General features: G+C 56.7%; 225 protein-coding genes, 2 tRNA genes, 1 other RNA gene, 1 pseudogene and 1 other annotated feature (1 of these 230 cut by a window edge). Of the genes and pseudogenes, 120 read left to right on the forward strand and 109 right to left on the reverse strand.

Annotated elements, in window-relative coordinates:
* The coding region (locus tag KIF87_RS08005; protein ID WP_249665849.1) for a DUF6531 domain-containing protein at positions 1-3062 on the reverse strand (3062 nt) is incomplete at its 3' end.
* A gap of 166 nt (positions 3063-3228) precedes the next feature.
* Between KIF87_RS08005 and clcB the strand changes: the two genes are divergently transcribed.
* Positions 3229-4539 carry a voltage-gated ClC-type chloride channel ClcB gene (clcB, locus tag KIF87_RS08010; RefSeq protein ID WP_213328430.1) on the forward strand — a complete coding sequence of 437 codons (1311 nt, stop codon included), beginning with the start codon at positions 3229-3231 and terminating at the stop codon, positions 4537-4539.
* On the opposite strand, the gene bioD is transcribed toward clcB, so the two are convergent.
* From bioD to ynfL, 3 genes are all read right to left on the reverse strand, one after another.
* Positions 4474-5169 (reverse strand): dethiobiotin synthase, encoded by a 696-nt coding sequence (bioD, locus tag KIF87_RS08015; protein WP_111965730.1) that lies wholly within the window; start codon positions 5167-5169, stop codon positions 4474-4476. The two genes, clcB and bioD, sit on opposite strands and share 66 nt — an antisense overlap.
* Positions 5170-5299: 130 nt before the next feature.
* Positions 5300-6520: a sugar metabolism global transcriptional regulator Mlc gene (gene mlc / locus KIF87_RS08020; protein WP_193939767.1), complete on the reverse strand. Its 1221-nt coding sequence runs from the start codon at positions 6518-6520 to the stop codon at positions 5300-5302.
* A gap of 94 nt (positions 6521-6614) precedes the next feature.
* Positions 6615-7547 carry a multidrug efflux transcriptional activator YnfL/SxtR(Kp) gene (gene ynfL, locus KIF87_RS08025; protein ID WP_213328431.1) on the reverse strand — a complete coding sequence of 311 codons (933 nt, stop codon included), beginning with the start codon at positions 7545-7547 and terminating at the stop codon, positions 6615-6617.
* A gap of 121 nt (positions 7548-7668) precedes the next feature.
* Here ynfL and ynfM point away from each other — a divergent pair, with 121 nt between their 5' ends.
* Positions 7669-8922: a multidrug efflux MFS transporter YnfM/SxtP(Kp) gene (gene ynfM / locus KIF87_RS08030; RefSeq protein ID WP_213328432.1), complete on the forward strand. Its 1254-nt coding sequence runs from the start codon at positions 7669-7671 to the stop codon at positions 8920-8922.
* 63 nt (positions 8923-8985) lie between these two features.
* Here ynfM and KIF87_RS08035 read toward each other — a convergent pair whose 3' ends face one another.
* The 3 genes from KIF87_RS08035 to KIF87_RS08040 form a co-directional block, all read right to left on the reverse strand.
* A complete protein-coding gene (locus tag KIF87_RS08035; RefSeq protein ID WP_032657571.1) occupies positions 8986-10377 on the reverse strand; it encodes an APC family permease in 1392 nt (463 codons plus the stop codon).
* Positions 10367-10561: a YmjE family protein gene (locus tag KIF87_RS23585; RefSeq protein ID WP_502757626.1), complete on the reverse strand. Its 195-nt coding sequence runs from the start codon at positions 10559-10561 to the stop codon at positions 10367-10369. The genes KIF87_RS08035 and KIF87_RS23585 overlap by 11 nt, the downstream gene beginning before the upstream one ends.
* A gap of 172 nt (positions 10562-10733) precedes the next feature.
* Positions 10734-12152, reverse strand: coding sequence for a glutamine synthetase family protein (locus KIF87_RS08040; RefSeq protein WP_032657576.1), 1419 nt, complete (start codon positions 12150-12152; stop codon positions 10734-10736).
* Between the two features lie 214 nt (positions 12153-12366).
* On the opposite strand from KIF87_RS08040, the gene puuD reads away from it, so the two are divergent.
* From puuD to KIF87_RS08080, 9 genes are all read left to right on the forward strand, one after another.
* Entirely contained in the window at positions 12367-13131 is a 765-nt protein-coding gene (gene puuD / locus KIF87_RS08045; RefSeq protein WP_029739361.1) for a gamma-glutamyl-gamma-aminobutyrate hydrolase, read from the forward strand.
* 25 nt (positions 13132-13156) lie between these two features.
* Positions 13157-13714 (forward strand): HTH-type transcriptional regulator PuuR, encoded by a 558-nt coding sequence (gene puuR / locus KIF87_RS08050; protein ID WP_013096835.1) that lies wholly within the window; start codon positions 13157-13159, stop codon positions 13712-13714.
* 158 nt (positions 13715-13872) lie between these two features.
* Complete coding sequence (gene puuC / locus KIF87_RS08055) at positions 13873-15366, forward strand: aldehyde dehydrogenase PuuC (RefSeq protein ID WP_213328433.1); 1494 nt, start codon at positions 13873-13875, stop codon at positions 15364-15366.
* Positions 15363-16643, forward strand: a complete 1281-nt coding sequence (locus KIF87_RS08060; RefSeq protein ID WP_213328434.1) for an NAD(P)/FAD-dependent oxidoreductase — start codon at positions 15363-15365, stop codon at positions 16641-16643. The genes puuC and KIF87_RS08060 overlap by 4 nt, the downstream gene beginning before the upstream one ends.
* Positions 16644-16668: 25 nt before the next feature.
* Complete coding sequence (gene puuE / locus KIF87_RS08065; RefSeq protein WP_213328435.1) at positions 16669-17940, forward strand: 4-aminobutyrate transaminase; 1272 nt, start codon at positions 16669-16671, stop codon at positions 17938-17940.
* 150 nt (positions 17941-18090) lie between these two features.
* Positions 18091-19578 (forward strand): carboxypeptidase M32, encoded by a 1488-nt coding sequence (locus tag KIF87_RS08070; protein WP_213328436.1) that lies wholly within the window; start codon positions 18091-18093, stop codon positions 19576-19578.
* A 203-nt stretch (positions 19579-19781) separates the two neighbouring features.
* The gene (asr, locus tag KIF87_RS08075; RefSeq protein ID WP_045910376.1) at positions 19782-20252 is read left to right on the forward strand and encodes an acid resistance repetitive basic protein Asr; all 471 of its coding nucleotides are present in this window, start codon (positions 19782-19784) and stop codon (positions 20250-20252) included.
* A 94-nt stretch (positions 20253-20346) separates the two neighbouring features.
* Positions 20347-20430, forward strand: a complete 84-nt coding sequence (ydgU, locus tag KIF87_RS23590; RefSeq protein WP_021241182.1) for a small membrane protein YdgU — start codon at positions 20347-20349, stop codon at positions 20428-20430.
* A 102-nt stretch (positions 20431-20532) separates the two neighbouring features.
* Positions 20533-21354: a trypsin-like serine peptidase gene (locus KIF87_RS08080; protein WP_063143028.1), complete on the forward strand. Its 822-nt coding sequence runs from the start codon at positions 20533-20535 to the stop codon at positions 21352-21354.
* A gap of 1 nt (position 21355) precedes the next feature.
* Here the strand turns inward: KIF87_RS08080 and KIF87_RS08085 are convergent, their stop codons facing one another.
* The 4 genes and pseudogenes from KIF87_RS08085 to KIF87_RS23595 form a co-directional block, all read right to left on the reverse strand.
* Positions 21356-23524: a bifunctional diguanylate cyclase/phosphodiesterase gene (locus tag KIF87_RS08085; RefSeq protein ID WP_213328437.1), complete on the reverse strand. Its 2169-nt coding sequence runs from the start codon at positions 23522-23524 to the stop codon at positions 21356-21358.
* Between the two features lie 83 nt (positions 23525-23607).
* Positions 23608-23937: a multidrug/spermidine efflux SMR transporter subunit MdtI gene (gene mdtI / locus KIF87_RS08090; protein WP_024909144.1), complete on the reverse strand. Its 330-nt coding sequence runs from the start codon at positions 23935-23937 to the stop codon at positions 23608-23610.
* Positions 23924-24286, reverse strand: a complete 363-nt coding sequence (gene mdtJ, locus KIF87_RS08095; protein ID WP_213328438.1) for a multidrug/spermidine efflux SMR transporter subunit MdtJ — start codon at positions 24284-24286, stop codon at positions 23924-23926. The genes mdtI and mdtJ overlap by 14 nt, the downstream gene beginning before the upstream one ends.
* Before the next feature lie 117 nt (positions 24287-24403).
* Positions 24404-24574: pseudogene (locus KIF87_RS23595) on the reverse strand (protein YdgV).
* Between the two features lie 133 nt (positions 24575-24707).
* Between KIF87_RS23595 and KIF87_RS08100 the strand changes: the two are divergent.
* Positions 24708-25742, forward strand: coding sequence for an AI-2E family transporter (locus KIF87_RS08100; RefSeq protein WP_213328439.1), 1035 nt, complete (start codon positions 24708-24710; stop codon positions 25740-25742).
* Between the two features lie 3 nt (positions 25743-25745).
* Here the strand turns inward: KIF87_RS08100 and KIF87_RS08105 are convergent, their stop codons facing one another.
* Together KIF87_RS08105 and KIF87_RS08110 are read right to left on the reverse strand one after the other, a co-directional pair.
* The gene (locus KIF87_RS08105; RefSeq protein ID WP_213328440.1) at positions 25746-26693 is read right to left on the reverse strand and encodes a zinc-dependent alcohol dehydrogenase family protein; all 948 of its coding nucleotides are present in this window, start codon (positions 26691-26693) and stop codon (positions 25746-25748) included.
* Between the two features lie 28 nt (positions 26694-26721).
* On the reverse strand, positions 26722-27747 hold the full coding sequence (locus tag KIF87_RS08110; protein WP_213328441.1) for an LLM class flavin-dependent oxidoreductase: 1026 nt from the start codon (positions 27745-27747) through the stop codon (positions 26722-26724).
* Between the two features lie 178 nt (positions 27748-27925).
* Between KIF87_RS08110 and yajD the strand changes: the two genes are divergently transcribed.
* Both yajD and KIF87_RS08120 read left to right on the forward strand, forming a co-directional pair.
* On the forward strand, positions 27926-28273 hold the full coding sequence (gene yajD, locus KIF87_RS08115; RefSeq protein ID WP_003857471.1) for an HNH nuclease YajD: 348 nt from the start codon (positions 27926-27928) through the stop codon (positions 28271-28273).
* A 52-nt stretch (positions 28274-28325) separates the two neighbouring features.
* Positions 28326-28595: a hypothetical protein gene (locus KIF87_RS08120; protein WP_213328442.1), complete on the forward strand. Its 270-nt coding sequence runs from the start codon at positions 28326-28328 to the stop codon at positions 28593-28595.
* A gap of 12 nt (positions 28596-28607) precedes the next feature.
* Here the strand turns inward: KIF87_RS08120 and KIF87_RS08125 are convergent, their stop codons facing one another.
* Positions 28608-29393 (reverse strand): MipA/OmpV family protein, encoded by a 786-nt coding sequence (locus KIF87_RS08125; protein WP_213328443.1) that lies wholly within the window; start codon positions 29391-29393, stop codon positions 28608-28610.
* Positions 29394-29517: 124 nt separating this feature from the next.
* Here KIF87_RS08125 and KIF87_RS08130 point away from each other — a divergent pair, with 124 nt between their 5' ends.
* From KIF87_RS08130 to KIF87_RS08145, 4 genes are all read left to right on the forward strand, one after another.
* Positions 29518-30213 carry a response regulator gene (locus tag KIF87_RS08130; RefSeq protein ID WP_198885310.1) on the forward strand — a complete coding sequence of 232 codons (696 nt, stop codon included), beginning with the start codon at positions 29518-29520 and terminating at the stop codon, positions 30211-30213.
* Positions 30210-31406, forward strand: a complete 1197-nt coding sequence (locus KIF87_RS08135; RefSeq protein WP_213328444.1) for a sensor histidine kinase — start codon at positions 30210-30212, stop codon at positions 31404-31406. Before KIF87_RS08130 ends, KIF87_RS08135 begins: the two co-directional genes overlap by 4 nt.
* 78 nt (positions 31407-31484) lie before the next feature.
* On the forward strand, positions 31485-32633 hold the full coding sequence (locus tag KIF87_RS08140; protein ID WP_213328445.1) for an efflux RND transporter periplasmic adaptor subunit: 1149 nt from the start codon (positions 31485-31487) through the stop codon (positions 32631-32633).
* Positions 32630-35707: an efflux RND transporter permease subunit gene (locus KIF87_RS08145; RefSeq protein ID WP_213328446.1), complete on the forward strand. Its 3078-nt coding sequence runs from the start codon at positions 32630-32632 to the stop codon at positions 35705-35707. Before KIF87_RS08140 ends, KIF87_RS08145 begins: the two co-directional genes overlap by 4 nt.
* A 22-nt stretch (positions 35708-35729) precedes the next feature.
* Here KIF87_RS08145 and KIF87_RS08150 read toward each other — a convergent pair whose 3' ends face one another.
* Entirely contained in the window at positions 35730-36497 is a 768-nt protein-coding gene (locus KIF87_RS08150; RefSeq protein WP_213328447.1) for an arylamine N-acetyltransferase family protein, read from the reverse strand.
* Between the two features lie 96 nt (positions 36498-36593).
* Between KIF87_RS08150 and KIF87_RS08155 the strand changes: the two genes are divergently transcribed.
* Positions 36594-38048, forward strand: coding sequence for an aminotransferase-like domain-containing protein (locus KIF87_RS08155; RefSeq protein WP_213328448.1), 1455 nt, complete (start codon positions 36594-36596; stop codon positions 38046-38048).
* Here KIF87_RS08155 and KIF87_RS08160 read toward each other — a convergent pair.
* Positions 38020-38928, reverse strand: a complete 909-nt coding sequence (locus KIF87_RS08160; protein ID WP_213328449.1) for a LysR family transcriptional regulator — start codon at positions 38926-38928, stop codon at positions 38020-38022. The two genes, KIF87_RS08155 and KIF87_RS08160, sit on opposite strands and share 29 nt — an antisense overlap.
* Positions 38929-39063: 135 nt before the next feature.
* Between KIF87_RS08160 and KIF87_RS08165 the strand changes: the two genes are divergently transcribed.
* Positions 39064-40044 carry an NAD(P)H-dependent flavin oxidoreductase gene (locus KIF87_RS08165; protein WP_213328450.1) on the forward strand — a complete coding sequence of 327 codons (981 nt, stop codon included), beginning with the start codon at positions 39064-39066 and terminating at the stop codon, positions 40042-40044.
* A gap of 41 nt (positions 40045-40085) precedes the next feature.
* On the opposite strand, the gene KIF87_RS08170 is transcribed toward KIF87_RS08165, so the two are convergent.
* Positions 40086-41141, reverse strand: a complete 1056-nt coding sequence (locus KIF87_RS08170; protein WP_213328451.1) for an SDR family oxidoreductase — start codon at positions 41139-41141, stop codon at positions 40086-40088.
* Positions 41142-41238: 97 nt separating this feature from the next.
* On the opposite strand from KIF87_RS08170, the gene KIF87_RS08175 reads away from it, so the two are divergent.
* Together KIF87_RS08175 and KIF87_RS08180 are read left to right on the forward strand one after the other, a co-directional pair.
* Entirely contained in the window at positions 41239-42126 is an 888-nt protein-coding gene (locus tag KIF87_RS08175; protein WP_213328452.1) for a LysR family transcriptional regulator, read from the forward strand.
* Between the two features lie 82 nt (positions 42127-42208).
* On the forward strand, positions 42209-42478 hold the full coding sequence (locus KIF87_RS08180) for a hypothetical protein (protein WP_126786120.1): 270 nt from the start codon (positions 42209-42211) through the stop codon (positions 42476-42478).
* 12 nt (positions 42479-42490) lie between these two features.
* On the opposite strand, the gene umuC is transcribed toward KIF87_RS08180, so the two are convergent.
* Both umuC and umuD read right to left on the reverse strand, forming a co-directional pair.
* Positions 42491-43753: a translesion error-prone DNA polymerase V subunit UmuC gene (umuC, locus tag KIF87_RS08185; protein ID WP_213328453.1), complete on the reverse strand. Its 1263-nt coding sequence runs from the start codon at positions 43751-43753 to the stop codon at positions 42491-42493.
* Positions 43737-44171 carry a translesion error-prone DNA polymerase V autoproteolytic subunit gene (gene umuD / locus KIF87_RS08190; RefSeq protein WP_008500532.1) on the reverse strand — a complete coding sequence of 145 codons (435 nt, stop codon included), beginning with the start codon at positions 44169-44171 and terminating at the stop codon, positions 43737-43739. The genes umuC and umuD overlap by 17 nt, the downstream gene beginning before the upstream one ends.
* 287 nt (positions 44172-44458) lie before the next feature.
* Between umuD and KIF87_RS08195 the strand changes: the two genes are divergently transcribed.
* Positions 44459-44659, forward strand: coding sequence for a hypothetical protein (locus tag KIF87_RS08195; RefSeq protein ID WP_213328454.1), 201 nt, complete (start codon positions 44459-44461; stop codon positions 44657-44659).
* A gap of 45 nt (positions 44660-44704) precedes the next feature.
* On the opposite strand, the gene KIF87_RS08200 is transcribed toward KIF87_RS08195, so the two are convergent.
* A complete protein-coding gene (locus KIF87_RS08200) occupies positions 44705-45571 on the reverse strand; it encodes an aldo/keto reductase family oxidoreductase (protein WP_213328455.1) in 867 nt (288 codons plus the stop codon).
* Positions 45572-45714: 143 nt separating this feature from the next.
* Here KIF87_RS08200 and tcp point away from each other — a divergent pair, with 143 nt between their 5' ends.
* Complete coding sequence (gene tcp, locus KIF87_RS08205) at positions 45715-47376, forward strand: methyl-accepting chemotaxis citrate transducer (RefSeq protein ID WP_213328456.1); 1662 nt, start codon at positions 45715-45717, stop codon at positions 47374-47376.
* A 27-nt stretch (positions 47377-47403) separates the two neighbouring features.
* Here tcp and smrA read toward each other — a convergent pair whose 3' ends face one another.
* Together smrA and KIF87_RS08215 are read right to left on the reverse strand one after the other, a co-directional pair.
* Positions 47404-47967, reverse strand: coding sequence for a DNA endonuclease SmrA (gene smrA, locus KIF87_RS08210; RefSeq protein WP_213328457.1), 564 nt, complete (start codon positions 47965-47967; stop codon positions 47404-47406).
* 354 nt (positions 47968-48321) lie between these two features.
* A complete protein-coding gene (locus tag KIF87_RS08215) occupies positions 48322-49233 on the reverse strand; it encodes a LysR family transcriptional regulator (protein WP_213328458.1) in 912 nt (303 codons plus the stop codon).
* A 175-nt stretch (positions 49234-49408) separates the two neighbouring features.
* On the opposite strand from KIF87_RS08215, the gene KIF87_RS08220 reads away from it, so the two are divergent.
* The 7 genes from KIF87_RS08220 to uspE all read left to right on the forward strand — a co-directional run bounded on the left by KIF87_RS08220 (position 49409) and on the right by uspE (position 56583).
* Positions 49409-50719, forward strand: coding sequence for a M20 family metallo-hydrolase (locus tag KIF87_RS08220; RefSeq protein ID WP_213328459.1), 1311 nt, complete (start codon positions 49409-49411; stop codon positions 50717-50719).
* A complete protein-coding gene (locus KIF87_RS08225; protein WP_213328460.1) occupies positions 50719-52164 on the forward strand; it encodes a M20 family metallopeptidase in 1446 nt (481 codons plus the stop codon). Before KIF87_RS08220 ends, KIF87_RS08225 begins: the two co-directional genes overlap by 1 nt.
* A 41-nt stretch (positions 52165-52205) precedes the next feature.
* Entirely contained in the window at positions 52206-53732 is a 1527-nt protein-coding gene (gene abgT / locus KIF87_RS08230; RefSeq protein ID WP_213328461.1) for a p-aminobenzoyl-glutamate transporter, read from the forward strand.
* 10 nt (positions 53733-53742) lie between these two features.
* Positions 53743-54258 (forward strand): methylated-DNA--[protein]-cysteine S-methyltransferase, encoded by a 516-nt coding sequence (ogt, locus tag KIF87_RS08235; protein ID WP_213328462.1) that lies wholly within the window; start codon positions 53743-53745, stop codon positions 54256-54258.
* Between the two features lie 183 nt (positions 54259-54441).
* Positions 54442-55194, forward strand: a complete 753-nt coding sequence (gene fnr / locus KIF87_RS08240; RefSeq protein WP_006174991.1) for a fumarate/nitrate reduction transcriptional regulator Fnr — start codon at positions 54442-54444, stop codon at positions 55192-55194.
* A gap of 146 nt (positions 55195-55340) precedes the next feature.
* Positions 55341-55523: a hypothetical protein gene (locus KIF87_RS08245; RefSeq protein ID WP_014883604.1), complete on the forward strand. Its 183-nt coding sequence runs from the start codon at positions 55341-55343 to the stop codon at positions 55521-55523.
* 109 nt (positions 55524-55632) lie between these two features.
* Positions 55633-56583 (forward strand): universal stress protein UspE, encoded by a 951-nt coding sequence (uspE, locus tag KIF87_RS08250; RefSeq protein ID WP_213328463.1) that lies wholly within the window; start codon positions 55633-55635, stop codon positions 56581-56583.
* Positions 56584-56706: 123 nt separating this feature from the next.
* On the opposite strand, the gene pntB is transcribed toward uspE, so the two are convergent.
* Complete coding sequence (gene pntB, locus KIF87_RS08255) at positions 56707-58095, reverse strand: Re/Si-specific NAD(P)(+) transhydrogenase subunit beta (RefSeq protein ID WP_024909329.1); 1389 nt, start codon at positions 58093-58095, stop codon at positions 56707-56709.
* A 10-nt stretch (positions 58096-58105) separates the two neighbouring features.
* Complete coding sequence (gene pntA / locus KIF87_RS08260) at positions 58106-59635, reverse strand: Re/Si-specific NAD(P)(+) transhydrogenase subunit alpha (protein WP_213328464.1); 1530 nt, start codon at positions 59633-59635, stop codon at positions 58106-58108.
* Between the two features lie 535 nt (positions 59636-60170).
* Here pntA and ydgH point away from each other — a divergent pair.
* The 3 genes from ydgH to folM all read left to right on the forward strand — a co-directional run bounded on the left by ydgH (position 60171) and on the right by folM (position 63444).
* Complete coding sequence (gene ydgH, locus KIF87_RS08265; RefSeq protein ID WP_024909331.1) at positions 60171-61115, forward strand: DUF1471 family protein YdgH; 945 nt, start codon at positions 60171-60173, stop codon at positions 61113-61115.
* Positions 61116-61299: 184 nt separating this feature from the next.
* Complete coding sequence (locus KIF87_RS08270) at positions 61300-62682, forward strand: amino acid permease (RefSeq protein WP_032657670.1); 1383 nt, start codon at positions 61300-61302, stop codon at positions 62680-62682.
* Positions 62683-62721: 39 nt separating this feature from the next.
* The gene (gene folM, locus KIF87_RS08275) at positions 62722-63444 is read left to right on the forward strand and encodes a dihydromonapterin reductase (protein WP_213328465.1); all 723 of its coding nucleotides are present in this window, start codon (positions 62722-62724) and stop codon (positions 63442-63444) included.
* Here folM and KIF87_RS08280 read toward each other — a convergent pair.
* Complete coding sequence (locus KIF87_RS08280; protein WP_047647949.1) at positions 63441-63776, reverse strand: GlpM family protein; 336 nt, start codon at positions 63774-63776, stop codon at positions 63441-63443. The genes folM and KIF87_RS08280 overlap by 4 nt on opposite strands.
* Before the next feature lie 128 nt (positions 63777-63904).
* Between KIF87_RS08280 and rstA the strand changes: the two genes are divergently transcribed.
* The 4 genes from rstA to tus all read left to right on the forward strand — a co-directional run bounded on the left by rstA (position 63905) and on the right by tus (position 67508).
* Positions 63905-64621, forward strand: coding sequence for a two-component system response regulator RstA (rstA, locus tag KIF87_RS08285; RefSeq protein ID WP_063143057.1), 717 nt, complete (start codon positions 63905-63907; stop codon positions 64619-64621).
* A 249-nt stretch (positions 64622-64870) separates the two neighbouring features.
* Positions 64871-65131 (forward strand): hypothetical protein, encoded by a 261-nt coding sequence (locus KIF87_RS08290; RefSeq protein ID WP_213328466.1) that lies wholly within the window; start codon positions 64871-64873, stop codon positions 65129-65131.
* Positions 65132-65206: 75 nt separating this feature from the next.
* Entirely contained in the window at positions 65207-66505 is a 1299-nt protein-coding gene (gene rstB / locus KIF87_RS08295) for a two-component system sensor histidine kinase RstB (RefSeq protein WP_047647993.1), read from the forward strand.
* A 73-nt stretch (positions 66506-66578) separates the two neighbouring features.
* Entirely contained in the window at positions 66579-67508 is a 930-nt protein-coding gene (tus, locus tag KIF87_RS08300; protein WP_213328467.1) for a DNA replication terminus site-binding protein, read from the forward strand.
* Here tus and fumC read toward each other — a convergent pair whose 3' ends face one another.
* Positions 67509-68903, reverse strand: coding sequence for a class II fumarate hydratase (fumC, locus tag KIF87_RS08305; protein WP_213328468.1), 1395 nt, complete (start codon positions 68901-68903; stop codon positions 67509-67511). It abuts the gene before it with no gap.
* 139 nt (positions 68904-69042) lie between these two features.
* Positions 69043-70689: a class I fumarate hydratase FumA gene (gene fumA / locus KIF87_RS08310; protein ID WP_063142989.1), complete on the reverse strand. Its 1647-nt coding sequence runs from the start codon at positions 70687-70689 to the stop codon at positions 69043-69045.
* Between the two features lie 199 nt (positions 70690-70888).
* Between fumA and manA the strand changes: the two genes are divergently transcribed.
* Positions 70889-72064: a mannose-6-phosphate isomerase gene (manA, locus tag KIF87_RS08315; RefSeq protein WP_213328469.1), complete on the forward strand. Its 1176-nt coding sequence runs from the start codon at positions 70889-70891 to the stop codon at positions 72062-72064.
* Between the two features lie 99 nt (positions 72065-72163).
* Complete coding sequence (locus KIF87_RS08320; RefSeq protein WP_213328470.1) at positions 72164-73705, forward strand: YdgA family protein; 1542 nt, start codon at positions 72164-72166, stop codon at positions 73703-73705.
* Positions 73706-73821: 116 nt separating this feature from the next.
* Here the strand turns inward: KIF87_RS08320 and KIF87_RS08325 are convergent, their stop codons facing one another.
* From KIF87_RS08325 to KIF87_RS08335, 3 genes are all read right to left on the reverse strand, one after another.
* Positions 73822-74274, reverse strand: coding sequence for a hypothetical protein (locus KIF87_RS08325; RefSeq protein ID WP_213328471.1), 453 nt, complete (start codon positions 74272-74274; stop codon positions 73822-73824).
* 423 nt (positions 74275-74697) lie between these two features.
* A complete protein-coding gene (locus KIF87_RS08330) occupies positions 74698-75603 on the reverse strand; it encodes a hypothetical protein (RefSeq protein ID WP_213328472.1) in 906 nt (301 codons plus the stop codon).
* 235 nt (positions 75604-75838) lie between these two features.
* Entirely contained in the window at positions 75839-76867 is a 1029-nt protein-coding gene (locus tag KIF87_RS08335) for a Mal regulon transcriptional regulator MalI (RefSeq protein WP_121423508.1), read from the reverse strand.
* A 177-nt stretch (positions 76868-77044) separates the two neighbouring features.
* On the opposite strand from KIF87_RS08335, the gene malX reads away from it, so the two are divergent.
* The 3 genes from malX (at position 77045) to add (ending at position 80956) form a co-directional block, all read left to right on the forward strand.
* Positions 77045-78637 (forward strand): maltose/glucose-specific PTS transporter subunit IIBC, encoded by a 1593-nt coding sequence (gene malX, locus KIF87_RS08340; protein ID WP_213328473.1) that lies wholly within the window; start codon positions 77045-77047, stop codon positions 78635-78637.
* Between the two features lie 48 nt (positions 78638-78685).
* Positions 78686-79858, forward strand: coding sequence for a MalY/PatB family protein (locus KIF87_RS08345; protein ID WP_213328474.1), 1173 nt, complete (start codon positions 78686-78688; stop codon positions 79856-79858).
* A 96-nt stretch (positions 79859-79954) separates the two neighbouring features.
* Positions 79955-80956 carry an adenosine deaminase gene (gene add / locus KIF87_RS08350; protein WP_033145337.1) on the forward strand — a complete coding sequence of 334 codons (1002 nt, stop codon included), beginning with the start codon at positions 79955-79957 and terminating at the stop codon, positions 80954-80956.
* A gap of 51 nt (positions 80957-81007) precedes the next feature.
* On the opposite strand, the gene KIF87_RS08355 is transcribed toward add, so the two are convergent.
* Positions 81008-82048: an oxidoreductase gene (locus KIF87_RS08355; protein ID WP_159513987.1), complete on the reverse strand. Its 1041-nt coding sequence runs from the start codon at positions 82046-82048 to the stop codon at positions 81008-81010.
* A 243-nt stretch (positions 82049-82291) separates the two neighbouring features.
* On the opposite strand from KIF87_RS08355, the gene blr reads away from it, so the two are divergent.
* The 12 genes from blr (at position 82292) to gstA (ending at position 92456) form a co-directional block, all read left to right on the forward strand.
* Entirely contained in the window at positions 82292-82417 is a 126-nt protein-coding gene (gene blr / locus KIF87_RS08360) for a division septum protein Blr (protein ID WP_168112406.1), read from the forward strand.
* 231 nt (positions 82418-82648) lie between these two features.
* On the forward strand, positions 82649-82864 hold the full coding sequence (gene ydgT / locus KIF87_RS08365; RefSeq protein WP_013096896.1) for a transcription modulator YdgT: 216 nt from the start codon (positions 82649-82651) through the stop codon (positions 82862-82864).
* A gap of 86 nt (positions 82865-82950) precedes the next feature.
* On the forward strand, positions 82951-83391 hold the full coding sequence (locus tag KIF87_RS08370; RefSeq protein ID WP_023335458.1) for a DUF2569 domain-containing protein: 441 nt from the start codon (positions 82951-82953) through the stop codon (positions 83389-83391).
* A 76-nt stretch (positions 83392-83467) separates the two neighbouring features.
* A complete protein-coding gene (gene rsxA / locus KIF87_RS08375; RefSeq protein ID WP_008500564.1) occupies positions 83468-84049 on the forward strand; it encodes an electron transport complex subunit RsxA in 582 nt (193 codons plus the stop codon).
* Positions 84049-84627 carry an electron transport complex subunit RsxB gene (gene rsxB / locus KIF87_RS08380; protein ID WP_032657710.1) on the forward strand — a complete coding sequence of 193 codons (579 nt, stop codon included), beginning with the start codon at positions 84049-84051 and terminating at the stop codon, positions 84625-84627. Before rsxA ends, rsxB begins: the two co-directional genes overlap by 1 nt.
* Complete coding sequence (gene rsxC, locus KIF87_RS08385) at positions 84620-86641, forward strand: electron transport complex subunit RsxC (protein ID WP_213328475.1); 2022 nt, start codon at positions 84620-84622, stop codon at positions 86639-86641. Before rsxB ends, rsxC begins: the two co-directional genes overlap by 8 nt.
* Entirely contained in the window at positions 86642-87694 is a 1053-nt protein-coding gene (gene rsxD / locus KIF87_RS08390; RefSeq protein ID WP_032651036.1) for an electron transport complex subunit RsxD, read from the forward strand.
* Positions 87695-87704: 10 nt separating this feature from the next.
* The gene (gene rsxG, locus KIF87_RS08395) at positions 87705-88325 is read left to right on the forward strand and encodes an electron transport complex subunit RsxG (protein WP_063142978.1); all 621 of its coding nucleotides are present in this window, start codon (positions 87705-87707) and stop codon (positions 88323-88325) included.
* A gap of 2 nt (positions 88326-88327) precedes the next feature.
* Complete coding sequence (locus tag KIF87_RS08400) at positions 88328-89014, forward strand: electron transport complex subunit E (RefSeq protein ID WP_213328476.1); 687 nt, start codon at positions 88328-88330, stop codon at positions 89012-89014.
* A complete protein-coding gene (nth, locus tag KIF87_RS08405) occupies positions 89011-89646 on the forward strand; it encodes an endonuclease III (protein WP_213328477.1) in 636 nt (211 codons plus the stop codon). Before KIF87_RS08400 ends, nth begins: the two co-directional genes overlap by 4 nt.
* Positions 89647-90236: 590 nt before the next feature.
* Complete coding sequence (dtpA, locus tag KIF87_RS08410; RefSeq protein WP_213328478.1) at positions 90237-91745, forward strand: dipeptide/tripeptide permease DtpA; 1509 nt, start codon at positions 90237-90239, stop codon at positions 91743-91745.
* A gap of 105 nt (positions 91746-91850) precedes the next feature.
* Entirely contained in the window at positions 91851-92456 is a 606-nt protein-coding gene (gstA, locus tag KIF87_RS08415; RefSeq protein WP_213328479.1) for a glutathione transferase GstA, read from the forward strand.
* 77 nt (positions 92457-92533) lie between these two features.
* On the opposite strand, the gene pdxY is transcribed toward gstA, so the two are convergent.
* The 5 genes from pdxY to anmK form a co-directional block, all read right to left on the reverse strand.
* Positions 92534-93394, reverse strand: coding sequence for a pyridoxal kinase PdxY (pdxY, locus tag KIF87_RS08420; RefSeq protein ID WP_121424376.1), 861 nt, complete (start codon positions 93392-93394; stop codon positions 92534-92536).
* A gap of 68 nt (positions 93395-93462) precedes the next feature.
* A complete protein-coding gene (tyrS, locus tag KIF87_RS08425; protein ID WP_121423496.1) occupies positions 93463-94737 on the reverse strand; it encodes a tyrosine--tRNA ligase in 1275 nt (424 codons plus the stop codon).
* A 125-nt stretch (positions 94738-94862) separates the two neighbouring features.
* Entirely contained in the window at positions 94863-95519 is a 657-nt protein-coding gene (gene pdxH / locus KIF87_RS08430) for a pyridoxamine 5'-phosphate oxidase (protein ID WP_028017303.1), read from the reverse strand.
* A 57-nt stretch (positions 95520-95576) separates the two neighbouring features.
* Complete coding sequence (gene mliC / locus KIF87_RS08435) at positions 95577-95900, reverse strand: C-type lysozyme inhibitor (protein WP_213328480.1); 324 nt, start codon at positions 95898-95900, stop codon at positions 95577-95579.
* A 93-nt stretch (positions 95901-95993) separates the two neighbouring features.
* The gene (gene anmK / locus KIF87_RS08440) at positions 95994-97118 is read right to left on the reverse strand and encodes an anhydro-N-acetylmuramic acid kinase (RefSeq protein ID WP_213328481.1); all 1125 of its coding nucleotides are present in this window, start codon (positions 97116-97118) and stop codon (positions 95994-95996) included.
* Positions 97119-97372: 254 nt separating this feature from the next.
* Between anmK and slyB the strand changes: the two genes are divergently transcribed.
* Together slyB and KIF87_RS08450 are read left to right on the forward strand one after the other, a co-directional pair.
* Positions 97373-97840, forward strand: coding sequence for an outer membrane lipoprotein SlyB (gene slyB, locus KIF87_RS08445; protein ID WP_063142969.1), 468 nt, complete (start codon positions 97373-97375; stop codon positions 97838-97840).
* Positions 97841-98039: 199 nt separating this feature from the next.
* Positions 98040-99401 (forward strand): sensor domain-containing diguanylate cyclase, encoded by a 1362-nt coding sequence (locus tag KIF87_RS08450; RefSeq protein WP_213328482.1) that lies wholly within the window; start codon positions 98040-98042, stop codon positions 99399-99401.
* 36 nt (positions 99402-99437) lie between these two features.
* Here KIF87_RS08450 and slyA read toward each other — a convergent pair whose 3' ends face one another.
* On the reverse strand, positions 99438-99878 hold the full coding sequence (gene slyA / locus KIF87_RS08455) for a transcriptional regulator SlyA (protein WP_024909359.1): 441 nt from the start codon (positions 99876-99878) through the stop codon (positions 99438-99440).
* Between the two features lie 186 nt (positions 99879-100064).
* Between slyA and KIF87_RS08460 the strand changes: the two genes are divergently transcribed.
* The 3 genes from KIF87_RS08460 to KIF87_RS08470 are packed head-to-tail and all read left to right on the forward strand — an operon-like array spanning position 100065 to position 103197.
* A complete protein-coding gene (locus tag KIF87_RS08460) occupies positions 100065-100301 on the forward strand; it encodes a DUF1656 domain-containing protein (RefSeq protein WP_023335444.1) in 237 nt (78 codons plus the stop codon).
* A gap of 2 nt (positions 100302-100303) precedes the next feature.
* The gene (locus tag KIF87_RS08465) at positions 100304-101164 is read left to right on the forward strand and encodes an efflux RND transporter periplasmic adaptor subunit (RefSeq protein ID WP_213328483.1); all 861 of its coding nucleotides are present in this window, start codon (positions 100304-100306) and stop codon (positions 101162-101164) included.
* Positions 101164-103197: an FUSC family protein gene (locus KIF87_RS08470; RefSeq protein ID WP_213328484.1), complete on the forward strand. Its 2034-nt coding sequence runs from the start codon at positions 101164-101166 to the stop codon at positions 103195-103197. Before KIF87_RS08465 ends, KIF87_RS08470 begins: the two co-directional genes overlap by 1 nt.
* On the opposite strand, the gene sodC is transcribed toward KIF87_RS08470, so the two are convergent.
* From sodC to KIF87_RS08485, 3 genes are all read right to left on the reverse strand, one after another.
* Positions 103176-103694 (reverse strand): superoxide dismutase [Cu-Zn] SodC, encoded by a 519-nt coding sequence (gene sodC, locus KIF87_RS08475; RefSeq protein WP_063142964.1) that lies wholly within the window; start codon positions 103692-103694, stop codon positions 103176-103178. The genes KIF87_RS08470 and sodC overlap by 22 nt on opposite strands.
* A gap of 81 nt (positions 103695-103775) precedes the next feature.
* Positions 103776-104672, reverse strand: a complete 897-nt coding sequence (locus KIF87_RS08480) for an aldo/keto reductase (RefSeq protein WP_032638255.1) — start codon at positions 104670-104672, stop codon at positions 103776-103778.
* A gap of 48 nt (positions 104673-104720) precedes the next feature.
* Positions 104721-104960 (reverse strand): DUF1289 domain-containing protein, encoded by a 240-nt coding sequence (locus tag KIF87_RS08485; protein WP_023335439.1) that lies wholly within the window; start codon positions 104958-104960, stop codon positions 104721-104723.
* 149 nt (positions 104961-105109) lie between these two features.
* Between KIF87_RS08485 and eptA the strand changes: the two genes are divergently transcribed.
* From eptA to rnt, 5 genes are all read left to right on the forward strand, one after another.
* Entirely contained in the window at positions 105110-106735 is a 1626-nt protein-coding gene (eptA, locus tag KIF87_RS08490; RefSeq protein WP_213328485.1) for a phosphoethanolamine transferase EptA, read from the forward strand.
* A 41-nt stretch (positions 106736-106776) separates the two neighbouring features.
* On the forward strand, positions 106777-107376 hold the full coding sequence (locus KIF87_RS08495) for a TetR/AcrR family transcriptional regulator (protein ID WP_063142961.1): 600 nt from the start codon (positions 106777-106779) through the stop codon (positions 107374-107376).
* A gap of 53 nt (positions 107377-107429) precedes the next feature.
* Complete coding sequence (locus tag KIF87_RS08500) at positions 107430-108527, forward strand: alkene reductase (RefSeq protein ID WP_045353833.1); 1098 nt, start codon at positions 107430-107432, stop codon at positions 108525-108527.
* A 100-nt stretch (positions 108528-108627) separates the two neighbouring features.
* Positions 108628-109035, forward strand: coding sequence for a lactoylglutathione lyase (gene gloA, locus KIF87_RS08505; protein ID WP_013096923.1), 408 nt, complete (start codon positions 108628-108630; stop codon positions 109033-109035).
* Positions 109036-109130: 95 nt separating this feature from the next.
* On the forward strand, positions 109131-109790 hold the full coding sequence (rnt, locus tag KIF87_RS08510; protein ID WP_213328486.1) for a ribonuclease T: 660 nt from the start codon (positions 109131-109133) through the stop codon (positions 109788-109790).
* Positions 109791-109864: 74 nt separating this feature from the next.
* Here rnt and grxD read toward each other — a convergent pair whose 3' ends face one another.
* Positions 109865-110212, reverse strand: a complete 348-nt coding sequence (gene grxD / locus KIF87_RS08515) for a monothiol glutaredoxin 4 (RefSeq protein ID WP_003832760.1) — start codon at positions 110210-110212, stop codon at positions 109865-109867.
* Between the two features lie 338 nt (positions 110213-110550).
* On the opposite strand from grxD, the gene KIF87_RS08520 reads away from it, so the two are divergent.
* Both KIF87_RS08520 and sodB read left to right on the forward strand, forming a co-directional pair.
* Positions 110551-111324 carry a C40 family peptidase gene (locus tag KIF87_RS08520; protein ID WP_213328487.1) on the forward strand — a complete coding sequence of 258 codons (774 nt, stop codon included), beginning with the start codon at positions 110551-110553 and terminating at the stop codon, positions 111322-111324.
* A 122-nt stretch (positions 111325-111446) separates the two neighbouring features.
* Complete coding sequence (gene sodB, locus KIF87_RS08525) at positions 111447-112028, forward strand: superoxide dismutase [Fe] (RefSeq protein WP_213328488.1); 582 nt, start codon at positions 111447-111449, stop codon at positions 112026-112028.
* A 38-nt stretch (positions 112029-112066) separates the two neighbouring features.
* On the opposite strand, the gene KIF87_RS08530 is transcribed toward sodB, so the two are convergent.
* Positions 112067-113233: an MFS transporter gene (locus tag KIF87_RS08530; RefSeq protein ID WP_121423486.1), complete on the reverse strand. Its 1167-nt coding sequence runs from the start codon at positions 113231-113233 to the stop codon at positions 112067-112069.
* Between the two features lie 163 nt (positions 113234-113396).
* Entirely contained in the window at positions 113397-113486 is a 90-nt protein-coding gene (gene cydH / locus KIF87_RS08535; RefSeq protein WP_008500596.1) for a cytochrome bd-I oxidase subunit CydH, read from the reverse strand.
* Positions 113487-113783: 297 nt separating this feature from the next.
* Here cydH and purR point away from each other — a divergent pair, with 297 nt between their 5' ends.
* The gene (gene purR / locus KIF87_RS08540) at positions 113784-114809 is read left to right on the forward strand and encodes an HTH-type transcriptional repressor PurR (protein WP_023335431.1); all 1026 of its coding nucleotides are present in this window, start codon (positions 113784-113786) and stop codon (positions 114807-114809) included.
* 17 nt (positions 114810-114826) lie between these two features.
* Here purR and punR read toward each other — a convergent pair whose 3' ends face one another.
* Positions 114827-115738, reverse strand: a complete 912-nt coding sequence (gene punR, locus KIF87_RS08545) for a DNA-binding transcriptional activator PunR (protein ID WP_213328489.1) — start codon at positions 115736-115738, stop codon at positions 114827-114829.
* A 114-nt stretch (positions 115739-115852) separates the two neighbouring features.
* On the opposite strand from punR, the gene punC reads away from it, so the two are divergent.
* The gene (gene punC, locus KIF87_RS08550) at positions 115853-117052 is read left to right on the forward strand and encodes a purine nucleoside transporter PunC (RefSeq protein ID WP_063142954.1); all 1200 of its coding nucleotides are present in this window, start codon (positions 115853-115855) and stop codon (positions 117050-117052) included.
* A 298-nt stretch (positions 117053-117350) separates the two neighbouring features.
* Positions 117351-118499, forward strand: a complete 1149-nt coding sequence (gene cfa / locus KIF87_RS08555; RefSeq protein WP_159513972.1) for a cyclopropane fatty acyl phospholipid synthase — start codon at positions 117351-117353, stop codon at positions 118497-118499.
* Positions 118500-118530: 31 nt separating this feature from the next.
* Here the strand turns inward: cfa and KIF87_RS08560 are convergent, their stop codons facing one another.
* Positions 118531-119175 (reverse strand): riboflavin synthase, encoded by a 645-nt coding sequence (locus KIF87_RS08560; RefSeq protein ID WP_023311347.1) that lies wholly within the window; start codon positions 119173-119175, stop codon positions 118531-118533.
* A 225-nt stretch (positions 119176-119400) separates the two neighbouring features.
* Here KIF87_RS08560 and mdtK point away from each other — a divergent pair, with 225 nt between their 5' ends.
* From mdtK to KIF87_RS08580, 4 genes are all read left to right on the forward strand, one after another.
* Positions 119401-120774 carry an MdtK family multidrug efflux MATE transporter gene (gene mdtK, locus KIF87_RS08565; protein ID WP_213328490.1) on the forward strand — a complete coding sequence of 458 codons (1374 nt, stop codon included), beginning with the start codon at positions 119401-119403 and terminating at the stop codon, positions 120772-120774.
* 153 nt (positions 120775-120927) lie between these two features.
* Positions 120928-121004, forward strand: a tRNA-Val gene (locus KIF87_RS08570).
* Positions 121005-121008: 4 nt separating this feature from the next.
* Positions 121009-121085 (forward strand) — tRNA-Val (locus tag KIF87_RS08575).
* A 118-nt stretch (positions 121086-121203) separates the two neighbouring features.
* Complete coding sequence (locus KIF87_RS08580) at positions 121204-122799, forward strand: FAD-NAD(P)-binding protein (protein ID WP_213328491.1); 1596 nt, start codon at positions 121204-121206, stop codon at positions 122797-122799.
* A 28-nt stretch (positions 122800-122827) separates the two neighbouring features.
* On the opposite strand, the gene KIF87_RS08585 is transcribed toward KIF87_RS08580, so the two are convergent.
* Positions 122828-123463: a carbonic anhydrase gene (locus KIF87_RS08585; protein ID WP_023335425.1), complete on the reverse strand. Its 636-nt coding sequence runs from the start codon at positions 123461-123463 to the stop codon at positions 122828-122830.
* Positions 123464-123535: 72 nt separating this feature from the next.
* Positions 123536-124318 carry an MBL fold metallo-hydrolase gene (locus KIF87_RS08590; protein ID WP_213328492.1) on the reverse strand — a complete coding sequence of 261 codons (783 nt, stop codon included), beginning with the start codon at positions 124316-124318 and terminating at the stop codon, positions 123536-123538.
* Positions 124319-124443: 125 nt separating this feature from the next.
* Between KIF87_RS08590 and KIF87_RS08595 the strand changes: the two genes are divergently transcribed.
* On the forward strand, positions 124444-124584 hold the full coding sequence (locus tag KIF87_RS08595) for a hypothetical protein (RefSeq protein WP_008500607.1): 141 nt from the start codon (positions 124444-124446) through the stop codon (positions 124582-124584).
* A gap of 47 nt (positions 124585-124631) precedes the next feature.
* Here KIF87_RS08595 and KIF87_RS08600 read toward each other — a convergent pair whose 3' ends face one another.
* Together KIF87_RS08600 and KIF87_RS08605 are read right to left on the reverse strand one after the other, a co-directional pair.
* Complete coding sequence (locus tag KIF87_RS08600) at positions 124632-126038, reverse strand: DUF1996 domain-containing protein (protein ID WP_213328570.1); 1407 nt, start codon at positions 126036-126038, stop codon at positions 124632-124634.
* 144 nt (positions 126039-126182) lie between these two features.
* Positions 126183-126350, reverse strand: coding sequence for a hypothetical protein (locus KIF87_RS08605; protein WP_014831607.1), 168 nt, complete (start codon positions 126348-126350; stop codon positions 126183-126185).
* 246 nt (positions 126351-126596) lie between these two features.
* On the opposite strand from KIF87_RS08605, the gene KIF87_RS08610 reads away from it, so the two are divergent.
* From KIF87_RS08610 to KIF87_RS08625, 4 genes are read left to right on the forward strand one after another with little or no spacing between them, the layout of a single operon-like run.
* Entirely contained in the window at positions 126597-127427 is an 831-nt protein-coding gene (locus KIF87_RS08610; RefSeq protein ID WP_166642362.1) for an ABC transporter substrate-binding protein, read from the forward strand.
* A 2-nt stretch (positions 127428-127429) separates the two neighbouring features.
* Positions 127430-128245 carry an amino acid ABC transporter ATP-binding protein gene (locus KIF87_RS08615; protein WP_213328493.1) on the forward strand — a complete coding sequence of 272 codons (816 nt, stop codon included), beginning with the start codon at positions 127430-127432 and terminating at the stop codon, positions 128243-128245.
* The gene (locus KIF87_RS08620) at positions 128245-129021 is read left to right on the forward strand and encodes an amino acid ABC transporter permease (protein WP_213328494.1); all 777 of its coding nucleotides are present in this window, start codon (positions 128245-128247) and stop codon (positions 129019-129021) included. Before KIF87_RS08615 ends, KIF87_RS08620 begins: the two co-directional genes overlap by 1 nt.
* The gene (locus KIF87_RS08625) at positions 129005-129691 is read left to right on the forward strand and encodes an amino acid ABC transporter permease (RefSeq protein ID WP_121423476.1); all 687 of its coding nucleotides are present in this window, start codon (positions 129005-129007) and stop codon (positions 129689-129691) included. The genes KIF87_RS08620 and KIF87_RS08625 overlap by 17 nt, the downstream gene beginning before the upstream one ends.
* On the opposite strand, the gene fumD is transcribed toward KIF87_RS08625, so the two are convergent.
* From fumD to KIF87_RS08645, 4 genes are all read right to left on the reverse strand, one after another.
* The gene (fumD, locus tag KIF87_RS08630; protein WP_008500615.1) at positions 129672-129881 is read right to left on the reverse strand and encodes a fumarate hydratase FumD; all 210 of its coding nucleotides are present in this window, start codon (positions 129879-129881) and stop codon (positions 129672-129674) included. The genes KIF87_RS08625 and fumD overlap by 20 nt on opposite strands.
* A 110-nt stretch (positions 129882-129991) precedes the next feature.
* Positions 129992-130804, reverse strand: a complete 813-nt coding sequence (locus tag KIF87_RS08635) for a MetQ/NlpA family ABC transporter substrate-binding protein (RefSeq protein ID WP_063142945.1) — start codon at positions 130802-130804, stop codon at positions 129992-129994.
* Between the two features lie 27 nt (positions 130805-130831).
* Positions 130832-131500, reverse strand: a complete 669-nt coding sequence (locus KIF87_RS08640; protein ID WP_213328495.1) for a methionine ABC transporter permease — start codon at positions 131498-131500, stop codon at positions 130832-130834.
* Positions 131493-132515, reverse strand: a complete 1023-nt coding sequence (locus KIF87_RS08645) for a methionine ABC transporter ATP-binding protein (protein WP_213328496.1) — start codon at positions 132513-132515, stop codon at positions 131493-131495. The genes KIF87_RS08640 and KIF87_RS08645 overlap by 8 nt, the downstream gene beginning before the upstream one ends.
* A gap of 400 nt (positions 132516-132915) precedes the next feature.
* Between KIF87_RS08645 and KIF87_RS08650 the strand changes: the two genes are divergently transcribed.
* The 5 genes from KIF87_RS08650 to lpp all read left to right on the forward strand — a co-directional run bounded on the left by KIF87_RS08650 (position 132916) and on the right by lpp (position 137787).
* Complete coding sequence (locus KIF87_RS08650; RefSeq protein ID WP_213328497.1) at positions 132916-134286, forward strand: pyridoxal-phosphate dependent enzyme; 1371 nt, start codon at positions 132916-132918, stop codon at positions 134284-134286.
* A gap of 11 nt (positions 134287-134297) precedes the next feature.
* On the forward strand, positions 134298-135443 hold the full coding sequence (locus KIF87_RS08655) for a trans-sulfuration enzyme family protein (RefSeq protein ID WP_213328571.1): 1146 nt from the start codon (positions 134298-134300) through the stop codon (positions 135441-135443).
* Positions 135444-135516: 73 nt separating this feature from the next.
* A complete protein-coding gene (gene ynhH / locus KIF87_RS23600) occupies positions 135517-135813 on the forward strand; it encodes a protein YnhH (protein WP_418921897.1) in 297 nt (98 codons plus the stop codon).
* A 7-nt stretch (positions 135814-135820) separates the two neighbouring features.
* Positions 135821-137242, forward strand: coding sequence for a pyruvate kinase PykF (pykF, locus tag KIF87_RS08660; RefSeq protein WP_023335415.1), 1422 nt, complete (start codon positions 135821-135823; stop codon positions 137240-137242).
* A gap of 308 nt (positions 137243-137550) precedes the next feature.
* Positions 137551-137787 (forward strand): murein lipoprotein Lpp, encoded by a 237-nt coding sequence (lpp, locus tag KIF87_RS08665; protein ID WP_010430241.1) that lies wholly within the window; start codon positions 137551-137553, stop codon positions 137785-137787.
* On the opposite strand, the gene KIF87_RS23605 is transcribed toward lpp, so the two are convergent.
* From KIF87_RS23605 to KIF87_RS08710, 10 genes are all read right to left on the reverse strand, one after another.
* The gene (locus KIF87_RS23605) at positions 137771-137815 is read right to left on the reverse strand and encodes a hypothetical protein (protein ID WP_376740201.1); all 45 of its coding nucleotides are present in this window, start codon (positions 137813-137815) and stop codon (positions 137771-137773) included. The genes lpp and KIF87_RS23605 overlap by 17 nt on opposite strands.
* 32 nt (positions 137816-137847) lie before the next feature.
* Positions 137848-138861 carry a L,D-transpeptidase LdtE gene (gene ldtE, locus KIF87_RS08670; RefSeq protein WP_213328498.1) on the reverse strand — a complete coding sequence of 338 codons (1014 nt, stop codon included), beginning with the start codon at positions 138859-138861 and terminating at the stop codon, positions 137848-137850.
* Positions 138862-138958: 97 nt separating this feature from the next.
* Positions 138959-139375, reverse strand: a complete 417-nt coding sequence (sufE, locus tag KIF87_RS08675; RefSeq protein ID WP_213328499.1) for a cysteine desulfuration protein SufE — start codon at positions 139373-139375, stop codon at positions 138959-138961.
* A 13-nt stretch (positions 139376-139388) separates the two neighbouring features.
* On the reverse strand, positions 139389-140609 hold the full coding sequence (gene sufS / locus KIF87_RS08680; protein WP_213328500.1) for a cysteine desulfurase SufS: 1221 nt from the start codon (positions 140607-140609) through the stop codon (positions 139389-139391).
* On the reverse strand, positions 140606-141877 hold the full coding sequence (gene sufD / locus KIF87_RS08685) for a Fe-S cluster assembly protein SufD (protein ID WP_213328501.1): 1272 nt from the start codon (positions 141875-141877) through the stop codon (positions 140606-140608). The genes sufS and sufD overlap by 4 nt, the downstream gene beginning before the upstream one ends.
* A complete protein-coding gene (gene sufC, locus KIF87_RS08690; protein WP_166770071.1) occupies positions 141852-142598 on the reverse strand; it encodes a Fe-S cluster assembly ATPase SufC in 747 nt (248 codons plus the stop codon). Before sufC ends, sufD begins: the two co-directional genes overlap by 26 nt.
* 9 nt (positions 142599-142607) lie before the next feature.
* Complete coding sequence (gene sufB / locus KIF87_RS08695; RefSeq protein ID WP_213328502.1) at positions 142608-144098, reverse strand: Fe-S cluster assembly protein SufB; 1491 nt, start codon at positions 144096-144098, stop codon at positions 142608-142610.
* Positions 144099-144106: 8 nt separating this feature from the next.
* Positions 144107-144475, reverse strand: a complete 369-nt coding sequence (gene sufA / locus KIF87_RS08700) for a Fe-S cluster assembly scaffold SufA (protein ID WP_008500631.1) — start codon at positions 144473-144475, stop codon at positions 144107-144109.
* Between the two features lie 313 nt (positions 144476-144788).
* Positions 144789-145517 (reverse strand): MerR family transcriptional regulator, encoded by a 729-nt coding sequence (locus KIF87_RS08705; RefSeq protein WP_148243118.1) that lies wholly within the window; start codon positions 145515-145517, stop codon positions 144789-144791.
* A 189-nt stretch (positions 145518-145706) separates the two neighbouring features.
* Complete coding sequence (locus KIF87_RS08710) at positions 145707-146927, reverse strand: diguanylate phosphodiesterase (RefSeq protein WP_213328503.1); 1221 nt, start codon at positions 146925-146927, stop codon at positions 145707-145709.
* A 337-nt stretch (positions 146928-147264) separates the two neighbouring features.
* On the opposite strand from KIF87_RS08710, the gene ycgZ reads away from it, so the two are divergent.
* The 4 genes from ycgZ (at position 147265) to fdhF (ending at position 150475) form a co-directional block, all read left to right on the forward strand.
* A complete protein-coding gene (gene ycgZ / locus KIF87_RS08715; protein ID WP_029739771.1) occupies positions 147265-147504 on the forward strand; it encodes a regulatory protein YcgZ in 240 nt (79 codons plus the stop codon).
* A 4-nt stretch (positions 147505-147508) separates the two neighbouring features.
* Positions 147509-147829 (forward strand): hypothetical protein, encoded by a 321-nt coding sequence (locus KIF87_RS08720; protein ID WP_213328504.1) that lies wholly within the window; start codon positions 147509-147511, stop codon positions 147827-147829.
* 29 nt (positions 147830-147858) lie between these two features.
* Entirely contained in the window at positions 147859-148137 is a 279-nt protein-coding gene (locus KIF87_RS08725) for a biofilm/acid-resistance regulator YmgB/AriR (RefSeq protein WP_023311323.1), read from the forward strand.
* Positions 148138-148324: 187 nt separating this feature from the next.
* Complete coding sequence (gene fdhF, locus KIF87_RS08730; RefSeq protein WP_213328505.1) at positions 148325-150475, forward strand: formate dehydrogenase subunit alpha; 2151 nt, start codon at positions 148325-148327, stop codon at positions 150473-150475.
* Between the two features lie 50 nt (positions 150476-150525).
* Here fdhF and KIF87_RS08735 read toward each other — a convergent pair whose 3' ends face one another.
* The 8 genes from KIF87_RS08735 to KIF87_RS08770 all read right to left on the reverse strand — a co-directional run bounded on the left by KIF87_RS08735 (position 150526) and on the right by KIF87_RS08770 (position 158187).
* Positions 150526-151962 (reverse strand): capsule assembly Wzi family protein, encoded by a 1437-nt coding sequence (locus tag KIF87_RS08735; RefSeq protein WP_283771120.1) that lies wholly within the window; start codon positions 151960-151962, stop codon positions 150526-150528.
* Positions 151963-151976: 14 nt separating this feature from the next.
* Complete coding sequence (locus KIF87_RS08740) at positions 151977-152459, reverse strand: helix-turn-helix transcriptional regulator (protein WP_349628215.1); 483 nt, start codon at positions 152457-152459, stop codon at positions 151977-151979.
* 202 nt (positions 152460-152661) lie between these two features.
* Entirely contained in the window at positions 152662-152820 is a 159-nt protein-coding gene (locus KIF87_RS08745) for a hypothetical protein (protein ID WP_213328507.1), read from the reverse strand.
* Positions 152821-152845: 25 nt separating this feature from the next.
* Positions 152846-153364 (reverse strand): fimbrial protein, encoded by a 519-nt coding sequence (locus tag KIF87_RS08750; RefSeq protein WP_484613094.1) that lies wholly within the window; start codon positions 153362-153364, stop codon positions 152846-152848.
* A 5-nt stretch (positions 153365-153369) separates the two neighbouring features.
* Positions 153370-154317 carry a fimbrial protein gene (locus KIF87_RS08755; RefSeq protein WP_213328509.1) on the reverse strand — a complete coding sequence of 316 codons (948 nt, stop codon included), beginning with the start codon at positions 154315-154317 and terminating at the stop codon, positions 153370-153372.
* A 10-nt stretch (positions 154318-154327) separates the two neighbouring features.
* Entirely contained in the window at positions 154328-156856 is a 2529-nt protein-coding gene (locus KIF87_RS08760; protein ID WP_213328572.1) for a fimbria/pilus outer membrane usher protein, read from the reverse strand.
* A gap of 44 nt (positions 156857-156900) precedes the next feature.
* Positions 156901-157578 (reverse strand): fimbrial biogenesis chaperone, encoded by a 678-nt coding sequence (locus KIF87_RS08765; RefSeq protein WP_213328510.1) that lies wholly within the window; start codon positions 157576-157578, stop codon positions 156901-156903.
* Positions 157579-157656: 78 nt separating this feature from the next.
* Positions 157657-158187, reverse strand: coding sequence for a fimbrial protein (locus tag KIF87_RS08770; RefSeq protein ID WP_213328511.1), 531 nt, complete (start codon positions 158185-158187; stop codon positions 157657-157659).
* Between the two features lie 418 nt (positions 158188-158605).
* On the opposite strand from KIF87_RS08770, the gene KIF87_RS08775 reads away from it, so the two are divergent.
* The gene (locus KIF87_RS08775; protein ID WP_213328512.1) at positions 158606-159265 is read left to right on the forward strand and encodes a helix-turn-helix domain-containing protein; all 660 of its coding nucleotides are present in this window, start codon (positions 158606-158608) and stop codon (positions 159263-159265) included.
* Between the two features lie 69 nt (positions 159266-159334).
* Entirely contained in the window at positions 159335-159964 is a 630-nt protein-coding gene (locus KIF87_RS08780) for a helix-turn-helix domain-containing protein (protein WP_213328513.1), read from the forward strand.
* A 50-nt stretch (positions 159965-160014) separates the two neighbouring features.
* Here the strand turns inward: KIF87_RS08780 and KIF87_RS08785 are convergent, their stop codons facing one another.
* The 3 genes from KIF87_RS08785 to ydiJ form a co-directional block, all read right to left on the reverse strand.
* On the reverse strand, positions 160015-160209 hold the full coding sequence (locus tag KIF87_RS08785; RefSeq protein ID WP_063448958.1) for a YdiH family protein: 195 nt from the start codon (positions 160207-160209) through the stop codon (positions 160015-160017).
* A gap of 85 nt (positions 160210-160294) precedes the next feature.
* Positions 160295-160705, reverse strand: coding sequence for a 1,4-dihydroxy-2-naphthoyl-CoA hydrolase (gene menI, locus KIF87_RS08790; protein ID WP_023311321.1), 411 nt, complete (start codon positions 160703-160705; stop codon positions 160295-160297).
* Positions 160702-163758 carry a D-2-hydroxyglutarate dehydrogenase YdiJ gene (ydiJ, locus tag KIF87_RS08795; RefSeq protein WP_213328514.1) on the reverse strand — a complete coding sequence of 1019 codons (3057 nt, stop codon included), beginning with the start codon at positions 163756-163758 and terminating at the stop codon, positions 160702-160704. Before ydiJ ends, menI begins: the two co-directional genes overlap by 4 nt.
* A gap of 199 nt (positions 163759-163957) precedes the next feature.
* Here ydiJ and ydiK point away from each other — a divergent pair, with 199 nt between their 5' ends.
* Both ydiK and rprA read left to right on the forward strand, forming a co-directional pair.
* Positions 163958-165073 (forward strand): AI-2E family transporter YdiK, encoded by a 1116-nt coding sequence (gene ydiK, locus KIF87_RS08800; RefSeq protein WP_213328515.1) that lies wholly within the window; start codon positions 163958-163960, stop codon positions 165071-165073.
* A gap of 208 nt (positions 165074-165281) precedes the next feature.
* Positions 165282-165389: antisense sRNA RprA (gene rprA, locus KIF87_RS08805), an RNA gene on the forward strand.
* Between the two features lie 5 nt (positions 165390-165394).
* Here rprA and KIF87_RS08810 read toward each other — a convergent pair.
* From KIF87_RS08810 to ppsA, 3 genes are all read right to left on the reverse strand, one after another.
* Entirely contained in the window at positions 165395-167770 is a 2376-nt protein-coding gene (locus KIF87_RS08810; RefSeq protein WP_213328516.1) for a glycoside hydrolase family 3 N-terminal domain-containing protein, read from the reverse strand.
* 3 nt (positions 167771-167773) lie between these two features.
* Positions 167774-169174, reverse strand: coding sequence for an MFS transporter (locus KIF87_RS08815; protein WP_213328517.1), 1401 nt, complete (start codon positions 169172-169174; stop codon positions 167774-167776).
* 233 nt (positions 169175-169407) lie between these two features.
* On the reverse strand, positions 169408-171786 hold the full coding sequence (ppsA, locus tag KIF87_RS08820) for a phosphoenolpyruvate synthase (RefSeq protein WP_193939896.1): 2379 nt from the start codon (positions 171784-171786) through the stop codon (positions 169408-169410).
* A 335-nt stretch (positions 171787-172121) separates the two neighbouring features.
* Here ppsA and ppsR point away from each other — a divergent pair, with 335 nt between their 5' ends.
* From ppsR to KIF87_RS08860, 8 genes are all read left to right on the forward strand, one after another.
* Positions 172122-172955, forward strand: coding sequence for a posphoenolpyruvate synthetase regulatory kinase/phosphorylase PpsR (gene ppsR, locus KIF87_RS08825; RefSeq protein WP_063142920.1), 834 nt, complete (start codon positions 172122-172124; stop codon positions 172953-172955).
* 152 nt (positions 172956-173107) lie between these two features.
* Complete coding sequence (gene aroH, locus KIF87_RS08830) at positions 173108-174154, forward strand: 3-deoxy-7-phosphoheptulonate synthase AroH (protein ID WP_213328518.1); 1047 nt, start codon at positions 173108-173110, stop codon at positions 174152-174154.
* Positions 174155-174363: 209 nt separating this feature from the next.
* On the forward strand, positions 174364-174546 hold the full coding sequence (gene hemP / locus KIF87_RS08835) for a hemin uptake protein HemP (RefSeq protein ID WP_032638304.1): 183 nt from the start codon (positions 174364-174366) through the stop codon (positions 174544-174546).
* 77 nt (positions 174547-174623) lie between these two features.
* Positions 174624-176606, forward strand: a complete 1983-nt coding sequence (locus tag KIF87_RS08840; RefSeq protein ID WP_213328519.1) for a TonB-dependent hemoglobin/transferrin/lactoferrin family receptor — start codon at positions 174624-174626, stop codon at positions 176604-176606.
* 35 nt (positions 176607-176641) lie between these two features.
* A complete protein-coding gene (gene chuS / locus KIF87_RS08845) occupies positions 176642-177670 on the forward strand; it encodes a hemin-degrading factor (protein ID WP_213328520.1) in 1029 nt (342 codons plus the stop codon).
* On the forward strand, positions 177667-178488 hold the full coding sequence (locus KIF87_RS08850) for a heme/hemin ABC transporter substrate-binding protein (protein ID WP_213328521.1): 822 nt from the start codon (positions 177667-177669) through the stop codon (positions 178486-178488). Before chuS ends, KIF87_RS08850 begins: the two co-directional genes overlap by 4 nt.
* Positions 178488-179480 (forward strand): FecCD family ABC transporter permease, encoded by a 993-nt coding sequence (locus KIF87_RS08855; protein WP_213328522.1) that lies wholly within the window; start codon positions 178488-178490, stop codon positions 179478-179480. The genes KIF87_RS08850 and KIF87_RS08855 overlap by 1 nt, the downstream gene beginning before the upstream one ends.
* The gene (locus tag KIF87_RS08860) at positions 179473-180252 is read left to right on the forward strand and encodes a heme ABC transporter ATP-binding protein (protein ID WP_213328523.1); all 780 of its coding nucleotides are present in this window, start codon (positions 179473-179475) and stop codon (positions 180250-180252) included. The genes KIF87_RS08855 and KIF87_RS08860 overlap by 8 nt, the downstream gene beginning before the upstream one ends.
* Here the strand turns inward: KIF87_RS08860 and KIF87_RS08865 are convergent.
* Positions 180231-181142, reverse strand: a complete 912-nt coding sequence (locus tag KIF87_RS08865) for a LysR family transcriptional regulator (RefSeq protein ID WP_159513941.1) — start codon at positions 181140-181142, stop codon at positions 180231-180233. The two genes, KIF87_RS08860 and KIF87_RS08865, sit on opposite strands and share 22 nt — an antisense overlap.
* Before the next feature lie 140 nt (positions 181143-181282).
* On the opposite strand from KIF87_RS08865, the gene KIF87_RS08870 reads away from it, so the two are divergent.
* From KIF87_RS08870 to KIF87_RS08890, 5 genes are read left to right on the forward strand one after another with little or no spacing between them, the layout of a single operon-like run.
* On the forward strand, positions 181283-181990 hold the full coding sequence (locus KIF87_RS08870) for a CoA transferase subunit A (protein WP_213328524.1): 708 nt from the start codon (positions 181283-181285) through the stop codon (positions 181988-181990).
* 2 nt (positions 181991-181992) lie between these two features.
* A complete protein-coding gene (locus tag KIF87_RS08875) occupies positions 181993-182649 on the forward strand; it encodes a CoA transferase subunit B (RefSeq protein ID WP_213328525.1) in 657 nt (218 codons plus the stop codon).
* 9 nt (positions 182650-182658) lie between these two features.
* The gene (locus KIF87_RS08880) at positions 182659-183840 is read left to right on the forward strand and encodes an acetyl-CoA C-acetyltransferase (RefSeq protein WP_213328526.1); all 1182 of its coding nucleotides are present in this window, start codon (positions 182659-182661) and stop codon (positions 183838-183840) included.
* 44 nt (positions 183841-183884) lie between these two features.
* Positions 183885-185276, forward strand: coding sequence for a GntP family permease (locus KIF87_RS08885; RefSeq protein ID WP_063142909.1), 1392 nt, complete (start codon positions 183885-183887; stop codon positions 185274-185276).
* Positions 185277-185286: 10 nt separating this feature from the next.
* A complete protein-coding gene (locus tag KIF87_RS08890; protein WP_213328527.1) occupies positions 185287-186057 on the forward strand; it encodes a 3-hydroxybutyrate dehydrogenase in 771 nt (256 codons plus the stop codon).
* A 43-nt stretch (positions 186058-186100) separates the two neighbouring features.
* Here the strand turns inward: KIF87_RS08890 and selO are convergent, their stop codons facing one another.
* From selO to thrS, 14 genes are all read right to left on the reverse strand, one after another.
* A complete protein-coding gene (gene selO, locus KIF87_RS08895) occupies positions 186101-187543 on the reverse strand; it encodes a protein adenylyltransferase SelO (RefSeq protein WP_213328528.1) in 1443 nt (480 codons plus the stop codon).
* Positions 187544-187604: 61 nt separating this feature from the next.
* On the reverse strand, positions 187605-188321 hold the full coding sequence (locus tag KIF87_RS08900; protein WP_023335378.1) for an EAL domain-containing protein: 717 nt from the start codon (positions 188319-188321) through the stop codon (positions 187605-187607).
* A gap of 293 nt (positions 188322-188614) precedes the next feature.
* Positions 188615-189079 carry a C40 family peptidase gene (locus tag KIF87_RS08905; RefSeq protein ID WP_023335377.1) on the reverse strand — a complete coding sequence of 155 codons (465 nt, stop codon included), beginning with the start codon at positions 189077-189079 and terminating at the stop codon, positions 188615-188617.
* A gap of 74 nt (positions 189080-189153) precedes the next feature.
* Positions 189154-189909, reverse strand: coding sequence for a vitamin B12 ABC transporter ATP-binding protein BtuD (gene btuD / locus KIF87_RS08910; protein ID WP_213328529.1), 756 nt, complete (start codon positions 189907-189909; stop codon positions 189154-189156).
* Complete coding sequence (locus KIF87_RS08915; RefSeq protein WP_213328530.1) at positions 189909-190460, reverse strand: glutathione peroxidase; 552 nt, start codon at positions 190458-190460, stop codon at positions 189909-189911. The genes btuD and KIF87_RS08915 overlap by 1 nt, the downstream gene beginning before the upstream one ends.
* Positions 190461-190494: 34 nt before the next feature.
* Positions 190495-191475, reverse strand: coding sequence for a vitamin B12 ABC transporter permease BtuC (gene btuC / locus KIF87_RS08920; protein WP_032650944.1), 981 nt, complete (start codon positions 191473-191475; stop codon positions 190495-190497).
* Positions 191476-191578: 103 nt separating this feature from the next.
* Entirely contained in the window at positions 191579-191878 is a 300-nt protein-coding gene (ihfA, locus tag KIF87_RS08925) for an integration host factor subunit alpha (RefSeq protein WP_003857805.1), read from the reverse strand.
* A 4-nt stretch (positions 191879-191882) separates the two neighbouring features.
* Entirely contained in the window at positions 191883-194270 is a 2388-nt protein-coding gene (pheT, locus tag KIF87_RS08930) for a phenylalanine--tRNA ligase subunit beta (protein ID WP_213328531.1), read from the reverse strand.
* A gap of 15 nt (positions 194271-194285) precedes the next feature.
* On the reverse strand, positions 194286-195269 hold the full coding sequence (gene pheS / locus KIF87_RS08935) for a phenylalanine--tRNA ligase subunit alpha (RefSeq protein WP_010426091.1): 984 nt from the start codon (positions 195267-195269) through the stop codon (positions 194286-194288).
* Positions 195270-195331: 62 nt separating this feature from the next.
* Positions 195332-195456, reverse strand: a sequence feature (Phe leader region).
* Entirely contained in the window at positions 195407-195451 is a 45-nt protein-coding gene (pheM, locus tag KIF87_RS08940) for a pheST operon leader peptide PheM (RefSeq protein WP_001386830.1), read from the reverse strand. It overlaps the preceding feature by 45 nt.
* Before the next feature lie 117 nt (positions 195457-195573).
* Positions 195574-195930: a 50S ribosomal protein L20 gene (gene rplT, locus KIF87_RS08945; protein ID WP_000124850.1), complete on the reverse strand. Its 357-nt coding sequence runs from the start codon at positions 195928-195930 to the stop codon at positions 195574-195576.
* A 51-nt stretch (positions 195931-195981) separates the two neighbouring features.
* Positions 195982-196179: a 50S ribosomal protein L35 gene (rpmI, locus tag KIF87_RS08950; RefSeq protein WP_003030583.1), complete on the reverse strand. Its 198-nt coding sequence runs from the start codon at positions 196177-196179 to the stop codon at positions 195982-195984.
* A 97-nt stretch (positions 196180-196276) separates the two neighbouring features.
* Positions 196277-196819: a translation initiation factor IF-3 gene (gene infC / locus KIF87_RS08955; RefSeq protein WP_014069901.1), complete on the reverse strand. Its 543-nt coding sequence runs from the start codon at positions 196817-196819 to the stop codon at positions 196277-196279.
* Between the two features lie 3 nt (positions 196820-196822).
* Positions 196823-198751, reverse strand: coding sequence for a threonine--tRNA ligase (thrS, locus tag KIF87_RS08960; RefSeq protein WP_008500657.1), 1929 nt, complete (start codon positions 198749-198751; stop codon positions 196823-196825).
* A gap of 322 nt (positions 198752-199073) precedes the next feature.
* Between thrS and yncL the strand changes: the two genes are divergently transcribed.
* The gene (gene yncL / locus KIF87_RS08965) at positions 199074-199166 is read left to right on the forward strand and encodes a stress response membrane protein YncL (protein ID WP_121424372.1); all 93 of its coding nucleotides are present in this window, start codon (positions 199074-199076) and stop codon (positions 199164-199166) included.
* A 98-nt stretch (positions 199167-199264) separates the two neighbouring features.
* Positions 199265-199372 carry a small membrane protein YniD gene (gene yniD, locus KIF87_RS08970; RefSeq protein ID WP_008500658.1) on the forward strand — a complete coding sequence of 36 codons (108 nt, stop codon included), beginning with the start codon at positions 199265-199267 and terminating at the stop codon, positions 199370-199372.
* A gap of 80 nt (positions 199373-199452) precedes the next feature.
* Here the strand turns inward: yniD and KIF87_RS08975 are convergent, their stop codons facing one another.
* The gene (locus tag KIF87_RS08975) at positions 199453-200211 is read right to left on the reverse strand and encodes a DUF481 domain-containing protein (RefSeq protein ID WP_029740435.1); all 759 of its coding nucleotides are present in this window, start codon (positions 200209-200211) and stop codon (positions 199453-199455) included.
* A 295-nt stretch (positions 200212-200506) separates the two neighbouring features.
* Here KIF87_RS08975 and pfkB point away from each other — a divergent pair, with 295 nt between their 5' ends.
* The 3 genes from pfkB (at position 200507) to KIF87_RS08990 (ending at position 202802) form a co-directional block, all read left to right on the forward strand.
* Positions 200507-201439, forward strand: coding sequence for a 6-phosphofructokinase II (pfkB, locus tag KIF87_RS08980; protein WP_213328573.1), 933 nt, complete (start codon positions 200507-200509; stop codon positions 201437-201439).
* A gap of 106 nt (positions 201440-201545) precedes the next feature.
* On the forward strand, positions 201546-201836 hold the full coding sequence (ghoS, locus tag KIF87_RS08985) for a type V toxin-antitoxin system endoribonuclease antitoxin GhoS (protein ID WP_047648044.1): 291 nt from the start codon (positions 201546-201548) through the stop codon (positions 201834-201836).
* A gap of 105 nt (positions 201837-201941) precedes the next feature.
* The gene (locus KIF87_RS08990) at positions 201942-202802 is read left to right on the forward strand and encodes a fructosamine kinase family protein (protein WP_029740438.1); all 861 of its coding nucleotides are present in this window, start codon (positions 201942-201944) and stop codon (positions 202800-202802) included.
* Positions 202803-202838: 36 nt separating this feature from the next.
* Here the strand turns inward: KIF87_RS08990 and KIF87_RS08995 are convergent, their stop codons facing one another.
* Positions 202839-203375 (reverse strand): YniB family protein, encoded by a 537-nt coding sequence (locus KIF87_RS08995; RefSeq protein ID WP_023311291.1) that lies wholly within the window; start codon positions 203373-203375, stop codon positions 202839-202841.
* Positions 203376-203523: 148 nt separating this feature from the next.
* Between KIF87_RS08995 and hxpB the strand changes: the two genes are divergently transcribed.
* The 3 genes from hxpB (at position 203524) to KIF87_RS09010 (ending at position 206406) form a co-directional block, all read left to right on the forward strand.
* Positions 203524-204195: a hexitol phosphatase HxpB gene (gene hxpB / locus KIF87_RS09000; protein ID WP_213328532.1), complete on the forward strand. Its 672-nt coding sequence runs from the start codon at positions 203524-203526 to the stop codon at positions 204193-204195.
* 101 nt (positions 204196-204296) lie between these two features.
* Positions 204297-204887 (forward strand): metal-dependent hydrolase, encoded by a 591-nt coding sequence (locus KIF87_RS09005; RefSeq protein ID WP_014883483.1) that lies wholly within the window; start codon positions 204297-204299, stop codon positions 204885-204887.
* A 127-nt stretch (positions 204888-205014) separates the two neighbouring features.
* Positions 205015-206406 (forward strand): L-cystine transporter, encoded by a 1392-nt coding sequence (locus KIF87_RS09010; RefSeq protein ID WP_029740442.1) that lies wholly within the window; start codon positions 205015-205017, stop codon positions 206404-206406.
* Positions 206407-206454: 48 nt separating this feature from the next.
* On the opposite strand, the gene cedA is transcribed toward KIF87_RS09010, so the two are convergent.
* Positions 206455-206847, reverse strand: coding sequence for a cell division activator CedA (cedA, locus tag KIF87_RS09015; RefSeq protein ID WP_349628216.1), 393 nt, complete (start codon positions 206845-206847; stop codon positions 206455-206457).
* 50 nt (positions 206848-206897) lie between these two features.
* Here cedA and katE point away from each other — a divergent pair, with 50 nt between their 5' ends.
* On the forward strand, positions 206898-209147 hold the full coding sequence (katE, locus tag KIF87_RS09020) for a catalase HPII (protein ID WP_213328533.1): 2250 nt from the start codon (positions 206898-206900) through the stop codon (positions 209145-209147).
* A 55-nt stretch (positions 209148-209202) separates the two neighbouring features.
* Here the strand turns inward: katE and chbG are convergent, their stop codons facing one another.
* From chbG to osmE, 7 genes are all read right to left on the reverse strand, one after another.
* Complete coding sequence (gene chbG, locus KIF87_RS09025) at positions 209203-209952, reverse strand: chitin disaccharide deacetylase (protein WP_213328534.1); 750 nt, start codon at positions 209950-209952, stop codon at positions 209203-209205.
* 11 nt (positions 209953-209963) lie between these two features.
* Positions 209964-211319 carry a 6-phospho-beta-glucosidase gene (locus KIF87_RS09030; protein WP_096151438.1) on the reverse strand — a complete coding sequence of 452 codons (1356 nt, stop codon included), beginning with the start codon at positions 211317-211319 and terminating at the stop codon, positions 209964-209966.
* A gap of 109 nt (positions 211320-211428) precedes the next feature.
* Positions 211429-212247: a transcriptional regulator ChbR gene (gene chbR, locus KIF87_RS09035; RefSeq protein WP_047648049.1), complete on the reverse strand. Its 819-nt coding sequence runs from the start codon at positions 212245-212247 to the stop codon at positions 211429-211431.
* A gap of 29 nt (positions 212248-212276) precedes the next feature.
* Positions 212277-212624, reverse strand: a complete 348-nt coding sequence (gene chbA / locus KIF87_RS09040) for a PTS N,N'-diacetylchitobiose transporter subunit IIA (RefSeq protein ID WP_063142895.1) — start codon at positions 212622-212624, stop codon at positions 212277-212279.
* 47 nt (positions 212625-212671) lie between these two features.
* Entirely contained in the window at positions 212672-214030 is a 1359-nt protein-coding gene (chbC, locus tag KIF87_RS09045) for a PTS N,N'-diacetylchitobiose transporter subunit IIC (protein WP_063142894.1), read from the reverse strand.
* A 79-nt stretch (positions 214031-214109) separates the two neighbouring features.
* The gene (gene chbB, locus KIF87_RS09050; RefSeq protein WP_008500676.1) at positions 214110-214427 is read right to left on the reverse strand and encodes a PTS N,N'-diacetylchitobiose transporter subunit IIB; all 318 of its coding nucleotides are present in this window, start codon (positions 214425-214427) and stop codon (positions 214110-214112) included.
* A 281-nt stretch (positions 214428-214708) separates the two neighbouring features.
* Positions 214709-215053: an osmotically-inducible lipoprotein OsmE gene (gene osmE, locus KIF87_RS09055; protein WP_213328535.1), complete on the reverse strand. Its 345-nt coding sequence runs from the start codon at positions 215051-215053 to the stop codon at positions 214709-214711.
* 232 nt (positions 215054-215285) lie between these two features.
* Between osmE and nadE the strand changes: the two genes are divergently transcribed.
* Both nadE and cho read left to right on the forward strand, forming a co-directional pair.
* A complete protein-coding gene (gene nadE / locus KIF87_RS09060; RefSeq protein WP_029740447.1) occupies positions 215286-216110 on the forward strand; it encodes an NAD(+) synthase in 825 nt (274 codons plus the stop codon).
* Between the two features lie 168 nt (positions 216111-216278).
* Positions 216279-217169 carry an excinuclease Cho gene (gene cho, locus KIF87_RS09065; protein ID WP_249665852.1) on the forward strand — a complete coding sequence of 297 codons (891 nt, stop codon included), beginning with the start codon at positions 216279-216281 and terminating at the stop codon, positions 217167-217169.
* Here cho and ves read toward each other — a convergent pair.
* The 7 genes from ves to astC all read right to left on the reverse strand — a co-directional run bounded on the left by ves (position 217147) and on the right by astC (position 224858).
* A complete protein-coding gene (gene ves, locus KIF87_RS09070; RefSeq protein ID WP_213328537.1) occupies positions 217147-217704 on the reverse strand; it encodes an environmental stress-induced protein Ves in 558 nt (185 codons plus the stop codon). The genes cho and ves overlap by 23 nt on opposite strands.
* Before the next feature lie 297 nt (positions 217705-218001).
* On the reverse strand, positions 218002-218496 hold the full coding sequence (gene spy, locus KIF87_RS09075) for an ATP-independent periplasmic protein-refolding chaperone Spy (RefSeq protein ID WP_213328538.1): 495 nt from the start codon (positions 218494-218496) through the stop codon (positions 218002-218004).
* Between the two features lie 338 nt (positions 218497-218834).
* A complete protein-coding gene (gene astE, locus KIF87_RS09080; RefSeq protein WP_213328539.1) occupies positions 218835-219800 on the reverse strand; it encodes a succinylglutamate desuccinylase in 966 nt (321 codons plus the stop codon).
* Between the two features lie 10 nt (positions 219801-219810).
* Positions 219811-221136: an N-succinylarginine dihydrolase gene (astB, locus tag KIF87_RS09085; protein ID WP_213328540.1), complete on the reverse strand. Its 1326-nt coding sequence runs from the start codon at positions 221134-221136 to the stop codon at positions 219811-219813.
* Entirely contained in the window at positions 221123-222610 is a 1488-nt protein-coding gene (gene astD / locus KIF87_RS09090) for a succinylglutamate-semialdehyde dehydrogenase (protein WP_213328541.1), read from the reverse strand. The genes astB and astD overlap by 14 nt, the downstream gene beginning before the upstream one ends.
* The gene (astA, locus tag KIF87_RS09095; RefSeq protein WP_213328542.1) at positions 222607-223641 is read right to left on the reverse strand and encodes an arginine N-succinyltransferase; all 1035 of its coding nucleotides are present in this window, start codon (positions 223639-223641) and stop codon (positions 222607-222609) included. The genes astD and astA overlap by 4 nt, the downstream gene beginning before the upstream one ends.
* Positions 223638-224858, reverse strand: coding sequence for a succinylornithine/acetylornithine transaminase (gene astC, locus KIF87_RS09100; protein ID WP_213328543.1), 1221 nt, complete (start codon positions 224856-224858; stop codon positions 223638-223640). The genes astA and astC overlap by 4 nt, the downstream gene beginning before the upstream one ends.
* 433 nt (positions 224859-225291) lie before the next feature.
* Between astC and xthA the strand changes: the two genes are divergently transcribed.
* The 4 genes in view from xthA to KIF87_RS09120 are tightly spaced (at most 15 nt apart) and all read left to right on the forward strand, a layout consistent with a single transcriptional unit that may run on beyond the window.
* The gene (gene xthA / locus KIF87_RS09105) at positions 225292-226098 is read left to right on the forward strand and encodes an exodeoxyribonuclease III (RefSeq protein WP_213328544.1); all 807 of its coding nucleotides are present in this window, start codon (positions 225292-225294) and stop codon (positions 226096-226098) included.
* Between the two features lie 6 nt (positions 226099-226104).
* Entirely contained in the window at positions 226105-226788 is a 684-nt protein-coding gene (locus tag KIF87_RS09110; RefSeq protein WP_213328545.1) for a TVP38/TMEM64 family protein, read from the forward strand.
* Between the two features lie 15 nt (positions 226789-226803).
* Positions 226804-227964: an ABC transporter substrate-binding protein gene (locus tag KIF87_RS09115; protein WP_484613324.1), complete on the forward strand. Its 1161-nt coding sequence runs from the start codon at positions 226804-226806 to the stop codon at positions 227962-227964.
* Positions 227937-228544, forward strand: the 5' portion of a protein-coding gene (locus KIF87_RS09120; protein ID WP_213328547.1) for an ABC transporter permease family protein. Its footprint extends 922 nt past the window's final position; 608 of the gene's 1530 nt are visible here — the first part of the coding sequence; it begins with the start codon at positions 227937-227939; the stop codon falls past the right edge of the window. The genes KIF87_RS09115 and KIF87_RS09120 overlap by 28 nt, the downstream gene beginning before the upstream one ends.

The following is a 228544-nucleotide window of genomic DNA, read 5'->3' on the forward strand; positions in this document are numbered from 1 at the left end:
CGCCCGGACACATCCCGCGTCAGGCGGGTGACACGCACCTGCTCCTCTCTGCCGCTGAGGTCATATTCCCGCAGGGTGATGAGCCTGCCACAGGCATCATAGTCCCGGCACAGACGGATACCGTCGACCCGGATCTCCTCCGCCAGGAGACCGGTGCGGGTGTAACGCAGCAGCCAGCGCTGGCCGCTGCCGTCAGCGATCTCAGTGACCTGTCCCGTACGAAGGTCGTACCGGTACGTCTCCCGGGTATTATCAGGGTAAATGATTTCGCTCAGCAGCGCGGTGCCGGGGAGATAGCTGTAGCGGGTGATATGCCCCGCTTCATCCTGCTCCGTCAGCAGCTGGCCGTCACCGTTCCACGTCCATCTGCGCTCGCTGCCGTCCTCATGGATAATGCACTCCGGATTGCCCGCGTCGTCCCGGAGGATCTGCTCCCCTTTTCCGGTCTCAGGGTTGCCCTGCCAGACGGGCCGGCACAGCAGGTCGTAGCGAAAGGCGGTCACTTTTCCCGTGCGGTCTTTCTGACGTATCACCAGGCCCGCGGCGTTAACCTGACGGGTTTCATTACTTCCGTCCGCCCATTCCGTTGCGACCCGCGCGCCTTCTTCCGACCAGCGATAGCGCAGGGTGTTTCCTTCGGCGTCGGTCGATGCCAGCAGGCATCCGTCAGCGTCGTAACGCCAGCGCTCCCGCTGTTTTGCCAGCCCGTCAGCGCTGTAGATAATCTGCTCAGTACAGCGGCCCGCGCTGTAATGGCGACGAATAATTTGCCCGTCCGGCAGGCTTTCCTCCGTGACCTGGCCGTCACGGTTATGACGCCAGCGGGTTACCGCGCCCGACGGATCGGTCAGCGAGACAAGGTTGCCCCGGGTATCATATTCATATCGGGTGGTGGCACCGTCCGCACCGGTCTGTTCGAGCAGCCGGGCGGTCTCCGGATCGTGCCGCCAGTGCTCTTCCGCGCCGTCTTCGTGGCGAACCGTGACGCGCCCGCCGGCCTGCCAGATATACTCCCGGGACAGGCCCGGAAGGCTGCTCCAGTGGCGTACGGCCCGGGCCTGTTTACCCGAACCGGACCACGCCCAGTAAAATTTCGCCCCGCCGGGCAGCTCGCGGCAGGTAAAAAGATGATCGTCCCGGTAGTGGTAGCGTTCGGCCTCCTGTCCCGGTGCCCTGGCCAGGCAGAGGCGTCCCTCGTCATCGTGGTCGTAGCGCATCACCGTCACGGCACCACGCGCCATGTCCAGGCGCGTGTTTTCGAACACCAGTGAACTCAGCCGCGGTCCCCTGGCGTGTTCGCGGTAGTTCAGATGCAGCAGCATCCCCGCCGTGCTGACCAGCCTGACGGGTAATTCCCCTTCGTATTCCACCTGCCAGCGCTGACGCTGGCGGGAAAATCCGCTCACGCGTCCCTGAGGGCTGTCCGCAGACCGTACCACATGCATCAGCCAGCCATTCAGCGATGGCGCGTTCAGTACGAAAGTATTCTCTGCGTTATCACACCAGGCCCTGGCACCGGCCAGCGGGTTACGGGAGACGGGGATCGTGGGGTCCGGTAGCGGCAGGCGCAGGGTGACGTTCTCATGGTCCCGCCACAGAATATGGCTGTCGGTGAAGGTGAGGCGATGATCGAGCGTATGCCGCCAGCCATATCCGAGCGTTGACGCCTCCTCAACCGCCGTGGTGCGGTACTGCCGGCCAATACTGAACGGGACGGTGCCGGGCAGCGTGAAATCCGTCAGCGCCAGCAGCTCTTCCCCGTTGATCAAGGATACCGGGCAGCCGTCCGTATCGCAGGCGTAGGTATTTTTCGTCGGGTTGCCGCCGGGGTCCGTGGCTGGAGAACTTTCCTCGCGGGTTTTCAGGCCGATTTCGGTGTGACGGCTGGTACCCAGTTCGGTTTCATGATTGATCCCCAGCCGGGCATTGCTCTGGCGCTGATGGTTAATGGCGCCATGGTTGTCCAGAAAACCGGACATGACGCTGACCATGTCCTTCATGATGTCAGTCAGCGCCTGCCATAAGGTCCGGATCGTTCGTCCGAAGCGGGGGCCGTAGCGCGTCAGCATTCGCACCACTTTATACGCCAGAAAAGCCGGGCCTCCTGGACCGGTAACCAGGGTCAGCAGCGCCCCGAATACCAGACCGGAAAGGATTTCCCCCGCAAATTCGGCCAGGGGGGTGAGCAGTTGTCCCCAGGGATACATTCGCAGGCGCAGCAGGGTGGCGCGGGTGAGCAGATACAGGGCAGCTTCATCGTTAAACAGCGCCATCAGCTCACGGGCGCGCGCCTTGTTGGCCTCAAGGGCCCCTGAAAAATCCGGAAGCGTGAGGCCGGACACCCATTCGCCGGCCTGCGTGAGGGCATCTGCGATATCTCTCAGATACGGCGCCGGGCTGGAGATGATATTCCAGGCCAGCTTGATGTCGCTCCAGAGGTCGGTCAGCGAACTGAATAACCCTTCACTGAAAGCAGCGGACAGGCCGTCCGTAATGGCATTACGCGTCCAGTGCGGACGGTATTCATCCCACCGGGCTGCCAGGACGCCGTATTGCTGTCGGGAAAGTTCGTCATAGGCCGCCAGCAGGGCATCGTTGTGCGCTTCCAGCGCCGGATCGACGGCCCGGGCGTAATAGCTTTTACCTGCCTTCAGGTCAGTAAAAACGGCCCTGCCGCTTTCATCCGTTATTTTTACGTCAACCCGTTTGTCAGGGGCAAACGAGGGGGTTTCATACAGCTCAATACTGGCGTCCGGGACAGGCAGGTCGGTTATCGACTGGTGCCTGAGGACCACGGTAAGGGTGCGGTTTTTCGGGCAGACAATCGCCGCGCTGAGCGCCCTGCCGTCATCGTCATCGACAACGGTTTCCCTGCCATTCAGGGCAATAATGCGTTCCATCTCCAGCGTGGGGCCACCCAGCATGCCGGAAACATGGCTGGCGCGCGCCCACTCGCGCACGAACTGCCGGTACTCCTGAGTGATAAGTTCATTGTTTTTAAAAAGAGAAAGCTCGGTCTCAATACCAGCGACATAGCCGGCAAGCAGGATTTCCGTGCCCATATATTTCATCCGTGAATTTGTGCTTGATATTGGGATAGCTACCGCAGGCTGTGGATATAAATCCTGCATATATCGATGATATTGAGGGAATATCGTCAAAAAAAGATATTGCATGTAAATTCAGAATTGTGCCTGATACCGTATCGACCACGTAAAATTACAACTCATGCAACGTCTTCATACGTACCCCGACATCCGCGCGATGTTTCGTCGTCTCCTGATTGCCAGCGTCACCGGCGTGCTGGCCGCGCTGGCCGTGGCGGTGTTCCGCCACAGCATGTACCTGCTGGAGTGGCTGCTTCTCAGCAACGACAGCGGCAGCCTGGTGAATGCCGCCGCGTCGCTCTCGCCCTGGCGGCGCGCGCTGACGCCGGCGCTGGGTGGGCTGGCTGCCGGGCTGCTGCTCTGGGGATGGCAGCGTCTGACGGCGCAGCGGCCTCATGCCCCTACCGATTATATGGAAGCCCTGGAGACCGGTGACGGTCAGTTTGACTACGGCGCAAGCCTTGTGAAATCCCTTGCGTCGCTGCTGGTCGTGGCCAGCGGAAGCGCCATCGGGCGTGAAGGGGCGATGATCCTGCTTGCCGCCCTCGCCGCCTCCCTTTTCGCCCGTCGCTTTACGCCCCAATCCGAATGGAAATTATGGATAGCCTGTGGCGCCGCCGCCGGGATGGCCAGCGCCTACCATGCTCCGTTAGCCGGAAGCCTGTTCATCGCTGAGATTCTGTTTGGCACGCTGATGCTGGCCTCGCTCGGCCCCGTGGTTATCGCGGCGGTGGTGGCGCTTCTCACCACGCAGCTTCTGGCTCCGGGCGCCGGTACGCTCTACGCGGTCCATCTGAGCGGCATTCTCACCGCGGCCGATTATGCCCTGCTGGTCGCGATGGGGCCGGTGGCGGGTCTCTGCGGACCGCTGCTGATGTGGCTGATGGCGTTCAGCCACGGTCTTTTCCTGCGCCTCAAGCTTTCGCCGCCGTGTCAATTAGCGCTGGGCGGTGCGATCGTCGGGCTGCTGTCTCTCCTGACGCCGAAGGTATGGGGGAATGGCTACAGCGTGGTTCAGGCTTTTCTGCTCGCGCCGCCGCTGCTGTCGGTAATTGCCGGGGTGTTCATCTGTAAACTGCTGGCGGTACTGGCGAGCAGCGGTTCGGGCGCGCCGGGCGGGGTATTTACGCCCACGCTGTTTGTCGGTATGGCAACGGGGATGCTGTTTGCGCAGCTGTTCGCGCTCTGGCTACCGGGTTCTGAGACGGCGATTCTGCTGGGGCTGGCAGGGATGGCAACGCTACTTGCCGCGACCACGCATGCGCCCATTATGTCGGCGCTGATGGTCTGTGAAATGACCGGGCAGTATTTTTTACTGCCCGGCCTGCTGGTCGCCTGCGTGGTGGCGTCCGTATTGTCGCGGACGTTACGCCACGACTCGATCTACGGTCAGCACGCCACCGAGGGCAGAGAGATCGATGTACTGCGCTAGCTCGCGCTGCTCGGCGCGTGGCAGATAAGGCAGCTCGCCCACCAGCGGTCCGGGCAGCTTGGTGCTCAGCACGTCGATGATCTCCGCGTAGTGCGCCAGGCCCGGGTTGATGCGGTTTGCTACCCAGCCAATCAGCGGCAGGCCGTCATTGGCGATCGCCTGCGCCGTCAGCAGCGCGTGGTTGATGCACCCTTCCTGGATACCCACCACCATCACCACCGGAAGCTGCTCCTGCACGACCCATTCAGACAGCGGGCGCAGGTCATTCATCAGGCTGCGCCAGCCGCCCGTTCCTTCAACCACCACGTGGTCAACCTTCTCGCTCAAGTTCGCCAGGCCGTCGGACAACAGGGGATAATTAATCAGGCCGCTGTGCGCTACGCTGCTCTCCTCTTCGCTTAACGCAATGGGATTGACCGCGTGATAAGGCAGTTCCAGTGACGAGACGCTTTGCAGCACCAGGGCGTCTTTATTACGCAATCCCTCTGGCGTCTCTTTACTGCCTTTTGCGACCGGTTTGTACCCTGCCACGCGTTTACCGCTTGCTGCCAGCGCCTGCAGCAATGCGCGGGATACGACGGTCTTGCCGACAGAGGTATCTGTACCAGTAACAAAGAAACGCTTAAGCATGACTCACTCCACCTCTTGGGTATGCTTCGAAAATATAAACCAGGTAAATAATTCAGTGGAGGAAGTCTACGGGATGCGTGCGCTACCCGGCTTGAGATAGCGCAATTTTTCTTACATCTGCGGAAAAGAGTTAACCCTGTAGCAGGCGGATCAGCAGCGAGCCGTTATACATGGCGTCTTTGACCAGCGCCGCGCCTGCCATCGTACCCTTGTTGGAAAACTGGGTGCTTTCTACCGCAATATTTTTGCTGTAGGCGGGAAGCGACTGCTGATGGATACAGGCCGAGATCGCCGGGAAGAGGATCTCCGCCGCCTGGCTCAGCGGTGAGCCAATGAGGATTTTTTGCGGGTTGAAGAGGTTCACCATAATGGCCAGGATGCGGCCAACGTTATTTCCCACCCCGGTAATAATGTCCTTCGCCAGCAGATCGCCCTGGCGCGCGGCGGCGCAGAGGGAGTCCACCGTTAGGGGTTGTCCGTGCAGCGAGGAGCTCATGGACTGGCCGAGCCGGACCTGCGCCAGTTCCAGCACGCTTTCCACGCTGGCAATGGTCTCCAGACAGCCGTGGTTCCCGCAGTAGCAGCGCTTGCCGTACGGGTCGACCTGGGTGTGGCCAATTTCCACCAGGCTGCTGCTTCCGGCGTGGAGAAGACGTCCGTCGGTGATCACGCCCGCCCCGACGTTATGGTCGATGACCACCTGAATCACATCCCGCGCGCCGCGCGACGCGCCAAACAGCGCCTCCGCCATCGTCCAGGCGCTAATGTCATGCTGAATATAGACCGGCACGCCGGTATGGTTTTTCAGCACCTCGCCCAGCGGCATCTCTTTGACGTCGTCGTAAAACGGCATGCGGTGAACAATACCGTTTTCGGTATCAATAATCCCCGGCATGGTGATGGCAATCGCCGTTAAGCGTTCAAGCCGCTGCTGATGGCGGATAAAGAAGTGATCGATGTGCGAGACAATCGCGTCGAGGAGCGGTTCCTCCGCGTTGAGCGGCAGTTCAAGGCGGTCTTCCACCACCAGCTTGCTGCTCAGGTCGCGCAGCGCAAGGAAGATCTCCCCCCGGCTGATGCGCAGTGACAGGTAGTGCCAAGCTTCCGTTTCAACCACCAGCCCGACTGCCGGACGGCCACGGCTGCCCGGCTCCTGAATTTCCGTCTCCTGAACCAGGTGCGCTTCCAGCATCTCGCGGACAATCTTGGTGATACTGGCAGGTGCCAGTTGTGCCAGGCGCGAAAGATCGATACGCGAAACCGGACCAAGCTGATCAATCAGGCGATACACCGCGCCAGCGTTGGTCTGCTTAATCTGATCGATATGCCCTGGCTGACTATCAGCAACCACCTCGTACTCCCTTATTTTCGAGCTTCGAAATAAACTGTTTGCTATGGTGAAGCACTTCCATGTCCGTCGTCAAATATTTACTTAGCCATGTGATTTACCGCACATTTTTACCCCCTTTTCCCTGGAAATGCCGCCCGGCAGAGGCGCTAATTAACTGCTGTTTGAAGCGCTGCGCGGCGTGGCTCTGCTCGCGGTGCTTCGACCAGACCAGCCACATCTCTGAAACGGCATCCTCTTCGGCGATGGTCACCCAGCGCATTTCGCGCAATTGTACCCGCTTAAAGGAGGCCGGAAGAATAGACACGCCCAGCCCGGCCGCCACCAGGCCAATAATGGTCATCGCTTCCCCCACCTCCTGGGTGATGACCGGGGCGAGATCGTAGCGGCGCATCAGTCCCAGGATATCGTCATACAGACCTGTCCCGACCTGCGGGTCAAAAAAGACAAACGGCTCTTTTGCCAGCTCTGCCAGCGAGACCGCCGGACGCGACGCCAGCGGGTGATCGTGTGGGATCATCGCCATCAGCGGCTCGCGCAGGATCACCTCCCACGCCAGCGTGTCCGGCAGTTGGGTGTTACGCATCAGCCCCAGATCCAGCGAACCTTCATTCAGCGGCGCAATCTGCTCGCGGGTGTTGATTTCGCGCGTCTGAATATGAACATCCGGAAAGTGACGACGGAATGACGAAAGGGTCTCCGAAACGGCGCTGATAAACGGCGCGGACGAGGTAAACCCGATTCGCAGTTCTCCGGCTTCCCCGAGATAGAGCCGTTCTGCCCGAGCGGCGGCGTCATCGACCATGCTCAGAATTTGTCGGCTGTCGGTAAGGAACTGCTTCCCCGCCGCCGTCAGGCTCACGCTGCGGTTGGTGCGGGCCAGAAGGCGCGCTCCGACCTGCTGTTCCAGGATTTGTATTTGCTGGCTTAACGGTGGCTGAGAGATATTCAGCCGTGCCGCCGCGCGGCCAAAATGCAGCTCCTCGGCGACGGCGACAAAGTAGCGAAGATGACGCAGCTCGATATTCATATTTTTAAAGTATCATTTGAGATTATTAATATATTAGACAGAATATTTACATTTTCCTACCCTGAACATGTGGTCATACCCGTCACCAGAAATCACGGGGATGTTTAAGCAAGGAAACTGTGTGAGTCGTACAACTACTATTGATATCGATCCGGCAAGAGATATCAATGATTTACCCACAGCACCGCAGCCGGTCCAGTTCATTAAACGTGGTACCCCCCAATTTATGCGCGTCACGCTGGCGCTCTTTTCCGCCGGTCTGGCGACCTTCGCCCTGCTCTATTGCGTTCAGCCGATCCTGCCCGTTCTCTCTCATGAGTTTGGCGTATCGCCTGCCAGCAGCAGTATTTCACTCTCTATTTCAACCGGGATGCTGGCGATTGGCCTGCTCTTTACCGGGCCGCTGTCCGACGCCATTGGCCGTAAACAGGTGATGGTGACCGCGCTGATGCTGGCGTCGGTCTGTACGTTACTCTCGACCATGATGACCAGCTGGCACGGTATTCTGGTGATGCGCGCGCTGATTGGGCTCTCGCTCAGCGGCGTGGCGGCGGTTGGGATGACGTACCTCAGCGAGGAGATCCACCCGAGCTTTGTTGCCTTCTCGATGGGGCTTTACATCAGCGGGAACTCGATTGGCGGAATGAGCGGACGCCTGCTGAGCGGGGTCTTTACGGACTTCTTTAGCTGGCGTATTGCCCTGGCGGTAATCGGGTGTTTTGCGCTGGCATCAGCCCTGATGTTCTGGAAAATCCTGCCGGAATCGCGCCATTTCCGCCCGACCTCTCTGCGCCCAAAAACGCTGTTTATCAACTTCCGCCTGCACTGGCGTGACAAAGGGCTGCCGCGCCTGTTCCTGGTCGGCTTTCTGCTGATGGGGTCGTTTGTCACGCTGTTTAACTATATTGGCTATCGCCTGATGCTTTCCCCGTGGCATCTCAGCCAGGCGGTGGTTGGCCTGCTTTCCGTGGCGTACCTCACCGGTACCTGGAGTTCGCCAAAAGCCGGAGCAATGACCGCACGCTATGGGCGCGGCCCGGTGATGTTGTTCTTCACGGCGGTGATGCTGGTCGGCCTGCTGCTGACGCTCTTTTCCTCCCTGTGGCTGATTTTTGCCGGAATGCTGCTCTTCTCCGCGGGGTTCTTCGCCGCTCACTCGGTCGCCAGCAGCTGGATTGGCCCGCGCGCGCGTCGCGCCAAAGGTCAGGCATCGTCGCTGTATCTGTTTAGCTATTACCTGGGTTCCAGCATCGCCGGGACCCTCGGCGGCGTGTTCTGGCATAACTACGGCTGGAACGGTGTGGGCGGGTTTATCGCGCTGATGCTGTGCGCGGCGCTGCTGGTGGGGGCAAGTCTTCATAAACGTCTAAGATAGCAAGCCTACGGGCTGATGTCCGACCCCGATAAACGGCACCAGCGTACTGGTGCCGTTTATCGTTCAGGAATCCCAGGCCTGCTCTATCTTAGCGGCTTCAAACTGCGGAGGCGGTTTGCGGAAACGGCGCGTTAGCCATGTCAGGTAAAGGATCCCCAGTGCCGCCCAGATGAGGCCAAGCGTCAGGGACGTCGCTTCGAGGTTTATCCACAGCACCCCGACCGTTACGGCACCAATGAGCGGCAGCAGAAGATAGTGGAACCGATCTTTCCACGTTTTGTTCATCCCCTTACGCCGCCAGAAATGGTTGTACACCGAGAGATTAACAAACGTAAACGCCACCAGCGCGCCAAAGTTGATCAGCGCCGTCGCGGTCACGAGGTCAAAGTACAGGGCCGACAGCGCCACTATCCCTACCATAATGACGTTCAGAGCCGGGGTCCGCCATTTCGGGTGCACGTAACCAAACACCCGCTCCGGAAAGACGTTGTCACGCCCCATCACATACAACAAGCGTGAGACGCTGGCGTGCGAGGCCAGGCCTGAAGCGAGCGTATTCACAAACGTGGTACACAGAAACACCGACTGGAAGAGCTTGCCGCCCACGTACAGCGCAATTTCCGGCAGCGCGGCGTCCGGGTTCTTGAAGCGCGCGATCGTCGGGAAAAAGAGCTGCATGAAAAACGAGGCAACAATGAATATCAGCCCGCCATACAGCGCGGTCAGGAAAATGGCTTTGGGAATCACCCGCGCCGCGTTTGGCGTCTCCTCCGACAGCGTGGTGACCGCGTCAAAGCCGAGGAAAGAGAAGCAGACGATCGTCGCGCCGGTAATAATAGGGATCAGGTGTGCGTTCTCGCTGATAAACGGCTGGAGCGACCAGACGGTGCCGACGCCCTCACCCTTGTGCAGGCCATGCACCACGAGTATGACAAACACCACCATGATGGCGACCTGCACCAGCACGAACAGAGTGTTAAAGTTAGCGACCAAATTAACGCTCTTCAGGTTCGCCAGCGTCAGGATCGTCACAAACCCCACCACCCAGACCCACGGCGGAACTTCAGGGAACAGCGCGGAAAGGTAGATCTTCGCCAGCAGCACGTTGATCATCGGCAGAAAGAGATAGTCCAGCAGCGATGACCAGCCGACCATAAAACCGAGGTGGGGTCCGATCGATTTCTGCGTGTAGGTGTACGCAGAGCCCGCTTCCGGGAACTGTCGTACCAGCTTGCCGTAGCTGATGGCGGTAAACATGACGCCAGCCAGCGCCAGGAGATACGAGGCGGGCACATGGCCATTGCTGATACCGGACACAATGCCGAAGGTATCAAACACGGTCATGGGGGTGAGGTAAGCCAGCCCCATCATGACCACCTGCCAGAGCTTGAGGGAACTGCGCAGCCGGGTTCTTCCGGCCATGCCCGGCGAGTCAAGAGAGGTGTTAGTCGCCATAAACCGTCCCCCCCATGCTTACCGTGGTTTGCAATCGCGTTGACCTTAACGCAAACCTGCTTAGCAAAGGGGGAAGTTGTAAAGAACAAACGCGATCGTACCAGCGCGCCGTCTCTGGTTCGCACTCACAGCAGGCGCCTGACTGGCCCCCTTCGCCCTGCGGATAGTTGAACATCTGCATCATTTCTTACCTCGTCACACAGTGTCGTTAAGAAAATCCCTGTGCCGCCTGCGCTCCATAACGCGACTCCCGGGAGATAGCTGGCGTGCCAGCGAACAGTTAGGCCAGGCTCCGCGCAGGCCGTTGGATGATACGTATGCGATGAAACAAAGCGGCCCCTTACCGGGGCACGTTATCAGGCGTTTTTCAGCATCCACTCAATTTCAGTTTCGGTAATCAGGCGTTCAAACTGCAGTAATTCATCATTTTTGCAGGCGTGATAGACGTGGCAGAAACGCTCGCCCAGCCGCTCGCGAAGACGATCGTTTTGCATAAATTCCCACAGCGCATCGCTCTGACGGATCGGGAACGGCAGCCCGTCCTGCTCCAGACCATTGCCTTCCACTTCTTCCTGCAGGGGTAAATCGTTATCCAGCCCATGTAGAATGCCGGCAAAAATTGCCGCCATCACCAGATACGGATTCGCGTCTGCTCCCGCCACCCGGTACTCGACCCGATGGTTATGGCGATCGCCGCAGGGGATACGCAGGGCAACCGTGCGATTGTTGTGTCCCCATGAGGCCTGCGTCGGCACGTACATTCCCGGCTGGAAACGGCGGTAGGAGTTGACGTTCGGCGCCAGCAGCGCCATGGACGCTGGCATCAGGTCGATCATCCCGGCCAGCGCGCGTTTCAGCAGCGCGGAATCCTCGCCGCTGGCGTCTGCGAGCACGTTTTCGCCTCTGTTGTTTTGCATGCTGATGTGGATATGCATCCCGCTGCCCGCATGCTCTTCATACGGCTTTGCCATAAACGTGGCGTGCATCTTATGTTTTTCCGCCATCTGCCTGACGAGACGTTTTAGCGCCAGCGCATCATCGCAGGCATCAAGCACGTTTTCCGTATGGTGCAGGTTAATCTCAAACTGGCCCGGAGAGGCCTCGGCCACTGCCCCGTCGGCGGGGATCAGCTGCAGCTGCGCCAGCTCGTCAATGTCATTCAGCACGTCAGCAAAGTGGTTCAGGTTGTCAACCGAGTAGACCTGACTCTGCGTGTTACGCACGTCGGTGCCCGGCGCGCAGGGGGGCTGCAGATAGCCTTCGGCATCGCGTTTACGGTCAAGCAAATAGAACTCCAGCTCTACCGCTACCACGGGGAACAGACCGCGCTGGCGCAGCTGCTGCCAGAGTCGGTTGAGTACGTTCCGCGGCTCAACGTCAAAGGGAGCGCCATCTTCATCGACCATGGTGAGCTGCACCTGACCAATGTATTCCGGGTCGGCGGCGGACGGCGTCAGGGTGCCCGGTACCGGCACGCAGATACAGTCCGGCTCGCCGAGCTCCTGCCCCAGGCCCGCCTCTTCCACGACGTTACCCAAAATGTCCATGGCGAAAACCGATGCCGGGAAATAGCAGCCTTTTTCAAGTTTGCTCAGTCCGGCAACGGGGATGCGTTTGCCGCGAAAACAGCCGTTCAGGTCGGTCAGGAGGACATCAATAAACTGGGTGTCAGGATACTTTTCTAAATAGCGCTTCACTTCCTGCGTAAAGGCGCTGCCCCGCCTCTCATCCGTGTGCTGCACAAAGTTCTCAACTTCTACGATATTGGTTTCCATGATTTACCACCGTTTTTGGGATTTGCGTTCGCTGCTCTGGACTGTCAAATATAATGTCCACCCTATCGAATTTGTATGCAAACAAATTGTTTGTCAAATGTTAAATTAAGTTTGCAAAAGGCAGATCCCGTTGCTAGATTGAGAAAATATTGAACGAAAAGGCCGTTCCAGAGGTGAGAATGGCCTAAATTTAGTCCACTTTGTGAGGGCGATCATGGAAAATATAATGAACAAGCCAGTTATTGGCGTGGTGATGTGTAGAAACAGGCTTAAGGGTCATGAGACCCAGACCCTGCAAGAAAAGTACCTGAATGCCGTTATTAACGCGGGGGGCTTACCTATTGCCTTACCGCATGCGCTGGCAGAGCCAGAGCTAATGGCCGCCCTGCTGCCAACCCTGGACGGAATTTACCTGCCGGGCAGCCCAAGTAACGTGCAGCCGCACCTTTATGGTGAAAACGGCGATGAGCCTAACGCCGATCCCGGGCGAGATCTTCTGAGTATGGCGCTGATTGCCGCCGCGCTCGAAAGGCGCATCCCCATTTTCGCCATCTGCCGGGGGCTGCAGGAACTGGTTGTTGCGACGGGAGGGACGCTGTATCGCCGCCTGTTCGAGCAGAACGACCTGCTTGAACACCGGGAGGATGCTGAACTGCCGGTTGAGCTACAATACGCCCCGTCTCATGAAGTTCAGGTTCAGGAGGGAGGACTGCTGTCTCAATTAATACCAGGCTGCAACAAATTTTGGGTAAACTCGTTACACGGGCAAGGCGCACGAACGTTAGGACCACGGCTTCGCGTGGAGGCCCGCTCGACGGACGGGCTGGTCGAAGCGGTTAGCGTTCATGACCACCCTTTTGCCCTCGGCGTGCAATGGCACCCCGAATGGAACAGCAGCGAGTACGCCCTGTCACGCATGTTGTTTGAAGGTTTTATCACCGCCTGTCAAAGCCACGTTGCCGAGAAGCAACGGCTTTGACCACTATCGTAAAGGAAATGCAACTATGAGCGATGACGGACTGGCGCCAGGGAAACGTCTGTCAGAGATCCGCCAGCAGCTGGGTCTCTCGCAGCGGCGTGCCGCCGAACTGTCTGGGTTAACACACAGTGCCATCAGCACCATTGAGCAGGATAAAGTCAGTCCTGCCATCAGTACGCTGCAAAAGCTGCTGAAAGTTTATGGGCTGTCGCTCTCGGAATTCTTTTCGGAACCGGAAAAACCTGATGAACCGCAGGTGGTTATTAATCAGGAAGACCTTATCGAAATAGGCAGTCAGGGTGTTTCGATGAAGCTGGTTCATAACGGAAATCCGAACCGTACGCTGGCGATGATTTTTGAAACTTACCAGCCTGGAACCACGACCGGAGAGAGGATCAAACATCAGGGTGAGGAGATCGGTACGATACTGGAAGGTGAAATAGTGCTGACTATTAATGGCCAGCCTTATCACCTGGTTGCGGGGCAGAGCTATGCCATCAATACCGGCATACCGCACAGCTTCAGCAACACCTCGGCAGGCATCTGCCGCATTATCAGTGCCCACACCCCCACCACGTTCTAATTACCACTCAGTCCCGGCGTAAGCGCGCTTACGCCGGGACAAATAAAAAACGATCGATGTCGGCATTCAACGGGTTAATTCCCGGGATGCCCCACGGCTTCGTATTGCCTGAAACGGCCATGCCTTTATTTATCTGATTGCGAAAGAAAGGAGTGAATATGCATTTTCAGCACCTGACTTACTGGCAGGATAAAGCAAAAAACAGCGCCATTGAGACCCGGCTATTTATTAACGGTGCCTATTGTAACGCCGCCGATAATGCCACGTTTGAAACCGTCAATCCCGCTACCCGGCAGACGCTGGCTAACGTGGCGCGGGGCAAGCAGGCGGACGTGGACCTCGCGGTTCAGGCCGCGCGTGAGGTATTTGAGCGCGGTGACTGGTCGCAGGCGTCTCCGGCGCAGCGAAAGGCCGTGCTGCATAAGCTCGCCGATTTGATGGAGCGCCACGGCGAAGAGCTGGCCTTACTGGAAACGCTGGACACCGGTAAACCCATTCGCCACAGCCTGCGCGACGATATTCCCGGCGCGGCGCGCGCCATTCGCTGGTACGCCGAAGCGGCGGATAAAGTCTACGGCGAAGTGGCACCTACGGGTCCGGGCGAGCTGGCGATGATCGTGCGCGAGCCGATCGGGGTTGTCGCGGCCATCGTCCCCTGGAACTTCCCGCTGCTGCTGGCCTGCTGGAAGCTGGGCCCGGCACTGATCGCGGGCAACAGCGTGGTACTGAAACCGTCGGAGAAATCGCCGCTCACCGCCCTGCGGCTGGCCGGGCTGGCGAAAGAGGCGGGCCTGCCGGACGGCGTGCTAAATGTAATAAGCGGTTACGGCCACGAAGCGGGCCAGGCGCTGGCACTGCATCCGGAGGTCGAGGTGCTGACGTTTACCGGTTCAACCCGTACCGGCAAGCAGCTGCTGAAGGACGCGGGTGAAAGCAACATGAAGCGCGTCTGGCTGGAGGCAGGCGGCAAGAGCGCCAACATTATCTTTGCCGACTGTCCGGACCTGGACAAGGCCGTGAGCGCGACCGCCGCCGGGATTTTTTATAACCAGGGGCAAGTCTGTATCGCCGGTACCCGCCTGCTGCTCGAGGACAACATCGCCGATGACTTCCTGGCGAAGCTGAAAGCGCAGGCCCGTCACTGGCAGCCGGGCGATCCGCTCGATCCCGACAGCACGATGGGAATGCTCATCGACGCTGCGCACGCCGATACCGTCCACACGTTTATTCGCGAGGGAACCCAAAAAGGCACGCTGCTGCTGGACGGGCGGGAACAATCATGGCCTTCCGCAGTAGGTCCAACCATTTTTGTCGACATCGATCCTGCCTCCCCGCTGTGCCGGGAAGAGATTTTCGGGCCGGTGCTGGTCGTCACCCGTTTTAAAACCGAAGAGGAAGCCTTAACGCTGGCCAACGACAGTGAATATGGGCTTGGCGCGGCGGTATGGACCCGCGATCTCTCCCGCGCGCACCGCATGAGCCGCCGCCTGAAAGCAGGCTCGGTCTTCGTCAATAACTATAACGACGGTGATATGACCGTACCCTTTGGCGGCTATAAGCAGAGCGGCAACGGCCGCGATAAGTCCCTGCACGCGCTGGAAAAATTCACCGAACTGAAAACCATCTGGATTGCCCTGGAGCCTCAATCATGACCGAACATACCACCAGCTACTACGCGGCCAGCGCGAACGCTTACGAACCTTTCCCGACGCTTAACGAGTCGATCAGCTGTGACGTGTGCGTGGTGGGCGGCGGCTATACCGGCCTCTCCTCCGCGCTGCATCTCGCCGAAATGGGCTACGACGTGGTGCTCCTTGAAGGGGCGCGCATCGGCTTCGGCGCCAGCGGGCGCAACGGCGGCCAGCTGGTTAACTCCTACAGCCGCGATATCGACGTGATTGAGAAAAACTACGGACCCGACGCCGCCAGAGTCCTCGGGAGCATGATGTTTGAAGGCGGGGAAATCATCCGGGAGCGTATCCAGCGCTATCAGATCCAGTGCGACTATCGTCCCGGCGGGCTGTTTGTGGCGTTAAACCATAAGCAGATGGAGACGCTGGAGGAGCAAAAAGCCAACTGGGAACGCTACGGCAACACGCAGCTGGAGCTGCTGGACGCCAGCGCCATCCGCCGGGAAGTCGACAGCGACCGCTATACCGGCGCGCTGCTGGACCGCAGCGGAGGGCACATTCATCCGCTTAACCTGGCGATCGGCGAAGCGGACGCCATTCGCCTGAACGGCGGGCGGGTGTATGAACAGTCCCCGGTGACCGCCATTCAGCACACCAGCCCGGCAGTGGTGAGCACGCAGCATGGCCAGGTGACTGCCCGATACGTGATCGTCGCCGGGAATGCCTATCTGGGCGATAAGATAGAACCGGAACTGGCAAAACGCAGCATGCCCTGCGGCACCCAGGTGGTGACCACCGCCCCGCTGCCGGAGGAGGTAGCCCGCACGCTGATCCCCAACAACTACTGCGTGGAAGATTGCAACTACCTGCTGGATTACTACCGCCTCACCGCCGACAACCGCCTGCTGTACGGCGGTGGCGTAGTCTATGGCGCGCGCGATCCGGACGATGTCGAGCGCCTCGTGATGCCAAAGCTGCTGCAAACCTTCCCTCAGCTGGCAGGCGTCAAAATCGACTACCGCTGGACGGGCAACTTCCTGCTGACCCTGTCGCGTATGCCGCAGTTTGGTCGTCTGGATAAAAATATCTATTACATGCAGGGCTACAGCGGCCACGGCGTGACCTGCACCCACCTGGCCGGACGGCTGATCTCTGAACTGTTGCGCGGTGACGCTGAACGCTTTGATGCGTTTGCCAAACTCCCGCACTACCCCTTCCCGGGCGGTCGCAGCCTGCGGATCCCATTCACGGCGATGGGCGCGGCGTATTACAGCCTGCGCGATCGTCTTGGCGTATGATCGTTTCGACAAAAAGGTATCTGACATGAGTAACCAGGAATTTCATCAGCGCAGACTTTCTGCCACCCCGCGCGGCGTAGGCGTAATGTGTGATTTCTTTGCCCGCACGGCGGAGAATGCCACGCTTACCGACATGGAAGGCAACGACTATATTGATTTCGCCGCCGGGATCGCGGTACTGAATACCGGCCATCGTCACCCTGAACTGGTGGCCGCAGTGGAAAAACAGCTTCACCAGTTCACCCATACGGCCTATCAGATTGTGCCGTATGAAAGCTACGTTTCATTAGCCGAAAAGCTTAACGAGCTGGCCCCGGTGCAGAGCCCGGCCAAGACGGCGTTCTTCACAACGGGCGCGGAAGCGGTGGAAAATGCCATTAAAATCGCCCGGGCCCACACCGGCAGACCGGGTGTGATTGCCTTCGGGGGAGGCTTTCACGGACGAACCTATATGACCATGGCGTTAACCGGCAAGGTCGCGCCCTATAAGCTGGGATTTGGCCCCTTCCCGGGGTCGGTTTATCACGTGCCGTATCCCTCCGAGCTGCACGGCATCACGACGCAGGATGCCATCACGGCGATTGAGCGCCTGTTCAAAGCGGATATTGAGGCGAAACAGGTGGCGGCGATTATTTTTGAACCCATTCAGGGTGAAGGCGGATTCAACGTCGCCCCGCCTGAGCTGGTGGCCGCCATCCGCCGTATCTGCGATGAGCACGGGATCGTGATGATTGCAGACGAAGTGCAGAGCGGCTTCGCCCGTACGGGTAAACTGTTTGCCATGGAACACTACGCGGACAAGCCCGACCTGATGACGATGGCTAAAAGCCTGGCAGGCGGAATGCCGCTGTCAGGCGTGGTGGGCCGCGCCGGGATCATGGACGCGCCGGCTCCCGGCGGTCTGGGGGGAACCTATGCAGGCAACCCGCTTGCGGTGGCCGCCGCGCATGCGGTGCTGAATATTATCGACAGCGAGTCACTGTGCGCGCGCGCCCGTCATCTGGGCGAACGACTGACAGCCACGCTGGAGGAAATTCAGGGCAGCTTTCCTGCGCTCGTGGCGATTAGGGGAAGAGGATCGATGATTGCGGCGGAGTTTTTTGATCCCGAGAGCCGCGAACCTTCGGCCGCCATCGCGCAGGCGATCCAGCAAAAGGCGCTCGCCCGGGGCCTGCTGCTGTTGATCTGCGGCCAGTACGGCAACGTGATCCGCTTCCTTTATCCGCTGACCATTCCGGATGCCCAGTTCAGCCAGGCGCTGGCGATCCTGCAGCAGGTTATGCGTGATAAGGCCTAAGTGCCCACCGAAAACCGTCTCCCGGAATTGCGGCGACGGTTTCAACGGAGGAGATCGGCATTGATTTCCTCCGTGTGGGAAATGTTGGGGAATTTGGTCTGTTTCATTGTATGCTCCCTGAAACACATCCCTGGCAAGAGGAAATAAGAATTGCAAAAAACATCAGCCTATCAGTCACTTGCGAAAACCTTCCAGCGTCTCTCCCGCTTCTCTCACCTCTCCTCCATCGCCAGCTGGGACATGTTCACCATGATGCCGCCAGGCGGCAGCGCCGCGCGCGGTGAAGCACTCGCGGAGATGAGCGTCCTGCAGCACCAACTCCTGACCGATAAAAAGGTGGGCGAATGGCTGACCGCAGCGGCAGGTGAAGATTTGAATGACGTCGAGCAGGCCAACCTGCGCGAAATGACGCGCCACTATCAGCAGGCCACCCTGCTGCCGGAATCGCTGGTGGAAGCCAAATCCCTCGCGGGCAGCAGGTGTGAGCACGCCTGGCGCACGCAGCGCCCCGCCAACGACTGGCAGGGTTTCTCCGCTAACCTGAAAGAGGTGGTCAAACTCAGCCGCGAAGAGGCTCGCCTGCGGGCTGAAGCCAAAGGCTGTACGCCGTACGACGCGCTGCTGGATATTTTTGAGCCCGACATGACCAGCGCGCGTCTGGACGTTCTGTTCGGCGATATGAAGTCCTGGCTGCCGGACCTGCTGGCAAATGTGGTGGAAAAGCAGGCCCAACGGTCGTTTATCCCCCCGCAGGGTCCCTTCCCGACGGCAACCCAGCGCGAGCTGGGCCTGGAAGCCATGAAGGTGCTCGGCTTCGATTTTAACGGCGGTCGCCTGGACGTCAGTGCGCACCCGTTCTGCGGCGGCGTCCCGGAGGACGTGCGCATCACCACGCGCTATGACGAGGATGAACTGCTCAGCGCGCTGTTTGGCGTGATCCACGAAACCGGACACGCCCGCTACGAACAAAACCTGCCGCGCGCGTGGGCAGGACAGCCGATTGCCCTGGCGCGCTCAACCGCGATCCATGAGTCACAGAGCCTGTTCTTTGAAATGCAGCTCGGGCGTAGCGAGGCCTTCCTCAAGCATCTTCTCCCTGCGGTGCACGCCCGCTTTGGCAGCCAGGCGGCGTTCAGCGAAGAGAACTTTATTGCCTGGAACCAGCGCGTGAAGCCTGGCTATATCCGCGTCGATGCGGACGAAGTGAGCTACCCGGCACACGTGGTGCTGCGCTATGAGATTGAGCGCGCGCTGATCAACGGTGAGATCGAGGTGGACGATATTCCTGCACTGTGGGATGAGAAAATGCAGGCCTGGCTCGGGTTATCTACCAAAGACAACTACCGCAACGGCTGTATGCAGGATATCCACTGGACCGACGGCGGTTTTGGCTACTTCCCGTCCTATACGCTTGGCGCCATGTACGCCGCCCAGCTGTTCCATGCGGCCAAAACGGCGCTTCCGGGTCTGCAGGCCTCCATCGCTGAGGGCGATTTTTCCGCACTCTTTGAGTGGCTGCGTCAGAACGTCTGGCAGCACGGCAGCCGCTTCAGCACGTCGCAGTTAATCACCCAGGCGACGGGCGAGGATCTGAATATCCGTTACTTCCGCGAACATCTGACCTCGCGCTATTTGTAATCTGTTTGGCCGGGGGTGAGGGACCTCAATGTTCCCCCTCACCCCAGCCCTCTCCCTCAATCGTCCGTGCAGAACCCTGGCAATGTACATATGGTTACACGCCGATACCAATCACTCACGGAAACCTCGAATTTACAGGGATATAGTTATTTCAACGGCCCCGCAGTGGGGTTAAATGAAAAACCAAATTCGAGGGTATGAGAATGAATAAAGTATTAGCTCTGGTTGTTGCCGCTGCTATGGGTCTGTCTTCTGCTGCGTTTGCTGCTGACACTACCGCAACTGCTGCACCGGCTGCCGCACCTGCTGCAACCACCACCGCTGCGCCAGCAAAAGCGGTTCACCATAAGAAACATCATAAAGCTGCAGCGAAAAAAGAAGCCGCTGCACCAGCAACCGCAGCACCAACCGAGCAGAAAGCTCAGGCTGCCAAAAAGCACCACAAAAAAGCCGCTAAACCCGCTGTAGAACAGAAAGCACAGGCGGCTAAAAAGCACCACCACAAGAAAGCCGCTAAACCGGCTGTAGAGCAGAAAGCTCAGGCCGCTAAAAAACATCACCACAAAAAAGCTGCTAAACCAGCTGTAGAACAGAAAGCTCAGGCTGCTAAAAAGCATCACAAAAAAGCAGTAAAACACGAAGCTGCTAAACCAGCTGCACAGCCAGCTGCGTAAGAGTACAAGCTTAACCGTGCCCTTCGGGGCACGTTGGTAAACCGGCGCTGAACCGGAACAGGTTCCGCGCCGTTTTTTTTTATCCGGAGGGCGTATGCTGCGACGCTATCGGTTTGAGCTGATTCTGATCCTGCTTATTTTATGCGCGCTCATCGCAAGCCATTTTTATCTTTCCTGATTGTAGCACGCTGATTTTACTCCCACTTTAGCGCTGTCCCGTCTATAGTATTTTCATAGGGTTCACTTTTAATAATCATAATTACCCCCACCAGAGTGTGATATGCGTAAATCTGTTGTGTTGTTACTGGGAACGTTTGGTCTTTTTTCTGGGTTCTCACATGCGGATGATGGCGGTGATGACACCATTAGCGCGAAAGAGCTAAAGACGCTTTTTTTCGGTCATGACGATCGTACGCGCGTCGCCGATCCCACCCAGGCCCCCTGGGATGCAATAGGTCAACTGGAAACCGCCAGCGGTAACTTATGTACCGCGACGTTGATCACCCCACAGCTAGCCCTGACGGCAGGCCACTGTCTGTTAACTCCGCCAAACGGCAAGCCGGATAAAGCGGTTGCCTTGCGGTTTGTGTCGCAAAAAGGGACCTGGCGCTATGAAATCCACGGCATTGAAGGCCGGGTTGATCCGTCTCTCGGCAAACGTCTGAAACCGGATGGTGACGGCTGGATAGTGCCACCGGCGGCCGCCTCATGGGATTTTGGCCTGATCGTTTTGCGCTACCCGCCTTCTGGCATTACGCCGCTGCCGTTATTTGACGGCGACAAAGCCGCACTCACCGCCGCGCTGAAAGCCGCCGACCGAAAGGTGACGCAGTCAGGCTATCCTGTCGATCATCTGGATACGCTTTATACGCATACCGACTGTATTGTGACGGGCTGGGCGCAAAACAGCGTGCTTTCGCATCAGTGTGATACGTTGCCGGGTGACAGCGGTTCGCCGCTGATGCTGAAGACGGAAAACGGCTGGCAGCTGATCGGAGTCCAGAGCTCTGCCCCTGCGGCAAAAGACCGATGGCGCGCCGACAACCGGGCCCTGTCCGTTACCGGTTTCCGCGACCAGCTGGAAGCGCTGGCGCAGCAGTAAATCAGCAGCGTCTGACCTTACGTAACGCTCTGATTGACTCAATCGGCATAGGCTGGCTGAACCAAAAACCCTGCAGTTGATCGCAGCCAGCCAGCCGCAGCAGTTTCATTTGCTTCTCGGTTTCCACCCCTTCTGCCACCACCGCCATGCCCAGCGCATTGGCGATCCGCACCGTGCCGCTCACCAGCGCTGCCGCCTGTTCATCGTGGTCCACCAGCCCGGCCAGGGATTTATCAATCTTGATGGTGTCGAAGTTAAAACGCCGCAAATAGCCAATGCTGGAATAGCCGGTACCAAAATCATCCAGCGCCACCGCGGTGCCCAGCGCTTTAAGATTGGCTATCGCCATGCGGGCACGCTCCGGATTTTCTAGCACATAGCTCTCCGTGACCTCAAGCTGCAGCCGGTGGGCCGGGAAACGGGTGCTCTCCAGCACGCTGGCCACTTTTTCTTCAAAGGCAGGATCGCGAAACTGCGCGGGCGAGATATTAACGGAAAGCTTTAGTTCACCGTACGGTTGCAGATCCTCACAGGCCCGCTGCAGCACAAACTGACCCAGTTTCAGTTTGTAAATCAGACCGCTGGTCTCCGCAATGGCGATAAAGGTATCCGGACCAAGCGGCCCCTCCGGGCGACGCGGCCAGCGGACCAGCGCTTCGACGCTGCTCATTGTCTGGCTGCGGGCGTCAATAATCGGCTGATACCAGACCTCAAACTCATCGCGCTCTAGGCCGTCACGAATCTGATTCTCAATCGCCAGCTTGCGTTCCCGGACGCTGTTCAGCTCCGCGTCGTAGTGGGTGATACGCCCTTTCCCGCTCATTTTGGCGTGATACATGGCAATATCGGCGCGGCGAAACAGTTCTGAGCTGTTGCATTCAGTCAGGGTTCCGCTGGCGATACCGATGCTGGCACCGATATGGATTGTGCGTTCCCCCAGCAGAACCGGGGTGGTGAGATAATCCAGCACGGAAACGGCAAAGGCGGTAGCCTGCGCCTCTGCATCATCACCGCCGATGGTCATGGCGAACTCATCCCCGCCCATGCGCGCCAGCATCCCGCCGGGCGGCACGCGTTCATTCAGCGTTTTCGCTATCGCCACGATGAGATCGTCACCCACACTGTGGCCGTAGATGTCATTCACATCCTTAAAGCCATCGAGATCGATAAACACCACGCTTTTGACGTCGGTATCGCCGCGTAAACGCACCCGATCCAGCGCCTCGATGAGCGCGCGCCGGTTAGGTAAATGGCTTAGCCAGTCCGTTCTTGCAACCAGCCGCGCCTGGCTTTCGCCGCGCGCGAGTTTGTACAGCCCCACGCTGCTCACCAGAATGAAAAGCAGGATCAGCGCCGACGCCAGCACCACAATCTGCCTGATGTCAGAAGATGCCGCCCGGGCAGCCTGCGCGCCCGGAAGCCGCGCCTGCCAGTTCAGAAATCCGACTAACTCCCCTGCTGCACTGTGCAGCGGCATGCTGCGCTCGTTAATTTTGTCAGGGGTAAAGTGGAGGTTATCGATCTGAAAGGTGCCGCCCAGGTCGGATAAGATTCTGGCGTTAAGATGGCGGGTGATCACCAGATAGCGACGCGTTCCGTCGTGGATCTGTAACCTGCCGACCATCGGGCGAATCAGCCCAATGCCGACAAAGGCCACGCCGGTGCGCGTCTGGCTGATCCCCGCATAGATATTTTTTTCACCCGCGAGCGCTCGCCCGTGCTGGTCGATAAGCGCTTTGAGGCCTTTGCCAAAGAAGTCGAGGTTTTTTTCGTCAAAGGGTCGGCTTTGAAACGATCCCCAGAGGACGTTGAAATGCTCATCCAGCACGAAGGTCCCGTCGTAGAGGTTATTGATTTTAAAGCCGGCACCCCAGGTGTTGTACAGCCAGTCGGGATCGAGCGTGGGACGGTAGGCCTCCCGCACCGCATCGTCCCAGACGGCGTTATCAAGCACCAGAGAGGAGACGCGGTTAACCGAGGTCTGAATGGCCCCCTGCACGGAAAGCGCCGTGCGGTGTTCATCAATTTCGTTGGTTTTGGTGCTGATAAGATGCAGGGAAAGGTAGAGCAGTGCGACGATGGAGATGATTAAGCCGATCCCCGCCATGAAGACCATGGCAAACAACGTTCTCGCATTGGGAATATTGCGCCAGCTTAATGTGCGATACATCAGCCATCCTCTTCATGTTTTGCTTTTCTAAGCGTAATACAGGCAGCGAATTTCGCTGCCTGTAAATCATGGTTCGAGGTCTGTCAGGCGAGTTTTATCATGATCATGCCGGCAAGGAGCAGTATAAGCCCCATCCAGCCCTTGTTATTTAAGCGCTGGCCGAAGAGTACCCAGCCTGCGGCCAGCGTGGCGGCGATACCAAAACCACCCCACAGCGCATAGGCCACCGAAAGATCGATCCCTTTTACCGCCTGGGACAGGGCGCTGAACGCCCCCAGCACCGCGGCAATCGACATCAGGCCGTAGAGTTTACGGCGAAAACCATCCGAGAATTTCAGCAGAACGTTCGCCAGGATTTCCAGCACGATGGCGAGCCCCAGCCAGGCCGCATGAACCCATTCAAACTGTTGCATGGTTCTGCTCCTTCTGCGTTTTGCCAGGCTTTCGGGTACCGGATTTAATCAGCACAATACCCGCGACCAGCGTCGTTAATCCGGCGACCTTCATTGTTGTTAACGTTTCGTCAAATATCAGCACGCTGAACAGCGTAATCAACAAAATACCGATCCCTTCCCAGAGTGCATACGCGACGCCCAGCGCAATTTTTTTCACCGCAAACGAGAGGAAAATATAAGAAAGCGAAATCATCACCAGCATCAAAATAAAACCGGTGTTGCCATCGCTGACGCTTGCCCACTTCATAGACAGCGTGCCGGTAATTTCAGCGATAATTGCCAGCGCTAATAGGATCCAGTAAAACATGTTTTTCTCCTGCTTGAGAATATAATCCATCGTGGCCCGCTGCGTGCAGCAAACCAAAAAATACGAATTGAAATCAGACAGCTAAGCGCTTAGCGCCAGCTCAGGCAGAAGAAATGACTATAGTGCGGTGCGCCAGTGTTGCTCACCAGAAAGCAGGCAGAAGGAGGTGGAGTATACAGCAGTATTGTTTGAAGAGTACGTCCTGAACATATTGTCCATAAAATTACAATTATCCGCGTTGTTGCTTCTCGTCTTTGCGGATGAAAATTGTCCTCAGTAGTTAAACACACCAAATTTGTACCATAAGCTAGGATTTTACTCAAAGTCTTTGCAATTCTTTACCCATCCCGTTTGATTTTGGTTAGTTTATTGCAACGCCTTTCACCTTTATTATAAATAAAAAGATTATTCCGGAGTCACCATGGCTAAACCCATCATTACCCTGAACGGGTTAAAAATTGTCATCATGCTGGGCATGCTGGTGATCATACTGACAGGCGTTCGTTTTGCCGCCGACATTATTGTGCCTTTTATTCTGGCCCTGTTTGTTGCGGTGATCCTTAACCCGCTGGTACAGCGCATGACGCGGCTACGCATTCCGCGCGTGTTGGCCATCACGCTGCTTATCAGCATCATTATTGTGGCGATGGTCTTGCTGATGGCGTATCTGGGGACCTCGCTAAATGAGCTGGCGCGAACGCTGCCGAAGTACCGCTCTTCGCTGGCGATACCGCTGCTGCAGCTGGAACCCTGGCTGCAGCGCGCGGGTATCGAAGTCTCGGTTGAGGAGCTCCTGAAATATATCGACCCCAATGCGGCCATGACGATCGTCACCAGCCTGCTGGCGCAGCTTTCCAATGCTATGACCTCCATTTTCCTGCTGTTTTTAACGGTGGTGTTCATGCTTCTGGAGGTGCCGCAGCTGCCGGCAAAGCTGCAGCAGATAATGGTCCGCCCTGTTGAAGGAATGGGGGCGATTCAGCGCGCGCTGGACAGCGTCTCCCGCTATCTGGTGCTAAAAACCGCCATTAGCCTGGTTACGGGCGGCGTCGTCTGGGTGATGCTTCTGGCGCTGGACGTTCGCTTTGCGTTTGTCTGGGGGCTGCTGGCGTTTGCACTTAACTACATTCCCAACATCGGCTCCGTGCTGGCGGCGATCCCCCCTATCCTTCAGGTGCTGGTTTTCAGCGGGCTTTATGACGCGCTGATCCTGCTGGCCGGATACCTGGTCATCAATCTGGTGTTCGGTAACATTCTTGAGCCGCGCATGATGGGGCGAGGGCTGGGACTCTCAACGCTGGTGGTCTTTTTGTCCCTGATTTTTTGGGGCTGGCTGCTCGGGCCCGTTGGGATGCTGCTCTCCGTCCCGCTGACCATCATCGTTAAGATTGGCCTGGAACAGACGGCGGGCGGGCAAAGCATCGCCGTGCTGCTGAGCGATATGAGCCATCAATAGCGGTCAGTCCGCCATCGACAGGAGGGGCTTGCGGGTCCTTCCTCCTTCGCGATACGTAGCGATCGCCCTCTGCCATTCCGCCAGTGGATACACCGTTACGTCGCTGTACCCGCTGTTGGGCAAATTAAGCCAGATGCGGTCAAACTCCGCGCGCCACGCCTCAGCGCTGAGCGCATCCAGACCGTTTCGAATATGGAACCACGCCACGCGCGGCGCTGGCCGTTGCTGTCTGAAGGTTTGCCCGGAGAGCAGCCCGTAGCAGACAAATATGCCCTGCTCGGGCATCACGCTGAGGATCGCTTCCGCAAGCGGCCCGCCGGTGGCATCGTAGACGACGTCGGTACGCGCGGCGACGGAGCCAATCCGCTGGGCGTCATGCTGCGCGACGGGTATGATCCCCATCGCCTCCAGCCGTTCATCGTGAACGGCTGAACGGTGAATTCCGTACACCGCTTTCGCCCCCGCCTGACGCGCCCACTGCCCCAGCAGGATGGCGCAATCCGACCCGGCAGCCGTGAGCAGCACCCGCTTTCCCTGAGGCGGATAGCGGGTAAGCATCATCTGCGCCGCCAGCGGGTTGATATAGGCCCGCGCGGCCAGACGTGCGTCAACAGCGTCCGGAACGGGGATGGCATACTCTGCCGGGCAATCAACATAGCGCTGCCAGGTGCCTTGACCGCGCAGCGGCAGGACGCGTTTACCCAGCAGATGCGCAAACGACGCGGGCGCGTCGGTGACAACGCCGACACCTTCATACCCCGCTACCGCCGGTAGAGGGGTTCGGTGGCGGTAGGCGCCGGTAATGGGAATGAGATCGGACGCGTTCACCGGAGAAAACAGCATTTGCACGCGAAGCTGACCCGGCGCAAGCGCCCCCAGCGGCGCGGTTTCAGGTTGCAGAACGGTTTCTGGCTCGCCAAAACGGCGATACCAGAGGGCCAGGTTTTCCATTACGATCTCACGGCTGATAGCGGAACGACTACTCGCGCCAGCCCATTGCCGGTGCGACATGTTTGAGAATAGACTCAATCACGTGCGCATTATAATCCACACCCAGCTGGTTCGGCACGGTCAGTAATAACGTATCGGCTTCGGCAATCGCGTCGTCCTTTTTCAGCTGTTCGATCAGCTTGTCCGGCTCCGCCGCATAGCTGCGTCCAAAGATGGCGCGCGTTTTCTCATCAAGGTAGCCCACGCTATCGCTGTCGTTACGGCTGGCACCGAAATACATCCGGTCACGGTCGTCCATTAGCGCAAAAATACTGCGGCTGACCGACACCCGCGGCTCGCGCGTATGCCCTGCCTCTTTCCAGGCCTGACGGTACGCGCGGATCTGTTTTGCCTGCTGAATATGGAACGGCTCACCGGTTTCATCGTCCTTCAAGGTTGAGCTTTGCAGGTTCATTCCCAGCTTTGCGGCCCATACGGCCGTCGCATTTGAACCGGCTCCCCACCAGATACGCTCGTGCAGCCCTTCAGAATACGGCTCCAGGCGCAGTAGCCCCGGCGGATTCGGGAACATAGGCTGTGGGTTAGGTTTTGCAAACCCTTCACCGCGCAGCACCTCAAGCAGCACCTCGGTATGACGGCGCGCCATATCCGATTCGTCTTCCACTTCCTGCGGGACATAGCCGAAATGACGCCAGCCATCAATGACCTGCTCCGGCGAGCCACGGCTGATGCCAAGCTGCAAACGACCGCCGGAAATCAGATCCGCCGCGCCCGCATCCTCGGCCATGTACATCGGATTTTCATAGCGCATATCAATCACGCCGGTACCGATTTCGATGGTTTTCGTTTTTGCGCCTATTGCCGCCAGCAGCGGGAACGGCGAGCTAAGCTGTCGGGCAAAGTGGTGCACGCGGAAATACGCCCCGTCTGCCCCCAGCTCTTCAGCCGCCACGGCTAAATCGATGGACTGCAGCAGCGTGTCTGCCGCCGAGCGAGTGCCGGACTGCGGTGAAGGCGTCCAGTGGCCAAAGGATAAAAAACCGATCTTTTTCATAACCCTGTGTCCTGATAATGCATTGCGTTGTACTTACTTTACGCATTACCGGGTGAGAATAAATGGCGTTTATTTAACGGAGTGATTCAAATAAATTGACAGAATTGAGCGAGGCGTCATTACGCGCCATAATGGGATATAATATCCCCCACTTTTTTCATGGCAGGTAAAACCGGCAATGGCTCTGATCCCTAAAAACTACGCGCGGCTGGAAAGCGGCTATCGCGAGAAAGCATTAAAAATCTATCCCTGGGTCTGCGGACGCTGCTCGCGGGAGTTTGTCTATTCCAATCTGCGTGAATTGACGGTTCACCATATCGATCACGACCATACCAACAACCCGGAAGATGGCAGCAACTGGGAGCTGTTGTGCCTGTTTTGCCACGATCACGAGCATTCGAAATACACCGAAGCGGATCAGTACGGCACCACCGTGGTCGCAGGGGAAGACGCGCAAAAAGACGTGGGCGTCGCCACGTTTAACCCGTTTGCCGATTTAAAAGCGATGATGGATAAGAAGAAATAATCGTTCACCGCCCATACCTGCCGTATGGGCGGTTCAGGAAAGGATAAAGGCCATGGACACTCTCCGCTGCTACTGGGATATGTTTTATACCGCCTACGGTTTACTTTTCACGAGAATACTTAGCCTCATACTTCTGGTCTGGCTGTGCCATGATTTGCTGCGCCGCCCAGGGAAAAACGCTGCTGATGCCGCTGGCCCGATCGCAGAAGCCGATGCCCGGGAGCGGTATCAATGGCGTTTTCAGCTGTGGTCATTGCGAACCGTACAAATCCTCTGCCTGCTATCACTTTTCTGGATGCTTATTAAGGGACTCTTTGCCTGACCCTGTCTCTGGTTAAAATGTCCAGGTGATAGCGGCGGTTGCTGACCCTTCATTACGTCGCATCACGATCGGGCTGTCATTCGCACGATCGCCAAGCCAGGTATAGTCCGCGCTCAGGACCGTCCCCCAGTGGGCATCGAACTGATGGCTCCAGGTCAGACTGGTGTCGACGCCGTAAAATCCACCCGGCGCTGAATAGCGCCGATATCCGGTGCGGCGGCTCTGCTGCTCGCTGACCCCATACCAGGTATTCAGATAACGACCGTCGCCAAACAGGGCCGCGGACTGAAAGGCGATCGTGTCCTGGTTATTTTGTACGGGGATTAGCGTCACGGAAGCCTGATAGCTGGCCCCCTGGCTGTCCGTTAACGGCAGCGTCGCTTTGCCTTCCACATTCAGCCAGGGCGCGGCCTGCCAGCCCACGGCAAGGCCGGTATTCAGGGTGGCATCAATGTCCCCCATCCCTTTCAGATTGTTTGCGCCCTCACGCCAGCCAGAATTTTTCTCAGCCCTTCCGAAGTCGTAGCCCAGCGTGTGTTCGAAATACCAACCGCTGTCGTTTTGCAGGTCATATCCCACCCCTTTTTGCGCATCAATAAAGAAAGCGCCTTTACGACCCTGCAGCACCGGAACCACCTGCCACACCTGCTTGTCTGAGCCTGAGTAACGCGGGGCATACTGCCCTCCCAGCCCGACGGTTAAGGAATCGGAAGCGGAGCCATCATCCGCCTGCACGCCGGACGTCACGACCATCAGAAGCGGGACGGACATATACAGGACTTTTTTTATCGCTATCATACTGCTCTCCATACAGACGCTGGCGTCTCCTGATTCAGGGGCGGCCATACAATGTTGGCGCAGTATGATTTGGCTGAATCAATGAATCGTCGGGAAAGTGTTAAGAAATGGTCAAGGTGAACGGATGTTGTCCAGAAGAGTGCTGATTATTGAAGATGACGCCGATGCGGCTGGCGTGCTCGAAGCCTATTTACGGCGTGAAAATTACGACGTGACCATTACCGGGGACGGTCTTTCCGGGCTGGATATGGCGCAGCGGTGGAAGCCAGACCTCATCCTGCTGGACGTGATGCTGCCGGGGCTTAACGGCACCGAGGTGCTGGCGGGACTGCGTCGTAAAAGCGATGTGCCGGTTATCATGGTCACGGCCATGGGGGATACCCCCGACCGTATTGGCGCCCTGCGGTACGGTGCCGATGATTACGTTGTGAAGCCTTATCATCCGGGAGAAGTGGTGGCTCGGGTGCAGGCGGTGCTGCGGCGCAGCAGTAAAAAAGAGACAGACGAAGCGATCCTTCGCTGGCAAACGCTGGAGGTGGATGTCGCCGCCATTGTGGCGAGCGTGGATAACGGCGGCGACGCGCCCGTGATGCTCGATCTTACGCCAACGGAATTCTCGCTTCTGGCAACGCTGCTGCGTTCTCCTGCGCACCCGTTTTCCCGTCAGTATTTACTGGAACACTGCTTGCCGGAAAGCGAGGCGCTGGAGCGCGTGGTGGACACCCATATTTATAACCTGCGTAAAAAACTCGAAGCGGCGGGTATTTCCGGCGTGCTGATCAACGTTCGCGGCGTGGGTTACAGGTTCAGACAGCCATGATAAAAAACCGGCACTCCTCTCTGTGGCGCTGGATTTGCGCGCGCATCTTAGCGCTGGCCATCGGCAGCGTGATCGTCATTGCCACCTGCATGTGGCTACGCTATGCGGTGCAGAACTACTGGATAATGGGCAGGATGCCGTCGGCGGTCCGGCAGGAGTTTCTTACGCTCAGCCAGAACCCGCAGGCCAATCCGGCCCGCTTCCACACGATTGTGGACACCTGGTGGGGCCTGAGCTATTCCACGCCGTCTATCGCCTCAGCCGACTGGGTCACGGTGGCCCTGCTGGTGCTGGTAATGATCCCGTTTATCGTGGTGATGGGGCTAAAACACGCCCGGCCGCTGGCGCTGCAGTTCAGCCGCCTTCGCGATGCGGCAAAGGATGTCGCCGACGGGCAGTTTGGCCGTCAGGCGGAACTTATCAAGGATGCGCCGGCGGAAATGGTCAGCTTTGCGGCCGACTTTAACTCCATGACGGGGCAACTCGCCCGCTATGAAAAAGAGCTCCGCGCCTCGCACGTCGCGATGGCGCACGAGCTGCGCTCGCCCCTGACGGCCGCCATTGGGCGTCTGCAGGGCATGTTAGACGGCGTGTTTGATGCCAGCCCGGCGCAGCTGGGCATGGTGATGAAACAGCTCCAGCACCTCAACCGCCTCACCGATGAGCTCCACCTTCTCTCGTTGGCCGACGCGGGTAACCTTGTGCTGGAGGACCAGCCGTTCTGTCTTGATGAGCTGATTCAGGAGCGGGCTGCCTGGATCATGCCCCAGGCTGATGCGCATCATTTCCGGATAACGCTTCGTAACCCGCGCACCTGCCCCTTCAGAGGCGATGCGTTCCGTCTGGGCCAGGTTGTTACCATCCTCATGGAAAATGCGCTACGTTACGGACGCGATGGCGGCCATCTTGAGGTGGCGCTGCACTACGCCAGCGGGCATTACACCCTCGAATTTACCGATGACGGGCCGGGCGTATCGCCCCAGTTCCTACCGGAAATGTTTAAACGCTTTAGCCGCGAGGAGCAGTCCCGCGCGCGGCATTCCGGCGGCAGCGGCCTCGGTTTGTCCATCGCCCGGGCGATTTGTCAGGCGCATGGGGGTGAGATTAGCGCGTCGTTACCGGAAACCGGCGGCCTTGCCGTGCGCATTTTATTGCCCTGGCATCCGTCCGATAATGAAAATCTCCACTCTTGATAAAGCCTTGACAGAACATCGAATCTTTCTCGACGTAGCGCGCATTTAATAACGCCATTCCCTTTATGGAGCGGCGTTATGTCAGACGAATTTTTTCTCTCCCTCCGCCACTGCCTGCATCATATGTACGGCGTGGCGCGCACCCTTTCCTGGCTGCATTTTCTTCCCCTGGCCCTGCTTGCGCTGGCGATTTTTCCGCTGACCGGCTGCGGTGATAAACACGAAAATAAGCCCAACCCGGTACGAACGGTACGCTACGTCGTGGTTGGCACCGCCCAAACCCTTCCCGCGCTGGAAAGAACCGGTGAGATCCATGCCCACGATGAAACGACCCTGAGCTTTCGCACCGGTGGCCGGATACTGACGCGTAGCGTCGATATTGGTGACAGTGTCACCTCCGGACAGCTGCTGGCCACGCTTGACAACACGACCGGGCAAAACCAGCTCGACGGCGCTGAGGCCGACTATGAAGGCGCCAAAGCCTCTGCGCAGGTCGCCGCGCTTAACGTCAGCCGAATGCAAAAGCTCATGCCAACGGGTGCGATAGCCCGCACGCAGCTCGACAGCGCCCGTGCGGACTGGCTTGTCGCCAGCGCGCGCTTAAAAAGCAGCGAGGCCGCGCGGCGAAATGCCCGCGAAAGCCTCGGCTGGACGCGCCTGATCGCGCCGCAGGCGGGCGTCATTACGGCCATGAACGCCTCTGCGGGACAGGTTGTCAGCGACGGTCAGTCCGTGCTGACGCTGGCGACCGGGGAAGATCGCGACGTGGCGTTTGATATTGCCACCCCTGATGCGATCCCGCCTCTGGATAAGGCGGAATTGCAGGTTTCCCTCCTCAGCGACCCGTCGGTGCAGGCGTCTGCCGTGCTTCGTGATATCACCCCGCAGGCCGATCCTCAGACCCGCACCTGGCGCGTCAGAGCCACCCTGCAAAACCCGCCGGCGGCCATGGCGCTGGGTGCCAGCGTGACCGTCACGTTGCCATCGTCAGCCCCGCACGGGTACACCCTTCCCGCGTCCGCGCTGACCCGTGCTGGCGACAAACCGGCCGTTTTTGTAATTACCCCGCAGTCGCGGGCGCAGCTGCGCGCGGTGGTGCCCGCGAGCTATACGGCCTCCTCCGTCATGATTGCCTCCGGCCTTGAGCCGGGCGATCGGGTGATTACGGCGGGCGTGAGCACATTGCGGTCCGGCGAACCGGTGATGGCCGGAGAGGTTCAGCCATGAACTCAGGATCGGAAGACAAATTTAACCTCTCCGCCTGGGCGCTGAAGAACCAGCAGATGGTCAGCTTTTTCATGCTGCTGGTGATTGCGATGGGCGTATTCTGCTATGAGAAGCTGCCGCGTAATGAAGATCCGGCTTTTACCATCAAAACGGCCGTCGTCTCCGCGCAGTGGCCGGGCGCATCCGTGGCGGATACCACCCGCCTGCTGACCGATACGCTTGAAAAAAAGCTGGAGGAAACGCCCTGGCTGGACTATCTCGAAAGTGAAACCCGGGCCGGACGTACCGTTATCCACGTCAACCTCCGTGACGATACGCCCCCGCAAAGCGTGCCGGACATCTGGTATCAGGTTCGCAAAAAAATGCAGGACATCGCGCCGTCCCTGCCTGAAGGGGTGCAGGGTCCTGCCGTGGACGACGAATTTGACGACACGTTCGGCACAATTTATGCCTTTATTCCCGAAGGTTTCACCCTGCGTGAGGTGCGGGATCGCGTAGAGACCCTGCGTCGCGAGCTTATGTCCCTGCCGGATATGGGCAAAACCACCCTGCTGGGCGAACAGCAGGAGCAGTGGGTTCTCGCCTTTTCTCCGGCACGCCTGGCCGGGATGGGGCTCGATATTCAGGCGGTCGCCGACGCCCTGCGGGCGCAGAACGCGGTTGTTCCGGCAGGCACTATGCGTACCGGGCAGGAGAACATGGCGATAAAGGTCAGCGGGGCGCTCACGACCGAAGAGAATTTACGGGCCGTCACGCTGCACGTGAACAATCGCTACATTCCGCTGACCGACATTGCCACCGTCACCCGGGAAATCGCCGAGCCGCCTGCCCCCGCTTACCGGGTAAACGGCAAACCGGCTATCGGGCTGGCGGTGTCGATGGCGTCAACGGGCAACATGCTGCGTTTCGGTGCTGCGCTGAACGCCAGAATGGCGGCCCTCAGCGCCGGGCTGCCGCACGGTATCGAGATGGTGAAAGTCGCCGATCAGTCAGCGGTGGTCAGTGACGCGGTAAGCGGGTTTATCCGGGTGCTTATCGAAGCCGTTATTATCGTGCTGGCGGTTTCATTTGTCTCACTGGGCTTACGGGCCGGACTGGTGGTGGCGACGGCCATCCCGCTGGTGCTCGCCATGACGTTTGCCGGCATGATGCTCGCAGGCATCGGCCTTCAGCGCATCTCGCTCGGGGCGCTGATCATTGCCCTGGGCCTGCTGGTGGATGACGCCATGATCGCCGTTGAAACGATGGTCTCCCGGCTGGAAGCGGGGGATTCCCGTCGGCATGCGGCCACCCATGCATTCAAAACGACGGCGTTTCCGATGCTCACCGGTACCCTGGTGATGATTGCCGGTTTTATTCCCGTTGGTTTTGCGGCCTCCAGCGCCGGTGAATACTGTTTTTCCCTGTTTGCGGTGGTGCTCATTGCCCTGCTCTGCTCCTGGGCTGTGGCGATACTGTTTTCGCCGCTGACGGGCACGTGGCTGTTGCCGGAAAAAGTCAGACATCACGCGGCGGGACCCGGAAGGATCGCGCGCGGTTACGGACGGCTTTTACGCCTGGCACTGCGTCACCGGGCCGCTACCGTGCTGCTCGCTCTTTCCGCGCTGGGGCTGTCCGTGTACGGCACGACGTTTATGCAGGGCGAGTTTTTCCCCGCTTCGGACCGGCCTGAGCTGCTGGTCAGCCTGACGCTTCCGGCCAACGCGTCGCAGCCGGAAACGTTAAGAGAGGTGGAAAAGCTGGAAAAGGCGCTGGTCGGCAACGGCAACATCGATCGCTACTCAACCTACGTCGGGTCGGGCGCCATCCGTTTTTACCTGCCGATGGACGTGCTGCTGGAAAATGAAAATATCGCCCAGATGGTTGTGGTGGCTAAGGATCTTGAGGCGCGGGATCGTCTGCATGCGCAGCTCAACAGGATCCTGGCGACGCAGTTTAGCGACATCATCACGCGCGTGTCGCCCCTTGAGCTGGGGCCGCCCGTCGGCTGGCCAATCAAATACCGGGTGAGCGGGCCTGACTATCTGCAGGTCCGGGCGTTTGCGAACCGTCTCACGGACGCGATTGGCCAGTCCCCGTTCTCACGCGACGTTAACCAGACGGCCGGAGAGCCGGAGAGGATCATAACCCTTGAGGTGAATCAGACGGCGGCCAGGGCGGCGGGAATATCGTCAGAAAGCCTCGCCCGCACGCTGAACACCGTCTGGTCCGGCAGCGTTGTCACGTCCATCAGGGATAACGACCGCCTTGTCGACGTAGTGCTCCGGGCCACGGACGATGCACGTCACAGCACCGCCACCCTCTCCTCGCTTACGATTCAGGGGAATGACGGTAAAAAAATTCCGCTCAGCGCCGTCGCGACGCCGGTCTGGGGCGTGGACGATCCGGTCATCTGGCGTCGCCAGCGCGTGCCCTTTATCACGGTGCAAACGGATCTTGCCGCGGGGCTGAAGGCTGAAGCGGTATCCGCGGCGCTGCGTCCGGCGGTCGATAAACTGCGCGCGAGCCTGCCGGCAGGTTACAGCATTGAAGAAGGCGGCGCGGTTGCCGAATCGGATAAGGGGAACAGCTCCGTCTTTACCGTCCTTCCGGTGACGCTGGTCATCATGCTGTTGCTGCTGATGCTTCAGCTACGGCGATATTCCCGGATGCTGCTGGCACTCCTGATGGCCCCGTTTGGTTTACCGGGGATCGTGCTGGCTATGCTGCCCGGCGGAACGCCGATGGGGTTTGTCGCGCTGCTGGGCGTCATCGCCCTGGCGGGGATGATCGTGCGAAATGCGGTGATATTGATTAGCGAGGTTGACAGCAATCTTGCTCAGGGGATGGCAAACGATGCCGCGATTATGGCGGCTGCGGAACACCGGGCCAGACCCATCTGTCTGACCGCCTGCGCCGCCATTCTGGGCATGATCCCCATTTCTCACCAGGTCTTCTGGGGCCCAATGGCCTATGCCATCATCGGCGGGCTGCTGGCTGCGACGCTGGTGACGCTGACCGTGTTACCCGCGTCGTTTAGCCTGCTGCTACAGTGGGGCGCTCAGCGCAACGCCACAGAAGACGGACTGCGCTGAGGCCCTACCGTTTCCCGGCAGATTACGCCTCGGTCAGCGCAAAACGGTTTTTCAGGACATGGCGGATTTCCTCCTCCGCCAGCTGCCGCGTTTCAGTGCCGTTCGCCGTGATGGTTTTCAGCATATCGCCCAGTAAAATCTGGCGTCCCTCCGGGCTGTGCTGCACCACCACCCGCTTCTGCACAAAGATGGCATCCGGGTGCGTGGAGTTAAGGTAGTTGGCCGGGACGAAATCAATCCATTCCTGAGGCGTGAGATCAAAGCCGTATTGCCGGGCCCATTCTCCCTCCATCTTCGCCTCAAGCAGATATTCGCCTTCCGTGCTGCGGCTTAGCCGAAACGTGTCGAAATCCTGCGTGATATCCACATCAAGCGTGTCCAGCGCCATCGGCGCGCGAATGCCGTAGCTGCCGAACCCGAGGTCGCAAAGCCACTGTCGGCTATCTACCTCAGCGACGAGCGCCATATGGGTTTTCGGCCGCCGTACGGGGTAGAACATCGGGCGCGCCGCCACGAAGCGGTAAGGTATCCCTAACGTCTTCAGCGCCATGGCAAAAAGTCCGTTCACCTCGTAGCAGTAGCCGCCGCGCCCCTGCGTTAAGACCTTATCGGCAATGTCGTCTGGCGCCAGAGAGACAATTTTACCCGCCTGCACGTCCAGATTCTCAAAGGGAACGGAAAAGAGCTGATGACGCATCAGCGCATGCAGGGTGGCCGTATCGGCACCCGCCGGTCCGGTGTAGTTTATGCGTTTGAAATAGGTGGAAATGTTGAAATTATCGCTGTGCATATTGCCTCCTTGTCCTGAACATGCCGGACACTATAGATGGCGCGCATCATTGGCTGTATAGTCAGTTTTATCGAAAATTAGCCTGAACAGATACCCATGTCTGCCCCGTCCCCGTCGTCCCCACACTATCGCCGAATTGCCGAGATGCTGCGCCTCACGCTCACGTCTGGCGCGCTGCGCGCCGGTGACAGGATGATCTCCGCACGCAAACTGGCCGAGCGCGAGCACGTTAGCCTTCCGACGGCGCTGGAGGCCCTTCGCTGCCTGGAGGCTGAAGGGCTGATCGTTGCGCGCCCGCGTTCAGGATATTACATCCGCCAGACCAGCCTGCCACCGCGCGTAGAGCCCGCGCGTTCCTCGCCAGGCCCGGTCCCCGTCACCCTGTCCGCCGTGGCCCGGTCGCTGTTCAGCAGTGCAGAAGCCAGGCTGATCCCGCTGGGCGCCGCCCTGCCCGATCCCGCGTGGCTGCCGGGAGACGCGCTGCAGCGGGCGTTGCACTCTGCGGGCCGTCGTCTGGACGCGCATGGACAGAGCTACAGCCTGCCTCCGGGAAGGGGGGATTTGCGAAGTAAGATTGCCGCGCGTTCTGCACAGTGGGGAGCCCGGTTCGGCGCGGACGATCTCATTATTACCGCAGGCGCGACGCAGGCGCTGCGCCTGGCCCTTCGGGCCGTGTGCCAGCCGGGCGATGTCGTGGCGATTGAGCAGCCCGCCTACTTTGGCACGCTCCTGCTGCTGGAGGATTTAGGCCTGAAGGCCTTAGCGATCCCCACCGATCCTGTCGAAGGCCTGCTGCTGGAACCGCTGGCGGACGCCATTCGCCGCCACCGCCCTGCTGCCGTTCTGGCCTCGCCCACCGTGCAAAACCCATTGGGTGCCAGCATGCCCGTCGCGCGCAAGCAGGAACTGGTTGCCCTGCTTGAAGAGGCGGGAATTCCTTTGATTGAGGACGATGTTTACGGTGACCTGGTCGGCGAGGGGCAACGTCCTCCGGCCTGCAAGGCGTTCGACCAGAGCGGGAATGTGATCTACTGCAGCTCCCTGTCAAAAACGCTTGCGCCGGGCTGGCGAATCGGCTGGATTGCCGCCGGACGCTACCACCCGCAGGTCTTACAGGCCCGCATGGCCGGAGACTGGGCCGGCACGCCGCTGCTGGAAGCCGCGTCGTGCGAGATGCTGGCAAGCGGCGACTACGATCGTCACCTGCGGCGGCTAAAGCGCCGGGTCGCAGAGGGGATCCGCGCCGTTGTGGGGCGGGTTGAGGCCAGTTTCCCACCCGGTACGCGCGTTAGCGTACCCGCAGCCGGTTTCCTGCTGTGGGTAGAGCTGCCTCAGCAGATCAACGCGCTGGAGGTGCATCGCCGCGCGCTGGCGCTGGGCATTGGCGTCAGCCCTGGCCCCCTGTTTTCCCCGGCCGCCGAGTTAACGCACTTTCTGCGGCTGAACTGTGCAAACGAACCCACGCCCCGCCTGCTGAACGCCGTGGACCAGATTGGCGCGCTGTGTCACGAGCTGGCTGCTTTCACACCAGACTCTCCAGCCATTCGGTAAAGACCCGCACCTTGCGGGAGAGATGACGGTGTGGATAGAGCAGTGACAGCTTGCGGTCCGGCGATCGATAGTCTGGCAAGACTTCAACCAGAAGGCCGCGGTCAATGTAAGGCTGGAGAAAGAGATTCATCCCCTGCATTAACCCCAGCCCGGCAAGGCCTGCCGCGATGTAGGCCTCGGAGTTATCCACGACAAGCTTACCGGGCAGAGTAATCTCCGCGACGCCTTCTGGCGTGGTAAACGTCCACGGATGAATTTGTCTGCTGCGGTTATTAATCCAGTTGATGGCCTGATGTTTGCGTAAATCATCCGGCGTTTCTGGCGTACCGTGTTGGGCCAGCCAGGCCGGGCTGGCGCAGGTCGTGATTTTGATGTTCCCGATTTTACGCGCGATATACTCGCCGTCCTCCAGCTCTCCCACCCGCAGCACGCAGTCCAGGCCATCCCGCAGCACGCAGTCCAGGCCATCCCGCAGCATATCCCGACGGCGGTCAGAGCTGCTCAGAATGATGTCGATCTCAGGATGCTGACGATAAAAATCAGGCAGATTGGGGATCACCCGCAGCGTGGCAAAAGAGACCGGCATATCCACACGCAGCTGGCCGTGTATTGTCCGGTCCGTACCAAACGACTCCAGTAATTCGTCCGCCTGCGCCAGCAGGGGTTTACTCCGGCGGTAAAATGCTTCCCCATCCGGCGTCAGGCTAATCCGACGCGTTGTGCGCTGCAGTAGCCGCGTGCCGCTGTGCTGCTCCAGAAGCTGTAACGCTTTGGTGACCGCCGGACGATGGATCTGCAGATTCTCCGCCGCCTGGGTAAGACTGCCTGACTCGACAATTTCAATAAAAATTCGAATAGATTCAAAGAGGTTCATTTGCATAAGAGACGCTCTTGCCGCGAGCAGGATAAAATGATTATTATTAATTTTATAACAGTGATGAATCTTTTTGGCTATTTTTCCTAACAATCCTGCGCCCTACACTCTTCCCCATTCAAACGTAAGGAAGAGTCTGCTATGAAAAATAACCGTATTTGTCAGATCCTGGGTATCGAAAAACCTGTTATTCAGGGGCCGTTATCCTGGCTCACGGATGCCCGCCTGGTCGCTGCGGTCAGCAATGCCGGAGGGCTCGGCGTGCTGGGGCCCAATGCTGGTTTAACCGCCGACACCGCGGTGTCCACGCCGGAAGAGACCGCCGAAAAAATGCGCGAGGAGATTCGTAAAACCAAACGGCTGACCGAGAAACCGTTTGGCGTGAACCTGATCCCCACGGCCGTTAATGACGTCTGGACAGGGCCGATCCTTCAGGTGGTGAAAGAAGAAGGCGTCAGGGTCGTTGTGTATACGGGCTATGGGGAAGGCAGCATTATTCCCGCGCTGTTCAGCGAGTTAAAAGAGGCGGGTATCGCCATTATCTACCGCGACATCAACCCAACGCCGGAGAACACCCGCCTCGCGGAAGAAATGGGGGCTGACATTATCGTCGCCACCGGTTTTGATGAGGGCGGAACGTTACCCGCAACGGTGCTTGGCACCTTTTCCATCGTGCCGCTGATTGCCGATGCCGTGAAGCACGTCCCGGTGATGGCCGCGGGCGGCATTACCGATAATCGCACCGCCAGAGCGGCGCATGCATTGGGTGCGGAAGGCGTGTTTGCCGGGTCGGTCTTTATCAGCACGGAAGAAAGCCGCGTGCCGCAGGGGGTCAAAGAGAAAATTGTTGCCGCCAACGGTCTCGATTTACTGCTTTTCCGCACCGTTCCCCACTACTACCGCGCGCTTCCCGGCAAGCTGGCGGACAAACTGGCGGCGATGGATAAAGCAGGCGCAAGCAACGAAGCGCTGGGCAAGGCGATGGGAGGATTACGGGGCCTGCGCCTGGGCATGCTGGAAGATAATACCGATGAGGGCTATATCGCACTCGGCACGGGGATTGGGAACATCCGCAGCGTGAAAAGCGTGGCCGAGGTTGTTAATGCGTTAACGGTTGAGTAAGTGCCCCGGCGTCCTGGCCTGCACCAGGACGCCCAGGTTCATCAGGGAATAATCCGCGCGGCTCTTAGCTGCGCGAACAGGCGGAAAAACATCTCATCGGTGGCCTGCATTTGCGTAAAGCCCGCCCTGCGCAGCTTGCTCCCGTCACCAAACATGTCGTAGTTCCAGCTAAAGACAAAATCGGCAAACCGCCCGTCGCTCAGCTGCAGAATATCCGCTTCCACCAGCCGCTCTTCGGCAAGCTCGCGCCATACTCCGCGATAGTCGTTAAACAGCTGATGAAATGACAACCTCACCGGCGGCGCAGAGTCCAGTTCAAACCAGCGTGCGATGCGCGGCCACATCTCGCTCCAGCGCCAGACATCGCCATTGTTTACGTTGAAGGCCTGATTGTGTGCCGCAGGTGACGTGGCGGCCCACAGCGTGGCCTCGGCCAGCAGCCCGGCGTCGGTATGGTCAACGATGCTGTGCCAGGCCTGTTCCGAACCGGGAAAACGCAGCGGTAGCCCCAGCGCCTTGCACAGGGAGGCGTACAGGGCGATGCTCAGCGCAAGGTTCATGGCATTACCCGGTACCGCACTCCCCACCACGCCCGGCCTGATGGCATTCCAGTGCCAGCCTTTCCCCCGCTGAAACTGGCTGAGCCACGTGAGCTGCGCGGCGTTAAATTCGCCACCCGGTACGCCAGGATCGCTTTCCCGCGCCGGGGTTTTAAACGGCCCCAGATGCGCACCATAGACTTTATACCCCTGCATCAGGCTTACCGTCTGCAAAGGCGCCGTTTTTTCGAGGGTGCTGACCAGATTACGCAGCATGGTGACGTTCGGCTCAACCATGTCCGTCCAGTTCGCCGCGTTCGCCCAGGCGCTGTAAAAGATATGGGTGACACCGTTCAGGGCGTGCAGCGCCCGCGCGGTGTCCTGCGCATCCAGTAAATCGACGTTCACCACGGGAATGCCGTCCGGGTGGGCTACCGCGTGGCGACTGAGGCCGATCACCTCCCACTGATGGTGCAGAAGCGTGTTGACCAGCTGTCTGCCGACAATGCCGCTGGCGCCCGCGACCAGGGCGACGTTGTGTTGCTGCATCTTATTCATGGTGTTTCTCCGGAAAGGGTGACAGACGCAGTGTGATATATTATTTTTTCTGGAGATATCCCCTGAAACCGATGGCACTTATAAGCAGAATCATTAAATGAATAATAAGCTCACTGCCATTTACACCTTTCTACGCGTCGCTGAAGCGGGCTCATTTTCGGCGGCCGCCCGTCAGACCGGTATTAAGCAGTCCGCCGTCAGTCAACAGATCGCGGCACTTGAGGAAGCACTGGGTGTGGTACTGCTGCACCGTACGACGCGTAAGATGAAGCTGACCGAACAGGGTGAGCGTTACCGGCGTGATATGCAGCTCGTGCTGGACGCCATGGGGGAAGCGGAGAGACGTTTACATCCTGTCGACCATAGCGTTCTGGGACGCGTCCACATCCAGCTACCGAGCGGCCTGGGACAGATCGTTTTGCCGCATCTGCTGGCGCTACAGCACCTGCATCCCGAACTGCAGCTGATGATTTCCCTGGATGACCGCCTTGCCGATCTGGTGACGGAAGGCGTGGATGTCGCGATACGGCTGGGCAGTGAGCCTCCGCAGGCGCACGCGGCTCGCGTGCTGGCGTGTATTGAAGCCGCGCTTTTTGCCGCTCCCGGTTTTCAGACGGTACACGCCGTCAGGGAACTGACGACGCTGCCACACGTACGTTTCAGCGGTATTCCGCTGGATGCCCCCCTGCGCCTGATTTCTGACGAGGAGACGGTCGAGGTCAACGTGAATACCGTTTTCCGTGCCAACACCAGCGACGCGCTGCTGCAGGCGCTGGAGTCAGGCATCGGCATCGGCGGCATGCAGCGACCGCTCGTGGCCAGGGCGCTGCAGGCGGGCACGCTGGTACCGGTGCTGCCCGGCTGGCGGTTACCCGATCGCTTCCTCTATGCCGTCTATCCTGACGCCCGCTTTATTCCGCAGCGCGTCAGAAAGGTCGTCAGCGTGATTGAGAAGTTACTGACTGAAATAATAAAGAAAAACTGATTGTTTCCGCCGTAAATGACGTGCATTTTTTACCCGCAAGGAATAGAGTGTTTTTACCGTATCCCCTCTTTCTGGAGCACGTATGCCGGATTACCGTTTTTTCCAAAAAGGCCCGAACCTCATTGCGATCGAGAGTGCAAACACCGATGCGGCCGCTCAGCTCATCGCTCAGGGGTTTGAAAAACAGTTTGAGGAGATCGGCGCTGCGGATGAAAAAGAGGCGCTTACCCGCCTTGCGGATATCCGTAAAAATAATGAGATCGATCGCCATAACTTCCTGGCCGGAGCGGGCGAAATGCCGCTGATCGGCGCGTTGGCGGCTGCGGCAACCTGGTTGGTGCAAAAGAAATAACGCAACCATCTTCTACTTCGCCACCGGCAAATCGGCGTACCGCGTCGTATAGGCCGGTGACAGCATCTCACGCTTCATCGCCCAGGATTTCTCAATACCCTGCCCGGCGAACCATATCTTCCCTTTACCGGAATGATTTACGCTGTCCATCATCGCCATCAGCGCCGCGCTGTTGGCGCGCAGACGATTATCGTCAAACAAATTCAGCTGGGCGACGCCGCTGCTGAAAAAGTCCGCCAGCATGACCCCGGCTTTCATATAGCGATATCCGTCGAGCCATATACGCCCCAGCGCCTCCGTGGCGGCGCGGATGATATCGCGCGAGTCATTGGTGGGCGTCATCAGGGTGACAGAAGCCTGATTGCCGTAATAAATTTCGTTGTCCGCGTGCGGGCTGGTGCGCACAAACACGCTGATAAAACGACAGTATTGATGCTCGCCGCGCAGTTTTTCCGCAGCGCGTTCCGCGTAGGCGCAAATGGCCTGGTGCATCTCCTCGTACTGCGTAATACGGTGCCCAAACGAACGGCTACAGATAATTTGCTGCTTCGTGGGGGTGAACTCTTCAAGATCAAGGCAGGGCTCACCACGAAGCTCGCGGGCCGTCCGTTCCAGTACCACGTTGAAATGTTTGCGAATGACCCAGGACGACGCTTCCGCCAGCTCCAGCGCCGTGGTAATGCCCATCGCGTTCAGTTTTTTCGTGATGCGCCGCCCTACCCCCCACACCTCCTCTACCGGAACCTTTGCCAGCAGCTTACGCTGCCGCTCGCGGTCTGAGAGATCGACCACGCCGCCCGTGCTGGCCCAGCGTTTCGCCGCATAGTTGGCCAGCTTCGCCAGCGTTTTTGTCGGGGCAATACCGACGCCGACGGTTAAGCCCGTGTTTTTAAAGACCTGCGTGCGCATCTGGTGACCGAACGCTTCCAGTGACAGGCAGTGACTGACCCCAGAAACGTTCACGAACGCCTCATCAATGGAGTAAATCTCTATTGCCGGGGCGAGATCGGTCAGCGTCTGCATGACCCGACTGCTGAGATCGGCATACAGCGCATAGTTCGAGCTAAAGACGTAAACCCGCGACGGGTATAGCTTTTCTTTGAATTTAAAATACGGCTCACCCATTTTTATGCCGAACTGCTTTGCCTCCCGCGACAGTGAAATAATGCAGCCGTCGTTATTGGACACCACCACGATGGGTTTCCCCTCCAAATCGGGGCGGAATACCCGCTCGCAGGAGGCATAGAAGCTATTCACATCAACCAGCGCGAACATGTTTATGCGTTTTGAGCGTGTGGGTGACGACGCCGAAGATCTGCAGCTCCTCTTCGGACTGAAAGGTAATCGGCTGATAGCGGGCATTATGCGGCAGAAGTCTCAGAACCGGACGGGTCTGTAGCTCTTTCACAGTAAACTCACCGGCGACCGACGCCACGACGATATCCCCATGTTCGGCATTTAACGAACGATCGACCACCAGCAGATCGCCGTCGCCGATCCCCGCCCCAATCATGGAGTCTCCACTCACCTTGATAAAATAGGTCGCACTGGGATGCCTTACTGCCAGCCGGTTAAGATCGAGACGATCCTCCACATAATCCTGCGCCGGGCTGGGAAACCCACAGGCAACACGTTCTAAAAATAAAGGTAATTCAATGATTTGTTTTGGTTGATAAGAAAAGAGAGTGTCCATAATGCCTTTCTCGCCAGATGCTGTATATAAATACAGTATTACGGATTATGGACAAGGATCAAGGTCATTTCCGGAGGTGAACCCAAACGCGTTGAAGTTTGAGCGGTTTTAATTGAGCAACATCGCCCGCCGTTAACAGGCCAGACAATATAAGTCATATAAAAGTCATCTACTTTATGACTTATAAAAAATAACATCACTATGCAATAACTACATATTGACTTTAAAGTCAGATAAAAGCATATTTTACGGCACGAATTAACAAGACTTACTGGAGAATATTTTCCATGCCAGCCCGTGACTATCCAGACAAGCGTGTTGCACGCGGTCTGGCAAAGGAGGCCGATCTCAGGATGCTGAGCGCCCGCATCGATCCCGACCTGATGGATTACATCAGAACCACCGCCTTTGAGACGCGTAAGAGTAAGCAAGAGATTGTGGCGGAAGCGTTAGCGCTCCACAGGCAGAAAAGTCAGACAGGAGCCTAAGCGCGCAAAGCCGGAAGTCCCCTTAAGGCTTTGCGCATATCACGTTTAATCTAACAGCGAATTCAGCGTTTCCAGTGCTTCAGGCGGTAACTTCAGATCCGCCGCCGCGAGGTTTTGCCGCAGATGCGCCACGGAAGATGTGCCCGGGATCAGCAGAATATTCGGGGAACGCTGCAGCAGCCATGCCAGCGCTACCTGCATTGGCGTTGCGCCCAGTGAATCCGCGACGGCCTTCAGCCCGGAAGATTGCAGTGGCGTAAAGCCGCCCAGCGGGAAGAACGGCACATACGCAATCCCCTGCTGCGCAAGCAGATCCACCAGCGCATCGTCACCCCGGTTCACAATGTTGTACATGTTCTGCACGCACACCACCGGCACCATCTTCTGAGCTTCCGCAACCTGGGTGGCCGTGACGTTGCTCAGGCCAATATGACGCACCAGCCCCTGCTGCTGTAATTCGGCCAGGGTGGAGAGCGGTTCAGCAATCGATCCTTCCGCCGGCCCGTGTGCGCTAAACATGATCCGCAGATTCACCACGTCCAGCACGTCCAGCTGCAGATTACGCAGGTTGTCATGCACCGCCTGAGTCAGTTCCTGCGCGGAAAAGGCCGGCAGCCAGGCGCCTTTGTCGTCGCGACGGGCGCCAATCTTGGTGACGAGCGTCAGATCGTCCCGGTACGGGTGAAGCGCCTCGCGGATCAGCTGGTTAGTGACGTGAGGACCATAAAAATCACTGGTATCAATGTGGTTCACCCCCGCCGCCACCGCTTCGCGCAGCACGTCCAGCGCGGCCTGCTTGTCCTTCGGTGGACCAAAGACGCCCGGCCCGGCGAGCTGCATCGCACCGTAGCCCAGTCGTTTAACCGTCCGCGTCCCGAGCGCGTACGTCCCGCTTTTATCAATGCTGCTCATGTTAACCTTCCTCATAAAAATGATCCGGATTTACAACAGGTTCCCTCAAAGAACCTTTAGTTAAGCGCGAGTTAATTAAAGTTTAAATTCTCTACGACGATAGTAATGAAGTAACCCTGCATCTTCTCTAACGGACGACCGCTATGCTGAAAAACCTGCACGTGATTACCGGTATTATCTTTGCCCTCACCATATTCTGTCTGCTGCAAGTTGTCACGGGAGGGTTGTTCTACTCTGCCGTCAGCAACGATCGCCATAACTTCCAGAATTCCGGCGTGCTCAATGCCCAGCAGGAAAGCCTGAGCGACAGCGTGAACACGCTGGTGAAAACGCGCGTCACCGTCACCCGCGTGGCGATCCGCTACCTGAAAAACCAGCGCGACCCGGCTTCCCTTGCGGCGATCAATAAGCTGCTTGGCACCGCAGGCGACTCGCTGGCAAAAGCCGAAGCCTATAACAAAGAGTGGCAGAAACTGCCGCAGGTTAACGGCCAGGAGGCGGCATTAACCGACGAGATGCAAAAATCCTGGAACCAGATGCACGAAGTGATGCGCTTATCGATTGAGTATCTACGTGCCGACAACTATCAGGCCTATGGCGATCTGGACGCGCAGCAGGCGCAGGACGAGATGGAAGCGGTCTATAACCGCTGGCGCGCCGAAAACAACACCCTGCTGAAGGCCGCAACCGAAGAGAACCAGAGCAGCTTCACGCAGATGCAGTGGACCCTGGCGGCGATTCTGCTGGCCGTTATCGCGGTTCTGGTGGTCATCTGGCAGGGTTTACAGCACCTGCTGTTAAAACCACTCCACTCCATTATGAACCATATTCGCGCCATTGCAGGGGGCGACCTGACGCAGGATATCGCCATCTCTGGTCGCAACGAGATGGGGCAGCTGGCCGCCGGCCTGCATGAGATGCAGCAGTCGCTGGTGACCACCGTCAGCGCCGTACGTGGAAGTACCGACTCCATCTACACCGGCGCAGGCGAAATTGCCGCAGGAAGCAACGATCTTTCCGCCCGCACCGAGCAGCAGGCCGCCTCGCTGGAAGAGACCGCCGCCAGCATGGAAGAGCTGACCGCGACCGTGAAGCAGAACTCCGATAACGCCCGTCAGGCCACGCTGCTGGCGAAAAACGCCTCTGAAACGGCCGCGCGCGGCGGTCACGTCGTGGATAACGTGGTTCGCACCATGAACGAAATCGCCGACAGTTCGCAGCAAATTGCGCATATTACCGGCGTGATTGACAGCATCGCGTTCCAGACCAACATTCTGGCGCTTAACGCAGCGGTGGAAGCGGCACGCGCCGGGGAACAGGGTCGTGGCTTTGCGGTTGTTGCAGGCGAAGTCCGTACGCTGGCGAGCCGCAGCGCGCAGGCGGCAAAAGAGATCAAAGGGCTTATTGAGAACTCCGTCAGCCGGGTGAATACCGGTTCTGAGCAGGTCAGCGAGGCTGGCACCACCATGAAGGAAATTGTCGCCGCCGTCACCCGCGTGACCGATATCATGGGTGAGATCTCATCTGCCTCTGACGAGCAGAGCCGCGGTATTGAGCAGGTGAGCCTGGCCGTTTCGCAGATGGACAGCGTGACGCAGCAAAACGCCGCGCTGGTGCAGGAGTCCGCCACGGCGGCTGCGGCACTGGAAGATCAGTCCGAGCAGCTGCGCCAGGCGGTGGCCGCGTTTCGTCTGAACGGCAAAGAAAAAGCGGTCGCCCCACGCCCGGCCAATCTGAAAACGCCACAGCTGCTGCGCCCGGCCACGACAACCGCCTCCACCGACAGCAACTGGGAAACGTTCTGAGTCTCAGGCGGGCGAGGATATCGCCCGCTAGCGGCTGCGCTTGGCGTGACGCTCCCAGTTTTCCTGTTTTGCTTCATCGGATTTTCGCAGTGAAACATAGCATGCCCCGCTGCCGCCGTGATGCGGCAGCGCCACGCAGAAGGCCTGCACTTCCTCAAACTCGGTTAACCAGCGCGCCAGATAGCTGCGCACCACATTGGGATGCGAGTTCTGCTCGCGCCCTTTCCCGTGAATGATAATCAGATTGCGTAACCCGTCGCGTCCGGCCTGGCGAATAAAGGAATAGAGCATCTGACGGCAGCGTTCGGCGGGCTGACGCAGGAGGTTTAAGCTGGCCTGGCGGGCGTATTTACCCGTGCGCAGCTTATCGATAACGCCCTGCTGTACCCCTTCGCGCTGGAACGCCAGCGGTTCTTCCAGGGGAAGCATGTCAAGAAAATCCAGCGTCAGGAAGTTATCCAGCTGTTCGCTATCCACCTCCTCGCGCGCCCGCGTATTGCGGCTGGGCTGCCAGTGAATATCCGCGCAGCGCTTCAGGGGCTGGACATCTTCCATGGCGTCAAGAAAAAATGATTTGTCGTCAGGGTTCATGGACATCCTCCGGCTACATCTGAGGACTGTACTATACCTGCGCCAGAGACCGGCCTCAATCACCGTTACAGGACGATGCGTGGCAATAATATTAACCTGATGAATATATATAGTAATTATAAAATAAACTTAAATCAGACTTAACTAAAATTTCAGCAAAGGTAAAATACGTGATTTATGTTAAAATTTCATTAAATCAATCACTCACCTGCCTTTCATTTTTCGGGAAAAGTGTTATACCTAAATATACCTGCCCCATGGAAATAATACCCAGGATTGGCGAAAGGACGCACTGCTGTGTGTACTATAGGGTCTGTCTGATGTCGGGCAGATCCTGTTTTTTTAATAAGCACTTCACGCTCCGATTAATTTTCTCGCTTCCCTTCTGAATTGCGTAATTAATGATTCAGCCAGGGGCGTCTGACGTGAATCACGGCGCTGAATTAAATAATAGGCCGCTTTAGGAAGCGATTCGACAACCGGCAGCATAACCAGACGGTGTGCCAGCAGCGGGTCACAGCCTAGCTCCTGCGGCAATATGCTTAAAAAATCACTTTGCGCGACCAGGCTAATACAGGAAGAAAAGGTTTCGCAAACCACACCAATTCGCGGTATTTGTGAGCGATCGCTAAATACCTCTTCTAATTGCTTGTAATAGCTTCCCCGCGGCGTCGGCATTGTCCAGTTATAATGCAGAAGTTCATTAATGGACGTCGCCCCCATGGCCGGATGTCCTTCCCGACAAAATACCGCAAACGGTTTTTCGAAGAGCTTTTCAAACGTAAATTCCTGGTCGTAAGGCCCCTGATAATAGGTGTTGATGGTGAAGTCCAGTTCGCCCTGGCGTAATTCATTGATCATCGACACCAGCTGCCCTTCCATAATCCGCACCTTGACCTGCGGATGCTGCGCATGAAAGCGGGTAATGACGGCGGGCATAAGCGTGCGTGAAACGCTGGCCCCCATTCCGATGTTGATCTGCCCGGCCAGCTCCCCTTGACGCTGACGGATGTCATCCTGCGCCGCACGCAGCTCTTCCAGAATCAACCTGGCGCGCTGGTAAAAGCCCTCGCCGCATTCGGTCAACGCGACGCCCTTACTCCTGCGCACGAAAAGCTGCGCCGCCATGCCCTCCTCCAGCTCTTTGATGGATTTGGTCAGCGCCGGCTGGGAAAGATTCAGCGTCCTGCTGGCACCGCGGATGCTGCCCTGACGCGCAACCTCAACAAACGCCCGGATTTGATGAAATTTAATCTGGAATGTCATAGCCCGACCGATAACTGTTGTTTATCAGAGTAAAGAAACTGTCATCTACTTTAATGGAAAGGGATGTGCGAGGGTAATTCCTGAACGGTTAAAACTGTGAAAAATCGGTTAGTGATAAGTAAAAACTATCACAGCGTGAAGCAGTTCACATATTTTAATGATGACAGGAACAGATATGGACACACTGGCGCAGTACATCCAGGCATTATCCCCGCAGCTGAGCGCATGGCGTCGTGATTTTCACCATTTTGCGGAATCCGGCTGGGTAGAGTTTCGTACAGCCGCGAAAGTCGCGGAAATCCTCGACGCGCTGGGTTACGAGCTGGCGATGGGACGCGACGTGGTGGATGCCGAAAGCCGAATGGGGTTGCCCGATGCCGCTACCCTGGCACAAGAGTTTGCCCGCGCGCGGGCGCAGGGCGCGCCTGAGAAATGGCTGGCGCCGTTTGAAGGCGGGTTTACCGGCATTGTGGCGACCCTCAATACCGGGCGTCCTGGACCGACCCTGGCGTTTCGCGTCGACATGGATGCCCTTGATTTAAGCGAAGCGCTGGATGAAAGCCATCGCCCGTTCCGCGACGGTTTTGCCTCCTGCAATCCGGGAATGATGCACGCCTGCGCGCACGACGGCCACACCACGATTGGTCTGGGGCTGGCGCGGGTGCTTAAGCAGAATGAAGCGCAGCTCAACGGCACCCTCAAGCTTATCTTCCAGCCTGCCGAAGAAGGCACCCGCGGCGCGCGCGCCATGGTTGCCGCCGGGGCGCTGGACGACGTGGACTATTTCACGGCCATCCATATTGGTACCGGCGTCCCTGCCGGAACGGTGATTTGCGGCAGCGATAACTTTATGGCCACCACCAAGTTCGACGTGAACTTTACCGGCGTTGCCGCACACGCGGGCGGTAAACCGGAGGACGGACGTAACGCCCTGCTCGCCGCCGCGCAGGCCGCCCTCGCCCTGCACAGCATCGCCCCGCACAGCGAAGGCGCCTCCCGGGTGAACGTCGGGGTGATGCAGGCGGGCAGCGGACGCAACGTGGTGCCCGCGAATGCGCTGATAAAGGTTGAAACCCGCGGTGAAAGCGAAGCGATTAATCAGTACGTCTTTGAACGCGCGCAGGCGGTCATTACCGGCGCAGCGGCGCTCTACGGCGTGCGCGCCGAGATGCGCCTGATGGGTGCCGCAACGTCCAGCGCGCCGACGCCGGCGTGGGTGGATTATCTGCGCGAACAGGCAAGCCAGGTTTCCGGGGTTGTCCACGCCATCGATAAGGTGAAGGCGCCAGCAGGCTCCGAAGACGCCACGCTGATGATGGCCCGCGTGCAGCAGAACGGCGGCATGGCGTCCTATATGGTGTTCGGTACGGATTTGAGCGCCGGACATCACAACGAAAAATTCGACTTCGATGAGCAGGTCATGACCATCGCCATTGAAACGCTGGCGCGAACTGCGCTCAATTTCCCGTGGACGCGAGGTGTGTAATGCAGGAGAACTACGCTTTTATTGCCGATGCTATCGACACGCGATGTCGGACGTTAACCGATATTGCCGATGCGATCTGGGATCGTCCTGAAACCCGCTTTGAAGAGTTCTGGTCCGCCGAACGGCTCGCCAGCGAGCTTGAGGCGGAAGGCTTCACGCTGACGCGCGAGGCCGGCGGTATTCCCAACGCCTTTATCGCCAGCTTCGGCAGCGGGAAACCGGTCATCGCCCTGCTGGGTGAATACGACGCGCTGGCCGGGTTAAGCCAGCAGGCGCACTGCGCAACGGCGCAATCCGCCACGCCGGGAGCTAACGGCCACGGCTGCGGACATAACCTCTTAGGCACCGCGGCGCTGGCGGGCGCGGTGGCGGTGAAAAGCTGGCTGGAGCAGCACGGCGGCAGCGGAACGGTGCGTTTTTACGGCTGTCCCGGTGAAGAAGGTGGCTCCGGGAAAACCTTTATGGTGCGCGAAGGTCTGTTTGATGACGTCGATGCCGCCGTCACCTGGCACCCGGAAGCCTTCGCCGGGATGTTTAACGTCAGCACGCTGGCGAATATTCAGGCAGCCTGGCGTTTTCACGGCGTGGCGGCGCATGCAGCCAACTCCCCTCATCTGGGACGTAGCGCGCTGGACGCCGTGACGCTGATGACCACCGGCACCAACTTCCTCAACGAACACATCATTGAGAAAGCGCGCGTCCATTATGCCATTACCGATACCGGCGGGATTTCGCCCAACGTGGTGCAGGCGCAGGCTGAGGTACTGTACCTGATCCGCGCCCCGGAGATGGCCGATGCGCAGCAGATCTACGAACGCATCGAGAAAATCGCCCAGGGCGCGGCGATGATGACCGAAACCACCGTCGAGTGTCGCTTTGATAAAGCCTGCTCCAGCTACCTGCCGAACCGCACGCTCGAGGCGACGATGTATCGCGCCCTGCAGCACTATGGCACGCCGCTCTGGACGGAGGAAGAACTCGCCTTCGCCCGCGAGATCCGCGCCACCCTGACGCCCAACGATCTGCAAAACAGCCTGAAAAATATTGCCGCAACGGGGGGCGACGCGGGTAAAGCCTTTGCCCGTCGTCATCAGGAGACGCTGCTGGTGGATGAAGTCGCGCCCTATGCCATCACCGACAACGTGCTGGCGGGTTCAACCGACGTGGGCGACGTCAGCTGGAAAATGCCGGTCGCCCAGTGCTTCAGCCCCTGCTTTACCGTTGGCACGCCGCTGCACACCTGGCAACTGGTGGCGCAGGGACGTACCTCCATTGCCCACAAAGGCATGCTGCTGGCCGGAAAAGTAATGGGCGCGACCGCGCTCAATCTGCTGCAGGACGCAGCGCTGCTGAAAAAATGCCGTGAAGAGTTCGAACAACAATTACAAGAAAAACCGTACGTGTGTCCGATCCCACAGGGCGTGACACCGTCACCTTTAAAATAAAAAAACACAACACAACAACACAACACTCCCGAGGAACGCCCATGAGTATGTCATCCATACCTTCGCATTCCCCATCCGGTAAGCTCTATGGCTGGGTTGAAAGGATCGGCAATAAAGTGCCGCACCCTTTCCTGCTGTTTATCTATCTGATTGTGATTTTAATGGTCGCCACCGCCGTGCTCTCCGCCTTTGACGTGAGCGTGCGTAGCCCGGCTGACGGCAGCCTGGTGGCGGTAAAGAACCTGCTCAGCGTTGACGGGCTGCACTGGTTTTTGCCGAACGTTATCAAAAACTTCAGCGGTTTCGCCCCGCTGGGCGCCATTCTGGCACTGGTGCTGGGCGCCGGGCTGGCGGAACGCGTTGGCTTGCTGCCCGCATTAATGGTGAAGATGGCTTCGCACGTCAGCGCGCGCTACGCCAGCTATATGGTGCTGTTTATCGCCTTCTTCAGCCATATTTCCTCCGACGCCGCGCTGGTGATCATGCCGCCGATGGGGGCGCTGATTTTCCTCGCCGTCGGGCGTCATCCCGTGGCGGGCCTGCTGTCGGCGATAGCGGGCGTGGGCTGTGGATTCACCGCCAACCTGCTGATCGTCACCACCGACGTGCTGCTTTCGGGCATCAGCACGGAGGCAGCGAAGACCATCGATGCGGCAATGCACGTCAGCGTGATCGACAACTGGTACTTTATGGCCTGCTCGGTCATTGTCCTGACGATTGTCGGCGGACTGATTACCGATAAGATCGTCGAGCCGCGCCTGGGTAAATGGGAAGGCCGTAGCGATGAAAAGCTGGACACCCTGAGCAAAGAGCAGCGCTTCGGCCTGCGCGTGGCTGGCGTGGTCTCGCTGGCCTTTATCGCGCTGGTGGCGCTGATGGTGGTGCCGGAAAACGGCATACTGCGCGATCCGGTTAAACATACCGTCCTGCCGTCGCCGTTTATTCAGGGCATCGTGCCGCTGATTATCCTCTTCTTCTTTGTCGTTTCGCTCGCCTACGGTATCGCGACCGGCAAAATCCGCCGTCAGGGCGATCTGCCGCAGCTGATGATCGAACCGATGAAAGAGATGGCGGGCTTTATCGTGATGGTGTTCCCGCTGGCGCAGTTTGTGGCGATGTTTAACTGGAGCAACATGGGCAAGTTTATGGCCGTGGGCCTGACCGACGCGCTGGAGGCGGCCGGATTAAGCGGCGTGCCGGCGTTTGTCGGCCTGGCGCTGCTGTCATCCCTGCTGTGCATGTTTATCGCCAGCGGCTCCGCCATCTGGTCGATTCTGGCCCCGATCTTCGTGCCGATGTTTATGATGCTGGGGTTCCATCCGGCGTTTGCCCAGATCCTGTTCCGCATCGCGGACTCCTCGGTGATTCCGCTGGCGCCGGTTTCGCCGTTTGTTCCGCTGTTTTTAGGCTTCCTGCAGCGCTATAAACCGGAAGCCAAACTGGGTACCTACTATTCGCTGGTTTTACCCTATCCGCTTATCTTTTTAGGGGTATGGCTGGTGATGCTGGTGGCATGGTATCTTGTCGGCCTGCCGATTGGGCCGGGGATTAACCCGAGGCTGAACTAAAGGAATGAGGATGCTGAGATTACTCGAAGATAAGATTGCGACGCCGCTAGGGCCGCTGTGGGTGATCGCGGACGAGCAGTGCTGCCTGCGCGCCGTCGAATGGGAAGAGCACAGCGACCGCATGGAAGAACTGCTCCATGTTCACTACCGCGCGCAGGGGTATGAACGTATTCGTGCCACCAACCCGGGCGGACTGAGCGACAAGCTTGCGGCCTACTTCGAAGGCGATCTCAGCATCATCGATACTCTGCCGACCGCCACGGCAGGCACCCCTTTTCAGCGCGAAGTGTGGCAGGCCCTGCGTTCGATACCGTGCGGGCAGGTCATGCATTACGGCCAGCTCGCGGAGCAGCTAGGCCGCGCAGGGGCCGCACGCGCGGTGGGTGCCGCGAACGGCTCGAACCCGGTCAGCATTGTGGTGCCCTGCCATCGCGTCATTGGCCGCAACGGCACCATGACGGGCTATGCTGGCGGCGTGCAGCGCAAAGAGTGGTTGCTGCGTCACGAAGGGTATCTCCTGCTCTAGTTCCCAGGCTTTTTGTGCTTAATTTTCTACCGGTTAGGCTAAAAATCCATAATCAAGCTGTGGAATTTCAAGAAGATGGCGACACGTTGTCGCCTCTTGTCCTTATTGAGGGTTTGTCAGGCTTACGTACTTACCAAAAAGATGTTAAAATTGACCAATATCAATTAAGGCTTGAGCAAACCTATGATCCCGGAAAAGCGAATTATACGACGCATTCAGTCTGGCGGTTGTGCTATCCATTGCCAGGATTGCAGCATCAGCCAGCTCTGTATCCCGTTTACCCTGAATGAGCATGAACTCGATCAGCTTGATAATATCATCGAGCGCAAAAAGCCTATTCAGAAAGGGCAGACGCTGTTTAAAGCGGGAGACGAACTGAAATCGCTCTATGCTATCCGTTCTGGCACCATCAAGAGCTACACCATCACCGAACAGGGTGATGAGCAGATCACCGGCTTCCATCTGGCAGGCGACCTGGTGGGCTTTGATGCCATCGGCACGGGCCATCATCCGAGCTTTGCTCAGGCACTCGAAACCTCGATGGTTTGCGAAATCCCGTTTGAAACCCTGGACGATCTGTCCGGCAAGATGCCTAACCTGCGTCAGCAGATGATGCGTCTGATGAGCGGTGAGATCAAAGGCGATCAGGACATGATCCTGCTGCTTTCCAAAAAGAATGCAGAAGAGCGCCTGGCCGCGTTTATCTACAACCTCTCCCGCCGCTTCGCCGAGCGTGGCTTCTCGCCGCGTGAATTCCGTCTGACGATGACGCGTGGCGATATCGGTAACTACCTGGGTCTGACCGTGGAAACCATCAGCCGTCTGCTGGGCCGTTTCCAGAAAAGCGGGATGCTGGCCGTTAAGGGTAAATACATCACTATCGAAAACGGTGAAGCGCTGGCCGTTCTTGCCGGGCACGCCCGCAACGTGGCGTAACTTTCCGCCTGTTGATGACCAGACTGATAAATTCCTGTGATTTATTGGTCTGGTATAATCACTTCCGTTTCAAGATATTTTCATCGCAGTACGTCCCCACACAGCGCCCAAAAGGTTCTCGTTGAGGTTATGAATTGAGAGAAAGTTTGTTTTTCGTTTCAGTCGTGATTGCCTCAGTGACCTTTATCTTCATCTGGATCATGCTTGTCGGCCCGATGAAGGGGGAGGAAAAAACCTACGTTCAGGACTCCACGACCTTTGCGATAGCGGTGATGGTGCTGCTGTTTATTGCGTTTATCGCGGTGACGACCACGGTACTTTTCCTCTGATAATTTTTCATGAATTATTGATCTGGTAAAACCTCCCCTCTGTTTCATTCAGGATATATAGGTTACTCTTTTAATTACAGACTGTGGTGACAGTAGTAAGGAGACCTGTATGGCCAAGTATCAAAACATGCTGGTAGCTATCGATCCGAATCAGGACGATCAGCCAGCATTACGACGTGCTGTGTATTTGCATCAACGGATTGGTGGCAAAATCAAAGCGTTTTTGCCGATCTATGACTTCTCGTATGAGATGACCACCCTTCTGTCGCCTGACGAGCGCACCGCTATGCGTCAGGGCGTCATCAGCCAGCGTACCGCGTGGATCCGTGAACAGGCGAAGTATTACCTGGAAGCGGGCGTGCCCATTGATATTAAAGTGGTCTGGCATAACCGACCTTTCGAAGCCATCATCCAGGAGATTGTCGCCGGTGGGCACGACCTGCTGCTGAAGATGGCGCACCAGCACGACAAGCTGGAGTCCGTGATTTTCACCCCGACCGACTGGCACCTGCTGCGTAAATGCCCTTGCCCGGTCTGGATGGTGAAAGACCAGCCGTGGCCTGAAGGCGGGAAAGCCGTTGTGGCGGTAAACCTCGCGAGCGAAGAGGATTACCACAATTCGCTGAACGAGAAGCTGGTGAAGGAGACCATCCAGCTTGCCGAACAGGTGAATCATACCGAAGTGCATCTGGTTGGCGCCTATCCGGTCACCCCGATTAACATTGCCATTGAGCTGCCTGAATTTGACCCGAGCGTGTACAACGACGCGATCCGCGGTCAGCACCTGCTGGCCATGAAAGCGCTGCGTCAGAAATTCAGTATCGATGAGAAAATGACCCACGTGGAAAAAGGGCTGCCTGAAGAGGTGATCCCGGACCTGGCGGAACACCTGCAGGCGGGGATTGTGGTGCTGGGCACCATTGGCCGAACCGGTATTTCTGCCGCATTCCTCGGCAATACCGCCGAACAGGTGATCGACCATCTGCGCTGCGACCTGCTGGTCATTAAGCCGGATGAGTACCAGACGCCGGTTGAGCTGGACGATCCGGAAGACGATTAACCAGTAAGATGAAAAAAAACCGTCGGGGAACCGGCGGTTTTTTTTTGCCGGGTGGCGGCTTCGCCTTACCCGGCCTACGGGTTTGGTAGGCCCGGTAAGCTTGCGCCACCGGGCTTTACCCTGTCAGAGTGATTTCAGAATCGCATCCACGCTGGCTTTGGCATCGCCAAACAGCATGTGGGTGTTCTCTTTGAAGAACAGCGGGTTCTGAACCCCGGCATAGCCGGTATTCATGGAGCGTTTAAACACAATCACGTTCTGCGCCTTCCACACTTCCAGAACCGGCATACCGGCGATTGGGCTACCCGGATCGTCCTGTGCAGCAGGGTTAACGGTATCGTTGGCACCAATGACCAGCACGGTGTCGGTGTCGGCGAAATCATCGTTGATCTCATCCATTTCCAGCACGATGTCGTAAGGCACTTTCGCTTCCGCCAGCAGCACGTTCATGTGGCCCGGCAGACGCCCTGCCACCGGGTGAATACCAAAGCGAACCTTGATGCCCCGTGCGCGCAGCTTCTCGGTGATTTCCGCAACCGGATACTGCGCCTGCGCCACCGCCATGCCGTAGCCCGGGGTGATGATCACGGAATGCGAGTTTTTCAGCATGTCTGCGGTATCTTCCGCAGAAATTTCACGGTGCTCACCCACTTCTTCATCCGCACTGGAAGAAGACCCATCGGTCCCGAAACCACCGGCGATAACGCTGATGAACGAGCGGTTCATCGCCTTACACATGATGTAAGACAGGATCGCACCGGAAGAACCCACCAGCGCACCGGTGACGATCAGCAGGTCGTTGCTCAGCATAAAGCCTGCCGCCGCTGCTGCCCAACCGGAGTAGGAGTTCAGCATCGAGACAACCACCGGCATATCCGCACCGCCGATGGACGCCACCAGGTGCCAACCGAACGCCAGCGCGATGATGGTCATTACCAGCAACGCCAGCACCTGCAGGCCTACGCTTTCGGTACGCACGAAGACCACCAGCAGTACAAATGAGACCACCAGCGCCGCCAGGTTCAGCTTATGACGGTTTGGCAGCATCAGCGGTTTAGAGGAGATCTTCCCGCGCAGCTTGCCGAACGCCACAATAGAGCCGGTGAAGGTCACCGCACCGATGAAGATACCGAGGAACACTTCCGTCAGGTGGATGTTCACCAGAATCGGCTCCAGGCCCGGTTCGTGATACAGGTAGCTGTTGAAGCCCACCAGCACCGCCGCCAGACCCACGAAGCTGTGCAGAATGGCAACCAGCTCCGGCATCTCGGTCATTTCAACGCGTTTTGCCAGGCGAATACCAATCGCGCCGCCGATGATCATCGCCACCAGGATCCACGCCACGTTGCCGGTATCCGGCCCGAAGATGGTGGCAATCAGCGCAATCGCCATCCCGGCGATACCAAAGTTATTCCCCTGCTGAGACGTTTCGTGTTTGGAAAGCCCCGCCAGACTGAAAATAAACAGGATTGCAGCAACAATGTATGCGGCTGTCACTAATCCTCCAGACATATGCTACCCCTTAGCCTTTACGAAACATTTTCAGCATGCGCTGAGTCACGGTGAAACCACCGAAAATATTGATACTGGCGATCAGCACCGCGATAAAGCTCAGGAAGCTGATCCAGCCGCCGTGACCAATCTGCAGTAACGCCCCCACCACGATGATCCCGGAGATGGCGTTGGTTACCGACATCAGCGGCGTATGCAGCGCATGGGAGACGTTCCACACCACGTAGTAGCCTACGACGCAGGAGAGCGCGAAGACGGTAAAGTGGCCGAGGAACTCTTTCGGCGCAACGTCAGCCAGCCAGCCGAACAGAATAATTACCAGCGCCATGATCGCGTATTTACGCCACGGAGACGCCGGTTTGGCGGGTTCTTTCGGCGCGGGTGCCGCTTTCGGTGCCGCCTGAGGCTGAGCAGAAACCTGAATAGGCGGCGCAGGCCAGGTAATTTCACCTTCACGGACGACGGTGACGCCGCGCACCACCACATCGTCGAAATCAACGGTGACGTTGCCGTCTTTCTCTTTGCAGAGCAGCTTCAGCAGGTTGACCAGGTTAGTGCCGTAGAGCTGAGAAGACTGCGTTGGCAGACGGCCCGGCAGATCGGTATAACCGATCACCTTCACGCCGTTAGCGGTCGTGGTCACCTGATTCGGTACGGTATATTCACAGTTACCGCCGTTTTGGGCGGCCAGGTCGACAATCACGCTGCCCGATTTCATGGAGTCAACCATCTCACGGGTAATCAGCTTCGGTGCCGGTTTACCCGGGATAAGCGCGGTGGTGACAATAATGTCGACATCTTTCGCCTGAGCGGCGAAGAGTTCCATTTCGGCTTTGATAAACGCTTCGGACATCACCTTCGCGTAACCGTCGCCGCTGCCTGCTTCTTCCTTGAAGTCCAGCTCAAGGAATTCGGCACCCATACTCTGGACCTGTTCCTTTACTTCAGGACGGGAGTCAAAGGCACGTACGATAGCGCCCAGGCTGTTTGCCGCACCGATTGCGGCAAGGCCCGCCACGCCCGCGCCAATCACCATCACTTTCGCCGGAGGGACTTTACCCGCGGCGGTGATTTGACCGGTAAAGAAGCGACCAAATTCGTGGGCCGCTTCAACAATGGCGCGGTAGCCGGCAATGTTTGCCATGGAGCTTAAGGCATCCAGCGACTGCGCGCGCGAAATGCGCGGCACGGAGTCCATCGCCATCACGGTCACGCCACGGGCCGCCAGCTTCTCCATCAGCTCCGGGTTTTGCGCAGGCCAGATGAAGCTCACCAGGGTCGTCCCCGGATTCAGCAGCGCAATCTCACTCTCTTCCGGTGCGTTGACCTTCAGAATCACCGGCGACTGCCAGACGTCAGCACCGTCGACCACTTCCGCGCCAGCCTGGATAAAGGCCTCGTCATCGAAACTCGCCAGTTTGCCTGCGCCGCTTTCAACCGCGACCGTAAAACCCAGTTTAAGCAGTTGCTCCACCGTTTTCGGTGTTGCCGCTACGCGGGTTTCATTGGCTAACCGTTCTTTTGGTACCCCAATACGCATAGTTTTCCCTTCCATCGGTTTTTGATGATGGTTTATCGATAAATGCCCGCGGTTTGTATCAATTTTCGCCATCGCGCGAGCGACGAGATATGATTAACCCCGGAAAATAAAACAGTAACAAACTGTCTATAACCTACTGAAAATAGCGCCCGCGATCTACCGCCAGAAAACACTATTTCTTACTTTATCTGTGAAAAATAAGCGATCGGCGTCACTGACAGTGATATTTACCTTAAATTCATTGCCAGAACCGATAAATCGCGCAAGCGGAGCGGTAAAAACATGATATAGCGCCGTAAGAGAACAACTTATTAACATTAAATTAACTTGTAAAAGTCATATGCTTTATCAGTTTTACTTGTCAAACGCGTGTTTTTTCAACATATCACTAAATGTTATCGAATTCGGTGATTCAGTCAGCACAGGCAGTGAAAAATGGCGCAGACAGCGACGGGTTTTAAATGCAATAATCGGGACCGTCTCAAATTAACAACAATACCAGTACATGGTTTGCGCAAGGCGAAGGATCATTTTTATGAAGCTTAAGAACACACTCCTGGCGTCCGCACTTCTTTCCGCGACCGCCCTGTCTGCGAATGCCGCAACAGAGTTAACGCCGGAGCAAGCGGCAGCGTTAAAACCTTTTGACCATACGGTCATTGTGGGTCGTTATAATTCTATTGGCGACGCCGTCGCCGCGGCATCAAAAGCTGCTGATAAAAACGGGGCTGCCTCGTTTTATGTCGTTGACCAGTCCGATTACGGCAACAGCGGTAACCAGCGCGTGACCATTGCGCTGTTCAAAGACAATGCGCCAAAAGCTGACGCACCGAAAAACCGCGTGATCAACGGTGTTGTTGAACTGCCGAAAGATCAGGCGATTGAGCTGGAACCTTACGACACCGTTACCGTTCAGGGCTTCTACCGCAGCCAGCCTGAAGTGAACGATGCCATCACCAAAGCCGCGAAAGAGAAAGGGGCCTACTCTTTCTTCATCGTGCGTCAGGTCGATGCTAACCAGGGTGGCAACCAGCGTATTACCGCGTTCATCTATAAAAAAGATGCGAAAAAACGTGTTCTGCAGAGCCCGGATGCTATCCCGGCGAATTCAGAAGCAGGTCGCGCGGCAATAGCAAAAGGCGGCGAAGAAGCGAAGAAAGTTGAAATTCCAGGCGTAGCAACGACGGCTGCCCCAAGCGCTGAAGTGGGCCGTTTCTTCGAAACGCAGTCCACGAAAGGTGGCCGTTACTCCGTTACGCTGCCGGACGGTACCAAAATTGAAGAGCTGAACAACGCCACTGCAGCGCAGATGGTGCCGTTCGACAGCATCAAGTTTACCGGCAACTACGGCAACATGACGGAAGTCTCTTACCAGGTCGCTAAGCGTGCGGCGAAGAAAGGGGCGAAGTACTACCACATCACCCGCCAGTGGCAGGAACGTGGTAACAACGTGACCATCAGCGCCGATCTGTACAAGTAACAAAATCGTTTACGAAAGGCGGCGCAATGCCGCCTTTTTTGTTACTTTTTTTGAATTTCTGCCTCACGTCATTGCATGCATTCGTTACACTCCGTAAAATCCCGCGCCTTAGTGTGATCCACCATTTTTATGCGCCTGAGCGAAATAATTATTCTGGATTTTGACCTTTCATAACAGGAAGCCAATGGAAAAGAAACTTGGCCTGAGTGCTCTGACTGCACTCGTTTTAAGCTCAATGCTGGGTGCAGGCGTATTCAGTTTGCCGCAGAATATGGCGGCCGTCGCCAGCCCTTCCGCGCTCATGATTGGCTGGGGCATTACGGGTGTCGGAATACTGCTGCTGGCCTTCGCCATGCTGCTGCTCACCCGCATTCGCCCGGACCTGGACGGCGGCATTTTCACCTATGCGCGTGAAGGTTTCGGCGAGCTGATTGGCTTCTGTTCCGCGTGGGGATACTGGCTGTGTGCGGTTATCGCCAACGTCTCCTATCTGGTTATTGTCTTCTCGGCGCTCAGTTTCTTTACCGATACGCCTGAGCTGCGCTTCTTTGGCGACGGGAACACCTGGCAGTCTATTGTGGGCGCCTCGGTGTTACTGTGGTTCGTCCACTGGCTGGTGTTGCGTGGCGTACAAACGGCCGCCAGCATCAACCTGGTGGCGACGCTGGCGAAACTGGTTCCGCTCGGCCTGTTTATCGTTCTGGCCTTTATTGCGTTCCGTCTGGACGTATTCAAACTTGATTTCAGCGGCGTTGCGCTGGGCGTTCCCGTCTGGGAGCAGGTGAAAAACACGATGCTGATTACCCTGTGGGTATTCATCGGCGTTGAAGGCGCGGTCGTGGTTTCTGCCCGGGCCCGGAATAAACGCGATGTGGGCCGCGCTACGCTGCTGGCCGTACTGGCTGCGCTCGGGGTCTATCTGCTGGTGACGCTGCTGTCGCTGGGCGTGGTGGCGCGTCCTGAGCTGGCTGAAATGCGTAACCCGTCAATGGCAGGCCTGATGGTGAAAATGCTCGGCCCCTGGGGCGATGTGGTGATTGCCGCAGGGCTGATCGTCTCCGTCTGCGGCGCTTACCTGAGCTGGACCATCATGGCGGCTGAAGTGCCGTTCCTGGCCGCGACGCACAAGGCGTTTCCACGCCTGTTTGCCCGTCAAAACCAAAACAGCGCGCCGTCGGCATCACTCTGGCTGACCAACATCAGCGTTCAGGTCTGTCTGGTGCTGATCTGGCTCACAGGTTCAGACTATAACACCCTGCTGACCATCGCCTCGGAGATGATTCTGGTACCCTATTTCTTAGTGGGTGCGTATCTGTTAAAAATTGCCACACGCCCGGCGCATTATGTCGTGGGTGTCGGAGCCTGTATTTACGGCCTGTGGTTGTTGTATGCTTCCGGACCTATGCATCTGCTGCTGTCGGTAGTGCTGTACGCACCGGGTCTGCTGGTGTTTATCTACGCCCGCCGCACGCATCAGCTGGAGAACGCGCTGAAACGCCGTGAGATGGCATTAATTGGACTGCTACTGGTTGCTGCCCTACCGGCAACCTGGATGTTAATGGGATAGCATCGCCTTTCCCATTGTTGAACTGTTAAGGAGAATACGATGGGAAATGCACCGCTTCGTCCAATACTGATTACCGGCGGAGGCCGCCGTATCGGCCTCGCCCTCGCCCATCACTTTCTCAACCTTCGCCATCCGGTCATTGTCAGCTACCGTACGGAATACCCTTCGATCGAAGGGTTACGCAAAGCCGGTGCTGTCTGCATTCAGGCTGATTTATCAACCGATGAAGGCATTCTTGCTTTCGCGGAAGAGGTGAAATCCACCACGACGGGGCTGCGCGCCGTGATCCATAACGCCAGCGCATGGCGTGCCGAAAAAACCGGGACGTCACTCAGCGAAACGCTCTCCGCCATGCTGCAGATCCACGTAAATGCCCCTTATCTGCTCAACCACGCCCTGCAGGATCTGCTGCGCGGTCACGGGCACGCTGCGGGCGATATTATTCACTTTACCGATTATGTGGTGGAGCGCGGAAGCGACAAGCACATCGCCTACGCGGCCAGCAAAGCCGCGCTGGATAACATGACGCGCTCGTTTGCCCGCAAGCTAGCGCCCGAGGTGAAGGTGAATGCCATCGCTCCGGCGATGATTTTGTTTAACGAAAACGATGATGCGGAGTATCGCCAGCAGGCGCTGAATAAGTCGCTCATGAAAATCGCCCCGGGCGAGAAAGAGGTCATCGACCTTGTGGATTACCTGCTCACCAGCTGCTACGTCACCGGCAGAACCTTTGCCGTGGACGGCGGCCGACCGCTGCGCTAGTGAAAGCGGCTCCAGAAGAAAATTAACACCCAGGCGCTGAGCCCCCAGCAGGCCACCGCCCCGCTCAGCGCCAGGGGAAGACGCAGAAAGCCGGTGAAATACCACAGCGAAAGCAGGTAGAGAAAGTACGGAATGATAGACCACATGCCAAACACGATGGTCGTGCGTAACGCTTCAGTGCCCCGTTCAGAAGCCACAATATAGTGAGCAATCAGCGCAAAGGTCGGAAACAGCGGGATTAGCCCGGCAATATAGTAGTTTTTCGTTTTTGCCAGAATGCCAATCAGTAACACCACCAGCGCGCCCAGCGCGGCTTTGATCACCAGCCCCATATTTTTCCCTGGAATAATCAACTCACAATATGAGCCAGAATAACGGAACCCGCGTTAATTTTGAAAGATTAATGGAAGGTTAAGGTTTCGCGGTGTATGTTGGCTTTTTTCACGAAAACAGACGCTGTATGAATAAGATTGTTTATGTTGAAGACGAACCCGAAGTCGGGCAACTGATCGCCGCCTATCTGGGTAAACATGATATGGACGTCATTGTTGAACCTCGCGGCGATCGTGCCGAAGAGGTGGTCGTCCGTGAAAACCCGGATCTGGTGCTGCTGGATATCATGTTGCCAGGCAAAGACGGCATGACGCTCTGCCGTGACCTGCGCGCCCAGTGGGAGGGACCTATCGTCCTGCTCACCTCACTGGACAGCGATATGAACCACATTTTGTCGCTGGAGATGGGTGCCAATGACTACATTCTGAAAACCACACCGCCTGCCGTCCTGCTTGCACGCCTGCGCCTGCATTTGCGCCAGCACGCCAGCATCGAACGCGAAGCGCCCGCGCCGTCGCTGACGCCGCACAAAGCGATGCGCTTCGGTACGCTGTCTATTGACCCCATTAACCGCCAGGTGCTGCTCTCTGGCGAGCTTATCGCCCTCTCCACCGCAGATTTTGACCTGCTGTGGGAGCTGGCAACGCACGCCGGGCAAATCATGGACCGCGACGCGCTGCTGAAAAACCTGCGTGGCGTGAGCTATGACGGAATGGACCGCAGCGTTGACGTGGCGATTTCGCGCCTGCGCAAAAAGCTGCAGGATAACGCTACCGAGCCCTACCGCATTAAAACCGTGCGTAATAAGGGTTACCTGTTTGCCCCACATGCGTGGGAAACCTGATCGCGTCTCCCGATAAGACAACCCGTTCGAAATGAAGGCATTGCGCGACGATGCCCTTCTTTCGCGCGTTTATTTTTACGTTTGCGCAACAATTGACTTGCTAAGCACGCGAACTATTCCATAATTAACTCTCGACTCTCCTTTTTTCAGCTCGCCCCGCTCTTGCGAACGTTTTACCCATTTTTACCGTGAAGCTCTCACGATACCTCTCCCATAAAATCTTGATATGAGGATTTAAGCCCATGAAATATGTATAGCTACAGTCAGGTAGAAGCCATCAAAACCAATCTTGAATGGATTGTTAATCAGGCAGCGCTTAGTCATTCCTCCCCCTCACGCGCCGATCGGAAAGCGCTCTTTGATCTCCTTGAACTCATCCAGTCTTACGAAATTCTTCTGGATTTAATTAACGAATTCGGGACCGATGTGATTGATATGCACATTGCGGAAGGACTGGCCGTAACGGAAACACTCATCGCCAAGGTAAAAAACAGCGCGAAAGCCATGTAATACGCTTCACAGACATGAAAATATCGACGGGTTTTCATGTATATTCTGCACAAAGCGTTTCTTCGGTGAGATCCAATGAAAAAGCTGTTTGTGCAGTTTTATCTTTTGCTGTTTGTCTGCTTCCTGGTCATGACCATGCTGGTCGGGCTGGTCTATAAATTCACCGCCGAACGTGCGGGCAGGCAGTCGCTGGACGATCTGATGAAAAGCTCGCTCTATCTGATGCGCAGCGAGCTGAGAGAGATCCCGCCGCACGACTGGGCGAAAACCCTCAAAGAGCTGGATCTGAACCTGTCGTTCGATTTACGCATCGAGCCGTTAAAAGATTTTGAGCTGGATCCGCCCGCCATGCAGCGCCTGCGCGACGGGGACATCGTCGCGCTGGATGAGAAATACACCTTTATCCAGCGTATTCCGCGCAGCCATTACGTGCTGGCCGTCGGGCCGGTGCCCTATCTCTATTATCTGCACCAGATGCGTCTGCTGGACATGGCGCTGATGGCCTTCATCGCCATTTCGCTCGCGTTTCCGGTCTTTATCTGGATGCGCCCCCACTGGCAGGACATGCTGAAGCTGGAATCCGCCGCGCAGCGTTTTGGCGAGGGTCATTTTACCGAACGCATCCACTTCGACAGCGGTTCCAGTTTTGAACGTCTGGGCGTGGCCTTTAACCAGATGGCCGATAACATCAATGCCCTGATCGCCAGTAAGAAGCAGCTGATCGACGGGATTGCGCACGAGCTGCGCACGCCGCTGGTCCGCCTGCGCTATCGTCTGGAGATGAGCGAGAATCTGACGGAAGCGGAGTCTCAGGCGCTTAACCGCGATATTGGCCAGCTTGAAGGGCTGATTGAGGAGCTGCTGACCTACGCGCGCCTCGATCGTCCGCAAAACGAACTGAACCTCAGCACGCCGGACCTGCCCGCCTGGCTGCAAACCCACATCGATGACGTTCAGAGCGTGAACCCGCAGCGCACGCTGTTAACGCGCGTCACGCCGGGTGATTACGGCGCGCTCGATATGCGCCTGATGGAGCGCGTGCTGGACAATCTGATGAACAACGCCATGCGCTACAGCGAAAGTACGCTACAGATCGGGCTGGATTTGCAGGGCAATCAGGCCAGCCTGACGGTGGAGGATGACGGGCCGGGGATCGCCCCGGAAGCGCGAGAAACCGTGTTTGAACCGTTTGTCCGCCTCGACCCCAGCCGCGATCGCGCCACCGGCGGATGCGGCCTGGGGCTGGCGATTGTCTACTCTATCGCGCAGGCGATGGGCGGCACGGTGCATTGTGAAGAGAGCGAGCTCGGCGGCGCGCGCTTCTGCTTTAGCTGGCCGGTGTACCATAACATCGCCCTTCCCGTCCCTGCCTGACCTCAACCGCACGCTGGCCTGACCCGGCGTGCTGTGCTATATGATAAGTATGTTGTAACTAATGAGAGCGCTTATGGCGACCTACGATCTCCTCGAAAGGCTGAACAGCACGTTTCGGGAAATAGAACACGAGCTCCTGACCCTGACCGAACGTTTACAGACCTGCCGCCTGTTGGCCGCGCGCGTCTTTACCCTGCCCGAGGTGGCTAAAGGGGCCGAGCACGACCCGCTGGACGCCATCGAGGTTGAACAGCACATCGGCAGCGCCGCCCTTGAGCTGGCGCTGAAGCACTATCGCCGCCTGTTTATCCAGCAGCAGTCAGAAAACCGCAGCAGTAAGGCGGCCGTGCGTCTGCCCGGCGTGATCTGCCTGCAAACCGATGCGACAACGCGCGACGCGCTGGAAAGCCAGATTACCCATATCAACACCCTGAAAGCGGCTTTTGAAAAGATCATCACCGAAGAGTCCGGTCTCGCCCCTGCCGCCCGGTTTGAATGGGTGCACCGCCAGCTTCCGGGGCTGATTACCCTGAACGCCTATCGCACGCTGACGGTACTGCGTCACCCCGCCACGCTGCGCTTCGGCTGGGCGAATAAGCACATCATTAAAAACTTCACCCGGGATGAGATTCTGGCGCAGCTGGAAAAAAGCCTTAAGACGCCGCGCACCGTCGCACCGTGGTCGCGTGAACAGTGGATTGAGCGCCTGGAGCAGGAGTACCACAGTATCGCCTCGCTGCCGGCGGACACGCGCCTCAAGATAAAGCGCCCGGTGAAGGTCCAGCCTATCGCCCGCGTCTGGTATTCCGGACAGCAAAAACAGGTTCAGTATGCCTGTCCGACGCCGCTGATTGCGCTGTATGATGCCGATCGGGGGGCCATCGTGCCGGATATTGGTGAGCTTTTGAATTACGATGCGGACAATGTCCAGCACCGTTACCGGCCTCAGGCGCAGCCGCTGCAGCTGATTATTCCGCGGCTGCACCTGTATGTGGCGGGTTGATTATTTCAGGCTGCCGACCATCGCCTCCGGGCGAACCCAGGCGTCGAACTCTGCCTCCGTGAGATAGCCCAGCGCCAGGGCGGAGGCTTTCAGCGTCAGCCCCTCTTTATGCGCTTTTTTAGCGATCTCGGCGGCCTTGTCGTAGCCGATATGGGTATTCAGCGCCGTCACCAGCATCAGGGATTCATTGAGCAACTGGCTGATACGCTCGCGATTCGGCTCAATGCCTACCGCACAGTGCTCGTTAAAGCTCTCCATCCCGTCCGCCAGCAGACGAATCGATTGCAGAACGTTGTGGATCACCATCGGGCGATAGACGTTCAGCTCGAAGTTGCCGGACGCACCGCCCAGGTTGACGGCCACGTCGTTGCCCAACACCTGGCAGCAGAGCATGGTCATGGCTTCGCACTGGGTCGGGTTGACTTTACCCGGCATGATAGAGCTGCCCGGCTCGTTTTCCGGAATACTGATTTCACCGATGCCGCAGCGCGGGCCCGAGGCCAGCCAGCGCACGTCGTTGGCGATTTTCATCAGCGAGGCCGCCAGCCCTTTCAGCGCGCCGTGGGTGTGGACCAGCGCATCGCAGGTCGCCAGCGCTTCAAACTTATTGGGCGCCGTAACGAACGGCTGTCCGGTGATGTTTGCCAGCTCCTCCGCCACGCGCACCGCGTATTCTGGATGGGTGTTTAACCCGGTCCCGACCGCCGTCCCGCCGAGCGCCAGCTCCGCCAGATGCGGCAGGCTGTAATCAATGTGCTTCAGGTTATGCTCCAGCATCGCCACCCAGCCGGAAATCTCCTGGCCGAGCGTCAGCGGCGTGGCGTCCTGCAGGTGCGTACGGCCAATTTTAACGATGTCGCGGAAGGCCTGCGCTTTCTCGTTGAGCGTGGTTTTGAGCACGTTAAGCTGCGGGATAAGCTGCTCGCGGATAGCAATCACCGCTGCCACGTGCATCGCCGTCGGGAAGACGTCGTTGGAACTCTGGCTTTTGTTGACGTCATCGTTCGGATGGACCTTACGCTCCATGCCGCGCACGCCGCCCAGCAGTTCGCTCGCCCGGTTCGCCAGCACTTCATTCATGTTCATGTTGCTTTGGGTGCCGGAACCGGTCTGCCAGATGGCGAGGGGGAACTCATCGGGATGCTTACCCGCCAGCACTTCGTCGGCGGCGTTGATGATGGCGCTCGCTTTGTCTGCCGTCAGCAGGCCTAAATCCTGGTTCACTTTAGCGGCTGCGCGTTTGGTGAGCGCCAGCGCCTGAATCAGCGAGACGGGCATTTTTTCGGTCGAGATACGGAAATGCTCAAGCGAACGCTGGGTTTGCGCGCCCCAAAGCTTGTCGGCCGGGACGTCGATGGCGCCCATCGAGTCTTTCTCATGGCGTACCGTGGTCATTACTTTCTCCTTGATAACAAAAGAGGGATTGCTCACATGCTTAAGGGATAAGTATTGATGACTTCTGAGAAACGATATGGCGCTTTGTGCGCTCTTATTGGTGTCGGGTGGCGCTGGCGCCACCCGACAATTTACAGAATTACTTCACGCACGCCGAACACTGGGACGACTGGATCTGTTTGAAGAAGTCGTTACCTTTGTCATCCACGAGGATGAACGCCGGGAAATCTTCCACTTCAATTTTCCAGATCGCTTCCATACCCAGTTCCGGGTATTCCACGCACTCCAGGCTCTTGATGCTGCCCTGCGCCAGCACCGCTGCCGGGCCGCCGATGCTGCCGAGGTAGAAGCCGCCGTGCTTGTGGCAGGCGTCCGTCACCTGCTGGCTACGGTTACCTTTCGCCAGCATGATCATGCTGCCGCCGTTGGCCTGCAGCTGGTCAACGTACGAGTCCATGCGGCCTGCCGTGGTCGGGCCTAACGAACCGGACGCGTAGCCCTCAGGCGTTTTCGCCGGGCCGGCGTAGTAGATCGGGTGATCTTTAATGTACTGCGGCAGCCCTTCGCCGTTGTCCAGACGCTCTTTCAGCTTCGCGTGCGCGATGTCGCGGCCCACGATAATCGTGCCGTTCAGGGAGAGACGGGTCGAAACCGGATACTGCGAAAGCTGCGCCAGAATCTCTTTCATCGGACGGTTCAGGTCGACGTGAACCGCTTCACCCTCACCCGCTTTACGCAGCTCTTCCGGAATGTATTTACCCGGGTTGTTTTCCAGCTTTTCGATCCACACGCCTTCGCGGTTGATCTTCGCCTTGATGTTACGATCCGCAGAGCAGGACACGCCCATCCCGACCGGACAGGAGGCTCCGTGACGCGGCAGACGGATCACGCGCACGTCGTGGGCAAAGTATTTGCCGCCAAACTGCGCCCCGAGGCCCAGGTTACGCGCCTCTTCCAGCAGTTCCTGTTCGAGCTGCACGTCGCGGAACGCCTGGCCGTGCTCGTTACCTTCGGTAGGCAGACCGTCATAGTATTTGGTTGAGGCCAGCTTGACGGTTTTCAGCGTGCTTTCAGCCGACGTACCGCCAATCACAAACGCGATATGGTACGGCGGGCACGCCGCGGTGCCGAGGGTGCGCATCTTCTCAACCAGGTAGTTCTTCAGCTTACCCGGGGTGAGCAGCGCTTTGGTTTCCTGATAGAGATAGGTTTTGTTGGCTGAACCGCCGCCCTTGGCGATGCAGAGGAATTTGTACTCGTCACCGTCGACGCTGTAGAGATCGATCTGTGCAGGCAGGTTGGTGCCGGTGTTGACCTCTTTGTACATATCCAGCGCCGCGTTTTGCGAGTAGCGCAGGTTATCTTCGGTGTAGGTGTTGTAGACGCCGTGCGCCAGGGCCGCTTCGTCACCGCCGCCGGTCCAGACGCGCTGGCCTTTTTTGCCGACGATGATCGCCGTGCCGGTGTCCTGACAGGTTGGCAGAACACCTTTCGCCGCGATGTCTGAGTTACGCAGGAACTGCAGGGCAACGTATTTATCGTTTTCGCTGGCCTGCGGGTCGCTCAGGATATCGGCAACCTGCTGCTGGTGCGCTGGGCGGAGCATAAACGAGGCGTCGTGGAAAGCGTGCTGCGCCAGCAGCGTCAGCGCCTGCGGTTCTACCTTGAGGATCTCTTGTCCTTCAAACTCAGAGACGGAGACGTGATCGCGGGTTAACAGGTAATACTCGGTGTGATCCTTACTGAGGGGGAAAGGATCCTGATAATGGAAGGGTTTATTCGACATTGGTCTCTCACTTACTGCTTCGGTCTGTTTATTCAGGGCAGATGTTCCGCTGCCCGGCTTAAAAGCGAGTCAGCTTATCCTACACAATTTTTTAACAAAAACTGAGACTAGTACGACTTTTTACATCCACAGGTTACTTCCATGAGGTTTATTGCTTTAATACCCGGAGTTAATTCCACAATTGAATCAGGGCTTGATAATGCAAAAACTCATTAACTCAGTGCAAAACTACGCCTGGGGAAGTAAAACTGCGTTAACGGATCTCTACGGTATCGCGAACCCGAACAACCTGCCGATGGCAGAACTGTGGATGGGGGCACACCCGAAGAGCAGCTCAAAAATTGAAGACGCCAGCGGCCAGGTACGCAGCCTGCGTGACGTAATTGATGCCGATAAAGCCGCGCTGCTAGGTGACAAGGTCGCTCAGCGCTTTGGCGAACTGCCGTTCCTGTTCAAGGTGCTGTGCGCCGACCAGCCGCTCTCCATCCAGGTTCACCCGAACAAGAAAGCCTCTGAAATCGGCTTTGCGAAAGAGAACGCGGCGGGTATCCCGTTAGACGCCGCCGAGCGTAACTACAAAGATCCTAACCACAAGCCGGAGCTGGTCTTTGCGCTGACCCCGTTCCTGGCGATGAACGCGTTCCGCGAGTTTTCAGAGATCGTTTCTCTGCTGCAACCGGTCGCGGGCGCCAACAAGGCTATCGCCCACTTCCTCGAAAACCCGAACGCAGACGCGCTGAGCCAGCTGTTTGCCAGCCTGCTGAATATGCAGGGTGAAGAGAAATCTCACGCGCTGGCGGTGCTGAAAGCAGCCCTGGGCAGCCAGCAGGGTGAACCGTGGGAGACCATCCGCCTGATTTCCGAATTCTACCCGGACGACAGCGGCCTGTTCTCTCCTCTGCTGCTGAACGTGGTGAAGCTGAACCCGGGCGAAGCGATGTTCCTGTTCGCTGAAACCCCGCACGCCTACCTTCAGGGCGTGGCGCTGGAGGTGATGGCCAATTCCGATAACGTGCTGCGCGCGGGCCTGACGCCGAAATACATCGACATCCCTGAGCTGGTTGCCAACGTGAAGTTCGTGGCGAAACCTGCCGCGGAGCTGCTGACTCAGCCGGTGAAAAACGGCGCAGAGCTGGACTTCCCGATTCCGGTTGAAGATTTTGCCTTCTCCCTGCACGACCTGAACCCGGCCGAAACCGCCATCGCGCAGGAGAGCGCGGCAATCCTGTTCTGCGTGGAGGGCGAAGCGACGCTGCGCAAAGGCGAACAGCGTCTGGTGCTTAAGCCCGGTGAGTCAGCATTCGTTGCAGCCAATGAGTCTCCGGTTAGCGTAAGCGGCACTGGTCGTCTGGCGCGCGTTTTCAATAAGCTTTAAGCACTTACTGAATTTTTTAACAACTCTTGCTAAGCTAGTTGCAGGCTTAATATCTCCAGGCGGTTTTTACCGCCTGGTTTCATTTTAGGGATAGTCGCAATGAAAAAATCGGTCGTAGCGGTTGGAGTGATTGTAGCGTTAGGCGTGGTCTGGACGGGTGCCTCCTGGTTTACCGGGAAACAGCTGGAAGGCCGTCTGGCTGAGATGGTGGCGCAGGCTAACGGAGAGATTACGCGCAGCGCGCCGGAGGCGGGCCTTGAGCTGAGCTACCAGAACTATCATCGCGGCGTGTTTACCAGCCGTATGCAGCTGGTGGTGAAGCCGGTTGCCGGTGCTGAAAACGGCTGGCTGAAACCGGGCCAGAGCGTGGTGCTGGACGAGGTGGTGAGCCACGGTCCGCTGCCGCTGGCGCAGCTGAAGTCCTTTAACCTGATCCCGTCGATGGCGTCCGTTCATACCGTACTGGTGAATAACGACGTCACCAAACCGCTGTTTGACCTGGCGAAGAATGAATCGCCTTTCGACATTAATACCCGAATTAGCTATGCCGGTGACACAAGTTCCGACATTGCCCTGAAAGCGCTGAACTACGAGAAAGAGAATGAGAAAGTCGCCTTCAGCGGCGGCCACTTTAAACTCGATGCTGACCGCGACGGAAACGTGTTCTCCCTGACGGGTGAAGCGGAAAGTGGCCTGGTCAATGCCGTGAACGAATATAACCAAAAGGTTCAGCTCACCTTCAGCAACCTGAAAGCCGACGGCAACAGCCGAATGACCGATTTCCAGGAGCGTATCGGCGATCAAAAACTGTCTCTCGACAAGGTTGCCATTGCGGTTGAAGGAAAAGAGATGGCCGTGCTGGAAGGCATGGACGTCAACGGCAAATCCGACGTTTCCAAAGACGGTAAGAGCATCAACACCCAGTTGGACTACACGCTGAAAAGCCTGAAAGTGCAGAATCAGGATCTGGGCACCGGCAAACTGTCGCTGAAGATCGGCAATATCGACGGCCAGGCGTGGCACGAGTTTAGCCAGAAATACAGCAAAGAGAGCCAGGCGCTGCTGACCGATGCCGCGCTGCAGCAGAACCCTGAGGTGTACCAGCAGCAGGCGATGGCGGTACTGTTCAACAACCTGCCTATCCTGCTGAAAGGCGAGCCGGTGGTAACCGTCGCGCCGCTGAGCTGGAAAAACAGCAAAGGCGAAACCAGCTTCAACCTGTCTCTGTTCCTGAAAGATCCGGCAGCCGCAACGGGTGAACCGCAGACGCTGGCGCAGGAAGTGGATCGCAGCGTGAAGTCGCTCGACAGCAAGCTGACCATCCCGATGGATATGGCGACCGAGTTTATGACCCAGATTGCGAAGCTGGAAGGCTACGGCGATGAGGATGCAGGCAAGCTGGCAAACCAGCAGGTGAAAGGTCTGGCGGCAATGGGCCAGATGTTCCGCATCACCAAAGTGGAAAACAACACCATTTCCACCAGCCTGCAGTACGCCAACGGCCAGGTAACGCTCAACGGCGACAAGATGCCGCTGGAAGACTTTGTCGGCATGTTTGGTATGCCAACGCTGGGGATGCCGGAACCGGCAGCACCGGCAGCACCGGCGGCACCGGCGGCACCGGCGGCACCGCAGCAGTAAACGTCAAAACCCCTCGTATGAGGGGTTTTTTATTGCCGGGTGGCGCTGACGCTTACCCGGCCTACGATCCCGAGCCTTTGTAGGCCCGTGCAAGCGCAGCGCCGCCGGGCGTGACCTCAGTGCTGCAGATAAGGTTCTCTGATAAAGTCAGCCAGGAGATAAACCAGGTCATGCAATAAGCCAGCAAGTTCTTGCGAGACAGCACTTGCCAGAGTCTGGCTCAACAATGCCTGATTAAGTGCCTGAGCATATCCCACCAGCATCGCAGTATCTTGCCAGCAATCCGGAATACAGGATTGCGCAGGTAACCCGGTGCTCAGTCGCTCAACCAGATGAGGCGGTAGATCTGCATCGCATCGGTTTTTTAGCTCATCGAGAGTAAAAGCCAGACGGCCACACAGCGCTAAGCGCTCTGCTTTGTCGTGGGTTTCCAGCAGCACGTTAACAAAAGCGCAGCAGCAATCCGTCAGTTCGAAGAGATCCAGCGTTGAGGGTATCGGCAGGTCAAGAAGTTGGCAGGCAATACTGTCAGTGGAATGAGGGTTAGCAAGGGTTGGGATTGTAGCCATATGGCAGCCTCCGTGTGATGTTTTAAGGCCACCGTCTAAGTTTCCACGCTCAGAGGGTGGCGGCGCTGACAGGGGTGGAAACTGAATCACACGGTCTTCAGCCAGCCTTTCGACTGCCCTATCAGCGCCACCGTTGATTTTACAAGGATATGCGCTGCCCCGACACTAAAACTGTGTCGTCGTATGATAGATCAGGTTTCCACGCCTGACTGCGGAATTTGCCGCAGTGGGGGCAACTTATACTGAATGGAAAATTTAAGGAACTAATTTTATGTATCTGCACAGGATTTATCAAATTTATGCGAGCATGATTCCAAAAAAGGAAGTCGTGCATTCGATAACACTTCCATCCAAAATATATTATAAATTGCAATACACCCTATAATTAAAAAACCCAAATTCAAACTTTTATACACTCACCCATCATTTTGGGGTTTGTATTGTGTAACTTTGATCACATAGTATTCTCTTTATATCAGCACTTGGTATATTTAATATTTCCTCAGCCAATTCAAAGTCAAGTGGCACAGTTCTTTTTTGCAAGTTCTTCACTAACTCTGACTCATTTTTGTATCCTTGAACCATTTTATAATATTTAGATTTATCCTTCCCGATTAGCTGACTTGCAGTTTCAGGAAAATTCCTTAAGAAGTCATTTACCGAGATCGTTAAGTTATCAATCATGTTAATGATAATTTCAGTTAACTCTATGTATTTATGCAAATCTACAGAATTGACATTAGAGAGTATCTCGTCCACGCTAAAGGATTTACGTTCGTATTCACGAGCCAAGCTATCTTTTATTTTATAATCATAAGAATTCCGTTCCTGAATAACCTTATCTAACTGATTAAATTGATCTTGCACTGACACGTATGATGAGATACTTAACCACGATTTATTTTTAATGCTTATATCATCTGTCATTATAACTTGAAGAAGATGCTCATAATTAAGATTTAACGGTGAGAATGAATAGATCATTTGCGGTACTGCAATAGTGCGTTGCAATGGATGTTCAGATAAATTATTTGCATAATTTCCCTTGAGACTTAATAATGTCCCCTGCATATTCTGAAAGCCCAATATTGTCTTGTTGACAGTATCTATCTTAAGCTTATTTGTAAGAAATTTATCCTGCCATCTATAACCAGACTTAGCACTCAAGTAAGCAACAGCGGCTGAGAGCAAAAGCGTTAAAAATGGCATAATATAATCTTTAGCCCAATCGATATTATTAACCTGCTTTACTATTTCTTTAGTTTCCTTCACGGAATCGGATAGATGATTGATAGCTATAACAATAGAAAAAAGATCTGGGCTGGGCATAGAATCCCTCCATAAGAGTTAGCATCATTATATAAAAGTAATGACTTATGAATATATCATTTATTCCACTTAAGCGCAGCACATAAGAATCATGCATATAAGATATAATAAATAGCAGATAGTACTATTACACATAATTTCTAGCCGGGTGACGGCTACGCCTTACCCGGCCTACGATCCCGAGCCTTTGTAGGCCCGTGCAAGCGAAGCGCCGCCGGGCGATGTGCAGCGGAGATTACTTCACCGTCACCAGCCGCGCCGCCACAATCTGGTGCCCGGCCTGCACATCCGTATTGTCGATGCGCTGCATGATCCTGTCCGCCAGGGTGTAGCCCATCTCCCGGGCAGGAGTTGTAGCCCAGACGATCGGCAGGTCGTCGAGCGCGTTTTCACCGACGTCGGCGAACGCCCCGAGCGCCACCTGGTGGCCGAAGAAGGTTTCCACCCCGCCCTCGCCGCCTTGACGCCCGGCGCGGATCAGACCAAACCAGGCGCCCATGGCAATCACATCGTTGTAGCAAATCACGGCGCTGATCGTCGGACTGCTTCGCAGCAGCGCGCCTATCGCTTCCGCCGCTTTCTTCTGGCTGGATTCACACTCCACCACCCATTCGCTGTGGAACGGCAGGCCGTATTTAATCAGCGTCGCGCAGTAGCCGCCTACCCGCTCGGCCCGTGTCAGGGACGAGCTTTTACCGCCCAGCCAGGCAATGCGCTGATGCCCGCGACGAATAAGATGCTCGGTCAACATTTGCGCGGCCTGCATGTTATCCGGGCGCAGCGTATCGGCCTCGTCCAGGTAGCTGGCGCGCGAAGCAAACACCAGCGGCACGCCTTTCGCGGCGGCACGCTCGCACAGTTCGCTGCCCACGCCCGACGCTCCGGCGACGATCACCCCGTCAACCCCCTGGTTCAGCAGCATATCGAGTCGGGAGAGAAGCTGATCGGCCTCGCGACCGCCGTGCAGCAGAAAGACCATTCGTCCCTGCGCTTCAAGCGCTTCGGTTAACCCGGCGGTCAGCTCCGCATAGAAGGGTGACGTCAGGTCGCGAACAATGAGGCCAATCACCCCGCTTTGCCCGCCGCGCAGCGCCGACGCCTGGCGGTTACGCACAAAGCCCAGCTGTTCAACCGCCTCGTTCACCCGCTGACCTGTTGCAGGAGAGATGCGCCCTTTCCCGCTTAGCACCAGAGAAACGGTGCTGACGGAAACGCCCGCCGCCAGCGCGACATCGTTGATGGTGATTTTTTTCGCTACAGCCATGTGTCAGCGTGACTCCCTAAAATGAGATCGGTAAAACGTTTTATCAATACGTTATCTTTATACTACCAGTCAAAGCCTGAGAATGTGATTTAGCGCGCACTAAACTTTGATAAAACGTTTTATCTTCTCGCAGCATTGAAGCAGACAAACTGATTTTAACAATAAAGGAGTCGTTTTATGACGGCGAAAGCAGCACAAAAAATATCGCTGTGGGAATTTTTCCAGCAACTGGGTAAAACCTTTATGCTGCCCGTGGCACTCCTCTCGTTCTGCGGGATCATGCTCGGGATCGGCAGCTCGCTAAGCAGTAAAGACGTCATCACGCTGATCCCGTTCCTCGGTACCCCGGTGCTGCAGGCGATCTTCATCTGGATGAGTAAAGTCGGCTCCTTTGCGTTTAGCTTCCTGCCCGTCATGTTCTGTATTGCTATCCCGCTGGGTCTGGCCCGTGAAAACAAAGGCGTCGCGGCGTTTGCCGGTTTTGTGGGTTACGCGGTGATGAACCTGGCGGTTAACTTCTGGCTGACAGCGAAAGGCATTCTGCCAACCACCGACGCTGCCGTGCTGAAAGCCAACAACATTCAGAGCGTGATTGGCATCCAGTCTATTGATACCGGGATCCTCGGTGCAGTGATCGCGGGTGTGATTATCTGGATGCTGCACGAGCGCTTCCACAATATCCGCCTGCCGGATGCCCTGGCCTTCTTCGGCGGTACCCGCTTCGTGCCGATTATCACCCTGGTGGTGATGGGCCTGTTTGGTTTGATCATTCCGCTGATCTGGCCGGTCTTTGCGATGGGGATCAACGGCATTGGCCGCATCATCAACGGCGCGGGAGATTTTGGTCCGATGATCTTCGGCACCGGCGAGCGTCTGCTCCTGCCGTTTGGCCTGCAGCATATCCTGGTGGCCCTGATTCGCTTCACCGAAGCGGGCGGTACGATGGAGGTGTGCGGTCACGACGTGAGCGGTGCGCTGACCATCTTCCAGGCGCAGCTGAGCTGCCCGACCACCCACGGCTTCTCCGAAAGCGCCACCCGCTTCCTGTCTCAGGGTAAAATGCCTGCCTTCCTCGGCGGCCTGCCGGGTGCCGCGCTGGCGATGTACCACTGCGCGCGCCCGGAAAACCGTCATAAAATTAAAGGCCTGCTGATTTCCGGCGTCATTGCCTGCGTCGTGGGCGGTACCACCGAGCCAATCGAATTCCTGTTCCTGTTCGTCGCACCGGTGCTGTACCTCATCCACGCGGTGCTGACCGGTCTGGGCTTTACCGTGATGGCGGTGCTGGGCGTGACCATCGGCAACACCGACGGCAACGTGATCGACTTCGTTGTGTTCGGGATCCTGCACGGCCTGTCCACCAAGTGGTATCTGGTGCCGGTCGTGGCGGCTATCTGGTTTGCGGTGTATTACGGCATCTTCCGCTTCGCCATCACCCGCTTTAACCTGAAAACGCCTGGCCGCGATGTTGATACGGCGAGCAGCGTTGAACAGGCGGTTGCCGGGACCGTGGGCAAATCCGGCTATAACACCCCGGCCATTCTGGCGGCGCTGGGCGGTGCGGATAACATCACCTCTCTGGACAACTGTATTACCCGCCTGCGTCTGTCGGTGGCGGATATGTCAAAAGTGGATACCAACGCCCTGAAAGCCAACCGGGCCATCGGCGTGGTACAGTTAAATCAGCACAATTTGCAGGTGGTTATCGGCCCGCAGGTGCAGTCGGTGAAGGATGAGCTGGCTACCCTGATGCGAACAGTAGAAGCCTGATGCCTCAGCCCCCTCTCATGAGGGGGTTTTACTTTAAGGATTAACGTCATGTTTGATTTTTCTACCGTCGTGGATCGACACGGCACCTGGTGTACGCAGTGGGACTACGTCGCCGACCGCTTTGGCGCGGCCGACCTGCTGCCCTTCACCATCTCGGATATGGATTTCGCCACCGCACCCTGCATTACCGACGCGCTGCATCAGCGCATCAATCACGGCGTGTTGGGCTACAGCCGCTGGAAGAACGATGAGTTTCTCGCCGCCGTCGCGCACTGGTTCCAGCAGCGCTTTAACAGCCAGATTGAGACCGAATCGATCGTTTATGGCCCTTCCGTCATATATATGGTCTCTGAGTTGATTCGTCTCTGGTCAAACCCCGGCGACGGCGTGGTGGTACACACCCCGGCATACGATGCGTTTTACAAAGCCATTGAAGGCAATGCGCGTCATGTGGTGCCCGTCGAGATGGAAAAGCATGCCGCTGGCTGGCAGGGAAATATGGCTGCGCTGGAAGCGGCCCTCGCGAAACCTGAAAACAAAATTTTGCTGCTGTGCAGCCCGCAAAACCCGACCGGCAAGGTCTGGACGCGGGAGGAGCTGACGCAGATGGCTGAACTGTGCGCACGCTATGACGTGGCGGTTATCAGCGATGAAATACACATGGATATGGTGTGGGGAGAGCATCGTCACACGCCGTGGAACGCGGTGGCGCGCGGCAAATGGGCGCTTCTCACCTCTGGGTCGAAAAGTTTTAATATTCCGGCGCTGACGGGCGCTTACGGCCTGATTGGCGATGAGGAGAGCCGTAACGGTTATCTCAGCGCGCTAAAAGGCCGGGACGGCCTCTCTTCCCCTTCCGTGCTGGCGCTGACGGCGCATATCGCCGCCTATCAGCAGGGAGCGCCGTGGCTGGATGCCCTGCGGGGTTATCTGGAAGAGAATTTGTTGTATATCGCGCAGGAAGTAAACAGCGCTTTTCCGAAACTGAACTGGCAGCCGCCGGAAGCGACCTATCTGGCCTGGATTGACCTGCGCCCGCTGAATATTGACGACCGGACGCTGCAAAAAGTGCTGATCGAGCAGCAAAAGGTCGCCATCATGCCGGGATATACCTACGGCAAAGAGGGAAATGGCTTTGTTCGCCTGAATGCGGGCTGCCCGCGCAGCAAGCTGGAACAAGGCGTTCAACGCCTCATTGCCGGGATTAACGCACTCCTGTAATCAATTTGCGCAACGGAATATTCCCTTGCGCAAATAGCTTTTTACCCCGTTTTGTTTTTATAATATGGCGCACTTTAACCAGAAAAGAGTGCGACCATGATTGATACACGCCTGCCTTTAACTGATATTCATCGTCACCTTGACGGTAACATTCGTGCCCAAACCATCCTCGATCTTGGCCGCCAGTTCAATTTAACGCTCCCAGCGCAGACGCTTGAGTCGCTGATCCCGCACGTACAGGTGACCTCCAATGAACCGGACCTGGTCAGCTTCCTGAGCAAACTCGACTGGGGCGTGAAGATGCTGGCCTCGCTGGATGCCTGCCGCCGCGTGGCGTTTGAGAACATTGAAGATGCGGCCCGTAACGGCCTGCATTACGTCGAGCTGCGCTTCTCGCCGGGCTACATGGCGATGACCCACAGCCTGCCCGTTGCAGGCGTGGTGGAAGCCGTCATTGAAGGCGTCCGCGAAGGGTGTAAAACCTTCGACGTTCAGGCCCGTCTGATTGGCATTATGAGCCGTACGTTCGGCGAAGCCGCCTGCCTGCAGGAGCTGGAAGCGCTGCTGGCCCATCGCGATGCCATCACCGCCGTCGACCTCGCCGGCGACGAGCTGGGCTTCCCGGGCAGTCTGTTCCTCTCCCACTTCAACCGCGCGCGCGATGCCGGCTGGCACATTACCGTGCATGCGGGTGAAGCGGCTGGCCCGGAAAGCATCTGGCAGGCCATCCGCGAGCTGGGTGCCGAACGTATCGGTCACGGCGTGAAGGCGGTAGAAGATCGCGCCCTGATGGATTTCCTGGCGGAGCAGCGTATCGGGATTGAGTCGTGCCTGACGTCTAACATTCAGACCAGCACCGTGGCAACGCTGGCGCATCATCCGCTGAAAACGTTCCTCGAGCACGGCGTGCTGGCCTCGCTGAACACCGACGACCCTGCGGTTCAGGGCGTGGATATCATCCACGAGTACAACATCGCCGCACCGCAGGCGGGTCTGAGCCGCGAGCAGATCCGTCAGGCGCAGATCAACGGGCTGGAAATTGCCTTCCTGACGCCTGAAGAGAAACAGGCGCTGAAAGATAAAGTGGCTCGCGGTTAACACCGTTGCCGGGTGGCGCTGACGCTTACCCGGCCTACAAAACGTTTAAACTTATGCCAGACAGAGCGTGGCGCGATGTTTGGCAGATTCGATGCCCAGCTCAATCAGCTCCATAATCTGAATCGCCTGGCTGGCCGGAACCGGATTCTCTCCCGTGCCGTTCAGCGCATCGCGGATGGCCGCATAGTAGGCCGGATAGTTCCCCGGGATCGTCAGCAGGGTCTCCTCAACCAGCTCCTCACCTTCCACCCGCGTTACCACGCCGTCGCGCATGTCATAGCCCCAGTCTTCCTGCGGCAAACGTTCACCGCTTTTCAGTCGGTCCTCCTGCGGATCGAGACCAAACTTCACGTAGCTCCCGCGCGTACCGTGAATGATATAGCGGGCCGATTCTGCGGCCGCGACCATCGTGCCGTGCAGCACAATCCGCCGCTGCGGGTAGCTGAGCACCGCGTGGAAGTAATCGGTTGTCTGCGCTCCGGGCCTGAGCTGGGCCAGATCGACCGTCATGCTCACCGGCAGACCAAAAAGATTGACGGCCTGATCCAGCAGATGCGGGGCTAAATCGTACCAGATACCGCTGCCCGGACCGGCCTGCTCGCGCCAGCGGTTTCTTACCTGCGGACGGAAACGGTCAAAGTGCGATTCAAAAAAGAGGATCTCCCCTAGCGTGCCCTCGCTGAGAAGCCTTTTTACCGTCAGAAAGTCGCTGTCCCAGCGGCGGTTATGGAATACCGACAGCAGCCTGCCCAGGCTCTTTGCCAGCGCATCCAGCTCGCGAGCCTGAGACAGCGTGACGGTAAAGGGCTTATCGACAACCACGTGCTTACCGGCTTCCAGCGCGGCTTTTGCCAGCGGAAAGTGGGTGTCATTCGGCGTGGGGATGACGATTAAATCAATATTAGGATCGTTGAAAAGGTGTTTAGGTTCAGAGACAACCGGCACGGAGGGCCAGTCGGCGTGGACTTTAGCGGCATCGCTGCTGGATACCGCCGCCAGCGCCATCCCCGGCGTACCGGCTATCAGAGGCGCATGAAACGTTTTGCTCGCGTACCCGTAGCCGATAAGCCCGACGCGGATATTATCACTCATAGTGCCATCCTCTTTTATGACGTTCTTATTTCACACTGGCTAACCTGGCATGACCACAGATTAATAATGTGCCATATGACTTAAAATAGCAGGTTGTACGGGTTGTTTTTGTTACATAGTATTAACCTACTGATTTTGTTTAAGGGAACCGTTCCCAAAGCCCTTGCCGTCGGGGAAACGTCGCTGTAACATTTGCGCCCTGTATTTATGGATAAAGTACAATTACGAATCATGACGTCAATTATTAATCGAATCATTGAATTAGCGGGATGGATTGTCCTTGGGGTTTCGGTCATTTTGCTGGGCGTTGCCAGCCATATCGATAACTACCAGCCGCCGGAGCCTGTCACAGTCGCCCAACCTAAGTAACCGGTTACTGCAATAAAGAGTGACATAATATGTCAGTTACTTATTGCCAGCCCTGGTGAACACGGTTAACCTTCTCTTCCAGGCATCGTCTGATGCCTGAATTTCAGCAAAGAAAACTCCTAATTTCGTCGCGTTACCTGAGTGGGCTGTTTACGTCTTTATTAATCCGTTTATTATTCGAACGAATTACCTTAACTGGTATTACTCACTTTTATATGGAAACTTATTAATATGACAGTTCAGGACTATTTATTAAAATTTCGCAAGATCAATTCGCTTGAGAGCCTGGAAAAACTGTTTGACCATCTGAACTACACCCTGTCGGATAATCAGGACATCATTAATATGTATCGCGCCGCTGACCATCGCCGTGCGGAGCTGGTTTCCGGTGGTCGTTTGTTCAACGTCGGTGAAGTGCCTAAGTCCGTATGGCGTTACGTTTTATAAGAAAGTAGCCATCCGCGCGAAATGTTATATACTCTCCGCCCTGCAAACTGGCTGTACAACATTTCGCGCAGATTATGGGAGAGTTCATGACCGCAACGCCTGGAGAACGCATTGGAGGCTGGTTAATCGCCCCACTGGCATGGCTGCTGGTTGCCTTATTAAGCGCATCACTTGCGCTGCTGCTGTATACCACCGCATTAGTTACCCCTCACGCCATCCAGACCCTGATGTCGCAAAGCGTGCTGAATATTGCGATGTGGTTTGTGTCGTTCGTTTTCGCGATTGGAATGTGGTACTACACGCTGTGGCTGACCATTGCCTTCTTTAAGCGCCGCAAGAGTGTGCCGAAGCACTACATCATCTGGCTGCTGATTTCGGTCCTGCTGGCGGTGAAGGCCTTTGCTTTTTCGCCCGTTTCAGACGCTCTGGCCGTTCGTCAGCTGCTTTTCCCACTGCTGGCCGCGGCGCTGCTGGTGCCCTATTTCAAGCGTTCGACGCGGGTGAAAAACACCTTCGTGAACCCGTAATAACCCTACAGATAACCTGTTGTCGCCTGCGTTGGTTTGTCCGATAATAGGCGGCTTTTTTATTTCAGGCTAAATAATGACCGATTACTTACTACTCTTTGTCGGCACCGTGCTGGTTAACAACTTCGTTCTGGTGAAGTTCCTTGGCCTGTGTCCGTTTATGGGCGTTTCCAAAAAGCTGGAAACGGCAATGGGTATGGGGCTGGCGACGACCTTCGTGATGACGCTGGCGTCCATCTGCGCGTGGTGGATCGATACCTGGATCCTCATCCCGCTGGGGTTGACCTATCTTCGTACGCTGGCCTTTATTCTGGTTATCGCGGTGGTGGTGCAATTTACCGAAATGGTGGTGCGCAAAACCAGCCCGGCGCTTTATCGCCTGCTGGGTATCTTCCTGCCGCTGATCACCACCAACTGCGCCGTACTCGGCGTAGCGCTGCTGAACATCAACCTTGGCCATAACTTTATGCAGTCGGCGCTGTATGGTTTCTCTGCGGCAGTCGGTTTCTCCCTGGTAATGGTGCTGTTCGCCTCCATTCGCGAGCGCCTGGCAGCAGCGGATATTCCTGCGCCCTTCCGCGGTAACGCGATTGCGCTGGTGACCGCAGGTTTAATGTCTCTGGCCTTTATGGGCTTTAGTGGTCTGGTGAAGTTGTAATGAATGCTATCTGGATTGCCATCGCCTCTATCAGCGTTCTGGGGTTGGTGTTTGGCCTTATCCTGGGTTACGCCTCCCGCCGTTTCGCGGTAGAGGACGATCCTGTTGTTGAGAAAATTGATGAGCTTCTGCCGCAAAGCCAGTGCGGGCAGTGTGGCTACCCCGGCTGCCGCCCCTATGCCGAAGCGGTAGGGATTCAGGGTGAAAAAATTAACCGCTGCGCCCCCGGCGGCGAAGCGGTGATGCTGAAAATCGCGACCCTGCTTAACGTTGATCCGCAGCCCGTTGACGGCGATGCGGACGTGCAGGAGCCGGTCCGTGCCCTGGCCGTGATCGACGAAGCCAACTGCATCGGCTGCACCAAATGTATTCAGGCTTGCCCGGTTGACGCCATTGTTGGCGCCACCCGCGCTATGCACACCGTCGTGGCGGACCTCTGCACCGGCTGTAACCTCTGCGTGGCCCCCTGCCCGACGCAATGTATCGAGCTGCGCCCGGTTGAAACGACTACCGAAAGCTGGAAGTGGGATCTTCAAACCATTCCGGTTCGCAATATTCCTGTGGAACAACATGCTTAAGTTATTTTCTGCTTTCAGAAAAGAGAAGATCTGGGACTTTGACGGCGGTATTCATCCACCGGAAATGAAAACCCAGTCCAACGGCACGCCGCTGCGTCAAATTCCGCTGGCGACGCGTTACGTTATGCCGCTCAAGCAGCATATTGGCGCTGAGGGTGAGCTGTGCGTGAAAGAAGGCGATGCGGTTCTTCGCGGCCAGCCGCTGACCTTTGGTCGCGGACGCATGCTGCCGGTCCACGCGCCAACCTCGGGTAAGGTGGTCGCCATCGCCCCGCATACGGTGGCGCATCCGTCCGCGCTCTCAGAATTGAGCGTTATTATTGAAGCCGACGGCGAAGACCGCTGGATTGACCGTGACGGCTGGAGCGATTACCGCGCCCACAGCCGCGAAGCGCTTATCGAGCGAATTCATCAGTTCGGCGTCGCCGGGCTGGGTGGCGCGGGCTTCCCGACCGGCGTCAAGCTGCGCGGCGGTGGCGATAACATTCAGACGTTGATTATCAACGCCGCCGAGTGCGAGCCGTATATCACCGCCGACGATCGTCTGATGCAGGACTGTGCCGCCCAGGTGGTGGAAGGCATCCGCATTCTTGCGCACATTCTGCAGCCGCGGGAAGTGCTAATTGGTATCGAAGACAATAAACCGCAGGCTATTTCCATGCTGCGCGCCGTGCTGGCGGGCAGTCACGATATTAGCCTGCGCGTTATCCCGACCAAGTACCCTTCTGGCGGCGCAAAACAGCTGACGCAAATTCTCACCGGCAAGCAGGTTCCGCACGGCGGACGCTCTTCGGATATCGGCGTGCTGATGCAAAACGTCGGCACCGCGTATGCCGTGAAGCGCGCGGTGATTGACGGCGAACCGTTGACCGAGCGCGTGGTGACGCTGACCGGGGAATCGATTTCTCGTCCGGGCAACGTCTGGGCGCGTCTGGGTACGCCGGTGCGACATCTGCTGGAACAGGCTGAGTTTTGCCCGGGCAGCGACCAGATGGTGATCATGGGCGGCCCGCTGATGGGCTTTACCCTGCCGTGGCTGGACGTTCCGGTAGTGAAAATCACCAACTGTCTGCTCGCGCCTTCCCCGACCGAGATGGGCGAAGAGCAGGAAGAGAAAGGCTGCATCCGCTGCAGCGCCTGCGCCGATGCCTGCCCGGCGGATCTGCTCCCGCAGCAGCTGTACTGGTACAGCAAAGGCCAGCTGCACGACAAGGCAAAAGCCCACAACCTGGCCGACTGCATCGAATGCGGTGCCTGCGCCTGGGTCTGCCCAAGCAACATCCCGCTGGTGCAGTATTTCCGCCAGGAGAAGGCTGAGATTTATGCCATCTCCATGGAAGAAAAACGCGCTGCGGAAGCCAAAGCGCGCTTCGAAGCGCGCCAGGCGCGACTGGAACGCGAAAAAATCGCCCGTCAGGAACGCCATAAGCAGGCCGCCGTTCAGCCTGCCGAAAAAGATCAGGATGCCATTAACGCCGCGCTGGCGCGCGTTCGTGAGAAAAAAGCGACCGCGGCTCAGCCTGTGGTGATCCCGGCAGGTGAGAAACCTGATAACAGCGAAGCCATCGCCGCGCGTGAGGCACGTAAGGCCGCAGCGCGCGCCCGTCAGGCTGAAAAAGCGCAAATGGTCCAGGCAGAGGCTGAAGTCGACCCGCGTAAAGCCGCCGTTGAAGCGGCAATAGCCCGGGCCAAAGCCCGCAAAGCCGGTGAGCAAAGCGTGGTCGTCGAGCAGGATGCGGTAGACCCGCGTAAAGCGGCCGTTGAAGCGGCGATTGCCCGCGCCAAAGCGCGCAAAGCAGCTCAGCAGGCCCCTGCGGCAGAACCCGAAGCACCGGTCGACCCGCGCAAAGCCGCCGTCGAAGCGGCCATTGCTCGCGCCAAAGCCCGTAAGGCGGCGCAGCAGGAAGAGCAACCGCAGGCCGCCAACGATGACCCGCGCAAGGCCGCCGTCGCCGCCGCCATTGCGCGCGTTCAGGCGAAGAAAGCCGCACAGCAAGCAGTTAACGAGGATTAAATGGTTTTCAGAATCGCAAGCTCCCCTTACACCCACAATCAGCGCCAGACATCGCGCATCATGATGCTGGTCTGCCTGGCGGCGCTGCCGGGCATTGCCGTTCAGTGCTGGTTTTTCGGCTGGGGAACCCTGTTCCAGATAATCCTGGGCTGTGCCAGCGCCTTAGCGGCGGAAGCCCTTGTGCTTAAGCTGCGCAAGGCGGCTGTCTCCCGCATTCTTGCCGACAACTCCGCGCTGCTGACCGGCCTGCTGCTGGCCATCAGTATCCCGCCGTTCGCCCCATGGTGGATGGTGGTTCTCGGAACCGTTTTCGCCGTGATTATTGCCAAACAGCTGTATGGCGGGCTCGGTCATAACCCGTTTAACCCGGCGATGATTGGCTACGTGGTGCTGCTGATCTCCTTCCCGGTACAGATGACCAGCTGGCTGCCTCCGCACGAGATTGCCGCCACGGTTCCGGGCTTTATGGATGCCCTGCACGTTATCTTTACCGGCCATACGGCGCTCGGCGCTGACATGAACGCGCTGCGCATGGGCGTTGACGGCATTAGCCAGGCGACCCCTCTCGATACCTTTAAAACGTCCCTGCACGCCGGGCACAGCGTTGAGCAGATCATGAAATCCGCGATCTACAGCGGCATGCTGGCGGGTGCAGGCTGGCAGTGGGTCAACCTGGCGTATCTGCTGGGCGGCCTGTTCCTGCTGCAGCAGAAAGCCATTCGGTGGCATATTCCGGTCAGCTTCCTCGTGACGCTGGCGGTTTGCGCGACGCTGGGATGGGTCTTCTCTCCTGAATCCCTGGCCAGCCCGCAGATGCATTTGCTCTCCGGTGCGACCATGCTAGGTGCCTTCTTTATCCTGACGGATCCGGTTACGGCGTCAACGACTAACCGCGGCCGCCTGATCTTCGGCGCGCTGGCGGGCCTGCTGGTATGGCTCATCCGCAGCTTTGGCGGTTACCCGGACGGCGTGGCATTTGCCGTCCTGCTCGCCAACATTACCGTTCCGCTCATCGACTACTACACGCGTCCGCGCGTGTACGGCCATCGCTAAGGGTTTCGCCATGTTAAAAACGATGCAAAAACACGGCGTCACGCTGGCCGTCTTCGCTGCGGTCCTGACGGGGCTGACGGCACTGGTGAATGCGTTGACCAAAACGACCATCGAAGAACAGGCCTCTAAGCAGCAAAAGGCGCTCTTCGATCAGGTGATCCCGTCAGATTTCTACGATAATGACCTGCAAAAAAGCTGCTTTGTGGTAGACGCGCCGCAGCTTGGGAAAGGCGCGCACCGCGTCTTTATCGCCCGCAAAGGGGATAAACCGGTAGGCGCAGTGATGGAAGCGACGGCGCCCGACGGCTATTCCGGCGCCATTCAACTGCTTGTCGGCAGCGATTTCACCGGCACGATACTGGGCACCCGCGTGACGGAACACCATGAGACGCCGGGTCTTGGCGATAAAATTGAAACCCGGCTGAGCGACTGGATTTTGCACTTCGCCGGTAAAGTTATCCATGGCGAAGGTGACACCGCGTTTGCGGTGAAGAAAGACGGCGGCGAGTTCGACCAGTTCACCGGCGCGACCATCACGCCGCGCGCCGTGGTGAACGCCGTAAAACGAGCCGGGCTGTATGCTGAAACGCTGCCCGCGCAAATCAACAATCTTCCGGCCTGTGGAGAGTAATCATGAGCCAGGTTAAAGAGGTTATTGTCCAGGGGTTGTGGAAGAACAACTCCGCGCTGGTACAGCTTCTGGGGATGTGCCCACTGCTGGCGGTAACGTCCACCGCCACCAACGCGCTCGGTCTGGGTCTGGCAACCACGCTGGTGCTGACCCTGACCAACCTCTCCATCTCCGCCCTGCGCCGCTGGACGCCGTCGGAAATTCGTATTCCGATTTACGTCATGATCATTGCGTCAGTGGTCAGTATCGTCCAGATGGTGATTAACGCCTACGCGTTCGGCCTGTACCAGTCGCTCGGGATCTTTATTCCCCTTATCGTCACCAACTGTATCGTCGTCGGGCGGGCGGAAGCCTTCGCGGTGAAAAACAGCCCAGCCATGTCGGCGCTGGATGGGTTTTCCATTGGCATGGGCGCCACGTGCGCCATGTTCGTGCTGGGCTCGCTGCGCGAGATCCTCGGTAACGGTACGCTGTTTGACGGCGCCGATGCGCTGCTCGGCGGCTGGGCCAAAGCGCTGCGCGTTGAAGTGTTCCACACCGATACGCCATTCCTGCTGGCGATGCTGCCGCCTGGCGCGTTTATTGGCCTTGGCATGATGCTGGCGATAAAATACCTGATTGATGAAAAACGTAAGCGCCGCGCGGCTGAGCGTAGCGTTCTGGAAGGGACACCCGAGAAGGCTTCATGAATAAAGAAAAGCGCATTGCGATCCTGACCCGTCTACGGGACGAGAACCCGCACCCGACGACGGAGCTGAATTTTACCTCTCCGTTTGAGCTGCTGATCGCCGTGTTGCTCTCCGCGCAGGCTACCGATGTGAGCGTCAATAAAGCCACTGCCCTGCTCTATCCGGTCGCCAATACGCCGAAAGCCATGCTGGAGCTGGGCGTGGAAGGCGTGAAGTCCTATATCAAAACCATCGGCCTGTTTAACAGTAAAGCAGAGAACGTCATTAAGACCTGCCGGATCCTGCTGGAACAGCACGGAGGCGAAGTGCCGGAGGACCGCGCCGCGCTGGAGGCCTTACCGGGCGTGGGGCGTAAGACCGCGAACGTGGTGCTTAATACCGCGTTTGGCTGGCCCACTATCGCCGTGGATACGCATATCTTTCGCGTGTCTAACCGGACTAACTTTGCGCCGGGGAAAAACGTCGAGCAGGTCGAAGAGAAGCTGCTGAAAGTGGTTCCGGCAGAATTTAAGGTTGATTGCCACCACTGGCTGATTCTGCACGGCCGTTATACCTGTATTGCCCGTAAGCCTCGCTGCGGCTCCTGCATTATTGAAGATCTCTGCGAATACAAAGATAAAGTGTATTCCTGATCGCCCTAACCCACACCAAAAGAAGGGCTATCGAACGTTCTTCTTTTGGCCGTTATTTGTCCGTCTTTCGCTTCCTCCAACCTGTCACTTGTTCGGCTGTTTAACGCTCAAACAGGTTAATACTTTTTTCATAGCCAAAAATTTCTATATATCTGTGATCGCGATCACCCTGATAACTTCATGTTGAATTTTTGTTGTCAAAATCGGCCTAAACCCTTTGTCTGACAAGATACTCACCTCTCCTTACCGAAGATAAGACCAGCTATTTTTCAGAATATGGGCTATATCACTGCATGAAGCGGCAAATAGCAGAACATATCGCCAAAAGCCGGTCGGGGAGGGTTATTGCCAGTCGAAAAAACTACCTTTGCTCATGGTATGAAATTTAACGCTGAATAACATTTATATGAACCGACGATTATACCACTCCAGATATATGTAACAGATTATTACAAACGTATTGCCAGATGGGGCAGGATAGTGAACATTACCCGCCGTTTCTCCTCCCAATATAACTATAAGGCGTATGGGCTACGGCCATCACGCTATGAACACCCCCGTTAATATGGGATGTAAAAAAAGAGGTATATGTGTCTACTGCAAACAATAAACCAACAGATGAAAGCGTGAGTCTTAACGCTTTTAAACAGCCTAAAGCGTTCTATCTCATCTTCTCTATCGAGTTATGGGAGCGTTTTGGTTATTACGGCCTGCAAGGGATCATGGCGGTTTACCTGGTAAAACAGCTGGGTATGTCCGAAGCCGATTCCATCACGCTGTTCTCCTCCTTCAGTGCTCTGGTGTACGGTCTGGTCGCTATTGGCGGCTGGCTGGGCGATAAAGTCCTCGGGACTAAGCGTGTCATCATGCTGGGCGCCATTGTCCTGGCGGTTGGCTATGGTCTGGTTGCATGGTCAGGGCATGATGCCGCTGTCGTGTATATGGGTATGGCGACGATTGCCGTCGGTAACGGTCTGTTCAAAGCGAACCCGTCCTCCCTGCTTTCTACCTGCTACAACAAAGACGATCCGCGCCTGGACGGTGCATTTACCATGTACTACATGTCCATCAACATCGGTTCGTTCTTCTCGATGCTGGCAACCCCATGGCTCGCGGCGAAATTCGGCTGGAGCGTGGCGTTTGCGCTGAGCTTCGTGGGTATGCTGATTACCGTGGTGAACTTCCTGTTCTGCCGCAGCTGGGTTAAAGACTACGGTTCAAAACCTGACTTCGAGCCTGTGCATATGGGCAAACTGCTGGCGACCATCGTGGGCGTTGTTGTCCTCGCGGCAATCGCCACCTGGCTGCTGCACAACCAGGGTATCGCACGTGCCGTTCTGGGCGTGGTTGCGCTGGGTATCGTGGTCATCTTTGCGAAAGAAGCCTTCGCTATGCAGGGCGCTGCACGTCGTAAGATGATTGTTGCGTTCATCCTGATGCTGGAAGCGATTATCTTCTTCGTGCTGTACAGCCAGATGCCAACTTCCCTGAACTTCTTCGCTATCCGTAACGTTGAACATTCAATCCTCGGTATCGCGTTCGAACCTGAGCAGTTCCAGGCTCTGAACCCGTTCTGGATCATGATTGGTTCCCCGATTCTGGCCGCTATCTATAACAAGATGGGCGACCGTCTGCCAATGCCGCACAAGTTCGCCGTGGGCATGGTGCTGTGTTCTTGCGCCTTCCTGGTGCTGCCGCTGGGTACCAAATTTGCCACCGACGCAGGTATCGTGTCCGTTAACTGGCTGATCCTGAGCTACGCGCTGCAGTCTATCGGCGAACTGATGATCTCCGGCCTGGGCCTGGCGATGGTTGCACAGCTGGTGCCGCAGCGTCTGATGGGCTTCATTATGGGTAGCTGGTTCCTGACCACTGCCGGTGCGGCAATCATTGCAGGTAAGATTGCGAACCTGATGGCGGTTCCGGAAAACGTGACTGACCCACTGCTTTCCCTGAACGTGTACGGCACCGTGTTCATGCAGATTGGTATCGCGACTGCGGTTATTGCCGTTCTGATGCTGCTGACCGCACCGAAGCTGAACCGTATGACTCAGGACGACGACAAGACCGCTAAAGCGACCAACACCGCTACCGCGTGATTTCCGTGAGAAACGACTGACCAGAAGCCGCTAATGCATTAGCGGCTTTTTTTTTATCCGTTTGCGCACTAACATAGCTGAAACCTCAGCAAAAAGGAGTTACCGATGAAACTGTTCTACAAACCGGGCGCGTGCTCTCTTGCTTCCCATATCACCCTGCGCGAGAGCGGCAAAGATTTTACGCTGGATGGCGTTGATCTGATGAAAAAACGTCTGGAAAACGGTGATGATTTTCTTGCCATCAACCCGAAAGGACAAGTTCCGGCTCTCCTGCTGGATGACGGTACTCTGCTGACCGAAGGCGTGGCGATTATGCAGTTCCTGGCCGATAGCGTACCCGATCGCCATCTGCTGGCGCCGGTCAGTACCATTTCTCGCTATAAAACGCTGGAATGGCTGAACTACATTGCGACCGAGCTGCACAAAGGGTTTACGCCGCTGTTCCGCCCGGATACGCCAGAGGAGTTCAAACCGATCCTGCGCGCGCTTCTTGAGAAAAAGCTGCAGTACGTTAACGCATCTTTGAAGGACGATCAGTGGATCGCGGGTTCGCGCTTCACGATTGCCGATGCGTACCTGTTCACCGTGCTGCGCTGGGCGCGCGCGGTTAAGCTGAACCTGGAAGGGTTAGACCATATTGCATCGTATATGAAACGCGTGGCAGAGCGCCCTGCCGTGGCTGCGGCGCTGAAAGCGGAAGGCCTTAGCTAATATCGCCCGGCGGCGCTTCGCTTGCACGGGCCTACGGGTTTTGTAGGCCGGGTAAGCGCAGCGCCACCCGGCATCGTTTAAAGCCGGGTGGCGCTGAAATAGTGCTCCGGCTTCGCGATACGATCCTGTGCCGCTACCACCTGCAGTTCATATTCCTGCATCTCTTTCGTCGCAATCATGATTTCGTACACCGCCGCGGTAACGTGCTCCAGCGCGTCGCGCATCGTCGCCCCTTGCAGTAATTTCACCAACAGCAGACCGCTGGTGACATCTCCGACCCCAACCGGCTGGCGCAGGCCAAAATCCACCAGCGGACGGCTGATATGCCAGGCGTCATCTTTCGTCACCAGAAGCATCTCAAAACGGTCCTGGCTCAGCCCTGCGCGCGCAAGGTGTTTTACCAGCACAACCTCAGGCCCCTGAGCGATCAGTTCACGAGACGCGCTTACCGCCTCTTCTACGCTGTTAACCGGACGCTCGCAGAGAATTTCGAGTTCGACCAGGTTTGGCGCAATGATATCGCTGGCGGGCAGCGCGTGGCGGACGTGAAACTCTGCGACGCCAGGCGCCACGATGCAGCCTTTCTCCGGATGGCCCATGACGGGGTCGCAGAAGTATTTTGCCGACGGGTTTGCGGCTTTCACCTGGCGCACGATGCCGAGGATATGCTCCCCCTGCTCCGCTGAGCCGAGGTAACCGCTCAGCACGGCGTCACAGCGTTTGAGCTGGTCGATATCGGCAATACCCTGCACAACCTCGGTGAGGTGCGAAGGCGGCATCACGCAGCCGGTCCATTTGCCGTACTGCGTGTGGTTAGAGAACTGCACGGTATTAAGGGGCCAGACGTTGACGCCGAGGCGACGCATCGGGAATTCCGCGGCGCTATTGCCAGCGTGTCCAAAAACAACGTGGGACTGAATGGCGAGGATGTTCTTCATTTTTTTCTTACCAAACCCTGAAAAAACAAAAAGGGGCGTGGTTTCCCACGCCCCCTGGAGACTGTTAATTACTTCCAGCAGACAAGGCAGTAGTTCTTCTTGCCGCGACGCAGCAGCGTGTAGCGACCATACAGACGGTCGCCGTCAACGAAGGTGTATTCCGGGTCGGCCTGTTTCTCACCGTTGATGGTGATAGCGTTAGACGCGATGGTTTTACGCGCCTGACCGCGGGAAGGCTGGAGCTCAGAGTCCACCAGCGCCTGCATCAGGTCAGCCCCTTTTTCCATCTCAACCATCGGCACGCCGTCCTGCGCCAGCTGTTCGAAGTCCGCTTCGCTCAGATCGCTCAGGGTACCGTTGAACAGGCTTGCGGTAATGCGTTTTGCCGCGGCCAGACCTTCTTCACCGTGAACCAGTTTGGTCACTTCGTCCGCCAGCACGTACTGAGCGCGCGGCGCTTTACCGCTGTTCTTGTCTTCTTCTTCCAGCGCGTTGATCTCTTCAATGTCCATAAAGGTGAAGAACTTCAGGAAGCGGTAAACATCGGCATCCGCCGTGTTGATCCAGAACTGGTAGAATTTGTACGGGCTGGTTTTCTTCGGATCGAGCCATACCGCGCCGCCTTCGGTTTTACCGAATTTGGTGCCGTCGGCTTTGGTGATCAGCGGAACGGTCAGACCGAAGACCTGATTCTGATGCAGACGACGGGTCAGGTCGATACCGGAGGTGATGTTACCCCACTGATCGGAACCGCCAATCTGCAGGGATACGCCGTGCAGTTTGTTCAGGCAGGCAAAGTCATAACCCTGCAGCAGGTTGTAGGAGAACTCGGTAAAGGAGATACCCTGGTCGTCGCGGTTCAGACGCTGCTTCACGGCCTCTTTGTTAATCATCTGGTTAACAGAGAAGTGCTTGCCGATATCACGCAGGAAGGTCAGCACGTTCATGCCACCAAACCAGTCGTAGTTGTTCGCGGCAATGGCGGCGTTATCACCACAGTTGAAGTCGAGGAACGGTGCAACCTGTTTTCGGATCTTATCCACCCACTCCTGCACGGTATCTTCGGTATTCAGTTTACGCTCAGCGGCTTTAAAGCTTGGGTCACCAATCAGACCGGTCGCGCCGCCCACCAGGGCAACAGGCTTATGGCCCGCCATCTGGAAGCGTTTCAGGCATAACAATGGAACAAGATGCCCCAAATGCAAGCTGTCAGCGGTGGGGTCGAAGCCGCAATAGAGCGCGATCGGGCCTTGCGCCAGTCGCTCTGCTAACGCTTCCTCGTCCGTCACCTGGGCCACGAGGCCCCGCTCTTGCAATTGTTTAATCAAGTTACTGCTTGCCATCAAATTCTCCATGTATAAACGACTGCACCTTTGCCGGTACACGACTTTTCGCCTGATGCGAAAGGACCATAGAATAAAGCGCAAGCGCGGCGTGCGCTAGCGCTTAAATCAACAAATTTCGGGGATTACGGTGCCAGTCTGTCGATTTTCCAGCCGCCATTGTCGCGCTGGTATAAAAAGCGGTCATGCAGGCGATGTTCACCGCCCTGCCAGAATTCCATCTGCTCAATCGGGATACGGAAACCGCCCCAGAAGCTTGGCAGGGGAATTTCACCCTGCTGGAACTTCTGTTTCAGCTCCAGGAATTTACTTTCCAGCACGCCGCGGGCAGAAATTCGGCTGGACTGTTTTGATACCCAGGCGCCAATCTGGCTGTCACGCGGACGGCTGTGGAAATACTTCACCACTTCCAGCGTCGAGAGACGTTCCGCCTTGCCGGTGACCATCACCTGACGTTCCAGCATGTGCCAGGGGAACAGCAGGCTGATACGCGGATTGTTTTCCAAATGGTGCGCTTTGCGGCTACCGAGGTTGGTATAGAACACCAGGCCTTTCTCGTCATAATGCTTGAGCAAAACGATGCGCTGATACGGTTGACCGTTTTCATCAACCGTCGCGACAACCATGGCCGTTGGATCGGCAAGTTTCGCTTCGCAGGCCTGTTTCAGCCAGCGTTCAAAAAGCACGAGGGGTTCAGCGGGAAGATCCTGGCGACGCAGGCCGCCTTTGGTGTATTCACGGCGCAGATGCGCAATTTGCTGCAGTTCGTCGTTATCTGACATGGCGTTAGCTGACATTGAGAGTGGGTGGCGCTATTGTGCGCCGCCCCTGTAAAAATCTCAACGCTTCGGATTTTCAAGCTGGCAATTGTTCAGCACAATGCGGTCGCGTTTGTAGACCGTGGCGCTGTCGCCTTTCGACCAGAAGACGTAGATACCGTCGGTATAGCGCGCGCCGGAGGCCGACATGCCCTGCTTCAGCGTCAGCAGTTTATTGTCGTAAATAAAGCTGGCCTCCTGGCGTGGGTTATTCAGCTTCACGGTCAGCGGTTTTTCGTCGCAGCGATACTCCAGCGTATCGGTCTGCATGCGGTCAAGGAGCTGGTTATAGACGCTGCATCCTGACAGCAATAAAGGCGCGGCAATAAGAAGAAGTTTTTTCATGGGCGTATTCCGAAGACTTTCCTGGTCCTGGAGGGCATGGCTGCCCTCCTGTTTCGTTCCATTCTAACGACGACACGCCGCGCTGAATTTCAGTTAACTCTGATTATGACGAGGATTTGCCGGGAAAATCGCCCCGAGGACGCTCGCCTCACGTGCACCGGTTACCGACGGCAGGTTGCCCGGCAGTCCGGCAATGGTGCGCCAGGCGAGCCAGGCGAAGGCCAGCGCCTCCATATCATCACCGCTGATGCCGGCCTCATCGGTCGTGCTCACTTCAGTACCCGGCAGTAGCCCCGCAAGACGCGCCATAACCAGCGGGTTGCGGCTTCCTCCGCCGCACACCAGCAGCCGCTCACATCCGCCGCTGAGCAGCACCTGTTCGGAAATCGACACGGCCGTCAGCTCGGCGAGCGTCGCCTGGACATCCTGCGGCGCGAGCGCAGGGAATGGCGCCAGCTGACGCTCAAGCCAGCCCAGGTTGAAGTATTCACGCCCCGTGCTCTTAGGGGCCGGCAGGGCAAAATAAGGATCGCTTAGCATCGACTGCAGCAGCGGAAGAATCACTTTCCCACCGCTCGCCCACTCGGCGTTTTTATCATACGGTTGACCGCACTGACGCCAGATCCAGGCATCCATTAGCATATTGCCCGGGCCGGTATCGTAGCCGCGGACGGGCTGTCCCGGGATGAGCATCGACAGGTTGGCAATCCCGCCAATGTTGAGCACCATCCGCCGCTCTGTTGGGTGTGCCAGTAACGCCTGATGGAACGCGGGTACCAGCGGCGCGCCCTGCCCGCCAAGGGCGATATCGCGACGACGGAAATCGCCTACTACCGTCACGCCCGTCTTCGCCACAATCTGGTTGTTATCGCCGATTTGCAGGGTATGCGGGGCATCTCCGCCGGGCTCATGCCAGACCGTTTGTCCGTGACAGCCGATGGCCACCACATCCTGCGGGCGAAGATGTTCTTTTTGCATCAAAGCCTGCACCGCATCCGCAAACAGCGCCCCAAGACGGACATCAAGCTGTCCAAGCTGGGAAAGGGTCAGCTGCTGCCCCTGACAGATACTCAGAATATCCTCTTTCAGTGAAATGGGGATTGGCCAGGTCAGGCTCGCCTGCTGTGCCACCATGTTTTCGTCAATGGCGGCCAGAACGACATCTACCCCATCCAGACTGGTGCCTGACATCACACCAATGTAGCGACCCGATTTCATGCGCTTTCCTTACGTTGCGTGGGCTAAGGACATCCACTCAACCATAAACGGCGCAGCTTTGCCATCCGGCAATAATATTTTTTAACAATGTCAGACGGGTAACACAGGCGGACCCTGTTTATGTCTCGTTAAGTCAAATTCAAGTACAATTTTCCTATTGTTAATGCAAAGATATGAACTATGGCTTCTTATGCCATATAATTTAGCCATAACGGATGCCCCACTCGGGCGTTTTTGGTGAACAGGAGATTCAAATGATTTTACGTGTACTGGGCGTTTCGCTGATTGGTTTAACTCTGGCTGGCTGTGTGAATGACAGTTCACTTTCTGGCGACGTTTACAGCGCTTCTGAAGCGAAACAGGTTCAGAACGTGACTTACGGTACCGTTGTTAACGCACGTCCTGTACAGATCCAGGGTGGTGATGAAAGCAACGTAATGGGTGCAATCGGCGGTGCCGTTCTGGGTGGTTTCCTCGGTAATACCGTCGGTGGCGGCACGGGTCGCTCGCTGGCAACAGCAGCAGGCGCCGTTGCGGGTGGCGTAGCCGGCCAGGGCGTTCAGGGTGCGATGAACAAAACCCAGGGCGTAGAGCTGGAAATCCGTAAAGACGACGGCAGCACTATCATGGTTGTACAGAAACAAGGCAACACCCGCTTCTCTGCAGGCCAGCGCGTAGTTCTGGCAAGCAACGGACGTCAGGTGACCGTTTCCCCACGTTAATTAAAAATGGATGTGGCCATCGGGCCACATCCATTTACAATATATATCACTCCCACAAATATATTTACAAAATATATTCACCACATCTATTATTTACCATGACATATATTGTTTCCGCGCAAAGTATTTAGCGCGCTAATTGATTAAACTCATCGCAATCCTCTTACCTTCATTCATTATAAAGTCGTTAAAAACGTATATGATTGCGAATCGTCGTTCTCTAAAGAGTCGTTATATCGCGTTCTGCCTCGGTTGCATTGCCGTCATCGGGATATTACAAACGCTCTATTTAAAGGTCGTTGAATGGGTACCGTCCTTTTCACCGCTTTTATTCCCTACGCTCACCATTTTTCTTCTGGTGTTCCACCTGTTTATTGCCTGTTTTATGGTGATGAAATACTGGTGTGACAGAAAACGGCTGTATCTGGTGGCCTTTGCCTTCGCCTTTGCGGGCTCCGCGTTGCTGATGGTCGGAACGCTGTCCAGCTTTCCCGCCTGGTTGGACCTCTACCAGTTCAACGTGGTGAACTACAACGATGCGATGATCTACTATATGTTCCGCCATCTCTTAATGGCGGTACTCATCATCGTTGCGGCAATACTTTATACCACGCGCAATTACCCCCTTTCACGACTGGCGCATATCGCGATTGTAAGCGGCGAGTTTCTCTTTACGGCCTGTGCGGTGGGATTGGCCTGGATCTATTCCAGTCATTCACCACTCTTATCAATTGACCTGGTTGATAATGAAACTCGTCAGTTTATGGTTCTCTGGAGCCAGTTCATTAATATTTCATTAATTGCCCTGTGGGTGGTGACATTAGCAGCGCTGATGTTTATTACGCGCGTACGCAATTTATTCTGGGTAGGCGGTAATTTTTTGTGCGTCTGCTATATCGTCACGCTCTCAATGCTGTTGGTGGGTGGACATGCCGAAGATATCTCCTGGTATCGCGCCCGCTTATTTGAAACTGTCGCCACGCTGCTGCTCATTTTTGTTTTGCTCTACGATGTCTTCAGGCTGTATCGCGACTCGCACGTGAAATACCAGCAGTCCTACCAGAACTCGATTCGCGACCCGCTCACGCGCCTGTATAACCGCAGTTATTTTTATGAATCATTAAAGCAGGCTCTGGATATCGCCAAACCCAGCCGCCCTGTTTCCGTCATCGTCAGCGATCTCGATCGCTTCAAGCGTATCAACGACACCTACGGGCATCTTCAGGGCGACAAAGTGCTGCAGTTTGTCGCCAACCTGCTGATGGATTCGGTGCGCCCACAGGACATCGCGGCCCGTATCGGCGGTGAGGAGTTTGTTCTGATGCTGGCCAACACCTCATCAGACGCGGCGTACCAGGTGGCCGAACGCATACGGTTAAACCTGAGCAGCTTTGATCACAGCAGCAGCGGCGGTCAGCTACCGGAGCCGATCACCATCAGCATGGGAGTATTCACCGCGACGTCACCGACGATAACCGCAGAAGTTTGCGTGGAAAGTGCCGACAAGGCGATGTATGAAGCGAAGGAGACAGGCCGTAACCGTGTGGTCGTCTTTAAGTAAAAAAAAGGCCTTGCTGCTGCAAGGCCTTGTTGTTTGTCAGTCTCGCGACTGCAGCTCATGGATGTTTTGCTCGAGGCGTCCAATGAGGCTGATGAGCATTTCCAGTTCCGCCGGTGAAACGCCTGACAGGATTTCACCGCGCGTCTTGGTGATCACGGCTTCCATTTCCGTGATGATAGGCGCCGCTTTCTCGGTGAGTTTAATCCGTTTCGCACGACGATCGCTGGCGCAGGTTTGCCGCGAGATCAACCCCTTCTCTTCCAGCTGGTCAAGCGTGCGTACCAGCGACGGTTGCTCAATTCCTATCGCTTTTGCCAGTTGAATTTGCGACTGATCGGGCGGTAGCTGATGGATGTTGTGCAGCGTGACCCAATGCGTCTGTGTGAGTTCCAGAGGTTTTAGGCGATGGTCAATCAGAGCACGCCAGACGCGTACCAACCTTGCCAGATCAGAACCTAATGGCGATTCCAATTTCATCTCCTTATAATTAGCTTGCTAAGTTATTATACTGATTTTAGAATAGTGTGCAGCATTTGTATTGCCAAAACAAATGCAATACTGCATTCATCGAACTTAAAAGTATGACTTACACTGAATTGTGATGCTTCATCATACTAAGACAAGCCAACGCGGCATTCTGTTCACTGCAAAGGATTTCTGCCCGTGACGTTTTTTCATCGCTCAGAGGGTTTACCCCTTCAGGACCTGATCTTCGGTGCGTCAGTCTACTTTCCTCCTCTGTTTAAGGCCGTTCTGGTGGGCTTTATACTCTGGCTCATCGCGCATCGTCTGCTTCGCGACTGGATGTACTCCGGCGAAATCTGGCATCCCATGCTGATGGATCTTTCCCTGTTTGCCCTCTCCGTAAGCCTGGGCCTTGCCGTTTTGACTGCGTGGTGAATATGTCCCTGAAAACGTTAAAATACTTTTCCACCCTCTTTATCCTTGCCCTCGCGCTGGTTGCGGGCTGGTGGATGTGGAATTTTTATATGCAGTCGCCCTGGACGCGTGACGGCAAAGTTCGTGCTGAACAGGTCAGCATCACCCCTCAGGTGTCGGGAAGCATCACGACGCTGTTGGTTAAGGATAACCAGTTCGTCAAAAAGGGAGACGTTTTATTCCGAATTGACGACACCCCGTACCACATTGCGATTCTGAACGCCCAGGCACAGCTGGCGAAAGCCCAGTCTGACCTGGCAAAGGCCAACAACGAGGCCAACCGCCGCCGTCACCTGTCGCAAAACTACATCTCAGCGGAGGATTTAGACACCGCGAATATTAACGTTAAGGCCATGCAGGCGAGCGTCAACGTGGCGGAGGCGACGCTGAAGCAGGCGCAGTGGCAACTGACCCAAACCGTGATTACGGCACCGGTCGATGGATGGGTGACCAACCTCTCCGCCCGCGTGGGTAACTACGCCACTACCGGCCAGCCGGTTTTCGCCCTCGTCGACAGCCACTCCTTCTACGTGGTGGGCTATTTCGAAGAGACCAAGCTTCGCCATATCCGCGATGGATCGCCCGCCGCGATTACGCTTTACAGCGGTTCGCAAAAGTTACAGGGTCACGTATCCAGCATAGGCCGGGCCATTTACGATCAAAGCGTTGAAACGGATTCAGGGCTGGTGCCGGACATTAAGCCGAACGTTCCCTGGGTGCGCCTGGCCCAGCGCGTTCCGGTTCGCGTAGAATTTGACCGTTTGCCGGAGGACATTACCCTGGTATCCGGCACCACCTGCACCGTCTCCATCGGAACCCGCTAATGAAGCTGCAGGGGCTCGCCTGGCACAACACGCCGTGGATGAAAGCGACGCGTCCCCAGTGGCGCTACGCGCTGCGTAACGGCATTGCCATGTGCCTTGCGCTGACCGTCGCCTACTACCTGAACCTGGATGAACCCTACTGGGCGATGACGTCTGCAGCGGTGGTCAGTTTCCCAACGGTCGGCGGGGTGATCAGTAAAAGCCTTGGCCGTATCGCAGGCAGCCTGCTCGGTGCCACCGCGGCGTTAATTATCGCGGGCCATACGCTGAACGATCCGTGGCTGTTCCTGCTGAGCATGGCGGCATGGCTGGGATGCTGTACCTGGGCCTGCGCCCATTTTACCAATAACGTCGCCTACGCGTTCCAGCTTGCGGGGTATACCGCCGCCATCATCGCCTTTCCGGTGGTTAACGTGCTCGATACCACCGAGCTGTGGGATATCGCGCAGGCGCGCGTCTGCGAAGTGATTGTCGGGATCCTCAGCGGCGGCTTCATGATGATGATCCTTCCCAGCACGTCCGACGGCACCGCGCTCATCACCGCACTGAGAACTATGCATACCCGATTGCTGGAGCACGCGAGCCTGCTGTGGCAACCGGATACCAGCGATGACATCCGCCTCGCGCATGAAAAGGTTATCGGACAGATCCTGACCATGAACCTGTTGCGCATTCAGGCGTTCTGGAGCCACTACCGCTTTCGCCGTCAGAACACCCTGCTTAACTATTTGCTGCACCAGCAGCTGCGCATGACCAGTGCCATCTCCAGCCTGCGCCGGATGCTGCTCAACTGGCCGACGCCGCCTGAAAATACCCGCGCCGTGATTGAAGCGCTACTCGCGGCCCTTGCGCGCCCGGATGCGGATATCTATACCGTGGCGCGGATTATCGCCCCGCTCGCCCCGGTTGATGAGTACGACTATCGCCATCGCGCCTTCTGGCAGCGCCTGAATTACTTTTGTCGGCTGTACCTGCGCAGCAGCCGCTGGATCACGTCCGTCGAAAATGCGACCCCAGTAACGGAGTTCAACGTCCCCGGCAGCCCGGCACTCGCACGCCATACCGACTACCTGGAAGCGCTCTGGAGCGGTTTTCGCACCTTCTGCGCGCTGATGCTGGTGGGGGCGTGGAGCATCACCACGCAGTGGGAGTCCGGCACGGCGGCCCTGACGCTTGCCGCCATCAGCTGCGTGCTGTACTCCGTCGCGGCCTCGCCGTTCAACTCGCTTACGCTCCTGCTGCGCACGCTGGTGCTGCTGTCGCTGTTCAGCTTCGTGGTGAAGTTTGGCCTGATGGTGCAGATAAGCGATCTGTGGCAGTTCCTGCTGTTTCTGTTTCCCCTGTTGACCACCATGCAGCTTCTGAAGCTGCAAATGCCAAAACTGGCGGGCCTCTGGGGACAGCTGATTGTCTTTATGGGCTCGTTTATCTCCGTGACGAATCCGCCTGTTTACGATTACGCCGACTTTCTCAATGACAACCTGGCGAAGATCCTGGGCGTGGGGCTGGCGTGGCTGGCTTTCGCGGTGCTGCGTCCCGGCTCCGATGCCCGCAAGAGCCGCAGGCATATTCGGGAGTTACGCAGAGGGTTTGTCGACCAGCTCAGTCGTAAACCGCATCTGGGTGAAAACGAGTATGAATCGCTGGTTTATCACCACGTCAGCCAGCTGAATAACAGCCAGGACGCGCTGTCGCGGCGCTGGCTGCTGCGCTGGGGCGTGGTGCTGTTGAACTGCTCGCACGTGGTCTGGCAGCTTCGCGCGTGGGAAACGCGCTCCGATCCGCTGTCGCAGGTTCGTGATGTTTGCATCTCCCTGCTGCGCGATGTGATGAGCGAGCGCGGCGTCCAGCAGCGGCCGCTGGAAACCACGCTGAATGAACTGCAGCGGATCTGCGATACGCTGGCACGGCATCATCTGCCCGCAGCCCGTGATTTGGCCTCGATAATCTGGCGCCTGCACTGCTCGCTGTCGCAGCTGGAACAGGCCCCGCCGCCGGGAACGATTGGGGATCAGATCACCCCACACGCATAGCGTGCCCCGCCGCCGCCGAGCGGTTTAGGCCGATCGGACATATTGTCGCCGCCGACATGAATCATCAGCGCTTTGCCTTTCACCTCATCCAGCTTTTTCAGCCGCGGCGCGACAACGGGATCGGTGGCTTTACCGTCGTTATTCACCACCAGCACAGGCAGATCGCCTAAATGCCCCATGCCATCCGGGCCTTCATGCTTGCCGGAATGCTGCGGATCGAGGTGCCCCCCAGCCGCTTCCGCCGCCGACGGTTTGCCCTCTTTTAAAGCGGGCTGGCAGCTGCCTTTGGCGTGAACATGGAAACCATGTTCACCGGGAGGGAGGGCTTTGAGGTTGGGGGCAAACTCCAGTCCTTTATCGGTTTCAGTGATTTTCACCGTTCCGATGGACTGACCCACACCCTGTGAGGTGACGAGATTCATTTCCACTTCGTCGCTGGCTGCCTGCGCCCCTGCGCAAACAACCAGCGTGACCAGTGCCAGAGCAAAACGCTTCATAATGACCTCCGCGGGTTATTTTTTGCCCCTTAAGTGTATACCAGGGGCAAAGATTTCACCGGAAAGTCACCTTCAGGCGGTTTATGGTACGTCGTAACCCAGCGCGGCCTTGCGGATGCGGAACCACTGCTGGCGGGTCATCTGCAGCTCTTCAGCCGCCAGCGCAGACCGCACGCGCTCAATTTTGCCGGAACCGATAATCGGCAGCGGTTTTGACGGCAGGCGCAGGATCCACGCGTAAACCACCTGCTCGATGCTCTCGGCGTTGAGCTCGCGGGCGATAGTTTCAAGCTCGTTGCGCAGCGGCTGGAATTCATCATCATTGAACAGACGTCCTCCCCCCAGGCACGACCAGGCCATTGGGCGAATGCGCAGCTGCTGCAGCTGATCGAGGGTACCGTCCAGCAGCAGCGGCTGGTGTACCGGGGAGATCTCAACCTGGTTAGTGGCCAGGGTAAACGGCAGACGAGACTGAAGCAGCGCAAACTGTGCCGGGGTAAAGTTAGACACGCCGAAGTGACGCACTTTCCCACTCTGGTGCAGGTTCAGGAAAGCTTCCGCCACCTCATCGGCATCCATCAGCGGGTCGGGACGGTGGATTAACAGCAGGTCGATACGGTCGGTCGCCAGATTGACCAGCGACTGCTCGGCGCTCTTGATGATGTGCGCGCTGTCGGTGATGTAATGACCGAGGGCGTGCTCAGGTTTTGCCGTGGTGGCAATCCCACACTTCGTGACGATCTCCATGCGATCGCGGAGTGCCGGAACCAGCTTGAGCGCCTCGCCGAACGCGGCCTCGCACTGGTAGCCACCGTAAATATCCGCATGATCGACCGTGGTGATGCCTAAATCGAGGTGCTCTTCAATAAAGCTCGCCAGCTGGAGGGGGGACATATTCCAGTCCATCAGGCGCCAGTAGCCCATAACAAAACGGGAGAATTCTGGCCCCTGGGGGGCAAGGGTAATTCGCTGAACCATAACATTTTCCTCAAGGATGTAATGTCATGAGTATACGCAATTACCGGGTTAAAAAAGTGAAGGTTGCTGCGGTTCTTCGGTCTCACCGGCTTTGTTTGCGCGTATTTTGCGCAGAAAACGCTGTCGGCAGAGGCGTAGCACCTCCTGCTTCTGCGTGTCGCTAAAGTTTTGCCAGTTAAAACGCTCATCACGGGTACGCATGCACCCGCGGCAATATCCGCGTTCATCGACCTGACAAATACCCCGGCACGGGCTCTGGATGGGGAAAAACTCCAGCTGCTCTGCCACACTCACCTCCCGATAGCCACTCTCACCTACAGTGAAGACGCTAAACGCGCCGCGTGCAAGGCCTATATCACAGATTTATGGCATTAAGGTTTCACTAATCTTCCCTCTCTATACTCGGCCCATCATGACAATGACAGGTTCACCGATCGATGTGGTTAATCAAAAAGTTACAATGTAACGACATTAAATTTACTCTGGGCTGTGCACTCTTCTTTACTCTGCTTAACGGGCTGTTTATCCAGCGCAGCTGGGCCATTATCGCCCCTGCCCATCTGCACGACATCCTCTTTGCCGCGTCCGTACCGCTGGTGCTGTTTTGCGGCTGGGTGATTGTTTTTAGCCTGCTTAATATCCCGTATCTCCGTAAGCCGCTGCTGATTGTATTGACGATCGGATGCGCTGCGGCTACCTACTTTATGTACACCTATGGCGCGGTGATCGATCAGAACATGATTGTGAACGTGTTCGAAACCAACTCTCAGGAAGCGACCGCTCTGGTGACCCCGCAGATGATCCTGTGGATTGTCATTGCCGGCCTCGTGCCTTCCGTGGTGGTGGCGTTGACCCGCATTCGTACCGGGAAATGGTGGTATGCCCTGCTGACGCGGGTTGCCGCGATGCTCGGCGCCCTGCTGGTGATTATCCTGATCGCCGCGCTGTTTTATAAAGACTACGCGTCGCTGTTCCGCAATAACAAAAGCATCGTCAAAATGGTCACCCCGGCGAACTATGTCAGCGCCGTGGTGAAGTACAGCAAAATGCGCTGGTTTGCTGGCGATCAAACGCTGGTGCGCATTGGTGAAGATGCCCATAAAGGGCCACTGATTACCGGTCAACAAAAGAAAACCGTTCTGGTGCTTGTCGTTGGCGAAGCCTCGCGCGCGGCAAACTACTCCCTGAACGGCTACGGGCGCGAAACCAACCCGGAGCTGAAAAAGCAGGATGTGATTAACTTCCCGCAGGCCTCCTCGTGTGGGACTGAAACCGCGGTCTCCGTTCCCTGCATGTTCTCCGGCATGACGCGCAGCAAATACGATGCCGACCTGGCTCACCATCGCGAAGGACTGCTCGACGTGCTCAAGCATGCGGGTATCAACCTGCTGTGGCGCGACAACGACGGCGGCTGTAAAGGTGCCTGCGATCGCATCCCTCATACCGACATGACGCAGTGGAATCTGGATCAGTTCTGCAAAGACAAATCCTGTATTGACGACGTGAATTTCTACCGTCTGGACAACGTGCTGGATGGCGTGAAGCAAGACACGGTGCTGGTTATCCACCTGATGGGGAGCCACGGTCCGGCATACTATCGCCGTTACCCGGACAACTTCCGTAAATTCACCCCAACCTGTGACACCAACGAAATACAGAATTGCGATCATCAGGCGCTGATGAATACCTATGACAACACCATCCTCTATACCGACAGCATGGTCAGCAAAACCATTGATGCGCTGAAAGCACGCCAGGGGAGCATGAACACCGCCCTGATTTATCTTTCAGATCACGGTGAATCGCTGGGTGAAAGCGGTATTTATCTGCACGGTACGCCTTACATGCTGGCACCGGAGCAGCAAACGCATATTCCGTTTATGTTCTGGCTGTCACCGGATTACGCGAAAAATTTTGGCGTCAACGAGCAGTGTTTGCGTGACCATGCAGCAAAAAATGCGGTTTCTCAGGACAATTTGTTCTCGACCGTGCTGGGTATGATGGACGTGAAATCAACGGTTTATCAACAGCAGCTGGATATCCTGAGCGCATGTCGTCAGTAAACGCGCTTGCATTAGACCGAACGGTCTATTAGAGTGCGGCCATGAGCAGAAATACTGAACACGATACCCGCGAACATTTACTGGCGACCGGCGAGCAACTTTGCATGCATCGCGGGTTCACCGGTATGGGGTTGAGCGAGCTGTTAAAAACCGCTGAGGTACCGAAAGGATCGTTTTACCACTACTTTCGGTCCAAAGAGGCCTTCGGCGTGGCGATGCTGGAGCGTCATTATGCTGGCTACCACCAGCGTCTGGCGACCCACTTTGCATCGGGTGAAGGCAACTACCGGGATCGTGTTCTGAACTACTATCAGGAAACGCTGAATCAGTTCTGTCAGCAGGGCATCATCAGCGGTTGCCTGACCGTTAAGCTGTCTGCAGAAGTGTGCGATCTTTCTGAAGATATGCGCACGGCGATGGATAAAGGTGCCCGCGGCGTTATCGCCCTGCTGGCCCAGGCGCTGGAGAAAGGCCGCGATGAAAAAACGCTGGCCTTTTCAGGCGAGCCGCTAACCCAGGCGCAGGTGTTATATGCGCTCTGGCTAGGGGCTAACCTGCAGGCAAAAATTTCGCGCAGTGCCGTGCCGCTGGAAAGCGCCCTGGCACATGTGAAAAACAGTATTACTGCGCCTGGCGTATAGCAGGCGTTTTTATTTACCTTATTACTAGTCGACTGGTCTACTCAGGAGTCTTTATGTCAGCTGAAAAATTATTTACCCCCTTAAAAGTGGGTGCCGTCACTGCGCCAAACCGCGTGTTTATGGCTCCGCTTACCCGTCTGCGCAGCATTGAGCCGGGTGACATCCCAACCCCACTGATGGGTGAATACTACCGTCAGCGCGCAAGCTCTGGCCTGATCATCACCGAAGCCACGCAGATTTCTGCTCAGGCTAAGGGTTATGCGGGTGCGCCGGGTCTTCACAGCCCGGAACAGATCGCCGCATGGAAGAAAATCACCGCGGGCGTTCACGCTGAAGAGGGTCGCATTGCGGTCCAGCTGTGGCATACCGGTCGTATCTCCCACAGCAGCATTCAGCCTGGCGGCCAGGCACCGGTCTCCGCTTCGGCCCTGAGCGCAAATACCCGTACTTCCCTGCGTGATGAAAACGGCAATGCGATCCGCGTGGATACCTCTATGCCGCGCGCGCTTGAGCTGGACGAGATCCCGGGTATCGTGAACGACTTCCGTCAGGCAGTAGCGAACGCCCGTGAAGCCGGTTTTGACCTGATTGAGCTGCACTCCGCCCATGGCTACCTGCTGCACCAGTTCCTGTCACCGTCGTCTAACCATCGCACCGACCAGTACGGCGGCAGCGTCGAAAACCGCGCTCGCCTGGTGCTGGAAGTGGTTGACGCCGTATGCCAGGAGTGGAGCCCGGACCGTATCGGGATCCGCGTCTCCCCAATCGGTTCTTTCCAGAACGTCGACAACGGTCCGAACGAAGAAGCGGACGCGCTGTATCTGATTGAAGAGCTGGCTAAACGTGGCATCGCCTATCTGCACATGTCCGAGCCGGACTGGGCTGGCGGTAAACCTTACACGGACGCATTCCGCCAGAAAGTGCGCGAGCGTTTCCACGGGGTGATCATCGGTGCGGGGGCTTATACCCCGGAGAAAGCCGAAGACCTGATCGGCAAAGGGCTGATTGATGCCGTCGCGTTTGGCCGCGACTACATCGCCAACCCGGATCTGGTTGCCCGCCTGCAGAAAAAAGCGGCCCTGAACCCGCAGCGCCCGGAAAGCTTCTACGGCGGCGGCGCGGAAGGCTACACCGACTACCCTTCTCTGTAATCTCGCCGTTGTTCATTGATAGCGGCGATACTTCGCCGCTATACTAAAACATCGTTTCTGTTCAAAAAGACAGTCTATTTCATTGGTTAATGAGGAAATTATGCGCCTACTTCACACCATGCTGCGCGTTGGCGATCTGCAACGTTCCATTGATTTCTACACTAACGTACTGGGCATGAAGCTGCTGCGCACCAGCGAAAACCCGGAATACAAATACTCGCTGGCGTTCGTGGGTTACGGCCCGGAAACGGATGAAGCGGTGATCGAGCTGACCTACAACTGGGGCGTAGACAGCTATGAGCTGGGCACTGCCTACGGCCACATCGCGCTGGAAGTGGACAACGCGGCCGAAGCGTGTGAGCGCATTCGCAGCAACGGCGGTAACGTTACGCGCGAAGCGGGCCCGGTAAAAGGCGGCACCACCGTGATTGCGTTCGTGGAAGATCCGGACGGTTACAAAATCGAGCTGATTGAAGCCAAAGACGCGGGTCGCGGTCTGGGCAACTGATCCCTCAGGGCGCAACATGCGCCCGTTGTTTTACTGCATCACCCTGCAAAATTTGCCATAATGCGCTCTGCTTTTTCCCCTTGTAAGAGACCCTGATGTCCGATAACGCTCAATTTAGCGGTCTGTGCGACCGTTTTCGTGGTTTTTATCCCGTTGTCATTGATGTAGAAACAGCCGGATTTAACGCTAAAACCGATGCGCTGCTCGAAATTGCCGCCATCACGCTGAAGATGGATGAACAGGGCTGGCTTATCCCGGACACCACGCTGCATTTCCACGTTGAACCTTTCGAAGGGGCAAACTTACAGCCGGAAGCGCTGGCGTTTAACGGTATCGATCCGCATAACCCGCTGCGTGGTGCAGTGAGTGAATATGATGCGCTGCACGCCATTTTTAAAATGGTGCGTAAAGGTATGAAAGAGAGTAACTGCAGCCGCGCCATCATGGTGGCCCATAACGCCACCTTCGATCACAGCTTTACCATGGCCGCCGCCGATCGCGCCGCGCTCAAACGCAACCCCTTCCATCCTTTTGTGACCTTCGACACCGCCGCACTGAGCGGCCTGGCCCTGGGGCAAACGGTGTTATCAAAGGCCTGCATCACGGCAGGAATTGAGTTTGACGGCACGCAGGCGCATTCCGCTTTATACGACACGGAGCGCACCGCAGAGCTGTTCTGTGAGATCGTCAACCGCTGGAAGCGTCTGGGCGGCTGGCCGCTGCCGATGGGTGATGAGGCCGAGCGCCAATCGTAGGTCGGGTAAGCGCAGCGCCGCCCGACAAAAAAAAGCGACCACATAGCGGGTCGCTTTTTTATTTGCGCAGAAAATTACTCTGCGTCCGGCTCTTCAGTTTTGTACTTCGCCGCCGTCTCTTTGATCAGCTGCTGCAGTTCGCCGCGCTGATACATTTCAATCAGGATATCGCAGCCGCCAACCAGTTCACCGTCAACCCACAGCTGTGGGAAAGTCGGCCAGTTAGCATACTTTGGCAGCTCAGCGCGGATGTCCGGGTTCTGCAGGATATCAACGTAAGCAAAACGCTCACCACAGGCTGACAGCGCCTGAACCGCTTGTGCGGAGAAGCCGCAGCTTGGCAGCTTCGGAGAACCTTTCATATACAGCAGAATCGGGTTTTCAGCGATCTGGCGCTGGATTTTTTCAATAGTGGTGCTCATGTCTTGCTTCCTTTAACTTCTGTTACGGCATTCGTCTGACATTGTAGCGGGTCAGACTGGCATCGGAAAATAACATTTTTGTCACGTTTATACATTCTACCCCGAGTCACGAAAAGTTGCATTGCAAATGGTGTTTACCCCTGCGGCGGTCAGGGTTTTGCTTAGGGAGTGGGCAAATGTGCGACAGAACGATGAATTTTTTTGCACTTGCTAACGAAACACGATTGTAGATTGAAAAATGCTATTAACTTTCTGGGTTTTTATAGATTAGAATCGACGGGCTTTGTAAATCACACGCGGGTATTATTGATGACCTGCATTTATCAGGGGACTGCCCAGTGGCGCGGATAAATAAAATCTCGATCACGCTCTGTGCTTTACTGTTTACTTCACTCACTTTCACGCCAGTGGCAAACGCCTCTCAGCAGGCGCGGCATTCTGCTGTACAAAAAAACCATCTGGTGAAAGCCACAGAACGTAAGAAAAAAACCACCGCTAAGAACGACAAGAAAAAAACACCGGCTCAAACGAAACAGACCGCTTCCAGCAAGACGAAAACAGAACCTTCCCGCACTGCCCACTCCGCCAAAAGTAAAGCTTCGCAAACCGCCGCTAACCTCGTTACTGAAAAATGCATCACGCGTAAAGGCCACAAGGCGAAATGCACGAAGGTCACGAAAATAGCGGAAGTGCATAAAGTGCGAGTACAGAAAGCGCAAAAAACCGCGATGAACAAACTGATGGGGCAGATTGGCAAACCTTATCACTGGGGTGGCAGCTCGCCGCGTACCGGATTTGACTGCAGCGGCCTCGTCTATTACGCCTATAAAGATCTGGTCAAATTCCGCATTCCTCGTACCGCCAATGAGATGTACCACCTGCGCGATGCCTCTCCGGTTGACCGCGGTGAGCTGGAAAACGGCGATCTGGTGTTCTTCCGCACCCAGGGTCGCGGCACGGCTGACCACGTCGGCGTCTATGTCGGCAACGGGAAATTCATCCAGTCTCCGCGTAGCGGCCAGGATATTCAGATCACCTCTCTCAGTGAAGACTACTGGCTACGCCACTACGTCGGCGCGCGTCGCGTGATGACGCCGAAAACCATTCGCTAACCCCTGCCCTGCCACATCCGTGGCGGGGTAAGTTCCTCTTTTGCATACCCTTTCAATTTGCTATCCTGTCCTTGTTGTCTGTGTGGTTATTGGCAACGCAAAATACAATAAGGAGAGAAGCAATGTCGTTCGAATTACCTGCACTACCGTATGCAAAAGACGCCCTGGCACCGCACATTTCGGCGGAAACCCTGGAATACCATTACGGCAAGCATCACCAGACGTACGTCACCAACCTGAACAATCTGATCAAGGGCACCGATTTTGAAGGCAAAACGCTGGAAGAGATCGTCCGCAGCTCAGAGGGTGGCGTATTTAACAACGCGGCTCAGGTGTGGAACCACACCTTCTACTGGCACTGCCTGGCGCCGAATGCCGGCGGTGAACCTGCCGGTGAACTGGCTACCGCGATCAATGCCGCATTTGGCAGCTTCGCGGATTTCAAAGCGAAATTTACCGATGCAGCCATCAAGAACTTCGGTTCTGGCTGGACGTGGCTGGTGAAAGAGGCGGATGGCAAACTGGCTATCGTGTCCACCTCTAACGCGGGCACCCCGCTGACCACCAGCGCTAAGCCGCTGATGACCGTGGACGTGTGGGAACACGCTTACTACATTGATTACCGCAACGCGCGCCCGAACTACCTGGAGCACTTCTGGGCACTGGTTAACTGGGACTTTGTCGCGAAGAACCTCGCCGCGTAAGAGACACGCAGAAGGGTTCGCCCTTCTGCGTTTTTGGTTTATTCCGCAGCGCAGGCTGCTTCAGGCTGTTTACGACCCGACATCATCACCAGCAGCAGGCCGAGCGCGGCAATAATCGCCCCCATCACCGGCACAAAGCTGTACCCCAGTCCCCCCGAAATCACGGCCCCACCGGCCGCCGCACCGAGCGCATTGCCCAGGTTGAAGGCACCGATGTTGACCGAAGATGAGAGGCCCGGCGCTTCATGGGCGACGCGCATCACGCGCATCTGCAGCGGCGGCACCACGGCGAAAGTGGCAGCTCCCCAGACGACCATCGCGATCGCGGCCCCAAACTCATTACGCGCCAGCCACGGAATGGCAATCATGATGACAATCAGCAGGGTTAAGAAGCCCTTCAGCGTCCCGCTCACGGAACGGTCGGCAAATTTCCCACCGAGATAGTTACCGATCGAGAAGCCTACGCCAATCAGCACCAGCATCGCGGTCACGAAGAGTGGCGTTGCGTGGGTGATGTCATGCAAGACCGGTGAAATATAGGTGTAGAGGGTAAACATCGCCCCTGCCCCCAGCACGGTGGTGAGCAGCGCGGAGAGCACCTGCGGGCGCATCAGCACCGACAGCTCTCTGCGCACGTCAGGACGTTCCCCCGCGCTGCCTTTCGGCAAGGAGAAGAACAGCGCCACCATCGCAACCACGCCCAGCCCGGCAGTCGCCAGGAAGGACATACGCCAGCCGATCGCTTCCCCCAGCCAGGTTGCCGCAGGCACCCCGCCGATGTTGGCAATCGTTAGCCCCATAAACATGGTTGCCACAGCGCTCGCCTGCTTATGTTTTGGCACCACGCTGGCAGCCACGACCGACCCCAGCCCAAAGAACGCGCCGTGGTTAAGGCTGGTCAGAATGCGGGACAGCATCAATGTGGTGTAGTCCGGCGCAATGGCCGAAAGCACGTTCCCCAGGGTGAAAATCGCCATCAGGAAAATCAGCGCATTGCGGCGCGCGCGGTGCGAAAGCAGAAGCGTCATCAGCGGTGCCCCTACCATCACGCCAATGGCGTAGGCGCTGATTAACATGCCAGCCGCAGGGATCGAGACGTCTACGCCCCGGGCAATAACGGGCAGTAACCCCATCGGGGAGAATTCAGTGGTGCCAATCCCAAAAGCGCCAATCGCCAGGGCCAGCAGGGGAAAATTGATTTTCATGCGTCAACTCCGGATGCCGTGTCATGTGGTGACACAGAACAAAGAAACGGAAAGCATGACATCAATCACAAAAAATGAGAAGTTAACAAAATGGCAAAAGATTTTTGCCAGAGAAGTAACAATCCGGGGAGTCGGGAGGGAGAAGGCTCTCCCTCCGCGTAAATCAGTGCAGCGCAGCCGTCAGACCGGCCGCGACAATCAGAGCCAGCACAACAACGGTGGTGAACAGCGAAAACTTAAGATCGGAACTCATCAATTTTTCTCCTTTTAATCCCCACACGAAAAGTGAGCTTGCTCATTTTTGCACAGATTACGTCAAAAATCTTCCTGGATTTATACTGATAACCACTTTACCTCTTCCCCTTTTCATCAAGATAGGACAAAATTCCACGCTAAATTTATTAGCGTACCGGCCATTGACCCCCTCCTGACGTCCCGTGTCGTTTTCCCGGCGTGCCGCAATTCAACATTGCGAGATAAGGGTGAGAGAAGGCAAACGTTTACCTTCAAGTTTTTCAGGAGTTTAGGATATGGTCTGGAGTGACATTTAATGGCAACAATTAAAGACGTAGCAAAACGCGCAAACGTTTCCACTACAACCGTATCACATGTAATTAACAAAACCCGCTTCGTGGCGGAAGAGACGCGCAATGCCGTCTGGGCAGCGATCAAAGAGCTGCACTATTCGCCAAGCGCGGTTGCGCGTAGCCTCAAGGTTAATCACACCAAGTCTATTGGATTGCTGGCGACCAGCAGTGAAGCGGCCTATTTTGCCGAGATCATTGAAGCGGTTGAAAAAAACTGCTTCCAGAAAGGCTATACCCTGATTCTGGGCAACGCGTGGAACAGCATTGAAAAACAGCGCGCCTACCTGTCGATGATGGCGCAAAAGCGCGTTGATGGCCTGCTGGTGATGTGTTCCGAGTACCCGGAATCCGTGCTGTCGATGCTTGAAGAGTATCGCCACATTCCCATGGTGGTCATGGACTGGGGCGAAGCGCGCGCGGATTTCACAGATTCCGTTATCGATAACGCCTTTGAAGGCGGCTATATGGCCGGTCGTTATCTGATCGAACGCGGTCACCGGGAGATTGGCGTGATCCCCGGTCCGCTGGAGCGCAACACCGGCGCGGGCCGTCTGGCCGGTTTTATGAAAGCGATGGAAGAAGCGCTGATCAACGTGCCGGAAAACTGGATTGTGCAGGGTGACTTTGAGCCGGAATCGGGCTACCGCGCGATGCAGCAGATTGTCTCCCAGCCGCACCGTCCGACCGCCGTTTTCTGCGGGGGCGACATCATGGCGATGGGCGCGCTCTGTGCTGCCGACGAGCTGGGCCTGCGAGTCCCGCAGGATATTTCTGTGATCGGTTATGACAACGTGCGTAACGCGCGTTTCTTCACGCCAGCGCTGACCACCATTCACCAGCCGAAAGATTCGCTGGGCGAAACGGCCTTCAATATGCTGATGGACAGGATCGTCAACAAGCGTGAAGAGTCGCAGTCCATTGAAGTTCACCCGCGTCTTATCGAACGCCGTTCCGTTGCGGACGGTCCGTTCCGCGACTACCGTCGTTAATCGCCTTACGGGGCCAGCTATGCTGGCTCCCGTAACCATTCCCGGTTTAGCGTTTCGCTGTCTCCCAGATAATCCAGCAGCCAGGCCATCGCAGGCGAGATATCATTTTGCTGCCAGGTGAGGCAGCAGGCCGCATCCGGGAACGGATTCTCCAGCGTCAGCTCAACCCACTCTCCGGTATCGATGCGCGGACGCGCGAAATGAACGGGCACCATTGCGACGCACAGTCCGGCACTGAGGCACGTCGCCGACGATTCCCAGTCGGGGGCCACCACCCGCCGCTGGTTGTCCAGAAGCCAGGTGATACGCTTGGGCAATGAACGGGACGTATCCTCCAGCACCAGCGACGGCCAGTTGCGCAGCGTATCATCGCTCAGCGGCCCTTCCATCGCCGCCAGCGGATGATCGCTTGCCACCACGCACTTCCAGCTCAGCATCCCCATATCGCGAAAGGCGTAACGCCCCCCGACCGGGATCGCCTGCGTGGCCCCGATCGCCATCTCTGCCCTGCCGTCCGCCAGCGCATCCCAGACGCCGTTGAACACCTCCTGCGAAACCCGCAGTTCGACATCTGAAAAATGACGATAGAAGTCGACGATCATCTGCCGGGTGCGTTCCGGCTTAACGATGTTATCCACCGCGATGGAAAGATGTCCCCGCCAGCCGTTAGCGATCTGCTGACACTGTTCGCGGGTGATCTGCATTTTTTTGATAACAGAACGCCCTTCCTTCAAAAACCACGCGCCTGCGGGCGTTAATTCCACATCACGATGCCGCCGTTCAAACAGCGGAACCGCCAGCCACTCCTCCAGCTGACGCACCGTGTAGCTGATTGCCGAAGGGACGCGGTGCAGCTCCTGCGCCGCACCGCTAAAGCTACCGTTACGCGCAACAGCATCGACCACTTCAAGAGAATAATCTGACCACATTTTCTACCTGCAAAAAATTTGAATGCACCCGCCAAATATTAGCGTTTCACAAGCGGCTTTGCACTCCCTACACTCAGCGCCAATGTATACCTGCCTCCTCAGGAGAATAAAATAATGCAACCCAGGAACGGTTTTTTAGTCTGGCTCGGCGGCTTAAGCGTGCTGGGCTTTTTGGCCACCGATATGTACCTGCCGGCGTTTGCCGCCATGCAGGAAGATTTGCAAACCCCGGCTGCCGCCATCAGCGCCAGCCTGAGTTTATTCCTCGCCGGTTTTGCCTTCGCACAGCTGCTCTGGGGACCGCTCTCGGATCGCTTTGGTCGTAAACCGGTACTGCTGCTGGGCCTGGCCATTTTTGCCGTGGGCTGCCTGGGGATGTTATGGGTGCGCGATGCCACCTGGCTGCTGGTGCTGCGTTTTATTCAGGCCGTGGGCGTTTGTGCCGCGGCCGTGACCTGGCAGGCGCTGGTCACCGACTATTACCCGGCTAACCGCACTAACCGTATTTTCGCCACCATTATGCCGCTGGTGGGTCTCTCACCTGCCCTCGCTCCCCTGCTGGGCAGCTGGATCCTCGCGCATTTCGACTGGCAGGCCATCTTCGCCACGCTGTTTGCCATTACCCTGGTATTGATGCTGCCGGCGTTCGCCCTCAAGCCCGCGCATAAAAAAGAAGCGCATGCTGACGCGAAGCCGATTACCTTCACTTCCCTGCTCAGCACCAAAGCGTATCGCGGTAATGTCCTGATCTATGCCGCCTGCTCGGCAAGCTTCTTCGCGTGGCTCACCGGTTCGCCGTTCATTCTGCACGATATGGGTTACAGCCCGGCCGCCATCGGCCTGAGCTATGTTCCGCAGACTATCGCGTTCCTGGTGGGCGGGTACGGCTGCCGCGCGGCGCTGCAGAAGTGGGAAGGTCAGCAGATGCTGCCATGGCTGCTGGTGCTGTATGCGCTGAGCGTCATCGGGACCTGGGCCGTTGGCTTTATTCCGGGTGCCGGTCTGGCCGAAATTTTGATCCCATTCTGCGTGATGGCCGTCGCGAACGGGGCGATTTACCCGATTGTCGTAGCCCAGGCGCTGCGTCCGTTCCCGCAGGCGACGGGCCGCGCCGCCGCGCTGCAGAACACCCTGCAGCTGGGGCTGTGCTTCCTGGCAAGTCTGGTGGTCTCGGCGCTGATTGCCACGCCGCTCCTTACCACCACCAGCGTGATGCTGGTCACCGTTGCGCTGGCGGTGATGGGCTATCGCATGCAGGCAGCCGCGCAGCGCGAGCAGGACAACCGCACTCAGGTTGAAACGTCGCATGCATAATCGCGCCGGAAATCATGTTAATTTTCAGTGATTAGGTTGCTAAGAATTTTCTATTGAATCACCAAATTTTGAAGCCTATACTAAATTTGGTTCGATTAAATACGATAAATATTAAGTGTTAACGGGAGCCGGAGCGCTCCCGTTTTACCATGGAAGGCATTTCGGCAAGGGTTATCTCCCTTCCTCTGTTCTACGTCGGATATTAGCCTCGCGGTATTTACCGTGAGATTTCTCACAAACCAAAAAAAGCGTCTACGCTGTTTTAAGGTTCTGATCACAGTAGGGTGATGGAGAAGCTATGAGTTCATCGTGTATAGAAGAAGTCAGCGTTCCGGACGATAACTGGTCCCGGATCGTCAGTGAACTGTTAGGTCGAGCAGGCATCACTATCAATGGATCATCGCCATCCGATCCTCAGGTTAAACATCCCGACTTTTTTAAACGCGTACTGCGGGAGGGATCGTTAGGCCTGGGAGAAAGCTATATGGACGGCTGGTGGGAGTGCGAACGTCTGGATACCTTTTTCGCCAGCGTGCTGCGTGCCGGTCTTGAAAATCAACTCCCTCGCAATCTGAAAGACACCCTGCGCGTCGCGTCTGCCCGACTGTTCAATCTGCAAAGTAAAAAACGCGCTTGGATCGTTGGCAAAGAACACTACGATCTTGGCAACGACCTGTTCAGCCGTATGCTGGACCCTTTCATGCAGTACTCCTGCGCCTACTGGAAAGAGGCGTCGACGCTTGAAGAGGCCCAGCAGGCCAAGCTGCGTCTGATTAGCGAGAAGCTGCAGCTGCAGCCCGGTATGCGCGTGCTGGATATCGGCTGCGGCTGGGGCGGGCTGGCGTATTTTATGGCGAAGCACTATGGCGTCAGCGTCGTCGGCGTGACGATTTCAGCGGAACAGCAAAAAATGGCGCGAGAGCGCTGCCAGGGTCTCGATGTCGATATCCGGCTGCAGGATTACCGTGACCTGAACGAACAGTTTGACCGGATCGTTTCCGTCGGCATGTTTGAGCACGTCGGGCCGAAAAACTACGATACCTATTTTGAGGTGGTGGATCGTAATCTCAAACCGGACGGCATCTTCCTGCTGCACACCATCGGCTCTAAGCGGACCGACAATAACGTTGACCCGTGGATCAACAAATACATCTTTCCGAATGGCTGTTTACCGTCCGTTCGCCAGATTGCCAACGCCAGTGAACCCCATTTCGTGATGGAAGACTGGCATAACTTTGGCGCGGATTACGACACCACGTTGATGGCATGGCATGCGCGTTTTCAGGAGACCTGGCCTGAGATTGCGGACAACTATTCTGAACGATTCAAGCGGATGTTTAGCTATTATCTGAATGCCTGCGCGGGGGCGTTTCGCGCACGGGATATTCAGCTCTGGCAGGTAGTATTCAGCCGTGGGATTGAACACGGACTCCGTGTCGCACGCTAAAAAATAACCCCGGAAGCCCGGGGTTATTTTTTTATTCTTCTTCTGCGGCGGTCTTTATTATTGCCGCTTCTTTTGCGGCCAGCACGCGCTCAACCGTATCCACCACCGCCTGGGTTTGCGGATCGATTTCGATATTCACGCGGTGCCCCAGTTTTTTCGCACCCAGCGTGGTGCGCTGCAGCGTTTCAGGAATTAAATGCACGCAAAAACGCGTTGGCGTTACTTCACCCACCGTCAGGCTAATCCCATCAATGCCAATAAATCCTTTATAGAGGATGTATTTCATTAATGAAGGATCCTGCATTTTAAACCAGATTTGACGGTTATTTTCCGAGGTCACGATTTTCGCTACTTCAGCGGTGGTCATGATGTGCCCGGACATCAGGTGGCCGCCAATCTCATCGCTGAACTTCGCCGCACGCTCAACGTTGACGGTATCTCCCACCGCCAGCTCGCCCAGGTTGGTGATGCGCAGCGTCTCTTTCATTAAATCAAAGCTGATCTGGTTGCCGTTAATTTCGGTAACGGTCAGGCAGCAGCCGTTATGGGCAATCGACGCGCCGGTTTCAATGCCCTCAAGCATATATTCCGGCAGCTCAACAACATGAGTACGGAAATTAGGTTTTTCATCAATGGACACCACTTTGGCGGTGCCCTGCACAATACCAGTAAACATGCTTACAACTCCTGTTTTTTCCGGACGGTGGTGACACCGTTTAATCCCACCACAATAACAGTTGGAAAAACAGGTTGCCAGCGGAGCGCATTTTCTGGCGATTTTTTCACTAGATAAATAGCTAAAGCCCGCTACAATAGCTGGCACCCCCCTGCATTTTCTTCTTGCTGCCCGTTTCGGCGGCTTTTTTAGTCTCTCAAATAACTACAAAATAAAGGTGTTCACGTGCAGAAGTACATGAATGAAGCGCGCCAGTTATTGGCACTGGCTATACCAGTGATCGTCGCGCAAGTGGCCCAGACCGCAATGGGATTTGTGGATACGGTAATGGCAGGTGGCTACAGCGCCACCGATATGGCGGCCGTTGCTATCGGCACGTCAATCTGGCTTCCGGCCATCCTGTTCGGCCACGGTCTGCTGCTCGCGCTCACGCCTGTTATCGCTCAGCTCAATGGCTCGGGTCGTCGCGAGCGCATTGCCCATCAGGTTCGTCAGGGTTTCTGGCTGGCAGGGTTTGTCTCCGTGCTGATCATGGTCGTGCTCTGGAACGCGGGCCATATCATTCGCGCTATGCATAACATTGACCCGGCACTGGCTGATAAAGCCGTGGGCTATCTGCGCGCCCTGCTCTGGGGTGCGCCCGGCTACCTCTTTTTCCAGGTAGCGCGTAACCAGTGTGAGGGCCTGGCGAAAACCAAGCCCGGGATGGTGATGGGCTTTATCGGCCTGCTGGTCAATATTCCGGTGAACTATGTCTTTATTTACGGTCACTTCGGGATGCCGGAGCTGGGCGGCGTCGGCTGCGGCGTGGCGACGGCAGCCGTTTACTGGGTGATGTTTTTCGCGATGATCACCTATGTAAAACGCGCCCGTTCCATGCGCGATATTCGCAACGAGAACAGATTTAGCACGCCGGACTGGAACATCATGACGCGTCTGGTGCAGTTAGGGTTGCCGATTGCCCTCGCCCTGTTCTTTGAGGTGACCCTGTTTGCCGTGGTCGCCCTGCTGGTCTCCCCGCTGGGCATTGTGAACGTGGCCGGGCACCAGATTGCGCTGAACTTCAGCTCCCTGATGTTCGTCCTGCCGATGTCGCTGGCGGCGGCGGTGACGATTCGTGTGGGCTTCCGCCTGGGCCAGGGCTCAACGCTGGATGCGCAAACGGCCGCCCGGACCGGGCTGGGCGTGGGTGTCTGCATGGCTGTCTGTACGGCGCTCTTCACCGTAGCGCTGCGCGAGCAGATTGCCCTGCTCTACAACGACAGTCCGGAAGTGGTGACGCTGGCCTCGCACCTGATGCTGCTGGCCGCGATTTACCAGATCTCTGACTCCATCCAGGTGATTGGCAGCGGCGTGCTGCGCGGATATAAAGACACGCGCTCCATCTTCTTTATCACCTTCATCGCCTACTGGGTGCTGGGACTGCCGGCTGGCTATATCCTGGCGCTCACCGATCTGGTGGTGGATCGCATGGGTCCGGCAGGGTTCTGGATGGGCTTTATCATCGGCCTGACGTCAGCGGCGATTATGATGATGATGCGTATGCGCTTCCTGCAGCGCCAGCCATCAACGGTTATTTTGCAACGCGCTGCACGTTAACGACGCAGTAGCCGCCCCCTGGCGGCTACTTTCTCTTCACTTTGCGCGGTAATGAAGCAATCGCGTGAAATCAGAGAGAAAAATGCATTTTCCCTCTTGCCACCTTGGTGCTCTGCCGCTAATATTCGTCCCCGTTGTCACCGACAACACGTTGCGTTCATAGCTCAGTTGGTTAGAGCACCACCTTGACATGGTGGGGGTCGTTGGTTCGAGTCCAATTGAACGCACCATTCTGCGTCCGTAGCTCAGTTGGTTAGAGCACCACCTTGACATGGTGGGGGTCGGTGGTTCGAGTCCACTCGGACGCACCATTTCAGTCCTGAAATGGTGCAAATCCTATTCTGATATCCTGAATTTTCCTAATCCCTTATTTTCATCATTATTCTCCTGCTACGCTTTTCCTATGGAAAAAAAACAGGAAGACCGTCGATGAAGAAAATCGCGATTATCGGCTCCGGCCCCACAGGGATTTATACTTTTTATCATCTCCTTAAAAACAGCACCCCGCTCTCAGTTTCCATCTTTGAACAATCCGAAGACGCTGGCGTGGGTATGCCCTATAACGACGACGATAACTCTCGTCTGATGCTGGCGAACATTGCGAGCATTGAAATCCCGCCCATTTTTATGACCTACCTCGACTGGCTCAAGGAACAGAGTGACGCCCATCTTGCGCGCTTTAAGATTGATAAAGCCCGCCTGCATGACCGGCAGTTCCTGCCCAGGCTCCTGCTGGGTGAGTATTTCCGCGACAGCTTTCTTTCCATCGTAAAAGAGGCAAAAAGGCTGGGATTCAACGTTGATGTCCATGAATCTGCGAAGGTCACAGACATCATTCCCACAACAACCGGCGTTACGCTTTCCGTAAACGGCAGCGTCTTGCCCGATCAATTCGACCTTGCGGTTATCGCCACCGGCCACGTCTGGCCCGAAGAGGATGAAGCCACGCGCACGTTCTTCCCAAGCCCCTGGTCCGGTCTGATGGACGCCCGTATTCCTCCCTGCCGCGTCGGTATTATGGGGACATCGTTAAGCGGTCTCGACGCGGCCATGGCGGTAGTGATGCAGCACGGTGCGTTTCGCGACGATAAATTCGTGCTGGATAAAGGTAGCGACGCGTTGAAGATTGTTCTGATGTCCCGGACGGGCATTCTGCCGGAAGCCGATTTTTACTGCCCTATCCCTTACGAACCGCTATCGGTATTGACCGAACGCGCGGCTGAAAGCGAGATTGCGAAAGGATCGGATGGCCTGCTCGACCGCATCTTTACCCTGATGGTCAAAGAGCTTCAGCTCGCTGACCCGACGTGGTGCGAGAAAATATCGCTGCATAAGCAGAATGCGGACAGCATCCGTGAGGCCTGGTTTGAGGATCGTAAACGGCACGGCCCCTTTACCTGGGCGGAAGATAACCTGAAAGAAGTTGAGAAAAATAAACGCGAACAGCGCACCGTGGCCTGGCGCTATGCCGTCCTTCGGCTGCATGAGGTGGTTCAGGAGATTGTCCCCCACCTCGACGAAGAGGACAGAGAGCGCTTTAAGCAAGGCCTGGCCCGGGTATTTATCGACAACTATGCGGCCATTCCCCCGCAGTCGATCCAAAGGCTGCTCGCGCTTCGCGAAGCCGGCATCATTAGCGTGGCTGCGCTCGGTGACGATTACGCGCTGGATGTTGGCAGCGATCGAACGGTGATAACCACAAAAGAGACCGTTTACCGCTTCGACGTTTTTATTGATGCGCGCGGGCAAAAGCCGCTCAAAACGAAAGATCTGCCCTTCCCGACGCTGCGCAAACAGCTGGAAGCCACGGGCGAAGAGATACCCGACATCGGCGAGGATTACACCTTAAAAGCGCCTGACACCGTTCGCGGGCGCATCGCCTTCGGCGCGATACCGTGGCTGATGCACGATCGTCCCTTCGTTCAGGGGCTGGCGGAGTGTGCAGAGATTGCGGAAGCAATGGCGAAGGCGGCGGAAAAACCCGCGTCCGGATCGCGGCGGAGATTACCGTATGTTGAGAACTGACAGGGCTTCCATGCCCTGCTGTCGCTGATTACTCGAAGAAGACTTCCGGGTTTTCAGACAGCGAAACGAAGGTTTTCGTCTCTTTATCCAGGGCAAGGATTTTGCCGCTTTCAATGTCGTACACCCAGCCGTGCAGTCGGATAGAGTTATTACGCAGGCCCACCGCGACGGACGGATGGGTCTTAATGTTGCTCAGCTGCGCAAACACGTTCTCCTGCACCATCGCATTGACTTTATCGATCGGCTTATCCCAGGTTTTCTTCTCAACCACGGCTTTCGCCGCGTCAGAATAGCGCAGCCAGTGTGACACGGCAGGCATCGGCTCCAGGTTCGCGTTATCGGCAATCGCCTTCATCGCGCCACAGTTGGAGTGACCACAAATCACGATATCCGTGACGCCCAGCGCCACCACGGCGTATTCGATGGTGGCGGACACGCCGCCAGGCTCGGGTCCGAACGGCGGCACAATGTTGCCAGCATTACGAATGACAAAGAGTTGTCCTGGCTCTTGCTGGGTGACCAGTTCCGGGACCAGACGGCTGTCGGAGCATGAGATGAACAGCGCTTTGGGATTCTGGCTGGACGCTAAACTGCGGAAGAGTTCTTTACGTTGCGGGAAAATCTCTTTTTGAAAGCTGAGAAAACCTTCAATGATATGTTGCATAGCAATGTCTCTTTTATCTGTTTTAGTTTAGGTATGATCGCGATCACACTCGTAAAGTTTACCCATCGTGGTTTACTTCAGACAAGCAATATATTTCTGGCCCGACCGCTGCACAATCTCGTCCGCACTGGCCTGGATGTTCTGCCCTTCGAACGCGCCGTACAGACGTGCAAACGTTCTGCCTTCCAGATGACTCACGACCGACGCCACGGTGCGGGCCGGCAGTGGGAGATAATTCGGGTAGCTCCACATAAACGAGACGGCGTCTTTACCCGGCGTGACCTGCAGAATATCGCCCACCAGCAATGCCCCGTCCCCCTCCTGCCAGTGCAGCACCGTTCCACCGGCAAAATGCCCGCCCAGACGCAGCAGGGTGACCGACGGGAATACGTCCAGCGAATCCCCCTCCCAAAAATGAATGGCCGGGCTGTCGCGCATAACCCACTCTCGGTCGCTGGCGTGCAGGTACACCGGCGCATCAAACGCCGCAGCCCACTCCTGCATCGTGGTGTAATAGTGCGGATGTGAAATCGCAATCGCGCTGATGCCGCCGAGGGCGGTAATGAGCGTTTTGGTTGCGGGGTCGAGGTTGGCGATGCAGTCCCAGAGAATATTCCCGTGAGGCGTTTGCAGGAGCAGCGCCCGCTGGTTGATCGCAAACGCAGGGACCGTTTTGATCCCAAACAGCCGCGGCTCCAGCTGCTGCCATTTGTTGGTATGCGTGGCGGTGACGGTATCGAGATCGGTCCACGCCTGGCCCGTGGCGGGCACGTACTGGCGCTCGTCCTCGCAAATCGGGCATCGGTCCGGCTGCGTATCGTAGGCGGTTCCACAGGTTTTACAGAGGGTAATCATGTGCTCTCCTCAGCGATAAAGCACTGAGTATGGCAGGGATTATCCTTATGTGCTGCGAGGTACATTGCTGGCTTTTTTTACCCTATACTGTGCCAGAATCACATACTGAACAGAGCAGGTGCCACATGGAAATTGATCTCGATAACTTAGTCTTTAACGGTCTGGATGAAGCCGAAGAGCGTAATGCGGAACGTCTGGACGATGCAGACAAAAAAGCGCAGGCGATTATCGCCGACGACGACTGCGGCGATGCCTGCAAGATCTAATAAAAAAAGCACCGGGAAACCGGTGCTTTTTTTTCTCAGCGGGGGGATTACAGCTCGGGCGTCTTTTTAAACCCCGTCAGCATCAGCACCAGGCTTTCTGATGAAGAAGCCGGTTCGAACTGGTAGTGATTCCCCTGGCGGTCACCGCCGATGTACCACGAAATTTCGGTTTTCCCTTCCGCCAGCGCCTTACGCACGGCTTTGTCCACGTCCACCATCCGGTATTCACGAGAATGGTTCAGATAGAGCACGGCGTCTGAGCGATAGTTACAGGCCGGACGCGAGGCCCATCTCACGGTAGCAGGATCCCAGTCGTTGCTGGCCGGATAGAAGAAGATCTGATCGGCACCGTCAGTTTCCACTTTCCCGCCATAAATCCGCACGCGGTATGTAAACTGCGAAGGATCCTGCCCGACTGGCAGCGGAGGAATGTGAAACTTCACCAGCGACAGCGTTTCGCCATTTTTCGTGCGCCCCCCGTTTTGCCAGTTGTCTTGCACCAGTAAAACCTGCGGTTCAGGCTGGGAGAGTTCTGGCTCCAGGCTGCTGAGCCAGACGTTAGCCTTCGCTCTGGAATAACCATAAGGGACGGTGGTGCCACAATCTAACCCGCGGTTCATGCACAGGTCCGTCATAAAGCGCGCGGCGTCTTCCGTCCAGCCGTTCATGAAGTCAGCATGCGCCGTGTACAGGCTACCCCACCGCTCTTCACGCTCATCGCCGTGCATCACAGGGTCGAGTGAGAGCTGCGCTTTGCTGGTATCAAGCGAGCTAATCGTCGGGAGCACGTAAGCAATGTTCATGTTCACGGTGGGAATTTTTACCGGGAACGCGGACGGGCACTGCCCCTTGATGTCGTAGGTGGCGTTCATCAGACCGTGGGCAGGCTTCAGGTTTACCCCGTCCCAGCAGTTCGGAAACTGAATGCCAATATTGAACTGCACGGCATCGTTGGCTTTGCGCAAGCCGCAGACCTCACCGGTTCTGGCGGTGTAACCCTTGCCGTTGGCGCATAAAAAGGTGATATGTGGATTTGGCGCGCTACCGTGGTGGTCGCCCGCCAGCAGCGACAGCCCCGCCGGGAAAGGGTGCAGCGGCCAGACGTCCACGTTCGACGCCAGATAATAGGTTTTTTGATACGCCGGCTTTACGACCATGCCGTCAGGCAGGCGCAGCGAAGGTGCCCAGTATGCCGATCTGTCGGCTTTGTTATCGCAGGTAGTCTTTTCATCTCTGCGCAGGGATTCACGGCTGGCGTAAGCATCCGTTTGCACGTTGCCGAAGAAGTCGTGCAGCATGGCCTCGTTGGGCATGCCGTACATCATAATGGCATCATCGCCAAGGGTATGGGAGTAACTGCAAACAACGTGCGCCTGAGGTGCGGCGTGTGCCGAATGAAGTGTGAAAAGTAGCGCAGGGACAGAAAGCGCGCATGTTACCGTGGTCCGTTTCATCATTTTCTCCATGACTGAAAGGACACATTGGTAACAAAAGCGGGCTATTTAACCGAATGATTTACGGCGTACTTTTCCGTCTTTTGAGGCTTTACAGACGTCACGCACACCTCGTTCCAGTACGTTTCGCGCGTGCGGCGCAGTTCAGCGTGACGTTTTATCATGGAACCACTCCGGGTCAATGTTGGCAACGTCCACGCCATACAGGCTGGCGACAGGCAGTATTGACTCAAGAACACGTTGCGCGCTGTTCTCCGCATTCACTGGTCGGGTCGCAAAAAACCGCCGTAACGTGCTGATCCACTTTTTCATCGTCTTACCCCTCTCTCGCCGTGTCTGACCTCAGTTAAACACTCAAATGCCGCGCGGGGGAAATACCAAAATCCACTGTCGATGTGCAGGATTTGCAAATAGCATCCCGCTCTTTTCACTCTTCATTAACACCTTGTTCACTAATGCTTTTTTGCTCATAGCAAAGAACGATTTCTTATTTGGCGATAGCTTTCGCTTATGGGAGCGTAGCGGGGTAAAACAAAAACAACGGGATGGCGAATGACTATGGCAGCAAACATGAAAGGGTTTACCAAACGGACACTGGTTCTGGGATTACTGGCGGCGGGCAGCCTGCTTTCAGCGCAGGCACAGGCCGATCAGCTGGCGGATATTAAGGCCGCAGGGGTGGTGAAAGTGGCCACGTTTGACGCCAACCCGCCGTTTGGCTCTATTGATGCAAAAACGCACGAGATAGTGGGCTATGACGTGGACTTCGCCAAAGCGCTGGCAAAATCGCTCGGCGTGAAGCTTGAACTGGTTGCCACCAATCCGGCTAACCGTATTCCGCTGCTGCAGTCCGGAAAAGCCGATCTGATCGTGGCGGATATTACTATCACCCCGGAACGCGCGCAGGTGATTGATTTCTCAACACCTTACTTCGTCACCGGCCAGCAGTTCCTGGTTCCGGCTAAATCACCGGACAAGCTTGATGACTACAGCCGGGCGCGCATTGGCGCGGTCAAAGGAACGACGGGCGAGCAGGCGCTGCACCAGCGTTTCCCGCAGTCACGCGTGCTCTCTTATGACGATATTCCCCTGGCGCTGACGGCACTGCGCAATGGAAACGTGCAGGCCATTACCCAGGACAGCACCATTCTGGCCGGTCTGCTGGCGCAGGCGCCGGATAAAGCGAACTTCAAAATCCTGCCCGATCTGCTGAGCAAAGAAGAGATTGGCGTAGGGGTGAAAAAAGGTGAAACGGCGCTGCTGAAGGCCGTTAACGACGAGCTGGTTAATCTTGAGAAGAACGGCCAGGCGGCAAAAATCTACGACGTCTGGTTTGGTCCAGGCACCCCAGCTCCACAGCCTCGCGGCTTTAAAATAGAAGCCAGGTAATTATGCTCTCAGGTTTATTTTCACACTCCGCGGCCGGTGCCGCGGATTTTTCACATCTGGAACAGGCCAGCGTCGAGTTTCGTCATGTGGACAAACGCTACGGTGACCATCAGGTTTTAAACGACATAAATCTCAACATCACGCCCGGTGAAGTGGTCGCCATCCTCGGCCCCTCGGGTTCCGGTAAATCCACCCTGATTCGTCTCATCAACCAGCTTGAAAGCCTGAGCGGCGGGGAGATTCTGGTCGACAGCAAGCCTACCGCAAAGCTCTCCGGTAGCGGGCTGCGCCAGCTGCGCAGCCGCGTGGGGTTTGTGTTCCAGCAGTTCAATCTTTACGCCCATCTCACCGCCAGCCAGAACATTACCCTGGCCCTGGAGCACGTTCACGGCTGGAAGCCGCAGCCTGCCCAGGAGCGCGCGCTGGCCCTGCTGGAAAAGGTCGGGATGCTGGAAAAAGCCCACCATTTCCCGGCAGAGCTTTCCGGTGGACAGCAGCAACGCGTCGCGATTGCCCGCGCCCTAGCCTCTTCACCGCAAATCATCCTGTTCGATGAACCCACCTCCGCGCTGGATCCGGAGATGATTGGTGAAGTGCTGTACGTGATGAAAGCCCTCGCCCACAGCGGGATCACGATGATCGTGGTGACCCACGAGATGCAGTTTGCCCGGGAAATTGCCGACCGGATTGTCTTTATCGACGGCGGGCAAATTCTGGAAACCGCTCCGCCGGCGCAGTTTTTCAGCCGGCCGTCGCATCCGCGCGCGCAGCGGTTCCTGCAAAAGGTACTCAACCCGCTGCATCAGGAGCATCTGTAATGCCCGCGCTGGACTGGCAGGGGGTACTGACCGGACAGCCTCTGCAGTGGATACTCTCCGGATTCCTCACCACCCTGTGGGTAACGCTTGCCGGGATGCTGCTGGCCAGCCTGCTCGCACTGCTCTTTATGCTTCTGCGCCTTTCCGGCGGACGCCTCGGGAACGCGGTCGTCAGCAGCTGGGTGTCGCTGTTTCGCAATACGCCGCTGCTGGTGCAGCTGCTGTTCTGGTATTTTGCCGCCTGGAACGGACTACCGCAGGCGTTCCGCGACGCGGTGAACGCGGATCACAGCTGGTCAATTCTGCCCGGCGACGTCTGGTGGTTTACGCCCGAATTTTTATGTTCTGCCTGGGGGTTGGGCGTCTTTACCTCGGCGTTTTTAATCGAAGAGGTGGAGTCGGGGTTACGTTCCGTGCCTGCCGGACAGCGGGAGGCGGCGCTCGCTCAGGGATTCTCCGCGTGGCGTCTGTTTCGTTACATCCTTCTGCCGCAGGGTCTGGCCAACGCCTGGCAGCCGGTCGTGGGCCAGTACCTTAATCTGATGAAGCTCTCCTCGCTCGCAAGCGGAATTGGCTTTGCCGAGCTGACCTATCAGGTCAGGCAGATCGAGAGCTATAACGCGCACGCGCTAGAGGCATTTACCCTCGGAACCGCACTCTATCTGCTGACCGGCCTGGTCATGGGGATGGTGCTGGTTCGCATCGGACCTGAAGCGAAACGTAAACGCGCAAACGTCGCCACCTCAGGGAGTGAAAAACATGATTGCCGGACTTAATGTCATCACCGATAACCTCGATTACCTGCTGTGGGGCCGCGCGGCAACGGGTGAACCGGGGGGCGTACTGCTCTCGTTGATAATGGCGATTGGGGCCGCCGTCATCGCTCTGCCCGGAGGGATAGTGCTCGCGTGTCTGGCCTGGCGCTTTACCGGGCTTGTGCGAAAGGCCCTCTTTTTGTGGGCAGAGCTGATTCGCGGTATCCCGCTCATCTTCGTGATTTTCTGGATGTGGTATCTCCTGCCGCTTATGACCGGAGGCGATCTGCCGGGGGCGCTTACCGTCACGCTGGCCCTGGCCTGGTTTACCGCGGCAACCGTAATGCACTCGGTACTGGCCGGGCTTAACGCGCTACCGTCCGGGCAGTACGAGGCCGCACTGTCTCAGGGATTCAGCACGCAGCAAACCCTCCTGCGCGTGCTGCTTCCGCAGGCGCTGAGGAATATTCTGCCGTCGCTGGTGGGGATATTTATCAGCCTGCTGAAGGATACGTCGCTGGCGTTTATCGTGAACGTACCGGAACTGACCACGGTGGCGGGACAGGTCAACAACCGGGTGCAAATCTACCCGGCGGCCATTTTTATCTTTACGGGCGTGGTCTACTACCTGCTCTGCTGCTCGCTCGAGCAGCTTGCAAAACGCTGGCGCTTTACCCGGCCAGCGCTTTAACCACCGTTTCCATCGCTTCGGTTGTCAATTCACTGCGCTTAACGCGCTGGTTCGCCAGCGCGGTACGCAGGACTCCGGCAATGACAATATGCTTTGGCTCCTGCCCTAAATCACGCATCTCGAGCACCACCTTCCCGACCACCCGGCACATCTCCTGGTACAGCGCTTCATCTTTGGTCACGTTACCCATCGTCATCACTCCATTGCCTTTTAAACGTTGAGCTTAAATGATTCTCCTGCCGGATACAAAAAAGAAGCCCGGCGAGAGACTCGCCGGGCTTCATCTGTAAAATCAGTAAATTAGTTGTTTACTGGAATAACCGCGCCTTTGTACTTGGTGCGGATCCAGTCCTGAATCTCTTTCGAGTGCAGCACGTTCACCAGCGCGACGATATCTTTCTTCTTCTCGTCACCGCGGTGCACGGTAATGATGTTTGCGTACGGGTTGTTTTCACCGCTCTCTACCGCAATTGGGTCGTGAACCGGGTCCAGACCCGCGTCAATCGCGTAGTTGGCGTTGATCACCACCGCAGCGCCTTCGTCGTTGTTGTACATCTGCGGCAGCAGAGAGGCTTCAACGTTAGGCGTGAACTTCAGCTTTTTCGGGTTCTCGACGATGTCGCTGATGCGCGCGGTCACTTTATCGATGCCCGGCTTCAGCTTGATCACGCCCTCTTTCTCGAAGATGGAGAGAATGCGCCCTTCTTCAGAAACCGCGTCACGCATGATGATCTTGCCACCTTCCGGCAGGTCTTTCAGCGACTTGTATTTTTTGGAGTAGATGCCGATTGGCTCAATGTGGATCGCGCCCGCGCTGACAAAATCGTAGTCTTTATCGCCCGCATGATCTTTCAGCACGCTGTTCAGGTAAGGAATGTGCTGGAAATAGTTCGCGTCGATGTCATGACCCGCCAGCGCGGTGTTCGGCAGAATGTAGTCCTGAAACGGTTTAATCTCCAGGTCGATACCCTGCTTCGCCAGAATCGGCTTTGCCTGCTCCAGAATTTCGGCGTGCGGAGTGTTGGATGCGCCCACGGTCAGGGTATCAGCCCAGGAAGCGAAGCTCAGGGCGCTCAGGGTTGCGGCGGCGATCAGTGTCAGTGTCTTTTTCATGATGTGGTTCCTGTGTGTTATTAGAGATTATCTTTTGTCTAACAGTGAAGTAATGACATCGCCGCAGAACTGGATAATGAAAACGATGATCAGAATGGTCACCGTTGCCACCAGCGTGACGTCACCATGGTTGCGCTGGAATCCTTCCAGATAAGCCAGATTTCCCAAACCGCCTGCGCCAATCACTCCCGCCATTGCGCTGTAGCTCACCAGCGCAATCAGCGTCACCGTAATACCTGATACCAGTGCAGGTGATGATTCCGGCAGTAAAACCCGAAACACTAACGTGCTCAGTCGTGCGCCCATCGAGCGCGTTGCTTCTATAACGCCTTTATCCACTTCACGCAGGGCGATCTCCACCAGGCGTGCGTAGAACGGTGCGGCGCCCACAATCAGCGCCGGCAGCGCCGCGTTGGCGCCAAGAATGGTGCCGACGACGGTCTTGGTGAACGGGATCAGCAGGACAATCAGAATGATGAACGGAATAGAGCGGAACACGTTCACCACAATCGAAATGACGCTGTAGACCGTGCGGTTGTGGAACAGCCCGCCGCGCGCGGTTAAAAACAGCGCCAGCCCCAGCACGAGCCCCAGAACAAACGTCGCCACGCCGGACAGTGCGGTCATGTACAGCGTCTCCAGCGTCGCCCCCCAGAGCTGATCCCACTTGAGATGCGGAAAGAGATTCTCAGCCATGTTTAATCACCTCGCCTTCAATATCGCTGTGCTGCAGGTCGGCGAGGATATTGTTCAGTTGTTCATCGGATGCCACTACATGTACCCAGAGCTGACCAAACACGCCGTGGGCGGTTTGAGTCATTTTCCCGTGCAGGATGTTAAACGGCAGGCCGTAGCGCAGGGTCAGTTCACCCACGATCGGCTTATGGGTGCTGTGCCCGGTAAAGGTCAGCCTGATGACCGTGCCTTCCAGATCCTTTGCCAGTTCGGTATTGAAGGTTTCCTCTTCGGCGTACTGGCTCACCTGGCGGACAAACTGCTGCGTAATCGGCTGCTGCGGATGGGTAAAGACGCTCAGCACGTCGCCCTCTTCCACGACTTTACCGTTCTCCATCACCGCCACGCGGTCGCAGATTTTGCGCACCACGTGCATCTCGTGCGTGATCAGCACGATGGTCAGCCTGAAGCGGCGGTTAATATCCAGCAGCAGATCGAGTATCTGATCGGTGGTCTGCGGGTCTAGCGCGGACGTGGCTTCATCGCAGAGCAGCACGTCAGGGTTGTTTGCCAGCGCGCGGGCAATGCCGACGCGCTGTTTTTGCCCGCCGCTCAGCTGGGACGGGTAGGCATTCTCACGCCCCTTCAGGCCTACCAACTCCACCAGCTCGGCGACGCGCGCCTTGATGCTGGCTTTTGGCACACCGGCGATTTGCATCGAGAAAGCGATGTTCTCGCTCACCGTGCGCGACCACAGCAGGTTGAAGTGCTGGAACACCATGCTGATTTTCAGACGCGCCTGGCGCAGCGCTTCGCCCTTTGCGGCAGAGATATCCTGCCCGTTAATGGTGACGCTTCCGGCGCTGGGTTTTTCCAGGCCGTTCAGCAGACGAATCAGCGTGCTTTTCCCGGCTCCGCTGTAGCCGATAATTCCGTAAATCTGTCCCTGCTCTATCGTCAAATTGACGTTATCAACGGCAGTCAGCGCGACCTTTCCGTTGTCAAAAACCTTCGAAATATTCCTGAGTACGATCATTCTTATTCTTTATCCGTTTCGCGCATGGCTGTTTAGCAGTATGGATGTCCAAACGATAGTAAACAGGCGTTATCAGGTTTTAAATGACCAAAAAAGAATTTGTTATAACTTTCGGAAATAAACAGCGGATTGAGCGGGTGGGGAACATTTAGACCAATTTCAGCAATGATTATCTGCCGGATGCATATCTGCCGGTTGATGCCCGCGAAAAACGGTCATTTTTGCAGCATTTCATGCCGATATAGCCATCCTCACATCCAGACAACTTTACGTCTTGCTGTCCTGACTTCCAAAAATGGCATATATATTCTTTTCTGTTCTAAAGAGCAGTGAATGGTTCTTTATTGAGAAAATTTCACCGCCCTATCATCCCGTCATGACATCCAGAAAGGAAAACATCATGACGATTTATCACTCCGTCACTGAACTGATTGGTCGTACCCCGCTTATCCAGCTGCATAAGCTTGATACCGGTCCCTGCTCGCTGTTCCTGAAGCTGGAAAACCAGAATCCGGGCGGTTCTATTAAGGATCGCGTCGCGCTGTCGATGATTAACGAAGCGGAGCGTACCGGGCAGCTGCAGCCGGGCGGCACGATTATTGAGGCAACGGCGGGAAATACCGGGCTCGGCCTGGCCCTGATCGCCGCCCAGAAAGGCTACTCGCTGATCCTGGTGGTGCCGGACAAAATGAGCCGCGAGAAGATTTTCCACCTGCGCGCGCTGGGTGCCCAGGTGGTGCTGACCCGCTCCGACGTCAACAAGGGCCACCCCGCCTACTACCAGGATTACGCCCAGCGCCTGGCCAACGAGCTGCCCGGCGCGTTTTACATCGACCAGTTCAATAACGAAGCCAACCCGCTGGCGCACCGCACCACCACGGCACCGGAGCTGTACGAGCAGCTTGACGGCAGGATCGACGCCATCGTGGTGGGCGTCGGCTCAGGCGGTACGCTGGGCGGCCTGCAGGCGTGGTTCGCCGAGCACTCTCCGCACACGGAGTTTGTACTGGCTGACCCGGCCGGTTCCGTTCTGGCCGACCAGGTGGAAACCGGACGCTACCACGACGCGGGCTCCTGGCTGGTTGAGGGTATTGGCGAAGACTTTATTCCGCCGCTGGCCCACATTGAAGGGGTGAATCGCGCCTGGCGCATTACCGACCGCGAGGCCTTCACCACCGCGCGCGACTTGCTGAAAACGGAAGGCATTCTGGCGGGCTCCTCCAGCGGCACGCTGCTGGCGGCCGCGCTGAAATATTGCCAGGCGCAGACCGCGCCGAAACGCGTGGTGACCTTCGCCTGCGACAGCGGCAATAAGTACCTCTCGAAGATGTTCAACGATGACTGGATGCGTCAGCAAGGGCTCATCACCCGCCCTCAGGCCGGCGATCTCTCTGACTACATCGCCCTGCGCCACGATGAAGGCGCCACCGTCACCGCCGCCCCGGACGACACGCTCTCCACCGTCCTGGCGCGCATGCGTCTGTATGACATCTCCCAGCTGCCGGTGCTGGAGAACGGCAAGGTGGTGGGCATTATCGACGAGTGGGATCTCCTGCGGCATATCGGCGGCGACGGCGATCGCTTCTCGCTTCCGGTGACGGCAGCCATGACGCGTCAGGTGGAGTTCCTGGATAAACACGCCCCGGAAAGCGCCCTGAACGCCATCTTCGACCGCGGCCTGGTGGCCGTGATTAATGACAACGACCGTTTTCTCGGTCTGATTACGCGCAGCGACGTTCTGACCGCCTGGCGCAACCGTCTTCAGCAATAAAGGAATAGATGATGAAAAACCTGGCTACCCTGAGCGTACACAGCGGTGAGTTCAACGACCAACACGGCGCCGTCATGCCGCCGATTTACGCTACCTCGACGTTTGCGCAACCGTCACCCGGCGAGCATACCGGCTATGAGTATTCCCGCAGCGGCAACCCCACCCGCCACGCGCTGGAAACCGCCATCGCCGAACTCGAAGGCGGCACGCGCGGCTACGCCTTCGCCTCCGGCCTGGCGGCCATCTCCACGGTGCTCGAACTGCTGGATAAAGACAGCCATATTGTCGCCATCGATGACGTTTACGGTGGGACGTACCGCCTGATTGAAAACGTGCGCAAGCGCAGCACAGGCCTGCAGGTCAGCTGGGTTAAGCCGGACGACCTGGCCGGGCTTGAAGCGGCCATTCGCCCAGATACCCGCATGGTGTGGGTCGAAACGCCAACCAACCCGCTGCTGAAGCTGGCGGATCTGGCGGCCATTGCGGCGATCGCGCGTCGTCATAACGTCATCAGCGTGGCGGATAACACCTTCGCGTCGCCGGTGATCCACCGTCCGCTGGAGTCGGGTTTCGATATCGTGGTGCACTCCGCCACCAAATACCTGAACGGCCATTCTGACGTGGTGGCCGGGCTGGCGATTGTCGGGGACAACAAGGAACTGGCGGATAAGCTGGGCTATCTGCAAAACGCGGTGGGCGGCGTACTGGATCCGTTCAGCAGCTTCCTGACGCTGCGCGGTATACGCACGCTTGCGTTGAGGGTAGAAAAGCACAGCACCAACGCGCTGGCGATTGCGCAATGGCTGGATCAGCATCCTCTGGTCGAAAAGGTTTTCTATCCCGGCCTGGAATCGCATCCACAGTATCAGCTTGCCCGCACGCAGATGGCGCTGCCCGGCGGCATGATTTCCGTCGTGGTAAAAGGCGATGCGCAACGCGCCACCGAGGTGATTCGCAGCCTGAAGCTGTTCACCCTCGCGGAGAGCCTCGGCGGCGTGGAAAGTCTGGTGAGCCAGCCTTACAGCATGACGCACGCCTCGATTCCGCTGGAGCAACGGCTGGCAAACGGCATTGTGCCGCAGCTGATCCGTCTGTCAGTCGGGATTGAAGATCCCAAAGACCTGATTGCCGACCTCAGCCAGGCGCTGCAAAAATAAGCAAAACGCGGCAGGTCAATCACCTGCCGCCATAAGTTGTCATCATGGCTTAACGCCTTGATAACAATATTATGTGAAACTGCATAGATTATTTCTGAAACACCGTTTCCATTTTCCTTTTATCTTAAAATCAGCGTATAATGCGCGCCTAATCCCTGGTGAATGGTTTCAGCGCTTGGAATACAAAAAACAACGTACAACTTCTCCTCTCCTTCGTTGGGCTGTCACTCAGGCACACTTTCTTCTGCACGCTCATTTGATGTCTCCTATCCTTAGTGCGTGTCATATACTCTTTTGCAACACAGGTTTGACTCCGCGGCGGTGCGCCCCCGGAGCGAGATTTCCATATCCTTCCCAACTTAAAGACTAAGACTGTCATGAAAAAGACGAAAATTGTTTGTACTATCGGCCCGAAAACCGAATCTGAAGAGATGCTGACCAAGATGCTGGACGCTGGCATGAACGTGATGCGTCTGAACTTCTCCCACGGTGACTACGCAGAACACGGTCAGCGTATCCAGAACTTGCGCAACGTGATGAGCAAGACCGGTAAAAAAGCGGCGATCCTGCTGGATACCAAAGGTCCAGAAATCCGTACCATCAAACTGGAAGGCGGTAACGACGTTTCCCTGAAAGCGGGCCAGACCTTCACCTTCACCACCGACAAATCCGTTGTCGGCAACAGCGAAATCGTTGCAGTGACCTACGAAGGCTTCACCAGCGATCTGTCCGTCGGTAACACCGTGCTGGTAGACGATGGTCTGATCGGTATGGAAGTCACCGCGATCGAAGGTAACAAGGTTATCTGTAAAGTGCTGAACAACGGCGACCTGGGCGAAAACAAAGGCGTTAACCTGCCGGGCGTCTCTATCGCACTGCCAGCACTGGCTGAAAAAGACAAACAGGACCTGATCTTCGGCTGTGAACAAGGCGTTGACTTTGTTGCGGCATCCTTCATCCGTAAGCGTTCTGACGTGGTTGAAATTCGTGAGCACCTGAAAGCGCACGGCGGCGAGAAGATCCAGATCATCTCCAAAATTGAAAACCAGGAAGGCCTGAACAACTTCGACGAGATCCTCGAAGCGTCTGACGGCATCATGGTTGCACGTGGCGACCTGGGCGTAGAAATCCCGGTTGAAGAAGTGATCTTCGCGCAGAAGATGATGATCGAGAAATGTGTTCGCGCGCGTAAAGTGGTTATCACCGCAACGCAGATGCTGGACTCCATGATCAAAAACCCACGCCCAACCCGCGCAGAAGCAGGCGACGTGGCAAACGCCATCCTCGACGGTACCGATGCCGTTATGCTGTCCGGCGAATCCGCGAAAGGTAAATATCCGCTGGAAGCGGTGTCCATCATGGCCACCATCTGCGAACGTACCGACCGCGTAATGAAAAGCCGTCTGGACTACAACAACGACAGCCGCAAGCTGCGCATCACCGAAGCAGTATGCCGCGGTGCTGTAGAAACGGCTGAGAAACTGGAAGCACCGCTGATCGTGGTTGCCACCCAGGGCGGTAAATCTGCTCGCGCAGTGCGTAAATACTTCCCGGATGCGACTATCCTGGCGCTGACCACCAACGAAACCACTGCCCGTCAGCTGGTGCTGAGCAAAGGCGTGATCCCTCACCTGGTGAAAGAGATCGCGTCTACGGATGATTTCTACCGTCTGGGTAAAGAAGTGGCGCTGGAGCTGGTTGATCGCGGTCTGGCACAGAAAGGTGACGTTGTGGTCATGGTTTCTGGCGCGCTGGTACCAAGCGGAACCACCAATACCGCATCTGTTCACGTGCTGTAATAATTCCCGAACGAATTAATTTTGATAAAAAGCGCCTCCGGGCGCTTTTTTTATTCCTGTCATTAGCCAAAGTCATTCAAATTGCAAATCGGGTTTTTCTATTTAATTGCGAATTATCTAAGATGAATCCGATGATAAATGCCTTTTTTTACATAGATTTTTGCCCAAAAAGGGCTGATTCGATGCTTCTTTGAGCGAACGATCAAAAATAGGTGTATTCCCATCAAAAAAATATTCTCAACCCAAAAAACTTTGTGTAATACTTGTAACGCTACATGGAGATTAACTCAATCTAGAGGGTATTAATAATGAATCGTACTAAACTGGTACTGGGCGCGGTAATCCTGGGTTCTACTCTGCTGGCTGGTTGCTCCAGCAACGCTAAAATCGATCAGCTGTCTTCTGACGTTCAGACTCTGAACGCTAAAGTTGACCAGCTGAGCAACGACGTGAACGCAATCCGTTCCGACGTTCAGGCTGCTAAAGACGACGCAGCTCGCGCTAACCAGCGTCTGGACAACCAGGCTACTAAATACCGTAAGTAATAGTACCTGTTAATAAAATGGCGCACAATGTGCGCCATTTTTTTTGCCTGCGTCAAACGGCTACTGCGTCACCTTCTCCCCTTCATCTTCCGCTACCGCTGCGGACACCCGGCTGTTCTGCACCGACAGCACGCTATTGCTGGCTGACGGACCGCTACCTGACGACACGATAACCGGGATCCCTGCACGGCGTGACAGGGCGCGATCGATCAGCGCCTTATCGCTTCCCGCCTGAGAAACAAAGGTCGCAAAGTCTGCGGAATGGGTAATAGGCGAGACCTGCGGGTTTTCTCCCTCAGCCTGCGCCAGCGGGCGGTGGACTTCAATATAGCGTTTACCATCCGGCTCGACGGCGAACTTCACGGGTTCATTGATAATCTGTACCCGCGTGCCAACCCGCACCTGTTCGAACAGGGCTTTAATGTCCGGGGCATTCATCCGCATACAGCCGGAGCTGACCCGCAGGCCGACGCTGTCCGGCGCGCTGGTGCCGTGGATGAGATATTCCCCATTACCCACGCCTAAACGCAGTGCGAAGCGTCCCAGAGGGTTATTTGGCCCGGCAGGCACCACCGGCGGTAATTTAATTCCCTGCTCCAGAGAGCGTGCTCTGATGCCCGGCGTAGGTGTCCAGGTGGGATTCGGGATTTTCTGGCTCACGCGCGTGGTCGTGACCGGCGTTTCCAGCCCCAGCTGTCCGATGCCGAGCGGGAAGACCTGAACGATGTCTTCTCCCGGCGGGAAGTAGTAGAGCCGAAGCTCTGCGAGGTTCACCACAATGCCCTCGCGCGGCGTGTCCGGCAGCAGCATCTGCGACGGGATGGTAATCACGGTTCCCGGCGCAGGGTTTACCGGCGCAATGGTATTGTTCGTTTCCAGGATCACCTGCGCCGCCGTATTAAACCGGCGGGCGATAGTCTGAAGCTTATTATCCCCTTCCTGTATCGTGTAGGTTTGATTTTGCCCAATCAGACGACTGCCTGCGGGCGGCAACGGATAGTCCATCGCGCGGGCCGAATTAAGTGCACCGAGCGAACTGAGGAGTAAGAGAGTTATTAGAGACGCGCGCTTCATGCTGAGATTCCTTATTCACTGACAGAACGCCAGAAAGCTGAAAAACCAGCGAGGCGGGAACCACCTCGCGAAACAGAATGAATGCTGTTCTGTAAGTCTAGCTAAGGATTGCAGCTTTGGCGCGAATGGCGCGGATCATCGCTTCCAGTCCCTGGGATCGGGACGGGGTGAGGTGTTGGGTCAGGGCCATTTTTTCAAACCACGGGCGGACGTCGAATGCCACAATATCCTGCGCCGACATCCGGTGATAAAGAATAAAGACGACGGCAATAAGCCCTTTTACAATTGCCGCATCGCTGTCGCCGTGCAGTTCGATAGTGCCGTCGTCCGACTGCGCCATCACAATCCACACCTGGCTCTGACAGCCCTGAATAATATTTTCCGGATTATGCGCCTCTTCACCGAGCGGCGGCAGACGCTGCCCCAGTTCGATGATATAAAGGTACTTCTCTTCCCAGTTTGCGCAACGCGAGAAGTTGCGCAGTAATTTGTCTCTGTCCGGCAGTTCCGCCATCTTCGCCTCTCCGTTAGCCCAGCAGCTGATGAATGCGCTTAAGCCCCGCCACCAGCCTGTCGACCTCTTCCGTTGTGTTGTACATCACCAGCGACGCGCGGCACATTGCCGGTACCTGGTAAAACGCCATCAGCGGCATCGCGCAGTGGTGCCCGGTACGGACCGCCACGCCGTAGTTATCGAGGAAACTGCCCACGTCATAGGCGTGATGTTTCCCGAGATTGAACGCAATCACCCCTTGCCGGTCGGCAGGCCCGTAGAGGGTCAGATCCGGCACGCTGGCGAGCTCCGCAAGCGCATAGTGCATCAGCAGCTGTTCGTACTCCTGAATGCTATCAAGGCCGATTGCGGAGACATATGAAACCGCCGCCCCCAGACCGATAATCCCGCCGGTGTTGGGCGTACCCGCCTCAAAACGCCAGGGCGCGCGGGCATAGGTAGTGCCTTCCGTCAGGCTAACGGTGGCGATCATCGACCCGCCCCCTTCCCACGGCGGCATCGCCTGCAGGATCGCCTCTTTCACGTACAGCACGCCAATCCCGGTCGGCCCATAGAGCTTGTGGCCTGAAAAGACGTAGAAATCGCAGTCCAGCGCCTGGACGTCAACCGCGTGGTGCATCACCGCCTGAGCGCCGTCAATCAGCACCTTCGCGCCCGCCTGATGGGCCTTTTCGACAATCTCTGCCACCGGGTTTTCCGTCCCCAGCACGTTGGAGACCTGGGTGACCGCCACCAGCCGCGTTTTATCGTCAAGCAGTACGTCTAGCTGCTCGAGCTGCAGCGTCCCGTCGGCATTCAGCGGGATCACCCGCAGCTGCGCGCCAACGCGCTCGCAGAGCATCTGCCACGGCACGATATTGGCGTGGTGTTCCATCTGGGTGATGATGATGTTATCCCCCGCGTGGACCTGCGCGTTGCCCCAGCTGTTAGCGACAAGGTTGATCCCTTCGGTGGTTCCGCGCACAAAGACCAACTCTTCAGGCGAACCTGCATTGAGGAAGGCGGCCAGCTGCGTACGCACGTTTTCCATACGCTGGGTCGCCTCGGCGCTCAGGGTATGGATACCGCGATGCACGGCGGCGTAGCCGTGGCGATAAAACTCGGCTTCCGCATCCACCACCTGATTCGGCTTCTGCGCGCTGGCCGCGCTGTCCAGATAGGCCAGAGGAAGACCATTTACTTCACGGGTCAGAACCGGGAAATCTGCCCGCACTTTCTCGACGGGAAAACTCATGCTTCGCCTCCAGGCAGACGCTGGCCGATACGCGCCAGCACCTGCTGTTTTAACTGACCATCGTTCAGCGCTTCCGTCAGTTCGGCGGCAAACGCATAGATAATCATTTTCTGCGCCGCCTGCTCGTCGATGCCGCGGGAACGCAGGTAGAACATCTGCTCGTCGTCGATCCGCCCGACCGTCGCACCGTGGCTGCACTTCACGTCGTCGGCGTAGATCTCCAGCTGCGGTTTGGTGTCCACCTCCGCCAGGCGCCCTAACAGCAGATTGTTGTTGGTCATCTGCCCGTCGGTTTTAATGGCGTGCTGCGCCACGTTAATCAGTCCGTTAAACACCGCGCGGCCTCTGTCGCTGACGATGGTTTTATGCAGCTGGCGGCTGTTGCAATAGCCCTTGTTGTGCTCCAGCCAGGTGCGCGTGTCGCACACCTCTGATTTAACCGGCATCGCCAGGCTGTTGATGCGCAGCGTGGTGTTTTCACCGTTAAGCTGCGTGCTGGTGTTGTGGCGCAGCACCGCCCCGCCGAGCAGGAAGCTATGGCTGTACGCCGCGGCATCCTGACCCAGCACAATGTCGTTATGGGCAAAGTGGTGGCTCTGCGCATTTTCAAACGCCAGCTTGACGTGGTGAAGCTGCGCATTGGCGGCAACGTTCATCGTCAGACGGGATCCGGTAAAGTGACGCGTCTCATTAAGGCTGACGTAATGTTCAATGACCGTGGCCTCCGCCCCTTCCGCCAGCTCCAGATGGTGGCGATAGTGCGCGGTGTTGATTTCATCGCCGTCCAGCCCCTGGGTGATGTGCATCAGCAGCAGCGGTTTTGCCGGACGCTGGTTACGCTTCACGCGGATGTGCGTCACGCTGCGGGCCAGACTCTCGGTCAGGTGCAGGAAAACCTCAGGCTGAACCGGGGCGCTCAGGGACTGGCGATCGTCGTTTATCTCAATCTCAAATCCACTCGCCTGAAGCGCGTCGCTCAGCTCCGGACGGAACGCGCCATCGACAAACACGAGGCGCACGGCGTCCACGCCCACCGCCAGCGCGTCACGCTGCGCAGACGTGAGATCCGCCAGACGGGTCACATACTCGGCGTTCAGCAGGCCATCAAGCGGGGTGTACTTCCAGTTCTCATGCTTACGCGTCGGCAGGCCGAGACGCAGCATCTGCTGCAGATGCTGCTGCGCCTGCTCAGAGCGCGTGCCGCCCTGGGCTTCAAACAGCCTGTGCCACTGCTGGAGCGCATTACTGCTGTTCGGTAAGCCAGCCATAGCCCTGCTCCTCCAGTTGTTTAACCAGCGTGAAATCACCGGATTTCACAATACGCCCCTGGTAAAGCACGTGGACGTAATCCGGCTTGATGTAGTCCAGAATACGCTGGTAGTGGGTGACGATAATGAACGAACGCTTGCCGTCGCGCAGGGAGTTCACCCCGTCAGCGACAATCTTCAGGGCGTCGATATCCAGACCGGAGTCGGTCTCATCCAGAATGCACAGCTCGGGCTCCAGCACCGCCATCTGCAGAATGTCGTTACGCTTTTTCTCGCCGCCGGAGAAGCCAACGTTCACCGAACGGGTCAGCAGATCCTCCGGCATTTTCAGCAGCTTGATCTTCTCTTCCATCAGATCCTGGAAGTCGAAGCGGTCCAGCGCCTCCAGGCCGCGATACTTGCGCACCGCATTCAGCGCCGTCTGCAGGAAGAACTGGTTGCTGACGCCCGGAATTTCGACCGGGTACTGGAAGGCCATAAAAATGCCCTCTCCCGCGCGGTCTTCCGGCGACATCTCCAGCAGATCTTTGCCGTTAAACTCGACCGAGCCCTGGGTTACCTCATAATCTTCGCGCCCCGCCAGCGTCGCAGAAAGCGTACTTTTTCCGGAGCCGTTCGGCCCCATAATGGCGTGGACTTCACCCGGCTTGACGTCAAAATTGAGGCCACGCAGGATGGCTTTGTCCTCTACGCTAACCTGTAAATCTTTAATGCTTAACATGTGCTTTCCTTAACCGACGCTGTGTTCAAGACTAATGGCGAGGAGTTTCTGGGCTTCAACGGCAAATTCCAGCGGCAGTTCAGAGAACACATCCTTACAGAAGCCGTTAACGATCATCGAGATGGCGTCTTCTTCGCTGATCCCGCGCTGCAGGCAGTAGAAGAGCTGATCTTCCCCAATCCGCGACGTCGTCGCCTCGTGCTCAAGCTGGGCCGTGTTGTTACGGCACTCGACGTACGGGAAGGTATGCGCCCCGCAGTCTGCGCCAATCAGCATCGAGTCACACTGGGTAAAGTTTCGCGCGTTGGTGGCCGTCGGCATGATTTTCACCAGCCCGCGATAGCTGTTCTGGCTATGCCCGGCGGAAATCCCTTTCGAGATGATGGTGGATTTGGTGTTTTTACCAATGTGGATCATCTTGGTGCCGGTATCGGCCTGCTGATGGCCGCTGGTCAGCGCCACCGAGTAAAACTCGCCGATGGAGTTATCCCCGCGCAGGATGCAGCTCGGGTATTTCCAGGTAATGGCCGAGCCGGTTTCAGACTGGGTCCACGACATCTTGCTGTTTTCGCCTTCGCACAGTGCGCGCTTGGTGACGAAGTTAAGGATACCGCCGGTATTGCCGTCGCCCGGGAACCAGTTTTGCACCGTAGAGTACTTCACCTCGGCATCTTTGTGGATGATGACCTCTACCACCGCCGCGTGCAGCTGGTAGCTGTCGCGAACCGGGGCGGAGCACCCTTCTATATAGCTGACGTAGCTGCCTTCATCCGCGACCAGGATCGTGCGTTCGAACTGGCCGGTTTTTTCGGCATTGATGCGGAAATAGGTGGAAAGCTCCATCGGACAGCGCACGCCTTTCGGCACATAGATAAAGGTGCCGTCAGAGGCTACCGCCGCGTTGAGCGCCGCGAAGAAGTTGTCGTTAGAGGGCACCACGGTCCCAATGTACTTTTTCACCAGTTCCGGATGATCGTGAATCGCTTCGCCGAAGGAGCAGAAAATGATCCCCTGCTCTGCCAGCTTATCGCGGTAGGTGGTCGCCACCGAGACGGAGTCGAAAATGGCGTCTACCGCCACCTCTCTCCCTTCACGCACGGGCACGCCCAGCTGGTTAAAGGCTTCTTCCACCTCTTTGCTGAGGAAGCTATTTTCAGCACCGGTTTGCTGCACCGCGCCGGGCTGCGAGGCGCAGGTGTCGTCACAGCTGCCGCAGGACGGCGCAGAGTAGTAGCTGTAATCCTGATAGTTCAGCTTGTCATAATGCGCTTTCAGCCAGTGCGGCTCTTCCATCTCCAGCCAGGCGCGAAAGGCGCTCAGGCGAAACTCCAGCATCCACTCCGGCTCGTTACGTTTCGCCGAGATCGCCCGCACGACATCTTCGTTGATGCCTTTCGCCAGCTCGTCGGTCTGCAGCTGGGTGAAGAACCCCTCTTTATAGTTGAGGTGCCCACCGCCCCAGGTATTTACTTCACTCGTTGCTTCAGTATTACGAGACATAGTACCGCCTATACCCCAAAGCTTTCGCCGCAGCCGCATTCGTTCTGGGCTTTCGGGTTATGAAATTTGAATAACTGGTTTAAGCCTTCGCGGACGTAGTCCACTTCGGTGCCGTCAATAAACGGCATGGCCTGCAGCGCGACGTACAGTTTCGCGCCGTCCGTCTCGAACACCAGATCATCTTTCTCGGGTTCGGTGACGGTATCGAGCACGTAGCCAAAACCTGCGCAACCGGTCTGTTTGACGCCCAAACGCACGCCGAGGATCTCGGGCTTTTTCGCCACCAGCTCGTGAATATGTGCCGCCGCCGCTGGCGTGAGCGTTAAACCACGCCAGGCAAAATCGGCAGGATTAAAGGTTTCTGAATGCAGTTCCATAGGTCCACCTCATCTGATAAGCCATCAGGGCATAACACCATGTTAGTGATAACGATTATCACTTCAACCCTCTGTCAGCAGGGGCATTCGGCTAAACCGCCCTTTTTGCCTACTTTTATTAAGCATAGACCCTATGGCAGGATGCAGTCAGGATGGATGTATTTGTTCAATGCATTGATTAATAATGCATTTCGTCGCGGTATTTATGACGAAGAGGAGAAAAGTAAAATATGCATCGGAAATGCCTATTTTTGAGATAGCTTTTGCTCAGAAAATGACAAAAACAAAAAAAGGCCCTCAAGGCCTCTCACGATCAGTGATGAAATGAAACAGCAAACCCCTGTTCACGCCAGTGATCGAGCTGTTCCTGCTGGCGAGGCGTTGGGGATTTCCCCGTCCAGACGAAGATTTTTTGCCCGGGGAAGAGTTCAGGACGCGGCGAATCAATAGGTTCCGCCAGGACGTCAATGTGCCAGCCCTTCTGCGATAATCGCGCGGCTTCCAGCCACAGGTGGGTGCGGTCATCGCATTCCCAACCTATCAGGAGCGCGTCTTTACCGGCTTTTTTTCGGGACTCTGCCAGGCTTGCAATGGCGAATTCGATCAGTACGCCGTCAAACAGGCTCGCCATGTGACGCACGGTATTTTGATCCTGATTCATTCGCTGCCGGACGGGAGAGATAATATTGTCAATCAGCGCGTCTATCGCGTGATCGCGGCGGAATTCACTGATTTTGGCGCGCAGCTTTGCCGGGCTGGCGTAACGCAGAACGGTCATCATCTCTTCCTGGAACGAGACCCAGTTGCCCTGAGTCAATACTTCTTTGTTTTCCAGCAGGGCTTTGACTTTTCCGACCGAGACGCCGCTCTTCATCAGGCGCTTGATCTCTTCAATACGCAGGATATCTTCATCGTCGAACTGACGATGACCCCCTTCGCTGCGCTGCGGCTTCAACAATCCATAACGGCGCTGCCAGGCACGCAGCGTAACGGGGTTGATACCGCATCGTTCGGCCACTTCGCCGATACTGTAATAGGCCATTAACTCCCTCACGCTCAGAACTTCCATACCTAACTGCACCAACCTTATCAGATTGTACACACCATTTGTATAACTAAGACCGCATTTTGAACGGGTGAACGGGGGTTCTTTCCCATCCACCTGTAAATACATTGTTGTATAAAATTTGCCATTCGTACAGTTAAGTCTGCCGGAATGTGTACAGCTTTATCAGAAGTCGAACTTTTTCTCCGGCCACGCAATCGCGGGAATACCGCCGTGGCGCGGGCTGGCAAAAAGATGCCCCTGGAACTGGGAAATCCCCGCGGACTCCAGCCACATCCACTCTTCCGCCTTCTCTACCCCCACCGCGCAGAACTGGATCTCAAGCGAGGAGCAGCATTTGATAATCGCCTGAATAATGGCCTGCCGGGGGCCACTTTTATGCACGTTCGCCACCAGATCGCGATTAATCTTAATTCTGTCCGGCTGGAACTGCGCCAGCAGCTGCAGCCCGGCAAAACCGGCGCCAAAGTGATCGATCGTCACGCTGATGCCCGCGCTTTTTAACTGCCTGACCGAATCCGTGAATTCATCAAAACGGGAAATGGCTTCGCTTTCTGTAAACTCCACCACAATTTGCTCGGGCACAAACCCATTTGCTTCAATCGCGGTGAGCAGGAAATCCACGGCGTTGGGAATGTTGACCAGCGTCATGGGCAGCAGGTTAAGGGATAACGTCTGGTCCTGTAGCCCCAGCGCGCTGGCCATGGAAAGCGCCACCTGCTTGCTCTGCAAATCAGACGCATATACCTCGTCACGCGGCCGGTTAGCGAAATAGACCCCCGGCGGGTCGCCGTCAGGAGTGCGGAGAAGCGCCTCCCAGGAGACGACCTGCTGCATAAACGGATCGACTATCGGCTGGAACGCAAAGCTACAATCCGCCCCTTTCGCAACCACCTCGGGCTGCGCGGACAGCCGCGTTTCTTCGCGAACAAACTCCCAGGAATCCGCAGGCGGCAGTTCAAAATAGTTCGCTTTTTCCGTGGCCTCGACAAAGGTGCGGAAAAACTGCAGCGGGCGGTCGTTATACGTCAGCTGATAGCGTGTCGTTCCCCTGTTAAGCACCTGCTGCAGCACCTCATCCCTGTCGAAGTGGCGTAAATCAAAAAGCTCCATGCCCACGTTGCCAAAGCGTCGGACAGGTCCGTGATCGCGCATCAGCTCCACCACGTTATGGTGGCGCGGGTCGTTGCAGATCTGCTCATAGATAGCAGTGACGTGTTCCACTGGCCCTTCAAGCAGCTGAAAAAAATGCGTGCCGTTAAACAGCAGGATCCCCGTGACGTTGGATTGCCGGTTTTTACTATTTGCTGCAGCGACCATTGCTTCCAGCGCCTTCACTGGAACGTCCTCGCAGATATGACTGCGGTAAATGATGGTTGTGAGCATGCGATTCCTGGGGTTAGGGTTTTGGCCACAAATAAGGTGGATAAGAAGCATTTATAGCACATTAATTGCCTGACAAATAATTTACATCTCAACCATTTACGGCAGTTAATGAAACATTTTTCTGTGCTGTACAACTTACCCGTATCAGACCATTTTGTACAATATATCCTGTAACGTTACCGGCTCATGACACACCATCAACATCATGAAAATAAAGTACTTTATAAAATATATCATAAAAATATTAAAAATCTGTACATTTTATATGTACAGATTTAAGAATTGTGTATACCTTAATTGTAACGTTAGTGATTACAAAATTTTACAGGAGCGAAACATGCAGCAGAAAGGTTACGCCACAGATTCCGCAGCAGCGATCGCACAGTACTTCGAAAAGGCTGCGCTTCCCACCCAGCAGGAGACGCTGGGCCAGGTGGTTGTCGAAATTCTCAGCGACGGGCGAAACCTGAATCGCAAATCGCTCTGTACCAAACTGCTCAGCCGCCTCGAAAGGGCCGATGGTCCGGAAGAGGAAGAGCATTACCACATGCTGCTTGGCCTGCTCTTCGAACGGTAACGTGATGAATAGCAGTGACGCAGACCGACTGATCGACACGCTTATCGGTGAAGCCGTTCTCTCTCTTCTGAAAGAGCGGGGGCCAGTGACAACCGAAGGATTGCTGCAGCGTCTGCGGGTAATGAAAGAACATGAAAAGGATCCCCGGCGGCGGGAGACACTTGCGGTGGTAATTGCCGAGATCGGCTCAAACAGCATCGCCTTTACACGTCGCAGAACCGCGCAAGGACGAACGAACAGAGAGGGATCTCTCAACGATAACAGAGACAATGTAGTGCCGTTATTTGGAAGTGGAAAACCGTCCGACCCCAAAAAAATACATTGACTGCAATTTAACAGCTACGGTGAGAACAAATGAGACAAAATATTCAGCTTCAACCCGAATACCATTCTGCTTTTTTAGACAGTGCGCTGTCGGAATATTTCCGTCACGCAGGCGATCGTTTTGCTGAAGAGTCCGCTGTTTTTTCTACTGCAGTACGCTGTGTTCTGGCCTCTGAAGGTCATCTGTCCAACAAAGCGATCATCCTCTGGCTCATTCAGACGCTGGAAGCCACCCACGACGTGGTTCAGGCGGATGTGATTCGTAAGACTCTGGAAATCGTGGTGGGTTACACGATGGACGATCTGTAAGCTCCTGCGCTCCCCCCTAACGTGTCATCGTCAAAACTGACGAATAGCCTGACGATGACACGCGCCTTTCCCGCGTAACACCCTGTAAAACCAGAAAAGCCAACCTGGCACGGTTCCTGCTTACCTCTGCTTACGGGACTGGGTTGTCCAGTCAACTTTGCTTCATTTCTTAACAGGTCTGTTATTGATGAAAAAGATCGCCAGCGTCTGCCCCTACTGCGGTGCAGGCTGTAAATTAAACCTTGTCGTTGAAAATAACCGTATCATCCGTGCCGAAGCGGCAGAGGGCGTCACAAACCAGGGCACCCTGTGTCTGAAAGGCTTTTACGGCTGGGACTTCCTCAACGATACCCGTCTGCTCACCCCGCGCCTGACCCAGCCGATGATCCGCTATCACAAAGGCGAGGCGTTCACCCCCGTTACCTGGGAAGAGGCTATCCGCTACACCGCCCACCGGCTCAGCAGCATTAAAGCGCAGCACGGGCCCCGGTCGATCATGACCACCGGATCCTCCCGCGGAACCGGCAACGAAACAAACTATGTGATGCAAAAATTTGCCCGCGCGGTGCTGAACACCAACAACGTGGACTGCTGCGCGCGCGTCTGTCATGGCCCTTCCGTGGCCGGTTTACAGGAAACGCTCGGCAACGGCGCGATGAGCAACTCAATCAATGATATTGAAAACTCAAAATGCCTGCTGGTGTTTGGCTATAACTGCGCGGACTCCCACCCTATCGTCGCCCGGCGCGTGCTGAAAGCGCGTGAAAACGGCGCGAAAATCATCGTCTGCGATCCGCGGCGAATTGAAACGGCGCGCATCGCCGACCAGCATCTGCAATTGAAAAACGGCAGTAACATGGCGCTGGTGAACGCCTTTGGCTACGTGCTGCTGGAAGAGGAACTCTACGACAAAAGCTACGTGGCGCGCTTTACGGAGGGGCTTGAGGCCTATCGCCAGACGGTGAAAGACTATGCGCCGGAGAAGGTCGAGCATCTTACCGGCATTCCCGCCCGCGACGTTCGTCAGGCGATGCGCACCTTCGCGGCGGCCCCTTCCGCCACCGTGATGTGGGGGATGGGCGTGACCCAGTTTGGTCAGGCTGTGGATGTGGTCAAAGGGCTTTCCAGCCTGGCGCTGCTGACCGGTAACCTGGGTCGCCCCGCCGTCGGCGTCGGGCCCGTGCGCGGTCAGAATAACGTACAGGGTGCCTGCGACATGGGCGTTCTGCCGAATATGTTCCCCGGCTATCAGGATGTGACCGACCCGGCGGTCAGGCAGAAGTTCGCCGATGCCTGGGGGATTGACGTCAATAACATGGACGATCGGGTCGGGACGCGCATTACCGAGGTGCCTCATCTGGCGCTGGAAGGCAAGGTCAAGGCCTACTACATCATGGGGGAAGATCCGCTTCAGACCGAAGCCGATCTCGGTCTCGTTCGCAGCGGCTTTGAGGCCCTCGACTTCGTCGTGGTTCAGGACATCTTTATGACCAAAACGGCAGAAGTGGCGGACGTTCTGCTCCCAGCCACCTCCTGGGGTGAACACGGCGGCGTCTTTACCTGTGCCGATCGCGGGTTCCAGCGTTTTGGCAAAGCCATTGAGGCCAGCGGCAACGTGAAGCGCGACTGGGAGATTATCAGCCTGCTCGCCACCGAGATGGGCTACACGATGCATTATGACTCCAACCAGCAGATCTGGGATGAGATGCGCGAGCTGTGCCCTCTCTTTTACGGCGTGACGTATGAAAAAATGGGCGAGATGGGCCACGTGCAGTGGCCGTGCCCGACGCTGGATCACCCGGGAACGCCGTACCTGTACAAAGACAATCAGTTCGACACCCCAACCGGTAAAGGGCAGCTCTTCGCCGCGCCGTGGCGCGCGCCGGCGGAAACTCCGGATGCGGATTTCCCGCTGGTGCTGTGTACGGTTCGCGAAGTGGGACACTACTCCTGTCGCTCGATGACCGGGAACTGCGCCGCGCTGCAGAGTCTGGCCGATGAGCCGGGTCGGGTGCAAATGCACCCTGCCGATGCGGTCAAACTGGGCATTACTGACGGACAGCTGGTCTGGGTGCGTTCGCGTCGCGGCAAAGTGATTACCCGAGCCAGCATCAGCGAGCGTATCAACGCCGGGGCCGTCTACATGACCTATCAGTGGTGGATTGGCGCCTGCAACGAGCTGACCCAGGATAATCTCGATCCCATCTCCAAAACGCCGGAAACGAAGTACTGCGCGGTGCAGCTGGAGGCGATTGAGGACCAGCGCTGGGCAGAGGATTTTGCGGCGTCGGCGTATCAGTCCATGAAGTCGCGGCTGATTAACGCGGTGAATGTCTGAAGAACATGCCGGGTGGCGTCATTGCCACCCTGCAATGATGTTGTGATGAATCAGGGCTCACCATAAAGAAAAACGCGTACCTGAAGCCCGGCATCATTGCTTCTCCGATCGCTGTGGCTTAACCAGACGCCTGACGAAACCGTAACGACGTTGTTGAGCGGGGTCTGCCAGGCTGTCTCGACCCCTTTCAGCGTCTCATTATGTGGATAAGCCTGGTTAAACGACTGCGACGTGCGGTTCACCCGAGCCCTCACGCCGCGCAGGCTTAGCCGTTGGTCGTTCTCAAATACCCACTCAACGCGCGCCGAGTACTGCGTGCCGTCACCGCCCATCGCATCCGCCAGCGGCCAGCCCTGCTGATAAAAACCGCCGTGATAGCAGTAGTGATAATAGATCACCCCGGTCTCTTTCATTTGCGAACGCGTATCCGCCGCTTCGAGAGCCCAGTTCACCTGGCTATTTCCCCATACATTATGCCCTTCGATCCCCCCCAGCCAGGTATTATGAGATGGCAAAAATCCAGCTTCATCATCACCCACAACCTGACCATACAGACTCACCGGAATATCTAACAGACTGGCTAAATGAACGCGAAAATCAATGCCGCCAAGCTGGTCTCCCGGATCGCTTTTCTGGTTTCCGGTATTGTCCTGCCCAATTAACGCATCCCGGAAGGACGCGTAGTTTTCCGGGCGCCCCTTTCCGCCCCACATGATCACACGGGAAAGGGCCAGTTCCAGCGCGTTACCTGGCGCAAAGGCCACTCTGGCTCCTGAAAGCTTCGGCTGCTCCGGGCGAGAATATTGCCGAATCTGTCCCGTAAAAATTTGATATTGCCATGCTCCCAACCATGCAAACCAGGGGCTCTCGAAGGGATACTGTTCATCACGCTGTATCATCACCCCCACCACCGGACGTGCTGCATCAGAACGGATTAGACTGGCATCATTTCCAGAGCCCCACCACTGCGGGATCTCACCGAAGCTTAACCACTGGTTAGCCAGACGCAACGCCGCATAGCTGCCGTTTGGGTTAACCCCGGACGCGTCAGCGATCCATTGTCCTCTCTCTACATTCCCCTTCAGGGTAATATCCCAGTCACTGTCATTCATATTGATAGCGGTGCTAAACGACTGCCCCGCGGTATGCTCTGCTCCCATGCCAGCCGGGAGCACGTTGCGGCCAGTCGCGGCAAAAGCAGAAACCTGTACCGACGATTTAAGTTGCTGTAACCGTTTTTGAATCCGATGAATAACCTGCAGGTTAACGGGATCCTGGCTGGAGCGTAGCGTTAACAGTGCATTTTGTATTTCCGCCTCACTAAGGGGCCATGTTGAAAGGTCAAGGTGTATTAATTTTCGGTCGGACAACCATGCCAGATCGTCACGCAGGGAGCGGTCGTTAACCACCAGTCCCGCAGAAAACCCCGGACAGCAAAAAAGGCAGAGGACAAGCGCCACTGTGTTATTAGCGAAACGAGACAGCATATCAATCCTGGATATTATCGATTCAGATACTGGTGAAATATATTCGCCCAGTTATTTTTCTCAGCAATTCTGTTAAGAAGCTTTATTAATTCATAATCGCTTCGCAAATGAAATTTCTGCATCAGCATATATTTATGCGTAAAAACCGTTTTATCACTGATGCATAGCTCATTCGCTATGTCGGTAACCGACAACCCCTTATACAAGCCAATCATAATGCGAACCTGTTGGGGTGATAATGTTTTTTGCTGGCACTCGAAACAAGAAATAGAAGGTCGCCGATATTTATTTAACGGGGCTACCTGCCAGGCGCTAAAGAGCGCATGACGTACCTGCGACAGAGGCGCTCTTCTTGAAATGAAAATAATATCCTGAAAACAGGATGGCAACGCTTTTACCGGGGCATCATCTTCCAGAATTCCGATGATGATTCCCTGCTGGCGCGCCTGCAATTCGGGAAAACAGGTAAAGTACTCCCCCTGGCACAACGAGAGCACAATGACATCAGCCGCTCTGATACTATCCGCTGTAAAATCAAACGTAAATGTAACGTCCCGCTGTGCGACATGAGAGAAAAATCCTTAAAAAAATACTGCAAGCCGCACTGAAATAATATATCAGTCTCGCTTATTAAAATATTGACCATTTTTATGCCAGGGAGTCGTTAAAATAAATAGTAAAGTAACCGTTTTATTTTGATTACAAGTCTGTCGTCACTTGGCACTCAACTTTTGCAAGCGCGTTATCGCTTTGATCCCAATCTGCAGTTTTGATAACCGGCTCTTTAAAGGCCCACATAATGGACAGCAACAGGACCAGTACGATAGTTCCCTTTAACAAAAGGCGGATAAAATACATGTCATCTCCATCAGTCAAAAGCGTATCAGTTATATTGCATGGTAAGAACGACAACCGCGCTAATCGTCCCTGGCGTTGCACCACCCGCGACCGATTTAACCCTCGCCTGCATGGGTAAAGTAGCCGTTCTGTCTGCAGCAATATTTTGGGTGATGCTTGATCCCGTCCCCATGAGCACATCGCTGCTCATCTCCGTCATAGCGATAGCAACATTCTCTGCCGTGCCGCTATTCTTGTAGTAGCCGACTCCGGCAACAGGGTCGGGTGTTCCGCTAAAGGTGGCTGTTACGCTGCGGGTGCCCACTGGACAAAGGGTGAACAATAAATTAAACGCAACCGGATCGGAAAGGGATCCCGGCGTCGCCATATTGGATGCCTGAATATTGCCGAGATTAACATCCAGACTGGTATTGCCCCCATTAAATACGCAGGGGGAGGCAACAATATTGCCGGTGACGCTGACGTTAACGCTATCCGCGGCAATAACATTGCCGCTTATTACTGCCGCGATGAACGCTGCCGTGCGCATTATATTCATCGTCATCCCCTTTACTGGTAGGTCAAATTTAAGGTTGCTGACGCATTTGCGGTGCCGGGTTCTACCGTCGTTTGCGTCTGGTAATAACGCGCCGTTAAAGGGAACGCTTCCTGGCCGCCCGCCGCGAGTTTTAACGGCAGACGCGAGCTGAGAGTGAGAGGTGTACCGTTATAGAGCAACTGAACGCCAACCCCTTTCGCCGTGCCGGTATTACCCTGCCCCGTCAGCGCGAGCACGCTCGTTGTTGCTACGTCCGGGTTCTGAATGCCGCTGAGTGACACGTTGACGTTAGCCCCCGCATCGCAGTTAAGTCCGAGATTCTGCGTATTTTGGGCGCCCGCCGGTGTGGTGCCTACCGTTGAGCCAAAAACTGCGGCAGAAATATCGCCTATCGGAAATGTCAGTTGCGGTGTTGTGATATTGCAGGCCAGTACGTTAATGGTTCCGCCCAACAGGGTGGTCGTCAGGCCATCACGATAAACGCCGTCACTGCCCTGCAGCATCACCACGCCCAGCACGCCAGGCGTCAGCGACCCCGACGCAACCGCTCCGGTAACGATAAGTTCTATTTTACCGCCCCACCATTCGACATAATCCGACTGCGCGTTATAGGAGAAGGTATTGGTCGGGTTTTCAAAATAATTACCCGATGAAAAGCGCACGCCTATACCGTTTACATTGGTGTTATAAACATGATTACCGTAAGCACTCGGTGTCGCATTAAGGTAGCGCATGCTAAAACCCAGCATTAATGGATTGGCGCACCCCGTTAAATAGGAACCGGTTAACGTCGCGTTTCGCGAAAATAATACGGTTCCAACGGCAACGTCGCGCTGAACCGTAATCGTGCCGATGGACAAGGTTGATTCCTGTGGCGTAATCGTCGTGCAGGTTCCTGCATGAGCACTGTTCCAGCCTGCTGCGACACACAGCAGGAATATGATGTTAATTAAGCGCATTTTAAAAACCCTAAAGACAATTGACGTTAATTTCGGTAATTCCGCCTGCCGAAGGCTGCGGGGAAAGCACGTACGGTGCGCGGCATTGCCGATCGCTTTCCGCTCCCCACGAGATGAAGACGGTTCCCTGTGTGTCCAGACCGGTGAGATAAGCCTGACCTCTATCGCCAACAATAACGCTGCTGCCGTCGGCGCCCTTCAGGCTTGCCGTTGCACCAAAGGGAACAAACTGGCCGTTATGCAGTAAATTAAATAACGCCCGTCGCCCCACCTTCGCCTTATAGTCGGCCAAAACGATCGCGCCGCGCGTCGGCGTCACCGTCCGGGTATTAATATCCAGCTCAACATCATCCGGCAGGCTTTCCGGGGCAAGGGTGATGTCATTTTTACGGTATACGGAGAGATTGCTGACCACCGTATATCCGCGGTAATCCGTTCTGACACCCGGCTGATTGCGAATATCGACGTCGTGCGCGCCCGGCGCGCTAATCAGAACATTGGTCTCACCCAGGGGCTGCGAAAGCGTAATCCCCTCTCTGTGAGCGAGAATGCCCCCCTGTAAGCCGTAGTTAAGCCGCTCGCTGTTTTTGTCGTAGCTGTAGCCCGCCGTCACTTCGCCGTAGGTTCCCTTATAATCACCATTCATATTGCCCGTGTAGCCAACGCCGTCCGACCCGTATCCCTGCTGCACGTTCCAGTTCAGGGCGTGGTTTTCCAGCGCCACGCCGTTCAGGCCAACGTTGTGCGTGGTGCCGTTATTCTTGCTGGCGCTCACGCCATAGTTAGCCCAGGTTTGCGGCAAAAACTTCTCCAGAGGAATGCTGACGTTAAAGGCCAGCAACCGATCGTTGTCGTACCGTTTATTGTCATCGTATGAACCCGCGCTGCCGTTTTTACTGTAGGTCCAGGTGAGTCCATAACTGATGTTGTGCCAGTAGTTGTTGTAACCCAGGCTGTATGACGCCATCGTTTGACCCGAATTCCAGTAGTCTTCGCGGGCCGCGCTCAGCGTCAGCGAGCCAAGATTACCGCCCAGCGTCTGGCTCATCGTAAGTTCGGCCCGGTTGCGGCGTCGGTCCTGAAGCGCGGAGCTGTCGCCGTACGAATCAAGGATCTCCTGCATACCGTAGTAACCGCTGGTCGAGTAACGGTAGCCCGCAATCGAAAAATGGGTTCCGGTACCCACAAAGTTCTTGCTGTATCGCGCCCGCCAGGACTGGCCGTTGGATTTCTCACCTCCCTGCGGGGTGGACCAGGCCTGGGTCATGTCCGCAGAAATCGCGCCGAAATCACCCATATTTTTCCCGAGCCCGGTGGCGATCGACTGATATTTACTCGACTCCTGCAGCCCGCCATAGAGCGTGAGACCATACGGCAACCCATAAATCCCGGTGATTTGCCCAAACGGGGTCTTATCAACGCTGCCGTTATATGAACGGTATTGCCCTCCGGTTACCGCATACTTGAGCCGTCCTTCGCGCTGTAAAACCGGTAAAGACGCGTACGGGAGGGTGAAATGCTGCTCGCTGCCGTCTGCTTCCTTAACGGTGACGTCCAGATCCCCGGCGCCCCCCGTGGGGTACATATCGGTAATCTCAAAAGCGCCCGGCGCCACGTAGGTCTGATAAATCTGGTAGCCATTCTGGCGAACAATTACCTGCGCATTGGTACGCGCGATACCCCGCACCACGGGCGCATAGCCTTTCAGCGAATCCGGGAGCATGTCATCATCAGAAGCCAGCTGTCCGCCGCGAAACGGCATGCTGTCGAACACGTCGGCTGGCGCGGAGCTATCCCCCAGGGTGAGCTGCGCTTTGAGCGGAATAATGGCCCGCTGTGCATAGGTGTAGACGGTATCCCATTTGTCCTGACCGCTCTCATCCCGCGACCAGGTGGTGTAATTTCGCAGTCGCCACGGCCCAACGTTGAGACCCGGGCGCAGGTTGGCATATTGACTGTTGGTGTTTTTACTCTCGTTCTGTTTCGCCCGGCTGTTTGCGCCACTCAGGCTGTAGTTCAGCATCGCGGCGGCGATCCCCTCATCCCACTGTTCTGGCGGGACATACCCTCTGGCAGGCAGGTCGATTGCGGCCTGAGGAATACTGATAACCAGCCGCTGCGCGGCAAACTGAAAATCCGTGCTGGCATGAGGAATCGCCTGCAGGTTGACGCAGGGCGCGCCCTGGATGGCTAAGTCGGGAAAAAGCGCGGTTTTGACGCCCCATTTGTTGAGCTGCTCAATACTCAGACAAGGCTGAAGGCTATCGCCCTCTTCCCCACCTTTCACTGAGGTAAAATCAATATCGCTTGTCTCGATGAGTTGGTCGTCAAGGATGATGTCAACGTGGTATTTCCCTGGTGCCTGCGAACCTGATTCAAAAGCAGATAAATCAGCTTTACCCGTGCCCGGGTTGTCCAGTTCAACCAGTTCGGCGTTGAACGAATCACGGGCATCAACAGTCTGCATTGCATTAACCAGCGCAAAAGCGATACAGATCGCCAGACGCGCAGGCTGCATTTTTTTAGTTTTCGTTGCCATCATCATTAACCTGACCTGATATGAGGATCGCCGCTTTTGATAAATTAAAAGCTGGCCTGATGTATTATTCCGGGACTGCCGTAATCATTAATGACTTTGAATGAAATATGGTTGCCATTGGCACCTGCGGGTAAGGTAAATGCCGCCATTGCACCAGGCGCCACCCAGGAGACCTCATCCAGTTTTTTATCACCGACGCTTATTTCATTAAAGTTGATGACATATTGCGTTGGATTGGTAACCATTAGCTTATTCCCGCTACGCGACCAGGTTAATTTATTCGCTTGTTCTTCCGGTGTTGATGCCTTCAGACTCGCCGGGCGATAAATAAGCTTGATGCGTGTTTTTACGGCAATTTGCAGCGAGTTTGCCTGTTTTGAAGCAGACGGTATCGCTTTAATATTCAGCCAGAAAAGACTTTCCTTATCCTGGGGTAGCGAACCCGAGAGTAAAATACGCTCAATGTTTTGCTGGCCACCATCCAGTCGATATAAAGGCGGAGTAACAATGAACGGCGCTTTATTAGCATTACCCTCTGGCATTTCAACCCAGGACTGGATTAAGTAAGGAACGGTATCGGCATTATTGATGCTAATTGATGCCTCTTTTTTCCCACCCTCAAAAATAACGCGGGTACCGCCGATAATGACCCCGGCATAAGCGTTCGAAAACGATGTGGTCAGAGCGGCAGCGATGAGCAGGGTCTTGCTAATAAAATTCATGTTACACCTCTTGAAACACGGGGGCAGTGGCTGCCCCCCGCAGAACGTCGTGGAACCGACTCGGGTTCTGCTTAATGACTAGTTATAAACAACGGAGAAATTTGCCACGGAGTTTGCAGGACCGGCAGTCACCGATGCCGCCGTTGAAATATACTGCGCGTAGAAATTCAGCGTATTATCGGCAGTGCTGCTTAACATATAGCTATAGCTGTTACTGCCGTGCAGCGGCAGATCCGCTTTATCCGCGGTCATCAAATTAATAGCAACACCCGTTGCCGCGCCGACGACGGAGGTATCAACAGCCAGCAGATCGGCGTTAGTCAGGTCAGGCGTACCGTCAAAACGGACTTTGGCACTGGTGACCGTGACCGGGCAGTTCTTCAGGACAATATCGAATTTCGTTGCTGCAGTTCTGGAGCCCGTTGCCGGAAATTCTGTTTTATTGTAATCGCCTAATACCACCACCTGATTTTGAGAGGCAACCGCGACATCGCAGGCGGAATCCAGGATGTGACCGTTAAAATTAACGGTTCCAGCAGCAGCGAAAGCATTGCCCACCATTAAGGCGGAACCTGTCACAACCATCGCTAAAATAATATTCTTTTTCATAATCTTCATTTTCCTGTTTACGGGATAACTTTATTTATTATTGAAACGCACGCAGTAGAAAGTTGATAAATGAATCGCTGTAGGTTCATTTATTTTTTTAATTAACGCTATAAGGTCTTTCTGACTGACCGGTTAAAATTTATATAATCATTTTGGTGAACACAACTTTTTGCTGGTCTAGCTGTAGACTCTGATTTAACGTAAATTCAACATTTCTTCAGGATACGCTTATACCTTATTTCCCGGGTCTATTAGTAGACTTGATCGCCTTTCTGTTTTCATTCAACACGTTAGATATCAGGCGCTCAACGGTCTACTTTTGGACCTTGCCGAAACATTCCCTGACCTCTTCATTTTTAAGATAATTCCCTGCGCAGATCAAAAAACGATCGAACCCGTAGTCGCTGTGAGGTATCTTATGAATACACGTTTAACCACGCCATTGAATAACCACGAATCAACCGTTCTTGGTTTAAAACCGTTTATCCATATCGATACCCTGATTAAATCAGTGCTACCTGCTGCGAACAGAATGATCATCTGTCGGGGAGAAACCGTACATTATTATAAAGATGACGTGCGCCAGTGTTTTTTACTTCTCCAGGGAAGCGTGGCGCTTCATCGTCGCGGCGACGGTATTGTTTTAAACTCTGAGTCAGCGCCGTTTATTCTGGGCGTCAGCAGTCAATTTTCTTCGGAGCATCTCTACGTCAGGGCCCTGGAGACGGCAGAAATCGCCCGCGTGTCGCTGGAGACGTTTAATCAGATTGTTTCACACCAGGATTTATGGGAGCATTTTTCAAAGCTGCTTATTTATACGGCCTCACGGGTGTATGAGCATTGCGCGCAAATATCGCAAATGTCTGCCTACGACATTATTCGCTTCCAGCTTGTTGAGCTTATGCAGGAGCCCGATGCCATACGGAAGAATACGACGGCGGCCGCGTACATCAAAAGCCGGACGTATCTTTCACGTAGCGGAATTATGCGTATTCTGGCAGAACTGAGGACCGGGAAGTACATCACCATGGAGCGTGGGGTGCTGCTTGACATTCACCATCTGCCGCGAAAATATTGACAGCCAGCGTGCCTGTACCCGGGAGAAGCGCTATAATTAGCCAGGTTATTTTTAAGGTTGTCGGCTACCATGTCCCTTCCAGAAAAGTCTCAACGGGGTTCCCCCTACGCGCAAGAGCTTATTTCACACCTGATGCCTGATTGCACAACCCATCGCGCCGCCCGCGGCGAGCGGCTGGACCTGCAGGTCAACGGTCAGGGCATGTGCTATTTAATTCTTGAAGGCACCATCGCCATCTACAGAAGAAGCGATGACATGATGCTGTCTACGGCCCGCAGCCCCTCGGTGTTCGGCCTTGCTAACCTCACCGATATCTATTTCAATGATTATATTAAGACAGTCAGTCCTTGTCTGATAGGGACGCTCACCGCCGATCGGGTGAATGAAATCATTAAAGAGAAGGCGCTATGGGGACTGCTCTCTCAACAGCTCATGTTTGTGTACAGCCGTCTTTATAACAACGTGATGCCGCAGGGCGCGCCGACGGCATATGAGATGATTCGCCAGCAGCTGGTCAAGCTGATGGAGGAAGATGAGAGCTATCGGCTCAGCGTGACGGCGGAAAGGTATATCAGAGAGAAAACCCAGCTCTCCCGCAGCGGCGTGATGCGCATTCTGGCGGATTTAAAAACCGGCGGATTCATCGAGATGGAAGAAGGCAGGCTCATTAAAATCAATAAACTCCCCGCCCGATACTGAATTTCAGACACAAAAAAGGCCGCACTCGCGGCCCTTTTATTCTCATGTACTCAATGGACGTGAACGCCCAACCGCCAGGCAAAGTAGATCTCTTCTTTCAGTTCATTCGAAGAGAGCGCCAGCAAATCTGTAAATTCCAGCTCAAGCTGTTTCAGCTTTTTCAGGTACTGCGCCGGAGACAGGTTGCTCTTATCGCGACGTAAATATTCAATTGCCAGCCGTGTTGGGGTTATTTCAGTATCCATGATGTCCTCGCTTATGTACAAAACCTGACCAGTATATCACAACGCGCTGGCTAGTTTTTGACCAAAGGCAAGACATCTGAAAACTTTACACAACCGCCGTGGTCAGGCGCGACGAGCAGCACAGGCGATCCTGCTCGTCGAGAATATCTATTTGCCACACCTGATGGCGGCTTCCGGCGTGCAGCGCGCGGCAAACACCGCGCACGCGCCCGCTGCGCACCGAGCGAATGTGGTTAGCATTCACCTCGAGCCCGACAACCTTCTGCTCCCCTTCGGTACAGAGATACCCCGCCACCGAGCCCAGCGTTTCGGCCAGCACGACGGACGCTCCGCCGTGCAATAAACCAAACGGCTGGTGGGTGCGACTATCGACGGGCATGGTGGCCTCAATCTCATCGTCGCCAATGCGGATGAACTGGATATCCAGCAGCCCTACCATATTCCCCTCGCCCATGGCGTTCAGCGCCTGCAGCGTCACGGCACGTTTCCAGATCATCCAATTATCTCCAGTAAAGCCTGCAATGGGTGACGTACGCCGTTACCTTCAACCCGTTTTACCTGGCTGCGGCAGGAGTAGCCCGTCGCCAGACAGCGGTTTCGCGGTAAACGCTGCATCGCCTGATGCCAGGACAGCTCATAGATGCCGAGCGAGTTGGCGTGGTTTTTCACTTCGTGTCCGTAGGTTCCGGCCATCCCGCAGCAGCCTACGTTGACGCTCTCCAGCTTCGCACCAAAGCGGGCAAAAACAGACGCCCACTGCGCGGGGGCACCCGGCAGCGCGGTCACTTCCGTGCAGTGACCGAACAGATACCACGGTTCACCGCTGACATCCTGAACAGCCTTATCTTCCAGCGCCGTCGGCAGCCACTCGTGCACCAGCATCACGTTGAAATCGCCGCGCTTATCGCCCAGCGTCTGCTTGTATTCATCGCGATAGCAAAGCACCAGCGCCGGATCGACCCCGACCATCGGTATCCCGAGCTGCGCCACGCGATTCAGGAAGTCAGACGTTTTCTGCGCGGTCTTCGCAAAGCGGTTCAGGAAACCTTTAATGTGCTGCGCCTTGCCGTTCGGAGAGAACGGCAGCACAACCGGCTGGTAGCCCACTTTCTCCGCCAGACGGACGAAATCGGCCACGACCTGCGCATCGTAGTAGCTGGTGAACGGATCCTGCACAACCAGCACTACATTGGCTTTTTGCTCCGGAGCGAGCGCCTCCAGCTGTTCCAGGGTCATGTTCGCCGAACGGTGGCCAACAAGCTGGCGCTGCAGAGACGGGACCGACAGCAGCGGCAGATCGACCATGCCGATGTGTTTTTCGGAGAGCTTGCGCACCAGCGGCTGGTTAATAAAGAAGTTGAAGGTCTTTGGCGCACGCGCCATCAGCGGCGCGTAGCTTTCTACCGTTGCCACCAGATGGTCGCGCACCGGGCGGAGGTATCGGGTGTGATAAAGCTGCAGGAAACGCGAGCGGAATTCCGGCACGTCGATTTTAATCGGGCACTGGGTGGAGCAGGCTTTGCAGGCCAGACAGCCGGACATCGCCTCTTTCACCTCATGGGAGAAATCGTACTCGCCCTTGTTGGCATGCCAGCTGTTGCGGGTGCGCTCAATCAGCGAGCGCAGGCTGGCTCGTTTTTCCGGCAGCTCCTGCTCCAGCTTGAGCGGATCCACCCCGCGGTCGGCCAGCAGACGCAGCCACTCGCGCACCAGCGTCGCCCGCCCTTTCGGCGAGTGGATACGGTTGCTGGTGATTTTCATCGACGGGCACATCGGGCTTTTCACATCAAAGTTAAAGCACAGGCCGTTGCCGTTGCACTCCATCGCGCCGCGCCAGGACGCGCGCACCGCAATCGGGATCTGTCTGTCGTACGTGCCGCGCTTGACGGCATCCACCTGCAGCATCGGGGCATCAACACCTTCAGGCGGGCAGATTTTACCCGGGTTGAGGCGGTTATGCGGGTCGAAAGCCGCTTTCACCTTGCGCAACTCCGCGTAGAGCTGTTCACCGAAGAATGCCGGGCTGTACTCCGCGCGGAACCCTTTCCCGTGCTCTCCCCACAGCAGACCGCCGTATTTGGCGGTTAAGGCCACCACGTCGTCGGAGATCTGCTTCATCAGGATCTCCTGCTGCGGGTCGCACATATCCAGCGCCGGACGCACGTGCAGTACCCCTGCATCGACGTGGCCGAACATGCCGTAGCTCAGCCCGTGGCTGTCCAGCAGGGCGCGAAACTCAACGATATAATCCGCCAGATGCTCAGGCGGCACGCAGGTATCTTCGGCAAAGGGAATGGGCTTCGCCGCCCCTTTCGCATTGCCGAGCAGGCCCACGGCTTTTTTACGCATCGCATAGATGCGCTCAATCCCGGCCAGATCGTTACAGAGCTGCCAGCCGATCACGCCGCCTTCCCCCTGCGCAATCAGCTCATCCAGCCGCAGGCAGAGCGTGGTGACCTGGCGCTCTATCAGCTCCGCATCATCGCCGGCAAATTCCACGATATTGAGACCGAGCATCTCTTTATCCGGCACGTCGGTAATGAGGTCACTCACGGAGTGCCAGACAATATCTTCCCGGGCCAGATTGAGCACCTTAGAGTCGACGGTCTCCACCGACAGCGCCTGCGCTTGCACCATAAACGGCGCATTGCGCAGCGCGGAGTCGAAGGAGTCATATTTGACGTTCACCAGACGACGCACTTTCGGCAACCGGGTAATATCCAGCCGCGCTTCGGTAATAAACGCCAGCGTCCCTTCGGAGCCGGTCAGCACGCGGGTTAAATCAAACTGGGTCAGGTCATCGTTAAAGACGTGACGCAGATCGTACCCGGTCAGGAAGCGGTTCAGTTTGGGGAATTTATCGAGAATAAGCTGGCGGTTGTCGCGGCAGCGTTCCAGCACGGTGCGATAGATACGCCCGCTGGCGGTGTTATCTTTGCCCAGCGTTTCCGCCAGTTCGACCGGCATCGGCTGGGTATCGAGGATATCGCCGCCCAGCAGCACCGCGCGCACGCCCAGCACGTGATCGGAGGTTTTACCGTAGACCAGCGAGCCCTGCCCGGAGGCATCCGTGTTAATCATCCCGCCAAGGGTCGCGCGGTTGCTGGTGGAGAGCTCGGGGGCAAAAAAGTAGCCGTAAGGCTTGAGATACTGATTAAGCTGATCTTTGATGACGCCCGCTTCAACCCGCACCCACCCCTCTTCCGGGTTGATCTCAATGATGCGGTTCATATAGCGCGACATATCAACAATGATGCCCTGGTTCAGCGCCTGACCATTGGTCCCGGTGCCGCCGCCGCGCGGCGTAAAGACCAGCGAGGCAAACCGCTCCTGCGTGGCCAGCCGGGCGATAAGCGCGACGTCAGCCGTTGAACGCGGGAAAACGACGGCATCGGGAAGAAGCTGGTAGATACTGTTATCGGTCGCCATCGTCAGCCTGTCGGCATAGTTCGTGGCGGTATCACCTGTAAAACCCTGTTGCTCCAGTGCTTGCAAAAAATTAAGCACCAGCTGAACGACGCCAGGTGCCTGAGAAATCTGTGGGATCATGACTGTCGACCCTAATTAGAGTTGTATGAAATCGTTTGCGTGTATCTTAAAAGTTTTATCACATTTTTTTCTTATAATCTCTGCTGAATTACAGGCAAAATCCGCCTGTCAAAAACCGCTGAGATCATTAATGATTAAAGAGACGCGGTTTTCCGTTCCCGCCAGTGGTACTGGCGTTCTTTTAAGGAAAGTTTCATTTATGGTCAATCTTCGCCAGCCCAGGGATGTTGCGCAAATTTTGTTGTCGGTGCTGTTTCTGGCCCTCATGATTATTGCGTGTCTGTGGATTGTTCAACCCTTTATTCTCGGCTTTGCGTGGGCTGCGACCGTTGTCGTCGCCACGTGGCCTTTGCTGCTGCGCTTGCAGAAGCTGCTGTTTGGCCGCCGCGGGTTAGCCGTGCTGGTCATGACGCTCCTGCTGTTCCTGCTGTTTATTATTCCTATTGCCCTGCTGGTGAATAGCCTGGTGGACTCCAGTGGCCCCGTTATTCGCGCCATTAGCAGCGGTGACCTGACGCTGCCGGATCTCGCCTGGCTGAACAACATTCCGGTGGTGGGCGCTAAACTCTACAGCGGCTGGCATAGCCTGCTGGAGATGGGCGGCAGCGCGCTGATGGCAAAAGTCCGCCCTTACATTGGCACCACCACCACCTGGTTTGTCGGTCAGGCGGCGCATATCGGCCGCTTTATGATGCACTGTACCCTGATGCTGCTCTTCAGCGCTCTGCTCTACTGGCGCGGTGAGCAGGTAGCTTTAGGCGTTCGTCACTTTGCCACCCGCCTGGCGGGCAAACGCGGTGACGCTGCGGTACTGCTGGCTGCGCAGGCCGTGCGCGCAGTTGCGCTGGGCGTGGTGGTCACCGCGCTGGTGCAGGCGGTGCTGGGCGGTATCGGTCTGGCGATTTCCGGCGTACCGTACGCCACCGTATTCACCGTTGTCATGCTGATGACCTGTCTTGCGCAACTGGGACCGCTGCTGGTGCTGGTACCCTGCATTATCTGGCTCTACTGGACGGGCGATACCACGTGGGGAACGGTGCTGCTGGTCTGGAGCTGCGTGGTCGGCACCATGGATAACGTCATTCGCCCGATCCTCATCCGCATGGGTGCAGACCTGCCGCTAATCCTGATCCTCTCCGGGGTGATTGGCGGTCTGATTGCCTTTGGCATGATTGGCCTGTTTATTGGCCCGGTGCTGCTCGCCGTCACCTGGCGTCTGTTCTCCGCCTGGGTGCATGAAATTCCGCCGCCGGGAACTGACCCGGACGTGATTTTGAGCGAACTGGAAGAGCTGGAAGAGAAGAACACGCATTAAGTTTTTTGCCGGGTGGCGCTAGCGCTTACCCGGCCTACATTCCCCCTCACAATACTTTAACGCTGCTAAAGTATTTATTCATTACTCACTGGTCAGACCCGCCCTTTCAGCATTAAGCCTGCTATTAACCTCAAGAAATCTTTACGTCTCTTAAACTATTGAGACGAATCCGATCGACGCTAAATAACACAATGCCTACTATTAGCACACGGTTATAAATCAACACCTTGATTTATAAGCATGGAAATCCCCTGAGTGAAACAACGAATTGCTGTGTGTAGTCTTTGCCCATCTCCCACGATGGGCTTTTTTTTATCCTGACTACGCTTGCTTAACCTCACAGGCACTGAGCATCCGCCACTCCGCAGGCAGCACCCGCGCTTCCCCCGTCACATTGACCGTCACCGCCGCGCGGATATCCGCCGACGATGCGCCAACCTGTAGTTCAAACTCACCCGGCTCAACGATGCGTTTCCCGTCTCGACGGGTAAAGTTGAACATCTCAACCGGCAGCGTAAAGGCGAGCGTGGCGGTTTCGCCCGGCGAGAGCGTGACGCGCTGGAAGGCCTTCAGCTCCTGAAGCGGCCGCACCTGCGTGGCGACCTTATCCCTGACGTAAACCTGCACCACCTCGCTGCCGCTGCGCTCTCCGGTATTGGTGATATCCACACTCAGCGTCACCTCGCCGTCGGCCGGCACGCTGGATGCCGCCACTTTTGCCGCTCCCCAGCTAAACTGCGTCCAGCCGAGGCCGAAGCCAAACGGGTAACGCGAACCGAAATGGAACGCAAACGGCGTGCCGCCGCTTTTAAGCTTGTGATTGTAGTAATACGGCATTGCCCCGGCGCTTTTCGGCACGCTCACCACCAGACGCCCCTGCGGCTCGGCACGCCCCGTCAGTACGTCCGCAATCGCCCAGCCCCCTTCCTGGCCCGGCGCCCACGCCATCATCAGCGCCGCGACCTTGTCCTCCAGCCCCTGGAGGTTGTACGGACGCCCGCCGGTCATCACAACAATCACCGGCTTGCCCGTCGCCACCAGCGCATCCAGCAGCTGTTGCTGCACGCCCGGCAGGTTCAGGGAATCGGTATCGGAACCTTCCCCCACGGTGCCGCTCTGGAACAGCCCGGCGAGATCGCCCACGCAGGCGACCACCACGTCACTCTCCCTCGCGGCGTTTACCGCCTCGGGGATGAGTGCGGTGCTCAGTGAAACCGGCGACTGCTGCATCGGTTTGCCGCCGCTGTCGCCCGGGAAGACCGGCGCGCCCGCCATCCGTTTTTCGATAATGTGGCACCCTTTGGCATAGCGGACGTTCGATGCACCGAGATACTGCTCCAGCGCCGCGCGCGGGGTCGTGACCTGCGAGGTCTCTTCCACCATATCGCTGATGATCAAATGCACCGGGAAGCTGTATCCGCTCAGTAACGCCAGCGGATCGTCTGCTGTCGGCCCCACTACCGCCACGCGGGGTTTGCCGCCGAGCGGTAAAATGCCGTTGTTTTCCAGCAGCGTGACCGATTTTGTCGCCACCTCCCGCGCGGCCAGGCGGGTCATATCGTTTTGCAGATCGATACCGTTTTCATCCGCGTACGGCTGTTCAAACAGCCCCAGGCGGAATTTTTCGGTCAGCACGCGCGCCACGATCTCATCCACTTTCGCCATAGAGATCAGCCCGCGCTCTACCGCTTCCGCCAGATGCCGCGCGCAGTCGTCTTTCGGCAGCTCAACGTCCAGCCCGGCGTTGAACGCCAGCGCGGCAGATTCGGCCGCGTCGTGGGAAATCCCATGATGCTGGTGCAGCAGGCTGACGCCGCCGTAATCCGCCACAATAATCCCGTCGAATCCCCACTGTTCGCGCAGGACGGTGGTCAGCAGGAAGCTGTCGCTGTGCCCCGGCTGGTTATCGATATCGTGATAGGCGGGCATCACCGAACCGGCGTTTGCCAGCTTGACCGCCATTTCAAACGGCAGCAGGAAGGTGTCGTTCAGCTCGCTGAACCCCAGGTGCACCGGCGCATGGTTGCGCGCCCCTTCGCTGAACGAGTGGCCCACGTAATGTTTCAGGGTTGCCAGCAGGTCGCGTTTATCGCCCTGTAAGCCCTTCACGTAGGCGGTCGCCATCACGCCCACCAGCCAGGGATCTTCCCCGAAGGTCTCTTCGGTACGCCCCCAGCGCACGTCGCGGGACACGTCCAGCACCGGCGCAAGCCCCTGCTGGCAGCCGACGGAGCGCGCCTCTTTGCCAATCTGCTCTGCCGCCCGCTGCACAAGCTCCGGATCCCAGGTCGAACCGTAGTTCAATGACGACGGGAACAGGGTGGCGTCTTTGCAGAGCAGCCCCACCAGACACTCTTCATGGAACAGCGCCGGGATGCCGAGCCGCGTCTCTTCCATCATCATCCGCTGCAGGCGGTTCGCGGCGCGCACGCCGGTTTTCGCGTCAACGATGTGGGTGCCCAGCGGACGCGTGATCTGCCCGACGCCCAGCTTCAGCCGTTCGCTAAGCGCAGCCTGCTCGCTCACGCCGGCGAATTCGTCGCTGAGGTCGCTGCGCTCGCGGTGATTACCGTTTTCATCGAGGATCAGCCAGTACGCGTGCATCTGGGCGAACTTCTCTTCCGGGGTCATGCGCGCCAGTAAATCGGCGACGCGCTCGTGCACGGGACGTCCTACGTCCTTATAGATAGCAGTCATGTTTTACTCCTGTAGTGCGGAAGGGGTTGCCGGGCTGAGCTGCCCCGCTTCGGGTCTGACTTCACGCTTGCTGGCCAGCTCTTGGGCGATGGAATCCACCAGCCGGCTGTTGAGCTTGTAGATGGCAAGCAGCGCGACCATGCAGAGGAACAGCGCGCAAGGGATAAGGGTGAACAGCGCGCTGATGGTCGAGAGAACGTTCGGCGCCTGGGTTGCCTGTCCCGGGGCGTAATCCACCATGCCAAGCACCCAGCCGACCACCGCCCCGCCCAGCGCCAGGCCAAACTTGATGGCAAACAGCGCGGTGGAAAAGACCAGCCCGTCCAGGCGGCGGCCGCTGCGATGCTCCTCGTAGTCGACCACATCGGAGAACATGGTCCACTGCAGCGGCGTGGTGAGGTTTTGAATAAAGCTAAAGACGATGTTAAGGCCAAAGATGAGCCACACCTGTGAGGGCGGCAGGAAGAAAATCAGCGCGCCGAAAATCACGAAGGAAATAATGGTCCACTGATAGGCGCGGACGCGGTCAAATTTCCCCAGCAGCCGTTCAGATAATAATGCGCCGCTTAAGGAGGCCACCATGCCGGAAACAATAAAGGCAAAAACCAGATCCGGGCGCAACAGCACATAGTTTACGTAATACAGGGTAGCGGAACCGCGCGTCACCACTGCCGTTAACAGCAAAATATTAAACAGGAACACAATACGCCACTGGCTGTTCCCGGCCAGCAGTTTTAAATCGGTGAGCATGGAGCCGGAGGTATCATTGCGCGGAGAATAACGCTCGCGGGTCATCAGGAAACAGCAGAAGAACAGCACAATTCCCAGCAGCCCCATCAGGCTCATGGCATAGAAATAGCCTTTCTGCACGTTGCCCTGGCCTAACAATGAGACCAGCGGCAGGGCGATAACCGTCACAATCAACCCGCCGATAAACGACAGGCCAAAGCGCCACGACTGCAGAGAGTGACGCTCGCGCGGGTCCAGCGTCAGCGCGCCGGGCATGGCGCAGTAAGGCACGTTAATCGCGGAGTAAATCAGGCTTAAAATCGCGTAGGTTACGCAGGCATAAACGATTTTCGCCGTCGGCCCAACGTCCGGCACATAGAAGGTAATCAGGCAGCTCACGCCAAACGGGATGGCGAACCACAGCAGCCAGGGACGGAAACGTCCGTGACGCGTCTGAGTGCGGTCGACCAGTGCGCCAATGCACGGGTCGACAAACGCATCGACCACGCGCACCACTAAAAACATGGTGCCCATAATCGCGGCGGGCAGCCCAAACACGTCTGTATAAAAATAAGCGAGAAATAACGTTGCCGTTTGCCAGACCAGCGCGCTGGCCATATCGCCTAAGCCATAGCCTATTTTATCTTTGGTACGCAATACAGAGGAGAGTGTCATTGTTATTTGCCTTTTTATCAGGTTAAAACGTATTTCAACCAGTTGCGCATCATCTGAAGGGAAATGCGCAGTAAGGCTCAAGTATTAGCAACGGTTTGCGCGCTAACAATTGTCTAAATTGACAGACAAATTATGATATTTGGTTTTTTGTTTTATTTGTGATGGGGAGCATATTTGGACGGAAATAAAAAAGGCGAGGAGATATCTCCTCGCCTTTATCCGTTTTTAAGCGGTTACTTATTCAGTTCCGCCAGGCTCAGCCAGGTTTGCACCACGGTGTCCGGGTTCAGGGACAGGCTATCAATCCCCTCTTCCATCAGCCATGCGGCAAAATCCTCATGGTCGGACGGACCCTGACCACAAATCCCGACGTATTTACCCTGCTTCTTCGCCGCGCGGATGGACATGGAGAGCAGCGCTTTCACCGCCTCGTTGCGCTCGTCGAACAGTTCGGAAACCACGCCGGAGTCGCGGTCCAGACCCAGTGTCAGCTGCGTCATGTCGTTCGAGCCGATAGAGAAGCCGTCGAAGTGCTCGAGGAACTGCTCGGCCAGCAGGGCGTTGGACGGGATTTCACACATCATGATGATCTTCAGCCCGTTCTCGCCGCGCTTCAGACCCTGACGCGCCAGCTCGTCCACCACGGCTTTCGCCTGATCCACGGTACGCACGAACGGGATCATGATTTCGACGTTGGTCAGCCCCATCTCGTTGCGCACGCGTTTCACCGCCTCACACTCCAGCGCGAAGCAGTCGCGGAAGCTGTCGGACACATAGCGTCCGGCCCCGCGGAAGCCCAGCATCGGGTTCTCTTCTTCCGGCTCGTAGCGCTCGCCGCCGACCAGGTTGGCGTATTCGTTAGACTTAAAGTCAGACAGACGCACGATCACGCGTTTCGGATAGAAGGCGGCGCCCAGCGTCGCGATCCCTTCGGTCAGACGGCCGACGTAGAACTCTTTCGGTGAGTCGTAGCCTTTCATCATCTCGCGGATTTCGTTCTGCAGCTTCGGATCCTGATCGTCAAACTCCAGCAGCGCGCGCGGGTGAACGCCGATCATACGGTTGATGATAAATTCCAGACGCGCCAGGCCAACGCCTTCGTTCGGCAGGCAGGCGAAGTCAAACGCGCGATCCGGGTTGCCGACGTTCATCATGATCTTCAGCGGCAGGTCCGGCATGGTATCTACGCTGGAGCTCTTCACGCTGAAGTCGAGAATATCGGCGTAGACGTAGCCGGTATCGCCTTCGGCACAGGAGACGGTCACGTTCTGCCCGTCCTTCATGCGCTCGGTGGCGTCGCCGCAGCCGACAACCGCAGGAATACCCAGCTCGCGGGCAATGATCGCCGCGTGACAGGTACGACCGCCGCGGTTAGTGACGATAGCCGCCGCTTTCTTCATGATCGGTTCCCAGTCCGGGTCGGTCATGTCGGTTACCAGCACGTCGCCTGGCTCAATACGGTTCATTTCGCTGATGTCGTGGATCACTTTGACCGGACCGGCACCGATACGGTGACCGATGGCACGGCCTTCCGCCACGATTTTGCCCTGTGCGTGCAGCGTATAACGCTCCATCACCTGACCGCGAGAGCGGACGGTTTCCGGACGCGCCTGAACGATAAACAGCTTGCCGGTGTTACCGTCTTTCGCCCATTCGATATCCATCGGACGGCCGTAGTGTTTTTCGATCTGCACCGCCTGCTTCGCCAGTTCCTGCACTTCGGCGTCGGTCAGGGAGAAGCGGTCGCGCTGCTCCTGCGGTACATCTTCAATTTTAACCTGCTTGCCATGCTCCTGGGTCGGGGCATAGATCATGCGGATTTTTTTCGAGCCCATGGTGCGGCGCACCACCGACGGACGGCCAGCGGCCAGCGTAGGCTTGTGGACGTAGAATTCGTCAGGGTTTACCGCGCCCTGCACCACCATCTCACCCAGACCCCACGCGGAGGTGATAAACACCACCTGGTCGAAGCCGGATTCGGTATCAATGGAGAACATCACGCCGGATGAGCCCACGTCCGAGCGCACCATGCGCTGCACGCCAGCGGAGAGCGCCACGCCGCGATGGTCGTAGCCCTGGTGCACGCGATAGGAGATGGCGCGGTCGTTGAACAGGGAAGCAAACACGTGCTTCACCGCCACCAGCACCGCATCGTAACCCTGGACGTTCAGGAAGGTTTCCTGCTGCCCGGCAAACGAGGCGTCCGGCATATCTTCTGCGGTTGCAGAGGAACGCACGGCAAAGGAGGCCTGCGCATCGTCAGCAGAGAGCTGGTTGTACGCGTCGTGAATGGCTTTTTCCAGTTCAGGCTGGAAAGGTGTGTCGATGATCCACTGGCGGATCTGCGCCCCGGCTTTGGCAAGCTCGGTAACGTCATCAATATCCGTTTTATCCAGCAGGTCGTAAATGCGCTGGTTAACACCGCTCTGGTCTAAAAACAGGTTAAAGGCATCGGCGGTGGTGGCAAACCCGTTCGGTACGGAAACACCCATACCCGACAGATTTGTAATCATTTCACCCAGGGAGGCATTTTTGCCCCCAACTCTGTCTACATCATTCATGCCGAGTTGGTTATACCAAAGCACCAGCGGTGACGAGCCATTGTTGGACATCGAAACAATCCTTTTGTGATATTTGATCGGAGTAAGTAACACCTGACTACGTATTTATACTGGCATATTTATTAGCGCTAAAAAAACGGTGAATCGTGTAAGCAATTTAAAATTTCGACTTTTCGGATACTTTCCCACCAGGCATTAACCCGATGATTCCTATATATTCAGCCAGAAACCCCAAAAATAAAGTCGCTATTTGAAAAATGAAATCCGCTTTTCAGGAAAATCAAAAACACCGTTTCATTTATAATTAAGACAAGTTCTTTGCTGTGTAATTTACTTTTTTAATTTATGCTTTCAGGCAATTAGGTCTGATATTCAGGGTGAATAAAATGGATAGTGCTGTCGATCGCCACGTTTTTTATATTTCTGATGGTACGGCGATCACCGCCGAGGTCCTGGGCCACGCGGTGATGTCGCAGTTTCCCGTTTCGATTAACAGCATCACGCTGCCGTTTGTCGAAAACGAAAGCCGCGCCAAAGCGGTGAAGGACCAGATTGACGCCATCTACCAGCAGACCGGCGTCCGCCCGCTGGTGTTCTACTCTATCGTGATCCCCGAGATTCGCGCCATCATTCTGCAAAGTGAAGGCTTCTGCCAGGATATCGTGCAGGCGCTGGTGGCTCCGCTCCAGAGCGAGCTTAAGCTCGACCCGACCCCTATCGCCCACCGTACCCACGGGCTTAACCCCGGCAACCTGATTAAGTACGACGCACGTATCGCCGCCATTGACTACACCCTTGCCCACGACGACGGTATCTCCCTGCGTAATCTCGACCAGGCGCAGGTGATCCTGCTTGGCGTGTCGCGCTGCGGAAAAACCCCCACCAGCCTCTATCTGGCGATGCAGTTTGGCATTCGCGCCGCAAACTACCCGTTTATCGCTGATGACATGGATAACCTCGTCCTGCCCGCCGCCCTTAAGCCGCTGCAGCACAAGCTGTTCGGCCTGACGATCAACCCGGAACGTCTTGCGGCCATCCGCGAAGAGCGCCGCGAGAACAGCCGCTACGCCTCCATGCGCCAGTGCCGGATGGAGGTTTCCGAAGTGGAAGCGCTGTACCGCAAAAACCAGATCCCGTGGCTGAACAGCACCAACTATTCGGTTGAAGAAATTGCCACCAAAATCCTCGACATCATGGGGCTTAATCGTCGCATGTACTAATATGCTAGTACATTAGCTCAGATTCAGGTATCATCATCTGCAACCACGGGGCGGTGTCGCCCCGAACTTGAAATCAGCAGGGATTGGTTTAAGGTGATGCCCATCACTTCCCGGTAGTCTGCCGATGAAGCAAAAATTTTCTGAGACATTCCATGAATAAAACCGATGAACTCCGCACTGCGCGCATTGACAGCCTGGTCACGCCGGCTGAACTGGCACAGCGGCACCCTGTTTCCGCCGCCGTCGCGGAACACGTGACGGCTTCCCGTCGCCGCATTGAAAAAATCCTGAATGGTGAAGACAAACGTCTTCTGGTGGTGATTGGGCCTTGCTCCATCCACGATCTGGATGCCGCGATGGATTATGCACAACGGCTTCAGGGACTGCGGGATAAGTACCAGCATCGCCTTGAGATCGTGATGCGTACCTACTTTGAAAAACCGCGCACCGTGGTGGGCTGGAAGGGACTGATTTCCGACCCTGACCTCAACGGCAGCTATCGCGTTAACCACGGTATCGAGCTGGCGCGGAAGCTGCTTTTACAGGTCAACGAGCTGGGCGTTCCGACGGCGACCGAGTTTCTCGATATGGTGACCGGGCAGTTTATCGCCGACCTTATCAGCTGGGGCGCGATTGGCGCGCGCACTACCGAAAGCCAGATCCACCGTGAGATGGCCTCCGCCCTCTCCTGTCCGGTCGGCTTTAAAAACGGGACCGATGGCAACACCCGTATCGCGGTGGATGCCATCCGCGCCGCCCGTGCCAGCCACATGTTCCTGTCGCCGGATAAGAGCGGTCACATGACCATCTACCAGACCAGCGGTAACCCTTACGGCCATATCATTATGCGCGGCGGGAAGAAACCCAATTACCATGCAGAAGATATTGCGGCGGCCTGTGAAACGCTGGCCGAGTTCGACCTGCCGGAACATCTGGTGGTGGATTTCAGCCACGGCAACTGCCAGAAGCAGCATCGCCGCCAGCTGGACGTCTGCGATGAGATCTGCCAGCAGATCCGCAGCGGTTCCACCGCCGTGGCAGGGATTATGGCAGAGAGCTTTATCAAGGAAGGCACGCAGAAAATCGTTGCCGGACAGCAGATGGTCTACGGCCAGTCGATCACCGACCCGTGCCTGAGCTGGGAAGACAGCGAACTGCTGCTGGAGAAGCTGGCTTCAGCCGTGGACACGCGCTTTTAAAATTCTGCCGGGTGGCGCTGCGCTTACCCGGCCTACGGTTCGTGTCCTTCTCCCTCTCCCTGTGGGAGAGGGTCGGGGTGAGGGCATCAGACCGCACCTCACCCCCAAATTTGATCCCCTCACCCTTTTTTCACAAAAACGCTTGCCGTCAATTTGCAGTTTATTGATAATGATTATCATTGTTACATTGATTGCTATTTATAAACATTATGTCACGTACGGATAACAGCGCGGCAACGCCAGCAAAAACACACACAGCGCCAGCCCCCGCCGAGCGTCGGATTGACAGCAAAACCCTCCTCGGCGATGAGGGACGGGTCATTATCGAGCATGACGGACAGCGCTATCTTCTGCGCCAGACCCATGCCGGAAAACTGATCCTCACAAAATAAACAACACCTAAAAATACGCCAGCCACCCAGGTGATACCCAGGCAGCCAGCGCTTTTCACTTCTTATGGAGAGTTGCTATGCCACACCTGCCTTCCGCATCTTTACGTCCGTCACTTCTGGCGCTGGCGATTACCAGCATCCTGTCGGGCGTCGCGTTCGCCGCCACAGACGACATTACCGTCACCGCCACGGGCAACGCCCGCAGCGCCTTTGAAGCGCCCATGATGGTGAGCGTGATTGACGCCAGCGCGCCGGAGAAACAGACCGCCAGCTCTGCGGCCGACCTGCTGCGTAACGTCCCCGGCCTGACGCTGGACGGCACCGGGCGCACCAACGGGCAGGACGTTAACCTGCGCGGCTATGACCGTCGCGGCGTGCTGGTGCTGGTTGACGGCGTGCGCCAGGGAACCGATACCGGCCACCTGAACAGCACCTTCCTCGACCCTGCGCTAATCAAACGTATCGAAGTGGTCCGCGGCCCGTCGGCCCTGCTGTACGGAAGCGGCGCCCTGGGCGGCGTGATCTCTTATGACACCGCCGATGCCAGCGATCTGCTCGAACCGGGTAAAAACAGCGGCTACCGCGTGTTTGGAACGGGCGCGACGGGCGATCATAGCCTCGGGATGGGGGCCAGCGCCTACGGCCGCACCGATACGCTGGACGGTCTGGTCTCCTGGTCCAGCCGGGATCGCGGTGATATCCGCCAGAGCGACGGTGCAACCGCGCCTAACGACGAATCCATCAACAACATGCTGGCGAAAGGCAGCTGGAAAATCGACCCGGCCCAGACCCTGAGCGGCTCCCTGCGCTACTACAACAACGCCGCTCAGGAGCCGAAAAACCCGCAAACCACCAGGGCGGACAGCAGTAACCCGATGACCGACCGCTCTACCATCCAGCGTGATGCGCAGGTTGGCTACCACATTGCACCGGAAGGGTACGACTGGCTGGACGCCGACGCGAAGGTCTACTGGTCCGAAGCGCGCATTAACGCCCAGAACGTCGACGGCAGCGGTGAGTTTCGCAAGCAGACCACCAAAGGCGGCAAGGTGGAAAACCGCACCCGACTGTTCAGCGACACCTTTGCTGCACACCTTCTGACCTACGGCGGGGAGTACTATCGTCAGGAGCAGCATCCGGGCGGGGCAACCACCGGCTTCCCGGACGCGAAAATCGACTTCAGCTCCGGCTGGCTGCAGGATGAGATCACCCTGCGCGATCTGCCTGTTACCCTGCTGGGCGGCACGCGCTATGACAACTACCGCGGCAGCAGCGACGGCTACAACGATGTGGATGCCGACAAGTGGTCATCCCGCGCCGGGTTAACCGTCAGCCCAACCGACTGGCTGATGCTGTTTGGCTCTTACGCGCAGGCCTTCCGCGCGCCGACCATGGGTGAAATGTATAACGACGCCAAACACTTCTCCATTGGCCGCTTCTACACCAACTACTGGGTGCCAAACCCGAACCTGCGTCCGGAAACCAACGAAACGCAGGAGTTTGGTTTTGGCCTGCGCTTTGACGATCTGATGCTTGCCAACGATGCGCTGGAGTTTAAAGCCAGCTATTTCGATACCAAAGCCAAAGACTATATCTCCACCACCGTCGATTTTGCCGCCGCGACCACCATGTCGTACAACGTCCCGAACGCCAAAATCTGGGGTTGGGACATGATGGCAAAATACTCTGCCGACCTCTTCAGCCTCGACCTGGCCTATAACCGCACGCGCGGGAAAGACACCGATACGGGCGAGTACATCTCCAGCATTAACCCGGACACCGTCACCAGCAAGCTGGATATCCCTGTGGCGCAAAGCGGGTTCTCCGTCGGCTGGATCGGTACTTTTGTCGATCGCTCAACGCATATCAGCAGTAGCTACAGCAAGCAGCCGGGCTATGCGGTCAACGATTTCTACGTGAGCTACAAAGGCCAGGAACGGCTCAAAGGCGTGACCACCACGCTGGTGCTGGGCAACGCCTTCGACAAAGCCTACTGGTCACCTCAGGGCATTCCGCAGGACGGTCGTAACGGCAAGATTTTCGTAAGCTATCAGTGGTAATTCCCTTCGGGGCAACTATTCAGAAGGAAGAGACAATGAATCACTACACGCGCTGGCTTGAGCTAAAAGAAGCCAATCCGGGTAAGTACGCGCGCGACGTCGCAGGGTTAATGAACATCAGCGAAGCGGAGCTGACCTTTGCCCGCGTGGGTCACGACGCCTGGCGACTGCGCGGTGAAATCCGCGAGATCCTGGGCGCGCTGGAGGCGGTGGGCGAAACCAAATGTATCTGCCGCAACGAATACGCCGTTCACGAACAGGTGGGGAACTTCACCAACCAGCACCTGAACGGCCACGCAGGGCTGGTGCTGAACCCGCGCGCGCTGGATCTGCGCCTGTTCCTCAACCAGTGGGCGAGCGCGTTTCACATCAGCGAAACCACCGCCCGCGGCGAGCGGCAGAGCATTCAGTTCTTCGACCACCAGGGCGATGCCCTGCTGAAGGTCTACGCCACGGACAACACCGACGTTTCCGCCTGGGGCGACGTGCTGACCCGCTTTATCTTTGCCGACAACCCGCCGCTGGCGTTGAGGATGGCCGATGCCCCGGCTCACGCTGAAAACGCGGATGCCGCGCTGGTGGACAAAGAGTGGCGCGCCATGACCGACGTTCATCAGTTCTTCAGCCTGCTCAAGCGCCATAACCTCAGCCGCCAGCAGGCGTTTCGCCTGGTGGATGACGATCTGGCCTGCCGGGTAGAAAACACCGCGCTGGCGCAGCTCCTGGAGACGGCGTGCCGGGACGGTAACGAAATCATGGTCTTCGTGGGCAACCGCGGCTGCGTGCAGATCTTCACCGGGGCGGTGGAAAAGCTGGTGCCGATGAAAGGCTGGCTGAACGTCTTTAACCCAACCTTTACCCTGCATCTGCTTGAAGGATCCATTGCGGAAACGTGGGTCACGCGCAAGCCGACGGCTGACGGGCACGTCACCAGCCTGGAGCTGTTTGCCGCCGACGGGACGCAAATCGCCCAGCTGTACGGTCAGCGCACGGAAGGCGAACCGGAGCAGAGCCAGTGGCGCAGCCAGATTGACGCCTTAACGGCCAAAGGGTTGGCCGCATGAAACGGTGGCTTGCCCTGCTCAGCGCCCTGCCCCTGCTGGCGCTTGCTGCGCCGCAGGAGAAAATCGTTACCCTTGGCGGCGACGTCACCGAGATTGTCTACGCTCTCGGCGCGGCGTCCTCGCTGGTGGCCCGCGACAGCACCAGCCAGTGGCCGCAGGCGGCGAAAGACCTGCCTGACGTGGGCTATCTGCGCCAGCTCAATGCGGAAGGGATCTTATCCATGCGCCCTACGCTGGTGCTGGCCAGCGCCCAGGCGCAGCCGTCTCTGGCGCTAAAGCAGGTTGAGCAAAGCCACGTCAGGGTGATCGCTGTTCCTGCCGGTAACGACCTGAACGTCATTGACGAAAAGGTGAGGATCGTCGCTGAAGCGACGCACCGCGAGGCCGAGGGGAAGGTCCTGCGCAGCACGCTGCGCCAGGCGCTGTCGGCGCTTCCCGCGTCACCGCTCAATAAGCGGGTGCTGTTTATTCTCAACCACGGCGGGATGACCGCCATGGCCGCCGGGCAACAGACCGGCGCGGATGCGGCCATTCGTGCGGCGGGGCTGCAGAACGCGATGCAGGGGTTCACCCGCTATCAGCCGCTGTCGCAGGAAGGCACGATCGCCAGCCGACCCGATCTGGTGGTGATTTCTCAGGACGGTCTCAACGCCCTGGGCGGTGAAGCGAATCTGTGGACGCTGCCCGGCCTGGCGCAAACCCCGGCGGGACGGAATAAGCAGGTGCTGGCGATTGACGATATGGCGCTGCTGGGCTTCAGCGTGCGAACGCCGGAAGCCATCCAGCAGCTGCGTGCCAAAGCGGAACAGCTGCCCTGATGTCCCGGCGGATAACCTTATCGTTATGGATGCTGACCGCGATCCTGACCATCATGACGCTCGCAGCGACCGGGGTTGGGGCATTACGCCTGCCGGTCAGCCTGCTGTGGAACGGCAGCGACGAGGCGCTGCGTCAAATCTGGCTGACGATCCGCCTGCCTCGCGTGCTGCTGGCGCTGGCGATCGGCGGTTCACTGGCGCTGGCGGGCTGCGTGATGCAGGGGCTGTTTCGAAATCCGCTGGCGGACCCGGGACTGCTCGGCATCAGCAGCGGCGCGGCGCTCGCCGTTGCGCTGTGGGTAGTACTTCCGCTCTCGCTGCCTGCCCTGGTGATGCTGTACGCCCCGATGCTGGCGGCGTTTCTCGGCGCGCTGGCCGCCACCTTCGTGATTTTCCTGCTCAGCCGACAGCGTGACGCCACCCTGTCGCGCCTGCTGCTGGTGGGAATTGCCATCAACGCCCTGTGCGGCGCGGCCGTCGGGGTGCTGTCATGGCTCAGCAATGATGCCCAGCTTCGCCAGCTTTCGCTCTGGGGAATGGGCAGCCTCGGCCAGGCGCAGTGGTCAACCCTGCTGGCCGTCGCGTCGCTGATGGTCCCCACCGCGCTGGCTATCTGGCGTCTGGCAGGCGCCCTCAACCTGCTGCAGCTGGGCGACGAAGAGGCGCATTACCTCGGCGTGGAGGTTGCCGCCGTGCAGCGGATCCTGCTGCTGTGCAGTGCCCTGCTGGTGGCCGCCGCCGTTGCGGTCAGCGGCGTGATCGGCTTCGTCGGCCTGGTGGTGCCGCACCTGGTGCGCATGTGGCTGGGAGCCGACCACCGGGCCGTGCTCCCCGGCTCGGTGCTGGCCGGCGCGCTGCTCCTGCTGGTTGCCGATACGCTGGCGCGCAGCGTGGTCGCCCCGGCGGAAATGCCGGTCGGCTTACTGACCAGCCTTCTCGGCGCGCCGTGGTTTCTGTGGCTTATCTTTCGTCGCGGAGGTGCGCATGGCTGAACGCTACTGTGCAGAAAACCTTGTCTTTCGCGCCGGACAACGCACGCTGATTAACGACGTGTCGCTGACCTTATCTCAGGGCGAGCTGGTGGCGCTGATTGGCCCCAACGGCGCCGGGAAATCAACGCTGTTGCGGCTGCTGACCGGCTACCTTAAACCTGCGGGCGGACGGTGCAGCCTGGCAGGCACACCGCTTGCGGCCTGGCAGCCGGACAGGCTCTCCCGCTACCGGGCGGTAATGCGCCAGAACACGCAGCTCGGATTTGACTGGCCGGTTGAGGCGGTCGTCGGTATGGGGCGAGCGCCCTGGACCCGCACGCCTGAAGCGTCGGTTATTGAGGAGGTCATGGCCGTCACCGGCTGTTTACCGCTGGCGGGCAGGCGGTTTGCCGCACTCTCCGGCGGCGAGCAGCAGCGCATCCAGCTCGCCCGCGCGCTGGCTCAGCTCTGGTGCGACGGCGCGCCGCGCGGCTGGCTGTTCCTTGATGAACCCACGTCTGCGCTGGATCTCTATCACCAGCAGCATCTGCTGCGCCTGCTGAAGTCCCTGACCCGTCGGGGGCATCTGCACGTTTGCGCGGTACTGCACGACCTTAATCTGGCGGCGCTGTGGGCGGACCGCATCCTGCTGCTGCATGGCGGCACAATCGTGTCCCAGGGAGCACCGGAAACCGTTTTACAGGCCGACGCGCTGGCGCGCTGGTACGGCGCGCAGGTGATCGTCGGCAGGCATCCGGCTCACGCCGCGCCTCAGGTGTTTCTCGCCCCCTGATCGGGCTGGTAAAAATCTTTCAGGGTTTCCAGCAGGGCATGCGCCGCCTTAGAGAGCTGCGTGTGCCCTGGATGGATCGCTCCGATACACTTTTCAATGGGCGGGCTGTCCAGCGGAATACAGACCGCGCCCAGCGACGCCATCTGCGTCTCGCACAGCGCCGGGACGGCGCTGCCGCCGAGGCCACTCGCAACCATTCTCCCGACCGTCACCAGCTGATGACTTTCCAGCGCGACGTCCAGCTTTCTGCCGCTTCGCGCCAGCTCCTCTTCCATCATCAGACGCACCGCAGAGGGGCGCTGCAGGGTGATGAAATCCAGCGTCAGCAGCTCTTCCCAGGTCAGGCGCTTTTTGCCCGCCAGCGAGGAATCTTTCGGCACAATGGCAACAAACCTGTCGAGGCCCAGCGGGGTAAACAGCAGGTTGTGCGTCGGCGCGGGCTCAAAGGCGATGCCCATCTCGACCCGCCCTTCCCGCACCATCTCGATCACCTGCTCGTTAATAACGTCATGCACGGTGACGTTGACCCCGGCATGACGATCGCGAAATGCCTTTAGCACCTCGGGCAGGACATTCGCGGCAAACGACGGCATGGCGGCGACCGAGATTTTACCGCGCTGCAGGGTAAAGCACTGGTGCATCGCCTCTTCGACGTTATCCCAGTCGGCAAGCAGCTGGCGCGCCATGGGCAAAAACGTCTCACCCTCCTGCGTCAGCGCGACCTTGCGCGTGCTCCGCTGCAGCAGCGGTCCGCCGAGCGTGTCCTCCAGCGCTTTAATGGTCAGGCTCAGGGCCGGCTGGGAAAGATTCAGCCGTTCGCTGGCGTGCGCGAAATTCAGAGTGTGAGCTACCGCTAAAAACGCGCGTAACTGTTTGACACTCATTCTCATTTTTCATCCTGTTAACTAATTGAAAAAAATTAGTTAACAGGAAATTAATAAAAAAACCAAATGAGTGGGTCACAAATTCAAAATTAACAAATGAGTCCACGCCCCTAATGATACCGGCACGGTTAACGGGAGGGATGACTATGGCGGGACTGGATAAGCGCGTCGGCAGCTATGCGCAGGCGCTGGATGGGCTGACGGACGGGATGACCTTGCTGGCGGGCGGCTTTGGCCTGTGCGGTATTCCGGAGAACCTGATTGCAGAGGTAAGACGCCGTCAGGTGAAAGACCTGACGGTGGTATCAAACAACTGCGGCGTGGACGGTTTCGGTCTCGGGCTACTGCTCGAAACGCGTCAGGTTCGCAAAGTGGTGGCCTCTTACGTCGGCGAGAACGCGCTGTTCGAGCGGCAGGTGCTGAGCGGCGAACTGGAGATTGAACTCACGCCTCAGGGCACGCTGGCGGAAAAGGTGCGCGCGGGCGGCGCGGGTATTCCGGCATTTTACACGGCCACCGGCTACGGCACCCCCGTGGCTGTCGGCAAAGACGTGCGCCAGTTTGCGGGGAAGCACTACATCCTTGAAGAGGCCATTACCGGTGATTTTGCGCTCATTAAGGGCTGGAAAGCGGACTGGTACGGCAACGTTGTCTATCGGCATACCGCGCAAAATTTTAATCCGCTGATGGCAACGGCGGGCCGGATAACGGTCGTCGAGGTGGAAGAGATCGTTCCCCCGGGCGAGCTGCCCCCGTCGGCCATTCATACCCCGGGAATTTACGTCGACAGGCTGATTGTCGGCCAGTTTGAAAAACGCATTGAACAGCGCACGCTGCGCGCGCAAGGAGTGTGACGATGTTAACCCGTGAACAGATGGCCATGCGCGTCGCCCGCGAGCTGCGCGACGGTTACTACGTCAACCTGGGGATCGGCATCCCTACTCTGGTAGCGAACTACATTCCGGACGGGATGGACGTGATGCTCCAGTCGGAAAACGGACTGCTGGGGATGGGGGCTTTTCCTGACGAGCAGAGCCTTGACGCCGACATGATCAACGCCGGTAAACAGACCGTGACCGCGCGCACCGGCGCGGCCATTTTCGACTCGGCCCAGTCGTTTGCCATGATCCGCGGCGGTCATGTCGACCTGACCGTGCTGGGCGCGTTTGAAGTGGACGTCGAGGGCAATATTGCCTCGTGGATGATCCCCGGAAAGATGGTGAAGGGCATGGGTGGCGCGATGGATCTTGTCGCCGGGGCGCAGAACATCATTGTGGTGATGACCCACGCCTCGAAAAGCGGTGAGTCAAAGCTGCTGCCGCGCTGCACGCTGCCACTCACGGGCGCGGGCTGCATCCGTCGGGTCTTAACCGACCTCGCGTTGCTTGAGATCGAGAACGGCGCGTTCATCCTGCGCGAATACGCCCCCGGCGTCAGCATCGACGAAATTGCGGCTAAGACGGCCGGGAAAATGACCGTGGCGGACGACGTTCGCGAGATGCGCTTCAACTGAGGACTCACGATGAAAGAGGTCATGATTGTCGGGGCAACGCGAACCCCCATTGGCAGTTTTCGCGGATCGCTATCGTCCCTTTCGGCGGTTGAGCTGGGGGCCGCCGCGGTGCGGCATCTGCTGGAGAACAGCGGTCTTAGCGCAGAACAGGTAGATGAACTGATTTTCGGACAGGTGCTGACGGCCGGGTGCGGACAAAACCCTGCGCGCCAGACGGCCATCACCGCCGGATTGCCCGTCAGCACACCGGCGACAACGGTCAACCTGGTGTGCGGCGCGGGCTTAAAAGCGGTGCAGCTCGCCGCGCAGGCGATCCGCTGCGGCGACGCGGATGTGGTGCTCGCTGGCGGTCAGGAGAGCATGAGCAGCGCCCCCTATCTGCTGGACGGCGCGCGTTCAGGGCTGCGTTTTGGCCATACGGGCCTGCAGGACAGCATGATTACCGACGGTCTGTGGGACGCGTTCAACGATTACCACATGGGGATCACCGCTGAAAACGTCGCCCGTGAGAATGACATTTCCCGCGCGCAGCAGGACGCCTTTGCCGCCCGGTCGCAGCACAAAGCGGCCTCCGCCATCGAGGCGGGTCGCTTTGACGCCGAGATAGCGCCGGTGACGGTGCAGCAGGGTAAAAAACCGCCGCTTATCGTCAGCCGTGACGAACAGCCCCGGCCAGGCACCACCGCTGAGCAGCTGGCGCAGCTGCGCCCCGCCTTTTTGCAGGAGGAAGGCACGGTCACGGCCGGAAATGCGTCAACGCTCAACGACGGTGCCGCTGCGGTGCTGCTGATGAGCGGCGAAAAAGCGCGGGAGAGCGGTTTGCCCATTCTCGGTCGTATCGTGAGCTACGCCGTGACGGGCGTTGACCCGTCGGTGATGGGTATCGGACCGGTCAGCGCCTGCCGGACGGCGCTGTCGCGGGCGGGCTGGACGCTGGATGACGTGGATCTCATTGAAGCCAATGAGGCCTTTGCCGCCCAGGCGCTGGCGGTGGGCAAGCAGCTCGGCTGGGATGAACGCAAGGTGAACGTTAACGGCGGCGCTATCGCCCTGGGTCATCCGATTGGCGCCTCCGGCTGCCGCATCCTCGTGACGCTGCTGTACGAAATGCAGCGCCGTGACGTTAAAAAAGGGCTCGTCACCCTGTGCGTAGGCGGCGGGCAAGGCATCGCTCTCACCGTCGAGCGTTAAGCATCTCGTTGGTACCCGAATAATAATTAAAGTGAGGAGTCGTAATGAGTGTGTTAATTGCCCTGGCGGCGCTGGCGCTGCTGATGCTGGCGGCCTATCGCGGATACAGCGTTATTTTGTTTGCGCCGATTGCGGCGCTCGGCGCCGTGCTGCTGACCGATCCGGGTGCCGTCGGCCCGACGTTTACCGGCCTGTTTATGGAAAAGATGGTGGGCTTCGTCAAGCTCTACTTCCCGGTGTTCCTGCTGGGGGCCGTTTTTGGCAAGCTGATTGAGCTTTCCGGTTTCTCACGCTCCATCGTCGCCGCCGCGATTCAGATCCTCGGTCGTCGCCACGCCATTCCCGTGATTGTCCTGGTGTGCGCGCTGTTAACCTACGGCGGCGTGTCGCTGTTCGTGGTGGCGTTTGCGGTTTACCCTTTCGCCGCGGAGCTGTTCCGCCAGAGCGGCATCCCCAAGCGGCTGATCCCGGCCACCGTGGCGCTGGGTGCATTCTCGTTTACCATGGACGCCCTGCCCGGCACGCCGCAGATCCAGAATATCATCCCCACCAGTTTCTTTGGTACGAACGCCTGGGCCGCGCCGTGGCTGGGGCTTATCGGCTCTCTGTTTATTATCGTCTTTGGCCTGCTCTGGCTGGAGCGCCAGCGTCGTAAGGCGTTCAATAACAACGAAGGTTACGGCACGGATCTGAAAAATGAGCCCGAAACGCCGGATAACATTAACCTTCCGCATCCGCTGATTGCTATCTCCCCGCTGCTGGTGGTGGGCATACTGAACCTGCTGTTTACCCGCTGGATCCCCGGCTGGTACGGCACGACCCACGAGCTTACTCTGCCAGGCCTGGCGAAACCGATTGTGACCGAGGTGGGCAAGATCACCGCCATCTGGGCCGTGGAAGCGGCGCTGATCTCCGGTATTGTGCTGGTGCTAATTTTTGGCTTTCGCAATATCCGGGGGCGTCTGGCTGAAGGCAGCCGGACCGCGGTGAGCGGCGCCATTCTGGCGGCGATGAATACCGCCTCGGAATACGGTTTTGGCGCGGTTATCGCCGCCCTGCCCGGGTTTCTGGTGTTATCCAAAGCGCTGGCGGCCATCCCCAATCCGCTGCTGAATGAAGCCATCAGCGTGACGGTGCTTGCGGGGATCACCGGCTCGGCGTCCGGGGGGATGAGTATTGCGCTCGCCGCCATGTCCGACTCGTTTGTCGCCGCCGCCCACGCCGCCAATATCCCGCTTGAGGTGCTGCACCGCGTGGCCTCAATGGCGAGCGGCGGGATGGATACGCTGCCCCATAACGGCGCGGTGATTACCCTGCTGGCGATTACCGGCCTGAGCCATCGCCAGGCCTACGGCGGCATTTTCGCGATCACCATCATTAAAAGTCTGGCAGTGCTTTTTGTCATTGCCGTGTTCTATCTGACCGGCATTGTGTAAGGAGAGAAAGATGAATCTGAACGGTAAGACCGCGCTGGTGACGGGCTCGACCAGCGGCATTGGGCTTGGGATCGCCCGCGTGCTGGCGAAGGCCGGGGCACAGCTGATCCTCAACGGTTTCGGCGACAGCGAATCAGCAAGAGTTGAGATTGCGCAACTGGGCAAAACGCCGGGCTATCACGATGCAGACCTGCGTGACGTGCTGCAAATTGAAGCCATGATGCGCTACGCCGAATCGCAGTTTGGCGGCGTGGACATTCTTGTCAACAACGCCGGGATACAGCATGTCGCCCCGGTTGACGCGTTTCCGGTGGAGAAATGGAACGACATTATCGCCATTAATCTCTCCTCGGTATTTCACACCAGCCGACTGGCGCTGCCCGCCATGCGCGAGAAAAACTGGGGGCGCATCATCAATATCGCCTCGGTTCACGGACTGGTCGCGTCAAAAGAGAAGTCAGCCTACGTGGCCGCCAAGCATGGCGTAGTGGGCTTTACGAAATCGCTGGCGCTGGAAACCGCCCGCACCGGTGTTACCGCCAATACCATCTGCCCAGGCTGGGTACTGACGCCGCTGGTGCAACAGCAAATTGATAAGCGTATCGCTGAGGGCGTGCCGCCGGAGCAGGCGCGCGATCTGCTCCTGGCAGAGAAACAGCCTTCGGGCGAGTTTGTCACCCCTGAGCAGCTGGGTGAACTGGCGCTGTTTTTGTGCAGCGACAGCGCCGTGAACGTTCGCGGCGCCGCGTGGAATATGGATGGGGGATGGGTTGCGCAGTGATTTCCAGGCCGGGTGAAGCGACGCCGCCACCCGGCAAACAGGGTTAGCTTGAGCAGCTGACCTCCAGCCGCTTGCCCCAGTCAGGCGGGCGGCTGACGTAATCATCATCCCGGTCGGCAAACGGCGCGCGTAGCGCCAGATGCAAGCGGTGTAGCTCGTCGTATTCGCCCTGCTCTGCCTGCTCAATCGCCCGCTGCGCCAGCCAGTTGCGCAACACCATTGCGGGATTCGTCGCGTTCATCTGCGTCTGTCTGACAGCGTCATCCACCTGCTCCTGCTGCAGCCGCGTGCGGTACTGCGCAAACCAGTCGTCAAACGCCTGCCTGTCGATAAACTCGTCGCGCAGCGGGGAGGCCGTGCTGTGCTGCTCCGTCTGGCCCAGCATCCGGAAGGTACGGGTATAATCGCTGCCCTCGCGCGCCATCAGGGCAAACAGGCCATTGAGGATGTCGTTATCGCCCTTCTCCTGCGTCATCAGCCCCAGCTTGTTGCGCATCAGCGTGCCATATTCCCGCAGCAAAATGTCCTGGTAGCTGTCGAGCGCATCGTTGAGGGCATCAACGTCAATAAACGGCGACAGGGTTTGCGCAAGCCGCTGCAGGTTCCACAGGCCAACCGCCGGCTGATTGTCAAAGCTGTAGCGTCCCTGATAGTCAGAGTGGTTGCAGATATAGCCAGGCTGGTAATCGTCCAGGAAACCAAAAGGACCGTAATCAAAGGTCAGCCCAAGAATCGACATGTTGTCCGTATTCATCACACCATGGGCAAAGCCTACCGTTTGCCAGCGGGCAATCAGGGCTGCGGTTCGGGCAACCACATCCCTGAACCAGAGAACGTATTTATCCGCCTCGTCCTGCAGATGCGACCAGTGGTGACGAATGGTAAAGTCAGCCAGCTGGCGAACCTTGTCCGGCTCGCGGCGATAGTAAAAGTGCTCAAAATGACCGAAGCGCAGATGGCTTTGCGCGATGCGCATCAGCATTGCCCCCTTTTCTACCGTTTCGCGCACTATCGGCGTATCGCTGGTGACAATCGACAGCGCGCGGGTAGTGGGAATACCCAGGGCGTGCATCGCTTCAGACGCCAGGCTCTCGCGGATAGTTGAACGCAGCACCGCGCGCCCGTCGCCCATTCGCGACCAGGGAGTAAGGCCTGCGCCTTTCAGGTGCCAGTCAACCGTCTCCCCGTTGGGAAGCCGTTGTTCACCGAGCAGGATCCCCCTGCCGTCGCCCAGTTGCCCCGCCCAGACGCCAAACTGATGTCCGCTATAGACCTGAGCCAGAGGTTGCATACCGGCGAGAAGCGTTTCACCACCCCAGACGCCTGCACCCTCTGAACGCTGAAAGAGCTCAGGCGGAATGGCCAGCTCTTCTGCCAGCAAATCGTTATGCCAGATAAGGCGTGAATTTTGTAACGGTGTCGGTTTGAGTGCGGTGTAAAAGCCAGGCAACTCGTCATGCCAGTGAGCAGTAAAAGACAGGGTCATAGGTCCTCCTGCTTTTAGTGTAGAGGGTTTACCCGGACTTAAACACGGGCGAAAGCAAGGGTTATCGCTGCTGAACCAGCGTAGTGACGTGTTCTGCAGAGACGGCTGGCCAGAGTGCCCCCTGCATTGCGCCAAAATTGAAGGATAAAACGCGTTGCAACAGGCCGTGGTCGTCAATGCCCGAGACGATCACTGACTGGCAGTGCGGCGTGATTTGCCAGAGGATGGCGCGCATAAAAGGCTCAAAAGAGAGCTCCGGAGCACGCTGCTGAATGAAGCCTTTATCAAGGATGACCCGTTTAAATAATCCATCATAGACCGCTTTGAGCGATGCGGCGCCTGCGCCAAAGTTTGCCAGGACCAACGGGAAATGGATTGCCATTCTCGCCAGCTGCAGATCGTCCTTTCCGTTATTTAAACCTGGATAGTTCTCATTAACAGTAAACTCAAGAAACGGATAACGCTCAAGGATTGAAACAGCGTTTCCATTACTTAATAAAAACTCAACTATTGCAGGTGTAATATTGATCCATGCAATTAACTGATGCTGAATAAAAAACAGTTTACAGGTATCAAGCAATTGCAGTTTTTCGTTAAACAGCGCTAACTCTTCAGCCGCTGAAAGCCGAGGGATAACAAGCTCAGTGGGGATCCGCACATCGCTGCCGACGCCAGTAAAGTTAACCAGAATTTCTAAACCTTTAAGCTCACCAGCACTATTACGAGCAGGTAAAAGCAGCAGTTCAGACTGGTAAGCATTATCTAGCGTAATAATCATTGCACTCGCCCCGCATTAAAGATGAGAGAGGACATCCTGGAGCAATTGCCGACACAATTCCACTGTCTTGATTTTAATAAGATTAACTTCATTAGTTCCGTATTAATTTTCAGATTTATCCCTGAATCTAAAATAATTTTATCCTGGTTGCAGAATAATAGCCAGTTTTAGATAAAACAGACACATGCAGGATTCACTAATTTTAGGCAAATTTAACTTTAAGCATCTTATTTGAGAAAAACGGCATGATTTATTACTGACCATGCCGTCATAAGAGAAGTATCCGACAAAGACTATATACGTCGTGCCTGCCAGAAATTTTTACGCCAGTAAACATTATCAAGAGAAGAGCGCATCACGCCGCGGCTGGTCGAGGCGTGAATGAACTGATTGTCTGTATCATATATTCCCACATGAAGACCGCTTTCACCCGATCCGGTTTTGAAGAAAACCAGGTCGCCGGGCAGAAGATCGTCTTTATCAATTTCAGTGCCAATTTCTGCCTGTTTGCGCGTTTCGCGCGGAAGCTGTAAATCAAACTTATCGCGAAACGTCATCAGCACGAAGCCGGAGCAATCCACGCCGCCGCGGCTCATGCCGCCGTAGCGATAAGGCGTGCCGCGCCAGTTGCTCAGCTGATCGTTAAGGCTGGCAATGACGGTGATCGAATCTGAAAGCCGTGGGTTAGGCGGCGGCGCACGATGGCTACTGCATCCTGCAAGAAAGAGTGTGGCCATCAGGAGAAACCAGAATCGCATTTTCAGACGAATCCTCTGCTTTTTTTGTTCTTTTCGTAATTTAGCGTGCAATTGTGCTAAGAGGCAAGGAACGGTTACGCCTGCCCGGTAGAAATCAGCATCTTATGTCCCTCTATATCCAGCCTGCGGAACGACATGTTGTACGCGCGGGCAAGATGAGGCGGCGTAAGAACCCTATCCCGCGCACCGCTGGCGATCATCTTTCCCTTCGACAGCAGCCACACCCGGTGGGCATGACGCAGGGTGTGGTTGAGGTCATGGCTGCTCATCACCACGGCGATACCTTTTCGGCTCAGGGCGCTTAGCAGCGTATCCAGTGCCGCCTGCTGCGCCACGTCCAGACCGCTCATGGGCTCATCGAGAAGCAGCATCCGCCCGTGAGGATTGCCTGCCGGGTGGATCTGAAGGATGACGGCCGCCAGGCGCACCCGCTGCCACTCTCCGCCGGAAAGCTGGCTGGCGTGCCGGGACAGTTTATCTTCCAGCCCCAGAGCCGCGGCCACGTCCGTCAGCAGTGACGTTTGTTGTTTGTCGTGCAAATGCAGCATCAGATAGTGCCAGACCGGCATCGCAAAGGGCGGCATCTGCTGCTGCACAAGGTAGCTGCGCCGATGCGCCAGCGAGACCGGCGACCAGTCGGCGAGCGTATGCTCCAGCAGCGTTATCTGCCCTTCTCCGTCGGTCATGCCTGCCATCCGTGCCAGCAGTGTGCTCTTCCCCGCACCGTTTGGCCCGACAAGATGCAGGATTTCGCCCGCATTGACGGTACCGGTTATCGGCTCCAGACGTCCCCTCTCGGCAACGTCCGTGAGCTGCATCAGCAACGACATTATTTCGCCAGCGCCAGCTTGATCGATTCCATGACGATCGGATCCTCGGGGGTCATATCCGGCGAAAAGCGCTGAACCACCTGGCCGTCGCGACCAATCAGGAATTTTTCAAAATTCCACAGAATATCGTCCGGGTAAAGCGGCGCGCGGCCTTTGCTGGCCATGCGTTCATAAAAACCGCTTCCTTCCGGCGCAACGGCCTTCGGCGCGGCAGCGATCAGCTTCGCATACAGCGGATGGCGGTCTTCACCGTTGACATCGATTTTGCTGAACATCGGGAACGTCACGCCATAGGTGGTGCTGCAGAAGGTTTTAATCTCCTCTTCGCTGCCCGGCTCCTGGCCGAGGAACTGGTTGCACGGGAAGCCCAGCACGGTGAAGCCGTCTTTCTCCCAGGCTTTTTGAATGTTTTCCAGCTGCTCGTACTGCGGCGTCAGGCCACATTTGGATGCCACGTTGACGATAAGCAACACGTTGTCTTTGTAGCCTTCCAGCGTGGTTTTCTCGCCGTCAATGGTGGTCACTTCGGTATTCAGGATATCAGTCTGCATAGCATTCCCTCAGGTTGTCTTACGACTTGTTGATTTAACGTCCAGCTTTTAATAGTAGCCAGATAAATACCGGCGCGCCCAGCGTGGCGGTCACCACGCCAATCGGCAGCTCTGCGGCCGTCAGGGCAAGCCGGGCGATGATATCGGCCACCAGCAGCGTGACGGCCCCGGCAACCGCCGAGGCCGGAAGCAGAGTCCTATGGTCCGTGAGGCCACACAGACGCAGCATGTGTGGAATAACCAGCCCGATAAAACCGATCGCGCCCGCCAGAGCCACGCTGACGCCGACCAGCCAGCCAATGACGATCACCAGCACATTACGCCAGAACCCAATCGGCATGCCGAGCTGGCGGGCAGAGGTTTCACCCAGCGCGAGCATATTCAGCGGCTGCGCCTGCAGGGCAGCCCACACGATGACCGGTACCAGCAGCGCCATCAGCCAGCCCTGGTGCCAGTCAACGCCCCCAAAGCCGCCCATCATCCAGTACATCAGCTGACGCAGGTCAAAGGATGTTGAGAAGTAGACCGCCCAGGTCATCAACGCGCTGCAGATGATCCCCAGCGCCACGCCGGCAAGCAGCAGACGGCTGGTCGATAAGTGCCGTCTGGCGAAGCGAAGAAGGATTGCTGTGATCAGTAATGCGCCGAGAATAGCGCTCAGGCTAATACTCCATCCGGAGAGTTCTCCCCCGCCCAGCATCACCGCCGCAATCAGACCCACGCCTGCACCGTTCGACACGCCGAGCAGCCCGGGCTCCGCCAGCGGGTTATCAAACAACGCCTGCATAATGGTGCCGCACAGCGCCAGCGCGGCCCCCACCAGAACCACCGCGACGGTGCGCGGCAGGCGAATTTGCCAGACGAAGAGCTGCCCGTCCGGCCCCCACCAGCTTTCAGGCCCTATCCATCGGTCTCCGGCGCAGAGGCTCACGGCCGCGGCGACAATGAGCAACAGCACCAGCAAAAGCAGGCGACGCTTATCGGAACGGTGCTGGCGGTGGGCATAATCAAGCATGGGTACGGTTTTAGTAGCGTGAGATGTAATTGATTTTACGGCGGGTTTGCCGGAGAGCGCAAAGAAAAAAGGCCGCGTGGGCGGCCTTTTTAGTTAGTTCATATTACTCTGCTTTGGGCGTTGCGTTTTCGACACGGCTTTTTAACTTCTGGCCGGGTCTGAAGGTCACCACGCGGCGGGCTGTAATGGGAATATCTTCCCCCGTCTTCGGGTTACGGCCCGGACGTTGGTTTTTGTCTCGCAAATCAAAATTGCCAAAACCGGAGAGTTTTACCTGCTCACCATTTTCCAGAGCACGACGGATCTCTTCGAAAAACAGCTCTACCAGCTCTTTGGCATCCCGTTTGCTAAGCCCAAGCTTATCAAACAGATATTCTGACATTTCAGCTTTTGTAAGCGCCATAGGTTCAATCCCTCAATGATGCCTGGAATCGCTCTTTTAATGCCTCTACACATTTGGCGACGGTAGCGGCAATCTCCTCTTCTTCGAGTGTACGGCTGGTATCCTGAAGGATAAGGCTAATAGCGAGGCTCTTGAAACCTTCTGCTACGCCCTTGCCGCGGTACACGTCAAATAAGTTTACGCCAACTACCTGATTTACGCCAACTTTCTTACATTCGGCCAAAATATCTGCTGCGGGCACATTTTCCGCGACCACAACCGCGATATCACGGCGGTTTGCCGGGAAGCGGGAGACGTCCTGAGCCTGAGGAATAACGCGGTCAGCCACCGGGTTCCATTCCAGCTCGAACACGATGGTACGGCCATTCAGGTCCAGCTTGCGCTCCAGCTCAGGGTGAACAACCCCAATAAAACCAACGCGTTTGCCGTCTAAATAGATGGCTGCGCTTTGGCCCGGATGCAGAGCCGGGATGGCTTCTGCGCGGAATTCAATTTCAGATAATTTACCGGTCAGATCCAGAATCGCTTCCAGATCGCCCTTCATATCGTAGAAATCAACCGTGCCTTTTGCCAGGTCCCAGTGCTCTTCATAGCGGTTGCCGCTGATGGCGCCAGCCAGCATGAGATCCTGACGGATGCCTAAATTTGCCTGATTATCCGGTACAAAGCGCAAACCGCTTTCGAAAATTCGCACGCGGTTTTGCTGACGATTCTGGTTATAAACGACAGTGCCCAGCAGGCCCGTCCACAGAGACAGACGCATCGCGGACATTTCGCTGGAGATTGGGCTTGGCAGGATCAGCGCCTCCTGGCCCGGGTGGATCAGCTGCTGCAGCTTTGGATCCACAAAGCTGTAGGTGATCACTTCCTGGTAGCCTTTGTCGTTCAGCATGGTTTTCACACGCTTCAGGGACAGGTCGGCTTCACGGTGGGAGCCCATCACCAGACCTGCCTGCACAGGCTCGTCAGGGATGTTGTTGTAGCCGTAAACGCGGGCCACTTCTTCCACCAGATCTTCTTCAATTTCCATGTCGAAACGCCATGATGGCGCAACGGCTTTCCACTCGTCCTGGCCTTCGGTCACTTCACAGCCCAGACGCGTCAGGATGTCGGTCACCTGCGCATCGGCAACGTGATGACCAATCAGGCGATCCAGCTTGCTGCGGCGCAGGGTGATGGTGGCACGCTTCGGCAGGGTCGCTTCGTTGGTGACGTCGATAACCGGGCCCGCTTCACCGCCGCAGATGTCGATCAGCAGGCGGGTCGCGCGTTCCATCGCTTTGTACTGCAGCGCCGGGTCAACGCCGCGCTCGTAGCGGTGGGAGGCATCGGTATGCAGACCGTGACGGCGTGCGCGACCGGTGATGGAGAGCGGGCTGAAGAACGCGCATTCCAGCAGGACGTTTTGCGTCTCGTCGTTCACGCCTGAGTGCTCGCCCCCGAAGATACCGCCCATTGCCAGCGCTTTGCTGTGGTCAGCAATCACCAGGGTGTCGGCGTTCAGTTTCGCTTCGCTGCCGTCCAGCAGAACCAGGGTTTCGCCCTCTTTCGCCATGCGCACAACGATGCCGCCGTCGATACGATCTTTATCGAACGCGTGCATCGGCTGGCCCAGCTCCAGCAGAACGTAGTTGGTCACGTCTACCACGGCGTCGATAGAGCGGATACCGCAGCGGCGCAGCTTCTCCTTCATCCACAGCGGGGTTGGCGCTTTCACGTTGATGCCTTTCACCACGCGACCGAGGTAGCGCGGGCAAGCATCCGCAGCGTCAACCTGAATAGGCAGCACGTCGCTGATGGTCGCTTCAACCGGCGCAATGTCCGGCGCGTTCAGTTCGGTCTGGTTCAGCACGGCCACGTCGCGCGCCACGCCGATGATACCTAAGCAGTCGGCACGGTTTGGCGTGACGCTGATTTCGATGGTGTTGTCATCAAGCTTCAGGTATTCACGGATATCGGTGCCGACTGGCGCATCCAGCGGCAGCTCAATGATGCCGTTGTGGTCGTCGGAAATACCCAGCTCGGAGAAGGAGCACAGCATGCCTTCAGACGGCTCGCCGCGCAGCTTAGCCGCTTTAATTTTGAAATCGCCCGGCAGCACTGCACCGACGGTCGCCACGGCCACCTTCAGGCCCTGACGGCAGTTTGGCGCACCGCAGACGATATCCAGCAGACGGTCACCGCCCACGTTCACTTTTGTCACGCGCAGTTTGTCAGCGTTAGGGTGCTGGCCGCACTCTACCACTTCGCCGACGACCACGCCGTTGAAGGCACCGGAAACCGGCTCAACGCCGTCCACTTCCAGACCCGCCATGGTGATCTGGTTAGAAAGCGCGTCGCTGTCCAGCGTGGTGTTCACCCACTCGCGTAACCACAGTTCACTGAATTTCATTGTTCTGTCCTGCCCTTATTTAAACTGTTTGAGGAAACGCAGATCGTTTTCGAAGAATGCACGTAAGTCGGTCACGCCGTAGCGCAGCATGGTCAGACGCTCCATGCCCATGCCGAAGGCAAAGCCAGAGTAAACTTCCGGATCGATACCCACGTTGCGCAGCACGTTTGGATGCACCATGCCGCAGCCCAGCACTTCCAGCCATTTGCCGTTTTTACCCATCACGTCAACTTCCGCAGACGGTTCGGTGAACGGGAAGTAGGACGGACGGAAACGAACCTGCAGATCTTCCTCAAAGAAGTTGTTCAGGAAATCGTGCAGCGTGCCCTTCAGGTTGGTGAAGCTGATATTTTTATCAACAATCAGGCCTTCCATCTGGTGGAACATCGGGGTGTGGGTCTGATCGTAGTCGTTACGATAGACGCGGCCCGGCGCGATAATACGGATTGGCGGCTCCTGATCCTTCATGGTACGGATCTGAACGCCGGAGGTCTGAGTACGCAGCAGACGCGTAGCGTCGAACCAGAAAGTGTCGTGGTCAGCGCGTGCCGGATGATGGCCAGGAATGTTCAGGGCGTCGAAGTTATGGTAATCATCTTCGATTTCCGGGCCAGTCGCCACGGTAAAGCCGAGCTCACCGAAGAAACTTTCAATGCGATCGATGGTGCGGGTAACCGGATGCAGACCGCCGTTTTCGATACGGCGACCTGGCAGAGAAACGTCAATCGTCTCTGCGGCCAGACGCGCATTCAGCACCGCGCTTTCCAGCTCGGCTTTGCGCGCGTTCAGCGCCTGCTGTACCTGCTCTTTGGCTTCGTTAATCACCGCACCGGCTGCCGGGCGTTCTTCTGGCGGCAGCTCGCGCAGGGTTGTCATCTGAAGGGTCAAGTGCCCTTTCTTCCCAAGATATTCGACGCGGACATTGTCTAACGCGGCAACATCTGAGGCCTGATTAATGGCGGCTGTTGCACTGGCAACCAGCTCTGCGAGATGTGACATGATTTTCCTCATTATGTCGGTGCAGACACCGATTTGGTGGAGTTATTCTCTCAAATTCAGGCACAAAAAAAGCCTCCATCGGGAGGCTTATCTGGCGCTGTTTTTCGTTTCATCTTTCACGCGCTAGCCTCCTGAAATCAGGTGCTAAAGTAAAAGAAGAAGCGGAAAATAGCAGCATTCATGCTTGCGTTACCTTGTCTGGTAAAAACCGTTAAGACCTTATTGAAAAGCCTGGACGGGTAAAAGTCAATGTTCTGATGATGTTAAAACAAAAGAGGGAGCAAAGCTCCCTCTCTCAACTGGCTTATGCCAGTGCTGCTTTCGCTTTTTCGACCAGAGCGGTGAACGCTACTTTGTCGAATACTGCGATGTCAGCCAGGATCTTACGGTCGATTTCAACAGAGGCTTTTTTCAGGCCGTTGATGAATTTGCTGTAAGAAATACCGTTCTGACGTGCTGCTGCGTTGATACGCGCAATCCACAGTTGACGGAACTGACGCTTACGCTGACGACGGTCACGGTAAGCGTACTGACCTGCTTTGATAACAGCCTGGAAGGCAACGCGGTAAACGCGTGAACGCGCACCGTAGTAGCCTTTAGCTTGTTTCAAAATTTTCTTGTGACGTGCACGTGCAATTACACCACGTTTTACGCGAGCCATATGTGCTCTCCTGTATCTATATTCTTAGTAAAAAAATTAAACGTTAACGGCTTATGCGTACGGCAGGCACGCGATAACCAGACCCAGATCGCCTTTAGAAACGAGGCCTTTTGGACGCAGGTGACGTTTACGCTTAGTAGATTTTTTGGTCAGAATATGACGCAGGTTTGCGTGCTTACGCTTAAATCCACCACCACCGGTTTTTTTGAAGCGCTTAGCAGCACCGCGTACGGTCTTAATTTTTGGCATCTTAATAACTTCCACTTCGCATTGTTAAATAAACGAAACATAGGCGAACAAAACCTATGAAACCCGAAGGCTCCACAGATTTTGCTGCTTGAAGGCCTTACTGTTTCTTCTTAGGAGCGAGCACCATGATCATCTGGCGGCCTTCGATCTTCGTAGGGAAGGATTCGACTACTGCCAGTTCACTCAGATCGTCACGGACGCGGTTAAGCACTTCCATACCAATCTGTTGGTGGGCCATCTCACGACCGCGGAAACGCAGTGTGATCTTGGCCTTATCGCCATCTTCCAGAAAGCGAATCAGGCTGCGGAGTTTTACCTGATAATCGCCATCGTCGGTACCAGGACGGAATTTGATTTCCTTAACCTGGATAACTTTTTGCTTCTTCTTCTGTTCCTTAGAAGACTTACTCTTTTCATAAAGGAACTTGCCGTAGTCCATGATACGACAAACTGGCGGTTCGGCGTTAGGGCTGATTTCAACTAAATCTACTCCAGCTTCTTCAGCTTTTTCGATCGCTTCTCTCAGACTCACAATCCCCAGTGGTTCACCTTCAAGATCTGTTAAGCGAACTTCCTGGGCGCGAATCTCGCCATTGATACGATTCGGACGTGCCGTTTGAACTCGTTTTCCGCCTTTAATACCTTATTCCTCCAGTTGTTGAAGACTGCGGCTGCGAATCTCTTGTTGCAGCTTCTCAATCACTTCACTTACGTCCAGGCTCCCCAGGTCTTTACCACGGCGGGTGCGAACGGCAACTTTGCCTGCTTCCACCTCTTTATCACCACAGACCAACATATACGGGACACGACGTAAAGTGTGCTCGCGGATTTTAAAGCCAATCTTCTCATTTCTCAAGTCTGCTTTTACGCGAATGCCCGCATTTTGCAGTTTCTGCGTCAATTCTTTAACGTAATCCGCCTGAGAATCGGTAATGTTCATCACCACGACCTGCACTGGCGCAAGCCAGGTTGGGAAGAAGCCAGCGAACTCTTCGGTCAGGATGCCGATGAAGCGCTCCAGAGAACCGAGTATTGCACGGTGAATCATTACCGGTACCTGACGCTCGTTGTCTTCGCCAACATAAGAGGCGCTTAAACGCTGCGGCAGGGAGAAGTCCAGCTGTACAGTACCGCACTGCCATGCGCGATCGAGGCAGTCATACAGGGTAAATTCAATTTTCGGACCGTAGAATGCGCCCTCGCCCAGCTGGTATTCGAACGGAATGCCGTTCTCTTCCAGCGCCACGGCGAGATCCGCTTCTGCGCGATCCCAGGTCTCATCGCTACCGATACGTTTTTCCGGACGCGTTGAGAGTTTGACGACGATCTTCTCGAAGCCAAAGGTGCTGTACATATCGTAGACCATACGAATACAGGCGTTAACTTCGTCACGGACCTGATCTTCAGTACAGAAGATATGCGCATCATCCTGAGTAAAGCCACGAACACGCATCAGACCGTGCAGCGCACCTGATGGCTCGTTACGGTGGCAGCTACCGAACTCCGCCATACGCAGCGGCAGGTCGCGGTAGGATTTCAGACCCTGGTTGAAGATCTGAACGTGGCCCGGGCAGTTCATTGGCTTGATGCAGTATTCACGGTTCTCAGACGAGGTGGTGAACATCGCATCTTTGTAGTTGTCCCAGTGGCCGGTTTTTTCCCACAGCACACGGTCCATCATGAACGGGCCTTTCACTTCCTGATACTGGTACTCTTTCAGCTTGGAGCGTACGAAAGTTTCCAGTTCACGGAAGATGGTCCAGCCGTCGTTATGCCAGAACACCATACCCGGCGCTTCTTCCTGCATGTGGTACAGGTCAAGCTGCTTACCGATTTTACGGTGGTCACGCTTCGCCGCCTCTTCCAGGCGCAGCAGGTACGCGTTCAGGGCTTTTTTATCGGCCCACGCGGTACCATAAATACGCTGCAACATCTTGTTGTTGCTGTCGCCACGCCAGTAGGCGCCCGCGATCTTCATCAGCTTAAAGTGATGACAGAAGCGCATGTTCGGCACGTGCGGTCCACGGCACATGTCGACGTATTCTTCGTGATGGTACAAGCCAGGCTTGTCATCATGCGAAATGTTTTCGTCAAGAATAGAGACCTTGTAGCTCTCGCCGCGCTTCACGAAGGTTTCACGCGCTTCGTGCCAGCTGACTTTCTTCTTGATGACGTCATAGTTCGTTTCGGCGAGCTCGTGCATGCGTTTTTCGAGCGCGTCGATATCTTCCTGAGTCAGGGTGTGGTCGAGGTCAACGTCGTAGTAGAAACCGTTGTCGATAACCGGACCGATCGCCATTTTGGTGTTTGGCCACAGCTGTTTGATGGCATGGCCTAACAGGTGCGCGCAGGAGTGACGAATGATCTCCAGACCTTCTTCGTCTTTCGCGGTGATGATTGCAAGCGTCGCATCGTTTTCGATAAGATCGGAAGCATCCACCAGCTCACCGTTAACACGGCCAGCGATAGTCGCTTTCGCGAGACCAGGACCAATGTCCAGGGCAACATCCATTGGGCTAACAGCACGGTCGAAATGGCGTTGACTGCCATCAGGAAGAGTAATTACAGGCATTTTATATCCTTATTTGCAGTGATGCCCCACACATAAGAGCATATACAAAGAAAATAATCGTGATTTGACAATAGATTACGACACCATCTGACCAACAATCGTCAAATTGGTTCGTCATCATTCACCTGCCGAATTCAGATTAATGCGGATTTACGGCAAGCGACGTAATGTTAACACTAACGCAAAGGAGATTGCACCCTCTGCGGCCAGATTGATGGGCTGGCACTTTCGTACGAATTTGCAGGTTGCTTCTCCCCTGCGCTCGCATTTCGAAGATGCTGGGCTACTCTTGAACAGGTCTTTAAACCCAAAGGTGCATACCATGAACGTATCCAGCAGAACGGTTGTGATATTGAATCTCCTTTCCGCCACAGGTTTATTGTTGATTCTCGCCGAACGATTCCACTGGTTCTGAGCCGACCCCTGCGCTGGCATAACCTAATCGATCCTGAGAAGGGGCATATTTCGGCCCTGTTTGGTAGACTGTGGATATCAACGAACAAGGATTAGGTTATGCCAACAAAACGATTTGCCGTAAAACACTGGAAAATGGTGCTGGTGCTGATTGCCATCTGCGGCGCAATGCTGCTACTCCGTTGGGCGGCAATGATTTGGGGCTAGGGGCGAAGACAGGTCATCAGAAGGGACGTCAAAAAACCACAGACAATAAACGGGCCGACATCATCGTCGGCCCGCTTTCATTACATTCTATAACCCAGTGAAACCGTGGTTCTGCGGTCGGTATGATCCGGCGCAGATTCTGGTGGTGAAGAGTTCCAGGTCACGTTGTAGGCCACTTTCAGACCAAAGTGTTCGTTGATAGCCACGTTCAGCGCCGTCTCAGAGTTCAGCGTCGTGTCGTCGGCACCAAATACAGAAACACCCTGGGTAAATTTGGTGTTGTCAGTCATCTGCCAGGCATAGGTACCGGAAGCGTAACCGAGCGGTTGGGTTTTGGTATCGCCATTGGTGTACTCGTCATAACGCACACCCGGACCGAATTCAAAACGGAGGCTGTGTACCGGACCGTTCAGGAACTGGCGACCATAACCGGCGGTGAACACATCGCGCTGGCGATAACCGTTGTAACGGTCAGTTAACCAGCTTGCCTGTCCAAACAGGTAGTCATAGTCGGTCATGTTGTAACGGCTACGTCCGCCTACCGCATATTTCTCGGAAGAACGTTCGTCATTAGCGGAAGTGTTGCTGGCATTACCCCACAGAGACCAGGCGGTGGTGTTGCCGTACCAGGTTAGCGTACTGTCCGCCGTCAGAGAAGAGCTTTTCGTGTTACCGGATTGTGCCAGGTACCCGGCGTTCAGGTTACCTTCAAACGGTTTTTTCGCGGTGGAAGGATCGTCCATGACAGTAAAAACGGTATCATCAGCGGTCGCGTTCATAGCCGCAAACACGCCACCCGCCAGCATCAGTGCAGCGGGCACTGTCTTTAAAAGCTTCATTTTATTAAGGAGTCCGTACAACAAAAAAAGAGACCACACGGTCCCGGAATCTTTCTTGAGGATCAATGACAAGGCGTCCAGAGAAAGGTAACAAATTATAAAAAGCCGCAAATAACATAGCAATGTTTTCTTATTTCATTTTTTGAATAAGAACGATCTCAAAAAGCGTTTTATTTTATATATCCCCCGCCTCACTTTTTGTCAGTATTCATATTTAAAATCATACTGTTATTTACATTGCCTTCCTGTCAAATGGTGCCAGGCTAATAAGAACCCATGCTAAAAGGAGGTAATGATGGTTTCTATCTATACTCTGACGCTCTCCCCTTCCCTGGATTCCGCCACCCTGACGCCGCAGATTTACCCGGAAGGTAAATTGCGCTGTAGCGCCCCGGTCTTTGAGCCCGGCGGCGGCGGGATCAACGTGGCGCGCGCCATTACACACCTCGGCGGCAAAGCCACGGCTATTTTCCCCACCGGCGGTGCCACCGGCGAACACCTGGTCTCTCTGCTGGCAGATGAACAGGTGGCCGTAGAGACCGTCGAGGCCAAAGACTGGACGCGGCAAAACCTGCATGTCCACGTGGGATCCAGCGGCGAGCAGTACCGTTTTGTCATGCCGGGCGCGAAACTGAGCGATGACGAGTTTCGTCAGCTTGAAGAGAAAGTGCTGACGATAGAAAGCGGCGCGCTGCTGGTGATAAGCGGCAGCCTGCCGCCCGGCGTAAGCACGGAAAAATTAACGGCGCTGATTCAGGCGGTACAGCAGCGCGGTATCCGCTGCATTGTCGACAGCAGCGGCGAGGCCCTGCAGGCGGCCCTGGTGCCGGGCAATCTGGAGCTGGTCAAACCCAACCAGAAAGAGTTAAGCGCGCTGGTCAACCGCGAACTGACGCAGCCTGATGATGTTCGCACCGCCGCGCAGGAGCTGGTACGCAGCGGCAAAGCGCGACGCGTAGTCGTCTCCCTTGGCCCTCAGGGGGCGCTGGCAGTCGATGAATCATCGTCCGTTCAGGTTGTCCCACCGCCGATGAAGAGCCAGAGCACGGTTGGCGCGGGCGATAGCATGGTGGGTGCGATGACGCTAAAACTGGCGCAGGGCGCGTCTCTGCTGGAAATGACACGCTACGGCGTGGCGGCGGGTAGCGCCGCAACCATCAACCAGGGCACGCGTCTCTGTTCACTTGCCGATACGCAAAAAATCGTCGATTACCTGTCCCGAAATTAGCACCTTTTCCCCTTCGTCTTTACGGAGGGGAATGTCCTCGCTGAGTCGCCAAACGCAAACTATCGACTATGCTAAGAAAACTTCCATGATAACAATGAGGTGAATTATGAGCAGTGGTGACATCACACGTTACGTCGTGACCATCAACCTTCATGAAGCATCGCTGACCGAGCTGAATGAGCTCAACAATGCTTTCACCCGGGCTAATTTTCTCCTCACCCTGACGGATGACGAGGGCAATATTCATGATTTAGGTACCCTGGCATTTGGTCTAATCGGTGCCCTGAGCCAGGAAGAGGTTCATGCGCTGGCCGCCAGTCTGGTGGAGAGCGTGACCGACAAGCCTGCCGAAATTGACGTGGATACCTGGGAAAGCTGGCGGAAAAAAGAACAATAAGTGCGCTGTATGAATTTAAACCGCTCAGGTGTGCGTTAGTTCGTATTTTTTTACCGCCATTATGCGCTAACTTTATGATCTGGCAGACAACATGGGAGAGACAACATGTGGCAGGCTATCAGTCATCTTTTACGTGAGCAGCTGGGTGAAGGTGAAATTGAACTGCGTAACGAACTGCCAGGCGGTGAAATCCACGCCGCGTGGCATTTACGCTACGCAGGGCGCGATCTTTTCGTTAAGTGCGATGAGCGAGAGCTGCTTCCGATATTTACCGCCGAAGCCGACCAGCTGGAGCTGTTGTCGCGCAGTAAAACGGTGACGGTCCCGCAGGTTCTGGCCGTGGGGAGCGACCGCGACTACAGCTTCCTGGTGATGGAGTATCTCCCCGCCCGGCCGCTGGATGCCCATAATGCGTTCATTCTCGGCCAACAGCTGGCGCGCCTGCATCAATGGAGCGACCAGCCGCAGTTTGGTCTCGATTTTGACAACGATCTCTCCACCACGCCACAGCCCAATGCCTGGCAGCGTCGCTGGTCGACATTTTTTGCCGAGCAGCGCATTGGTTGGCAGCTTGAGCTGGCCGCCGAGAAAGGGCTGGAATTTGGCAATATTGATGCCATCGTCGAACACGTTCAACAGCGTCTGGCATCCCACCAGCCTCAGGCGTCTCTGCTTCACGGCGATTTGTGGTCCAATAACTGCGCGCTGGGTCCCAACGGCCCCTATATCTTTGACCCGGCCTGCTACTGGGGTGACAGAGAGTGCGATCTTGCCATGCTGCCGCTTCATCCGGAACAGCCGCCGCAGATATACGACGGATACCAGTCTGTTTCTCCCCTGCCGCCCGGTTTCCTCGACCGCCAGCCGGTGTATCAGCTTTATACGCTGATGAACCGAGCCATTCTTTTTGGCGGAGAACACCTTGTTAACGCGCAGCGGGCGCTCGAGCGTATGCTTGCCGCCTGAGTAGAAAACGGGTGGCCTTGCCGCCACCCTAATCGCTTACAGAAAACCGAGCAGTGAGAAGAAGAAGTATCCCGCCACAATGATGATCACGGGAAGGATATAGAGCGGGAAGATTTGCAGGAAAATGGTGTGACGCGGCACAACAATGCGGGATTCAATCTGCTCCCGACTCATTCCTTCCGGGCCTTTGGCCTGCTCCAGAATCAACTGATCCTCAACGCCTTCGCGTAAAAAGCGAGTCTGGCGACTCATTCTCGCGCCAGAGGCCTGCAGTGCCAGCGCGACAAAGATCAGGGCGTATATCACCCAAAAGCCGATGTTCAGCTGTTGATGAAAATCCGGGGTGGGTGAATTAAACCAGAAAACATTCAAAAATGGCGTATTAAAACGCATCATCTCAATCATGACATGAGCGAAATCAAGCATTACCGCATTGATACCCGGCTGTTTTTCGCTGTGATCGTACATAAATTTGAGTACAGAAATCAGCGTAGAAATGACGGCAGGAATAAAAATCACCCAGCCAGCAATACGTTTTAAGACCGCAATGCGTCCAGCTTGTTGATACGTCATCAGTTCCTCTTCATAAAGACGCGTTATTTGTGCCTAAGTCTACCTGCTGGCCATCAATTTCGCCCGATCTTTGAAAGCAATATGCTAAATTGCAGATTGTGCTTAGCACGTATCGTCTGTCGAACACCCTGGATAAGGAGACGTTGTGATGTCGACACCGCGCCAAATTCTTGCCGCAATTTTTGACATGGATGGATTACTGATCGATTCCGAACCGCTGTGGGATCGCGCCGAACTGGATGTGATGGCCAGCCTGGGCGTGGATATCAGCCGCCGTAATGAACTTCCCGATACGCTGGGCCTGCGCATCGATATGGTGGTTGACCTGTGGTTTGCCCAACAGCCGTGGGTAGGTCCCAATCGCGATGAGGTGACCGCACGCATTATCAGCCGCGCCATTTCTCTGGTGGAAGAGAGCAGGCCGCTGCTGCCCGGCGTACGCGAGGCCGTCGCGCTGTGTAAAGCCCAGGGGCTGAAGGTTGGCCTGGCCTCGGCTTCACCGCTGCATATGCTGGAAAAAGTGCTGACGATGTTTGAACTGCGCGACAGTTTCGACGCGCTGGCGTCCGCTGAAAAATTGCCTTACAGCAAGCCGCACCCGCAGGTCTATCTGGACTGTGCCGCAAAGCTGGGCCTTGATCCCCTCAACTGCGTTGCGCTGGAAGATTCCGTTAACGGTATGGTGGCGTCGAAGGCTGCGCGGATGCGCTCCATTGTGGTGCCCGCTGAAGAAGGCCGTCACGATCCCCGGTTTGCGCTTGCCGATGTGAAGCTTAATTCGCTGGCAGAACTCACGGCGCATCACCTGCAGGGCGGTTAACGCCCTTCTCCGGTTTGTGACAAACAGTTACACCGTCACCTCTTCCGCCTACTGTATAAAAACCCTATACTGTATGAATTGACAGTTTTGTGGGTTTTATCATGACGGCGGAAGGCCACCTGCTTTTTTCAATTGCGTGCGCGGTATTTGCCAAAAACGCTGAACTCACCCCCGTGCTGGCACAGGGGGACTGGTGGCATATTGTCCCTTCCGCCGTACTGACCTGTCTGCTGCCCGACATTGACCATCCTAAATCCTTTCTCGGACAACGCCTGAAGTGGGTATCGAAACCCATCGCCCGCGCGTTCGGACACCGGGGGTTTACGCACAGCCTGCTGGCCGTGTTTGGCCTGCTGACGCTTTTCTATTTAAAGGTGCCCGAAAGCTGGATAGTCCCCGCCGATGCCATCCAGGGGATGGTGCTTGGCTATTTAAGCCATATTCTCGCCGATATGCTGACGCCTGCGGGCGTGCCGCTGCTTTGGCCCTGCCGCTGGCGCTTCCGTTTTCCCATCCTCGCCCCGCAGAAAGGTAACCAGCTTGAGCGCGTATTGTGCATGGCGCTGTTTGCTTACGCCGTCTGGATGCCGCAAACCTTGCCCGAAAACAGTGCAGTTCGCTGGTCATCCCAGATGATTAATTCGCTGCAATTTCAGTTTAATCGCTTTATTCATCACCAGATTGAACAGTAAACCAACAAAATTATCTCATTTGTCATAACCCATTCCATTTGGATATAAGCGCTACATCACACTTCTGCTAACCTTCCGCCAACAGGATCGGTAAAAACCGACCCAATAATAAATCAGGAGAACGGGGATGAATTTTCCACTCATCGCGAACGTCGTTGTGTTCGTTGTATTGCTATTGCTTCTCGCGCAGGCGCGCCACAAACAGTGGAGCCTGGCGAAAAAAGTGCTGGTTGGTCTGGCCATGGGTGTCGTATTTGGTCTGGCATTACAGGCAATTTATGGCTCCGATAATCCAGTTCTGAAAGACTCTATTCAGTGGTTCAACATCGTCGGTAACGGCTATGTCCAGCTGCTGCAGATGATCGTTATGCCGCTGGTGTTCGCCTCTATTCTGAGCGCCGTGGCCCGCCTGCATAACGCCACTCAGCTGGGAAAAATCAGTTTCCTGACCATTGGTACGCTGCTGTTCACCACGCTGATTGCCGCGCTGGTGGGTGTTCTGGTCACCAACCTGTTTGGCCTGACCGCAGAAGGTCTGGTTCAGGGTACCGCTGAAACGGCGCGTCTTACCGCGATTCAAACCAACTACGTGGGCAAAGTGGCTGACCTGACCGTGCCGCAGATGGTGCTCTCCTTCATTCCGAAGAACCCGTTTGCTGACCTGACCGGTGCGAGCCCAACCTCCATCATCAGCGTAGTTATTTTCGCCGCGTTCCTGGGCGTAGCGGCGCTGAAGCTGCTCAAGGACGACGCGCCAAAAGGCGAACGCGTGCTGACCGCGATTGACACCCTGCAAAGCTGGGTGATGAAGCTGGTTCGTCTGGTCATGCAGCTCACCCCTTACGGCGTGCTGGCGCTGATGACCAAAGTGGTTGCCGGCTCTAACCTGCAGGACATCATTAAGCTGGGCAGCTTCGTTGTCGCCTCTTATCTGGGCCTGGGCATTATGTTCGTGGTGCACGGCATCCTGCTGGGCGTGAACGGCGTCAGCCCGCTGAAATACTTCCGTAAAGTCTGGCCGGTACTGACCTTTGCCTTCACCAGCCGTTCCAGCGCCGCGTCTATTCCGCTGAACGTTGAAGCACAGACCCGTCGTCTGGGCGTGCCTGAATCCATCGCCAGCTTCTCTGCCTCCTTTGGTGCCACCATTGGTCAGAACGGCTGTGCGGGTCTGTACCCGGCGATGCTGGCGGTGATGGTTGCGCCAACCGTGGGTATCAACCCGCTGGATCCGGTTTGGATTGCCACGCTGGTCGGGATTGTTACCATAAGCTCCGCAGGCGTTGCGGGTGTTGGCGGTGGCGCAACCTTCGCCGCGCTGATTGTGCTGCCTGCGCTGGGCCTGCCCGTGACGCTGGTCGCGCTGCTGATCTCCGTTGAGCCGCTGATCGACATGGGCCGTACCGCGCTGAACGTGAGCGGCTCCATGACCGCCGGTACGCTGACCAGCCAGTGGCTGAAGCAAACCGACAAAGCGATTCTGGAAAGTGAAGACGACGCCGAGCTGGCGCACCGTTAATCACTTTAGAAATAAAAAAACCGCCTGATGGCGGTTTTTTTATGGCTGCTATTCTTCAACCTCTTCATCCTGGCGGATCTGCATCGCCCACCGCTGCGCTGACTCCGGCACCGTAAACGTGGGCGAGCGACGGAAATGTTCGCCGATCAGCACAAAGGCCACGTATTTCCCCCGCAGCTGCCAGACATCGCGAAAACCCTCCACTTTCAGGGCATGGTCAGGCGGCGCGGGCTCAACGCGGGGCACATAGCTAATAACCTGGCGGTTTTGTTGACGAAGAGGTTTCATAAGCGACTGGTTCACTAAAGCAAATTCTTGAAGCAGGAAAGTTCTATGATAGCCGATCCTGCTGCCTTCCGTCGCGCTCCGAGTGGACGGGATGGCTCCTTTCGTTAATGACGGCATGTGAAAACTCTTAGTTCGCGAGCCATCTCGCGACATTGTTCTATCCTTAATAGGGTTTTTAGCAATGGATAAAGGAGAAGCGTGCAATGTCGAACAAAGATAAAACACATCAATCACCGATTCATGGCACTGAGGAATCTCAACCGGGTATGGACTCTCTCGCCCCTGCTGACGGCTCTCACCGCCCCTCCCCTGGCCCTTCCGCGCCAGGCGAACAGCCTACCGCACCGGGAAGCATGAAATCGCCGGACACGGGAAACGAGAAGCTGAAATCGCTTGAGCCACACCGTAAAGGCGGCGAAGGTTTTGCGCTCACCACCAATCAGGGCGTGCGCATTGCAGACGATCAGAACTCCCTTCGCGCAGGCGCGCGCGGACCAACCCTGCTGGAAGACTTTATCCTGCGGGAAAAAATCACCCATTTCGACCATGAGCGCATTCCGGAGCGCATCGTTCACGCGCGCGGTTCCGCTGCGCACGGCTACTTCCAGCCATACAAGAGCCTGAAAGCGATCACCAAAGCGGACTTCCTCTCCGACCCGGACAAAATCACTCCGGTATTTGTGCGCTTCTCCACCGTACAGGGCGGCGCCGGTTCGGCAGATACGGTTCGGGATATCCGCGGCTTTGCCACCAAGTTTTATACCGAAGAGGGTATTTTCGATCTGGTGGGCAATAACACCCCGGTGTTCTTCATTCAGGACGCGCATAAATTTCCTGACTTTGTCCATGCGGTAAAACCGGAGCCCCACTGGGCCATACCGCAGGGACAAAGTGCGCACGACACCTTTTGGGACTACGTCTCCCTGCAGCCTGAAACCTTACACAACGTGATGTGGGCGATGTCAGACCGCGGCATTCCTCGCAGCTATCGCACCATGGAAGGGTTTGGCATCCACACCTTCCGTCTGATCAACGCCGAGGGTAAAGCCACGTTTGTGCGCTTCCACTGGAAGCCGGTGGCGGGTAAAGCCTCGCTGGTATGGGACGAGGCGCAGAAGCTGACCGGACGCGATCCGGACTTCCATCGCCGCGAACTGTGGGAATCCATTGAAGCGGGCGACTTCCCGGAATACGAACTGGGCCTGCAGCTCATACCGGAAGAGGACGAATTTAAGTTTGATTTCGATCTTCTTGACCCGACGAAGCTGATCCCGGAAGAGCTGGTGCCGGTTCAGCTGGTGGGTAAAATGGTGCTCAACCGCAACCCGGATAACTTCTTTGCCGAAAACGAACAGGTCGCGTTCCACCCGGGGCATATCGTACCGGGGCTGGATTTCACTAACGATCCGCTCTTGCAGGGACGTTTGTTCTCGTACACCGATACGCAGATCAGCCGTCTCGGCGGGCCGAACTTCCACGAAATTCCGATTAACCGCCCAACCTGCCCGTACCACAATTTCCAGCGCGACGGGATGCACCGTCAGGATATTGATACCAACCCGGCTAACTATGAGCCGAACTCCATCAACGATAACTGGCCGCGTGAAACCCCTCCCGGGCCGAAACGCGGTGGATTCGAATCGTACCAGGAGCGTATCGACGGCAACAAAATTCGCGAGCGCAGCCCGTCGTTCGGCGAGTATTACGCCCACCCTCGCCTGTTCTGGAACAGCCAGACGCCGATTGAGCAGCAGCACATTATCGGCGGCTTCAGCTTTGAGCTGAGTAAAGTGGTGCGTACCTACATCCGCGAGCGGGTGGTCGATCAGCTGGCGCGCATTGATATTCAGCTCGCCCAGAGCGTTGCGGATAACCTGGGTATTACGCTGACCGATGAGCAGCGCAACCTTGCGCCGCCGAAAGAGGTTAACGGCGTGAAGAAAGATCCATCCCTGAGCCTGTATGCCGTGCCGGGTGGCTCGATTAAAGGCCGCGTGGTCGCCATCCTGCTGAACGACAACACCCGCGCCAGCGACGTGCTGGGGATCATGCAGGCGCTGAAAACCCAGGGCGTGCATGCGAAACTGCTTTATTCCCGCATGGGGGAAGTGACCGCCGATGACGGCTCCGTGCTGCCGGTGGCGGCAACCTTTGCCGGGGCGCCATCGCTGACCGTCGATGCGGTGATTGTGCCGTGCGGGGATATTGACAGCCTGCTGAACAACGGTGACGCCGTGTATTATCTGCTGGAAGCCTATAAGCACCTGAAACCGATCGCGCTGTCCGGCGACGCACGACGGTTTAAGGCGCAGCTGAAGGTGGCCGATCAGGGTGAGGACGGTATTGTCGAGGGCGACAACGTTGACGATGCGTTCATGACGAAGCTGTTTGATTTGCTCGCGGCGCACCGCGTCTGGTCACGCAGCAGTAAGATTGACCAGATACCGGCGTAAAAAAAGCCGGGTGGCGCTTGCGCTTACCCGGCCTACATTTCGACTGGCTTTGTCTTTAAAGATCCCCAAACGTCCCCAACCGATACCCACGCTCGGCAATCGCATACTTCAGCGACGCCGACGTCAGCACGTCCAGCTCCGCCAGGCGCGGCCAGCAGTAGGCGCTTTTCCGCACGGTGTTATCGACAAAAGCAGGATGCGCCATGACCTCCAGCGACTTTTCCCCCCGCGTGGCGGAATCATCCAGCACCTTCAGGAACAGCGCTTCGTCGATCTCGTCGCCGTAAAATGTGCTGCTGAACCCCTCTGTGGTTGTCACGGCGCAGTCCGGCACGCCGCGCGCGTCCCGATCCACGCGCATCGCCACGCCTTTGCGCTGTGCAAACTCCGCGACAATCGGGAAAATCGCCGGAATCATGTGCACGTGGTGATGGCTGTCGATATGCGTCGGCGCCTTACCAAACACATCAACAAAGCGGTTGAACTGACGCTCCAGCTCGCCGGCAATCTCTTCGAGCGGCAGAGCATCCTGCTCCGCCAGTTCCCAAATCCATTTGCCCAGTTGGCCGTCGCGCGTCAGGCCCGGCATTGGCGAAAGCGGCATCCCGAGCGTCAGCACAAAATGCATGCCGACGCCCAGCTCCGGCACCTCGCGGCTCAGCTGCGCCGCGTGTTCAACCGCCTCACCATTCACCAGCGCCGTGGTAGAGGTCACAACCCCCCGGCGACAGGCTTCAATAATGCCGTAGTTCTGGCCTTTCGAGAGGCCAAAATCATCGGCATTAACGATCAGCAGGTTTTCCATTGTGCGTCCTCTTAGTGGTGTTTGAACTTCAGCTTCTCGATCGTGGCGGCAAAGTTCGGCAACCATTTTTCATGCGCCAGGATCATCTCGCTGGCCAGCTGCTCCGCATCGCGGTCGGAATGCACCAGCGGGCTGAGGTTCAGCGCCAGAAGCACGTCATTGAGCTCGCCGCTCAGCGCCGCATTGCTTGCCGCCACTTCAAAGCCTTTGATGGTGTGGATCAGGCCCATGACCTTATCATCGAAGTGGGTGATGCGTGGATGCGGTTTAGCGCCATCGCGTCCCAGGATGCAGGTCATCTCAACCGCCCAGTCCGCCGGGATATTGTCGATATGGCCGTGGTGCGGCACGTTGACATAGTGCTCCGCCTGCTTGTCGTTGTAGATGGCGTTAATCACCTCGCACGCCGCATCGGAGTAGTAGGCCCCGCCGCGCTGCTCCAGCTCTTTCGGTTTGACGTTCAGGTTCGGATCTTTATACAAATCGAACAGCTGCTTCTCGACTTTCTGAACAATCTGCGCGCGCGCGCCGCCCTTATAATACTCGCCCATTTCGATAGCCAGCATCTCTTTCTGCTTGAAGTAGTAAAGCAGGTACGAGCACGGCAGCAGGTTCAGCGAGCGGATCAGCCCTTCGCTGAACGGCAGGTCAAAGATGTTTTTCACCGATGCCGCCGTCAGGCGACCGGAAGCCACGCCGTCGAGCAGTTCGGCAAAGCGCGATTTTCCGTTCACGATAACGTCTTTAATGAACACCATGTGGTTCAGGCCGAACAGGTCGATGGAGAGGTCGTCACTGTCGGTCAGTGCCAGCACGTCGCGGATAAACATCTTCATGCCAATAGGAATATTACAGACGCCGATAAAGCGTTTGAAATCGGTATGACGATAGACCGCCTCGGTCACCATCCCGGCCGGGTTGGTAAAGTTAATCACCCACGCGTTCGGGCAGATCTCCTGCACGTCTTTGACGATATCGAAAATCACCGGGATGGTACGCAGACCTTTGAACAGGCCGCCCGCACCGTTGGTCTCCTGCCCGAGATAGCCGTGGCTCAGCGGAATACGCTCGTCCAGCTCGCGCGCTTTCAGTTGGCCGACGCGCAGCTGGGTGGTGACGAAATCCGCATCTTTCAGCGCCAGACGACGGTCCAGGGTTTTATGCACGGTCAGAGGCACGCCCGCTTTCTCCACCATGCGCTTGCACAGGTCGAAAATAATATTCAGCTTCTCCTGACCTTCCTCCACGTCCACCAGCCATAATTCGCTGACCGGTAATTCATGATAACGTTTCAGGAAACCTTCAAGTAATTCCGGGGTATAGCTGCTGCCGCCACCAATGGTTACGACTTTTAATTTCTTCTGCATAATATCTCCCTTAGCGTATCAGGTTAATCGCCTGCAAGGTATAGCGTACTCTTCCCGCTATTTGGGCAAGCCATTAAAGCAATATTTGTGGCGGGTAATCCGCCGAAAGTTAATTAATTACCGTTAAATTTTTCCGGTAACTGTTCGGTGTGAATGAAGTCAATTTTTTAAAGGTCTTAATAAACAGGCTGGGACTGCTGTATCCTGACTCGTACGCAATATCGGTAACAGAGTAGTTGGTAATTTCCAGCTGTTTCTTGGCAAAATTAATGCGGATTTCATTAATAATTTGCACGGGTGTTTTACGATAATAGCGCTGCGTCGCACGGGTCAGATATTCCTGGGATTTCCCCGACAGGGACACCATATTTTCCAGCGCATTTTCGCTGAACTGCCCTTTATCGTGCATCAGCTCAACGGTGCCGCGCAGCCATTGAGGAATATCATCCGTCACCTGCTGCTCTTCACGATGGTGGCGCAGTCGGTTCATCACGTAGAAGGTCACCGTTTCAATAAACTCATCAAATTCATTGTCGCGGAAGTTAAGCGAGGCGATAACCGTTTCAATCCAGGTCATAAACTCGTTTTTGACCCGATAGACCTGGGAGGCCACGAAGCAGAACGGCACCAGCGGCAGATAGTGCTTCTCAAAGAAGCGTCTGCTGACGCCCACATTCAGAATACGGGTGGCACCAAATTCGTAAAAGCTCTGGTGATAAGACCCCATCGGCAGGAAGACAAAATCCCCTCGCTCAAGCAGGACGCGCTTACCGTTGATCTCCTGGTAGTAGCGGCCGGTCAGAACAATCGTGAATTCGTAGTAGTCATGCTGGTGCAGACCACTGGCGCTCTCCGTTTTGTTGTAGATAACCACGTGAAAATTTTTGCCGTTAAACAGCTGCTGTTCAAGTGCGGTTTTAATTTCCATCGTGCTGACCTCCTGCTACTCAGTCTGACTTAGTGCATTTTCTCGTGAAGCTCAATGAGCTCCGCCACCAGCTCGCGCGCCAGCATCGAGGTCATCAGGTGATCCTGCGCGTGGACCAGCACCAGGCTGACCTTCATCTTCCCTTCGCCCTGGTCGCTTTCAATCAGCTTTGTCTGCACCAGGTGCGCTTCGTTCAGGGCCGTGCGGGACTGTTCCATCATGGTTTTCGCGGCGGCGAAATCCCCCTGCTTGGCCTGCTTCAGTGCGGCATAGGCCAGGCTGCGGGCCTGTCCGGAGTTGATGATAAGCCCCATCACCACTTCTTCGAGATCGTTCTCGACGGCTTCGTCTGCGACAATACTATCCAAATCTAACATTTTTAAGCTCCTTGTGGCTGGCGCGGGCTTCCCCGCGCCGGTCAATCTTAGAATTTCAGTGAGAGGGCGATATCCTCTTCGCTCTCTTCTTCATCAATAATGGTGGCTGCTTTGTTGGCAATCGCCACAAACGGCATGTACAGCAGGGTAGCAATCCCGAGGTTGAATATCGCCAGCAGGAAGGCCGCGACGCTGCCGTTGGTGTTGAAGAAGGCGCCCAGGCCCGCCGGCATGGTCCACGGCGCAATGTTGGTGACCGGTGGAATGATGCCCAGGTAATACGCCGTCAGGGTAATGGCGGCCAGCAGCGGCTGAATCAGGATGAACGGAATGAACATTACCGGGTTCATGATGATTGGCAGACCGAACAGAATCGGTTCGTTAATCTGGAAGATGCCTGATGGCAGCGCCAGCTTCGCGACCTGACGGTAGTCAGCACGACGAGAGACAATAAAGACCGCGATGATCAGACCCAAGGTCGCCCCGGTACCGCCCAGGAAGATATAGGAGTCAAGCATCGGCTTCGCCCACACATGGAAGGTTTTACCCGCTGCCAGCGCCGCGTCAACGGAGCCGTACTGTTGGTAAAGCGCAACGTTTTCCAGTGCCCAAGGGGTCATAATCCCGCTGTCCAGCGCGGCCAGTGCCAGTGAACCATGCACGCCAAAGAACCACAGCAGAGAGGTGAAAATCACATACGCCCAACCGACCACGCCACCCATCGACGCCAGCGGCGTAGAGATAGAGTCCATGATGATCTGGTGGAAGTTTGTGCCCCAGTGGGAGAGCGCCCAGGCGATAATCCCCATGATGGAGAGAATAATGAAGCCTGGAATCAACGCGGAAAATGAACGAGATACGGAAGCCGGTACGCTATCCGGCAGGCGGATAACCCAGTTGCGACGGATAATAAAGGTGAACATTTCTGCCACCACCAGGCCGATAACAATACCGGAGATGATGTTGGCCCCACCCAGCCAGTTGGCGCCAACGGCATAGGCTTCACCCACGCTGTATGGCGTCACGGTCATAAAAGCGGCGACGGATAATAACCCGGCAGCCAGCGGATCCACTTTACGCTCTTCTGCCAGCGCCATCCCAATAAAGAAAGGCGCCATCAGCGACATAATCCCCAACGTACCGTTATAGACGTTGCCGCCGATGGCTTTAAAACCATTAAGGGTTTCAATTGTGGAAGCGTCTAACCGAATTCCTAATGAATAAAAGAAGGAACCTTCACCAAAGCTCAGAAAAACGTTGTTAATTAAAACGAACATGGCCCCGGCCAGCGTCAACGGCATTAATTTAATAAAGCCGTTTTTGATGGCGTTAACGTGAGGCTGCTTTCCTATTTTAACAGCAAAAGGAAGGAGTACCTTTTCAAGTGAAGCGATGACTTTACTCATAGGAAAATACCCTTAAATGCCGTAACGCATGTTACGGCGTATTGTGTGTGAAATAACTCTTTGACGGGAAAAATAAAAATTAATTAGCAGCTTTTTTAATTGCTGCCACAGCAGCTTTAAGAACACCTAAACCATCAATCTTGCCGTACAGCCCCGAGTCGATCACTTCGACCGGTTTATTCGGTAACAGTCGTTGAATTTCGGGCAACATATAGGCAATTTGCGGCCCCAGTAAAACGACATCGGCTGTCTGGCCTTTTTCGCCCGCCAGCGTCTCTGGAAACGCTTCAATCACCACAGGGACTTCATACTTTTCAGCCTGCGCACGCATCTTTGACACCAGAAGCGACGTAGACATGCCCGCTGAGCAGAACAGGTAGATATGTTTCTTTTCCATCGTGATTTCCCTCTTGTATGACTACCTGCCATCGCGCTATCACTCGACTCGCTGTCCCGGCAGACAGGTAGCTTGCGTACTGTTGTTTATCGTTGGAGTGAGTATACGCAATGGTACAGACAGGGGATAATTCTGGATAGGCTCAAATTGTCTCTCATTGACCTGGCTTGTTGACTCCCTTCACATTTCGGGCAAATAATTCGCGCAAAGAAATAAGATTTTCTGATGCATAAAAAAACCGGCCCTTGGGCCGGCTTGTTAACATCCTCAGGCAAGCAGGGTTACTGCGCCTTAGGTGCCTGCGGATCGGTATCATATTCAGCACAGGTCTGATAGCCGGAGTTGATCACATGACCGGTATCATCCAGGGCGACAAAGTAGGTTTCTGCCTTACCATCACGTTGACCCAGGATATAGGTCTGGCAGGTCCCCTTCGCATGAATCATGGTTACTTCAGAAGAAGGTTTACCGGCAATCGCAGCCACCTGCGAACGGTTCATCCCTTTTTTGACGTCTTTTACTACGGGCTGCGTAAACTGATCCTTGGTGCGATCGTAAGCCGTACACCCTGCCAGCATAGTCAGTACCGCCGCTGCGCTAAGAATTCCTGCTACGTTCTTGTTCATATTCCGTCCTCTTGTTTATCAGCGTGTTATCTAAGCATGGGATAAAAAGTACTATTGTTCAACTTTGTGAGTTACGCCAGACGAATTTCGGAAAATTCTAATAAAACAACGATAACCTGCTAAATCGGCGCAAATTAGCGCACTCGAAACTGTGATCCTTGTCGTTTCTCGCCCAAAGGGTTAGTTTTAACAGCTAACACATTCTGTTTATGTACTGCATATGGAGGGCGTGATGGCTCTGCAACAAGAGATTATTCAGGCACTGGGCGCGAAGCCCACGGTAGATGCACATGAAGAGATCCGCCGCAGCGTGGATTTTTTAAAGTCGTACTTAAAAAAGAACGCGTTCCTGAAATCCCTGGTGCTGGGCATCAGCGGCGGCCAGGACTCTACCCTGACCGGTAAACTCTGCCAGATGGCAATTTCAGAGCTTCGCGAAGAGACGGGCGATGAGACACTGCAGTTTATCGCGGTGCGTCTTCCTTATGGCGTACAGGCGGACGAGCAGGATTGCCAGGATGCGATTACCTTTATTCAGCCTGACCGCGTGCTGACCGTGAATATTAAGGGCTCGGTGCTGGCAAGCGAGCAGGCGCTTCGCGAAGCGGGCATTGAGCTGAGCGATTTTGTTCGCGGCAACGAGAAAGCGCGCGAGCGCATGAAAGCGCAGTACAGCATCGCCGGGATGACCAAAGGCGTCGTCGTCGGCACCGACCACGCGGCAGAAGCCATCACCGGTTTCTTCACCAAATACGGCGACGGCGGCACCGACATTAACCCTATCTTCCGTCTCAACAAGCGTCAGGGTAAGCAGCTGCTGGCCGCGCTGGGCTGTCCTGAGCATCTTTATAAGAAAGCGCCGACAGCGGACCTTGAAGACGATCGCCCTTCCCTGCCGGATGAAGCGGCCCTTGGCGTCACCTATGACAACATTGATGATTATCTGGAAGGCAAAAAGCTGGATGAAGGTACCGCGAAAATCATCGAAGGCTGGTATCTGAAAACCGAGCACAAGCGCCACACGCCAATTACGGTGTTTGACGATTTTTGGAAATAAACGCAAAACGGTAACCCAGGTTACCGTTTTTTGTGTTTGCTCCCTCTCCCGTGGGAGAGGGTTGGGGTGAGGGCATCAGGCCGCACGTCATGGCCGGGTAAGGCGTAGCCGCCACCCGGCTCTTTTTTAACCACCACACTCCTGCTATACTGTATACCTGAACAGTATATGGAGCAGTATGTGAGCAGGCGTCAATCCGCCCCGCGTCTTGAGTTTGAAGCGGCGGCTATCTACGAATATCCCGAACACCTTCGCCCCTGGCTTGAGGCGCTGCCTAAACAGCCGGGCGTGTACATCTTTCACGGCGAAAGCGACACCCTGCCGCTTTATATCGGCAAGAGCGTTAACATTCGCAGCCGGGTGTTATCCCATCTTCGTACGCCGGACGAGGCCGCGATGCTGCGCCAGTCGCGACGCATTACCTGGTTCCAGACGGCGGGAGAAATGGGCGCGCTGCTGCTGGAGGCGCGGTTGATAAAAGAACAACAGCCGCTGTTTAATAAGCGCCTGCGCCGCAACCGTCAGCTCTGCTCCCTGCAGATCAACGATGGCAAGCCGCAGGTCGTCTACGCGCGCGACGTTGATTTTTCTCATGCCCCGAATCTCTATGGGCTGTTCGCCAATAAGCGTGCCGCACTCCAGGCGCTGCAGACGCTGGCGGACGAGCGACAGCTTTGCTACAGCCTTTTGGGTCTGGAGGCAACCACCCGCGGACGCGCCTGTTTTCGATCCGCGCTGAAGCGCTGCGCCGGTGCCTGCTGCGGGAAAGAGAGCGTTGAGGCGCATCACGCCAGGCTCCTCAGCGGTCTGGCGGCCATCAGCGTGAACTGCTGGCCGTGGGAAAGCGCCGTTGCGCTAAAAGAAGTGGGCGAGGCAATGACCCAGTATCACATCGTCAACAACTGGCTCTGGCTGGGCGCCGTCGACGACATCAACGACGCGGCAACCCTGCTGCGCACGCCCGCCGGATTTGACCACGATGGCTATAAAATCCTCTGTAAACCGGTCCTGGCCGGAAAGTTTGAGATCGTTGTGCTCAATGACCCGGCAGCCACGTGATTTCGCTGAACAATAAGGTGCCCTGAGCCTCCAGCAGACGCAGCGTATGGGACCCCTCCTCCCAGCTGGCCCCCTGATCGGCCGTCAGCAGTTTATCCCCCAGCTGCCACGCCCCGCTTAGCACAAACGCCACGCCCCCGCGCGAGCCAAAGGTGGTAAAGGTTCGGTCAGCAACGCGCACCTTCGCCTGGCAGCAGTCGCGCCGGGTCATGATGTTAAAGTCCATCGCCATCCGCCCATCGGAAAGCAGCGCTTTCACCGGCAAATCGCCGGCAAAACTGTAGGGCTGATGATGCTTCAGGGTATGGAAGAACGCCTGACCCGCATCCAGCGTCACCTCTCCCCCTTCCAGCAGTGTAATCACCCGATCGACACCGGGAAACGAGGAGAATTCGCCGTTGCTGGCGATAGTCGCGATACTGGCACGCCAGTGAAAATCGCGCGTCGCGGGAGGGAAGCAGCAAATCTCACGCGTTTCGCCAGCACCATTGCGCCAGAGGCTCACCGGCATCTTACGGATATCAAAGAACTCCATCACCACTCCTGAATGGCACAACCCGTGCCAGGGCAAGGATATCGCTATCGTTGCTGTCTTGTTTGTTATCGTTGGGTATTCACAGAAACAGTATCGGCAGCAGAGCGGACAGGCCTTAGCGGAACGTTAATAAAAATTCTAACGCCATGACTCTGCAAACATTCTCTGAAGCGACTACAGGAGGATACCGCGCTGGCGGCGACAGGCAAGAGGGCAGGAAAGAAAAACCGCCGGTCCTGTCCACAGCGGTTGCGCTTTTGTGGACAGGATCCCGGCGGTCTTAAGAGTGTGAACCGATTATTCGGTTGGTGCTGGCATTTTACCTTCCATCGCCGGACGTTCTGTCAGACGCTTCTCAAAATTCGCATTAAATTGTTTTTTCTGTTCCGGGGTCAGAATGTTGTAGATCTTGTTCTGGGTTTCCATGTGAGCCAGCATGCGCGCTTTGTGCTGCTCGGCCATTTTGTCGATCTGCGCTTCGGCTTTCGCCTTATCGAAGCTGTCGCTGGCGATGATGTCATGCATCGCACGGCGCTCTTCAAGCGGAGGACGTTTCATCTGGTCGCGTTCACCTTTTTTGATGTCGCGGATCTGCTGCTTCTGCGCATCCGTCAGGTTGAGATCCTTAAACATCATCATCTCGTTATGCATACCCGGACCTTTATGATGCATCATCATTTTGCCTTCAGCAGGCGCAGTAGTCGTAGTGGTCGCAGTATCTGCGGCGAACGCCATGCTGGTAGCGCCCAGAGCCAGGGTAGAAGCAACAAACAGTGCAGTAAACTTACGCATAATTTATTTCCTTTCTTTCAGTTATTCTTCGGCGCTATGCCGTGTTGACGAGATTAACTTTACGGGGTTTATCGTCAATTAGTCAGAGCAACGGTAAAACAATGAAAGTGTAAAAAACAAATTTTCGCCAAATGTGGAGGAAATAAGGATAAAGCGTGGAGAGTTGCAACAAAAAATATTCAATGCGATGATTTTAAAGCGATTTAGCAGAAGTATAGCGAAGTGAAGATCAATAATAAAGCAATTCACCAGGAATATTCTGCAAAACAAGCGCAAGCGCTTTAATCGTTAAGAAAAGTTTTTTACTTCCCCCTCCCGGATGATGAGAGGGGAAAGGTTCAGGATATTTTTTCCAGCATCAGCCCGGCCCGCAGGCCAAACGCGACGGTGGGGTTAGGGAATAAGACATACTCGGTGGTTTTCTGCACCTCGTAACGCTCCTCGCCATCCTCAGCCAGCAGCGCCCCTTTGCGAAACGGGGTGAAGTTCAGGGTGTGCGAGGCCATGTGGAGCAGGAAGGCATCGCTGCGGCGCGTGATCTGCTGTACGACACGATACCGCTCAACGGGCTGATGCGCGTGCTCGGGAGACTTTCCTCCCAGCAGCGCCCGAAGGGCGAGATGCGTAGGCGCAAAGCGGGTCAGGTCGTTCTGGCCGAACGGTAGCGCTTTTCCCAGCTCCAGCGTGCAGGCCAGCGCAGCGAAACGTTCACAGGTGAAATGGGTAAACGTTCCGCCCGGCGACTGGTGAAATACCAGCGCCTCAAGCCCGGCGTCACCCAGCCAGCTCAGGAACGCTTCATCCCACGGCTGACTGCGCTGCGGCAGAACGCCGAAGCGAACGTGGTAGGACGCGCGGATTGCCGTATGCAGATCCAGATGCCAGCGCGCCGGTCCCGCGGCGGCAAAAAACGCGGTCACGACGTTCTCCAGCCACGCTGCCCGCGTCGTTTCATCACTCTGCGGAAACTGCGACCAGCGGCCGCCGAACATGCGGTTAATGTCGCTCACCAGATACCGTTTGTTTTGCGCCAGCGCAGGGGGATTGCCGAGCACCACCAGCACGCGGCACTTCAGGGCGATCTCATTGCGGTACAGCGCACGCAGCAGCAGATCAACGATCTCAACGGGTGCGGTTTCATTCCCGTGGATACCCGTTGAAAGCAGCAGCGAGAGATCGCTTTTTACGGTCGGCGTCAGCTCAAGCACCCCGCGCCCCAGCCACCGCCAGCGAAATGAGGGGCCGTCCCCCTCTTTCTGTTCCGGCGTCTCATCGGCCAGGGTCAGCGCCAGTAAATTTTCCATATCCACTCCTTTAGCGCTGGAACGGGTAAACCGATCCCAGCTGCAGGATTGTCGATAACGCGTCCAGCGCCTCGCGCCCTTCACGCAGAAGCTGCGGGTCAACCAGATCCGCCTGCGTCAGACGATCGCGATAGTAGCGATCGACCCAGTCATTCAGCCGCGTAAAGAGCGTATCGTTCATCATGACCGCCGGGTTTACCGCCTGCATTTCGTCCTGGGTCAAGACCACGCGCAGACGTAAACAGGCTGGGCCACCGCCGTTGGCCATGCTTTCGCGCAGGTCAAACACGCGCAGCTCGTCAATCGGGTTATCGGCCTTCACCAGCTCCGTCAGGTAGCGCCACACGCCTTTATGATCCCGGGACTCCTGCGGCAGGACCAGCATCATGCTGCCATCGTCACGGCTGAGCAGCTGGCTATTGAACAGATACGTTTCTACCGCGTCCTGCACGCTCACCGCCTCCGTGGGAACCTGGACTGGCGTGAAGCCGCGCACGCGCTCATGCAGCGTGGCGAGCAGCGTCTCCTGGTGGGCAAACGCCTGCTCGTGGCAGAACAGCACCTGGCGGTTAGAGACGGCAATCACGTCGTTATGGAACACGCCCTGATCGATCACATGCGGGTTTTGCTGGGCAAAAATCACCTGGGAAGGATTGACCTGGTTCAGGCGGGCAACCGCCTGGCTGGCCGCCAGCGTCTGGCGAGCAGGATAACGGGTTGGCGCGGCGTGGCCCCCCTCTTCTCGTCCGTAGATAAACAGCTGCAGGCTCGGGTCGCCATAGTCGCCCCCCAGGCGGTTATGGTTGGCCGCGCCTTCGTCGCCAAACATCGCCACCTGCGGCAGGGCCTGATGCACCTCGAAATGGGCGTCATGGCTGAAAATAGCGCGCAGCACGCGCTCGGTGGTTTCCGCTTCGGTGGCGCGGTGGAATTTATTGTTCAGGTTCGCCACCGTCAGATGAACTTTGCCATCCAGCGTGTCGGCTGACGGGGCGACGGTCGCCGCGTTTGCCACCCACATAGAGGAGGCAGAGCTTGCCGCGGAGAGCAGGTGCGGCGTCTGCGTACCCGCTTTTTCAACCACCTGCTCATCAGTACCGCTAAAGCCGAGCTGACGAAGGACTGCCACGTTCGGGCGTTCCTGCGGCGGTATCACCGCCTGCGGGAAACCGGCATCCGCCAGCGCCTTCATTTTTAGCAGCCCCTGCTTCGCCGCCAGCTTCGGGTTCGATACCTGAAAACGGTGCTTCGTCGAGGCTTCATTACCAAAAGAGAGACCGGCATAGTGGTGCGTCAGCCCCACCAGCCCGTCAAAGTTAACCTCACGCGCTTTCATGGCGATCCCCTCCGGTAAAATCCAGCCCCGGATTAAGCGTCTCCGGCAGCGTCAGCGCCGGGGTTTCCAGGCTCGCCATCGGCCACGCGCAGTAATCGGCGGCATACCACGCGCTGGCGCGATGGTTGCCCGACGCGCCCACGCCGCCGAAAGGCGCTGTGCTCGCGGCCCCGGTCAGCGGTTTATTCCAGTTCACAATCCCGGCGCGCGCTTCCAGCAGCAGTTGGTCAAACTTCTCGCGATGCGGTGAAATCAGCCCGCTCGACAGGCCATAGCGGGTGTTATTCGCCATCGCAATGGCCGCATCGAAATCGTCATAGCGCCAGACGCACAGCAGCGGGCCAAAGACCTCTTCATCCGGCACGTTGCTCGCGCCGCTCATCTCCACGATGCCCGGCGTCAGCAGCGAGGTACCCGGCTGAACCTGCTTCGGCTCCAGCAGGGTTTTCGCGCCGCGCGCGACGTGGTCCTGCCAGGCCTTCAGCACGTTCAGCGCGGCCTGTTCGGAAATCAGGCCGCCGATAAACGGCTGCGGGTCGGCATCCCACGCGGCAGGCACCAGACGCGCGCTCACTTCTACCAGACGCTTCAGGAAGGCATCCCCCTGCGCGCCCCGCTTCACCAGCAGGCGGCGGGAGCAGGTACAGCGCTGGCCGGCGGTAATAAAGGCGGACTGAATCGTCAGGTGCACCGCGGCGTCGATATCATCAGGGTCTTCCACAATCAGCGGGTTGTTGCCGCCCATCTCCAGCGCCAGGATTTTCTCCGGCTGCCCTGCCAGCTGGCGGTGCAGCTGATAGCCCGTACCGGCGCTGCCGGTAAACAGCAGGCCGTCGATATCGCTCAGCGCGCTCAGCGCCTGACCGGTTTCCCGCCCGCCCTGCACCAGGTTCAGCACGCCCGGCGGCAGGCCGGCCTGTTCCCACAGCCTAACCACCGCCTCGCCGGTTAATGGCGTGAGCTCGCTCGGTTTGAAAATAACGGTATTGCCCGCCAGCAGCGCGGGCACAATGTGGCCATTCGGCAGATGCCCCGGGAAGTTATACGGGCCAAACACCGCCAGCACGCCGTGCGGGCGGTGGCGCAGCGTGGCGGCGCCGTCCGGCATATCGGTATGCTGTTCGCCGGTGCGGGCGTGGTACGCCTTGACCGAAATGGCGATTTTGTTGATCATCGCCGTCACTTCGGTTGTCGCTTCCCAGCGCGGTTTACTGGTTTCAGACGCGATGATGCGCGTCAGTTCGGCCTTGTTTGTCTCCAGCAGCCCGGCAAACTTCTCAACAATTTCCTGGCGCACGGCGAAAGGCTGTTTTGCCCACGCCGGAAACGCGCGGCGAGCGGCCTGGCAGGCCTGTTCGACCTGCGCGATACTGGCGTCATGTCCCTTCCAGAGCACCTCTTTTCCAACCGGATTGGTTTTTACGCGCTCTTCGCCTTCGCCCGTTACCCAGTCACCGTTAATCCATAATGTCATGCTGTTTTCTCCTCAGGGCAGAGACGCACCAGGCGAACCGTATCGCCGGCGTTACATTTCAGGGCATCCAGTTCTGCAGCCGTCAGCACCAGACGTTCACATTTCGGGTTGGTACGCACCAGCATGGCGCGGAAATTGGCGTAATTTTCGTTCGACACCAGACAGGCGGGCCAGTCACCCGGCGCGGGCTGGCCTTCAGAGACCTCAACCAGACGGCTTTTACGGATCGCGCGCACGCGGTCGATATCGCACTCAAGCGTAGGTCCGCCGTCAAAGATGTCGACATAGTTCCGGTAGCGGAACCCCTCTTTCTCCAGCACCGCGCGGGCGGGCGCGGTTTGCGGATGGACTTCGCCAATCACCGCCTGCGCTTCCGGGCTGAGGAAATGGGTATAAATAGGATGCTTCGGCATCAGCTCGGCAATAAAGGCTTTCTGGCCGGTGCCGCAGAGATAGTCCGCCCGGCTGAACTCCATCGAGAAGAAGCGCTCGCCCAGGCTCTCCCAGAACGGCGAGTAGCCGGTGTCGTCGATCACGCCGCGCATCTCTGCGACCACTTTTTCGTTAAAGCGATCGCGGAAGGCGGCCATAAACATAAAGCGCGATTTGGAGAGCAGGTAGCCGTTGCCCTCTTTGCGCCACGCCGGGTCGAGGAACAGCGTGCAGAGCTCGCTGGCGCCCGTGTGGTCATTACAGAGAAACAGCGTGGGCAGCGCGTTATAAACGTTCAGCTCTTTCGAGGCGTGAACCATGGTGCCGACGCGGTAGTTGTACCACGGGTCGTTAAGCCCGACGGCCACTTCAATGGCGCAGATCCCGGCCACGGTCCCCGTTTCGGTGTCTTCCAGGACGAACACATACCCCTGTTCGCTTTTTGGCAACGTCCCCTGCCAGGTTTGCAGGGCGCGCTCAATGCGCGCCGACAGCGTTTTTTCATCGGCAGGAAGCGAGGTCAGCCCACCTCCCGTCTTACCGGCAAGCTGCATGAGCCCGGCGATATCGCCGCGCTCAACGGGACGGATGACCATCATGATGACACCCCGGATTTCACTTTTTCACACGCCAGCGCAAAACGGTCCAGACCGGTTTGCACCTCTTCCTCGCTGACGATCAGCGCAGGCGCGAAACGCACTACGTTGGCACCGGCAATCAGCACCATCACGCCCACTTTTGCCGCTTCCTGTGAAATAAGTTTAGCTTTTCCGGCAAACTCAGCGGTGAGCTCGCAGCCGATTAACAGCCCCAGACCGCGAATTTCTTTAAACAGCCCCGTTTTGCCGTTGATGGCATTCAGGCGCTCGACAAACCAGTCGTGGCGCTGCTTAACGCCTTTCAGCACCTCAGGCGTGTTAATGATGTCGAGAACCTGCCCGGCGACGGCGGTGGCCAGCGGGTTGCCGCCGTAGGTGGTGCCATGGGTGCCCACGGTCATTACGCTGGCGAATTTATCGGTAGTCAGCATCGCCCCAATCGGGAAGCCGCCGCCCAGCGCTTTGGCGGTCGACAGCACGTCCGGCGTCACGCCGTAGTGCATATAGGCATACAGCTCGCCGGTGCGGCCCACGCCGGTCTGCACTTCGTCGAAAATCAGGACCGCGTCGTGACGATCGCACAGCTCGCGCAGCCCCTGCAGGAAGGCTTTTTGCGCCGGAAGCACGCCGCCCTCACCCTGCATTGGCTCGACGATCACCGCGCAGGTGGTGTCGTTAATCAGCTCGCTGGCGGACTGCAGATCGTTATAGATGCCGTGGCGAATATCCGGCGGCAGCGGTGCGAAATCCTGTGAATATGAAGGCTGGCCGCCCGCGCTGACGGTAAAGAGCGTGCGCCCGTGGAAGGCATTTTTAAACGCCACGATGCCGCTCTTGTGGGTACCAAATTTATCGTGCGCATATTTGCGCGCCAGCTTCAGCGCCGCTTCGTTGGCTTCCGCCCCCGAGTTACAGAAAAAGACTTTTTCGGCGAACGTCGCGTCGATCAGTTTTTTGGCCAGGCGCAGCGCGGGTTCGTTGGTAAAGCCGTTACCGGTATGCCAGAACTTCGCCGCCTGGTCATTGAGCGCCTGACGCAGCGCAGGGTGCGCATGACCCAGCGCGTTGACCGCAATTCCACCTGCAAAGTCGATATACTCTTTACCCTGCTGATCCCACAGGCGCGAGCCTTCCCCACGAACCGGAATAAAAGCCGCCGGAGCGTAAACCGGCATCATCCATTCATCGAAATTTTCACGCGTAATTGACAGAGACATAGCGACCTCATCCGGTAAATAAAAAGTTATTTGAATGTTAAATAATTGAGTGTTTGCACTGTGAATGTAGATTGCAGCCTTCGTGCCAGCCAGCAATAAAAATGCATAAACGGGTTGAGGTAACAGAATATCAACAAGTTACAATATGGAGTTATTCACTGTTAGTGCATAAAAAGTGAATATTTTTACGACAAGCGGCGCTTTGCCGCATGAAAATCAGAAAGAGTATGCACAGGCCAAATATAATTCTGGAATTGTGATCGCTCGCGAAATTTATCGGTCATTTACGCCCTGTTTGAGGGCGAGGCGCGTCAGAATGGTGCAAATATTGCACCACCGGCATTAACTGTCGCAGTTATTGGTCGAACCCGGTAACAGTTGACGCAAATTCTGCTACCATCCATGCACTATTCACCTTGCACTGGCAGCGACTATGAAATTTGTCTCTTTTAATATCAACGGCCTGCGCGCCCGCCCCCATCAGCTTGAAGCTATCGTTGAACAACATCAGCCAGATGTGATCGGCCTGCAGGAGACCAAGGTTCACGACGATATGTTCCCCCTCGAAGAGGTGGCGAAACTCGGCTACAACGTCTTCTATCATGGGCAGAAAGGCCATTACGGCGTTGCGCTGTTGACCAAAGAGACGCCAGTTTCCGTCCGCCGTGGGTTCCCCGGCGATGACGAAGAAGCACAGCGCCGCATCATCATGGCGGAGCTGCCTTCCCCGCTGGGTAACATCACCGTGATTAATGGTTACTTTCCCCAGGGCGAAAGCCGCGACCATCCGACCAAATTCCCGGCCAAAGCCAAGTTTTATCAGGATCTGCAGAACTACCTGACAACCGAACTCAACAAAGAGAATCCGGTGCTGATCATGGGTGATGTGAACATCAGCCCGACCGATCTGGATATTGGCATCGGTGAAGACAGCCGCAAACGCTGGCTGCGCACCGGGAAATGTTCTTTCCTGCCGGAAGAGCGCGAGTGGATGCAGCGTCTGCTGGACTGGGGCCTGGTGGATACCTTCCGTACCGCTAACCCGGACACGCAGGACCGCTTCTCATGGTTTGACTATCGCTCAAAAGGATTCGATGACAACCGCGGCCTGCGCATCGACCTGCTGCTGGCCAGCTCGCCGCTGGCAGAGCGCTGCATCGAAACCGGGATCGACTACGATATCCGCAGCATGGAAAAACCGTCTGACCACGCGCCGGTGTGGGCTAAATTCAAGCTGTAATGACGCGTGAACATTCGAAAAATCGCTTTCCTGTGCGCCCTTCTGGGCGCATTTATTCTGACGTTTGTCATGCTTCCTCCAGGCACGCTCTCCCTGGAAGGGATTAAAACCCACCAGCAGGCATTGCTCTCCCATGTTGACCACGCGCCGCTACGAAGCGCGCTGATCTTTTTTGCGCTCTATGTGGTGGTCTCCGCCCTGTCGATCCCCGGCGCGGCGATCCTCACCCTGCTGGGCGGGGCGTTATTTCCCCTGTGGGAAGGCACCGTGCTGGTCTCGTTTGCCTCCACGCTCGGAGCCACGCTTGCGATGCTCGCCAGCCGTTATCTGCTGCGTGACGGGGTCCAGCGGCGGTTTGCTCAGCAGATGAAAACGGTGAATGCCGGTATGGCGCATGACGGTGCGGGCTATCTTTTTGCCCTGCGCCTGATGCCGCTGTTCCCGTTTTTCCTGGTGAATTTGCTGATGGGGCTGACCCGCATTGGAGTCTGCCGCTACTGGTGGGTCAGCCAGGTCGCCATGCTTCCCGCGACGGTGGTCTTTCTGAACGCGGGGCGCGAGCTGGGGAAAGTGGCGTCGCCGAGCGATATTTTGTCGCCGGGCATGCTAATCGCCTTTACACTACTGGGGTTATTGCCGCTGGCTACGCGCCGGCTGTTTTCCCGTTATCTCCCGTCTGCTAAAAAGTGAGGCATTATGCGCCGTGTGCGTTTTTGCGCGTTTCTGACCGGTCTGCTGCTGGCAGCCCCCCTGTGTGCCGCCGAGGGCTGGCACGCTATCCAACAACAGGCCAAAGGCCAGACCGTCTGGTTTAACGCCTGGGGCGGCGATCCGGCGGTCAACCGCTACCTTGAGTGGGTCAGCGGTGAGATGCAAACGCACTATGCCATTACCCTAAAAATTGTCCCGCTGGCGGATGCCGCCGATGCGGTAAAACGTATTCAGACCGAAGCCGCCGCGGGGCGTAAGACCAACGGCTCAGTTGACCTGCTGTGGGTCAACGGCGAAAACTTCCGCACGTTGAAAGAGGCGAACCTGCTGCAAACCGGGTGGGCGCAGACGTTGCCAAACTGGCGCTATGTCGATACCCGTAAACCCGTCACGGAAGATTTTGCGATTCCCACCGACGGGGCGGAATCCCCGTGGGGCGGCGCGCAGCTGACCTTTATCGCCCGCAAAGCCAGCATGCCGACGCCGCCGGAGGATCCTCAGGCGCTGCTGGCCTACGCGCAGCAGCATCCGGGCAAGGTGAGCTATCCTCGCCCGCCCGATTTTACCGGCACGGCATTTCTTGAGCAGCTGCTGCTGACGCTCACCGATCGCCCTGAGGCGTTACAAAAAGCGCCCGATGAAACGTTTAATCACGTTACGGCGCCGCTCTGGGCCTACCTCAATAAGCTGCACCCGCTGCTGTGGCGCGAAGGCAAAGACTTTCCCCCTTCACCCGCGCGGATGGATGCCCTGCTTGCCAGCGGCAGTCTGAACCTGTCGCTGACCTTTAACCCGGCGCATGCGCAGCAGAAAGTGGCGAGCGGCGAACTGCCTGCCGACAGCTACAGCTTTGGTTTCCATAGCGGGATGCTCGGCAACGTCCATTTCGTGGCTATCCCGGCCAATGCCGGCGCGAGCGCGGGTGCAAAAGTGGTCGCTAATTTCCTGCTGTCACCGCAGGCGCAAATCCGCAAGGCCGACCCGGCCGTCTGGGGAGACCCGAGCGTACTGGATGCGAAAACGCTGCCCGAAGGTGACGCCAAACAGCTGCTGGCCCACACGCCTCAGGGGCTGCCGCAGGTGCTTGCAGAGCCGCAGTCCGCCTGGGTGAACGCGCTGGAGCAGGAATGGCTGCGCCGTTACGGCACCCGCTGAGCGGGCTTGTCTGGCTGGCGATGGCGGTGATTTATCTGCCGATCCTGCCCGCCAGCGTGATGCTGTTCGTACCGGCGTTTTCCGTGACAAACTGGCAGCGGCTGCTGGACGATCCGCAGCTGCCGCAGGCGACCGTCGCCACGCTGGTCTCAACGCTCATCGCCACGCTGGGGGCGTTGCTGATTGCCCTTTTCCTTATCTGCCTTTTGTGGCCCGGTCAACGCTGGCGACGCCTCTCTACCCGCCTGCCGTGGCTACTGGCGATCCCTCACGTGGCGTTCGCTACCAGCGCGTTGCTGCTGTTTGCCGAGGGCGGTCTGTTTTATCAGATCTGCACCGTCTGTTCGCCGCCGTTTGACCGCTACGGCGCCGGGCTGGGCCTGACGCTCGCGGTCAAAGAGAGCGCGTTTGTACTGTGGGCCATATACGCCGTACTGCCGGAAAAACGGCTCGCGCAGCAGAAGATCGTCCTGCAAACCTTTGGCTACGGGCGTATTCAGACGCTCAGCTGGCTGATCCTTCCGGCGATCGCCCCTGTCCTCGGCGCGGTGATGCTGGCGGTGCTGGCGTGGTCACTTTC

The sequence above is a fragment of the Enterobacter sp. 120016 genome, assembly GCF_018383635.1.
GTDB lineage: Bacteria > Pseudomonadota > Gammaproteobacteria > Enterobacterales > Enterobacteriaceae > Enterobacter > Enterobacter asburiae_D.

Coding starts and splice junctions, on each gene's coding strand:
- clcB (WP_213328430.1), top strand. CDS start 3,229: ATGCAACGTCTTCATACGTACCCCGACATCCGCGCGATGTTTCGTCGT.
- bioD (WP_111965730.1), bottom strand. CDS start 5,169: ATGCTTAAGCGTTTCTTTGTTACTGGTACAGATACCTCTGTCGGCAAG.
- ynfL (WP_213328431.1), bottom strand. CDS start 7,547: ATGAATATCGAGCTGCGTCATCTTCGCTACTTTGTCGCCGTCGCCGAG.
- KIF87_RS08035 (WP_032657571.1), bottom strand. CDS start 10,377: ATGGCGACTAACACCTCTCTTGACTCGCCGGGCATGGCCGGAAGAACC.
- KIF87_RS23585 (WP_502757626.1), bottom strand. CDS start 10,561: ATGATGCAGATGTTCAACTATCCGCAGGGCGAAGGGGGCCAGTCAGGC.
- KIF87_RS08040 (WP_032657576.1), bottom strand. CDS start 12,152: ATGGAAACCAATATCGTAGAAGTTGAGAACTTTGTGCAGCACACGGAT.
- puuD (WP_029739361.1), top strand. CDS start 12,367: ATGGAAAATATAATGAACAAGCCAGTTATTGGCGTGGTGATGTGTAGA.
- puuR (WP_013096835.1), top strand. CDS start 13,157: ATGAGCGATGACGGACTGGCGCCAGGGAAACGTCTGTCAGAGATCCGC.
- puuC (WP_213328433.1), top strand. CDS start 13,873: ATGCATTTTCAGCACCTGACTTACTGGCAGGATAAAGCAAAAAACAGC.
- KIF87_RS08060 (WP_213328434.1), top strand. CDS start 15,363: ATGACCGAACATACCACCAGCTACTACGCGGCCAGCGCGAACGCTTAC.
- puuE (WP_213328435.1), top strand. CDS start 16,669: ATGAGTAACCAGGAATTTCATCAGCGCAGACTTTCTGCCACCCCGCGC.
- asr (WP_045910376.1), top strand. CDS start 19,782: ATGAATAAAGTATTAGCTCTGGTTGTTGCCGCTGCTATGGGTCTGTCT.
- ydgU (WP_021241182.1), top strand. CDS start 20,347: ATGCTGCGACGCTATCGGTTTGAGCTGATTCTGATCCTGCTTATTTTA.
- KIF87_RS08080 (WP_063143028.1), top strand. CDS start 20,533: ATGCGTAAATCTGTTGTGTTGTTACTGGGAACGTTTGGTCTTTTTTCT.
- KIF87_RS08085 (WP_213328437.1), bottom strand. CDS start 23,524: ATGTATCGCACATTAAGCTGGCGCAATATTCCCAATGCGAGAACGTTG.
- mdtI (WP_024909144.1), bottom strand. CDS start 23,937: ATGCAACAGTTTGAATGGGTTCATGCGGCCTGGCTGGGGCTCGCCATC.
- mdtJ (WP_213328438.1), bottom strand. CDS start 24,286: ATGTTTTACTGGATCCTATTAGCGCTGGCAATTATCGCTGAAATTACC.
- KIF87_RS08100 (WP_213328439.1), top strand. CDS start 24,708: ATGGCTAAACCCATCATTACCCTGAACGGGTTAAAAATTGTCATCATG.
- KIF87_RS08105 (WP_213328440.1), bottom strand. CDS start 26,693: ATGGAAAACCTGGCCCTCTGGTATCGCCGTTTTGGCGAGCCAGAAACC.
- KIF87_RS08110 (WP_213328441.1), bottom strand. CDS start 27,747: ATGAAAAAGATCGGTTTTTTATCCTTTGGCCACTGGACGCCTTCACCG.
- yajD (WP_003857471.1), top strand. CDS start 27,926: ATGGCTCTGATCCCTAAAAACTACGCGCGGCTGGAAAGCGGCTATCGC.
- KIF87_RS08120 (WP_213328442.1), top strand. CDS start 28,326: ATGGACACTCTCCGCTGCTACTGGGATATGTTTTATACCGCCTACGGT.
- KIF87_RS08125 (WP_213328443.1), bottom strand. CDS start 29,393: ATGATAGCGATAAAAAAAGTCCTGTATATGTCCGTCCCGCTTCTGATG.
- KIF87_RS08130 (WP_198885310.1), top strand. CDS start 29,518: ATGTTGTCCAGAAGAGTGCTGATTATTGAAGATGACGCCGATGCGGCT.
- KIF87_RS08135 (WP_213328444.1), top strand. CDS start 30,210: ATGATAAAAAACCGGCACTCCTCTCTGTGGCGCTGGATTTGCGCGCGC.
- KIF87_RS08140 (WP_213328445.1), top strand. CDS start 31,485: ATGTCAGACGAATTTTTTCTCTCCCTCCGCCACTGCCTGCATCATATG.
- KIF87_RS08145 (WP_213328446.1), top strand. CDS start 32,630: ATGAACTCAGGATCGGAAGACAAATTTAACCTCTCCGCCTGGGCGCTG.
- KIF87_RS08150 (WP_213328447.1), bottom strand. CDS start 36,497: ATGCACAGCGATAATTTCAACATTTCCACCTATTTCAAACGCATAAAC.
- KIF87_RS08155 (WP_213328448.1), top strand. CDS start 36,594: ATGTCTGCCCCGTCCCCGTCGTCCCCACACTATCGCCGAATTGCCGAG.
- KIF87_RS08160 (WP_213328449.1), bottom strand. CDS start 38,928: ATGCAAATGAACCTCTTTGAATCTATTCGAATTTTTATTGAAATTGTC.
- KIF87_RS08165 (WP_213328450.1), top strand. CDS start 39,064: ATGAAAAATAACCGTATTTGTCAGATCCTGGGTATCGAAAAACCTGTT.
- KIF87_RS08170 (WP_213328451.1), bottom strand. CDS start 41,141: ATGAATAAGATGCAGCAACACAACGTCGCCCTGGTCGCGGGCGCCAGC.
- KIF87_RS08175 (WP_213328452.1), top strand. CDS start 41,239: ATGAATAATAAGCTCACTGCCATTTACACCTTTCTACGCGTCGCTGAA.
- KIF87_RS08180 (WP_126786120.1), top strand. CDS start 42,209: ATGCCGGATTACCGTTTTTTCCAAAAAGGCCCGAACCTCATTGCGATC.
- umuC (WP_213328453.1), bottom strand. CDS start 43,753: ATGTTCGCGCTGGTTGATGTGAATAGCTTCTATGCCTCCTGCGAGCGG.
- umuD (WP_008500532.1), bottom strand. CDS start 44,171: ATGGACACTCTCTTTTCTTATCAACCAAAACAAATCATTGAATTACCT.
- KIF87_RS08195 (WP_213328454.1), top strand. CDS start 44,459: ATGCCAGCCCGTGACTATCCAGACAAGCGTGTTGCACGCGGTCTGGCA.
- KIF87_RS08200 (WP_213328455.1), bottom strand. CDS start 45,571: ATGAGCAGCATTGATAAAAGCGGGACGTACGCGCTCGGGACGCGGACG.
- tcp (WP_213328456.1), top strand. CDS start 45,715: ATGCTGAAAAACCTGCACGTGATTACCGGTATTATCTTTGCCCTCACC.
- smrA (WP_213328457.1), bottom strand. CDS start 47,967: ATGAACCCTGACGACAAATCATTTTTTCTTGACGCCATGGAAGATGTC.
- KIF87_RS08215 (WP_213328458.1), bottom strand. CDS start 49,233: ATGACATTCCAGATTAAATTTCATCAAATCCGGGCGTTTGTTGAGGTT.
- KIF87_RS08220 (WP_213328459.1), top strand. CDS start 49,409: ATGGACACACTGGCGCAGTACATCCAGGCATTATCCCCGCAGCTGAGC.
- KIF87_RS08225 (WP_213328460.1), top strand. CDS start 50,719: ATGCAGGAGAACTACGCTTTTATTGCCGATGCTATCGACACGCGATGT.
- abgT (WP_213328461.1), top strand. CDS start 52,206: ATGAGTATGTCATCCATACCTTCGCATTCCCCATCCGGTAAGCTCTAT.
- ogt (WP_213328462.1), top strand. CDS start 53,743: ATGCTGAGATTACTCGAAGATAAGATTGCGACGCCGCTAGGGCCGCTG.
- fnr (WP_006174991.1), top strand. CDS start 54,442: ATGATCCCGGAAAAGCGAATTATACGACGCATTCAGTCTGGCGGTTGT.
- uspE (WP_213328463.1), top strand. CDS start 55,633: ATGGCCAAGTATCAAAACATGCTGGTAGCTATCGATCCGAATCAGGAC.
- pntB (WP_024909329.1), bottom strand. CDS start 58,095: ATGTCTGGAGGATTAGTGACAGCCGCATACATTGTTGCTGCAATCCTG.
- pntA (WP_213328464.1), bottom strand. CDS start 59,635: ATGCGTATTGGGGTACCAAAAGAACGGTTAGCCAATGAAACCCGCGTA.
- ydgH (WP_024909331.1), top strand. CDS start 60,171: ATGAAGCTTAAGAACACACTCCTGGCGTCCGCACTTCTTTCCGCGACC.
- KIF87_RS08270 (WP_032657670.1), top strand. CDS start 61,300: ATGGAAAAGAAACTTGGCCTGAGTGCTCTGACTGCACTCGTTTTAAGC.
- folM (WP_213328465.1), top strand. CDS start 62,722: ATGGGAAATGCACCGCTTCGTCCAATACTGATTACCGGCGGAGGCCGC.
- KIF87_RS08280 (WP_047647949.1), bottom strand. CDS start 63,776: ATGGGGCTGGTGATCAAAGCCGCGCTGGGCGCGCTGGTGGTGTTACTG.
- rstA (WP_063143057.1), top strand. CDS start 63,905: ATGAATAAGATTGTTTATGTTGAAGACGAACCCGAAGTCGGGCAACTG.
- KIF87_RS08290 (WP_213328466.1), top strand. CDS start 64,871: ATGTATAGCTACAGTCAGGTAGAAGCCATCAAAACCAATCTTGAATGG.
- rstB (WP_047647993.1), top strand. CDS start 65,207: ATGAAAAAGCTGTTTGTGCAGTTTTATCTTTTGCTGTTTGTCTGCTTC.
- tus (WP_213328467.1), top strand. CDS start 66,579: ATGGCGACCTACGATCTCCTCGAAAGGCTGAACAGCACGTTTCGGGAA.
- fumC (WP_213328468.1), bottom strand. CDS start 68,903: ATGACCACGGTACGCCATGAGAAAGACTCGATGGGCGCCATCGACGTC.
- fumA (WP_063142989.1), bottom strand. CDS start 70,689: ATGTCGAATAAACCCTTCCATTATCAGGATCCTTTCCCCCTCAGTAAG.
- manA (WP_213328469.1), top strand. CDS start 70,889: ATGCAAAAACTCATTAACTCAGTGCAAAACTACGCCTGGGGAAGTAAA.
- KIF87_RS08320 (WP_213328470.1), top strand. CDS start 72,164: ATGAAAAAATCGGTCGTAGCGGTTGGAGTGATTGTAGCGTTAGGCGTG.
- KIF87_RS08325 (WP_213328471.1), bottom strand. CDS start 74,274: ATGGCTACAATCCCAACCCTTGCTAACCCTCATTCCACTGACAGTATT.
- KIF87_RS08330 (WP_213328472.1), bottom strand. CDS start 75,603: ATGCCCAGCCCAGATCTTTTTTCTATTGTTATAGCTATCAATCATCTA.
- KIF87_RS08335 (WP_121423508.1), bottom strand. CDS start 76,867: ATGGCTGTAGCGAAAAAAATCACCATCAACGATGTCGCGCTGGCGGCG.
- malX (WP_213328473.1), top strand. CDS start 77,045: ATGACGGCGAAAGCAGCACAAAAAATATCGCTGTGGGAATTTTTCCAG.
- KIF87_RS08345 (WP_213328474.1), top strand. CDS start 78,686: ATGTTTGATTTTTCTACCGTCGTGGATCGACACGGCACCTGGTGTACG.
- add (WP_033145337.1), top strand. CDS start 79,955: ATGATTGATACACGCCTGCCTTTAACTGATATTCATCGTCACCTTGAC.
- KIF87_RS08355 (WP_159513987.1), bottom strand. CDS start 82,048: ATGAGTGATAATATCCGCGTCGGGCTTATCGGCTACGGGTACGCGAGC.
- ydgT (WP_013096896.1), top strand. CDS start 82,649: ATGACAGTTCAGGACTATTTATTAAAATTTCGCAAGATCAATTCGCTT.
- KIF87_RS08370 (WP_023335458.1), top strand. CDS start 82,951: ATGACCGCAACGCCTGGAGAACGCATTGGAGGCTGGTTAATCGCCCCA.
- rsxA (WP_008500564.1), top strand. CDS start 83,468: ATGACCGATTACTTACTACTCTTTGTCGGCACCGTGCTGGTTAACAAC.
- rsxB (WP_032657710.1), top strand. CDS start 84,049: ATGAATGCTATCTGGATTGCCATCGCCTCTATCAGCGTTCTGGGGTTG.
- rsxC (WP_213328475.1), top strand. CDS start 84,620: ATGCTTAAGTTATTTTCTGCTTTCAGAAAAGAGAAGATCTGGGACTTT.
- rsxD (WP_032651036.1), top strand. CDS start 86,642: ATGGTTTTCAGAATCGCAAGCTCCCCTTACACCCACAATCAGCGCCAG.
- rsxG (WP_063142978.1), top strand. CDS start 87,705: ATGTTAAAAACGATGCAAAAACACGGCGTCACGCTGGCCGTCTTCGCT.
- KIF87_RS08400 (WP_213328476.1), top strand. CDS start 88,328: ATGAGCCAGGTTAAAGAGGTTATTGTCCAGGGGTTGTGGAAGAACAAC.
- nth (WP_213328477.1), top strand. CDS start 89,011: ATGAATAAAGAAAAGCGCATTGCGATCCTGACCCGTCTACGGGACGAG.
- gstA (WP_213328479.1), top strand. CDS start 91,851: ATGAAACTGTTCTACAAACCGGGCGCGTGCTCTCTTGCTTCCCATATC.
- pdxY (WP_121424376.1), bottom strand. CDS start 93,394: ATGAAGAACATCCTCGCCATTCAGTCCCACGTTGTTTTTGGACACGCT.
- tyrS (WP_121423496.1), bottom strand. CDS start 94,737: ATGGCAAGCAGTAACTTGATTAAACAATTGCAAGAGCGGGGCCTCGTG.
- pdxH (WP_028017303.1), bottom strand. CDS start 95,519: ATGTCAGATAACGACGAACTGCAGCAAATTGCGCATCTGCGCCGTGAA.
- mliC (WP_213328480.1), bottom strand. CDS start 95,900: ATGAAAAAACTTCTTCTTATTGCCGCGCCTTTATTGCTGTCAGGATGC.
- anmK (WP_213328481.1), bottom strand. CDS start 97,118: ATGAAATCGGGTCGCTACATTGGTGTGATGTCAGGCACCAGTCTGGAT.
- slyB (WP_063142969.1), top strand. CDS start 97,373: ATGATTTTACGTGTACTGGGCGTTTCGCTGATTGGTTTAACTCTGGCT.
- KIF87_RS08450 (WP_213328482.1), top strand. CDS start 98,040: ATGATTGCGAATCGTCGTTCTCTAAAGAGTCGTTATATCGCGTTCTGC.
- slyA (WP_024909359.1), bottom strand. CDS start 99,878: ATGAAATTGGAATCGCCATTAGGTTCTGATCTGGCAAGGTTGGTACGC.
- KIF87_RS08465 (WP_213328483.1), top strand. CDS start 100,304: ATGTCCCTGAAAACGTTAAAATACTTTTCCACCCTCTTTATCCTTGCC.
- KIF87_RS08470 (WP_213328484.1), top strand. CDS start 101,164: ATGAAGCTGCAGGGGCTCGCCTGGCACAACACGCCGTGGATGAAAGCG.
- sodC (WP_063142964.1), bottom strand. CDS start 103,694: ATGAAGCGTTTTGCTCTGGCACTGGTCACGCTGGTTGTTTGCGCAGGG.
- KIF87_RS08480 (WP_032638255.1), bottom strand. CDS start 104,672: ATGGTTCAGCGAATTACCCTTGCCCCCCAGGGGCCAGAATTCTCCCGT.
- eptA (WP_213328485.1), top strand. CDS start 105,110: ATGTGGTTAATCAAAAAGTTACAATGTAACGACATTAAATTTACTCTG.
- KIF87_RS08495 (WP_063142961.1), top strand. CDS start 106,777: ATGAGCAGAAATACTGAACACGATACCCGCGAACATTTACTGGCGACC.
- KIF87_RS08500 (WP_045353833.1), top strand. CDS start 107,430: ATGTCAGCTGAAAAATTATTTACCCCCTTAAAAGTGGGTGCCGTCACT.
- gloA (WP_013096923.1), top strand. CDS start 108,628: ATGCGCCTACTTCACACCATGCTGCGCGTTGGCGATCTGCAACGTTCC.
- rnt (WP_213328486.1), top strand. CDS start 109,131: ATGTCCGATAACGCTCAATTTAGCGGTCTGTGCGACCGTTTTCGTGGT.
- grxD (WP_003832760.1), bottom strand. CDS start 110,212: ATGAGCACCACTATTGAAAAAATCCAGCGCCAGATCGCTGAAAACCCG.
- sodB (WP_213328488.1), top strand. CDS start 111,447: ATGTCGTTCGAATTACCTGCACTACCGTATGCAAAAGACGCCCTGGCA.
- KIF87_RS08530 (WP_121423486.1), bottom strand. CDS start 113,233: ATGAAAATCAATTTTCCCCTGCTGGCCCTGGCGATTGGCGCTTTTGGG.
- cydH (WP_008500596.1), bottom strand. CDS start 113,486: ATGAGTTCCGATCTTAAGTTTTCGCTGTTCACCACCGTTGTTGTGCTG.
- purR (WP_023335431.1), top strand. CDS start 113,784: ATGGCAACAATTAAAGACGTAGCAAAACGCGCAAACGTTTCCACTACA.
- punR (WP_213328489.1), bottom strand. CDS start 115,738: ATGTGGTCAGATTATTCTCTTGAAGTGGTCGATGCTGTTGCGCGTAAC.
- punC (WP_063142954.1), top strand. CDS start 115,853: ATGCAACCCAGGAACGGTTTTTTAGTCTGGCTCGGCGGCTTAAGCGTG.
- cfa (WP_159513972.1), top strand. CDS start 117,351: ATGAGTTCATCGTGTATAGAAGAAGTCAGCGTTCCGGACGATAACTGG.
- KIF87_RS08560 (WP_023311347.1), bottom strand. CDS start 119,175: ATGTTTACTGGTATTGTGCAGGGCACCGCCAAAGTGGTGTCCATTGAT.
- KIF87_RS08580 (WP_213328491.1), top strand. CDS start 121,204: ATGAAGAAAATCGCGATTATCGGCTCCGGCCCCACAGGGATTTATACT.
- KIF87_RS08585 (WP_023335425.1), bottom strand. CDS start 123,463: ATGCAACATATCATTGAAGGTTTTCTCAGCTTTCAAAAAGAGATTTTC.
- KIF87_RS08590 (WP_213328492.1), bottom strand. CDS start 124,318: ATGATTACCCTCTGTAAAACCTGTGGAACCGCCTACGATACGCAGCCG.
- KIF87_RS08595 (WP_008500607.1), top strand. CDS start 124,444: ATGGAAATTGATCTCGATAACTTAGTCTTTAACGGTCTGGATGAAGCC.
- KIF87_RS08600 (WP_213328570.1), bottom strand. CDS start 126,038: ATGAAACGGACCACGGTAACATGCGCGCTTTCTGTCCCTGCGCTACTT.
- KIF87_RS08605 (WP_014831607.1), bottom strand. CDS start 126,350: ATGAAAAAGTGGATCAGCACGTTACGGCGGTTTTTTGCGACCCGACCA.
- KIF87_RS08610 (WP_166642362.1), top strand. CDS start 126,597: ATGGCAGCAAACATGAAAGGGTTTACCAAACGGACACTGGTTCTGGGA.
- KIF87_RS08615 (WP_213328493.1), top strand. CDS start 127,430: ATGCTCTCAGGTTTATTTTCACACTCCGCGGCCGGTGCCGCGGATTTT.
- KIF87_RS08620 (WP_213328494.1), top strand. CDS start 128,245: ATGCCCGCGCTGGACTGGCAGGGGGTACTGACCGGACAGCCTCTGCAG.
- KIF87_RS08625 (WP_121423476.1), top strand. CDS start 129,005: ATGATTGCCGGACTTAATGTCATCACCGATAACCTCGATTACCTGCTG.
- fumD (WP_008500615.1), bottom strand. CDS start 129,881: ATGGGTAACGTGACCAAAGATGAAGCGCTGTACCAGGAGATGTGCCGG.
- KIF87_RS08635 (WP_063142945.1), bottom strand. CDS start 130,804: ATGAAAAAGACACTGACACTGATCGCCGCCGCAACCCTGAGCGCCCTG.
- KIF87_RS08640 (WP_213328495.1), bottom strand. CDS start 131,500: ATGGCTGAGAATCTCTTTCCGCATCTCAAGTGGGATCAGCTCTGGGGG.
- KIF87_RS08645 (WP_213328496.1), bottom strand. CDS start 132,515: ATGATCGTACTCAGGAATATTTCGAAGGTTTTTGACAACGGAAAGGTC.
- KIF87_RS08650 (WP_213328497.1), top strand. CDS start 132,916: ATGACGATTTATCACTCCGTCACTGAACTGATTGGTCGTACCCCGCTT.
- KIF87_RS08655 (WP_213328571.1), top strand. CDS start 134,298: ATGAAAAACCTGGCTACCCTGAGCGTACACAGCGGTGAGTTCAACGAC.
- pykF (WP_023335415.1), top strand. CDS start 135,821: ATGAAAAAGACGAAAATTGTTTGTACTATCGGCCCGAAAACCGAATCT.
- lpp (WP_010430241.1), top strand. CDS start 137,551: ATGAATCGTACTAAACTGGTACTGGGCGCGGTAATCCTGGGTTCTACT.
- ldtE (WP_213328498.1), bottom strand. CDS start 138,861: ATGAAGCGCGCGTCTCTAATAACTCTCTTACTCCTCAGTTCGCTCGGT.
- sufE (WP_213328499.1), bottom strand. CDS start 139,375: ATGGCGGAACTGCCGGACAGAGACAAATTACTGCGCAACTTCTCGCGT.
- sufS (WP_213328500.1), bottom strand. CDS start 140,609: ATGAGTTTTCCCGTCGAGAAAGTGCGGGCAGATTTCCCGGTTCTGACC.
- sufD (WP_213328501.1), bottom strand. CDS start 141,877: ATGGCTGGCTTACCGAACAGCAGTAATGCGCTCCAGCAGTGGCACAGG.
- sufC (WP_166770071.1), bottom strand. CDS start 142,598: ATGTTAAGCATTAAAGATTTACAGGTTAGCGTAGAGGACAAAGCCATC.
- sufB (WP_213328502.1), bottom strand. CDS start 144,098: ATGTCTCGTAATACTGAAGCAACGAGTGAAGTAAATACCTGGGGCGGT.
- sufA (WP_008500631.1), bottom strand. CDS start 144,475: ATGGAACTGCATTCAGAAACCTTTAATCCTGCCGATTTTGCCTGGCGT.
- KIF87_RS08705 (WP_148243118.1), bottom strand. CDS start 145,517: ATGGCCTATTACAGTATCGGCGAAGTGGCCGAACGATGCGGTATCAAC.
- KIF87_RS08710 (WP_213328503.1), bottom strand. CDS start 146,927: ATGCTCACAACCATCATTTACCGCAGTCATATCTGCGAGGACGTTCCA.
- ycgZ (WP_029739771.1), top strand. CDS start 147,265: ATGCAGCAGAAAGGTTACGCCACAGATTCCGCAGCAGCGATCGCACAG.
- KIF87_RS08720 (WP_213328504.1), top strand. CDS start 147,509: ATGAATAGCAGTGACGCAGACCGACTGATCGACACGCTTATCGGTGAA.
- KIF87_RS08725 (WP_023311323.1), top strand. CDS start 147,859: ATGAGACAAAATATTCAGCTTCAACCCGAATACCATTCTGCTTTTTTA.
- fdhF (WP_213328505.1), top strand. CDS start 148,325: ATGAAAAAGATCGCCAGCGTCTGCCCCTACTGCGGTGCAGGCTGTAAA.
- KIF87_RS08735 (WP_283771120.1), bottom strand. CDS start 151,962: ATGCTGTCTCGTTTCGCTAATAACACAGTGGCGCTTGTCCTCTGCCTT.
- KIF87_RS08745 (WP_213328507.1), bottom strand. CDS start 152,820: ATGTATTTTATCCGCCTTTTGTTAAAGGGAACTATCGTACTGGTCCTG.
- KIF87_RS08750 (WP_484613094.1), bottom strand. CDS start 153,364: ATGACGATGAATATAATGCGCACGGCAGCGTTCATCGCGGCAGTAATA.
- KIF87_RS08755 (WP_213328509.1), bottom strand. CDS start 154,317: ATGCGCTTAATTAACATCATATTCCTGCTGTGTGTCGCAGCAGGCTGG.
- KIF87_RS08760 (WP_213328572.1), bottom strand. CDS start 156,856: ATGGCAACGAAAACTAAAAAAATGCAGCCTGCGCGTCTGGCGATCTGT.
- KIF87_RS08765 (WP_213328510.1), bottom strand. CDS start 157,578: ATGAATTTTATTAGCAAGACCCTGCTCATCGCTGCCGCTCTGACCACA.
- KIF87_RS08770 (WP_213328511.1), bottom strand. CDS start 158,187: ATGAAAAAGAATATTATTTTAGCGATGGTTGTGACAGGTTCCGCCTTA.
- KIF87_RS08775 (WP_213328512.1), top strand. CDS start 158,606: ATGAATACACGTTTAACCACGCCATTGAATAACCACGAATCAACCGTT.
- KIF87_RS08780 (WP_213328513.1), top strand. CDS start 159,335: ATGTCCCTTCCAGAAAAGTCTCAACGGGGTTCCCCCTACGCGCAAGAG.
- KIF87_RS08785 (WP_063448958.1), bottom strand. CDS start 160,209: ATGGATACTGAAATAACCCCAACACGGCTGGCAATTGAATATTTACGT.
- menI (WP_023311321.1), bottom strand. CDS start 160,705: ATGATCTGGAAACGTGCCGTGACGCTGCAGGCGCTGAACGCCATGGGC.
- ydiJ (WP_213328514.1), bottom strand. CDS start 163,758: ATGATCCCACAGATTTCTCAGGCACCTGGCGTCGTTCAGCTGGTGCTT.
- ydiK (WP_213328515.1), top strand. CDS start 163,958: ATGGTCAATCTTCGCCAGCCCAGGGATGTTGCGCAAATTTTGTTGTCG.
- KIF87_RS08810 (WP_213328516.1), bottom strand. CDS start 167,770: ATGACTGCTATCTATAAGGACGTAGGACGTCCCGTGCACGAGCGCGTC.
- KIF87_RS08815 (WP_213328517.1), bottom strand. CDS start 169,174: ATGACACTCTCCTCTGTATTGCGTACCAAAGATAAAATAGGCTATGGC.
- ppsA (WP_193939896.1), bottom strand. CDS start 171,786: ATGTCCAACAATGGCTCGTCACCGCTGGTGCTTTGGTATAACCAACTC.
- ppsR (WP_063142920.1), top strand. CDS start 172,122: ATGGATAGTGCTGTCGATCGCCACGTTTTTTATATTTCTGATGGTACG.
- aroH (WP_213328518.1), top strand. CDS start 173,108: ATGAATAAAACCGATGAACTCCGCACTGCGCGCATTGACAGCCTGGTC.
- hemP (WP_032638304.1), top strand. CDS start 174,364: ATGTCACGTACGGATAACAGCGCGGCAACGCCAGCAAAAACACACACA.
- KIF87_RS08840 (WP_213328519.1), top strand. CDS start 174,624: ATGCCACACCTGCCTTCCGCATCTTTACGTCCGTCACTTCTGGCGCTG.
- chuS (WP_213328520.1), top strand. CDS start 176,642: ATGAATCACTACACGCGCTGGCTTGAGCTAAAAGAAGCCAATCCGGGT.
- KIF87_RS08850 (WP_213328521.1), top strand. CDS start 177,667: ATGAAACGGTGGCTTGCCCTGCTCAGCGCCCTGCCCCTGCTGGCGCTT.
- KIF87_RS08855 (WP_213328522.1), top strand. CDS start 178,488: ATGTCCCGGCGGATAACCTTATCGTTATGGATGCTGACCGCGATCCTG.
- KIF87_RS08860 (WP_213328523.1), top strand. CDS start 179,473: ATGGCTGAACGCTACTGTGCAGAAAACCTTGTCTTTCGCGCCGGACAA.
- KIF87_RS08865 (WP_159513941.1), bottom strand. CDS start 181,142: ATGAGAATGAGTGTCAAACAGTTACGCGCGTTTTTAGCGGTAGCTCAC.
- KIF87_RS08870 (WP_213328524.1), top strand. CDS start 181,283: ATGGCGGGACTGGATAAGCGCGTCGGCAGCTATGCGCAGGCGCTGGAT.
- KIF87_RS08875 (WP_213328525.1), top strand. CDS start 181,993: ATGTTAACCCGTGAACAGATGGCCATGCGCGTCGCCCGCGAGCTGCGC.
- KIF87_RS08880 (WP_213328526.1), top strand. CDS start 182,659: ATGAAAGAGGTCATGATTGTCGGGGCAACGCGAACCCCCATTGGCAGT.
- KIF87_RS08885 (WP_063142909.1), top strand. CDS start 183,885: ATGAGTGTGTTAATTGCCCTGGCGGCGCTGGCGCTGCTGATGCTGGCG.
- KIF87_RS08890 (WP_213328527.1), top strand. CDS start 185,287: ATGAATCTGAACGGTAAGACCGCGCTGGTGACGGGCTCGACCAGCGGC.
- selO (WP_213328528.1), bottom strand. CDS start 187,543: ATGACCCTGTCTTTTACTGCTCACTGGCATGACGAGTTGCCTGGCTTT.
- KIF87_RS08900 (WP_023335378.1), bottom strand. CDS start 188,321: ATGATTATTACGCTAGATAATGCTTACCAGTCTGAACTGCTGCTTTTA.
- KIF87_RS08905 (WP_023335377.1), bottom strand. CDS start 189,079: ATGCGATTCTGGTTTCTCCTGATGGCCACACTCTTTCTTGCAGGATGC.
- btuD (WP_213328529.1), bottom strand. CDS start 189,909: ATGTCGTTGCTGATGCAGCTCACGGACGTTGCCGAGAGGGGACGTCTG.
- KIF87_RS08915 (WP_213328530.1), bottom strand. CDS start 190,460: ATGCAGACTGATATCCTGAATACCGAAGTGACCACCATTGACGGCGAG.
- btuC (WP_032650944.1), bottom strand. CDS start 191,475: ATGCTTGATTATGCCCACCGCCAGCACCGTTCCGATAAGCGTCGCCTG.
- ihfA (WP_003857805.1), bottom strand. CDS start 191,878: ATGGCGCTTACAAAAGCTGAAATGTCAGAATATCTGTTTGATAAGCTT.
- pheT (WP_213328531.1), bottom strand. CDS start 194,270: ATGAAATTCAGTGAACTGTGGTTACGCGAGTGGGTGAACACCACGCTG.
- pheS (WP_010426091.1), bottom strand. CDS start 195,269: ATGTCACATCTCGCAGAGCTGGTTGCCAGTGCAACAGCCGCCATTAAT.
- rplT (WP_000124850.1), bottom strand. CDS start 195,930: ATGGCTCGCGTAAAACGTGGTGTAATTGCACGTGCACGTCACAAGAAA.
- rpmI (WP_003030583.1), bottom strand. CDS start 196,179: ATGCCAAAAATTAAGACCGTACGCGGTGCTGCTAAGCGCTTCAAAAAA.
- thrS (WP_008500657.1), bottom strand. CDS start 198,751: ATGCCTGTAATTACTCTTCCTGATGGCAGTCAACGCCATTTCGACCGT.
- yncL (WP_121424372.1), top strand. CDS start 199,074: ATGAACGTATCCAGCAGAACGGTTGTGATATTGAATCTCCTTTCCGCC.
- yniD (WP_008500658.1), top strand. CDS start 199,265: ATGCCAACAAAACGATTTGCCGTAAAACACTGGAAAATGGTGCTGGTG.
- KIF87_RS08975 (WP_029740435.1), bottom strand. CDS start 200,211: ATGAAGCTTTTAAAGACAGTGCCCGCTGCACTGATGCTGGCGGGTGGC.
- pfkB (WP_213328573.1), top strand. CDS start 200,507: ATGGTTTCTATCTATACTCTGACGCTCTCCCCTTCCCTGGATTCCGCC.
- ghoS (WP_047648044.1), top strand. CDS start 201,546: ATGAGCAGTGGTGACATCACACGTTACGTCGTGACCATCAACCTTCAT.
- KIF87_RS08990 (WP_029740438.1), top strand. CDS start 201,942: ATGTGGCAGGCTATCAGTCATCTTTTACGTGAGCAGCTGGGTGAAGGT.
- KIF87_RS08995 (WP_023311291.1), bottom strand. CDS start 203,375: ATGACGTATCAACAAGCTGGACGCATTGCGGTCTTAAAACGTATTGCT.
- hxpB (WP_213328532.1), top strand. CDS start 203,524: ATGTCGACACCGCGCCAAATTCTTGCCGCAATTTTTGACATGGATGGA.
- KIF87_RS09005 (WP_014883483.1), top strand. CDS start 204,297: ATGACGGCGGAAGGCCACCTGCTTTTTTCAATTGCGTGCGCGGTATTT.
- KIF87_RS09010 (WP_029740442.1), top strand. CDS start 205,015: ATGAATTTTCCACTCATCGCGAACGTCGTTGTGTTCGTTGTATTGCTA.
- cedA (WP_349628216.1), bottom strand. CDS start 206,847: ATGTCGCGAGATGGCTCGCGAACTAAGAGTTTTCACATGCCGTCATTA.
- katE (WP_213328533.1), top strand. CDS start 206,898: ATGTCGAACAAAGATAAAACACATCAATCACCGATTCATGGCACTGAG.
- chbG (WP_213328534.1), bottom strand. CDS start 209,952: ATGGAAAACCTGCTGATCGTTAATGCCGATGATTTTGGCCTCTCGAAA.
- KIF87_RS09030 (WP_096151438.1), bottom strand. CDS start 211,319: ATGCAGAAGAAATTAAAAGTCGTAACCATTGGTGGCGGCAGCAGCTAT.
- chbR (WP_047648049.1), bottom strand. CDS start 212,247: ATGGAAATTAAAACCGCACTTGAACAGCAGCTGTTTAACGGCAAAAAT.
- chbA (WP_063142895.1), bottom strand. CDS start 212,624: ATGTTAGATTTGGATAGTATTGTCGCAGACGAAGCCGTCGAGAACGAT.
- chbC (WP_063142894.1), bottom strand. CDS start 214,030: ATGAGTAAAGTCATCGCTTCACTTGAAAAGGTACTCCTTCCTTTTGCT.
- chbB (WP_008500676.1), bottom strand. CDS start 214,427: ATGGAAAAGAAACATATCTACCTGTTCTGCTCAGCGGGCATGTCTACG.
- osmE (WP_213328535.1), bottom strand. CDS start 215,053: ATGAACAAGAACGTAGCAGGAATTCTTAGCGCAGCGGCGGTACTGACT.
- nadE (WP_029740447.1), top strand. CDS start 215,286: ATGGCTCTGCAACAAGAGATTATTCAGGCACTGGGCGCGAAGCCCACG.
- cho (WP_249665852.1), top strand. CDS start 216,279: ATGGAGCAGTATGTGAGCAGGCGTCAATCCGCCCCGCGTCTTGAGTTT.
- ves (WP_213328537.1), bottom strand. CDS start 217,704: ATGGAGTTCTTTGATATCCGTAAGATGCCGGTGAGCCTCTGGCGCAAT.
- spy (WP_213328538.1), bottom strand. CDS start 218,496: ATGCGTAAGTTTACTGCACTGTTTGTTGCTTCTACCCTGGCTCTGGGC.
- astE (WP_213328539.1), bottom strand. CDS start 219,800: ATGGAAAATTTACTGGCGCTGACCCTGGCCGATGAGACGCCGGAACAG.
- astB (WP_213328540.1), bottom strand. CDS start 221,136: ATGAAAGCGCGTGAGGTTAACTTTGACGGGCTGGTGGGGCTGACGCAC.
- astD (WP_213328541.1), bottom strand. CDS start 222,610: ATGACATTATGGATTAACGGTGACTGGGTAACGGGCGAAGGCGAAGAG.
- astA (WP_213328542.1), bottom strand. CDS start 223,641: ATGATGGTCATCCGTCCCGTTGAGCGCGGCGATATCGCCGGGCTCATG.
- astC (WP_213328543.1), bottom strand. CDS start 224,858: ATGTCTCTGTCAATTACGCGTGAAAATTTCGATGAATGGATGATGCCG.
- xthA (WP_213328544.1), top strand. CDS start 225,292: ATGAAATTTGTCTCTTTTAATATCAACGGCCTGCGCGCCCGCCCCCAT.